Below are 230,686 nucleotides of genomic sequence, written 5' to 3' on the forward strand. Positions count from 1 at the left end.
ATGTGCTTCACAAACCTTATTCAACTCCTCAACGGTAACCTGCGAATACACGATATAGCCGTTGGGCAACGTGGTTACAATGGCTCCTTCGCGTAAAGTTCTGGTTTCGTCTCCCACCAATTTAGCGGTATCGATATATTCGGCCTCACCGATTCCGCGACATTCTTCACAAGCGCCTTTGGGATGATTGAACGAAAACAGGGACTTACTCATGCTTTCTGCCGCGGAATACCGGGCGAACAAAATCCGGAAGACGGGCGTCAACTCAGATAAGGTGCCAAACGTAGCGTTGATGGACTGAAAACGCCTGGATTGCTCTACCTTGATCACCGGCGGAAGCCCGGCTATATCATCTACCGAAGCTGTTGGTATCGAAGCTGCATTTTGTTGATTGTAAGCCGGCAAACTCTCTAAAAAATACCGGTAGCCTTCATTCCCGATCACGCCCATGGCCAGGGAAGATTTCCCCGAACCAGAAAGTCCGGTAACCACAATCAACTGGTTTTCAGGGATGGTTAAAGCTATATTTTTAAGATTGTTTTGGTAGGCGTTTTGAATGCGCATGTAGAACTTTCTTTTGCTATGGAAGTGGCAAAGGTACTAAGATTTTGAGAGCTGAAAAGGATATTACACTTTCAGTTCCGCTACCCCTGAATAGTATTCAAATGCTGAATAAAAACATAAAAAAACCTGACTCAAAGTTTAAAAAACCTTATCCTGCTTCTCTTTCTGTCCATGACGAACACAACTTTAAGCAAGCAATAACTTGCGTATTAAATTAGCAAGTGTTAACTTGCGCAATATATTCAATCACTTATGAGAAGAGATGTATACCAGGCCATAGCCGACCCTACCAGGAGGCAAATATTAATGTCACTTACCAAAGAAAGAAAAAAAGTAAACGCATTGGCATCGCAATTTAACATGACAAGGCAGGCCGTATCCCTGCACGTTAAATTTCTTCAGGAATGTGGGGTCATAAGCATTGAACAAGAAGGGCGGGAACGCTATTGCAACCTGGAAGCACAAAAACTTTTGGAAGTGGCCGACTGGCTTGAGCCATTCAAAGCACTATGGAATAACCGACTCGACAGGTTGGACAATCTCTTAAATGAACTGCAAGGAAAAACAAAAAGAAAATAAATGGAAGACATCAGTAAAAGAACCATGGAAATAACCCGAACATTCGGGGCTCCTGCCGAACTGGTCTGGAAAGTCCTGACAACTCCCGAATATATCAAAGACTGGTGGGGACCGGAGGGGTTTACCAATACCATTCGAAAAATGGAGGTAAAAGAAGGTGGCACCTGGGATTTTACCATGCATGGCCCGGACGGGACGGACTTTGTTAATTTTTATCACTACCTGGAAGTAAAACCCCCGGAAAAGATAGTCATGGAGCACAGGCAACATCCGAAGTTTATCATTATCGTACAGCTCTTTTCAGAGGGTGACCATACCAAAGTCGTTTGGCAAAATGTTTTTGATTCTGTTCCTACCAAAGAAGAAGCGATAAGGGCATTCAAAGCAGATGTCGGTCTTGTGCAAAACATGGAACGGCTTTCGCAACATTTAAAACAGCATCGGGTTTGAGGCCCGGAACTCAAGACGAGTTCTCCATACATGGATCAATCCAAATCATTCTGCAATAATTAAAATAGAACTGTATGAGAAAAATAATTTCATTTATGCACATATCGCTGGACGGTTTTGTAGCAGGACCGAACGGAGAAATGGACTGGATTAAAATTGACCAGGAACTTTTTGAATATGTAGGTCAGCGAATAAATAAAGGCAACACTGCCCTATACGGACGGGTAACATACCGGATGATGGAAAATTACTGGCCCGCCGCAGGGGCTAGTCCGACGGCAACCAAACACGACATTGAACATTCCAGGTGGTATAGTAAAGTTCACAAGGTTGTTCTATCAAAAACAATAGAAAATACGGGGTTGCCCCATACAACAATCATCTGCGACCACCTTCCGGACAAAATTAATGAAATAAAGCAACAGCCAGGTGAGGACATCCTGCTTTTTGGCAGCCCCACAGCGACACATTCACTTATTCAACAGGACTTAATTGACGGCTATTGGCTATTTGTTAACCCGATCATTCTCGGACAAGGTATTCCATTGTTTACGGGCATCAAAGACAAGGTAAAACTAAAACTATTGCCCACTACCCGACAATTTACGAACGGGGTAACCGAACTGAATTACACCGTGGACAGACCATAACTACAAACCGTTAACAATTTCGGCGGCCATGGGTTATGGCTATTGCTGGCGGTAGGGCTTCCCTCTTTTTACCGGTTTATCCGGTTTAAACCACCCGTTCTTTCAGGGCCTGTTAACATTACACACTCAAAGGTGCTTTCCGGTGATGTTAACAGGCCTAGTTAAATGATTGCCTGAATTCCAGTGGCGACAAGTTTGTTTTTGATTTGAATAATTTACTGAACGATTGCGGATGCTCAAACCCTAATTCATACGCAATTTCACTAACCGACAGGGTTGTTGCGGATAATTTCTCCTTGGCTTTTTCTATCAGCTTATAATGGATATGCTGCTGTGCATTTTGTCCGGTTAGTGAGCGCAATATGTCACTTAAATAGCCCGGGGACACATTGACCTGATCAGCCAGGTATTGAACAGAGGGTAAACCTTCATTTAATGATATGGAGTTATTGAAATAATCGTCTAAAAGCTCCTCTACCCTGAACAACAAATCTTTGTAAACTGCTTTGTGGGTGATGAACTGCCGGTTGTAAAATCGATTGCAATAGTTCAGCAATAACTCTATTTGGGAGATCACTACATCATGGCTAAAGTGGTCTATTCTACCCTTTAATTCGTCATCGATGATTTTGAAAACGGACATGACGGTTTCTTTCTCATGGGCCGAGAGGTATAACGCTTCATTTGCAGCGTATGAAAAAAAACCATACTGTTTGATTTTTTTGGCTAAGGGGTAGGTCAATAAAAAATCGGGGTGGATAAAAAAGGCATATCCGGATGCAGCACTTTTAGGACTTTCGAACACCTGATTGGGAGCTGTAAAGATCAAACCGCCTTCGCCAAAGTCATAGTAGTTTTGACCGTATTTTGCCTGACCACAAAGCGTTGTTTTGTAAACGATTTTATAAAAACCCAAAATAAAGAAATCAAATGATGCCTCCTTTGAAATGGTAACCTCCTCAATATTTACCAGACTTATCAGGGGGTGAGAGGGCCTGGGCAGCCCAAATGCCCGGTGAAAGTCCGATAACGAATCAAATTTCCTGAGTACGTTTTCTTCTCTTTTCATTTTTTCAGTAATTGAGCAACGACAACCGATAAGATACCAAATATCGGCTGTCGTTGAAATTTAAACAAGATACGCCCTTTTTCCCCGTTCGTTTATGTGATTAACCCTGGGCTGCATCAGATACTTCTTTCCAGGCTTCCCATGTTGCCAGCCTTTCTTTGTAGGCTTTACGGACGGAAGGCAGTGTTTGATTGCCCAGAAAGAGTCGCAGTGGTGGCCGTTCTGCATCTACCACTTTGAAAAGCGCCTGTGGCGTAGCCTTTGGATTTCCTTTTTCCAAATTTCGCAAACTTTCTACAAATTGCCCCTTAAAATCTGAGTAGATGTCAAGCCCGTTAGCCCTCTTTAAGGACCCAGGGCTGCCAAAATCGGTCGCATAGGCCCCCGGCTCTATGAGTGTTACCTTAATGTCAAAAGACTTAACTTCTGCGGCAAGGCTTTCGTGAATTGCTTCGAAAGCCCATTTTGTGGAGCAATAATATGCGATGACCGGCCTGGACTCGTGACCCAAACTGCTTGAGACACCCAATATATGACCACCGCCCTGTTTACGCAGTAGTGGTAGTGCAGCCTTAATGACCGAGAGTGTACCGAATAAATTGGTTTCGTAAAGAGCCCGAACATCATCCAGGCTTGCTTCTTCCACGGTTCCAACCAATGAATAACCTGCATTGTTAAGGATGACATCCAGTCTGCCGAAATGATCGTAGGCTTGCTCTACTACAGTCTTTACCCGGTCAGCGTCTGTTACATCAAGCTCGAGTGTGAGCACCTGGTCTCCATACTGATCTCGAAGGTCGGACAGGCTTTCCAGTTTACGGGCAGTGGCTACTACCTTATCCCCACGCTCAAGCGCGGCTTCAGTCCAAATACGCCCGAATCCACGGGAAGAACCCGTGATGAACCAGACTTTGTTTCCTTTTTGATTTTCCATGATCCTGACTTTTGTTTTACGTTACAAAATTCAATCATCCGGTTGGCCTCCTTGTAGCCTAATTGAGGAAAGGTGTAGCCAAAATGAGGGCGTTATGAAAAGAACGTGAGTTTTTTTAAGCAGGCGGTTCCTCTCCCAACCAAGCCCAGCCTTTCCGTAAAAAACAACAAAACAAAAATGCGAAAAATAATATCCCTTGCCATTGCAGTTTCTGCATTGGTAAACTGCAAAAACCCAAACAACAGAACCGGGACACCTTCTGAACCTGATATTCTAAACAACATTGAAGCCATAGGGAAACAGGAAGAATATTTGAAAACCGAACTGCAAATTATAACAGATTTAGAAGTTGGCATGGAAAAGGCCAAAACTGAAAATAAGCCTATCCTGTTATGTTTTACCGGCTATGCGGTTATCAACAGCAGGAAAATGGAATCGGAAGTCGTCATGAAAAACAAAACGGTTTTTGAAACGAAGAAAAACGACTATATCAATATATGGCTGTATGTGGATGACAAGGATACCGGCAAAAAATGGAAAGATTATCAAAAAGAGAACTTCGACTCCGGGGTACAGCCCTATTTTGTAATTCCGGATACAGGCGGACATACCATTTCTGAAGGATTGGGGTACCGGGAGGCGAAAGTAAACCCGGAACGGGAATTGTTTCGCAATAAATTATAGACTGTCCCTTTAATCCTTTACAAACGGATTAAAATATAATCGAAGCCCAAGGCCTATAGCCCTTGTTCCTTGTTGACGTTCATTGAGCCCTTTTACATCCAGAGATTTAAACATTTCCCGAATGTTCCATCCGCTGTACTGAATTATAAATGCCAAGGAGAGTTTTTCTGTTTCAAAAATATGGCCTTCAAAACCAATTCCTATCGTAAAATAAGATTGTGTTTGCTGGCTGTCATCCCGTTCAACAAGATCATAATAACCTCCTGTGCTGTCACGCTTATAATAACTGGCATAGGCATTGGTACCGGCCAAAGTATATTTTGGCAGTATCAGGAATCGAAAATCTTCATCACCAAAAAACAACTTGGGCGTTAAACTAAAACTCCAACCATGAAAACCTCCGGAGGTGTAACCGGATATAGTGGCCGGACCATCATAACCCGGTGGTAAGGCATTCTGGCCTGCCTCCTCATTTTTGCCCAGTGTCCCGGTATAATACCCAACCTCAAGTTCGGGAGCTATAAACTTAAAGGAAAACAACTCAGAACCGGCCATAAAACCTATATAACCTTCTTCCTTAAAAAGGATATTGCGGTTAAACCCCTCAAACCCGGCATAAAACCGGGGAGGGGTTAGTCTTTGACCAAGGATAATGGTTGTCCCTAACCAAAAGAATACCAAGGATAAGATCAACTTATATTTAATCTTCATAAGCTATATGCTAAAAAGTATATCCAATCCTTAAATGAAGGTCTGCGGCAACTTCCTTTTCATCAGACTCATATCCCAGTTTTTTGGTAAAATAATGACGGTAACCAATTCCAATACCTGCTTCATAGGTCCAATGATCTCCTATACTTCTCTTAATTCCCCACTTGGGGATAAAAGAAATATTTTCAAGAACTTCCACATGGTCAACATTGGAAATGGTAAACCAATCCGGCAAATAATTAATTTTTAAAGCAAGGAAATTGGCACTGTTGTTTGTAGTATTCCTGCCTTCAGAAAATCTCTTTTTAAAGTTGTAGTAATACCGTGGTTCCAAAGTTAACGTAGGGGCCAAAACAAAGCCCGTCTCCGTAAACGAACCTTCAAAGATACCTGCATCCAAACCTATTTCACTTCTCAAAACCAACTCGGAGGCCAGGCGTGATTCATTGTGAACCCAAATACCCAAAACCCCTGTTTGAACTCCGAAAACAGATTTTTCTACGCTGGTTTCCTGAGCATTACTGCATATAACACCTGAAAGCATGGCTAATACAAACAAAAAATTTCTCATATATATTCTTATTATAAAATACTATTTCAGTGCTACGATGGTTACTTGCCATATCCCATTTGCTTCCCTCTATATTTGTTACCATCTCTCCGGGCTACACCGTAAAAGTCAATATTTACATTTTTATACGATTTGGCACCAAAGACTTTGGAACTCCAGGAATCGGTATACTCTGCTTCACCATTGTCATTTACAATTACCTTGTCTTTCCATTTAAAAGTCAAGAGAAAATTCTGGTCAAAAGTGGTCCTTATTTTTCCCCCGCTACTTTGTTTCACTTTGTTGATGATCACAAACCTGGCCTCATTCTTAAAGGGATCTACTATAGTTGCTTTTATTGATACTTTTTCGTCCTGGAAAGCCTTTTCCAATCCGTTAATCTTACTCTTTAATTGATCCATAATCAAATCCCGGATAGCCTTGTTCAATTCCGATCCTTTAATACCTTCAAATTTTTTATCAAACAGGTACAGTTCCAGATTAAGCGGATAGTTATCTTCACTTCTGAATGGCCAGTTAGGCGTACTTACAGGATAATCCTGTACTGTAGTCCCATCTGTCTTATAGGTTACTCCTTTGTATTTGGCAATAATACCAAAATCTTTCGTAGGATCATCCATGGGAACATTAAACGAATATGTGTATTCTGCATAATTGACCCCCATTTCTGTATAGTCTACGGCATCTGATTTTTGCCAACCCAACCAGTATTTTTTCTGAAATTTGGTCATTACACCTATGGAAGAGTATAATCCTGCATAGTTCTGGTTCCAGAATTTTACTTTTACCCGACGTTTGCTATCAAAATAATCGTGGCAGGTTTCGGCATCCCCAAAAATGTTTTGCCAGACACTTTCGGACCTTATCGTACAATATCCAAGGTTTTGTTTTATTTGATACGGAAGTTTGGCCGGCACCGGATCGGGACTGGTAACGGGAGGATAATACCCGCCGCCACCTCCACCACAAGCAGCATAGAGGCTTATGTCCTCAGAGATCCGGGTGACCATTTCACGGGATTCTGTTGAGCTTTCCCCTTTCAGATAGGCATCACAAGGCAGCTCTTTGGCAACCATTTTGTTTTTTAATGCCTTTCCCCTTTTTTTCAAATAGTCATAAAGTTTTTGTTCATGCTCTATTTTACAAAAATAAGCTCCCTCTGTGGTGAAAACATATAATTCATCTCCAACATAAATCGCCCGATCTTCATTTAGCAAAGCTGCAAAAGCCGGATCGGCAATAAGTTCATCATCTTCATCCAATTCCTCAGGGACACTCAATTCATCATCCGTGTTTTTAGAGGAATACAGCTGACCCTTTTCATGCAGGCGTTCCTGCTTCCGCATCAAAAATTTGTTGTAGGCTTCTGTCTCCGTTTCTTTAAAAACCGGAGTTAACGGACGAAATCCCCGGGATTGCAATTTCCTTACCTGGGCATTAAAATCCATTTCGTCAGTACGATCTATAAAATTTTTAATGCCCTCTTTGCTTTCAAAGTGGAGCTTGTCATTTTCAATGGTAAATCCGAGATTTTCTTCCTGCTTTACAGCATTCATGTCTTCCGTTCTTAAATCCGGTTCCTCGGAACAAGAATTCAAAGACAAAATCCCGGTAAATATGAAAAGCATGTTCAGTTTCTGAAACCGGGTTAAATATAAAAAAAGTATTTTCTTCATCATATAAAATTTAATACAAAAAGTTAAGATTAGACAAGTAGAAATAGTAGTCCTTTTATTATTTTTTAATCATTTAGATTAAACCACTTTACTGTTTTTTGCTACAAACTCACATGCAAATCCAAAAACCGGAATTTTAAATACATGAGAATATCACAATAAGCCTTAAACCCGGATAATGTGTCAAGACTTCACATCTATTAGCGCTAATAATTTCGAAATCAAAAATGAGAGGATAAATTCAGGAACACAAATAGTGGTCGTCTATATTCCGGAATTGTGGATCAAATTCCGGAATTTATGGTCCCCTTTCGTTAAACTGCGGCAGACAGGGAAGAAAAATCCCTCGCAAAAAGTAGTAGGACAGTATTTCTTTTAAAATAAAATCTTAATTTAGCTCCCCCCCTCTCCATAAAATGCAGTATAGCCCTTTCTCTAATTTTTACAAGCATGACAAACCTAAAGGCCTTCCTTCTTTTAATTTGGTGTTTTAACCTTATCGCCTTTTATGGCCAGGAACCTATGAGAGAAGCGGATCCTGATCCCCTGTTTCAAAAAAGTTACGAAGAACTTGAAGATAGCTTTTACCAATATCGATATGATACGCTAAAGGCCAGGGTATATGCAAGTGTATATCTGGAAAAGGGAAAATTGGATAAGGACAAGACTAAACAGGCAAACGGATATGGCTTTATGTCTGCAATCTCAAAAACCGAGATTTCCGAAAAATATGCGGACAGCCTTATTGCCATTGCTACCACTCTTAACGATAATGAACACCTCATAAGAGGGCTCTTTTTAAAAGCGAGGACACTCCGGGATATGGGAAAACATAAAATGGCTCTCGACGAATTATTGAAAATAGACCAGTTGGCCATTGCCAATAATGACCTTCATCAGCAACTCAATGTAAAATATTCGATCGGTCTGATTAAAAATGATATTGGAGAATATGAAGAGGCCTTACAGGTTTTTAAAGAATATGTTTCCCATAACGAAGAATTGTACAAAAAAGATAAAAGCTATATTAAGAATTATACTATCGGTCTAATGGCACTCGGGGATGCCTATATTCGAAATAAGGAATACGATTCTGCTATGGCTATCAATAAAAAAGGAATGGCTTTGGCCCAAAAGGATAAAAAAGCTCTTAACCCCATCTACTTTACCCAATCCGGTGGTATCACTGCCTACTACCAGAAAAAACATCTTACTGCAAAAGACAGTATTCAAAGAGCCATAGATACTTTATTGAAAATAGGAGATATTAATAATGCCACAGTGGGATACCTCTATTTGGGAAAAATATTCCAGGACCAGAATAAAAAGGAAATTGCCGCCCGGTATTTTGCCAAAGTAGATTCTATGGTACAACATCATAACACTGTTTTCCCGGAAGTAAGGGAAGCCTACGAATTTATGATAGATTACTTTAAAAGGGAAGAAGATGCAAAAAGCCGGTTACAATATATCGAAGGGCTTTTACATCTGGACAGTGTTCTTATCAGTAATTCCCAATACCTGACCAAACATATTATACAAAAGTATGATACACCCCGACTACTTTTAGAAAAAGACGAGCTCATCTACACATTACAGGACAGACAACAAACGTCCAGGATCCGGACGCTTATTTTGTTAGGAGTTGTGCTTTTCAGCAGTGTTTTTGCCTTTAATTACTATAGGAAACAACAAATTTATAAGAAAAAATTTGAGAACCTTTTAAAGAAGAATTCTACCAAAAGAAAAACCGGATTCAGGAAAGTTAAGACACAAAACATCGAAGGCTTGAATATTTCGGAAACAGCGTTAAATAATATAACGGAAAAACTGAAGCAATTTGTAGCGAAAAAACGGTTTTTAAATAATGATGTATCCCTGACCAACTTGGCCAAAGCAATAGATACCAACCCAAAATATTTAACTACGGTTATAAAATTCTATGAGCAAAAAAACTTTACTTCTTATATAAACGATTTAAGAATTGATTATGCCATTGAAAGACTAAAATCTGACTTGTCTTTTCGAAAATATTCCATCCAGGCCATTGCCCGGGAAGTCGGGTTTAATAGTACACAATCGTTCTCCAAGTTATTTTATAAAAAAACCGGGATTCATCCCTCCTATTTTATCCAACACCTGGAAAAAAGAGAGGTAAGATCAAGTAAAAGTGTATAACCAAATGCTTTATATAAAAAAAACATGGTACAAATTCCGGAATTTTGGCCATCAATTCCAGAATTTACACCATCACTTTAACTGAATAAACCCCTTTTCAGGGACATATTAACTAAATTTATCCCGGAACTTAATTGAACTTATAACATATACATTTTATGAAAGCACGTAGAAAACAAATTCAACCTCAAAAGAAATTGTCCTTTATCAAAACCCGTATTGCTTCATTGTCCAATGCAGAGCAAATCAAGGGAGGTGATGAGCCGGACCAAAACACCAACCGCACCATGTTTCCGACAATTGGGAATTAATCGTATTTTTGAAGAACTTTGAATGCTGAACGGCCGGTTTGGATTTAACCAAACCGGCCTTGTTTAGAAAAATCATCTGAACTTTATATTAATACTTTATGACAAAGCCCCTTGCCGCCATTTTTAATACGATTTTGTTTTTTTGTTTTTTTGTTTCCTCTGCCCAGCAAAAAAAAGCAGCCTTGGCCCCTGTAAAACTGGTCATTGACACATATCACGGTTTGGATATAGAAGATCCATACAGATATATGGAAGACCTCAAGGATACCGTAGTTCTGAATTGGTTGAAACAACAAGGAGCTTATACGTCCTCAGAACTTGAAAAAATACCTGGAAAGGAAAGCCTTATAGCTTTGCAAGAGGAAGTGGACCATATGCTGGCCGCAAAGATTACACAGTTAAAAATCACAGGGAACAATAAGCATTTTTACCTCAAAAGAGAGACAGATGATAATGTGTCCCGATTATATTACAGGAAAGGTTTCAATAAAAAAGAAGTACTGCTTTTTGATCCCGCGGAATTTGACCCGGATTCCAAAATAGAATATATTATCAATTACATTCAACCGGACTGGGACGGGAATCAAATTGTCGTCAGTCTTTCCAAAAAAGGCGAGGAAATCTCTCAAATGGTTATCCTTGATGTATCTACAGGGGAAAGAAAGGATTTGATTATAGATCATTGCTGGCCTGCCGAATTAGGCGGAATTAGCTGGTTACCGGATAACTCGGGTTTTTTATATGTACATCTTCCCGTAATCGACCCTAAATCCAAGGATTTTCTCATCAATACAAAGTCGGTTTTATATAAAATAGGCGACGACCCCAAAAACCTGAACGTATTATTTTCTTCAAAATTTTCTCCTGATTTTCATGCTAAAGCTGAAGATTTCCCTATCGTTTATATCAGAAACCGAAATGATAAATACATGCTTGGCTGGTTTGGCGGGGCCTCTTCGTATAGTGATACATATTATGCTCCCATTCCTTCAGGTAAAAATTCGTTTCAACCACAATGGTCTTTATTATACCAGGCAGATCGGCAAATAAAACTCCCGGTGATAAAAGGGGACTCCCTCATCTATCGGACATCAAAGAACGCCCCAAACTTCAGGATTTGTAAAACAACTCTCCCCAATCCGGATTTTGATCATCCCCGGATTCTTGTCCCGGAAAAAAAAATGGAAGTGATCACCGATTTCGAAGTCACTTCAAAAGGGATTTTTTACAGTACAACAAAAAACGGTATCGAAGCCTCCCTCTATAAATATAATAAAGGGGAAAATATTCCGATTGATCTACCAGAAGCCTCGGGGAGTTTAACCATTACTTCCAAAGGGACCTCATATCCCGATTTATGGATAACCACAAAAGGATGGACAAGTAATGGAAACAGGTATAAATATGATATTTCTCAGAATATTTTCACTAAAGCTGATCTTGTAAAAGGAGTTTCACTCCCGGGATTGAAGAATCTTGTGGTTGAGGAGTTAATTGTTCAATCCCATGATGGAGAAGAAGTTCCACTATCATTAATCTACAGGAAAGGGATAAAGAAAGACGGAAATAACCGGGTATTGTATTTCGGGTATGGCTCTTATGGCTTTTCCATGAATCCCGCCATATATAACAATTTATACCCTTGGGTAGCCAGGGGTGGTATTTTTGCTGTTCCTCATGTACGTGGGGGAGGTGAAAAAGGAGAAACCTGGCATAAAGGCGGATTTAAAACCACTAAACCTAATTCATGGAAAGATCTTATCGCCTGCACGGAATATATGATTAAGGAAGGATATACTGCCAAGGAACGTTCAGTCATATGGAGCGGAAGTGCCGGAGGAATACTTGTAGGTAGAGCCATGACGGAACGTCCCGACTTGTTCGGGGCCGTGATCATCCAGGTAGGGTCTATGAATATGATTCGTTCGGAAACTCAACCTAATGGCCCGAACAATGTAAAAGAGTTTGGTACGGTGAAAGACCCCGAAGAATTTAAGGCCCTTCTGGAAATGGATTCATATCATCATATCAAAGACGGTGAGCACTATCCGGCAACTATCATCACTGCCGGAATGAATGACCCCAGGGTTGTAGCCTGGGATCCGGCAAAATTTGCAGCGCGTTTGCAGGCAGCTAATGCCTCTGGCAATCCTATTCTTTTCGATATTGATTTTGAGTCGGGACATGGAGTCGGAGATTCTAAAGCCAAACAGTTTGCAACGATAGCAGATTTAATTGCTTTTGCCCTATGGCAAACAGGACATAAAGATTATAAATACAAGGAAAATTAAGCCTTCTTTAATCCGTCAATATCGCAGGTGAATTAAGGGCCGGAAACCGCAACCGGCTTTAAATGTTTGCAGCGTATAATTAATTTAAACCCTGCTCCACAAAATGCACACTGAGGGTGCTGCGGTGTTTACAATATCTCACATACAAAATAAAGCGTATACTGAAAACCATGGAATAACCTTTAGACATGGTAACTACATCGTACCCCCGTCTTTTAATCACCGAACGGAGGAATTGTGTATATTTATGTGTTGAGCATTATTAAAAAACCGAATAACCCGAATGAAATTAAACATTTTTGGACTTGCAATAATACTTCTAACAATTTCTTGCAAAGCGGTAAAAACACCAGAAAGTGAAAATATTAGTCCGATATCGTCAAAAATAGATTCGATAGCCGAAGTTAATAACTTCAATGGGGTAATTCTGTTGGCAAAAGATTCCGTCATACACTATGAAAAAGCATTCGGATATTCTGACTTAGAAAATAAAATCAAACTAAATATTACTGACCAATTTTATATTGGTTCCATAAGCAAGCAAATTACAGCCGTATTGGTTCTCCGGGAATACGAAAATGGTACTCTTCATTTAACAGATAAACTAAACAAATACTTGCCTGAAATAAATCAACCGTGGGCAGATGAAATAACTATACACCATTTATTAACCCATACACATGGTATTGTTGACCTTAATAAGGCATTGGAATTTGAGCCCGGAACACAGTTTCAATACTCTCAAATAGGATTTGGATTGCTGGCTCAAATACTTGAAAAAATAAAAGAAAAATCATTTGAAGAAATAGCAACAGTATTTTTTAAAGCATACAACCTGATTAATACCTGTTATCCGGTCAAGAAAAATTATTCAAATTTGGTAAAAGGATATGAAGAAAACGAAACAGGAAAGTTGCTGATTGCCGAAGGTAATCCCGTAAAGTACATAGCGGCAGGAGGATTTATATCAAATGTGGAGGATTTACTGAAATGGAATAAACTGTTGCACTCAGGAAAATTGGTAAAAACAAGCACCTTAGATTTAATGAAGACACCATATGCAACGAGGATCCACCCGATATTTGATAAAATAGAATATGGCTATGGGTTACTCTTTAAAACCGGAGAACAAAGTGTTCAAATAGGAGCATTTGGCTATGTACCAGGTTTTCCTTCTGCCAATTATTTTTATCCTCAAACTGAAATTCATTTAATTATTCTGGAAAACACAGGAGTAAACCTGGATGATTTTAAAGTTACTTTTAAAACGCATACAGATTTAATGGATTTAGTAAAAAACGAACGGCCAGTCGAGTAAACGGCACCCCAAACTGGTCCTCGTTTGAGCCCTGCGGAAACGGGCGTCAGCAGAGGCACCATAAATACAGACACTGCAAAATTGAAACATTAATGATTAAAAAATTCCTTTCACTTATTTTCATTTTCGGACTGATTGGCTGTACTGATAAAATGGACTCCATTGATTATTTTGGTCAAACTCCCCCGGGGTCTGTTCCTGTTATTTTTGCTCCCGGCACAATATCAATAGAAGGCAGATTAGAACATGGATTATCTTTTTCGCTTGATGGAAAAGAATTAGCATTTGGAATCCTGAACAAGGATGACAATAGTGGAGAAATATACTATTCCAAAAAGGTCAATACGAATTGGACAAGACCGATAGTCTTTGAACCCTTAAAAAATAAATGTGTATATCTTCCATATTTTTCACCGAATGGAAAATCCTTATTATATGCTCAAAGTAAACCCGATACGGACAATGGGTATACTGATATTTGGATGGTTGAAAAGGTAAATGATGATTGGAATTCATCAAAAATAATACAGGCTCCATTAAGTTCAACAAGTAGGGAAGCTAACGCTTGTATGACCTATGATGGTACAATTTATTTTTCATCTAATAGAAATTGTGAGGGAAAAGAAAATTGCTACACTGCTGATTTATTTTATTCAAAACCAATGGATAACGAACAACAAAATATTGAAGTGATTTCGGAACTTAATTCATCGAATGATGAAGAAAGTGTGTTTATTTCCCCAAAGGAAGAATACATCATTTTTTGTAGATATACAGACAATGAAACCTGGATGGATTTATATATTAGTTATCGTGATATTAATAATAGGTGGGTTGAACCTCAACTAATAGATCCGGCAATAAATTCAAAAGATTGGGACAGAAGACCATTTGTAAGTATTGACAATAAATTTTTATTTTTTACGCGACTGCAAATCGGCGAAAAAGGATTAACCGAATCAGATATATATTGGGTTAATACTTCAAAACTGTTTAAACCATTTGTTTATAATTCACTTTCTGATATAACAGTTCAGGTCGGAGAGAAATTCGAAATATCCGTTCCAAAAGATTACTTTAAAGACATCGATGATACATCATTGACTTACAGCGTTAACCAAAATCAGTTTGACTGGCTTAATTTTAATAGTGACCAAATGAAATTATCCGGAATGCCATCTGTGGAAGGAGATTTTGAACTGACTTTTACAGCAATTGATAAATCTTCGAATAGGGCAGATGATAAGATTATAATAACAGTAAAAAAATAATTACGGCATCCCTGGTGCTCGTTTGAGTGCAACGGAAACGAGTGCCCCCTTTACAGCCCCATCATACATGCCGCTCTTATCAGCTATTTTTTAATTATGACAATACAACGAAACAAAGTAATAAACCTGGGTTTGTTTTTCCTTTTAATACTTGTTGGCGCTTGCAAACAAAAAAGAATAGAAAGCATTCCTGCTTTTACATGGAAAACCGAATCACCCGAAAAACTCGGCCTTGATAAAAACGTATTAAACAAATTCATAGCAGATATCAAAGACTCTACACTATATGGAGTAGATGCATTAGTAGTAGTTAAGAATGGAAAAATAGCGTTCGAGGAGTATTTTAACGGGTCTACGGCAGATAGCCTGCACGATGTTACTTCCGTTGGAAAAAGCATAACTTCCGCCCTGGTAGGGATAGCCATCGAAAAAAGGTATATAACAGGCAAAAACGAACCGGTTACGGGGTACTTTAAGGACTATAAGATTAAAGAGCAAAGCCCTGAAAAGGAAAAAATCCGGATCCGTCACTTACTGACCATGACGGCAGGATGGGCTTGCGATGACTGGGACGCAGGATCACCGGGAAATACCATGCATTTCCCGGATGTCCCCGACGATTTTGCTTTTACTTTAAACCTACCCATGATCAGGGCCAACGGGGAGGTTTTTTCATACTGTTCGGGCGGGGCTAATCTTTTAGGAGAAATTATCCGGAGACGATCCGGAGTGAGTTTAAAAGGTTTTGCAGATAAATACCTGTTTCACAACATAGGAATAATGAAAAATGAATGGTTTGTAGTCCCCAAACCGCCGCATTACGAATTTGCAGGAGGTGGAAATGTACTAAGACCGAGAGACCTGGCCCGGTTTGGCCTCCTGTATCTCAATAAAGGGGAGTGGCAGGGAAAACAAATCATCCCGAAAGACTGGATACGGGAAAGCACATCCAAACAAATAGAAACAAACGAGGACGGAGACTATGGCTATTTGTGGTGGATAAAGGACTATCGTTACAAAAACAAAACAGTTAAAGGTTTCGAGGCCTCCGGGAACGGGGGAAATAAAATTGTTGTGATCCCGGAACTCGATATAGTAATGATCCTCACAGGCAGCGCTTACGGAAGTGAATATGTTGAAGGCGAGCAGGCCCGGAAAATAATAGAAGATTACGTAATTGCTTCAATAAAATAAGCAAAGAGCGTTTGTCCCCCCTGACGTTTTTGTTGTTTATAGAAACACACCTGCTAAAAAGGAAAAAATAATGGCATTTGAATTAAAAAACACGGTCCCCTGGGGACGAAATTTAGAAGAATATAAAGAAATGTTTAACCTGACTGAATCGGACCTGAATGGTAGAATTATCAGTTTTGGAGATGGCCCCGCAAGTTTTAACACTGAAATGACCGAACAAAATAAAAGTGTTGTTTCGGTTGACCCTATTTATCGGTTTTCAGAAAAAGACCTAAAGCAAAGAATTGAGGAAACCAAAGACATAATTATTCAACAGACTAAGGAGAACCTTGATAATTTCGTATGGACGAAAATCAAAAACATCCGGGAACTGGAACAGATCCGTATTTCTGCCATGACCGGGTTCCTTCAGGATTTTGAGCATGGAAAGAGGTCGGGCAGGTATATAAGTCACGAATTGCCAGACAAAACAGGTTTTGAAGATCTGTCTTTTGATTTGGGTTTAAGCTCACATTTCCTGATCTTATATGCTCAACTCGGATTTGATTTTCATGTTTCTTCCATTACAGAGATGCTGAGAGTAGCGAAAGAAATCAGGATATTCCCGGTACTGGACCTCGATGCGAAAAAAACAGAACTGTTAGATAAACTGATTGCGTATTTTAAAAGGGATTATATGGTAAACATAGAAAGCGTTCCGTATGAATTTCAGAAGAACGGGAATGAAATGTTAACGATAAAAAGAAAATAGCAATACCGTTGCCCCACATCTCGCAAAAACCATCATATTACCATGGCCCTACTTATTGCCGGTTGTAAGAAAAAAAACAAACCGCCAAAAACAGGAAAATACGGCGGTAACTGCAGGCTTCCCTAAAAATATACTTTACCGTTGCCGCCCGTTATGAAAATGTAACATTCAAGAGTTTTATTCGTCCTTAAAGAAAGAAATATTAAAAAATTATGAATACAAAAATTAAATTTCTCTCTTTATTCATCCTTTCTATATTATATACAAGTTGTAAAGCACAACAAAAACAAGAGGTTAAAAACTTATACAAACATTACAAAACTATTGATTCGCTTATATCAAATTGCCACAATATTGGAGTTTTCAATGGCAATGCAATAGTTTCAGTAAAAGACACAACTGTTTATAACAAATCCTTCGGCTATACAGATGGTTCGGGTTCCGAAAAAATAGATGACTCTTCTATTTATAGCATTGGCTCAATTGCAAAAGAATTCAATGCGATTTCTATAATGATTTTAGCCGAAAAGCAGCTTCTTGACATTAACGATTCAATTTATAAATTTAATCTTGGATTACCTGAATGGTCTAAACAACTAAAAATTAAGCATCTTTTGTCCTACTCGTCAGGATTGCCCGGAATCGATTATGAAAATTCACATCATAACGAGAATGTTTATAATCGTTTAAAATCACTACAAAAACTAGACTTTGAGCCAGGAACGGGCTACAATTATAATAACAACAGTATTTTTTTACAGCGACTAATAATAGAAAAAGTTTCAGGTCAAAAATTTGAGGATTTCGTAACTGAAAATATTATAAAACCGTTAGAACTTAAAAGTGCTGTTTTTGACCCGGATCCAAGCAACAAACATCTGGTTAAGGCATTTAATAATGAAAACCAAAATGATAAATCAGAAAGAAGTCCAATTACCGGCTGGATATACATCTCAAATAACGATTTGCATAAATATTTGATTTCCCTGCATCGTGGTAAAATAATATCGAAAGAATCACTTTTTGTTCTTGCCCATACTAATTTTCAAGGGAAGCAATCCTCATTAGGTCGTTGTGAATTAAAGGACAATCAAGTTATAACACATTACCATCAAGGGTCATCATACAATTATGAGGCGTTGATATATTCTAATTCAACATTGGGGCTATCCATAACAATGACAACTAATAACAAAAACTTTAAACTCGGAGAAATTGCCGGTGCCATTGAAAATATTATACAGGACAAACCATTTGAAATGCCTAAGAAGTCCGTTTATTTAACGATACGAGAAAAATGTTATGACAACGTGGATGAAGGAATCCGCTATTATTACGAATTAAAAAATCAATTTCCGGACGACTATAATTTTTCAAACCCCTCTGAATTAGCCAGAGTTGGATATAAATTGATTGAAAAAAACCAGATTAAAGACGCTATTAAGATTTTTAAACTTCTGGCAAAAGAATTTCCCAAAGAACCCTATGCCTATGATAGTTTAGGCGAGGCATATTTTAGAGACAAACAATTCGATTTGGCATTATCCAATTATAAAAAGGCCATAGCGCTAGGCGGTACCAAAGGGAATGCGAAAAAAATGGTAGGTAAAATCGAAAAAGTAAAGAATAAATAATTGGCTATAACCTTGTATAAGTGTAATGCGGGCTGAACCACTAAAATTGAGCGTTTTTGCTTAAACCTGGCGCTCGTTTGAGTGCAACGGAAACGAGTGCTCCCTTTACAGCCCCCATCATACATGCCGCTCTTATCAGCTATTTTTTAATTTATGACAATCAACGAAACAAAGTAATAAAGCCTGCTCTGCGAAGTTTGCAGCTCAGCCGGGCACCACATCCCCACCCTGATAACCCTTCTCTTAATGGTTAGGGGGTAAAAGTGATGGTCACTTTTCGTCTTCCCCATTTACGGGCGGCTTTTACGTCCTGCCCCATATAGATGTCTATTTTTTTCTTCCAGCGTTTGTTCATCTTGTCTTTCACTACATAAACGCCGGCCAGGCCTTCAATTTTAACTTTTGTATTGTGGCCAAGGCCCATCTTTATCAAATCGTGCGAAACAGCAATCGATTTCATCCCCGGCTTTAGCTTATCTCCCCAGGCGGTTAAGGTAGGGTCTCCTCTTTTGGTCTGGCTGTTAACAGAATTATAGGCCATGGCCGTAACCTCCAGGGTAATGCTTTGTCGGGGAGCCTTGTTGTTCGTGAAACCGGAAAGGACAACCACGGTGACCAGGGCGGTCAGGGTCCATAAAAATTTTAAGCCGTTTTTATAAAGAGGTTTTATCGTTGTACGCATGTATTTTTAACGGCTTCCTGTTTCATTTATTTTCCTTTTCCGTTAAGAATTGGATAAAGGTTTTCCCGGTACTTTACTGCGCGGCCAACTTCAACATCACCATAAACCTTAAGAAATCACCTCCCCGAAGGCTACTAAAACTGAAGGCTTTTGGGCTATTGGTCATGCAACTCAAAGCTATTCCGTCTATTTTAGATTTCAATAATTATCGTTTTATTTTAATTTATATATTTGTAACATTAATTTTCTAAATGGAATTAAAATGAGACGAACAAAAATCATAGCTAAAACACTCTACATTATCAGCCTGGTGCTGGCCATAGGATATTCAATCACCACCTTGTATGCAGCATTCTGCATTGTAACCGGGATCCGGACAAGCATATTTGATAAAAATTTGTTGCATATTTTCTATCCGTTTACCACAAAGCCATTCCTTATAGCAGAAAACAATACGCTGTATATCATATTTTCGCTTCTGCTTCCCCTGGGGTTGTACAGCATTTTCTTCTGGATGTCATCAAACGTATTCCGGGTTTTCCTTAAACCCGTATTGTTTACGGCCCGAAATGTAGTTCACTTAAAGCGATTTTTTGGGTTTAACCTTGTAGCACCTGCTTTGGCAACCGTAATCGGCAGTTTCTTTGTTCCTATTGAAGATTTTATCCTTGCGTTAGTTGTGGTGCATTTCTTCCTCGGGATATTCATCTATTTCCTTGCGGCGATTTTCAATCAGGGTATTGGGTTACAAAACGAACAGGACTTATTTATCTAATTATGGCGATAGTAATCAATTTAGACGTGATATTGGCCAAGCGCAAAATGCAAAGCAAGGAATTGGCAGAAAAAATCGGGATTACCACGGTGAACCTTTCCATTTTAAAAACCGGAAAGGCAAAAGGCGTCCGCTTTGAAACACTCGAAGCCATCTGCAAGGTTTTGGAGTGCCAACCCGGCGATATTCTGGAATATAAAGAAGACGAAAAATGAACATATTAAGCATTTCCAACCTAATTAAAACCTACCCGAACGGTGTGAAAGCCATTCATAATATCTCATTGGAAATCGGGAATGGAATGTTTGGGCTGTTGGGTCCGAATGGTGCAGGAAAATCATCGTTGATGAAAACCATTGCCGGTCTGCAAAAAGCCGATGACGGCGAAATATTGTTTAACGGCGAAGATGTCCTGAAAAATCCCTTATCCATAAAAAGACACCTGGGGTTTCTTCCGCAGGATTTCGGGGTATATCCTAAAGTTTCAGCCCGCGATCTGCTCAACCACTTGGCGATCTTAAAAGGTATCACCAGCAAAAACGAAAGGAAAGTGCAAATCAACGAATTACTGAATAGGGTCAACCTATATAATCAACGAAACCGGGAAGTCCATACTTTTTCGGGTGGGATGAAACAACGTTTCGGCGTTGCCCAGGCACTTCTGGGTAATCCAAAGATCATTATCGTGGACGAACCTACCGCGGGGCTCGACCCCGAAGAACGAAACCGCCTGAACCTGTTGCTAAGTGAAATTAGCATAAACAGGATCGTTATTCTTTCCACCCATTTGGTAGAGGATGTAAAAAACCTTTGCGCTCAAATGGCGATCATCAAAAACGGAATGTTACTCTGCATGGGTGCACCTTCGGAATTAATGAGAGGTATTGAAAATAAAGTTTGGCAAAAGGCCGTAACCCAGGCCGAATTTAAGGAGTATAAAGCCGGAGATCATTTTATCAATTATGAGTTTAGGCAGGGAGAGATCCGGGTAAACATTTTTTCCGAACAACAACCGGAAGGTTTTACCCGGGCCCCTGCAACATTGGAACACATTTATTTTCATCAACTTAATACAAATCCGGCACAATGATCCCGATCTTGCTTTTCGACATCAGGTCTTTCGGAAAACCTGTCTGTTATATTGTGCTGTTGCTGTTGACGGGAGCCGGTATTTTTGCGGGTTACCAATTTAATCTTACCGTTGGGGAAGGTGTTTTCCTGAACAGCGCCTACACTGCGGGATTTATGTTGGGTTTTTTAAGCCTGTCTCTCGTTTTTATAGCCACTATTCTCGCCGGACAATTACTGTTCAGGGAGAGGGATGCCCGTTTTGACCTGATGATCTTTTCTTTGCCTGTCAAAGAGAACTCATTTATTTCAGGGAGGTTCCTGTCATTTTTCACATTAACCTTTCTGTGTTTTTTGTGCATGGTTATTGGTTTTGTCATCGGACAAAATTTACGGACCGGCGCCGGGATAAACCCCGATTTTTATTTTTCTTATTACCTCTATCCGCTTATCGTTCTGGGCGTTATTAATTGCCTGATTGTCTGCAGCATCTTGTTCTTTTTGGGCATATTTACCCGAAATAAAATGGCGGTGATCATCGGTGGATTATTGCTGTACGTTTTGTATATGGTAATGTTGATCTATTCCGGATCGCCTTTTATGGTGGGGGCTTTGCCCCAATCGAATGCTGCCCAAAAAATCTCGGCGCTGACGGACCCCTTTGGCCTGTCGGCCTATTTTTTCCAGGCCAGGGATTTCACGGTTGCAGAACGCAATAGCTCTTTAGTGCCGCTTTCAGGCGTATTTCTGGCTAACAGGTTAATAGTCCTGTTTTTTTCATTGTTATTCCTGGCTCTTTCGGTAAGATCTTTTTCATTCCGTTTGAGAAATAAACGGCCCGGAAAAGGCAAAAAAATCCGGGTTTCACCGTATACGGATTTTAATTCCCTGACTGCAAGCCCCATAACCGTTTGTCAAAACCATCGGAAAATCAATAGAATAAAAAGTATCCTTTCGTTTGTAAAAATGGATTTGGTTTATGCTTTTAAAAGCATTGTTTTTTATGCTATCTGCCTGCTTTTGCTGTTTTATGTGGGAATGGAAATCTATGCCGCCATTGACCAGGGCATCCGCTTTCCCCAACATTATGCAAGTTCAGGGCTAATGGCACAAACCATCAACAAGAATTTTTATCTGCCCGGCGTGTTTCTGTCGGTTTACCTTATTAACGAACTTTACTGGCGTAGCCGTACTTCAAATTTTTCGCCGGTAGAAAATGCAACTTACTTTTTCTTTGTAAAAACCGTATCGCATTGGTTGAGCATTTCTGCTCTCCTGCTTGTTTTTTCACTATTGCTGATTTTGGAAGGTCTTATATTTCAATGGATATTCAACTATCCCCGTCTTGACGGAATGGCTTATGGGGGTGTATTGGTTTTTAACACCTTGCCACTGATACTCTTGTCGGGATTCCTTGTTTTGTTGAACGCATTGTTAAAGAAAAAATATACGGCACTGGCGGTTTCGGTTGTTTTTGCTGCAATATTCGCCACTCCGCTTTCCAAAACATTTATTGAATTTTCACTGCTCCGGTTTTTGTCAGGTTACCATGGTGCGTATAGCGATTTTTTGGGGTACGGGATTTATATGGGCAGCTTTATTTATCGTCTTTTGTTTGGTTTGGGTATGCTGATAATTTTCTGGTTGGTTTTTGATTATCTGAAAAGAAAACAGTTCAATCTTGGCAAAATTATATTGGGTTTAATTACCCTGGCACTTGTTTTCATTAGTGGCAATAGCTTCCAAAAAGGCTATTTGGCGAAAGGCGAAAACATCCAATTCCTGAAATCCGCTACCTATGAAAAAAAATACCGAAAGTATCAAGACTTTCCGCAGCCAACGATTATAGCGGTTAAAACCCGAATAGACCTATACCCTTCTGAAAATGCTTACACCCTTCATGGAACCTATTCCTTAAAAAACCTGACCGGGCGACCGGTTGAAAATATCCTTTTCAACTTTGAGGAAGCCCTTCAACTTGAAAAGGCGGTTTTTACGTTCCGGAACAAACCGACCGAATTGAAAAAGAAGGTGGAAGTTTTGAAGCTCTCCACTCCATTGGCTCCCGGCGATGAGGCTGCTTTAGGTTTTTCGTTACGTTACCAATGGCATCCGGTAAATGGTCACAACCCGGCGAATGTCATTGTCGAAAACGGCTCTTTTATGCGCATAAGCCGCTATTATCCGGCAATTGGATATCAGGCAGGAAATGAAATTACGGACGATAAAAAAGACAAAAGGGCCGAATTCGGACTGGGCAAGGCAACCGGAATTAAAAAACTGGAAGCCCCGAAAACCAATCCCCGGGATTTTATCGATTTGGATATGACCATTTCCACAACATCCGGGCAAACTGCCATTGGGACCGGGGAATTGATCAGGCAATGGAAAAAAGGCGACCGGCATTATTTTCAGTACAGTGCTGAAAATATTCCGTTCCGGTTTGCGGTGTCTTCAGCGAACTATGCCGTTAAAAAAACTATCCATAAAGGCCATGAAGTCAATGTGTTTTACCTTCCTTCTCATTTTGAAAACGTGAACCGGTTGATTGAAAATGCCAAACAATCGCTGGATTACTGTATTGAAAATTTCGGGAGCTACCCCTTCAGGTCGGTATCGTTTGCAGAGGTTTCGTCCTTTACGGCCGGATTTAGTGCAACAGCTTATCCATCGGCAATTTTTATGACCGAAAATATGGCCTTTCACACCAATGTTGATGCCGACAAAGGACAAGACGTTATCAATGAACTGGCCGCGCACGAGCTTTCCCATTTTTGGTGGGGCAACAACCGGATTTCGCCCGACGACCGGGAAGGTGCTACCATGCTCACGGAAACACTGGCTATGTATACCGAGATGATGATATGCAAAGAAAAATATGGCGAAAAGGAAATGAATAAACGGCTGAGAATCCACGAACAGATTTACCGATCAGAAAAAGGATTTTATGAAGAGCAGCCACTCTTTAAAGTAACGCCTGAAAACACTCATATCTCCTATTCCAAAGGCGCTATTGTGATGGTAAAACTTTCCCGGGAAATAGGCGAACAACGATTGAACAAAATTCTCAAAACCTTTCTTGAGGAACATAAATACCCTCAAAGGGCAACTGCGCTGGACTTTCTAGAAGAACTAAAACAGGAATTAAGCACTGACGAATACCGAAGAATGGAAGGTTTGTTTACGCAATAATAGAATTTTAGCACCGATAATTTCATCCTGCAAGCACATTCAGCTTTTCCCGGCGTACAACTTACAGTACTTAAAAGCGGGCTAAAAATTAACGCATCACTGCTATTTTTGAATAAAGGCCCCTGAAAATCCCTGAAAACAACGACTTCTTTCTCCTACATGAAATTTATATTTGTAGATCGGGAATGGCTTATAAAAGCCTTGTCCATATCGGAAAAACATAAAGCCCCGGGCAAAAAACACTAATATTGAAGACGAACTTCAGACGTATATCATCCATATCCGCATTGCTGAAAACAGCAGGCCGGGCAGGCTTGTGGCAGATACTACCGGGGTTGTTGTTCGGATTAATTTCCTGCGATAGTATGCAAAACCGGCAGGGTTATGTGGTAGATGCCGCAACAGGGCAGCCCGTTCCCGGGGCGGAATACAGGCGGTATAATAAAAAAAGGGACCTGAAGGTTAATGCTGGGCCTTACGGGCTTATCCGCCCGCCGCAAACAGATAGCCTGGGATGGTTTCAATCCTTCCAGATCGTTAACGGTTTCCCTACCGGGCCACGTATGAAAGTGCGTATTGAAAAAAAAGGATACAAACCGGTAGATATAAAATGGAAACCGCGGATGGATCTCCGTGACACCCTGGAGATCCCCCTCGAAAAGATATCGTTAAAACGATAAACGGTATCCTGAAAAGGCCCGCTCAAAATATGGCGGCCCTGAGACCTGGTTTTTATTCAGGAACAAACGTAATCTTATGAAAAACCAAAACGCACTCAACCCCTATTTCTATACTGTTATAGTGGCTTCAGCACTAACCGTCATCCTTTTAACCTCTACTAATGCCGATCTGGATTGGAGCCTTGCCTGGATATTTTCCGGCTTCCTGCTTTATATCCCGTTACTCTTTATTAAGAACCGTATATTGAGAGGTATAGTCATAGCCGCAGAATATCTTTTTCTGTTATTCATTTTCTGGTTGTTTATGATGCTGGCCAGGTATGAACCGGGGGAAGAATTGGCTTCATTAGCACTATTTATCGCACATTCGCTTATACGGCTGTTTCTTTTTCTTAAAGTTGCGGGAAGCCGTTATGCCCTGTTTCTGGCCATAGTCTTTACCCTTTTGATCAGTATTCCGGTATACTGGTATGGAACTACGGATTATCTTAAATTAATGTGAGGATGGTGCTGTAAATAGTTACATACCTTTTTCCGGGGTATAAAATTTAAAAAGATGACACCGGAAAGCGCTAAGAAGATCATCAAAAAACAGCTTGTAAAAAACGGGGCTGAACATATATCAAATACTAGCGGTAGTCCTTTTTTAGCTGTTCCTGGTTGTAACGGCCGGACCGATAAGGTATCGCAATCGACCATCAAAGCTCCTGATGAGTGCGGCCTTATATTGGTCTTCCGTTTTTTCCAACTTTAACCAGTCGAAAGTCCGGGAGTTGAAATACAGGTCCGTTTTTACAAACCGGGCCAGCTTTCTGCCCAACTTCAAATGCAGCTCGAGCTTGTTTTCCTTAATAAAGTTCATTGTTGAATCGTATAGGTATCGTTCAAACGGAAAATACGTTCTTCCAGTTGTTGAAAATAACGTATCGCTTTGCGGTATTTTTCAGTTTCGGCAGGGGGAACCCGGTAAGGCTCGCTGTCGTAACCATTGGCACCCTGTGTGCAAAGTATGACCGCCGTAACGCCGTTCTCCAGGGTTTTCAGATCGTAATGGAAAAATTCAAAAGCCGTTTTTTCGTCATAGCCTTCATCTCCTTCAAAATGTATTTGCCTTAGGATACTGATCCGCGGACAACGCCCCCAGGAATTGTCGGCCTGGCGAAACTGCCAGTTAGCGTTACCGAACCAAAGCTGATCGGCATCTTCGTTATAATAATCACTGTACTTTTCCCTTACCAATGGCAACGCCAGTATATCCTCCGCTTTTTCCAAAGTAACGGTTTCCCGGAATTTCAGGCACCAGTATTCCATTTCACTCCATTCGTTGAGCAGGTCTTCCCACATCGGTTGGGTTAGTGATTTGAATTTTTGGTGTTCGGGCAGTTCCGGATTGTAATCATACCATTGGGGCTTCTGTCCTCTTATTATGGTGCGGCACTGTATCGTAATCTGCAAAGCGGGGGAATTCCCGGCAAATCTCCTCAAAAAGCCCGGTTTTTGCTCCTCGTACGCTATAACAAGGGCTTGGTCTCCTTTTTGAAAATACACCACTTCGCTTCCGGGCCTGTCTTTTGTGACCAGTACCCGTTTAAAGTTATGATTACGCCAGTACTCTACGACCTGGGTACGGTCTTCGGCATCGGAGGGGATATGATCCAGGAAGAGGGGCGACTTGCGAAGACGTTGCAGGTTTCGGTCATTGAACTCCGGGCTTTCAAAGACAAAGGGGATGTCTTTTCCCTCCTTGTTATATTCCCGGGGATTTTTGAGCAGTACCTGTTCTCCGGAGTCGAGCCTCTCCAATATTTCCGTAGGGTTCAGCCAATCCTTAAAGCTGTAGGGGTCATCCACGAGTTCTCCTTCGTCCAACAGGCAATTAGGTTCAAACAGGGCAACGAGCCGATCCCGGTCAAATTCATCTTCCCGATCGTCCCAGAGAAAATGTGTAACATTCACACGATCCCCCTCCTGAAACCGCCGATGATCAAAATCATAGTCCGTGCTTAAAAAAACGTTTATACCTATGGTTCCTTGTACCACAAGGCTGCCGTGGTTATAATCACCCCAATACAAGCCACTTACATTGAGATTTCCTGTTACGTAAATTTCCTGTCCGCCCACAACTATATTTTCGGCAGCCAGATCGCCCAGTACGATGAGGCCCGCAGCACCATCCGTTTCCCGGTTATGGATATTCCGGATTTGCAGATTGCCTTCCACCAGTACTAGTACAGGTACATCCTCATCTTCACGTTCAAAAAAATCGAGGTCCAGGGTTTCCAGTTCCCGGTTACCGACCAGGTGAGCCACCTTATCCTCATTAAATTCACCTGTTGCCTCGTTACATTGGGCAAACCAGCAATCGGCAGGCAGCAGATGCCTGATATCTTTTAGCTTTTTGATGGGAAGATCGGACATAGTTCTTTTAAAAGTTCTTCAAATATAAAAAACGAAGTTAAAGTTAATGAGGTGTGACACATTTTGTTTACCGTTTATTTCATTAAATTTGAAGGATGTTTATTTCACTCCTTTAAATTTTTTCCAACCTGCCCGTTCCAACCAGGTGGGTGGGCTAAAAAATAGTAAATGAACCACCTGTATAAATTAGCAAACCCCCTCTTTATCCTTTCCCTGGCGTTGTTGATCCTCAACGATTGGGTGCTGAAATCCACTCTTGGCAATGCCTTTACGGGAAAACTGTCGGACGTGGCCGGGCTGTTTGCATTTGCCTATTTTTTTAGCGCCTTACACTCAAAATATAAAACACCGATACATTGGATTACGGCCATATTGTTCATTGTCTGGAAAACGCCTATAGTAGAACCGCTGATCGGTTTCCTCAACGGTTCGGGCATCCCTGTATCCCGTACTGTGGATTACAGCGATTATTTTACCCTGCCCGCCATTGTCCTCTCCTGGTATGTGTTTTCGTCAGAAAAACAGTACCACCTCAAAAAATGGGCGGTAAACGGGCTTCTTGTCCTGGCGCCACTGGCATTTGTATCTACTTCCCGGGCCCCGGTGACCAAGCGTACTTATACAATGGACAAGACATATTATTTCAACTATTCACGAAACGAGTTAATTGCCCGGATCAACGAATTGCAGATAAAGGAAATGAACCGTATAAAACCTTTTTTTTCCATCGATTTTAACAGCGAGACCAATGTCTTCCACTCCCGTGGAAAGACGGACACCCTGGCCCTGTTGTTAGACCCTGGGACTACGGGCCCACAGGACACCATTCATTACAGGAGTGCCTTTGCCTATATCCAAATCAGCGGGGACGATGCCCAAAGTACCTTGACCCTGGTTAAAACTCATCTTTACGACCCCAAACCAAAAGGGTTCCGAAAAAAACAATTTATCTATACACCACCCCATAAAAAACATACCCCGGAAGAAACCCTTAAAATCTTTGAAAAACGGGTTGTCAAAAAACTGAAAAAGAAAAATAAGCGAAAGGATAAAGCTAAAAGGCAAATGGACGATATGACCCAAAATAGCCAGTTTCCCGATCTGAATGCCATAAAGCAAGTGCTTCTTCGGGCTTTACAGGCACGAGAAAATGAAGCAGACTATCGCCAGCTTGCTTCGGAATTAATTCCATCAAACATATTTACGGACAGCAGCGGAACGCCACACATCGGGGCCTGGCGGTTGCAACGGGAAAACGGTAACTTGAAATTGCAGTTGCAGATGGTTTCCGGCGAACACAGGATTATCTACACCGCTTACCCTGTACAACAAAAGAACGAATGGATCATAAAGGACATCCGTCGAAGAATAATTCACCGTAAACATTAAAACAGTAAAGGTAGACCGGGTGAATAAAACGTACAGGCAATATCCAGGGCTCCGATTGCTTCTCGGCCTTTTTTGAGTGTAATGCCTCCACCAATACGGATAAGCCTTCCACTGGTATTTTCAATGCTGTATATGGGGGGCCGGGCCCGGCAGTTTCCTCCGCTCTGCAAAGTATATGCTGAAGGCACTCCGAATGCCTCTGACTTCACAGCCGTTTACACGTCAATGAAAGTCCACTACATCTAGTTCCTTTGTGAGTGGCATTCAACTATTATGTTCCGGAGCATTAGCCTCATTTTTTGTAACTTTCAAATTTACCACAGGTCTTTAAACTATGAAACATTGGGGATACTCCGGAGAGGGGCTTGAGCATGCTTTATTGCATTGAAAAGTCTTTAAGGCTGTGAAATTCGAAATAAAGAACAGTGATGATGATAAAACAAATTTTCTACAGAATATTCCATATTGTGCTCTATACAATTCTGCTATATGGTTGTTCTTTTAACGAAAATACAATAGTTAGGAATTATAAAAACACTCATATTTCAAAAGATTCCGTTGATCATTATATAAAAGATAATATGAAAGAACTAAAGGTTCCCGGCTTATCTTTTTCTATAATTAATAACGGAGAAGTTGTCTATCACAACTCTTATGGTTATGCGAATTTAGAAAAGAAATTACCTGTAAATTCAGAAACTATATTTGAAGCGGCCTCATTATCAAAGTCGATATTTGCCTTTTTTGTGATGAAATACGTCGAAGAGGGTAAATTAGATTTAGATAAACCTTTGTATAAATATCTACCCTACTCCGATATTGCATACGATGAAAGATACAAAAAAATAACAGCCAGAATGGTTTTGAGTCATCGGTCAGGATTTCCTAACTGGAGAGAAAATGAAAAGGATAAAAAACTGAAAATAAAATTTGAACCCGGGACACGTTTTGAATATTCAGGAGAAGGTTATCAATATTTAGCTATGGTTTTAAAAAAAATTGAAGGAGGTGATTGGAAATTACTGGAAAAATCATTTCAAAATAAAGTTGCAAAACCTTTGGGAATGAATAGCACTGTGTTCATTCAAAATAAAACTACCAGAAAATTAAAAGCAGAACCTTACGATAAAGATGGCCATTGGATTGATTGGGAAAATAATTATTGGTACAAAAAAGATGATGGAATTTTTGTAGCCCCTTCCTCTTTACATACTAATTCACTTGATTTTTCTAAATGGATGATAGCAATTATGAAAAATGAACATCTTTCCGAAAGTAGTTATAAAGAATTATTAGGTTATGAATCTAAAGCCTTTACTTCAGATTCGGGGACAGCGTATTACTATACCTTAGGGTTTATGACTGGAGATAAAGAATTTAAGAACGTCTATTTTCATAGCGGCAGTAATGATGGTTTTACCTGCTGGTATGTATTTGATAAAGCAAACAAATGGGGATATGTTCTATTTACAAATTCTGAGAAAGGTGTAGAACTCGGAGAGAAAATGTTTGGTTATCTGGGGGGAATGACGGTGTGGAAATAATTACAAATCCATCCATAAATAAAAGATGCCCATGCCAGGCACACACACCGTATAAAAATAATTGCTCAATTTTGGTACATTTGATTTTCCTGTGGAAAATCTAAAACGTGGAAGAAATTAAATTTATAAAAGACTTTTATCGTCCCATTCAACCGACAGTAAAGGTTGGTGCTAAAGAAATTGTTTATCAGGAAACCCGTCCGGTTAAAGCCATTGAAAATTTCGTGTACTGTTTTTGGCAGTTAAAAACCACAAATGCCTTAAAAGAACCTTTTGTTTACAGGGTCGTTTCGGACGGTTGTATTGATATATTTTTTGACCATAACCAACCGACGGAAAACTTCGTGATGGGGTTTTTCAGGAAATATACCGAGTTTGCCATCGGCAATGAGTTTAATTATATGGGCATTCGCTTTCTGCCTTCTGCATTTCCACTTTTGTTTGGAATAAACGCCCAAAGCCTGAGTAATCAATCTCAAGAACTAAGGCAGGTGCTGCCCGATTTTTCACAATGGATTGAGGACAATATCAACTCAAAACTGTCTTTTGAAAAAATTGTAACCCTGCTAAACGGGAAGTTGAGTGTCCACATCCGAAACCAACATTTTAATTTGGATACTCGCTTTCTCAATGCTTTGCGCCTTATTTTTCGGTGTAAGGGATTTTTAGATACCGAAACTGATTTAGCGACAGGATTAAGCCCGAGACAACTACGCAGAATTTTTAATTATTATATTGGCACCACTCCTAAAGCATTTAGCAATGTTGTACGGTTTCAGCATATACTAAACGCAATGCCATCCAGGTTAAGCCTTAAGGAAGACAAATTATATTTTGACCTTGGCTTCTTCGACCAGGCCCATTTCATCAAAAACTTCAAAACATTTTATGGGGTAACTCCGTCCGAGGCATTACGGTAAACTTTGTCCGATTTTTACAATTCAGGCGGTTGTTCTCATCTTAAGTTTGTACAAACAATAAACTTATTGGCAATGAGAACATTATTCATCCCCGCATTTTTGCTAATTGCAACATTGGCAAGTGCACAAATACCCGACAAAATGAAACTAAACGCAGGAATCATCACCGAAAAACTGGAAGAGACCAAAGAATTTTACACCAATGTATTGGGCTTTGGCGTGTCCTTTGAAAATGAATTTTATCTTTTGATGCACACGCCTGATAAATCGGCGGAAATCAGTTTTCTTCAACCCAATCACCCCAGTCAAAAACCTATTTTTCAATCACCATTTAATGGCAAAGGGGTTTATCTTACCATAGAGGTGGAAAATGTGGACGAAGTGTATAGGCAAATTAAAAACAAAGAGATTGCAATAGCGATTGAGATACGCGACGAACCCTGGGGAGACAGGCATTTTGCCATTGTTGACCCCAACGGAATCGGAATAGACATTGTTACTTTCACGGACCCGGAAAAGTAATTTTTTGAAAAAACATCAAAAAAGGTTTGCCCCCTACCTTAGGGCATAACATGGCTTTGCAAAATGAACGGTAAAGAGTATCAGGCAAACTACAAAACTACAAGGTAAAACAACTGTCCGGACTTGCAGGCGTAACGGTGCACACGCTACGCCTGCACGACAAGATCGGGTTGCTGAAACCATCCGTCCGTACCGAGAAAAGGTACAGGTTGTATGGCAAGGAGGAATTACTCAGGCTGCAGCAATTTTTTTTACGGAGAATTTGATTTTCCGTCCAAGGGTGTTGTCAATATTTTGAATGGTCCTGATTTCGATCTGGCCCAAACACCTGAAGGTCAGAAGACAGCGATGAAAGCTCGGAAGAAACGTGTAACCGGGATGCTTACCACCATTGATAAAACGATTCTTAAATTAAAAGGTAAGATTAAAATGGCTCACGAAGAATTATACGCCGGTGTACCAAAAGATAAAGCCGTAGCATGGTAGAAAATTGCAAAGCTACAAGGCCTGTCAGTGCATATCCAATGGCGAATGGTAGTCCCAGATTTTTCACAGATATACAACCACAACTTACTTCTCTTTCTCAAACTGCTCCTTAAACTCCTCTTTTGGCATTACATATTTTAAATGGCAGTAAATGCTGTTCTCATATTGTATTTTTGTAATATCATAGTTTTCATAAACAGTTTCACCGTCCTCCCCAGTATGCCATAAACGTACCGGTTTTTCATCTCCTACTACCCTGAAAACGGGAACAGGGTTTTCTTTAGTGCCCATCTTGGAGTTATTCATATCATCTTTATTGACAGTAATAATAAAACCGTTTTTCTCTATATGATTATAGAAAGCAGAATAAAAGTTATCCCCGATATTTACCATTCGAAATTGAAAGTGCTTATCGTATTCATTTGAATAGAATGTTTTTGTTCTAATATGAATAATTCCGTCACCTTTGGATAAATACGCAGTATATCTTTCATATGCCGAAACAATTTCCTGATCAGGGCTTATATGTACTTTTAAATTTTCCATATTCCCTAAATAATCCTGAATATACTTTTCAGCATCATTGCCTTGAAAAAACACCTTATTCACTAAAAGCAATAAAAGCGGTAAGACGACAAGTCCCGCCAATATATACCCAACGGCATATGGTATACCTAAGTTCTTCATAGATCAGTAGCTATTATTCCAACATTATTATCTGAATCAGACCTATCAGCATTATCTCGAACATCCAGCGATTGTACATGCATTCTATCCTCATAACTATTAGAAAATTCATCGATCCCAAAATTAACCGCTCCAGCGGCTAGCCCCCATCCAAGCCCTTTTAACATGCTTTTCCAAGGGGTTTGAAAAGAACGTGAAGCAATGTCCTGAGCAAGTCTTGCATTGGCAGCGCCCGCTACATCTCCTGCAGCCTCTCTTGCTACGGCCTGCTGACCGTACTCTATCATTTCGCTCTGCACCGACCGGTTAATTTTTGTTACCTCATTAACATTTTCTACAAATCCTCCGGGCAAGCCTATAGTGGTATTTCTCGCTTCATTTTTTGCAGCATCACCAGCCCGGGTCAGAAAAGGATCTCTTTCCTGCTGCTGAGCCCGTTGTTCTTGTTCTTTACTTTCGGCATCGTTATATGAGTAAATGGCCAAAGGGGAAGATACGGCTAAAGCGGCCGGTGAAGCTGAAACAGCCCCTGTGATAAGCCCCATTACAAACTGGCTGCTCAAGTGAGCGGAAACTTCATTTTCATTATTGTTAATGATCTGCTCTGCCGCACTTTTAGCTATAACCGGATCGACAATCAGGCTCACCTTCCCTCCTTTGACGCAACTGATAAAAGAACGGTTTAACACAGCCTGTTCTCCGTCTATATTAACAGTTTCGTGAAGAAGTTGCCACTGCGATTCTAAGGTAGCATCACAATCGTGAGCCGCTTTGTACAATCCGGTAACCCCGGCCCCCAAACTCACCAGGGCGGTTCCTGCCGCTGCTACAATAAAAACAGCTGCAGCTCCACCAGTCAGGACGGTGGCCGCAACAGCGGCTACTACTAGGGCACCTATGGCAATCCCTGCACATAACGTTGATAACCCGCCCCAGAATTTTGAAGCATTCTTGCACTGGAACGAATCGCTGATCTTTTTGTCCAGTTTATTGAGAAGCGGGGCATTCTCACTCTTGTGTACCACATAAGAAGTCCTGTTAATACCAATTTTGTTCGGTCCTTTTTGCATCATGGTACATATCACCTCGGTCCCTTCCGGTATATAAGATTGTGCCATTATGTTTCTATTTTTCTCAGTTTGTAATCTATTAAAACCTGGACATTGTTCTTCACTTCCTCAATCATGGTTACATTGGATTCTTCAATCCAGTGGTCTTCTGTGTTTATCGTACTCGTTTCCCTGACGCTAAAGTTATACTCAGAAAATTTATACTTAACCATAGGCTTAAATTTCGTATCATATTGCTTTTCCAAAAAAGCAATATCCAATTTCGTTTTATCAAGAGTACTTACCTTTCTTACTTTTACTTCTTTAGGGCTTTCCGCCAAAATATCCTGACTAAAGTCCAGACCAACACCATAGCCATCAAACAACTGTGAGTGGTAAGTCCTGATATAATCTCCGAAATTTTCATTACCCACTAAATACTTATCAAAAAATAAATCAAAAAATAACTTGGTATTCAGGTCATTTTTGATATTTTCAGGAGTTGATATCTGCTCATTATTCATCTCCAGAAACTTTTCAAACTCTTTTTTTGAGTTCTCATTTCTCATAAAGGCAAAATCATTCTCAAACTCTTCTTTCTTCTTTTTCCATTTCTCTACGATCTCTGTATGATTGAGTATTTTATCCATTTTACCCGAGTCATCAACAGAAACCAGTATATCGGATTTAATTTTGTCTATTTCACAGACTAATTTTATGGCAAGTTCCAATTGCTGCTGGTATGCCTCAACAATATTATCAACCATCTCAACCTTGATCGTAAATTCGGCATTTTTTGGCGATTTATGAACCATAAATTCTCTTTTAGTATCTGCGTGGCTGTGTATAATACCATTTAATTTCATCACCACAGACTGTTCACACCTATACCTTGCCGTTTGGCCAGAATCCGATTTGCTCTTAGTTTGCTTATCCGCAACAGCTTTTTCCCGGGCCTCCTGTTCTTTTGTATAAAAACTGTAGTCCATTTTTTTTCCCATTGTCCAAATACTTCGTTTCCCTTTCCGGTATTAATTGATATCTACCTGGGAGCCCTTGATTTTTGCTATCCCGTTAAACACAGCCTGTGCACTGTCAGTCCCTTTTATGGTAGCCTGGCTTTTTCCGTCAACTAAAATATCGTCACTTGTTACTTTTATCTGGGTACCGGTAATTTCTATTTTGCTTTCGCCTATAATAAATGTTATTTTGGTATTGGCCTTAATTTCAACATTCCCGTCGCTGTCCATAGACATGCTACTATTGGCCGGACCTCCTTCTTCCCCTCCTACATTAATAAGCTGTTTTGCAGCAGTGGTGATGGTTGTAGTCCCTGCCCCGTCCATTTCCATACTGGCGCTTCCTTTGTCTGTTATGGTAGTACTTCCGGCCTTATCGTCAAACACCATCTTGTTTCCGCTCCGGCTCCGAATGGCCTTTAGGTTATTATCGGGGTCGTGATAGCCGCTTTTGGCCTGGTTGTGATGCACACTTCCGGTGACATAAGGCAGTTCGGCATTGCCGCTCTGGAAGTCCACCATGACATTTTCACCGATCTCGGGGATAAAGTGAAAGCCTTTGCCACTGCCCCCGTGAGGAGAAGCCAGTGGTATCCAGTCTGTGGTCTGCGCATTTTCTTTTTGCCAGGCCATCTGTACCTTTATCCTTCCCAGTCCCTTGGGGTCGTTATTTTCCTTAACCACCGCAGGCTGGCTTTCGCACCTGGGATATTCGCCGGGCCTTGAGAAAGGAGATACTTCCACAGCTACCGGAACAGCCCTGAAATTGTTGTTGTAGTCTCCCGTGTCCGTACAATAGTGAGTTGCGGAGATCACCTTAAATATACCTTGTGAGCTTCCGTCTTCATCCAGTATGCGTACAACCGCCCCGGGGCGTATGGCCGGGTTTTCGCTGCTGCCGTTAACAAAGATCATGTTGGCTACCTTCTTCTGGAAATTGAGCTGGGCAAAATTATCCATGTCCACCTTGCCCGACCCTTCATTGACCAGTTGATTGTGCTGCGCAATGGTTTCCTTGGAGAATACCCTTCCCGAAGATTTTACCAGCTCCGCAGCTATACCATTGACCCCGTTCTCGTATTCTTTGGTCATACTCTGGTGTGATTCGCCTTCGGAAAGGTCATTACTGTGATATTTAAAACGGGTGGGCTGCAGGCTCATCTCAAAATCGTAATGACTAAGATTATAGCCGTAGTGCAACATAATTTCCTCTCCTGTGTTTTCCTGGCCTATAATAAGTTCTGTACCGTTGTAATAAAACCACTCCCCCTGCCGGGAACACATCCGCTGTATAAAGTGGTAGTCGCTTTCGTTATACTGCACCACATAAGGATAAACCGGCAGCTTCAGGGGGTCTTTCTTTATCTTTAACAGTTGTTGATCATAAAGCCTGGTCGTATCATGAACAATATCGACAAGGTCTTTCTTCAGAAAAGAAGAAGACTCCGGCCCGTTGTCCATAAGTATGGTGGGGCTATAGGCTTTAAACTGAAGGCGTTTGCCACTGCTGTCGTTGATATTCTGGGCCTTGACACCGGTTATTATGCCTTTAAAATACCCGCTATGGGTAGAAAACATCCGGTCTATTCCCTGCATACTCACCAGGATGGTCTCTCCTATAAGCTGGTGATAATTTCCCTTGAGCCCGGGGTTTTGTAAGGAGATCTCATCTTCCCGGCATTCCAGGATCAGGAAATGGTGTTCATCGATGTCCTGGGACAGCGAAAGGTTTTTGAATGTGTTGATCTTTAAGGCTCCGATCTTTATGTTTAATTCCGTTTGCAGTGCCATAAGCTATACTTTTAATTGTCTTTTGCAATAAAGGCAGATGTATTTTTATCGTATTGCAGGGTTATAGTTTTCCCGGTGGGGGCATAAAACCCTGTTTCTTCGTTTTTCCCGTATTCCGGGTAGGAAATGGTCTGTGTTTCCGGGTCATATCCGGGTACGGAGCGGACCGCCCGGGGTTTTATAAATACCAGGGCGTCCTTTCCGGCAAAACATTCACGGCAGTCCTTTGCATTGCCGTCGTTGAATATGAGGTTCCGCAAGGTATAGAAATCCTCTCCCCCGCACCTGGTGCCATAGCCAAGCAGGAGAAAGTTATTGTCGGTGATCTCGGATATTCCCGTGTAAGAAAGGTCGGCCGTATGGTCGTTGCCGGGTATGGAAGCGAGTTCTCCTGTTTCCATCCGGCCGTTGTTATCGTACTGGTATATGGCATGATAGATATGGTAGCATCCGTCCGGATAAGGTTGCCATGAAAAAATACGGAGCTTTCCGTTTCGGGAAGCCGCGATCTTCACTTTTCCGGATAAGGCTTTAAAGGGATAGGCTTTTGAATTTTCTTTTTTTAATGTCTTCTTCAATTCGGCTTTAAACCGGGCAAGGACACTGTCGCGCACCCGGGCATCTTTATCACGGTTAGCCTGAAAATGATCGTACATGGCAGCCAGCTCCTTATCCCTTTCGGGCATGGTTTGCTGGGAAGCACAGCTGTGCGAAATATAAAAACTCAATATAACAAGCAGGGGCCTGATCGTTTTCATATGTTTATTTTTTTGAACGGGTGACCGATGACCGGCGACCGATGTGCATATCTGTCATCCGTCTTCTATCCCTTTTTATATGATTCAGTTATAAAACAGTCATTGTTTTGTATACCTGAAGGTTAATTTAACCACATTGGTTTCATATACTCTATTCTTATTGTTTTTCCAGGGCCGCAACCTGTTCTGATAAATATCGGGATGTAACTTTAAATGGCCAAAATAGTTACCTCTATATGTCGAAAGATTATTGTGGCCCTACCGGTTTTATTCCGAAAATATCTTTTTGGTTTTCATATAGCGCCATGTGGCCAGTCTTTCCAGGGCTTTATAACGGATACCATCAGGTCCGCCTATTCGGGCAACATTAGATGGAGGCGCCGAGGTATAGTCCATGTCTCCGTTGTTTTCCAGGTATTTTCTCCCGGTACCTTCGCCCTGAAAATAGACATAGGTCCAGAAAGCGCTCTGATCTTCGGTGGGGATACCGTATTTAAATTCCCTCTTGTGTTCCAGGAAACGGTCTCGTCGGTGCAACAGTATTGCCCCGAACCCGTACAGGGCATTTTTAAGGCCGTCAAATGTGGCGGAATTAACCACGGTTTCCCCTCCCCATTCGTTACGGACAATCTGTTTTGATGTGTATTCATCGCCCTCGTTGTAATCTTCGGGCAGGTACTTTTTTACCCTGGGGAAATCGGAACTAAAGTCGTCCACTCCCAGGCTTTGATAGCCATCGATAGAAACATCCGTTTTTAAAACGTCGTCTTTATAATTGGCTAGGATATCTGCATAAGTAACTCCCAATCCCTCTCCTATGGCTATGGTATAAAGATAGGAAGGGGCAAAATTGAGTTCTTTGGCTACATGCTCAACAGCGTCGACCAGGGGTTTTTCTCTAGGCTCATCGGCATAACCGGCCCATTCATACACCTTGTCCACGCCATATTTTTCACGTAAACCTGCTTTTATTTCCTCTTTTGTTTTCTTCCCCATATTCCTGTATGCTTATACAGCCCCGGCACCTACACCCGGCCATTTCTTGGCAAAAGGCGTATTGCCGATATTTATTTCTTTTGCCGATATAACGATCTCCGTTCTCATGGGCTCGTCTCCTATGGCCCTGAACCTTTCACGATAGCGAATACAATATCCTTTTTTAAAACCGATCGATTTCATCCGGCTCATACCGTCGCGCTTGTAAAAGGTGAGTTTTCCGTCCTTGACCTGGGTAGGACTTATTGCCCAGTCCGAAAAATGATCTCTCATATCGGTCTCCACAACCAATCGTATCTCCCCACCACGGGCGTTCGTAGCAGGTTTACCATTATGGTCTGTCCCCTTTTCCACCAATATATCGTACTCCAAAATATTGTACGACATATCGTCAATCTCAAATTTGGCTAAGAAACTCATTGCTTTAGTGTGTTTGCTTTATATTTTTTACGAAATTACATTATTCTTCGCATATTGCCCTTCCCTGAAAACCGGGGTTTTGTATATTTTTTCACTTCCCGGTGGTCTTTTTTAAGCCATTTATGATATTTCCGAAGATCTTTACGGGAAAAAACAGGCATCTGCCTGAGTTTCTCTCCATACCGGGAATGTACTTTTCCTTTCGTAAATAAAGCACGAAAAAAACATCTCCTCTCCGGGATACCAGGGTAAAATTCAGGGGGCTGATTTAGTCTTTTAAAGGGGGGATAGGGTAAATAAAGGGGAAGGTTTATACCATCCCCTTTTTTAGTAATATTTGATTTGATCGCTTATTACAATAAATTAAGGAATGGCATTATACCCATTCGTTGATATGTTCTCCGCTTCCGCTATTGATCACACGGCAGGAGATGGTGAAAGTCTCTGTTAAAGGGTTGTCTCCTCTGTGGTCGAAGTTCTCTTTGTACTTCACCAGGTATCCTTCCGTGAAGTTCACTTCGCGAAGTTTGGCATCGGTATCACGCTTAATGTAGGTGATGGTTCCGTTCTTACGTTCAAAATTGTTGGTCATCCACTCAAAGAAAAAAGAATCTCCGGTAGATTCTACGGTAAGGTAAATTCGTCCGCCACGGGTTACCGATGAAGGTCTTCCGGTGGCATCTACTTCCTGTGCCAGGTCGTAGTTGGCGTTGAGAATGTTTACTTTTTTTCCGCCAACAGATAATGTTGCTTTAAATGACATAATACTAAAAATTTAAAGATTAAGGTTAATAAATAAAAAATACCAAATCAAATATCGAGTTATAAAACAGCCTGCAAGATATTACATACGAACATATTACGCAAATAAAGACTGAAAAATCCCTTTTTTCAGGGAGGAGGGAAGACTGTTCTTTTGAGGGTTTTTAATTTGCGAGCTGCAGCTCCTTTTTTGCTTCTTTGCTACTGCCTGTCCCGGTTAAAAGCCGGAGAATAACGAATGATTTTCAGTGTTCCATATGGAATTCTTTATCCGAGATACCTTCGGTACCTGGTGGTTCTAATAACCAGGCAACCTAAGCCACATACAACACCTTATATATAGCTGAGGCAAAGACTTAAAAACACCACATCCCGATAAACAGGTATTTTTTAAAAAAACTTGTTTCATATTCTTTAAATTATTTCCGGATTTTTTACATTGCCTCCGGAAATTCATACCTGTGACCATGCAGAAATTCTTTTTTATCGCGATCTTTATTTTGGGTAGCCTTAGCTGTAATGGGCAATTTCGCTATTCCGGGCAAAGTGCTGTCAGTTTATACGGAGGTGGTGTTTCTAAAGGTTTTTTTGTCAATGCCAGTTATCAACGCTTCCTGAACGAGAAAGGCAGCATGATCCGTGGAGATATCGATTATACCTCCCGAAAACAGCATATCCCTGCTTTAGATACTCCGTTTGATACCGGTATCGTTTCTCTGGGGGCCGCTTATGGTTATTCTTTTAACGAGATTTTCGGAGAATTCACGTTTGTTCATCTCTGGGCAGGTGCTTTCGGGGCTAAGGAAACTTACGATTTTAATGAAGCCTATAAACATATGATCGTGGGAAATACCGATGATCCCGTTACCTATGGCCTGTATGGAGGGATCGAAGCCGAACTTCACCTCACCACCAATATATCCCTTATGGCCACATATCTCCGCTGGCAGAACTTTAAAAGTGATTTTGCAAAGCATATGAACAAATTCGGGGGAGGAGTGAAATTTTATTTTAAATAACACCCTTCTCCCGAATTGTCCCACATAAAGCCGACATGTTTAAAAGGAATAATGCATACCGAATATCTGATAATGATTTTAAGAATCCATACTATACAATACTTTGGAATTCTACGGCTCCATATTCGATATTCGGCATTTACAAATTACAAAACCATATGAAAAAGCTATCTTTTTTATTATGTTTCGGAATACTGCTCCTGTCGTCCTGTGATGATGATAACATTGAGGTGAATCCCGATTATCCGTTTGAGGTTTTCGAGGATCTCGCCATTACCAGCGGATTTCCGAAAGAGCATCTGGCCATAGAAGTGAGTATTACCAATACTTTTCCCTACCCGGCGCCGGAAGACCTGGCGTTTTCTGCCCGTTTTGACAGTAACAGGAAAGGGCATGTTGAAATAGGCGGAAAGACCTACCGGGCCGGGGAAGCCTTTCCCCTTTCTTCTTCTACGGTGCGTTATGCCTATGTTCCGGAGGAGCCCGGAAATCACAGTATCAGTATCGACTACACGAACAACAGAGGAGACAGCTTTTCCGGAACACACGACCTGACCATTTATAACCCCGCTTTGTCATATACAGGCCCCTCGGGTAAGGATAGCGGTCATTGCAATGACCCCGAAAACCCCTGTGCCACGATATCCTATACCATAGACCGGGCAAGCGCCGGGGATACCATTCATATAGCGGAAGGCGTTTATACGGAAAACATAGTCATTGAAAAATCGCTATCCCTGCACGGCTCCGGCCGGGAAACTACCGTGATCCAGGCCGCCGAAAAACCTAACCAGTACAATGCCGGGAGAGTTATTGTCATTGAAGGAGACATAACAGTGAGAATGACAGGGCTTACGGTTCGCAACGGTTTCTCCCCCGAAGAGGATCTGAACCGCAGGGGAGGCGGTATTTATGTGTTCGGGGCATCTTTACGTCTACATAAGGTAGCCCTCAATGCCAATAGGGCTTATTACGGTGCTGGACTATTTAACCATACTGGAACAGTTTCGTTAAGCCGCGTTTTCTTTGCCGGGAACTCAGCCGACAAAAACGGGGGCGGTATGCTCAACTTAGGCGGCTCGGCAACACTGAATCATGTGGCCTTTAACAACAATAAAGCAGGAACCAGGGGCGGCGGTATGCTCAACAATCACGGCCCTGCCATATTACGCAATGTCTCCTTTAATAATAACAAAGCTGCAACCGGCGGTGGCATACACATCAGGCAGAGTAATCCGGAACTGTATAACGTTATGTTCAAGGGCAACTCGGCCGACACGGGTGGTGGAATATTCAGTGTCGGGGGCGCTCCCATCCTGGCCAATATCCTTCTCAGCGGAAACTTTTCGACATTAAACGGGGGAGGCATGGCCAACCTCAATAATTCCTCTCCCGAGATCATCAACGCAACTTTCAGCGGAAATGCGGCTACACAACAGGGCGGTGCCATATACAACCTTGACAGCTCGCCCGTTCTTAAGCATGTGATCATCTGGAAAAACCGGGCCAACGGTACGGCATCTTCCTTCTCTTCATCAGTGTTTAACGGGGAAAATGCCACTCCTGCCATTTCCTACAGCCTCATTGCCAATTCCGGCGGTAGTACTAACTGGGAAAGTAGTATAGGCATAAATAGCGGCCATAACCTGGATGCGCCTCCCCTGTTTTCCAACCCCATTGACCCAAGCAGTGCCCCCTCCACTTCGGGAAATTTCCGCCTGAGGCCGAACTCGCCCGCAGTAAACGCAGGCGACCCTGATATCGACCTGTCCGGATTCCCCGGGGGACCGGAAAACCCGAAAGACCTGGACAACAACCCGAGGATCCGGAACCGGATAATTGACCTTGGGGCCTATGAACAACAGGATTAAAAGCCAGCCGTTCCGGCAAGGTCACATTCAGGAGTCCTGCACAACTTAACCGAACTGTTAAAAAGCATATTGAGGCACTTTCAGAAGTAAGTGACTTAACGCGTAGAGCAGTAAAGTTTAAACCATAACCTCGGACAGACAGGAATCACATACCTTCCTAATAACCGTATCGCAATCTCATAACATATAACTGTATTGCCCGGAAGGCCACTCTCCGGTCCATCGTCTATTTTATAGATCTCCATACCTAAATTTTAAGAATGTATTCTTCCTCTGTATGAATATGGTGATGTATATTTGACAAACATACAGCTTTGTCGGATCGTCTTACCCGGTCCTTCAAAAAAGGTATATTATAGAGAAGATCATAAAACATCCATTTAAAATTCACACACAACATGTTTCGAAAATCACTATTTACCGGGTTGCTATTGGTTTCTGCAATGGCATTACAGGCCCAGGAACTATACCATCCGCGCGATGTAAAAAAAGCCTATAAAAACCAGACCCGTAGCAAGGACGGGAACCCCGGGGCCCGCTATTGGCAGAACAAAGGGGTATATACCATAGACCTGACGGTAAGTCCGCCGGATCGGAAAGTCACCGGGAAAGAAACCATTGTGTATACCAACCAGAGTCCCGATACCTTAAAAACCCTGAACTTTAAACTCTTCCTTAACCAGCATAAACCCGGAGCGGCACGTTTGGGGCAGGCATCGGAAGACTACCTGACCTCCGGCATGCATATCGATGCCTATACCGAAAACGGCGTAACGCGGGAATGGACCGACAAAAACGACGGCACCAACAAAATGATAGAGCTGGCGACCCCGCTGGCCCCGAATGCCAGCATCACTTTGGGCATTGACTGGCATTTTGACGTATCTGTGCAAAGCGGGAGAGAAGGGGCCATTGACGAGACCACCTTCTTCCTTGCCTATTTCTTTCCGAGGGTAGCCGTGTATGACGATTACCGCGGATGGGATACTATGAACTTTAACGGGGCACAGGAGTTCTACAATGATTTTAACGATTATACTTTTTCGGTAACCGTTCCCGCCAATTATATTGTATGGGCCACGGGAGACCTGCAAAACCCGGATGAGGTATTGCAACCGCATTACGCCAAGCTCCTGGAGCAATCCATGACCTCGGACGAGGTGGTACATATTGCCACCAAAGAAGACCTGGAAGGCCATAAGGTAACCCGGCAAAACCCGGCCAATACCTGGAGGTGGAAGGCAGATAATATTACGGATATCGCCATTGCCATCAGTGACCATTACCTGTGGGATGCCGGTAGTGTGATAGTAGACAAGACCACGGGGCGCCGCGCCAGTGTACAGGCAGCCTACGACGAACCTTCGGAAGACTTTAAGGAGATGGTGAACTATGGTAAGCACGCGATGGACTGGTTTTCCAACAACTACCCCGGCGTGCCCTACCCCTACTCCAAATCGACCATTGTTCGCGGTTTTGCCGATATGGAATACCCGATGATGGTCAACGACAGTTCGTTCCCTGAAGCGGAATTTGCCCGTTTTGTGGTAGAGCATGAGATAGCACACACCTATTTCCCGTTCTACATGGGCATTAACGAAACCCGTTTCGGCTTTATGGACGAAGGCTGGGCCACCACCCTGGAGTACCTGATCGGTATCCATGACCTGGGTAAAGAAAAAGCCACGGAAAACTTTAAGAAGTTCCGGGTAAGCAAATGGGCTGGCAATGCCGATATGGAATATGACCTGCCCGTCATTACCCCCCTCAATGCGCTGAACGGCGTAGCCATAAGAGCCAATGCCTATGGAAAAGCGGCCATCGGGTACCTGGCGATGAAGGAATACCTGGGCGATGCCGGATTCAGCAAAGCCCTGAAAGGCTATATGGCCCGCTGGAACGGAAAACATCCTATGCCCTGGGATTTCTTCTACTCGTTCAACGATATTACGGGCAAGAACCTCAACTGGTTCTGGAACAGGTGGTATTTCAGCAATAATCATATAGACATTGCTGTAACCGACGCCTCTTATCAAAAAAATACCCTGACCATAACCCTCGAAAACGTGGGTGGTATGCCGGCTCCCGTAACCATTATACTGACGGATAAAAACGGAAAAACGCAGGAATTCCACCAGACCCCGGCCATCTGGGAATCCAACCCGGACAAAGCGGTGGTTAAGCTGAAAAATGTAAAGAACATTACCAATGTCAGCCTGGATGGGGGTATTTTTATGGATGCCGATACCTCCAACGATGCGTTCGTTATAAAATAACCTGCAAAGCATAGCGCAGAATATCCGGCCGTATAAACGAGGGTGTCTTCTGAAAGTAATATTTATGTCACTCTGAACTTGTTTCAGGGTCCCATAATGATTGTCCGATCATCGGGATGGGATTGTGTATATTTGAATGTTATATGACCAAAATCCGTAAAGGCAGGATATTGAAAAAAAGACGCTGGATATATGTAATTGCCGGGTTACTCATTCTGGGTTATACCGGGCTGCGGATTTTTAAGAAGATCAACTTTAATACCCGGTTTACGGTAGGCCAGAAAATTGATAGCCTGAACAATGTTTTTGTTTTCCACAATGGCGGCGTTGATCACGTGGCGGGACGGAATACAACAACAGATGGTTATAACCTCGGACTGAAATACCAATGCGTGGAGTTTGTAAAAAGGTATTATTACGAACATTTAGACCATAGAATGCCCGACAGCTATGGGCATGCAAAAGATTTTTTTGACAAGACATTAACGGACGGACAGAAAAATCAAAAACGGAATTTAACGCAATACACCAATCCAAGTAAAACCAGGCCCCGTGTTGACGACCTCCTGGTGTTTAGCGGAACCCTGTTTAACAGATACGGCCATGTAGCCATAGTAGCTGCGGTAACCGACAATGAAGTGGAAATTATTCAGCAGAACCCCGGCCCTTCCGGTACATCGAGAGCATCATTCCGCCTCGACCGCAAAGAAGGAAAATGGAAAATAGAGAATACACGGATTTTAGGATGGCTGAGAAAAGAATAAAAGACACTGCGCATAGGTATTTCGGTCAGATTCACGTTTTATTCATAAATTAACCCGTACAAAGCAAACTCCGGGCAACATATAATGCACAGCGAAACCGATAAAATAGAATTACAATATCTGAAACCGGAAGACTACCCGGAGATCAAAGAGGCTATGGTATCGGCCTACCATTCCATGCCAGACGATTACTGGGCCGAGGACCAGATAAAAACCCTGCTGAACAAATTCCCGGAAGGCCAGGTGGTCATTAAGGTCAATGCCCAGATCGCGGGCTGTGCATTGGCAATCATTGTAAATTACAATAATTTCGAGGGCAATCATACCTTTAATGAGATCACAGGAAACAACACTTTTGATACACATGCAGACGATGGCGATATGCTTTACGGCATCGATGTGTTTATTAAGCCGGAATTCCGGGGACTCCGCCTGGGCAGAAGGCTGTATGATTACCGCAAGGAACTCTGTGAAAAACTGAACCTTAAAGGCATTGCGTTTGGTGGAAGAATTCCGAATTACCACAAATATTCGGATACCCTGAGCCCCAAGGAGTATATTGAAAAAGTAAGGAAAAAGGAAATTCACGACCCGGTCCTGAATTTTCAGATATCCAACGATTTTCACCCCACCCGTATCCTTAAAGGCTACCTGGATGGCGATAAGGCTTCTGAAGAGTTTGCCGTTTTACTGGAATGGGACAATATTTATTATGAAAAACCGACCCGAAAGGCCGCCACCCAGAAAAGTGTGGTCCGCCTGGGCTTAGTGCAATGGCAGATGCGGCCTTATAAGAATGTGGCTTCTTTACTTCAACAGGCCGAATATTTTATAGATACCCTGTCGGGCTACCGGGCAGATTTTGCACTTTTCCCGGAGTTTTTCAATGCCCCTTTAATGGCCGAGTACAACCATCTTTCAGAGCCCGAAGCCATTCGCGAACTGGCCAGGCATACCGACAACATTGTCCAGGAATTCTCTAAACTGTCCATCTCGCACAATATCAACATCGTGGCCGGCAGCATGCCCGAGATCAGGGACGACAACCTGTATAACGTGGGCTATCTGTGTAAAAGGGACGGCACCATAGAACGCTACGAAAAAATACACGTTACTCCCGATGAAGCAAAAGTATGGGGCATGCAGGGCGGAAACCAGCTCCGGGTTTTCGATACCGACTGCGGAAAGATCAGCATTCTGATATGCTATGATGCCGAATTCCCGGAACTCAGCCGTTTGCTGGCCGATGAGGGTATGGATATCCTCTTTGTACCATTTCTGACCGACACCCAGAACGGTTATTCCAGGGTAAGGCTATGCGCACAGGCCAGGGCTATAGAAAACGAATGTTATGTGGCCATTGCCGGCAGCGTGGGCAACCTGCCCAATGTGCATAATATGGACATACAGTTTGCGCAATCCATGGTTTTTACACCCTGTGATTTTGCCTTTCCCACCAATGGTATAAAAGCCGAAGCCACCCCCAATACCGAAATGATATTGCTGGCCGATGTAGACCTGGGCCTGTTACGGGAACTGCACGAGTTCGGCAGTGTAAAAAACCTGAAAGACAGAAGAACGGATATTTTTGAATTGCGAAAGAAAATTTAAACCGGTTTATCCTTCAGGTCGTAACATTAATCCCCCGTTTGAGTACAGCAAAACCGGATACTTATTGTATCTAATATTTGTATCGTACATCGAAGTAATAACATATTCTTTTTTTCGTTTAGCAGGACATCTTTTTAGACTGCAACATATTGATAATCAGGAATAAAATAATCTTAACAAATAAAAGAAAATATCCGGTTAAAATATCCGAATAACATTTTGAATCGTCCCTGAACCGGCCTATCTTAGCCCTTCCATGGACACTATCACTTTTTATATATTGAGCATTTTCTTTATTGCCACCCTGGTGCGTTCCACCTTTGGTTTTGGCGAATCCCTGGTGGCTGTGCCCCTGCTTATCCTGCTTATTCCCCTGGACATTGCGGTACCGCTTTCGGTACTGATATCCATAACCATAGCTTTGGTTATCGTGGTGCAGGACAGGAAGCAGATACACCTTGACAGCGCCAAATGGCTTATCGTTTTTGCCTTTCTGGGAATCCCCATAGGCCTGCTTCTGCTTATTTACGGCAATGAGACCTTTATAAAATGTGGCCTGGGGCTCTTTCTTATTCTATATGCCATATATTCCATGGTTTCCACCCGGAAATTCCGCCTGGCATCCGACAATAAGGTATGGCTCTTTGTCTGCGGTTTTTTATCGGGAGTGTTTGGCGGTGCCTATGGCATTAACGGACCACCTCTCGTAGTCTATGGCAATATGCGCAACTGGACGGCCAAACATTTCAGGGCCACATTGCAGGCGTATTTTCTGCCGGCTGGTGCTATGGGCATGCTGGGTTATTGGTACAAAGGGCTCTGGAGCCCCACTGTAACCCATTACTTTTTTATAGTGCTGCCCGTTGTGATCCCCGCCATTTTTATAGGAAGGTCCCTGAACCGAAAATTGAGCCAAGATACTTTTTTAAACTATATCTATACCGGCCTCATAGCTATTGGCCTGTTATTGTTGTACCAGTCTTTGTAATAAGCAGGTGGAGATATGGGTTTTGCAGGCAGAAGCCAATATAGTACTGGAGAGTTATCAAAAAAATCTGTATTTTTAAAAACCGTATCCGATCCATTTCGGAAATCGTACAGCCTTGCTTCCGGGACACTCCTCCTACCCGCAGAATACAGGCTAAGACCGCTTTTACCCAAAATTTGAAGCAAACAGGAATGTGGTTCAGATCTTATCGGGCCAAAACAATGATACAATCAGTGTAAGCCGATTTTTAAAATTTACTCAACAGCATTATAAAACATGAACAATATCATAACATACCAGCGCAGATTAATTGGTGTAGAAAAAAAACTGGGCTTTTTATATGTGCCGGCAAAAGCAAGGGATTTGTTGCCTCATGAAAACAGTTCGATAAAAGTATGGTTCCCCGGAGACACCAAGCCCAAACACAAGAATTATAACACAGACCACAATCGTATTTTTGGAATGACACCATTCTATAAAAAACACCATCTGAATGCGGGTGATGTGGTATCTGTAGAGGTGTCTGATCAGGGTATTAAAGTAAATATACAAGACATTGAGGTCATCGAAGATACAGATGAAAACGGAAAGGAAGATTTTATAGACACATCCGGTTTATCCGCACAATCAAAAGGTAATATAGGGGAAGACCGTATTAAAGAAATTATCTTGTTATATAGCCAGGGCTTACTCAATGTATATAAACCGGTCATAGACGAGCGTGGCATTGACTTGATCGTATTAAAGGAAAAAATCTATAATCCTGTCTATTTACAGGTAAAGACCCGCTTTAACGTATATAAGCGTAACAGAATGATACTAAACATCAATGGTAATACTTTTAAAGAGCATCATTCCTATTATATAATAGGGTTATCATTCAATCCGACTAAGATGGAAATAGATGAGGATATCCTATTTTTACCTTCAAAAGATGTGCTTAAACTGGCAAGCCGTTTGGCAAATGGCGATTACCGCATCACCATATCAATGGCGAACGGAAAAACCACAGGTAAATACAAAAAGTATTTTGTAAATAAAGAAGAACTGGTGAACAAACTCATAGAAAGGATAGACATCGTAAATGAGATCGTAAATTAAACAGGTACAAAACATCGATGCTGCATTCGGCCACAGGTACAAAAAGAACCGAAAATTGCCCCTAATTTTATACCTGTGCTTACCAATTATACCGCTTAAAGACCTGTTTCCCTAAAAAAAATCAATTAAATAAATTGAAAACCAAATAATTAATATACCTTTGCACTCAATAATTTTTATTAAAATGAATAAAGGAACAGTAAAATTTTTCAATGACGCCAAAGGTTTTGGTTTCATTACACCCGAAGATGGTGGAGACGATGTATTTGTACATGCATCAGGATTAACCGAGAACATCCGTGAGAACGACGAAGTTTCTTACGAAGTAGAACAAGGTAAAAAAGGCCTTAACGCAGTAAATGTTACAGTGATATAAATATATCCTTATCATATTATTGTCAGACCGCTCCTTTTCAGAGCGGTTTTTTTATGCGCATTCCACAACCCTGACAGGATATCACAGGCAAACAACCTATCTCAATAGACGGCATTATCCCTGTAACAGGCAGCCTTCGGGAGTGTTCCCGGGAAAAAGGCAAATAAACCCACTAAAATCATTGATAACCAAATAATTAAACTACCTTTGACCTTATAATTTATTTTAAAATGGATAAAGGAACAGTAAAATTTTTCAATGACGCCAGGGGTTATGGCTTCATTACTCCCGATGATGGCGGAAAAGATGTATTTGTACATACATCAGGACTGAACAGCCACATCCGTGACAACGACAAAGTTACGTATAGTGTGGAACAAGGTCAGAAGGGCCTTACAGCTATAAATGTTACGGCTGTATAACATACTCTTGTCATAGTATTATCTGGCCGCTCTATCCGGGGCGGTCTTTTTTGTTACGATCATTGCACCCGGGTATCGGAACAGACTTTATGAAAAACCTCCTTCACTGCATATTCAACAAACCTTTAGAGACTGTCTAAATTTTGTTTTTGGAATATTTTATAGTATGTGTTTTTGTCAAACGAAGGTATTTTGAGGGACATCGCCTTAGCTACGTGCCGAAAAATAGCTGAAGTACGGTTGCTGAGCGAAGCCGAAGCATGGTGGAAAAAGACCCGTAAAAAACCGAAGGCGATGCCCTGAGCCCTTCGATAAACTCAGGAACCACTTGCCGAAGGGATAAAACTTAGACAGTCTCTTAATATAACATATTCTTAGGGCTTTAAATTAGGAATAGCAAAATATTTGACTTATCTTGTACTATGATAAAATATAGTTCAGCAGGTCTTCATTTTTAGTGTTTTTTTGTTCTTTTATTGAATTCTTTTCTGTATTTTACATGGCAATAGTGCACTAAACATTTACAAGCTGAATTTAAAGGATATGCAGAGGGCAGGTGAAGTTTTCTTAATGTGACATAAGAATTCAGAATAAAGCAAGTATTTCTTTCTCTATTTTTCCCAACTTTCCATCTTTCTTTACAACAAGGCCAGGATATTTTGGTCTTGTCTCCCGGTAAATAGCTAAAAAGACCGCAGCTTAAAAAGACCATATTATGAGTACCCTTAAATTTTCAGCAAACAAGCATTCCGACTTCTCCAAGACATTGAGAAGCAGGGTAAATGCTTATTTTAAGACCCACAACATCAGCAAACATGCCAATAAGAGCATGGTAAGCAAAACGGCTGTTATGCTTTTTGCTTTCTTTGCTCCCCTGATTCTTATAAATACCGGTATCATTCATCATACCCTCCTGCTCTTTGTCCTGTACACGGTCAGTGGACTGGGGATGGCGGGGATAGGAATGGGCGTTATGCACGATGCCATTCACGGCTCTTATTCGAAGCACCGAAAAGTAAACAAGTACCTGGGCTATACCATGAACCTCATAGGCGCCAATGCCACAGTATGGAAAATACAGCACAATGTCTTGCACCATACCTATACCAACATTCAGCATGCGGACGATGACATCAATGTTCCGTTCTTTCTGAGGTTTTCGCCACATGCCAGAAGATACTGGCTGCACAGGTTTCAGCATGTCTACGTATGGTTCTTTTACAGTATTTCCACCCTGATGTGGATCACTGCCAAAGACTTTGTAAGGCTTACCCGGTATAAGAAAATGGGGTTGCTGAACCGGGAACAGGAATACAAAAGAGAACTCTTTAAACTGATAGGGTGGAAATTGCTCTATTACTCCTATGCACTGATCCTGCCGCTTATCATGGTTCCTCTGTCGCCCTGGATCGTTATACTGGCCTTTTTATGTATGCATGTGGTCACCGGTCTGTGGATAAGCAGTATTTTCCAGGTGGCTCATGTTATGCCCAGCACCGAATATCCCCTGGCCGACAGGGACGGGGTCATAGAGAACGACTGGTTTCTCCATCAATTGGAGACTACCAGTAATTTTTCTCCCCGGAGCCGTTTCTTCTCATGGCTTATTGGAGGACTGAACTACCAGGTAGAGCATCATTTACTACCTCATATATGTCATATTCACTACCGGAAGATCTCTCATATCGTCATAGAGACTGCACATGAATACGGTCTTCCGTACCATATGAAAAAAACTTTTGTCTCTGCGATTGCAGATCATGTAAGAATGCTGCGACAATTGGGAAAAACAGAAATGGCAACGGTCTCTTCCTGACAGTTTTGCCTGCACCCGGGCGACGAACACGTAAACGAAGAGAACTTGGTTTTGATCACATTCGCTTAACAGGTATTTCTATGTGAAGAATCAGGAAAGTTAATTCCGGAAAGGGAAACAATAATTGACACCCAGCTTATTTGTTATTGCTCCCATATTTCCTCACGTACCACTCCACCGTCTTCCTGATACCGCTCTCAAAATTCTCTTTAGCCCTCCAGCCCAATCTGTTCTCGATCTTAGCGGCATCAATGGCGTAACGCCTGTCATGTCCTGCCCGATCTTCTACATAAGTAACCTGTTCTTTGTAGGAGCCGGAATGTCCGGGGCATACCTCATCCAGGATATCGCAAATAGTACGTGCTATATAATTATTGTCTCTTTCGTTCTTTCCGCCAATGTTATATACTTCTCCCGCCTGCCCTTTATGAAATGCCAGGTCTATACCGGTACAGTGGTCTTTTACGTAAAGCCAGTCGCGGATATTGCTGCCATCGCCATAGATGGGAATAGGTTCTCCTCCCAAGGCTTTCCGGATCACCGTAGGGATCAGTTTTTCATCGTGCTGTTTGGGGCCGTAGTTGTTGGAACAGTTGGTGATCACCGTGTTCATACCATAGGTGTGGTGATAGCTTCGTACCACCATATCGGAGGAGGCTTTACTTGCGGCGTAGGGAGAGTTAGGGGCGTATGGTGTTTCTTCGGTAAAGTATCCCGTTTCGCCCAGGGTGCCATAGACTTCATCAGTAGAAATATGGTGAAAGCGGCAATCCTTGTATTCAGGCTTATAGACAAAAGGTGTTTCCATCCAGTATTTAAAAGCCTCATCAATAAGCGTAAAAGTACCATTTACATTGGTTTCTATAAACACCCCCGGATTACTGATGGAATTATCTACATGCGATTCGGCCGCAAAATGGATCACTCCCCTGATGTCGAACCGGTTGAATATGGTCTCGACCAGGCATCTGTCCCGAATGTCGCCTTTTATAAAAGTATAGTGCTGGTTGCTGCCTAATTCCGACAGGTTTTCTTCTTCTCCGGCATAGGTGACCAGGTCCAGGTTTATCACATGGTAATCCGGATATTTTTCCAGGAAATAAGGAATAAAGTTGGAACCTATGAATCCCAGGCCTCCTGTGACCAATATGTTCTTTTTTCCGGGCATTTTTCTGTTTTTTTACAACTTACTATCTATTTCCCGTAAACACTTTTTTAAACTATCTCTCCAATGCGGAATAGTCATCTTAAAATCCTTTTTAAAGGTTTGTTTACTCAACACCGAGTACGATGGCCGTTGTGCCGGAGTGGGGTATTCTGACGACGGAACCGGGGTCACCTTACATGGCAGGCCTTCGTATTCCATGATGGCTTTTGCAAAATCGAACCAGGTGCACACGCCTTCGTTTGTATAGTGATAGGTCTTTACGTTTTTATGGTTAAGACCGGGCAATATGTCCAGCACAGCCGCCGCCAGATCACCGGCATATGTGGGAGTGCCTACCTGGTCGTCGATTACACGGACCTCTTCCTTTTCTGCTCCCAGGCGTAGCATGGTCTTTACAAAATTATTACCCTGAGACGAATAAAGCCAGGATGTACGGATAATTACACTATTTCCGGGGTTGATTGACCTTATCGCTTCTTCGCCTTCCCATTTTGTCTTTCCATATACATTTACCGGGGCTGCCGGATCGTTTTCTTTGTAGGGCCGGTGATTTTTGCCATCAAAAACATAATCAGTAGAAAGATGCACCAGTTTCAGGTTGTGGCTCACGCATACTCCGGCCAGCATTTCCACAGCTTTACAATTGACCTGTTTTGCCATTTCGGGCTCGGACTCTGCTTTGTCCACTGCAGTATAGGCCGCGCTATTGATCACCGCTTCCACGGGATGTCTTCCGAGAAACTGTTTTACCTTATCTCCATCAGTAATATCCAGGGCAGCCCGGTCTGCAAAGAGAAAATCGCCCTTATACGATACGGACAACTTCTTTATCTCTGTTCCTAACTGCCCTGAGACTCCTGTAACCAATATCTTACCCATACAAGTCGGTATTAAAATCAAAAAACGCTGCTTCTTCGAACAACGGCTGTTTAAGGTCTTTGGCAGACAACTTCAGCTCGTTTTCCGGCAATTGCCAGTCGATAGCCAGGCCGGGGTCGTTAAAGGCAATGCCCCGTTCACTTTCCGGGTTATAGTATTGATCTGTTTTATACGAAAACAACGCTGTTTCGCTCAACACCACAAAACCGTGTGCAAAGCCCCGGGGTATGAACAATAGTCTTTTATTCTCGCCGGAAAGCTCTACTGCGATATGTTTCCCAAAGGTAGGTGATCCTTGTCGGATATCTACCGACACATCCAGTACCCTGCCTTCGATAACCCGTACCAGTTTGGTTTGGGCAAAAGGCGGTAACTGGTAATGCAATCCGCGAAGCACTCCCCGGGACGACCGGGATTCGTTGTCCTGGCAAAAATCGACGGATCTTCCCATAAAGGTTTCGAGCCGGTCCCGGCGAAAACTTTCCATAAAATACCCCCGGCTGTCCCCGTGAACTTCGGGTTCACAAATAATCACATCCGGTATTTCGGTCCTGATAAAGTTCATAGGTATTGTGCTGATTTAAACTTTTTAAGGTTTGGTCATTGAGTTACTTAGGTGGTTTTTCGGTGCAGATCCCCAGTTTTAATTTTCGATCCTCCTACTGCTCCTTGTCACCTGTTCTCTCCGCCCCCTGTCTTCCGAAAGACGCTGCTTTACGGAGCAGATATTGACCATATTCACTTTTACTCAAGGGTTCGGCAAGGATTTGCAATTGCTCCCGGTCTATATAGCCCCGGTCAAAGGCTATTTCTTCCAGGCAAGCTATTTTTAATCCCTGTCGCTTTTCTATGGTCTCGATAAAATTAGACGCCTCCATCATGGATTCATGTGTCCCTGTATCGAGCCAGGCATATCCCCGTCCCATAAGCTCTACTTTCAGTTCCTTGCGGCGCAGGTATTCCTGGTTTACCGAAGTGATCTCCAGTTCGCCCCGGGCGCTGGGTTTGATCTGCCCGGCAATATCCACCACGGAATTGGGATAAAAATAAAGCCCGGTCACTGCATAACTGCTCCGCGGGTTCCGGGGTTTCTCTTCGATACTCAGGGCATTCCCCATAGCATCGAACTCGATAACCCCATAACGCTCCGGGTCCTGGACGGCATAGCCAAATACCGTGGCCCTGTTTTCCGTTTCGGCATGCCGTACCGATTTTTTCAAAAGGTCCGTCAAACCGTGACCATAAAATATATTATCGCCCAGAACGAGACAAACACTGTCATCTCCTATAAAATCCCGGCCAATGATAAAAGACTGGGCCAGACCGTCCGGACTGGGTTGTTCTGCATAGCTCAGGCTGATCCCGAGTTCACTTCCGTCACCGAGCAGCTTTCTGAAATTCCCCAGATCGTCCGGGGTAGAGATTAGCAATATTTCTTTTATCCCCGCCAACATGAGGACCGATAGCGGGTAATAAACCATCGGTTTGTCGTAAATGGCCAGTAACTGCTTGGAAACTCCCCTGGTCACGGGATACAGACGAGTACCGGAGCCTCCTGCGAGAACAATCCCCTTCATAGTATTTCTTTTTATGGACGTTGCCACGGTTATATTATATATACTATATATATTATATATTTTCTATGCTAATGTAGCACTTTTGGGATAATTGACCTATTCGGAAGAGGGGGTTTAAAACCGGGCATAAATAAAACTGCTTAAAAGTATGTTTATCTGTCGGGGAGACCTTTCGCTTACGCTCAAGGTGACAGGTTTGGATACTTTTAAGCAGTCTTTATCGAAAGATAAGTAAATATTGGATTCAGAGCGTGAATATCAATTCACCAAAAACCAATTGTTCAACAGGTTCTCCCTGTTGTATTTCATTTCTTCTTTAGTGGTATAATCGATGACCTTAAAACCGGCATGCTCACAAATGGCTTGCCCGGCAGCGGTATCCCATTCCATGGTGGGGGCAAAACGGGGGTAGCAATCGGCCACACCTTCTGCCACCATACAAAGTTTCAGAGAACTGCCTTTGGATATGGTTTCTACCTGACCGTGTTTTTCTGTCAACGCATCGATAAAATCCTTCGTTTCGGGTGACAGGTGGGACCTGCTGGCCACTACTGTATATACTTCTCCGTCCCTTTTAAGAGGGAGCCTGGCAGATGCAGATTTCCATTCTTCCAACGTATCGTAACCGGATATCCCGGTACACTTGTACGCCCCGATCTCCACAGTTGAAAAATAGAGTTCCTGCAAAGCCGGCACATAGATCACCCCAAGCACAGGCGACTGGTCTTTGACCAGGGCAATGTTTACCGTAAATTCCCCGTTCTTTTTAATGAACTCTTTAGTCCCGTCTATCGGGTCTACGATCCAGAGGGTATCCCATTTTTTTCGCTCTTCGTACGAGAGTTCTTTTCCTTCTTCAGACAATACGGGAATCTCTGTTTCTTTAAGGAAACGCATAATTTCATTATGTGAAGCGATATCTGCCTTGGTCAACGGGGAATCGTCGGACTTATAGTCCACTCCGAAATCCCCGGTTTCGTATATATGCATTATTTTTTCACCCGCACTAAGACTTGCCTTTATGGCGGTTTCCAGAAGTCTGTTCAAATCCATAATCAAATTTTTACACGATCATCCCGGCAGCTACGGTTTCATTAGTATCTTCATCAATAAGAATAAGGCTTCCGGTAGTGCGGTTCTCCCTGTAAGAGTCGAACAGTAGCGGTTTGGTCGTACGAAGTTTCACCTTACATATATCGTTCATTTCCAGACCTTCTCCATCAGGACTGCGATCGAGGGTATTAATATCTATTTTATACAGTATCTCCTTAATCATGGCCTTTTGCTCATTGGAGGTATGCTTTACGCTATATTTTGCCCGTGGCTTCGCCGGACTGTTGTTCAACCAGCAGAGCATCACCTCGATATCCTGTGAGGCTTCAGGCTTGTTATTGGAACGCACGATCATATCTCCCCGGCTGATGTCTATATCATCTTCCAACGTAACGGAAACGGACATCGGGGCATAGGCTTCTTCCAAAGCACCTTCGAAAGCGTCTATGGTCTTTATCCTGGAAGTAAATCCGGATGGCAATACGGTTACTTCATCTCCCGGACGAAGCACTCCGCTGGCCACTCTCCCTGCATAGCCTCTATAATCCCTGTGCTCTTCATTTTGAGGGCGCAATACCGTCTGCACGGGAAAACGGGCGTCTACCTTATTGATATCGCTACTGATATGCATGGTTTCCAGGGTATGCAGCAAAGTAGATCCTTCATACCAGGGCATGTTTTCCGAACGGTTTACCACATTGTCTCCCAGCAGGGCACTGATCGGGCGGAAACGAATATCTTTGACAAGTAGTTTTGAAGAAAACTCTTCAAATTGTTTTACGATATCGTTAAACACTTCCTCCGAAAAATCCACAAGATCCATCTTGTTTACACATACAATGATATGTGGTATCTGTAACAGAGAAGCTATAAAGGCATGTCTCCGGGTCTGTTCGATCACCCCGTGGCGGGCATCTACAAGGATAATGGCTGCATTAGCCGTGGATGCCCCGGTAACCATATTTCGCGTATACTGAATATGCCCGGGAGTATCGGCAATGATAAATTTTCGCTTGGGGGTTGTGAAATAGCGGTATGCCACATCAATGGTGATCCCTTGTTCTCTTTCGTCCTTCAGGCCATCGGTAAACAGGGCGAGGTCTACCCCTTCATGTCCTTTTTTCTTACTGGTGGTTTCTACGGCCTCCAGCTGGTCTTCGAAAATGGATTTGGAATCGTATAATAAACGTCCGATCAAGGTACTTTTTCCATCGTCTACACTACCTGCCGTAGTGAATCGCAATAATTGACTGTTATCGAGTTCCATTGTCTGCTTTTCTTTTTCTTTAATCATTCAGTTATTTAGAAATATCCCTGGCGTTTCCTGTCTTCCATCGAGGTTTCCGAACGTTTATCATCTGTACGGTTTCCGCGTTCGGTCTGCCGCATGGTCGATACCTCATCAGCGATCTTCTCTACCGTATCGGCATCGGATTCAATCCCCCCGGTGATCGTAATATCTCCGAGTGTCCGGAAGCGTATCTTTTTAACGACCACTTCCTCGTTATCCTCGAGTTTCAGGAATTCGGAATTAGGTATCCAGGAATTATTGCGCCACACTACTTCTCTTTCGTGAGCAAAGTAAAGTGAAGGAATCTGTATGTTTTCCCTGTTTATATAGTTCCATACGTCCATTTCTGTCCAGTTACTTATAGGGAAAGCCCTGAAGTGTTCTCCTTCGAAATGTTTACCGTTAAAGATATTCCACAGTTCCGGACGTTGGTTTTTGGGATCCCACTGGCCAAAATCATCTCTGTGCGAGAAGAAGCGTTCCTTAGCCCTGGCTTTCTCTTCGTCACGGCGCCCGCCACCTATGGCACAATCTATCTTGTTGCCCTCGATAGCATCCAGCAGCGTAGTTATCTGAAGGGCGTTACGGGTAGCATTCTTCCCTTTTTCCTCCGCTACACGTCCCTGATTAATGGATTCCTGTACCGAGCCTACAATAAGCCGGGCTCCCAGTTCATTTATCAGATCATCGCGAAACTGTATGGTTTCCGGAAAATTGTGCCCGGTATCCACATGCATCAATGCAAAAGGTATCTTTGCAGGATAAAAGGCTTTCCGGGCCAAATGGGTCACCACAATGGAATCCTTTCCCCCCGAGAAAAGAATGACGGGGTTCTGAAACTGTGCCCATACCTCCCGCAATACATATATAGCCTCCGACTCGAGCTCATCCAGGTAATTCAAATAATACTTACTCATGATCTTTACTTAGCTTTCTAATTTGGTTTTAATCGCATTCAATATTTTTTCCACCGATTCAGGAATCGATTCTTCCTCTGTCTTTACCTCTACATCGGGATTTTCCGGTGCTTCATAAGGAGCAGAAACTCCGGTCATATTGCCTATTTTCCCTTCCCTCGCCTTTTTGTATAATCCTTTTACATCCCTTCGTTCACACTCTTCCAGGCTGGTACTCACGTAAATCTCTACAAAATTACTGGGTTTTACGGTGTTTGCAATAAATTCTCTATCTTTTTTATAGGGTGATACGAAAGCAGCCAGTACCACAAGGCCGGCGTCCACCATTAAGTTGGCTATTTCGGCAATTCTCCTAATGTTTTCCGAACGGTCTTCCGGGCTAAAGGACAGGTCACTGTTGATCCCTCTCCTTATATTATCTCCATCGAGCACGTAGGTCTTTATTCCTTCGTCATGCAACCGTTGCTCTACGGCATTGGCTATTGTGGATTTTCCGGAACCGGACAAACCAGTAAACCAAATCAGAAAGGAATTGTGATTATTACTCAAGTTTCTCTCCCTTTTTGAAACTTTGTAGTGTTGTTTTACGACATTTTTTTCCATCGTTTTAACCGTCTCCTTTTAGTTAAACCATAATCAATTTTATACCAGGCGCGTTCGTGAAAGTAGTACAATACCATCTTGGTCACTACTTCTGCAAGACCGATCTGCATTCCCGTTGTTGGATTTCCCGTGATAATCCATGCCAACACCATGGTGTCTATGGACCCTACAACCCTCCAGCTCACCGTTTTTAGCAGGTGCCGTCTTCTGCTGTCGGGTATATCAACTTTAAACCAGATTCTTTCGTGAAAGTAATAAAGCACCATTTTGGTCACCACTTCGGTAAGTCCGATCTTAAGGCCCGACATTGGATTACCGGAAATAACCCAGGAAAGTAGCATGGTATCTATCGTGCCTATAATACGCCAGGTAATTGCCTTGGCTACATGCCTCCTTTGTGAATTTTTCTCCATATACGCTTTCCCGGTAATTTCTATTTTTTTCGTCTTGCCTTTTTTACGGGTAGTTACTGCACGGAACAAAATTCACTTTGTCCTTTAAATTCACAGAACTTTCCTTTTACAAACATGATTTTTCCCGTGTGTACTTTTATCCTTGTTATTGTGTTGATAATCATCGGTTCGCTTGACCGCTGCAAAAATAACACGCTGCAATTGCAAAAACAATTAAAAAAGCATTAGTTCCTACAACGGCGTTTGTCAGGATAAATTATATATTGTCACTTTTTTTTCATAAACCCCGCATTGTATACACATTATCCTCTCAAGCGATCTATTGAAATTCAATCTATGTCACCTAAGAAGATGCGATACTACTAAAAAAATACGTATTTACCTACATTTGAGACACGATTTAATAAAAGAATGATGTTTTATTAAAAAAACAATCATAAGTTTTACATGCTCTTTATTGCGATATGTATCCCTCCTATGAAAAAATCGAAAAAAAACTGCAAATGTACTTTCTTACTCCAGGTAATGCGTATAATTCTCAGCAGTAATGATATCTATGGGCAGCAGTTTGTTGTCTGGTATCTTTTTGTCGAAGGCAAAATATTCGGAAAGATAACTCACCCCCAGGTAGGCCTGTTGTCTGGGGTTTTGATGAATGAGGAAGTCGATATGGCCGGAATCCAGGCATTCCAGGTTTTTTTCTATAAGGTCATAGCCCACCAATCGTATCCTGGTGTCTGTTTCAGGAAGGGCTTCGGCCAGGAGATAGGCCTTGGAAGTGGTGACAAAAACCCCGGAAACTTCAGGGTATGTTTCGAGAAAACCGCGTACGGACTTCCGGATCTTCCTGATATCCTTTTCGGGGATCTTATGTGTTATTATCTGATGTTTCTGTTCCAACCCGTCAAAGTAATCCCGGAATCCTTTTTCCTTCTCCTGCATGTGTATGGCATTCTGGTAAATTTCATCCATATGCACCACCGCCAGGTGTTTTTTACCGGGAAGCAGCATATGCAGCAGCCCGCCGGCCACCCTTCCGCTCTTGTGCAGGTCCTGGCCTATAAAGCTCCTGGCATTGTTTGAATTAATGGAACTGTTGAATGTAGCCAGGGTAATACTGTTTTTTTTACAATACTCAGTAAAAGTAAGGGACTCTTTATAAAAGAGGGGTACGAACACTACACCATCGGGTTTATTCTTCAGCACTTCCTTGCTCCTGGCGTTGAAACTCCGGGTACTAGAAGGGTCAAAAAGGAATGTTTCTATCATAACCCCAAAAGCCTGAAACTCTTGCGAAGCTGTATTTATCCCTTCCAGACAGGGCGCCCAGTAAGGATCTTTTTCCGGGTCCGGAATAAGTACCAACAGCCTGTAGGTCTTGTTCTTTTTGAGGTTACGCGCCACCAGATTGGGCTGATAATCAATCTCTTTCAGTATCTTGGTGATCTTTTCATGGGCCTTTTTAGACACCTTGCCTCTTTTGTGGATAACCCTGTCCACAGTACCTTTAGAGACCCCTGCCATGGTGGCTATATCTGCGATGGTGTACTTTTTTTTCAGCATTGCTTTGTTTTAACATTCAAATATAAAAAAATAATTAATTCTTTTTTATATATTTGTGTTCGAGCACACTTTTTTTATACATTTGCGCTTCATAGAAATGGATTTTATATTTTAGCCATATCATTATCCTCCCGACCTGTACGAACGTGCAGTTTTTTTGTGTTAATGAGATAACGTTTTAATAGATGAATGACTTAACAAAAAAAGAAAACATATTTTCCGTTGCCCCGGGCAGGGTATGTCTTTTCGGAGATCACCAGGACTATCTGGAGCTTCCGGTCATCGCATGTGCCATCGACCGGTTCATCACCTTAAAGGCCATCCCGAACGACCAGAAAATATTTAACCTGTTTTTACCGGACCTCGATGACAAAAGAAATATTGCCCTGGATGTTTCCTCCCATGAGCTTACATACAGGGATTATCTCGTTTCTTCCCTCAAGGTGTTGCACCGCTACGGATGTAAACCGGACAGGGGGTACGATATAGAGATCAGGGGAGATGTTCCCATGAATGCCGGAATATCCAGTTCTACCGCAGTGGTAGTGGCATGGATAAATTTCCTGGCCACAGCTTTTGGTACGGACGAAGAAATGACGCCTTCCCTGCTGTCACAGATCGCTTATGAGGCTGAAGTCCTGGAGCACGGAGAACCCGGCGGTAAAATGGACCAGTACAGTATAGGCGTGGGAAATGTTGTATATATAGAGACTGGTGATGATTTTTCATGCAGTATCATCGGAGATTCTCTCGAAGGCCTTATTGTTGCCGAATCAGGGATTCCGAAAGAGACCATTGGCACCCTCAGCAGGTTAAAGAACAATGCCCTGGAGGCAGTGGCCCTCATCAAGGACAAACGGAATGATTTTGTACTGGAAGATACCATCCCGGAAGACATCCCTCAATACCTGGACATATTGCCGGATGCGCTACATCCTTTCTTTGAGGCAGCCGTAAAAAACCTCGCCTGCACCCGGCAGGCTCTGGAGCTGCTCAAGGAAAAAAAGCCTGATATGAAACGTCTGGGTGCATTTATGAACGAGCACCACAATATTCTGCGCGACCTGCTGCACATTACCGTACCCCGTATAGACGATATGGTGGAAGCGGCACTGCAAGCGGGAGCTTTCGGAGCCAAAATAGTAGGATCCGGCGGAGGAGGCAGCATCGTGGTCATTGCCCCGGGGAAGGAGAAAGAAGTTATCGACGCCCTTAAAAAAGCCGGCGCCAGGGATGCTTATAAAGTATCCGTAGACCAGGGGGCCCGGATAGTGAACAGCGTCCTGAAACCAAGTAGCAAACTATAACCGGGACAACAGAAAACAATGTCCCGGAAACAAACACAACCAGAGACATGCACGACAATCTGATCATTTTAGCCGGAGGAGCTTCCTCCAGAATGAAAAAACCGAGTTCCTCTACTGCACTGACAGAAGAGGAGATCAACCAGGCCAATGAGCGCAGCAAAGGGCTCATCGGGGTAGGTCCTGAGGGAAGGCCTCTGCTGGATTATGTTCTCTACAATGCCAAAGAGGCAGGATACAGGAACATATATATCGTTATCAGCGAAAAAGGAGGGCTCTTTAAGGAGTTTTACGGAAATACGCCCAAAGACAACAACTTTCACGGCCTCAACATTTCCTTTGCCATACAATATATACCGGAAGGCCGGGTAAAGCCTTTGGGAACGGCAGATGCCCTTTTCCAGGCGGTAGAGCAATACCCGGAACTCAACAAACAGGCCTATTCGGTCTGTAACAGCGATAATCTGTACTCGGCCAAAGCATTGCTCGCCCTGAGAAAGGCGGAAACCCCTAATGCATTTATCGCCTATGACCGCGATGCACTGGATTTCCCCCACGAAAGAGTTTCCCGTTTTGCCGTTGCACACACCAATGCTGAGAACCTGTTGCTCGGTATTGTTGAAAAACCAGCCGTAGAAGATATCCCGAAATACAAGGACGACAACGGAAAAATAAGGGTCAGCATGAACGCTTTTAAGTTTGATGGAAATACCTTCTATCCTTATCTGAAAGACTGCCCCATCCACCCGGAAAGGAATGAAAAGGAACTGCCCACTGCCCTGCTGAACATGATCAGGGATTTCCCGGCGTCTGCAACCGGTATTCCCTTTTCAGAACACGTCCCGGACCTTACGGCCAAAGACGATATTGTGGAAGTTAAAAAATACCTGGAAAAACACTTTCCCGACGAACTACGCTGGGAATAACAATACATATCCCTCTATCTAAAAAGAAGGCAGGACCATCCGGAAACGGGATCCTGCCTTTTTTCTTTTTCACACTTTCATAACATGAGTTTTTCGGTACAGGCCATATTCCATAAACATCGTTACCCTTCCGAAGGCCCCCGATATGTTATTCCTGTGCCGCAGCTACCCGACTTGAGATCGATAGCTCAATAATATCCTTGTCTCTGCATTAAGTAAAAAGACCACCCGAAACGTGCCGGGCAGCCTTTCTACCAAATCAAAATAAACAAAAACAAAGTGTGTAGTTTAGTATCTTCCTGTTTTTACCAGTCTTTTTCAAAAACGGACAGATCCACGGAGGGTGGTATACCAGATGCCTCCCGGATGTGATAACTGTCTACCTGGGTATTCTCACTGAAAAAGCCACAGTTTTTCATAAAAAAGGCTTTTCCGTCTGTTCCTCCTGCATAATCCATACGGGCTTCCTTTCTCGCGGTAGCATCTGCCGTGAATTTTGCCCTGGTCAACTCGTGCCATTTCCCGGAAGCGGTTCGCACCCATTGGTTGGCATACCGTCCTTTCCGGCTTTTATAGCCTGTTTCCGTCCGGAAATTCTCGAGGAAGGAGTGCAGCCTGGTCAGGTAAGTGCTTGTATGTGGCCTCCTGAAACTGGCGATCAACTGCCATTCTCCGGTCTCCGGGGCATAGAACCACGCCGTAAAATCGGTAGAATTGTTTTCGGAGGGCTCTCCCTTCAGTAAAAACCTGTAAGTCGTGCCGGCCTCCCACATAAACTTCTTATAGCTTTGTCCGCCGGAACCTTCATTGCCAAATTCCCCGGCATGGACCCCCTCGCCTTTGTCCAGCAGCACGATCTTGTAATCGTCGGGAATACTCGAAGGATCGTCCGTTTCATAGGGGCTCCACACGGAAAACAATATTCTTCTTTCGGTTTCTGAATTGACCTGGATACCAAAATATCCCTGTCCGAAACCGTTGGCCATAAAATAGGAACCAAGTACATCTTCCCCCTCGGGTATGGTGACCTCATTGTAAAACCAAAGAATGTCTTCCGAGGCGGGCAGCTCGTAATTGAGATGTATAGAAGGGCCTCTTCTGCCCCAGTAAAAATCGTCCTGTACGTAATAGACCTTTTCTGCTGTGGCCGCTCCTCCGATAAGTACTTCGTTGACATCGGCAATATAAGCCGACGACTTTTCCTTTCCCTGTAATTCCACATAGTAATACCCGGGGGTATCCACATTGAATGTTCCTACGGATATGTCTTTATAGTCCGTGTTTACTAGGGTGATTTCCCTGGTCATATCTCCCAGTGCCACCTTTATAACGGACTCCCCTGTCGGGGCCTTCGCATTCAATCCCACATAGATCTCTCCGGGAGTTGTGACTTTAAACCACGTTCGAATCACGTGATCCGTGTTGGTCCAGTTGTGAATGCCCGAATCGGAGATCACATCTTTGTTCGCTCCCTCATCGTTGATCACCCAACTGTTCCCCCCGGGAGGGATGCGGATGGAAAATTCCGGTTCTTTACCTTCTCCCGGTTCCGGATTGTCCGGTATTACACTCCCGTTTACGCAGGAAACGACAAATCCGGTTAAAAACAGCAGGCAAAGATATTTTACATTACAATTCATACTTCAGATCTTTTTCCATTATTCCGGATCAGTGAGAATAGTGTATTTTCCCGGTTATCCTTAGATTGTACTTCACAATACAGGCTTGTCACAGCCAGGCACAAACCCGGATCAACTCCTGCTTATGCCCGTGTTACCTATAATCCTTCTTTTAATCACATGTTCGAATTGTGCACGTGCACAATATAAAGCAAAAAAGAAAAGGGCTAAAGCAATTTATGCTTTCTTTACAAAATCGGAGTTTAATCCGTTCTTTTCAAAAACAACTTTTAAGCCGGATGTGCCCGGCTTAAAAGTTGTTGTAACACTAATATGTATCCTTTATCCAGTTATAGGGCTTGCGCTTTATCCACATTCCCCTGGTAAAGTCAGGGAAATCCTGAGGTTCCCCGTTGTTCTCGATAGATGCTTCGGAAAGCGGTGTCACGGCACTCCAGGCCGCGGCATCGTAGGCATCCAGAGGCGGTGCTATATTTTGTTTGGCGGACTCCACGAATGCGTTGAGCACAAAAAAGTCCATACCGCCATGCCCGGCCCCGGTGGCGTGCTCCCCGAATTTCTGCCACAGCGGGTGGTCGTATTTTTCAAGCCATTCCTTGTCAGAGTCCCAGCGGTGCGGCTCGGACTTGCCTTCTATATATATCCGGTCACCATCATTTTCCCAGAGCCCGTTGGCTCCCTGTACACGGAAACCGAGGGAATATGGCCTTGGCAGGTTACAGTCGTGAGTCACTATAATGGTTTCTCCGTGGGCAGTTTCTATGGTTGTTGTAATAACATCGCCCTGTTTAAATTTTACTTTTGCATTGGGATGGTTTTCTCCTCCGTGCTTTACGATATAATTGTGCAACCCTATGGCTTTGGAAGCATTAGAGGTCAGGGACACAAAACGGTTACCCCGGTTTATATTATCCATCACTGCTATGGGCCCCACACCATGTGTAGGGTATGTATCTCCATTTCTGTGAACAGAATGCCATGTTCTCCATTTGGCTTCGGAAATGGCTTTGTCGCCAAATTCAACACCGCCCCCATAGGGTTTTTTCCCGTCGTTGAACTTTACTTCGCGGAGGTCGTGCTGATAACCGCAGCGGAAGTGCACCAGTTCGCCGAATACATTCTGTTTTACCATATTCAGTACGGCCATTACATCGCGGCGGTAATTCACGTTTTCGAGTATCATCAGGTGAGAGCCTGTCTCTTCGTGTGTATTTACCAGGTCCCAGCATTCTTCCAGCGTATTGGCTGCCGAAACTTCCAGCCCGGTATACTTCCCTGCTTTCATGGCGTCTACGGCCATTCTTGTATGCCACAACCAGGGAGTTGCAATAACCACTGCATCTACTTCTTTTAATTCCAGTAGGTTACGGTAGTCATAATCAGAATCTCCGAATACTTTAGGCTTTTTAAATCCTGCATCCTCTATCTTTTTCAACGCGATCTTGATCCGTTCGGGATCAACATCACAAATAGCAGTTATTTCAAGATCTTTTCGCTGCAATGCATTGTTCAGATGATTGGTCCCCCTGAGTCCCACACCGATAAATGCAAGCCTCAGTTTGGTATCGCCTTTTCCGTAAATATTCCCGAAAGACATATTAGGCATTACGGAAATACCCGCCCCGGCTATGGCCGTTTTTCTGATAAAATCCCTTCTTGAGCTCATTTCTGTCAGTATTATTGTTTGTAATATGCGATTTATCTTAATTCCTCTACGAAGAAATAAATTTTTTGTCAGAAAACAAATGTGTTCGATAACAATTTTATATATCCTACAAAATTTTAACAGAAGGTAAGCCTTGAATGTTGCTTTTTCCTGATTGTTTGTAGTAAAATAACGCCTGTTTTGAGCTTACGCAAAATACACTCCCAAAACCAGGTACAGCAATGTAGTTAAAATTCCGCCGATCAGGGCATATGGCAATTGGGTATTGACATGATCTATATGATCGCTTGCCGAGGCCATGGACGATATGATGGAAGTATCTGAAATAGGCGAACAATGATCCCCGAAAACCCCTCCTCCGAGGGTTGCAGCGACTACCAGGGTCAATTCGGCCTGGTGGATCTCAGCCATCGGGATGGCAATGGCCATCATAATGGCAAAAGTACCCCATGAGGTCCCGGTAGAAAAGGCTATAAATGCGCTTATAACGAAAATAATGGCCGGTAAAAATTCCGGGGAGAGCCAATTTCTCGAAAGATCGGCTACAAACTTCCCCGTTCCCAAATGGTTACAGGCATCCCCGATAGCAAAGGCAAGTAGCATTAACAGTGCCAATGGCATAAGTTCGCTGATCCCTTTTAAAGTGATGTCGACCATCTCTTTTGTTTTCATGATACCCTGGGCCCTGTACAGGATCATCGCCACCAAAATGGCCGCTAAAACAGCATACAACACAGCAGAAGAGCCGGACCCCTGCCCGATAGACCGGAAAAGATGTTCTGAAAATGAGTTGGCATCTTCTACATTTGCCCAGCCGGTATATGCCAGGTTAACCGGCATCATTACGACCATGACCGCCAAGGGAACGATCATATTAAAAGCTCTGGCCCTGATCCCTTTTTTAGATTCAAACGAAGTTACGTTGTTCGAAAGCATGGGTTTGGCGTTCTTATTCATCAGCTCTCCCGTTTTCCGCGTCCTTTGCTCCGCTTTTGCCATTGGGCCTATATCTTTTTTGAAAATGATCACTATAAAGACGATCAGGATGGCGATCAGGGGATAAAAGTTATAGGCGATGGATGACATCATCAATGAAAAAGGGGCCTCGATACCCTGGGTGAGCAAAAGCCCCATGACAAATGCTCCCCATGCATTGAACGGAATAAGAATGGATGAAGGGGCTGAGGTAGAGTCTGCTATATAAGCCAATTTTTCCCTGGGGATCTTAAGTTCATCAAAGACAGGGCGGTACAGGGTCCCTACGGTCAGGGAACTGATATTGGTCTCTACAAAGAGCAGGATGCCTGTCAGCATAGCCAGCAATTGTACTATGACCCTGCTATAACCCTTCTGTTTTTTCTCAAAATAGGCAATGAGCTTATTGAGTTTATGAATAAACCCCTCAACCCCTCTCGAGTATTGAATAAACAACAACAATGCCCCCACCAGGGCACTGAACATAATGGTACGGGTATTACCGGGCGATTTAAAAACATCAACAAGCCCTTCTATGGTGGCCAGCGTTCCCGTAAAGACATTCCAGTCACTCATGATCACCCACGAAAACCAGATCCCGAAAAGCAGGGCCAGATAAACCTGCTTTGTTCTTAGTGCCAGAATAATTGCCAGTACCGGAGGTAAAACGGAGAGAAAGCCATAGTCGTCCATAGAGGTAAGTGAAATTATAAGCTCATTGATTAAATTGATCACACCAGATGACAGATGTAGATCCGACAAAAACGCTAGTGCACATAAGAGCAGTAGACCAGCACAAAATAGGTGATTTTTATTTAAAAAACCAATCTCACAGTTTTCCGGCAGGTATTTCCATTTAATTTTCGTCTCTCGGCTCCGTTAAAATCCTAACCCCCAACACTTCCGGGGGATTCAGGAAATTATATATTAAAATATCCTTACATTTGTTTGGCAGAAGATAAAAACCTCGTATATTTGCAACCGCAAACACCGCGGGATAGAGCAGTAGGTAGCTCGTCGGGCTCATAACCCGAAGGTCGCTGGTTCGAGTCCAGCTCCCGCTACTACGAAGAGCCTCAGGAATTCCTGGGGCTTTTTTGGGTCATTAACTCAGTTGGTTTAGAGTGTCACCTTGACAGGGTGGAAGTCACTGGTTCGAATCCAGTATGACCCACGTTTTTAGACAATTACAATGAGAGCATCGAGAAATTGGTGCTCTTTTTTTGTACTGCGAAAACTGCACAATTCCGTTTTCACCTATGCCATCAAATTTTTTAAAACACTATGGGCCCCAATCTAAAAAAAGCTCTGTTTTTATTCTGGCACAGGTTTTGATAAGCCAGTAAAAAACAAAATAATCATGAAAGTAGTATACAAGCAAACCGGTTTATTCTTTATTGCATTTTTATGCCTAAACACCATAGCTATGGCACAATCATCCATATCTAAAATTGACCTGTCTATTTATCCCAATCCTGAAAAAGGGTATAAACAAATGGTCATTGAGGTTCCGTATTCCGATAATGATGCAGCTAAGAAAATAGAGTTTACAGTTGGTAAATGGATGGAGGTTGATCCATGTAATAAGCACGGCCTTCAAGGCAGCCTGGAACAGAAAGACCTGGAAGGATGGGGATATTCTTATTATGTGTTCAAGTCCGATGGAAATGTTATGTCCACTCAAATGGCTTGCCCGGATAACAATAAAGTAAACCAGTTTATTACTTCCCAGCCGGAAATGGTAAGGTATAATGGTAAATTACCTGTTGTTATCTATGTTCCCGAAGGATATGATGTGCAATTTAAAATATACAAGGCAGAAGCGGATGTATACCAGGCCAGTGAGGTGAAACATAAGTAAATTAGCTTATAACCCGGAGACCATAGATTCAAACCAGGTATAACACGCGCCTATATTGTTAAAAAAGAGGCTGTCTTCCAAAAAGTAGATTACCCGTTACCCTGAACCCCGATGTATCGGGACAGGCTTTGTTTCAGAGTGATGGGTTACAGAACTTTTAGACAGCCTCTTTTTGGGTTTTTATTGAAATCGTGAGGTTCCCACAATTCCGGCAAAATGCGATTACAATGATTAAATAAATCAAAAACAATCATCCCGGGATCTGTTTTTAACATAAGATGCAATCTCTTTTTTCATTTAAACCATTATATTCGTATATCATCCATTCCTGATTTTATAACATAACAGTATGAAAATTAAAGAGAGAATTGGCTGGTTTGCCAGCAAAAAAACAGTACATTTTGTTTTATTGATTTTAACCCTGGCTTTTGTTTTATTCCGAATAGGGTTCGAGTACGGAAGAGTAATGGCAGGTGGGGCATAGCCTGCATAAGGACATGTTATAACTTATTATCATTTACTTCTATCCAGTACCCGTCGGGATCTTCGATGTATATCTGCTTAATGCCATCGGGCCGGGTATTGGTGGTATTGGCTTTTCCGGGCCAATTTTCAAAATGTACTTTTTTAGACCGCAGGAACTCCATAAAACCTTCCAGATCATCCGTATTTATAGCAAGGTGCACTCCTTTATGCGGCTTAAAATCCTCATTGCTTTTAATAAGGTGGATCTGCACCTTGTCGTTTAGCTGAAACCACCTGAAGTTTTCACCGAGACCGGCGTTATATATTTCCTCCAGTCCAAATATTTCAGCATAAAACCCGGCACTTTTATCCAGGTCCTTTACCAATATTGCATCATGGTCTTTTTTAAAATTAAAATCCTGGGATAAACTTTTCGTTATACTCATCAGAAGAACAGTTATTATTAATATTTGTTTCATAGTTACGGTGAAACGGCGTTGAATGTAGCATTTTTTTTCAATTCACAGTATAAACCACAACAGAATTCTCCTAATTTCCTTCCGGAACGGAACTAAGTTTTTTGTTATAACTCCACAATTCTGATGTTACTTTCTTTATCATCTCCCCGTATCCTTCCTCTTTGTCTGCCGGGGGATATCGTTCTAACAAGCCGTCGCAGGACTTCAGGTCTTCTATTTTATCCAGTGCTACAAATAACAGGTAAGTATCCGGACTTCCTCCCGAAATGGTTTTCATCCATACAAACGGCCTGCCCTGCAGTCTTTTTTCCAGTAATGGCTTTATCCCGGCTAAAAAACGGGTAAATGTACGTTCCCGGCCATGGCGTACCTGTACATAATATACCTGTAAATATCGGTTCCGGTACCAATTTTTCCCGAATGTACTGAACTCTTCCAGGATTTCCCTGTACGAGCCCGAAGGATTAACAACATAAGACTGCCAGTGTATCTTGTTATAACGGGCATTCTCAGCAGCATCGACTTTCCAGTGATCAAAATCCTTCCAGGCATGTGCAGGGGTGGCATCGATAAAACGCCCCCTTCTGTTACCATTCATCACAAACCACCCTATCCACGACCAGTCATCTCCCTGCAACTGGTGCCATTCCAGGTCTTTGGCATAGCCATTTATAAACGGATCTTCCATTCCACTCCTGATATCGTACTCGAAAAAGGCGAACACATTGTTTTGACTATAAGTCCGGACGTAGCATAAAAGGATCATTCCAATAAGGATCACTGACTTTTTCATATGTTTTGTAATTGCGGTAAACGAGAATCTCCTCTCCTTAATAACACGTATAAGCTCCATCTGTTTATACACCTGTTTTATTGTCTTACCCTTCTTTTTTATAGAATATTTTGCCGACAATTTTCCATTCTCCTTCTATTTTCAAAAGGTTTATATAGTCTATATACGTAAAATCCGTATATTCCGCTTCGAGCCGGGCATTTGCCGTATTCCCGGAAATACTTACAGACACGATCCTGGTTATCCTGTCTTGCGGTGGCCCCGGCTTGACCTTTTCCTTAAAAATCTCAAGAGCGTTCCCCTCCTTATACCCTTCTGCGTTTACGGATTTCATCGTTGCATTGGCATGAAATGCTTTTTGCAGAACCTCGAAATCATTATTCGTCCCCCCTTCCAGATAGTAATTCAGGGTTTTACATACTTCGGGATATTCTTCGCTTGTAGATTGTGCAAAGGTCATAGCAAACGACCCCATCACGAACACGAGAAACGTTATCCCGGATAAACAATTGACTTTCATTTTTTTTTGAATTTAAAAGGTTATTCTATGAAACTGTTTTAATGTCCAGATCTTATTTTTCCATGACGGTCTTCTTTCTCTTCAAAGAAAAAGAAAAACAGCTGCAAAAAAAGGGGGAAACTTCCGAAGTGTATTATAGGCTTCCGTATGGTATCGCAAATCGCATCAGTGCCGGGACAGGAGTTCCAGTATTTCCTTTTTCCTGTTCCTGCTCAACGGAATGGTTTCGCCGGAACTGAGAACAAGCTCAAAGCTGTTGGGTTTGATTTTCCGTACCGACCGCACCTCTGCCATGTTGGCCACATATGATTTATGTACCCTGAAAAATACTTCCGGTAATATCTTAATCAGTTGGTTCAGGGGTTTATCATAGAGTTTCTTTGTTCCGTCAAAGAGATGCAATTCGGCATAGATACCTGCGGCCTGTATAAACTTTATATTTTCTATGGCCACGAATCCAAGGCCTTTTTTACCTTTTAAGGCCAGGCGCTTTACATTTCTTTCCTGAGGGGGTATTCCTTCCACGTAGCGGTTCAGGGCTTTGGCTATCCGTTCTTTTTTAAAGGGTTTACCTACAAAGTCCATCACCCCGTGTTCAAAAGCCTCTATGGCGCGGTCGGTATAGGCCGAGACCACAATGGTATGGAAAGACCCGGCCACAAAGCTCCTGAGAAGTTCATATCCGTCCCTGCCATGCAGGTTCAGGTCCAGGAAAAGCAGATCGGTGTTCCGGTTTTCCAGATAGGTTTGAGCTTCGCGGAAAGTATATACACGGTCTATATGCACGGGGGCTGCAACAACTTCCTTTATAAACCGCATCAAACGGTTGGAAATGAGTTCTTCGTCTTCACAGATCAGAATGCGTATCATAAAAATATCTTTATCACGGACAACCATCCACCGGTACAGGGAGAAGAAGAGAAATCATACTTCCGGCCATAGGATTCCTCCAGCCGGGAAAGGACATATTGGTGCCCCATTCCTTGATCGGTGCCGGGCCGGGTATTTTCCCCATCATTGAACACTTCATACCGGCAGCAGGACTTGCTTTCCTTTTTGGTTATCCTGAAATTTCCAGCCTTTCCATTTTCATACCCATGCGTTATGCCATTCTCTACCAGGGTTAAAAAGACCCCGGGTGGAATCCGGTCGGCCTCGTTCAGGTTTGCGGTTTCCAGGTTGAACTTTATACTTTTCCGGACAGCCATAATATCCAGATAATGCCTTATAAGTTCCAGTTCGTCCTTTACCGGGATAAGTTTCTCATGGCTAATCTTTGAAAACAATTCAAATTCTTTGGACAGGTTGTCCACAAAATTTCCGGCCTTTTCCGGATCCGTATCGATGAGTTCCTGCAGTGAGGTCAGTGAATTGAACAAAAAATGGGGCTGTATGCTTTTTTTGAGCAACTGGTTTTCCAGCCAGGACGACCTTAGCAGTGCCTGTTGATACCCCCGGTTCTGCCTGGCGAGCTCCAGCCCTACGGACAGGAACATACAAAAGATAAAGAAAATGATCCCTACAAAATAGCCATAAGGCATATACCCAAAGACCCTGAGCAATACACATGCAGAAAAACCGATAACCCCCAGGAGTATGATCCCGACATCCTTTTTATTTTTCCATGCCCACAGGGTTTGTAAAAGTGCAATACCAAGCCCTATAAAAATATAAGTATACTCGTCCAGCAGGAAAAAGGAAAGGATGGAAATACCGATCAATGACGGGATGATGTATTTTTTAAATGGCAGGGCAAAATGGTATAACAGGAATATCTGCAATGAGCTCATTCCCAGCAGGACCGAAAGATAAATATAATCGTAAGTGGTAAGCGGAAGCAGGGGGATGATCCTTTCTTCTGCGGGAAGGCCTTTCAGATAGACCTTAAAAATATGAAAGAGGCAGTAAAGGGCAAAAAAGAGATAGGCTGCCCTCTTGTGATAGCCAAAATACAGGGCCAGGTTAAAACAGATCGTAGTACCAAGAATGGATACTATGATCAAAAAACTTTCGTAAGGATCAAGAAACATCATGGTTTTGCAATTATCCGGCTATTTTAGAGACCGCTGGTCTTTCAAAGATAAGTGAAATATCAACTTGCAGCACACAAGGGGGGGGCAAACGGAACCTGGTTTCCTACACAGGCATAAAAGACAAAAGCCCCCCGAAATTTCCGGAAGGCCCTATCTGATTATGAAAAATATTTATCACTACTACTCAACCAGGGTAGTCATGCGAGGGTAAATGTAATGATTTCTTTTTCATTTCGAAAATTTTTAACAAAACATATTTTTTTGTACAAAAAATGACACTTTTCGCTGCTTATTTTACTATGTTCTATTTCAATCTGAAAGTAATGGGAAGACTAAAAGGAACGCGAACGGCCCTGTTTCCCTGTTTTCCAGGAGTCATTTTGGGCAACTTGTCTATGATACGTGCGGCTTCTTTCTCAAGGCTCTTATCGGGGCCGCGCATATTCACCCCTGTAATGTTACCGTCTTTATCTATAATGAAGGTTACATAGACCTTACCCTCCACTCCTCTTTCTCTGGCCCATTCGGGATAACTGAAATTTTTTTGCACGTGGCGGATCATACTTTCCTGAAAACATTTCAGTTTGTCCTCGGCATCCTCGCATCCGGGGAATACCGGCACGCTTTCTACCAGATTAATGGAAACAGGTTCGTCAGAAACAGTTTCCGTTTCAGGTATATCGTCCACATCTATGGGCTCATCAAAGAGGTCTTCCGTAGGAAAGATCCGGGATTCCTCCTTTTCCGTGTCGTTATCTTCAGGTTCAAAATCCGGAGGGATCACATCAGGAGATGGTGGTGGCGGTGGCGGTGGAGTGTTCAGATCAATAACAGGGACATTTATTTCATCGGGAATATCATCTGCCTCAGATCCCTGGGCAATGAATGATGTTTTATCGTACTTCTTCCATTCCAGGCCTTTCCAGGAAAGGAATAATACCAGGGCCAGGCCAAGGGCAAAAAACAGCCCGCTGTTCCGGACCAGGTCGGCTTTTGGATTCTTTTTTGGTATCATATACTAAAGTTTAAGGTTAATTACTACACAGATGAAGTGCCATTCTTCGTAGTGTATAACTCACCTGTTCAACAACCATACCAGGCCCCTCTTGTCGAATACTTTAACATATGACCGCAGTCCGTATCTCTCTCCGGGCTTCCTATAAACCGATAGAGAAAAGGACATAAAAAAACCTGTCCGGAAAGATCCGGACAGGTTTTTATGTATTTTGAGATTATTTTATTGCAATTTGAAGGTAATCGGAATACTAAACGGAACCCTTACCGGCCTACCCCTCTGTTTTCCAGGGGTCATTTTCGGCAGTTTACTAATAATCCGCTGCGCTTCTTTCTCCAGGTTTTTATCCGGTCCACGCATTCTTACATTGGTAATACTTCCGTCTTTATCAATGGTAAACATTACGCTTACTCTTCCCTGTATCCCCATTTCCTGGGCAACTTCAGGATATCGGAAGTTTTTACGGATGTGCTTCAGCATCATTTCCTGGAAGCACGCTCTTTTATCCTTGGCATTTTCACAACCCGGGAATACCGGTACATCTTCAATCACGGCAAAAGGAACGTCCACATCTACCGGCTCTTCCACCTCGACTACATCTTCTACCTCGATCACCTCATCCTGGCTTGTTTCGGTAGACTCTATAACGGTTTCTTCAACTTCCTCTTCGTCTTCCACTACTTCGATGATTTCCGGAGCTGCGGGGGGCGGCGGAGGCGGCGGAGGTGTCTTCAGCATTTCGGTTATCGGAATTTCTTCCTCCAGTTCTTCATCTACATCCATTTTATAATTGAATGCCTCGTCCTTCTCATAATTTTTCCACTCCAGACCCTGCCAGGCAAGAAACATGACTAAAGCCAACCCTATCGCAAAATAGAGGCCACTATTCCTGGTGAGATCGGCTTTTGGATTCTTTTTAGGTTCCATTGATTCAAATTTTATCGTTTGGTTTACTTATACTTGTCCGTCACACTTTAACATCTTTATCCGGATGTTTTAACAGCTGTGTGGGTATTCCCGATTCTTTTACCGGTCGCTAATTTAATTATTTATTTGAATTGAAAGCAACTAATTTGCCCTTTTTGTCGTTTTATTTATGGCTTTTATTAGAATAACCGTAAAAATGCCACATATTACTCCTGTCGTGTTAGCCAATGCATCCTTAACATCTCCTGCACGGCCGTAAGCCATCTTATATTGTAATACCTCAACAATCATACCATAAACGATTGCAAAAGTAAGAGACAGGACCATTGCTCTGTTATCAAGTGAAGACAGGGGGGGAGTCTCTTTACTCAAAGCATAGTAACACAATATAAAGAAAACATAGTAAAATACAAAGTGGACGATCTTATCCAGATGCGGAAAGCCTATTCCGGGCAGCCCGGACGGAGGCATGAGGCTCAGGACCGTAATGGTGATAATCCAACCTACGGTCAATACCAGCAATATGATCTTTCTGTTATGCGCCAACCAGCTCCTTATATGCTTCACTGCTCAATAACTCCTCTACTTCAGAAGGATTGCTTATTTTTATTTTTATCATCCAGCCATCGTTATAGGGATCAGTGTTCACCTTTTCCGGCTCTTCTTCCAGGGCAGAGTTGAACTCAATGACCTCTCCGGAAAGGGGCAAAAACAGGTCAGACACTGTTTTTACGGCCTCTACCGTACCAAAAACCTCTTCCTTTTCCAGGGTTTCGTCCAAAGTCTCTACTTCTACATAAACGATATCTCCCAGTTCGCCTTGTGCGAAATCGGTGATCCCTACGGTAGCAATATCACCTTCAATCCTGATCCATTCGTGGTCTTTGGTGTACTTTAATTCAGATGGTATGTTCATTTGGTTACGTATTATATATTATTTTGCGACAAATGTAACTTTTAAAGTATTTTAATCCAAAACTTAAATGCGTTAAAAGTTCAATGTTGCAGGTCGCAGGTTGAAGGTCAGGATTTCTACCTTCAACCTCTAACCCTTTCTAATTTCCGAAATTATAACGCAGTGTTACGCCAGATCGTATGGTGGTCTGCGGATATGCGGTAGAAACTGCATATTCCGAAAACGTATGATCGTAGAAGAACAGTGCCGTAAAGTTTTTGGTCAGAGCATAATCGGCCGTAAACCTTATGCTCCAGATAGTCTGTCCGGATGTCACCTGGTTGTTGTCCAGGTCGAGGTTCCTTATGATGGTAATATTGTCGCGCAGGGAGAGATCGGCCTTCAGGTTGATATCTCCTTTCAGGGTTTGGCGGGTTCCGCTGATGCCGGTGGTAAAGGGCACTTCCTTAAACCGATACCCCAGGCCCAGGATGTATTCCTTCCCGGTGGTCTCGGTAAGCAAATTGTTGTCGAAGCTGAGCGACAGTGCCCGGTCTTTCTTGATCTCGGCCTGGACATTGATGGAGTTTTTCATTTCAAAATCCACACGGACCAGGGGATTGAATTGCTCCACAAGGGTAACATTGGTATAAAGCAATTCGTTCATAAAATTGCCCGATTGGTCCGCCTTGCCCGGATTTTGCTTACTGTATTCCAGGTTGGTCCGGAAAGAGTTCACACTATAACTGGCCCTGTACCCATGCCCCAGGGAAAAGCGCCGGAACCTGTTCTTGAACCAGTCGATCCGCATCAGCCCGGTATACTTGAGCGTCCAGTTGGGAATAGGGATATCGCGGAATACCCCGGTACTGATCTTGTCTACACTTTTACCGCTATATGCCGCGAGGAAAGCGGGCAGTAACACGGCCTGATTGTTCTTTCCGTAGCCTTTGGGATAACCTTCTTCGTCCAGGTTCTCCGGATCGGTGATATCGATTCCCCGATTCAGGGCAAGGCGGTTGGCTACTGTACGCCGGTTTTCCCGGAACTCTTCAAAAGTCTTGGAATTGACCTCATCACTTTTACTGAAGGCTGTTTTTATCAGTACGGTCGATATGGAAAAGTCCCCGTATTTGTTCCCGAGCAGACTGTTGTACTCCAGGTCCTTCGTCACTTCAAAATTTTCGGTATAACTGTCGGCATACTGACGGTTGGCCACCAGATCTATGGTAAGGTCCGGTGTTGGTTCCAGGTTAGCGGTAATGTTCAGCTGGTTGCTGTTTCGCTCCATATATTGCTGGTTGAGTTCCGGGAACTGTGTAAGCCATCCTTTTCGCGCTGCTTCGTAACGTACGTCGGCCTGACTTCCGAAGACAAAGCCCCATGAGGGCCGCAACGTACCTATAAAACCTACGGATTCGGTATATCCGGGCAATACTTTACCCCTGTTGTTCGTATAGTTCACATCGATACGCTTTATCATAGTAAGCAGGTCTATGCCTGCATCGGTCAGGCCGGAACCTTTTTGTTCCGGTTCTTCTTCTGTATTCTCCCCATCGGGGCGCAGCTTTACTTCCCGTCTTCTTACTGGGCCCTGCTTTTCTTTCGTGAGCCCCAGGTAATTGTAAAAACGATCCATTCCCATAGAAGCCTGGAGCACATGGGTAGAAGCATTTTGAACGGTGTTAACATTGCCCCCTGCAATTTCGTTTATAACATCGTTTCCACGCTGCCAGTCAAAATCGCCGGTGTAGGTGTAGTTGGCTTCTATAAAATTGAGGAAAGGTATCTTGCTGAACGGCAGTTCGTAATTGATCTGTAACTGCTGGGTATGCCTGTTGGGGTCCCCGGTATTCCAGAAACCGTCCCATATGTTAAGGTCATCACGAATGATGTTATTATTATCTTCGTCCTTATCGTAATAATTCCTGACGATGTTGTAATTGGAAGCGGTAAAATTCATCCGCAGCGACTTGGTGAGGTTATAGTTGACAGTGTATTGCCAGTCGAAAAGGAAATTCCGTTGTTGCAAAGTGGGCAGGCCGAGCTGATTGTCGGAGTCCACTCCTTGTACATCCACGGCCCGAAACTGCTGCTGGTTAAAGCTCCTGCTGATATTGGAATTTACCGAAATACTGGTAGGAAGCGGGTTAAAATTAAAATCCTTGAGCCATTGCCAATACCTGCTGCGGAGTATGGAATCTGATTTTTTGAGGGGTTCTACCTGTATGGGCTTAAAATTATAGTTGTAGGTAAAACCGGTACGGATACTCTGATCGCGCCGGTTTTCAACTTCAAAATCCCTGTGGTTCGTCTCGTTATAGGAATAATTAAAGGTAAAGTTTTCGATATCATACACCCGCTGTTTTTGTTCTTCGCTCCTGTTCTTTCGCACTCCTATGAGGTTAATACCCCTTCTTTTGGTGTAGTCTTCGGCCCGTGTTCTTATCGCATTCTTTTCTGCCCGGGTACCTGCAGCATCTATCCTGTCCTGCAATTTGAGGTCTTCGTAGACCGGATCGAACTCGGGGGTGATGAGCTCCTCTGAAATGGTATAATTGAACGGTATCTGTACGCCCCATTTCTTTGGCAGGAGCTGCCCAACATTTACATTGGTGTTTACGCCGTATTGTATAACATCTTCCCTGCTTCTTTCGTTTGGTCGTTGGTCTATGGCGCCAAAACCGGAGGTGCTCATACTTCCGGTAGCGGAAATATTGGCAAAATCGGCCACATTGGCATCGACCTGGGCTATGGCTGCCCATCCGCCCTTATTGTCCAGTTCGGCCAGGCGAAGCTCATTGAACCACACTTCACCGCATACCCTGTTTCCGGAAACATTTTTCACCCCTACCATGATCGCCCGTACGCTTCCCAGTGAGGGGTTTCCTTTAATCCCAAGCCTGAGCTCACCGGATTCCCTGGGAGCGAACTCTTCTACCTGGTTACCTTCCTCATCGTAGAACACGAGTTCCGAAAGCGTGGAATTGGCAATTCCGGCCGATTTTATTTTGGAAAACAGGCTGAGTGGTACATCCAGGTTGTTAATATCGGGCCACACTTCCTCAGAAGTCGATGCTCCGGGCCTGGTAACGTCCAGGGGAATTTCTACCTGGTAGTAATTTCCCGAAAAATCGGTCCCCAACCTCAGGAATGCCACAAGTTCACCATCTCTCAACGGGTTGTTCTTATAGGCCTCGGCATGAAGGAACATTTTTATGCGCTTGTATTGCCGCATATCCATTTCCACGTTTTTGTAAACGCCTCTCGAGTCTTCAGATTCCAATCCACATACGGCAAAAGACAGGGACTGTTCGTTTTCTCGCACCACCATATTGTTATTGGTAAGCTGCTCGCGCACAACTCCCGGAGGAAGCCTGTACGGAATGGGCGTACGCTGTTCGTTCTCCTCTATGTTCACAGTATTCACCACTACGGTAGTATTGTCGTCATCGGGATTATTGTCGATATCTTCCTGCAACGTCCTGGTATAAGCCCTCCAGTCGCCCCTTACAAGGTCCAGGGTCCCGAAACGGAGGACCACATCATCCCTGAAACCGGTAAGGTACATCCGCATAAAGCTCATAGACCGGAAATCGGTGATACCTCCAACGGCATTATCGAATTCCTTTACGGGGATCTTAAACTGTATCCACCTGGCTTTCACCGTCCTGTTATTCGGCACTTTGCGCTCTACTTCCTTGATATCGGAAACATATTTGTCGGACCGCTGGATATTGGGCTTTATGGGGATCCTGTATTCGAAATAGCTGTTTATGGTATTCATGGTACCATCGCCGTTGACGTCTTCCACATCGGGTTCCGTGGTGGAGCCGCGGTTATTGTTACCCACATTGACGGGTGAATTACCCTGTGGATTGTTGTAATTGAGGTAGCGGTCCAGAATACTACCACTGGCACTGATGTAATATTCGTAATTGTCGAGCGCCGGGTCTGGTCCGGAGTTATTGGTAAAGACGGCTGCCTCGGCCGCATCGTCCAGGCCGTCGAAACCTATATCCTGCAGTTCCCGGTTTTGTGTTTCCGCATCAAAGGCATAGACCAGCGATTGTGCAGAAGGCACTTTTCCCCAGGATGTCTCGGACACCAGGTCGGAGCTTCCCACGCCGGGGAGGCCGTTCTCGTATTGCTTTTTACCGTCTTTCAGTATATCTTCGGAAATATTCCCCAGGTTGAATACCAGTTCTCCTTCCCCGGTTCCTTCCACGCCTTCCACATAGGGGTCCATGACCCAGAACTGTATGTATTCTACATTGCCCTGCTCGAAGTTGGTACTGGAGATGGACCGCATGATACCACTCCAGCGTTCTTCCGGAGGCAGGTTCTCAAAATCGGCAGCGGGACTGTTGTTATACGGCCCTTTTCTCGTAGGATAATAGGCCAGATCGAGGGTAGATTGTACTGTGGTCTCCCCTTGTGACAGGTCTACCTCGGGAAATATTTCATCGATATAGATCCTCCGGGTCTGGTTGGTAGAAACATCGTCATTGCTTATACCGGAAGGTTTCTGGGAGGTGTAAAATATGGGATCTATGGTATACCAGGCCATTTTGGATCGCCCGTACCCGTTCTTCAGGTTTTCCGGATCGTCCGGAGAACTTCCGTACAACTGTTCTCCCGGCACAAACTCCAGGGGTGTACTGGCCAGGGACCAGGCCAGCGGGGCACGCATATCGATAAGGGTTTGTGCTCCTTCGAAATCATCTACATATACGGTGGCCTCCCCGTCAAAATTATCGTTTTTGGGAGAACCGGGGAGCAAATAGGCCACTTCTCCCCTTACGGACAGGCTGGACGGGGCATCGGTATCTATGTTTGGCAGTTTATTTACCCAGCGGGTGAGGAAAGGGAGCTCGGTGGAAAAGTTTCCGTTAACACCGAATATGGTGTTGTTTACGGGCTCCAGTCCATAACTGGCTTTTTGGGTAAGCGGTTTTTCGCTCATGTTGAGCAATGTAGCCCCGAGCATAAAGTTCTTGCTGAACTGATGTTCAATGTTCACCCCTGCAAACCTCCGGGTCTGCCTTCCGAATATGGCGTTGTTTTCCACGGAGACCTCGATGGGAACATTGGACGCCTTGAGGCTTTCGTCCAGTATCTGTACGGTACCGGTCTGATAATTGACCGTAAAATCGATACCTTCCTGTAATCTTCGCCCTCCCGCGGTGACCTTTACAGACCCCTGGGGCACGTTAAAGGCCCCGATGGGAATACCATCCCCACCCTCGGATTTATACCTTCCTTTTAACTGAAACTTGTTCTTATCGCTGTCTTCCAGTGCAGCCGCCTTGGTGAGGTTATACATGTTCCGGAACACGTATTTCTTCTGGTTGGGGTTATAGGAATCGGGCTGGTTGTAATTACCGCCCCCCAGCACATTGTGCAGGAATTCCCCGAAAGGCTCCACTTTGGTAAAGATAATACGCCCGGTCTGCGGTGCTATGGTCACCCCCGGAAGGTAATCGAAAAAACCGTCACCGCCGCTTTGCGGGTCGTTATATGCATTGAGCCGGTCGAAATTAAAAACATCGAGCAGTATTCTGTCCTGTAACCCGGAAGGCCATGACGATTCTTCTACCGGTTTTATGTAGTTTATGGGCGAAGGATCGGTATACAGTATATTGAGCTTAAAATCTTCCTGGCTGAGCTGGTAGGCTCCGGTGGCGTAGATATTTTTCATCATCAGGTCCCATATCGGGTCGGAAACATTGGTGATGTTACTCTTCAGCAGTTTCACTATAAGGCTCTGGTTGTTTACGGCAATAACCTGGCCGTTGGGCCCGGTTTCGTATTCGGTAGCATTGACCCCGTCATTGGCAAATTCCCCGACCTGGTAGGCCTGTCCGCGATAGGTATACTGGTAGGCTACGGCGAGAACCTCATCATTGCTGAGCCGCTGGTTAAGGGAAATATATCCCAGTTGGGCATTCAGGGTAAAATCGGTTCCCTGCACCAGTTTCTGGGCATTTTCGAGAATGGCATAGTCATAACCCTGGTTAACAATATTGCTTACGGACCCGAAACCGGATTTTACGGTAGCCACATCGCGTATCTGCGGGGTAAGCACGGCTGTGCCTCCTATTTCCCTAGGATCATAATCGTTGGCCCCGTTCCTGGGCAGCAGCCCTCCGGTACCGGCATTGAAAAATCCCGTCGGGGCATTGGTATTGATCCTGGTGTTTTGCGGGTCGACCTCCCCGAGATCCTGTATCCCCACAATATTCCTGATATTTTCTGTACGCTGGCCCCGGTTGGTTACCCAGACCTCTATCCTGGTGATCTGTACCTGGCTGTTGATGAAGGGGTAATTTTTAAGGGCATCATCATACTGGTCCCTGAAAAAATGCGAGAGGAAAAAGTGGCGGTCTTCATCATAATCGAGGGCAAAAAGTTCAAAATCCTCTACGGTCCCTCCTCCTTGTGCCACTACGGACCTGGTCTCTGAACGTTGTTCGGAAAACACCCCGGTGACCCTGGTCTTCCCAAACTGCAATTCGGTCTTGACCCCAAACAGGCTTTGAGCCCCGGTGATCAGCGAACTGTTGAGGGGCATGCTTACGTTACCCACTTCGATCTTGCGGATGATATCGTCTTCGGTAGGGGTGTATTCGAGTTTTATGAGATTCTGAAAATCATAGGTGGCCTGGGTATCGTAATTGGCCGTAACAGACAGTTTTTCGCCAACTTTACCCAAAAGGCTCATGCTTATCCTCTGGTCGAAATCAAAGGTAATGGTACTTCTGTTCCTCGGAGAGAAGGAAGGGTTGTCATTTCTATTATACAGTATACCGAGGTCCACGGCTACGGATCCCTGGGGAATAATATCGATATTGGAACCGCCGAAAATGGATTCGAAAAAGCCGGAATTGACATAGAAATCGGGCAAAAGGTCTTTCTGTGCTTCTTCACTGCCTTCTTTTTGCCCGGAAATGGCATCCATTTTTTGCTTGAAGTAGCGCTTCATGCTCTCTTTCCGTTCGAGTTCCCTGAATTCTTCCGGGGTAAGGATAATAGGATGGTCTATATCGAACCCGTCTATGGATTGTGAGTAGACATACATATCCATGACCGGGTCGTAGGTGTATTTGGAAGAAATACTTTCCGGGTCTTTCAACCTTATTTCTCCCGGGACACTCCCGGCCTGTACAGAGTCCTGTGATTGGGTTCCTGTTTCTTCCTGTGCAAAAGCAGCCGTCGCACAGAGTAAGAAAAGGGGCCATAAAAAAACTCTTAACGGTGTATATGTTTTTTGTAGGTTGGTAATTGTTTTCAAAATTTACTATAGCATTTTAAGCGCGTTTTTGATGATGTCTTCTACACTTAAATCTTGTGATCCCTTGACAATTTTATCAACAACTTTCTCGGATTGTTTCCGGGCAAAGCCCAGGACTTCCAATGCCGATAATGCCTCTTCCCTGCCTGTACCACCCTGGCCTACTGAGGTTTCTTCCATTCCGTATATTTTCAGCACCTTGTCTTTAAGGTCCAGTATAACACGCTGTGCGGTCTTGGCCCCTATACCTTTAACACTCTGTATAGCTGCAACATCGTTGGCTGCTATGGCATCCCTGACCTGAACGGGGGTCAGGGAAGAGAGCATGGTACGGGCCGTACTGGTGCCGATCCCGGACACCGAGATCAGAAGCCGGAAGACATCGCGCTCCGCCTTATCGGCAAAGCCAAACAAGGTATGCCCATCCTCCCTGATATGGAGATGGGTATAGAGCTTTAATTGTTCCGTATCGGGTATCCTGGAATAGGTGTGCAGGGAAATATTCAAATAATAGCCCACTCCATTACAATCTATGACTACATCGGTAGGGTTCTTCTCTACTAATCTGCCTTGAATGTGTGTAATCATGTAAATTAGGTTAGTAGATCAAATGTAATAAAATATTTCTCAAAAGAGGTATTAAATACAGGGTCTGGTATGAATATATTTACAAATCCGGAGACACAGCATCTTTAAGCCCGGAACGATTCCCGGTGATTTGCAGTCATTTGTAGTAATTTATAGTGATTTGCGATAACTGGTAATGATTTGAGATGTTATATTCTCCCCGTAATCCGCGTCAATCTTCTATCAACATCTGCAAACCCCGATCCATCCGGGGGCATTTTTCACCCGGTATCAAGCCTATTCCCCGATTTGGCGATAACTTTTAATTCCACTCATTTTTTCGTACCTTTAATAGGCCAACTATAAATCTTCGCAACCATGAAACGTATTTTGGTCCCCACCGATTTTTCCGACGAAGCGGAATTCGCACTGGATGCAGCAGCCCAATTTGCCAGGAAATTCGGTTCGGAGATATACCTTTTGCATATACTGGACCTCCCCATTCCTATGGCCACCAGCGAAACGGGAGAGCTTCCGGAAGCCATATTCTTCATGAAACTGGCCCACCAGAAATTCGAATTCTTTATTGACAAACCTTACCTCAAGGGAATTACAGTGCATGAAACCGTTGAATCTGACAGCATACCATATGGCATATCACAGGCTGTGGAGACCAATGCCATAGATATGATCGTCATGGGATCGGGCGGAGCATCGGGGCTTAAGGAAATGTTTGTCGGGTCTAATACGGAAAAGGTGGTACGCACCGCCGAAGTTCCGGTATTCACCGTAAAGTCGCGGACAGACCTTACGGATATCGAAAGCATGGTCTTCGCTTCGGATTTCTCTCCGGAAACTGCAGAACCCTACAAAAAAGCCATAAGTTTTGCCGAAAAGTTCGGAGCTACCTTGCATCTGCTTTTTGTAAATACTCCCAATAACTTTGTCACCACACGCGAAGCCGAAAACAGGATGAACCTGTTCATAAAGAACGGAACGCCTCAAAAATACACGCTAAACATCTATAATGATCAGACCATTGAACACGGCATCATCCATTTTGCCAGGGCTGCGGGAGCCCGTATCATCAGTCTCAGCACTCACGGGCGTAAAGGGCTTGCCCACTTTTTTAACGGCAGTATCAGCGAGGACCTGGTAAATCATGCCATGAGGCCTGTAATTACGTTTAAAATTCCGGAAGAACCCCAGGAATAAAGCGGAACAGGCTTCAGAGATTTTCAGAAAAACAACTGAAGTCATTAACCTTGCAGCCTTACCTCAAAACGACATCCTAAAAAATCCTCACATCTATTTTGGATACAAGGACACAACTACGGCCCGATTTTACTTTAAAAAGCCCGACATCCTTGTTTAAGCCCGGTCTTTTCCTTTTCTAAATATTAAGATGTTGATTTATCAATATTTTTCCCGCTTCATATCATCTTATTTCAACTAAAAACCCCTGGTTATCCGGTCATTTACCATTTTGCAGATCATGTATTGCCCAATATTCATAAGTCGCCTTTAGGCTTGCCTCCTGAATATTTGAATAAATCAAGGGACTGTCTAAGAAGTAAAAGGTTTTCTTTAACTAGTTTAAGTTTTTTCTGCTAAACGCAAAATACCTTTGTTATGTATTACAAACCCAAAGGATATCTGTTGAAGTATTCGGATATCTCAAATAAAATGTATAACACTTTAAAACAAAAACCATGAAAAACTTTTTTCACACTATTCCGTTCTTAGTATTTTGTATCATCAGCTGCACAACTGTTTCGGCACAGCAGGATCAAATGGATAAAAATATGCCGATCATTAAAGTGGTATCTGCCATCGATATTGCAGAAAAAGTCGACGGAAAACTGATGAGGAGCTCTACGCTCGATGTTACTTACGGCCCCGGAGGAGGAGCTGTTCCCCACCGGCATCCCGGGGCAGTATATGGCTATGTCCTGGAAGGGGCGCTCGAATTTAAGGTAGAAGGCAAACCATTGCAAACGCTCAGGGCAGGAGATGCGTTCTATGAGCCCACCATGATCCTGCACGAAATAGGACGCAATCTGAGCGATACATCAAAAGTTCGTTTTATTGCTGTCATCGTCCATCCCCGTGATGCCAAACAACTGGTTATTCCGGAAAACACAGACAAGACTGAAGACTAATGCATCCAAACTACTGATCCACAAGCTGGTTTTAAACACTCATTAAGATCGTTCATATTTTTCCCTGATGGGGTAAGATCATACGGCCATATCAAAAGACTAAAATTTTGATATGCCCTCTTTTGTACTGAAAAAGGGCCTGCAATTAAACACCTTATACCCTTTTTTGATGTTTTTGGCCCTGTTACTTATCAATATAAATAAATGTAAAAATTAAACATCCTCAGGTCTGTGCTGATCAGTGTTATATTAATGTCATTTGTATGGATCGGATGTCCTTCTCTAAAACTAAAGCTCCCATTGCCGGGGCCACCGGGATGCGCAATACACCATCTTCGCAAGTCATCCATCTCATTCCTGCTCATTTGGTTGTCTGCAAAACTACAATTAAACTGAGGCCCCTTGATGGCACACTGAATGGTCACGTCTCCATTATCGGCAGTTTCACGAACTATATTTCCCGGAGTATTTATGATATATTGGTGATACGCCGCCGTTATGCATTCTATGACTGATCGCAAAGTTAAATGCACCATGTCCTTATTCTTTTAATTTCCTTGTGTGGAGGATCGTTGTTGATTTTTCAGATGGCATCATGAGTTCACAATTTGATTTGAAGCTCCATCAAAATGAACCCGCACAAAGTAATAATATGAAAATCAAGGATTTTAGAGTAGAAATTACCAAATTGTATTTTCCGTATTTATACGGAACCGAAGTGTTGAGCAGGGATATAGATCTCGTTAGCTATGGCATAGACCACAAGCCCAACCGTGTTTTTAGCGCCGATCTTTTCCAATATCCTCTGCCTGTGGCTTTCCACAGTACGCTTACTGATAAAGAGTTTATCGGCAATTTCCTGGTTTGTAAATTCCGAACAAATGAGCTTTATAACCTCTATTTCCCTATCGGACAGGCTATCGACAGGGCCGAGGCCAGGTTTTTTAGATTTGTTCCTCACATAATCTACAAGCATCTGATGATCTTTTGGAGTGAAGAAAACACCTGTCTTATAAACGGAATCTATAACTCTAAAAAGCTCTTCCCTGCTAGAATGTTTTGGTATAAAAGCAGAAACCCCCATCTTTATCATATGCCCGAACATGGTATTCTTATAGTGCGAAGAAAGAATTATAATTTTCAGATCGGGATATTCTTCTTTTAATTTTTCTACCAGCTCAAACCCGTTTATGGGTTTCATCTGAATATCAACGAGTACCACTTCCGGAAAATTCTCAGCAGAAGTATTGGACAATTGCATCAGGAATTCACTGCCGTCCTCTGCAGTTAAGACAACAGATATTTCCTTCAGGTTGGATAATAGCGCTGTTAATCCCTCCAGGAATAAAGATTCGTCGTCTATTAAAGCAATTTTGATCGGTATACTCATGATGGTTTAGGTATTACAATTATTAGCCGGCACCCGTTGTTTTTTCTGCTTTTCCATTTGTATGAGGCGTTCAGGGCCTTTATCCGCAATGCTATATTTCTGAGTCCCATCCCCCTTTCTGAAGAATCGATCTTAAAACCAATTCCGTTATCGGAAAGGATCACGCATAGCAGATCTGCCGAATCCCTGAGATGGATAAGCATTTCCGTGGTTTTGGAATGTTTTATGACATTGCTGGTGAATTCCTGGATTATCCGGTAGAGCTGTAATTCAAACACAATATCTTTTTGGGTGTATTCGTGCCTGAGGATCAATCGCACAGATAAGGACAATTCTATATTGGCTATTAATTCTTCTATGGTGAGTATAAGCCCAAAGCGTTCCAGGTTTACCGGATATAAAGAATGAGAAATATTTCTTGTGGTGTCTATCAATTCAGGGATCTGGCTACTAATGATCTTTTTTGTCCGTTCACTATCCCACGTATCAGGGTTATTTAGCCATACGGACAATATATTCAGCCTGTTACCAACATCGTCGTGTAGCAGAACAGCAATGCGTTCTCTTTCACTTTCCTGAACCTCGACCTGTTGCTTTAAAATATCTTTTTGATGTTTGATCTCCTGTTGGTATTGCAAATTCCTCTCTTTCATTATTTTCTTGACAAAGGCCCTGTAAGCAAGTAATGAAAAGGTTATGATCATTGTCAATGCAACGATCATGAGGACTATATAGGTGGTATTTAAGGTTATTTCTTTAATCGTAGAAAAATATAACACGATACTCCATAGAGAACAGATGATAATATATTATTCATCCCCCACACCACAGATGCGCTTTGTGGGTTTAGGTCCGTCAGTTGATGCAATAATAAAAAAAGGAACAAAGAACTCAGGTAATACAGGAACAGGCACCCGTAAATGGTCAAAAACCGGTTTTCTTTTTCAAAATGCCTTAACCCTCTGATCAAAGTGTAACCGGCAAAACACGCTATGGATAAATGCGAAAATACTTTTCCGTAACCTGCCGTTACATTTTGGTTGTTAAACCATAACGTAGCCGCTTCCACAAAGATAAAAATAGTTATTAATCCGATGGGGATATACCATTTATAGCTAAGCCTTTGTGCCACCACAAACATACTTATCAGCAGAAAAAATTCGCCCCCTGCATAAAACGGATATATAAAACCGGTGTTTTGGACATAAGCCAAGATCAGTATTTCTGTCAGTAACTCTACACCAACAATAAAGCCTAAATAACAGATATACCATTTGCCTTCTTTATGTAGCGCGGATAGTTTTGCACCCCCAAGTAAAAACGCAATGATCAATAAGCTATTGGAGAGGATCAGGGTGCCGTAATAAAAATACATTTTAATATGTTGGGTTAGCTAAAAAGATCTTCGTCTGGTGGTTCCCTGCAAAATGGCGGGCAGGGCCGCGACCAATCGTACGTATTGCTAACCGTTTCGGCGCCCCGGGCATTAATTGTTGACCTCATCATCTGACCTTGCATAGTGGTACTATTAACGGCAACAAAAATCAGAACAGGTATCAGCCTGTTATAAATGTCTGAATTTTTCAATGCAAAAAGGCATATAACCCCATGATCCTCGATACCCTCAATTAAATCGGCAAACGGAACGGTGAATGTATTGAAAATTCTTTTTCCTTTATAATCCGTACATTCATGATAAAACCAGTCCAGACACTGGTCTTTCCATTGTTCAACTTCACTCAGGGAAATACTTTCGGTAATGGCAGGTTCGTTATATACAGGTAATTCCACCTCTTCGCATACAGATTTAATTTTAAGATGTTTAGACAGCGTAATCTTTTTAACCGATACGGTTTCCTCTTTTTCTAATAAGATCAGGTCTTTATCCAGGGGGGTCAAAGGAATTGCCAGATAAGAAGAAAGGTCTTCCTCTTTTCCCTTTTTATCCAATGGCACAACAATTAAAACAAGTTGCGCGTCATGTACTCCGATATAAGTGTAAAAACGCTTATTTTTATTGTGTTTATTTACCCAGTCACAAGATTTACGATCAAAATGAAATACGGAGGTCGGACTAATTAAATTTTTAATTTCAGAATAATCGGCTTTGCTGAGTTTCCAGGCCTCAATAGCCTGTTTACATTCGTTTTTTGTTAAATTTTGGTTCATGGTTATGGTTTGTTGGGTTTGGAGTATTGTAATTCACATCTAATATAAGTTTTTTTAACGTATTCTTTAATAATAGAAAAAAAATTAACTTTTAATGTGTTGGTTTATAGTATTTTGCACTGGAAAGAACAGGCCGTTACCCACCATCAGACAAACGTTTAAATCCCAGCTTAAAATTAAATAAAAGGACCGGGCAGGCTTCCCTCCTTGTTAAAGTCATTCCAATAAAAAAATCCCGCCTTTCGAAAGAAACGGGATTTTGTTTTTTTGCAGTTGGCCTACAGGGTCTGCAATCGAACAATCCATTCCACTTTTACTGTTCTTAAACGACTTGAAAAAGGAAGAATCTCTAAAGAAAAAACCTCCTAAAAGAAAAACTGAAAACAAGATATAGAGAATCCCTTTAATCAATGAACTCGTTTAAACTTTTTCCAATTGGCTGCAAACTGGACAAATTATACAACTTTGGACTTGTCCAGTCGGGTGGACCCAACGATACAAATCTCGAACCAGTTTTTAGAGGATTTGCAGCTCTTGGCTGATTTGACTACTTGATCGCTCCTGTTTTGAGACTTGGAAAGAGTCGGATGGCCTAAATAAACTACGTATTCATCAAGGTGGCGTGCTGTTTTTTACGTTTTCTTCCCTAACCATAATGTGAATTCGATTTAAACCTCCCTTGGTTCATAAAATTCATAACACCCCCCATTTAGAAACATAAGGACCCTGCCCATGCATTTTTTTATCAGAGATTTGAAGCCTGAATATTTTGTTGAATCCCTTTCCGATACCAGATGAAAAACCCAAAGAAACTATTGAATTTATTGGTACCGTTGATCTTTGCTGCATGTGCCGAATCTCCTTATCAAAAGACTGATGACGGTGTAATTATCAATGTAAAACAACAACAGGAAACCGGGACCCGAAAGGTTCGTTTGCAGGTGTTGGGGGAAGAACTGATCCATGTTTCCGCTACCCCCGAAAAGGAATTTCCCCGGGATTCCAGCCTGATCATTGTCCCGGGGCTCCGGACAGTTCCTTTCACCATAGACGATACCGGTGATTCCATCACCCTGAGCACGGCAAAACTGAAAGCAGCAGTATCCAAATCGGATGGCGGTACACGGTTCAAAGATAAAGCCGGCAAGGTAATACTGGCCGAAAAGCAAGGTGGGGGCAGGTCATTTACGCCCATTGAAGCAGGCAATACAAAAGGCTACTCGATAAGGCAGCTGTTCGAATCTCCTGACGACGAAGCCTTTTACGGCCTGGGGCAGCACCAGTCCGATGAGTTCAATTATAAGGGCAAGAGCGAAGAGCTGTTCCAGTACAACACCAAGGTATCCGTACCTTTTGTGATTTCCAACAAAAACTACGGCCTCCTGTGGGACAGCTATTCCTTAAGCCGTTTTGGTGACAGCCGGGAGTACAGGCAATTGAATGAAACATTTACATTATATGATAAAGAAGGGCAACAGGGCGGGTTAACAGGCACCTACGTATCCCCTGCCCCGGAAAGACCGAGACTGGAACGCAAAGAAGAGTCTCTTTACTTTGAGGACATAAAGGGCATAAGGAATTTACCTGAAAATTTCCCCTTAAAAGATGCCGATGTAACCTACGAAGGTGCCATAGAGGCACCGCATAACGGTACCTACCGGTTTATCCTGTATTATGCCGGGTATGTCAAGGTCTATATGAACGACGAATTGGTGGTGCCCGAACGCTGGCGGACCGCCTGGAACCCGAACAGCTATAAATTTACGTTCGACCTGGAAGCCGGTAAAAAGGTACCGTTGCGCATCGAGTGGAAACCCGACGGGGGAAAATCGTACCTGGGCCTAAGGGTGCAGCCGCCCCTGGAAGAAGAAGAACAGAACAGCCAGGTGTGGTGGAGCGAAATGAATAAGAAATTGGATTACTACTTTGTGTATGGCGAATCCATGGACGAGATCATCGAGGGTTACCGGACACTGACCGGAAAATCCCGGATCATGCCCAAATGGGCCATGGGCTTCTGGCAAAGCCGGGAACGATATAAAACCCAGGACGAAATACTGGGTACACTCCAAGAATTCCGGGACCGCAAAATTCCGATCGACAATATTGTCCTCGACTGGAACCACTGGCCCGAAGATGCCTGGGGAAGCCATGAATTTGATAAAAACCGTTTCCCGGACCCGAAAGCCATGGTAGATTCCATCCATGCCATGCACGGAAAAATGATGATCTCCGTATGGCCCAAGTTCTATACAACAACAGAACACTACAAGGAGTTTGACAATAAAGGTTGGATGTACCGGCAGGCCGTGAAAGACAGCATCCGGGACTGGGTAGGCCCCGGGTACGTAGGCTCATTCTACGATGCCTATGCTCCCGGTGCCCGGAAGCTGTTCTGGAACCAGATATATGAACATTACTACCCATTGGGCATAGATGCGTGGTGGATGGATGCCAGCGAACCGAATATACTCGACTGTACGGATATGGAATACCGCAAAGCCCTTTCCGGCCCTACGGCCCTGGGCTCTTCCACGGAATATTTTAACGCTTATGCACTGATGAATGCAGAAGCGATTTATGAAGGACAACGCGGTGTCGACCCCGATAAACGTGTTTTCCTGTTGACCCGTTCAGGTTTTGCCGGGTTACAAAGATATTCCACAGCTACGTGGAGTGGTGATATTGCCACCCGCTGGGAAGATATGAAAGCCCAGATCTCTGCCGGCCTCAATTTTGCCATGAGCGGCATCCCCTACTGGACCATGGATATCGGGGGCTTTTGCGTGGAAAGCCGCTATGTCGATGCACAACTCGAATACGACAGAAGCGGAAAGGAAAATGCCGACCTGAAGGAATGGCGCGAACTCAATGCCCGGTGGTATCAGTTTGGCGCTTTTGCCCCCCTGTACCGGGCACACGGGCAGTTCCCGTATCGCGAGCCCTGGCATATCGCCCCGAAGGGGCACCCGGCATACGATGCCATTTTGTACTATACCCGTTTGCGCTACCGGTTGATGCCTTATATCTATACCCTGGCCGGAATGACCTATTTTGAAGACTATACCATAATGCGCCCATTGGTCATGGATTTCGGGCAGGACAAAAAGGTAGAAAATATAAGTGACCAGTTTATGTTTGGCCCTTCATTTATGGTATGTCCCGTTTATAAATACCAGGCCCGGAGCCGGGAAGTTTATTTTCCGGAAGGAACAAACTGGTACGATCTCTACACAGGGCAATCCATAGAAGGAGGACAGCGGTTAAAGGTGGATGCACCCTATGACCGTATTCCGTTATACATCCGCGAAGGGGCTATCATCCCGGTCGGTCCTGATATACAGTACAGCGATGAGAAACCGGCAGAAACCATTGTGCTGTATGTCTACCGGGGGCAAAACGGCAATTTTACACTGTATGAAGACGAAGGGGTAAACTACAATTACGAAAAAGGAGATTATTCAACCATCTCTTTTAATTATAATGACGCAGAGGGAACCCTCACCATCGGAGAGCGAAAAGGAACATTTGACGGAATGCTCAGGGACCGGAAATTCATCATTGTTCCGGTGAGCAGGGAAGACCCCAGGCCATTTCAATACACCAATCAGGGAAAACAGGTAGATTATGACGGGAAACAGCAAACCATAAAATTGTAATTGTTACATTTTTTATATCTTAGGCGGCCCCTGTTTTTTCAATGAGGCGAGGTGATGAGAGCATTTGTTAAAATATTCGGCATACTTGTTCTGAGTCTGATGGTTACCATTCAGGCAACAGCACAATCTCCCTACATATTCCATCACTTGACCACCGGGGACGGACTTTCCAACAGCCATGTCAACGCTATTCTAAAAGACAGCTACGGGTTTTTATGGGTGGGAACGGCATCGGGATTAAACCGCTATGATGGCTACGGATTTAAGACCTACACCGCAAGGCCCGATGAGCCCGGCACAATGTCCGCAAATAACATCTGGGAATTGCAGGAAGACGGCCTGGGTAATATCTGGGTCAGGAGTTACACCTATATGGTGTATAACCGCGACAAGGACAATTTCATTACGGATGTCCCCGGCTTTTTGAAGGATCTGGGTATTACCGTAAACCGCAATTACAAAGTTTACGTAGACAGGAAAAAGGACCTGTGGATATTGAGCGGACAAAAAGCATACTTGTACGATACCCGTAAAAAGGCCCTGAAGACCTTCAACATCAAAGTGCGGGTGGATGAAGTGGTAACCGCCGGGTTAAGTGATAACGGGAACACTTTGTATGGCATGCTGAAACCGGGATTTTTGTGGCAGATGGATAAACACACCGGTAACCAGGCGGTATTTGAATTAAAACATATCACAAAACCGGAATGGTACAACAAAATATATGCCGATAGCCGCGGCGGGTTATGGCTGCTGTCCGGCAGAACCGACCTGATCTACTACCGGAAAAGCCCGGATTCGGATTGGAAGGAATTGCTGTTGAGTTCCGTTAGCGGGTCCCGCCGCAATAGAGTATTAAATATGCTGGACGATGAGAACGGCCGCATCTGGATAGGTACCGACCACGACGGGTTGTTTGTATATGACCGGGCTACCGGAGCGCTGACCAATCTGTCGGAAGACCCGGCCATAAATTCTTCGGTCGCATCCAATAATATCGCGTGCCTGTATAAAGATGACAACGGAATTATATGGACGGGCCATAACAAGAAAGGCATTTCTTATTATCACCATAGCTTTCGCAATATCTTGAATGAAGAAGACCCGGATTGCCGGAATGTCAGCGTCATATTGGAAGACCGACAAGGCAATATCTGGCTGGGCACAGACGGAAAAGGGTTGTTTCTGAAAGAGAAAACCAAAGAAGATAAGATCAGGAAACTACCGCTGCAAAGCGGTGTTATCGTTTCTTTACTGGAAGACCGTAAAGGACGGATATGGATCGGAACCTATATGGACGGCCTTTTTTGCTATGAGAACGGAAAATTCAGTCACTTCACCAAGGATAACAGCGGGCTGGCAGGCGACAATATCTGGAGTTTGGTGGAAGACCGGTATGGAAATTTATGGATAGGCTCCCTGGGCGGAGGGATACAATGCCTGCGCCATGAGGAAGGGAACATGAATGCCCTCGCCACGGTGTGCGAAGAGACGAAACACCCGATGGATATGTATTACGACAACGGGGACAAACTGTACATCGGTACGGTCTACGGGCTCTATGTCGTCGATATCACCACCGGAAGCCATGTTATCCATACGGGAAACCACGGGGGGACGCAGCATTTCAATAAAATGCTGATATCCAATGTGTATAAAGATTCGAAAGACAATATCTGGCTGGGGCACCCGGAAGGACTGACATTATGGGATCTGAAGAAAGATACGCTCTATTTCCTGGGTAAAGACACCGGCCTTACCGATAACCTCGTCCAGGGTATTATTGAAGATAATCACCGGAATATTTGGGTAACCACGAGTAATGGCCTGTCCGTTCTTTCCACCGAACGCGATAGCCGGGGTGTTACGAAAGTCAGTTACAGGAATTTCTCTTCCAAAGACGGGTTCAAGGACAACCATTTTAATAATAACGCCATTTATAAACTCCGCAACGGAGATATTCTTTTGGGCGGAGTTGAAGGACTGACCGTTGTGAACCCGAACAAAATGGCCGAAAAAAACCAGCCTCCGGCCCGGGTGATCTTTACGGGGCTGAGCGTCGGGAACAGCAGCGTTAAGGTAGATTCGCTCTATAAAGGAAATAAGCTGCTGAAACACCCTATGGAGCAAACCGACTCGTTGACCTTCCGGCACAACGATAAACAGATCTCCATACAGTTCACTACCGGTGACCTGCTCCATGCCGACAAGGTAAAATATGCCTACAAGCTGGAAGGATTTGACACACAATGGCTCTACACAAAAGACCATAAAATTGTGTTTTCCTCCCTGGCACCCGGCAGTTACAGGCTCTTCGTCAAAGCCAGTAACAGTGATGGCGTGTGGAATAACGAGGCCTCGGTACTGAATATCACGGTTATCCCGCCCTTTTACCTGTCGGGATGGGCAATTGCTTTATATGCCGTATTGGCAATCGGTTTTATCTCGTTTATTGTTTACCGGACCAGGAAACATCACCGCAACAAATTCGAACAGCAAAGGATACAATTGAGACGTAAGCAGGAAGCCAGTCTCAACGAAATGAAGCTCAGGTTCTTTACGAACATAAGCCACGATCTTCGCACCCCGCTTACCCTTATCACCACCCCGTTACAGGCCATATTAAACCAGGAATTGGAAATGGGGTTACGCAAAAAACTGACCACGGTAAACAAAAATGCAGAACAATTGCTGTCGCTGATCAATTCTTTGCTCGATTTCCGTAAGCTCGACACAGATGCCGAATCCTTGCACTTGCGCCAAGGTAATTTCGTGGCTTTTATGGAAGAAGTATGTGCCCCCTTCCATGTTTATGCCGTTGATCGTCATATCAATTTTTCCTTTTCCGGGGAGCTAAAAAAACTTTCCATGCAGTTCGATCCGGATAAAGTGCAGAAGATAATGCTGAACCTGCTTTCCAACGCCTTCAAATTCACACAGGAAGGAGGTGAGATCGATGTCCGTGTATACTGGGAAGAAGACCATGTATGCGTCGATGTTTCGGACTCCGGCCCGGGTATTGGGGATAGCCATAAAGAACACATCTTTGAACGGTTTTACCAGGGGCTGCAATTGCAGGAAAGGACAGGCAGTGGTATCGGCCTTCATATCGTAAGCGAATATATCCGTATGCACGGCGGCACCATTACCGTAAAAGACAACATCCCGCAGGGCAGTACGTTCACCTTTACGCTCCCGGTAACCGAAACCGGGGAGACGGAAGAACTGAGCCCCGAAGAAGTTTCTGCCGATGACATTGCAGAACAGGTAGACATGCAAGACCGGCCCGAATGCCCGGTACTGCTGTTCGTTGACGACAATAAGGATCTATGCGGGTTCATGGCCGACAGCCTGTCGGACGACTATACCGTACTGCTTGCCACTAACGGCAGAGAAGCAATGACACAGCTGGAAAAACACGACGTTAATGTAGTGGTAAGCGATGTGATGATGCCTGTTATGGACGGTATTGCGCTTTGCAACCGCATCAAGACGAACATACGATGGTCCCATATTCCCGTGATCCTGCTCACCGCCCGTACAGCCGAAGAATATGAAATAAAGGGACTGGAAACGGGTGCCGATGATTACCTGACCAAACCGTTCAATTTTAACCTGCTGAAACTGCGTATCCGCAAGTTCCTGGAGTGGACGGAAAAATGCCATCTTTCATTCAGTCAGAAGATCGATATCTCTCCCGGTGAAATTACCATCACCTCCCTGGATCAGCAACTAATCGAAAAAGCCATAAAAGCGGTAGAAGAACATATCGCCGACCCGGAATTTTCCGTAGAGGAACTGGGCAGCGAGATCGGGCTCAGCAGAAGCCATTTATATAAAAAGCTGATGAGCATCACCGGAAAAGGACCGGCTGAGTTTATCCGCACCATTCGCCTGAAACGGGGCAGGCAGCTTCTGGAAAAAAGCCAGATGCAAATTGCCGAAGTGGCTTATAGTGTAGGCTTTAATTCACCAAAAAGGTTTACCATTAATTTCAGGAACGAATTCGGCATCTCACCTTCGGAATACCTGCGCAGCATAAAATAGAACGATTTCTTAGAAACTCCCCTAATTTTTTAACAATACATCATAAAATTGGCCGGATTTTTATGGAAATGCGGCAGGATAACACATTACTCTCCCTTATTAAAAACATAGCGGACCCTGCCCCGGCAACAGAAATAATACTTTCACAACTTTGAACGACCACTAAAAAGGTCACTATTAAAAACCAAACCAAAACTATTTATTGTATGAAGACGTGTACGCGTATTAAATGGCCAGGTAAGAGGCTGAGGCACTCTCTTGTCCCGTTGCTGATGAATCTGTGGATAATGCCTGTTCTGGGACAGGCCATCCCGGTATCCGGAGTAGTAACCTCAGGTGAGGATAAGGAACTGCTGCCGGGGGTTAATGTCGTTGTTAAAGGAACCAACAAGGGAACTGTTACCGACTTTGACGGGAACTATTCCATAGAAGTTCCCTCTCCCGAAGCTGTCCTGGTATTCAGTTCCATAGGCTTTGTCTCAAAAGAAGTTGTCGTCGGGCAGAAATCGGTGATCAATGTTGCCCTGAATACCGACATGACCGCCCTGGATGAAGTGGTAGTCATCGGGTACGGAACCACAAAACGAAAGGACATTACAGGCTCTATTTCGTCGATAACCGGTGAGGACCTCCGGAAAACCAGTCCTGTTACTATGGACCAGGCTCTGCAAGGGAAAGTTCCCGGGCTTGTGATACAACAGGTTTCGGGGCAGCCGGGCGGAGCGGTATCTGTCCAGGTCAGGGGCTTATCTTCGTTCGGGTCATCCGATCCCCTGTACGTCATAGACGGTGTTATTATAAGCAACACGGCCACTCTCGGTTCCGGTACCAATCCCCTGGCCGGGATAAACCCGTCCGAGATCGAGTCCATCGATGTTTTAAAAGATGCATCCGCTACGGCTATTTATGGTTCGCAGGCCACTAACGGAGTTATCGTGATCACTACAAAAAGAGGAAAAGATGCCCCGCCCAGTATTAATTATGAATTTTATACGGGCTTTCAGCAACTGCCCAACAGGCTGCCCCTTATGAATTTGCAGGAATATGCCACTTTCATCAATGAACGAAATACGGGACTGGGCTGGGGCTTCGATGAAAGACCGGAGTTTGTCAATCCCGAATATCTGGGTAAGGGAACAGACTGGCAGGATGAACTGTTCAGAAACGCGCCTGTCAGCAATCACACCATTACGGTCAAAGGAGGCGATAAAAGAACGCAATACCTGCTTTCCGGTTCCTATTTCGAGCAGGAGGGCATTGCCCTGGGATCTGATTTCAAAAGGATCTCGGTACGGCTTAACCTGGACAACCAGACAACCGATTGGTTAAAAATAGGAACAAGCCTTCAATTGGCAAACATCAAGGAAAATGTCAACTCCACCAGTTCAAATGTGATTCAAACGGCACTCAGCCAAACACCCGATATTCCCGTGAGAAATGCTGACGGTAGCTGGGGCGGCGCTTATAACCCGAACGGCTGGGTGAACAATACGGTAAACCCGTATGCCATAGCCCTTATCAATAAAGATCGCGCAAGGCGGAAACAAATTTTCGGCAATGCTTACGCTGAGATCACATTTACAAAAGGCCTGGTACTGAGAAATGAGATAACAGGGAGCTTTTCCATGGCTACGCGGGACAGTTTTTTTCCAAGCTACGAAATGGGGCTTGTGGAAAGGATCATCAATGAAGGGGCCTACAATTTTGTACAAAGCTATAATTCAACGATACGAAATTATCTCACCTTTTCCCGCCTGTTCGTCGACAGGTACAATATGAACATCATGGCAGGGCACGAAGCACAGTTGAACAAATCCGAGAACCTGGCTGCGGGGCGTACCAACTTCCCTTCCAATAACGTACAGGTCATCAGCGGCGGCGACCCTAATACAGCTACCAATTCAGGGGGCAAGACCCACAGCGCACTGGAATCGTATTTCGGGCGGATAAATTTCGGAATGGACGACAAATATTTGTTGACTAGCAACGTCCGGGTAGACGGTTCTTCAAAGTTCGCTTCGGGAAACCGGTGGGTAACTACCTATTCGTGGGCCCTGGCCTGGAAAATGAATAACGAGGCCTTCCTGAAAAATGTGGAGAAGATCAATGAATTAAAACTACGGGCCGGTTACGGGCTTACCAACAATCAGAATATAAGGGACTATGCCTATACCTCTACACTGGCTACGGTAACCACAGGCCTTTCCGGAATATCCCAGATTACCAGCAATATGGCAAACCCCTATGTAGAATGGGAAAAGACAAAGTACACCAATATAGGCCTTGACGGAACATTCTTTAACTGGCGCCTTAACTTCTCGGTAGATTTTTACAACAGGGACACCGATGGCCTTTTGATGCAAATTCCGTTGCCAATGTACTCCGGGACAGCTACCAGCTATTCCCCCGGTTCCATAGCTTCCCCTTATATAAACGTAGGTCAGATTAATAACAAGGGGTTTGACTTCAGGATAAGTTCTAAAAATTTTACCGGGGAAGATTTTTCATGGACAACAGACCTCACCGTATCCCATAATATCAATAAGATCAAAAAACTCAATACCGAAGGGGCTTCATTAGACGGGGAGTATAGCAAAACCACCGTAGGAAGGTCCATAGGTGAATTTTATGGCTACCAGGTAGAAGGCGTCTTTGCAAAGGCAGAAGATTTCGAAACCCATGCCATTCCTGTAAGAAACGGGGAGAAGCTCAATATCGGCCCGGAAGGAGGAAGTATCTGGTATGGCGATCTGATATTTAAGGATTTTAACGAAGACGGGATCATTGACGAACGCGATCAGACCTACCTGGGTTCGCCGATCCCCAAATACCAGGTGGGGCTTAATAATACATTTTCTTATAAGAACTTCGACCTGAATATATTTTTCAATGCCAATTACGGAAACAAGGTATTTAACCGGTTGCGTATCAACGGAGAATATCCCGGTACCAGTTTCGGTTACCTCAAAGCATTAAACAACTATGCTAAACTTGCGCTGATAGATCCGGACGGATCCGACAGCGACGTTAACAATGTTTATGTGACCAATCCCGATACCAGGATCGTGGGTATCAGAAATGATAATACCAACGATAATAACAGGACTTCGGACAAATTTATCGAAGACGGATCTTTTATCCGGTGCAAAAATATTTCCCTGGGATATACCTTTCCGAAAGAACTCACGCAAAAAATACATATCAATTCCCTTCGGGTTTATGCGAATGTTACCAATGCGTTTATCATTACCAAATACAAAGGAATGGACCCTGAGATCGGGTCCTGGGACCCGCTTAACGCCGGTGTGGACAATGGTTTCTATCCCCAGTCGCGTGTATTTTCGGTTGGTGCAAGCATTACTCTTAACAAATAAAAAACAGAAAACCATGAAATTCAAATATATCATAGTGTATTCCCTCATCGCGGCTACAGGGCTTTTGGTGTCCTGTGGTGAGGATTTTCTTGAGCGTGCTCCTTTGTCGGAGACCAGTGCTGAAAACTTCTATCAGACCTCCGAAGACCTGAGGTTGGCAACGGCAGCTTTATACGGTGGGGGTCCCTGGGCCGACTGGAATTACAATTGTTATTTGCCTGTTGGCGATGTGCTTAGTGGTAATATGGCCGTAGGTTATTGGGGTGATGCGGTTCAGCTGAATACATTCTCCGTAACCGGGCTGAATGAGATCATGATAGCTAACTGGAAGTCCATGTACAAGGTTATTGCCCATTGCAATATCACCATTAATGCCATACAGGAAAAAGCGCCGCCTTCCATTCCTGAAGAGGACAGGAATGCCGCCATTGCCGAAGCGAGGTTTATACGCGGGTTTGCCTATTACAACCTGGCCCTGTTATGGGGAGATGTTCCCATTATAGAGGACAACATCGGCCTTATCGGAAATCCCCTGGTTTACAGAAATAAAGTTAACGATGTATACCGGTTTGCGGTGAATGACCTCACTTTTGCCGAGAACCACCTCCCAGATTCCGACACGAAAGGGAGGCTGACCACCTGGTCTGCCCAGGGGATGTTAGCTAAAGTCTATTTGACATGGGCAGGACTGAATTCTGAAGGCTCCGGCCAGCGCGACCAGGCATTACTGGACAAGGCCAGATCTTATGCCGGCAATGTCTGTAAAAACAGCGGGCTGATGCTGCTGGACGATTATGCAAACCTCTTCAAAACCGGGTACAATGACAACCAGGAATCATTATTTGCCTTGCAATGGGCGCCGGGCCTCGGCTGGCTGGAGGGCAATATGCTACAGGTATATTCTCCCGGAGGCACTGAAATATCGGCCAACGGACAGGCGGGCTGGTTTAATATTGAGCCTACTATTGACATGTATGCTTTGTACACCGAACAGGATTCCATAAGGCGCAAGGCCACTTTTATGCTGAGAGGCGATTATTACCCGGAGTTAAATGCTGCGGGAGGTGGTTTTACATTTGATAGCCATACCGGTTTAAAGAAACATATTATCGGTACCAATGTGGATAACAATGCACCGACCATGACCCTGACCTCTTCTACGGAGCACAATTCTCTATTGAGGCTTGCCGATGTTTATTTACTGTATGCCGAAGCTATCCTAGGCAATAACGCCGCCACATCAGATGGCGATGCACTGTTTTACTTCAACGAAGTACGCATAAGGGCCGGACTCGATCCCGTGGCCTCCATCGATGCGGACATATTGCTGAAAGAACGAAGGGTTGAGCTCGCCGCCGAAGGCCAGTTCTGGAACGACCTCGTAAGGCTTTCCTACTACGATCCCCAAAAGGCCATCGATATTCTCAATAACGAGCAACGTGTGCCTTTTGACTATGAAGACGGGACGGCAACCCCCCGGGACCCGTACGGGGAAATAACCCCGGCCACGGTGAATACATTTAGGTTCCCGCTGCCGTCATCCGAGATAACAGCCAATCCTAAACTGTTGGAACCACCGGTATCTTATTCATTCTAATCGTATAAAGAAAGTATATCATGGAAAAGACTAAATATATGAATCGATTGCTGCTGGCTTGTGCGGCAGTAATCATGACCCTGATGTTTGCCTGTGAGCAGGAAGATACCATGCCGGCACCGCTTATTACGAGTATTAGAAATTATGAAGCGGCTCCCAACGACACATTGATCACTGAAATGGTTGCCGAGCAGTGGGTGGTAATACATGGAAAAAACTTAAGCCAGGTTGGCCAAGTGACTTTTGGTGGCATCCGGGCAAGCATCAACCAAACCCTTTTGACTGATGAAAATATAGTGGTTCAGATACCTTCTGTTCCGTTCCAGTCGGTGCCCCTGGATGAACTGAATAAAGTAACCGTTGTAAGCGCGGGAGGATCTTATACGTATCCGATTGACTTTGCCATTGACCCACCCGTGATCACACGGGTATCATACGAACTCCCGGGTGAGGGAGACCCGGTGTTCATTTATGGAAGCAATTTCTTTTACGTTGAAGAGGTGACTTTTGCCGGTGCGACGATTTCGGAATACGAATTATCGGATGATGGTACATCAATTGGGTTTATGGCCCCGGCACTCGATCAAAGTGGGCCGGTAACGGTAAAAACAGGGACAGGAGCCTATACTACTTCTTTCAATGTCAATGATACCACAACAGGTATGCTTTGTAACTTCGATGATGTAAATACATTCGACTGGGGGGCGGGTATAAGCAATAACAGCACCACCTTTCCGGGCAACAGGGGCAACTATGCAATTTTAAGCAATGAGGGCCTGAGCGCGGATAATTCCAGTTGGTGGGAAGGAGGAAGGAGTATTAATACCAAAGGAGTCCAGTGGGTCCCGGAGGATAAGCTGGACGATCCTGTTGGCGATTATGCTTTTAAATTTGAGATCAATGTACCCGGACAATGGAACGGAACGTCTATATTCATTTTAAAAGATTTCAATTTTGACTACGTGGCGCGCTATGAACCCTGGAAACTCGGGGATGATCAGGCCGCTCCCTTCACCACAAACGGCAATTGGGTCACAGTAACTATCCCTTTTTCACAATTCCGTAATAAACCCGATGGAGGAAAAGATGGCACAGGCGAATCAGCAGAAAGTTTAAAAGCCTTGCTGGGAGACTCTGGTAACGGAGGTATCAATATCTTCACCATCAATGATTCCAGTGAACCCGCAGCCGCTATGAATTTTGCAATTGATAATATCAGAGTAGTGAGAAGGTAACAGGTAAAAGAAGTTGTCTGAAAAAGTCCGTCATGCTGAACTTGTTTCAGCATCCCATCCCGATTGTCCGATCATGCGTAATGGGCCCCTGAAATCGAAGATTCGACGAAGTCAAACAAGTTCAGGGTGACGTAAAGCTACTTTTCAGACAACTTCTTCCCAAAATGTTTTTTGCAACCAAAGCCACCAAAAATTTACACCATTTAATTACCCCCTTAAACTTAAATTATGAAAAAACCCCATCATGACTATGGAGAAAACAGTTTCTGGCATAAAATACCTGCCTTTCTCTGTTTATTTGTCGCAATTCTTATGTGCCAGGGCCATAAGGTGAAGGCCCAGGCCACAGCAGATTACAACTGGAAAAATGTGGCTATCGGCGGTGGCGGATTTGTATCTGCCATTATACCGAGTAAGACCCAGCAAAACCTGGTTTATGCGCGGACCGATGTAGGAGGCGCCTACAGATGGAATGCTTCGACGAACAGCTGGATACCTCTGACGGACTGGGTATCGGAAGACCAGGTAGGGTTTCTGGGCGTTGAATCTCTGGCCATCGATCCCCAATCGCCCAACAGGGTTTATATGCTGGCAGGGATTTCATATTTCAACGGCGGGAAAACAGCCATCCTTCGCTCCAATGATTATGGCAACACGTTTACCGTAACAGATGTCACTGATCAATTTAAGGCTCACGGTAACGGTATGGGGCGACAAACCGGCGAGAAACTTGTAGTTGACCCCAACAACAGCAATATTCTGTACTGCGGTACGCGATGGAACGGATTGTTCAGGAGTACGGATGCCGGTGCAACATGGAGCAGGCTCAACGCGCTCAACGTCACCACGACTCCCAATGAAAACGGGATAAGCTTTGTGATTCTGGATGGCAGTAGTGTTTCGGGGGGAGTTACGCAACGGATCATTGTCGGGGTTTCGCGCAGCGGCAGTACAAACCTGTACCGAAGCGATAATGGCGGCCAGTCCTTTTCGGCAGTTTCAGGGGCTACCACCACCTATATGCCCCATCGGGCGGCTTTGGCAGGTAACGGAGACCTGTATATAACCTATGGCAATGGAGCCGGGCCTCACGGGCACTCGGCAGTACCCGAACCCATGGATAACGGACAGGTCTGGAAATACAATATTCCTTCAGGTGCATGGACCAACATCACACCTTCGGGTTTCAACAGGGCATTCGGAGGAATAAGTGTTGATCCGAATAATCCCGGCAGGATTGTAGCATCTACCATCAACACCTATATGAACCAGAATGGCGCCTGGGGCGACCGGATATTCCTGAGCACCAACGGCGGATCGAGCTGGGTTGATGTGGTAGACCGGGGATTTAACATGGACCCTGACGGTGTAACCTGGATCAACGGCCATTCCATCCATTGGGCGGGTTCCATAGAATTCGACCCTTTTAATACGCAAAAAGTCTGGGTCACTTCGGGTAACGGTATTTTCGTGAATGACAACATCAATAGCAGCGGTACCTGGCGGTTTACTGTCCGGGGGCTTGAAGAAACCGTGCCACTCAGTTTGGAAAGTATCCCCAATGGCCCTGTGATCTCAGTTATTGGCGACTATGACGGGTTCAGGCACACAAACATTGATCAATACGCCCCCATTCATAATCCGCAAATGGGAACCACCACGGGATTGGCAGTAGCGGCTCAGAATACAAGCAAAATGGTTCGGGTGGGAAATTCCATGTATTATTCCACCGATATGGGATCGACCTGGACCCAAAGCAATATGAACGGGACGCAGGGACAGGTGGCTTTATCCGCCAATGGCAATATCGTTTTGCATTCCCCCAGGCAATCTTCTGTTACATACCGGTCCACTAATAACGGGGCTTCCTGGTCCACGGTAAGCGGCTTAAATTTTAATGAAGCGCGGCCGGTTGGCGACCCGGTCAATTCCGATAAATTTTATGCATACAACCCTGAAAACGGAGCGGTAATGGTGAGCACCAACGGCGGGGCTTCATTTTCCCAGTCTGCTTCAGTTGCGAGCTGGGGCACAAAAGTCATCCGGCTGGCGCCCGGAAGGGAAGGCCATATCTGGATAGCATTGAATAACGGCGGCCTGGCACGTTCAACCGATTCCGGGCAATCATTTTCAACCATAAGCGGCATCGGCAATTGCGGAGCCGTTGGTTTCGGTGTAGCTGCCCCCGGGGCAAATTATCCTGCCATTTACATCTGGGGTACCATCAGCAATGTAAAAGGTGTTTATCGCTCCACAGACCAGGGGGCATCCTGGACCAGGATCAATACGGACGCGCAACAATACGGAGGTCCGGGAAACGGGCAATTTGTGCAGGGAGATATGAATGTCTTCGGAAGAGTATATATGAGTACGGCCGGTCGTGGTATCGTATACGGAGACCCTGCTGCCGGATCATTTGCTTCCGATGTGTCTGAAAGACCGGATGAACATGAGATTACCGAAGATGAAGTTGTTATTTACCCGAATCCTGCCCGGGCAGGGAAATTTTCAATAGTATTACCCGCCCCTTTACAAACCGCAATCATCAGTATTTATGATAACCGGGGCAGATGGTTGTACCAGGAAGTTACAGAAGGGGATGAAATACTGGAATTCGATCAGTCTTTGAAAAGAGGGATTTACCTGGTGAATATACGTTCCGGTAAACATAACATAACGAAGAAGTTAATTGTTAATTAATAGGGAAGCGTGAATGGTGGTATGTTGTTTTTTGGCATACCACCGCTCACCATTATAAACAAGGCAGGATAAAACATAAAACCCCTTATCAGACACATAGCATCCCTTGTCCGGATAAGGTTATAAATACTTTAGCCAAACTGAATGACGGATTTAGAGCCACAATCAAAATAAATTAACCTGAAAACAATGTTGAATATGAAAACAAGAATAGCGGGAAGTTTTTTCATATTGTTCCTCTTTTGCCAGGGGCTATGTTACGCCCAAATCACCATACCCAAAGTATTCGGGGATGATATGGTTTTACAAAGGGGCATAAAAATTCCGGTTTGGGGAAATTCGGACCCTGGAGCACACATAATAGCAGAATTGGGAACCGTGCGTGCAACTGCAAAAGCCGATACCGAAGGCAAGTGGATGGTCCGGTTTTCGAAGTTCAAGGCAGGCGGTCCCTATACCCTTAAAATTTATGAAAAGGGAAAGCCAACCGAAGGTTTGGAACTAAACGGTATCCTCATCGGGGATGTATGGGTGGCTTCCGGGCAATCCAATATGGAATGGCAGGTGCAGCAGTCCGCAGATGCAGAAAATGAAATTGCAAATGCCGATTTTTCCAATATACGTTTCCTTCCGGTAGCACATAACAAGAAATTAATCCCGCAAACGGATATTTCTTCCGGAAAATGGCAGGTATGCGACAGCGCCAATGTAAAGGAGTTTTCGGCTGTTGCCTATTTTTTTGCGAGAAAGATACACCGGGACCATAATGTCCCCGTAGGCATTGTCCAGAGTACCTGGGGAGGGACGCCCGTAGAATCCTGGACAAGCCGGGAAATGCTGCTTTCTTCCCCGATATCCAGGCGAGCCGTGCTGGCCAACGATACGCTCAGGGACCCCTATGACTTTGTACAGGACAGCCTGAATGTCTTACGCTTTTGGGATATCGTATTGAATCCTCAGGATAAGGCAGACAAGATAGTACCTTTGACGGAATACGACGACTCCGGCTGGACCGAAACAGAAATGCCCCGGTTGATCAAAGATTTCGGGATCGGGCCCTACGAAGGGGTGATGTGGCTGCGCAAAAAGGTATTATTGCCGGAGCGTTTTGAGGGCAAAGACCTGGTAGTGAATGTGGGACATCCGGAGTTTAACTATTCTTTGTACTTCAACGGTGAGGAGATCTGTAAGGCGGTCTGGAACTCAAATCCAACCCATCAGTATACCATTCCGGCGCATCTCGTTAAAGAAGGGGAGAACGTAGTTTCCATCCGCCTGGCCATGATCTGGAACGGCGGAGGCATCTATCCCCCGGCCGACAGCCTCTATATCACGGACGGTTCTTCAAAAATATCTTTAGCCGGAAAGTGGCTGTACAAAAAGGATATTGAACCTCCCCTTCCCAGGATCATGGACTATCATTACAGGCCCGCGGTATTGTTCAACGCCATGATCAACCCGGTCATCCCTTACGGCATCAAAGGATTTATATGGTACCAGGGAGAAGCAAATGCCCCGGAAGCCTATCACTACAGAAAGCTTTTCCCCATGCTGATTACTGACTGGCGGGAACGCTGGGGCCAGGGCAACCTCCCCTTTTTGTATGTACAACTGGCAAATTTCAAAAAAAGAAAAGATACCCCTTCGGAAAGTGACTGGGCTGAGCTCAGGGAAGCCCAGACGCTGACGTTGTCACAACCGAATACGGGAATGGCCTGTATCATCGACATAGGCGAAGCGGATAATATCCACCCCCCAAACAAGCAGGAAGTAGGCCGGCGACTGGCTCTGATCGCCGATAAAATGGTATATGGACGGAACGACCGTATCGCATCCGGTCCCGTGTACAAAAGCGCTAAAACAGAAGGAAACCGGGTCCGCATCAGCTTTACCGGTACCGGTTCGGGATTATCCGCAAAAGACGGCAGGGAAGTAACAGGTTTTGCCATTGCGGGAAATGACCGGAAATTCCATTGGGCCAAAGCTCTGATCGAGGGAAATGAGGTGGTCGTTTATTCCGATAAGGTGGTCAGTCCGGAAGCGGTACGCTATGCCTGGGCCGACAACCCCGAATGCAACCTGGTAAATTCCGAAGGATTGCCAGCAGTCCCTTTCAGGACAGATGATTGGAAAGGGATCACTCAGAAATAGAACCTATACAAAACATAAAAACGAATACTAACGTCGATTTAGTACATGACAAAAAATGCATCAGCTTAACAAGAATAGGGCTTATGAGTGCTTCTTCATGATCAGCCTGGCTAAAAAAGTCCTCCCCCAGCCCCTCCCAAGGAGGGGAGCTTATAACTCCTTCCCTTTGGGGAGGTTGGGAGGGGACAAATCTCAAAAAAAACCATTCGATTGATTTTTAATTAATTATGTGGTTTTGTCATGTGCTAAAAACATCGATAACAAAAACAACCCGAAATGAAAAAAATAAACCTGGCCGGGATTCTGGCTATACTTTTTGGAATAATATCACTTGCCTCTTGCAGTAGTAAAGAAGGAGAAATAGACCCTGTACTTGACGTTTCCGTGAATAAGGACGATTTTGAAGCGGAAGGTGAAGAGGCCGAACAGGGTTCGATGATCTACCCTTCTTATAATATTTCTCCGCTGCCGCCCGATGCCACAGGGATGAGTAGCAATGCCGCGGAGCTGGCGGCCAAAATGAAACTGGGCTGGAATATCGGCAATACCCTGGAAGCCACGGGCGGTGAAAATGCCTGGGGTAACCCGAATATCACAAAAGAATATGTCGAGGCTGTTAAAAAACTGGGATTCAACGCTATTCGTCTTCCCTGTGCCTGGGATCAGTATTCAGACCAGGCGACGGCAAAAATAGGACAAGAGTGGATGAACAGGGTCAAAGAAGTGGTAGGATACTGTGTAGACAATGAGATGTATGTGCTGCTCAATATCCACTGGGATGGTGGCTGGCTGGAAAAAAACTGCACCCCCGAAAAGAAAGATTCGGTAAATGCCAAGCAAAAGGCCTACTGGGAACAGATCGCCACGACGATGAGGGATTTTGATGAGCACCTGATGTTCGCAAGCGCCAACGAGCCGGAAGTCCATGATGCCGAAGAGATGGCGGTACTTCACTCCTATCACCAAACTTTTATCAATACTGTTCGTGCCACAGGTGGTAAGAACAGTTATAGGGTACTTGTGGTCCAGGGGCCCGGTACGAATATCGAAAGGAGTGCTGAGCTCATGGATATGCCCACAGATGAGATAGAGGGACGTTTAATGGCCGAGGTGCATTACTACACCCCTTCCCAATTCTGCATTTTGTCTAAAGATGAGAGTTGGGGTAATATGGCTTATTATTGGGGGGAAGGTTATCATTCGGAAATAGAGCCCGAGCGTAATGCCACCTATGGGGAAGAAGATGAAGTAGATGCATCTATGGCTTTGGCAAAAACGAAATTCGTCGACAAAGGAATCCCGGTAATCCTCGGCGAATATGGTGCCTATCGACGTCACGAAAGTGAACATATCCCCCAGGACCTGGAGACACACCACAATGCGGTAGATCATTGGGTGGAGTATGTAACAAGGAAGGCCCTGGCGAATGGTTTGATCCCTTTTTGGTGGGATACGGGAGTTGCGGTGGATAGAAACAACGGTTCCGTAAAAGACCAACGTACCATCGATAAACTTTTTGAGGCAATAGAATAATAAAAACCTGCCCGTATTTCAATTAAAAATAACTCATGATAAGTAAAAAAATTACATGGCTTGCCTGTTTACTGTTTTTACAGGTAAGCCTGCTCATAGGTCAAACCACCTATAAAAATCCGGTAATCCCCGGATTTCATCCCGATCCGAGTATCTGTAAAGCCGGCGATAGTTTTTATCTGGTAACCAGTACTTTCGAGTATTTCCCGGGAGTCCCGGTTTTTCACAGCAAAGACCTTGTCAATTGGGAAAAAATAGGACACTGTTTAACCCGGCCTTCACAAGTGAATTTGGAGAAATGTGGCGCTTCGGGAGGTATTTTTGCGCCCACCATCCGTTATCATGACGGGGTTTTTTACATGGTCACTACAAATGTAACCGGCGGGGGTAATTTCATTGTGCACACAACAGATCCGGCCGGCGAATGGTCAGACCCTGTATGGTTGAAGCAGGGGGGGATCGATCCTTCGCTCTATTTCGAGGGTGATAAGTGTTACCTCACCACCAATCCGGATAACCGTATCTACTTGAGCGAAATTAACCCATTGACGGGTGAACAACTTTCAGAGAGCAAAGCGATTTGGAACGGGACAGGGGGGCGCTACCCGGAAGCCCCGCACATTTACAAAAAGGACGGGTGGTATTATCTGTTGATTTCGGAAGGAGGCACAGAGTATGGGCACAAAGTGACCATTGCACGCAGTAAACATATTGACGGACCCTATGATTCCAATCCTGCCAATCCCATTTTAACGCACATGAACGCGAATACCCAATCACATCCGGTCCAGGGCACAGGACATGCTGACCTGGTTCAGGCCAACGACGGTTCCTGGTGGATGGTGTTCCTCGCTTTTCGGCCACAGTCCGGGTTGCACCACATGCTGGGCAGGGAAACCTTCCTGGCTCCCGTGAGATGGGACAGGAATGCGTGGCCGGTTGTTAATGGCAATGGTACGGTCGATTTAAACATGGATGTTCCTACTTTACCGTTGCAGCCGTTTCCCCGGGTATCGTACAGCTCCGATTTCAACGAAGATGAACTGGGGCTTGAATGGAGTTACTTGAGAAACCCCAAAAGCGAAAATTATTCGTTAAGTGCGAGAAAAGGCCACCTACGTTTAAAGGCAACGCCAGTATCGCTCGACGATCTTGATTCGCCCACTTTTGTCGGACGCAGGCAGGAGCATATCAACTTTACTGCCACTGCTGCCATAGAACTTTTTGATGCCCGAAAAGGAGACGAATCAGGGATCACCGTGTTTATGAATAACACATCGCACTATGACCTGTTTGTAACTCAGGATGAGTCGGGGAAACGCGTTTTGAGCCTGCGTTACCGCCTGGGAGCATTGTCCCATACTGCTCGTGAGGTTTCAGTGCCTGAAGGAAATATCCACCTGCAGGTCCGCGGCGATAAAGATTATTATTCATTTGCCTATTCGACTAACGGCAAGGATTTCGAGACTTTGGATAAAGTGGATGTACGCTATATCAGTTCCGAAACGGCAGGTGGATTTACAGGAATATACCTTGGTCTGTTTGCAAGTTCGGGCGGAGGATCTTCCAAAGCCTATGCCGACTTTGACAAATTTGTCTATACGCCGGGAGTTGTTGACTGAAATTATCGTGTTACAGTTGTAGAGTTTTAGAGTTTTGGAGTTGAAGGTATTATTTTTTTGTTACAGGTTACATATTGCAGGTTATATGTTTGGGTAATAGCTTAACAAACCTGCAACCTGCAACATGTAACTTGAAATTTGCCCTGGTGTTACCCGCTCCAATCAGAATAGCGTCATTTTTTTGTCATGTATTAAAAATCAATATATCAAATGAATAGAATTTTCTTATATGTAGTCTCTATCGTGTTTTTATCAACCGGTATTGGTATGGCGCAGGTCATCCATGTAAAGTCGCCCGACGGGAAGATCAACATGGCTTTGGAAAGCGGAGATAAAATTTTGTGGTCTGTCAAACATGAAAATACGGAAGTTATAGCTCCTTCCACAATTTCATTGACACTTGGCAGCGGAGAGGTTTTAGGAAACAATGTAAAAGTTATCAGCGTTAAAAATTCAAAAGTCAGCAACACCTTTGCCACACCTGTTTATAAAAAGGCAACGGTAATTGACGAGTACAACCAGGCCGTAGTAAAGTTTAAAGGTGGTTTCGGTTTGATTTTAAGAGCCTATAATGACGGGGTAGCCTACCGCTTTTTTATTAGTAAGAAGGGACAGGTCATTATTGAATCTGAAGAAGCCAATTTTAACTTTAACAAGGATTATAAGGCCTTTGTTCCCTACGTACGCGATCTGAGGGAAAACGATATGTATACATCAGCTTTTGAATGCAACTATGCAGAGATTGCCCTTTCCGAATTTGTGAAAGATTCACTGGCTATTTCCCCGCTCCTTGTTGATCTGGAAAATGGGAAAAAGGCGGCTATCATAGAGGCTGACCTTGAGGATTATCCCGGTATGTTCTTAACACGCAATGATCAAACGCAGCAAGGCTTGAAGGGGGTGTTTGCCCATTATCCGAAGGAAGAACGCCTGGGAGGCTTTAACAATATGAACTACATGGTGGTGAAGCGGGAACCTTATATGGCCAAAACAAACGGTAACCGCAATTTCCCATGGAGAGCAATAATAATAAGTGAAAGCGATAAAGACCTGTTGAATAATGACATGGTCCAAAAACTTTCAGCACCTTCACAAATTGCTGATGTAAGCTGGATAAAACCGGGTAAAGTAGCATGGGATTGGTGGAATGACTGGAGTATATCGAAGGTTGACTTTAAGGCAGGAATCAATACGGAAACCTATAAGTATTATATTGATTTTGCCGCTGAAAACCATATCGAGTATGTGGTGCTGGACGAAGGCTGGAGTGAAGAAAACGATATGCTGGAAATTTCACCGGGTATGGACATCGAAGAAATCATCAGCTATGCAAATCAGAAAAATGTCGGGATTATCTTATGGGCCACCTGGTATGCCATAAATCGGGATTTGGATAATACCTTTTCTCACTATTCAAAATTGGGGGTTAAGGGCTTTAAGATCGATTTTTTAGATCGTGATGATCAGAAAATGGTAAAATCTGTTTATGACATTTCCAAAAAGGCGGCCTCTTATAAACTCCTGATCGATTTCCACGGCATTTATAAACCTACCGGTATTCAGCGAACCTACCCTAATGTTGTCAATTTTGAAGGGGTCAAAGGTCTGGAGAACGTGAAATGGACGCCGAATGATGATATGCCGTATTATGCGACCTGTATTCCCTTCATCAGAATGCTGGCGGGGCCTATGGATTATACACCGGGAGCAATGCGCAATGCGACAAGAGCAGATTTTCGTCCAAGCAATTCCATGCCGATGAGTCAGGGGACCAGGTGTCACCAATTAGGGATGTATATTATTTATGAAGCACCGTTGCAAATGATGGCAGATAGCCCTACGGCCTATATGAAAGAACAGGAAAGCACTACCTTTATTTCCAGGATCCCTACCACTTTTGACGAAACAGTTGCTCTCGATGGAAAAGTTGGCGAATATGTTGCTCTGGCCAGGCGAAAGGATGAAAGATGGTTTGTAGGCGGTTTAACCAATTGGTCGGCAAGAGAAATATCGGTAGACCTGTCTTTCCTGGGAGAGGGAACCTATTCGGCAGAGATTTTTAAAGACGGGGTTAACGCAGATAAAGATCCCACAGACTATAAACGCGAGATAATTAAAGTAGTAAGTACCGATAAACCGGTAATAAATATGGCTAATGGTGGTGGCTTTGCAATCATAATCAGACCGGAAAAGTAATATGTGTTTGCACAGCTAATCTACCTTGCCAATACTCAGTCCCCGGTATATTACGTGGTGGGAGAAGGAAGTGTAAAGTTTAAGAATTTCGATTATAAGCCATTAAAATAAATAAATGATGAGAAATATAATATCGTCTGTCTGCATGCTGTGCTGTTATTTACTGATAGCCCAGGAATCATCCGTTCGAAACGGCAAAGAGCCTGTTGCTGAAGGAAAATTCGAACCCACGTGGGAATCCTTGTCTGATATCGAGAGAGAACCCGAATGGTTCAAAGACGCCAAATTCGGGATCTATTTTCATTGGGGGGTTTACAGTGTACCGGCTTATAGTTCCGAATGGTATCCCCGGTGGATGTATGTTCCCGGCAGGGAAGACTGGGGAGGTGACATTTTTGAACATCACCGGAAAACATACGGCCCGCTATCCGAATTCAATTATCACGATTTTATACCTATGTTCACCGCAGAGCACTTCGATGCGAAGGAATGGGCCGCGCTGTTTAAAAAAACCGGGGCCAGGTTTGCAGGTCCTGTCGCACAGCACCATGACGGATTTGCCATGTGGGACAGCAAGGTAAACCCCTGGAATGCCAAAGACATGGGGCCGAAAAAGGATATCCTCGGGGAGTTGTTTGCAGAACTCAAAAAGAATGACATGAAAACGATCGCTACCTTTCATCATGCCAGGCTTCTCCAGAGATATGCAAAGGATACTTCCAACTGGGCGGGTAATAGGCCGGACCCCGGCTGGAACAGCCACTACCCTTACCATCCGGATTATGTCACCTCCACTATCGATCCGAAGCTCAGGATGCTGTACGGGAACATTCCGGCAGACGAATTCCACGAGTACTGGTTGAACCAGGTAAATGAAGTAGTCGATGTGTATGCTCCCGACATCATCTGGTTTGATTCCTGGCTGGATAAGATACCGGAAAACTATCGTCAGAAAATGGTCGCCCACCACTTTAACACAGCCGTTTCAAGGGGACAGGCTCCCATCGTGGCTTATAAACAGGAGGACCTGCCGGCCAATGTGGGAATACTGGATATCGAACAGGGTGGGAAAACCGAAATTTCCGACGATTACTGGCTCACGGATATTACCCTGAGTAACGACAGTTGGTCTTATATCCATGGACAAACCTACAAACCGGCAGCCCTGGTCATCAGGAATATGGTCGACGTCTGGAGTAAAAAAGGTATCGTGTTACTGAATATTTCTCCTAAGGCCAATGGAACTATACCCGCAGAACAAAGGAGCGTCCTGGCCGCTATCGGAAAATGGATCGATAAGCACAAAGAGGCTGTTTACGGGACCAGGGCACATTCCACCTATGGCTACGGGGATGCCGAATTCGAAAAGGGGCATTTCGGGGGGCAGTCCGCAACGATTGCCTACTCTGAAAAGGATATCCGGTTTACGGTGTCAAAAGACAAAAAGTACCTGTATGTATTTTCATTAGGGCTTCCGGCACCTGGTTCGGATCTTGTAATTCGTACTCCAATCGAATCCGGGATTAAAAAAGTATCCGTACTGGGAAGCGGAAAGGAGTTGAGGTGGACGGTGACGGATAATTTGTTAACGCTTACAACACCCGGTCCTTCCGACATGAACGAGTTGGCGACGGTATTTAAAGTGGAACTGGAATAATAAAAGAAGTATATGAACCGGAAAAGTGTCATTTTTCAGCGAATTAAACAAATTTAAACAAGCTCAATATAAAGTGAAAAGAATTCGATTAATTTCATCATTGTTCCTTCTATTCGTGGTGCTTGCATCATGCAACAAAGAACAGCCCGATGATAATACCAAGATCCCTTTCGATTTCGACTGGAAATTTGCCCTGGAAGATCACCAGGGCGCAGAACAACCCGGGTTCGACGATTCCGGCTGGCGTATACTGGATGTACCGCACGATTTCAGTATCGAACATCCTTTTGACTCGACCTACGCCACTGGCGCAGGTGGTGGCTATACGTACAGTGGTATCGGCTGGTACAGAAAAGCCTTCAGGACAGCGCCCGGGTTTTCAAATAAAAAGATCGGGATACTGTTCGATGGCGTGTATCGCAACAGCGAGGTCTGGATCAACGGGCAGTACCTGGGGATCAGGCCTTATGGTTATTCATCTTTTTATTACGATCTGACCCCTCACCTGAATCCGGAGGGTGAGGAGAATGTCATTGCCGTAAAAGTAAATACCAGCGAACAGCCCAATTCAAGATGGTACACCGGTTCGGGTATCTACCGGCATGTCTGGCTTCTTGCCAGAAACAGGCTGCATATCGATCAATGGGGCGTCTTTGCCCGCACGGTCGATGCCAGTGAAGATGAAGCAAGTATCGATATTTCCATAGAACTGCGCAATGAGAACGACACCGACCGGCCCTGCACGGTCATCACCAGGCTTATAGATATTGAAGGAAAAGAAGCCGGAAAGGCCGGGTCGGAAATCGAAGTCAAAGCCGGTCAGCCGCTGAAAATCGACCAGAACATCCGGATCGTTAAGCCTTCATTATGGTCTGTTGAACAACCTGATTTATATCGTTTAGAGGTGGAAGTCCGGTCGGATGGCACCTTAACGGATAGCTACACGACCTCCTTCGGGATCAGGACCTTCGATTTCGATCCGGACAAAGGCTTTTCCCTTAATGGAAAACACTTAAAACTAAAAGGGGTGAACAATCATCACGATGGCGGACCGTTGGGCGCGGCCGTACTGGACCATACCCATAAGCGGCAGTTGGAGATTTTGAAGGAAATGGGTTGCAATGCCCTTAGGATGAGCCATAACCCTCCCGCGCCCGAATTGCTTGCCTATGCCGACAGCTTGGGGTTTGTGGTGATCAATGAGATATTCGACGAATGGATGGACGGGAAAACGCCTGCGGGATATGCACCACATTTTGAGGAATGGCATGAGAGGGATATAGAAAACTGGATTAAGCGTGATCGTAATCATCCGTCTGTTATTGCCTGGAGCATAGGCAATGAGCTTAGGGAGCAGTATAACAAGGACAATGCGCTGAAAATTATACCCATGCTGCTCGATGCGGGGCGCATACACGACAACACTCGTCCCTTCACCCTGGCCTGTAACGAAATCGTAAACTTCAATGACTTTGGAGCCCTGGAATTGCTGGACATCGTAGGTTACAACTACCAGGAAGCTTTTTACAAGGAAGACCATGAAAAATACCCCGACCGGGTGATTTATGGCTCCGAAACGGTGATGTACCCTTACCACGACCACAAGGCATGGCAAATGCGATCGTACCAACAATGGCTCGACGGCCAGTTGGAGGATTATGTGGCGGGCGAATTCCTTTGGACTGGTTTCGACTATATAGGCGAGGCGGGTATTGGCCATGTCGGTACCGGGTTCGAATTCTGGAAAACCTGGCCCGAATGGCCCTGGAGGGGAGCGGATTGCGGTGTGATCGATATGTGCGGCTTCCCCAAACCCGGGTATTGGTTCAGAAAAGCATTATGGAATGACGAACCCATGGTGTATATTGCGGTACAAACCGATGAATCGGCAAGGAACAGAGAAGTTAGTTCGTTCTGGAACTGGCCCAAAGTGGAGGCCCACTGGAACCACGACAAAACGGGCGATACACTGGCTGTCCATGTATATACCAATGTGCCCGGTGTGGAACTGAAACTGAACGGAAAGTCTTTGGGAAGCCGGAAATGGGACCTTAAGAACGAAGCCTTCCTGTTCTGGGAAGTACCTTATGAACCCGGCAAGCTGGAAGCCATCGGAAAAACGGAAGAAGGGAAGACCGTTTCCTTTGCCGTTCAGACCGCGGGAGAACCGGCAAAAATCGTGTTATCACCAGACCGGAAAACCATAAAAGCCGACAAACAGGATTTAAGCTACGTGACCGTGCAGGTAGTGGACGCTAATGATGTGCCGGTGCCTTTTGCCGGCAACATGATCGAATTTGAAGTGGAAGGCGCGGGTAAACTCGCGGCAGTAGGCAACGGGGATCAGCAAAGCCATACCCCGTTAAAAGGAGACAAGATGGAAGCTTACCTGGGGAAATGCCTGGCCATCATACAGTCAACAGATCAAAAGGGCGAAATAATCATCACCGCAAGGAGCGGAACGCTGCCTGCGGCTACGGCTACCTTAAAGGCTGAATAGACCGGTATTATATAACCAATGGTGTTATAGATAAAAATTCACCTGAATAGTACAACTCAAGAACAAACCTAAAAAAGCAATATCATGAGAACACATTATTTCTTACTGATCGGTTTTATTTTCGTTACCACAATTTCTTTTGGACAGTCCGAAGACGAAGCAGAGATCAGGCGATTGGAAAAACACTGGACTGAACTGTTGGATCAGGGCGATACCGCTTCACTGTTACAAATATGGTCTGAAAACTATGTGGTAAACAACCCCAATGGAAAAATTGTGACCCCGAAAGATATTATCGCACTGATGAAGGGCGGGCATAAATTTCCCGCTGTTGAGCGGATCATTGAGAAAGTAACTTTCAATGAGAACATTGCCATAGTCATGGGCAAGGAGTTACAGCAGCCGGCCGGCATGGTCGCTGATCGGGATCAATGGATACCGAGAAGGTTCACCAATGTATGGATAAAGTCAGAAAACGGGTGGCAGCTGGCCGCACGGCAGTCCTCAAGGCAAATTGTGGAATAATTGTCAAAATTGAAATTAAGAAAATGAATACATACGAAAAGGCGGCTATGGGGAAATGGATGTTGATAGCTTTATTCACTATGGTTTCCGTCGAATTGGTAACTGCCCAGACCGCCATGATAAACATACAGTCCAGGGACCGGACAAGCCTCAACGGCGAATGGAAAGCCCTAGTCGATCCGGCCGGGCGCGGCGAATACCTCCGGGTATGGCTGGAGAAAAAACCGCAGAAAAAAACCGACTTTTTCGAATATTCGTTTGAAGGCGCCCCCGTATTGAAAGTGCCGGGCGACTTCAACTCCCAAATGCCTGAACTCACCTATTACGAAGGCACGGTCTGGTACAAAAAACAGTTTACCTCTTCCCTTCAGCCGGGGAAAAGGCTGTTTGTTTATTTCGGGGCGGTGAATTACCTGGCGGATGTGTACCTCAACGGGGAGAAAATAGGAAGCCACGAAGGTGGTTTTACCCCTTTCCAGTTTGAGATTACCGGCAAAGTCAGGAAAGGGGAAAATTCCCTGATCGTTAAAGCAGACAACCGGCGCCTGAAAAACGGTTTGCCCGGTACAGGCTACGACTGGTTCAATTACGGCGGCATCACCCGGGATGTCGACCTGGTGGAAACCAGCAACACCTATATCGAAGACTATTTCATTCAGTTAAAAAAAAGCAGCCTGGACACCGTTCGGGGATGGGTGCGGCTAAACGGGCCGGAAACAATACAAAAGATCAACATACGGATTCCCGAACTCAACCTCGCCCATAGTACAAAAACCGACGGTAAAGGCATCGCCCGTGTTGAATTTTCTTCGGATTTTGACCTGTGGTCGCCCGAAAACCCCAAACGTTACGAAGTGATCGTTGAAAGCGAAACGGATACGGTTACAGGCCAGATCGGGTTCAGGAGTATCGAAGTACGTGGGGACGAAATTCTGCTCAACGGGCAGCCTGTATTCCTGAAAGCAGTGAATATCCATGAAGAAAACCCGTACGAGGGGAAGCGGACCTATTCCAAAGAGGATGCCCGGCAGCTACTTACTCCTGCAAAAGAACTGGGTTGCAACCTTGTACGGCTGGTGCATTATCCACACAGTGAGCACATGGTGAAAGAAGCCGAAAAGATGGGCCTGATGGTGTGGAATGAACTCCCCATATACCAGCATATCCAATTTTCCGATAGTCTTATGCCACAAAAAATGGAGAACATGCTCCACGAAATGGTGCGCCGGGACCGGAACCGCTGCGGGGTGGTCATCTGGGCCCTGTCCAACGAAACCTACCCCGGCACCCCCGGCCGGAACAAAGCCCTGGCAGAGCTGACCCGGAAATGCAGAGCAGCCGATCCCACCCGGCCGGTTACCCATGTAACGAACACCCAGAACTACGAAAACAACACCTTTGGGGTAAAGGATTCGCTTTACCTGCATTCCGATATTGTTTCGATCAATGAATATATCGGCTGGTATATCCCCTGGCAAGGCAGGCCGCCGGACACCCGGTGGAACATTGCGTTTCCTGATAAGCCCGTGTTTATTTCGGAATTCGGAGGAGAAGCCTTATACGGAAACAATGACGGCCCGGCTGACGAAGCCGCTTACTGGACGGAGGGGTACCAGGAAAAAATTTATACCGACCAGGTAAAGATGTTCGGTACCATACCCAACCTGTCCGGGGTGTGCCCCTGGCTATTGTTTGATTACAGGTCGCTCGGGCGGATGCACCCTGTCTATCAACAAGGCTATAACAGGAAAGGGTTGTTGTCCGAGAACGGCGATAAAAAGAAGGCCTGGTATATCATGAAAAAATATTTCAAAAGTAAATAACATATACGCTTTTAGCATTCAAACCGAATGACGACTTTAAATAAAAAAACATGAAATCAGGAATACTTTATATTATGGTATTATGGGCTATGCCAGTCATTGCACAGCATAAAATACCTGTTTACCTCGATGTTACAAAACCCATAGAAGAACGTGTGGAAAGTGCACTTTCACTGATGACCACCGAAGAGAAGGTAGCCCTGTGCCATGCCCAGTCCAAATTCAGTTCAAAAGGAGTGGCCAGGCTCGGAATACCGGAGGTCTGGTCTACCGATGGCCCGCACGGCATACGGGAGGAGGTTTTGTGGGACGAATGGAGCGGCGCACAATGGACCAACGATTCCTGTACCGCATTCCCTGCACTTACCTGCCTTGCAGCTACATTTAACACAGACCTGTCCCGGTTATACGGGGTATCTATCGGGGAAGAAGCCCGGTACCGCAATAAGACCATACTGTTAGGCCCGGGGGTAAATATATACCGGACGCCACTGAACGGCAGAAATTTTGAATATATGGGAGAAGACCCTTACCTGGCCTCCCGTATGGTTGTACCGTACATCCAGGGAGTACAATCTGCGGGAGTGGCCGCCTGCGTAAAACATTTTGCCCTGAACAACCAGGAGGTATGGCGGGGGCATATCAATGTCCATGTAAGCGACCGGGCCCTTCACGAGATCTATTTACCTGCTTTTAAGGCTGCTGTTCAGGAAGGAAATGTCTGGTCTGTCATGGGAGCTTACAATCAGTTCAGGGGAGAACATTGCTGTCACAACGACTTGCTTTTGAACAAGATCCTTAAACAGGACTGGGGATTTGACGGGTTGGTGATCAGTGACTGGGGAGGAGTTCACAATACCGACCAGGCTGTCAATAACGGGCTTGATATTGAAATGGGGACTTACACCAATGGATTGACAACAAGCGGCCACTTCCCCTATTCGTCCTATTATCTTGCCAACCCTTTCCTGAAAGGAATTGAGGAAGGCAAATACGATACGGATGTACTGGATGATAAAGCACGCCGCATTCTGCGTGTGATTTTCAGGACTACTATGAGGGCAGATCGTCCGTTTGGAAAGTTTGTTTCACCGGAACACAGTAAGGCGGCAAGAAAAATTGCACAGGAAGGTATCGTTTTGCTAAAGAACAAAGGGCAATTTTTCCCCGTACCTGTAGATAAATACAAAAAAATAGCCGTGATCGGTGAAAATGCTTCCCGGAGCCTGGTCATAGGAGGCGGATCGTCTTCGTTAAAAGCCGCCTATGAAGTTTCCCCTTTACAGGGGCTTAAAGACAAATACGGGGAGGAGCGTATAGTCCACAGCCTCGGCTATGCCTCCGGCCCTTCGCTTTACGGGCGCGAAGAGCCGTCAGGTTTGGATACGGATTCGTTGAGAACGGCCGCAGTAGAGGTTGCCAAAAGCGCGGATATTGTGCTGTTTATCGGAGGCCTTAATAAAAATCACTATCAGGACTGTGAGGGAGGGGACAGAAGGTCTATGGACCTTCCGTTTGAACAGGACAAACTGATCCGGGATGTATTGAAAGTCAACAAAAATACAGCCGTGATATTGCTCAGCGGAAATGCGGTAAGCATGCCCTGGGCAAACAAGGTTCCCGCGATCATGCAGGGCTGGTACCTGGGTTCGGAAGCCGGAAATGCATTAACGGATATTGTTTCCGGCGATGTAAACCCTTCGGGAAAACTGCCTTTTTCTTTTCCTGAAAAACTGGAAGATAACGGGGCACATTTTTACGGGGAACTTTCATATCCCGGCGACAGTACCGATCAATTTTATAAGGAAGATATTCTTGTTGGTTATCGTTGGTTCGATACCAAAAAGATCAAACCGCTCTTTCCCTTCGGTTACGGATTGAGCTATACCTCCTTTGCCTATGATAACCTTGCTACAGATAAAACTCAATATAGTGATAAAGAAACCGTAAAAGTATCGTTTACCCTGACCAATTCGGGAAGATCAGACGGAGCGGAAGTACCACAATTGTATGCCGGCAAATCAAAGTCGGAGGTGCCACGGGCGGCAAAAGAACTGAAAGCATTTAAAAAGGTCTACCTCAAAGCCGGTGAAAGGAAAGAGGTGGAACTGGAAGTACCCATCGGCAGCCTGGCATACTATGATGGGAATAGAAGCAATTGGGTTGTAGAACCCGGTACTTATACGCTTATGCTGGGCAGCTCGTCCGGTGATATAAAAGCTGAGGTGAATTTAAAAATTGAGTGAGGCTTTCGCTATCACTGTTAGTTCCCGGAGTTGGTTGCATAATACGCTAAAAACAATAAAAACACACATGAAATATATAGTATGCAAAGAACCCTATAAACTGGAAATAAAAGAAAAAGACCCGCCTTTGGCCGGTGCTGATGAGGCATTGCTCAAAGTTCACAAGGTAGGTGTCTGCGGAACCGATCTGCACGCTTATGTGGGAAACCAGGCATTTTTTCGGTATCCCAGGATACTCGGGCATGAACTAGCCGCGGAGGTCATCCATATCGGGGACAACAATAAGGGCATAAAACCGGGAGACCGGGTTGTTGTAATGCCTTATGTAAGTTGCGGCCATTGTATCGCCTGCCGGAAAGGTAAGACCAATTGCTGCACCAATATCCGGGTGCTGGGAGTGCATACGGATGGGGGCATGCAACAGGAAATTGCAGTGCGTAACGATCTGCTTATCCCTGTGAACAGACTTTCCTATAAAGAAATGGCGATTGTAGAACCCCTTGCCATCGGGGCACATGCCCTGAGAAGGGCCTCCCCGGAACCCGGGGAAACCGTTGTTGTGGTGGGCTGTGGTCCTATTGGCCTGGGACTGATAAAACTGGCAAAGATTTCCGGTGCCAGGGTTATTGCTATCGATACGGTGGAATCGCGTTTGCAATTTACCAAAGAGGTCATAGGGGCGGATTTTGTACTACACGCATTTCGGGACCCGGAAAAAACCGTGTCCGAAATTACGAATGGGGATATGGCCACAGTGGTCTTCGATGCTACGGGTAATAAAAAGGCCCTTGAAACAGGAATAAACTATATGGCACATGGCGGAAAATATGTTCTTGTAGGACTGTCTAAAGGAGATCTGGTCTATAACCACCCGGAAATACATGCCAGAGAAACAACCCTGATGTGCAGCAGAAATGCTACATTAGAAGATTTTCAGTTCGTGATTGACCATATCCGCGAATTCCCAACGGATGCTTTTGTCACCCATGAGGTTCCTTACCTGGACATGCCTACGCATTTTGATCAATGGACAGATCCCCGCTCCGGGACCATAAAAGCGATGGTGAGCTTTGAATAAACGCAGAAATCCGGGATCGTAATGGAAATTCAGCATGAAACACTCACTATCGGTCCGATTTTCGGTATCTTTCCTTTAATACTAATATTAAAATTTGACCAATTGTAGTTTACCTCAAGATACATATTCATGTACAACTCAATATTATTAAGTCAGAATCAATTGAAACAGTATTAGTAATATAGTTCATATTATGAAGTATAAAATAAAAATTCTTATCTTGAAACAAGATTTCCAAAACAAACTCTTCGTAAAAAACCTTACAGGACTCGAACCGGGAAACAAACTATATATCAGTGGTTTACAATAATTCATGTTTTTATTAAGAAAAAACACTAAAATTATCGAACCAAACAAGTTAACGAATCTTCAAAATATATCACTGAAAAACAGACAGATAAGATAACAAAAAAAGGGACAAATCCATGTTTTTCAGATTTGTCCCCTAGAGGTTGGCCTACAAGGACTCGAACCTTGAACGACTGAACCAAAATCAGCTGTGTTACCAATTACACCATAGGCCAGTGCTTTATTGCGGATGCAAATTTATAACAAACTTTTGTTTGCACAAATATTTTTTCGGGTTTTTTATCCGCCCCTATATCCAGGGCCATAACAGGTATGCCCGAAGGCTTTAATCCCTGTTTAAGAAAATACAACTTTATTATTATTTTCACTCTCCAAATATCAGAATTTCATGATATCCAACATCCTTAACGGCTGGAATATCGTCCCGAAACAGGGAAGGAACACGACAAAGAAGTACTTTTTCATTTATTTCTTATCTTAAGGCCCTCTTTTTGTGCCCCAGTGGTCCCGCTTTATAAGCCCCCGACCTTAAATAGCTTTTAAAGGATTAATGATAAAAAACGATTAAAAAATAAACAGATGAAATCAAGAATTCATTCCGTTTTGATTTTGTTTCCGTTACTTTTTCTGCAATATGGCTATGGTAGCCACCCGGAAAATTTTACAGGTTACGGTGATGTGGAGTATCATATACATGACAGAAATGATCAAAACCATAATAAAGAGGTGTTACTCGATACGCTCAGGAAGATTGAAAAGAGCCTGGAGGAGAGGCCGGAAAACCCGGACGAGTCCGGATTTTCCGACCTGGACACGGAAGAATGGAAAAGATACAAGCTGTTTAACCGTAAAATAGTTTCCGGATCGAAAGCAGAATACCTGGAAAAATCAAAATCGTATATAAAAGATTCCACTCAGATCCTCATCATCAAGTTAAAAGCGCTGGAGACTTTGGACCACAGCGGATTGTTAGAACAGGATATCCGTAAAAACCGGGATTATTACCTGGATCTTATAGAAGAATTCAGGAATAGTGATCTGGACCCTAAATATTACCTGTATTTTGAAAACAAGATCAGGAAAATCAACAATAAGACCATTTCAGCAAGATATCATACCAGCCTTTTCTTTAATATTGTCGGTTTTCTGTCATTAGGCGTTTTCGGTTTTACCGCATACCGAAGACAAAGAAAAAAAACAGGCCGTAAAATAGATTTTTTAAGTGCTCAGGAAAGAAAAGTTGTCCATCTGATCCTCCTCGGCAAATCCAACAAGGAAATTGCTTCAGAGCTATTTATCAGCCTCAGTACCGTTAAGACACATATAACAAATTCATATGGTAAACTGGAGGTATCAAACCGGAAAGAACTGGTCCGGAAATACTGCAATAAACAGGGACTAGCACCTATTTCAACCCCGTAAACATAGGGTACTCATAAGGAATTTCATTATTTCGGGCCCAAAACGTAAATAATGAAAAGTGCCTTTTTATTGAAGACCAATTTCATCACGACAGACATATTCAAACGATGGGACTCCATACTGGGATGGACTGTATTTGCAATAGCTTTACTGACCTACGGATTAACAGCAGAACCCACCGTAAGTTTTTGGGATTGCGGCGAATATATTGCTTCGTCCTCACAGCTTGAAGTAGGCCACCCGCCCGGGGCTCCGCTGTTCCAGATGCTGGGTGCCGTATTTGCCATGTTTGCTACCGGGCCGGAAGGTATTGCCCTCACGGTAAATTACATTTCTGTCCTTTCCAGTGCTTTTACTGTGCTCTTTATGTTCTGGGTCATTACCCGTCTGGTACGAAAAACCACGTACAAGAACGGGGAAATGCCCACTCCCTCTGCCATTGCTGTCCTTGGAAGCGGTGCCGTCGGGGCGCTGGCCTTTACTTTTTCCGACAGTTTCTGGTTCAATGCCGTGGAAGCCGAAGTCTATGCCATAGCAGCCCTGTTAATGTCCCTGTTACTATGGATGGGGCTCAAATGGACCGACGAAATGCACACCCCACAGGGCAACCGCTGGCTCCTGCTCATTGCCCTGGTCACCGGTATGGCTTTCGGCCTTCATTTTATGGGGTTCCTCGCCATCCCATCCATAGTGCTCCTGTACTACTTTAAAAAATACCGGAACATCACCATAAAAAACTTTGTCATAGCACAGGGGGCCGCTATTCTTTTACTCATCCTGGTCTACCGTTATTCGCTTACCTACACCCTGAAATTTTTCGGGTGGAGTGAACTTTTCTTCGTGAATACCTTCGGATTGCCTTTTCATTCCGGCACTGTCATTGCCGGCTTCGCTTTTGTTATATTATTTTACCTGGCCCATCGTTATACCAGGCGGAAAAACCTGTACGGAGCCAACACCGCCGTCCTGTGCCTGCTTTTTATGTTTATCGGTTTTTCTTCCTGGTTCATGCTCCCTATACGGGCCAATGCCCACACCCCCATCAATGAAAACGACCCCTCAGATGCCCGGCTGTTGCTGGCTTACTACAACAGGGAACAATACGGGGACGCAGGCGCCCCGCTGTACGGGGCCATGTATTCCGACAGGTTCGCAGGACAGGACTCCGACAATCCCTACAAAGACGACAAACCCAAATACGAACAGGATGAGGAAACGGGGAAATATATTATTGTAAACCCTTACAAAAATGCCATTCACAACTCCAACAGCAAGCACGTAGGTATCCTGCCCAGAATGTGGAGCAGCGAACACGCTGCCAATTACATGAAACTCTCCCGCCCCCTCGATTTCAGCATCAAACCCGAATACGCATCCAGTAAAGAACTAAAAGACGGCATTAACCGTTTCAAGATAGATTATGCAGCCGGTAAGATCGATGAAAAAGGTTATGTGAATTTCCTAGAACAATTCAGTTCCTACATCGATGTGGAACCACCCGGGCTGCTCGATAATATCCGGTTTATGTTCCAATACCAGTTCGGCTATATGTACTGGCGGTATTTCATGTGGAATTTTGCAGGCCGCCAGGACGACATCCAGGGTAAAATGAACAATAACGGCAACTGGCTCAGCGGTATAAAAGCCATAGATGAACACCACCTGGGCCCGCAGGACAACTTACCTTCGGATGCCCTGAACAACAGGGCCAGGAACACCTATTTCTTCCTGCCTCTGATCCTGGGGCTTATAGGATTTATCTTCCACCTGCGAAAAGACCCGAAACGGTTCTGGACCCTCCTGGTCTTCTTCCTCTTTACCGGTATAGCCATACAGTTCTACACCAACGTACGCCCGTTCGAACCCCGGGAAAGGGACTATTCGCTCATAGGCTCCTTCTACATTTTTGCCATCTGGATAGGCATAGGAGCATTTGCCCTGTATAGCGGGCTGCAAAAGTTACTGAGCCCAAAAATACTTGCTCCTGCCGTAAAAACAGCCTGTTTGCTCGCTGTCCCGACAGTCATGGCCTATCAGAACTGGGACGATCACGACCGCTCCGAACGCTATATTGCCAGGGCCATGGCAAGAAATACACTCGACTCCATCCGGAAAAATACAGATGCCATTGTCTTCACCATGGGCGAAAACGATATTTTCGGTATGTGGTATGCCCAGGAAGTAGAAAAGCACCGTACCGATGTACGCGTCGTCTACCCCGGCTACCTTGCCACCGACTGGTATATCGACCAGATAAAGCGAAAGGCCCATCAGAGCAGCCCTGTTCCCTCGCAGCTCTCTCACATACAATACACTTACGGAATACGGGATGTCGTCTATCACCAGCCTTTAACCGATGAAAGGTGGGATATTAAACGGTTCATGGAATGGATCGCCAACGACCGCCATACTGTGGAAGACCTTATCCGCAAGCAGGGCGGTGACCCCGGTCAATACCCGGAAAGATACCGCAAGGCCATTTTTTATCCCACGAACAGGATCCGTATCCCTGTGAACCGGAAAAACGTACTCCGGAGCGGACTGGTCATGGAAAAGGACAAAGCGCTTATCCGGGACCATATCGACATCGACCTTCCGGAAGGCGGTATCACCAAAAGCCAGATGATGATGCTCGACATCCTGGCCAACAACAACTGGGAACGCCCGCTCTATTTTACCGGGGGAAGTTTCAACCCGGCCGACTATCTCTGGCTCAGGGAATACATGCAACTGGACGGACTCGTCTACAAACTGGTCCCCATCAGGACCCCCATAGACAAGGACAACCCTTACGAAATGGGAAGAATAGACCCTGAACTGATGTATGACATTGTTATGAAATGGGACTGGGGCCATTCGGGTTCAGATAAGATATACTGCGATTCCATCATAAGAAGAAGGGCAATCTCATACAGGATAAACATGGCACGCCTGACAGAAACCCTGCTTGAGGAAAATAAAAAGGAAAAGGCAAAAAATGTCATGGACCTGGCCATGGAAAAGATGCCCCTGGAACACTACGGGTATTATGCTTTCCTGGAACCCTTTATAGACGGGTATTACCAGGCAGGAGAGTTCCGTAAAGCGAGAGACCTGTTTACCAGGACAAGCCGTAAATACCAGGAAAAACTGGACTATTATCTCTCATCTGGAAAACATCCGCTGATCACCGGAGAAGACATCCTGTACGACCTGCAACGCTACCGGGCATTGGTAGATATCGTAGCCAGGAATGACAACGAGGAATTCGGAAGAAAAGAAACCGAAGAATTTAACCGTTACCTCGATCAAACGGAACAACGCTACTTCAGTTTATAGTCGGGCTTGTAAGAAACCAGCGTGCCGGTATTCGGATCTATGAGTGGCCAACCTCTTTCTATCCACATATTCCCGAACACCCGAATACCGGCACACCCGCCCGACCTCAACTTTCTACATACGATGTACTTGCCCTGTTTAAATAGCGAAAAACCCGGATTATATAGCGAATTATTATTAAATTCGCCTTTTCAGAGAAAACCAAGTTCATGACGACAGACATATTTAAACGATGGGATACCATACTGGGATGGGCCGTATTTGCAATAGCTTTACTGACCTATGGACTAACCGTTGAACCCACCGTAAGTTTCTGGGATTGCGGAGAATACATAGCCACTTCGGCCAGGCTCGAAGTCGGACACCCTCCGGGAGCACCGCTCTTTCAGATGCTCGGCTCCTTTTTTGCCATGTTTGCCCCGGGCACGGAATATGTCGCTTTGATGGTCAATACCATGTCTGTTCTTGCCAGTGCTTTTACCATTCTCTTTATGTTCTGGACCATCACCAACCTGGTAAAAAAAATGGTGATCGGGGAAAAAGAAATATCCAGGCCCTCTGCCATTGCCATTTTGGGCAGCGGTGCAGTAGGTGCACTGGCCTTTACATTTTCTGACAGTTTCTGGTTCAGTGCCGTAGAAGCTGAAGTCTATGCCATGGGAAGCCTGCTTATGGCCCTGTTGCTTTGGCTTGGAATAAAATGGGTTGACGAACTGGACTCTCCAAGAGGCAACCGCTGGCTTGTTCTTATTGCACTGATCATAGGTATGGCTCCGGGGCTTCACTTTATGGGCTTCCTCGCTATCCCGTCCATAGGACTATTATACTATTTTAAAAGATATAAGACTACCACTGTAAAAAACTTCCTGGTAGCCAATGCCATTGTAGTAGGAATACTACTGCTCACCTATAAATTCTCCCTGACCTTCGTACTGGAGCTCTTCGGGTGGAGTGAGATCTTTTTCGTCAATACCATAGGGCTTCCGTTCAATTCAGGGACCATTATTATGGGGCTCATATTTATCCTGATATTTTACTTTGCCCTTCGCTACACCAGGCAGAAACAGTTGTACAAGGCCAATATTATTGTCCTTTGTTTTGTCTTTATGTTTATCGGGTTCTCTTCCTGGCTCATGCTCCCCTTACGAGCTAATGCACACACCCCGATCAACGAAAACGACCCGGCAGACGCCCGTGCCCTGCTGGCCTACTACAACAGGGAACAATATCCCGGGGTGGACAGTCCCGTTTACGGAGCCATGTATTCCGATATGTTTGCCGGGCAGAACGCCGATCCCGAAAAAGCGTATAAGGACGACAAGCCCAAATATGAGCAGGATAAAAAAAGCGGAAAGTATGTTATTGTAAACCACTACAAAAGTGCCATCCCTAATTCCAACAGCAAACATGTAGGACTACTGCCACGGATGTGGAGTACCGACCACGCCTCCAATTACATGAGGTTTACCCGCCCGCTCGACTTCCGGATACGATCGGAATACCTGTCTAACAATGACCTGAAGAATGCTATTAAACAGTTCAGGACCGATTATGCCAACGGCAGGATAGACGAAGATGGCTATGTAAACTTCCTGCGGCAGTTCGGGCAGTATATCGAGGTACAACCGCCTTCGCTTTCAGACAATATAGGATTTATGATCCGGTACCAGTTTGGCTATATGTACTGGCGGTATTTTATGTGGAATTTTGTAGGCCGGCAGGACGATATTCAGGGTAAGATGGACGATCACGGCAATTGGCTCAGCGGTATTAAGTTTATCGATGAATGGCATTTGGGCTCTCAGGACAACCTGCCGTCGGACGTACTGAACAATAAGGCCAGGAACACCTATTTTTTCCTTCCTTTGATCCTTGGGATCATCGGACTTATATTCCAGATACGGAGAAACCCGAAGCAATTCTGGATGTTGTTTGTGTTCTTTATGTTCACCGGCCTCGCCATACAGTTCTACACCAATGTACGCCCGTTCGAACCCCGTGAGAGGGATTATTCCCTGGTGGGATCGTTCTATATTTTTGCGATCTGGATCGGTATAGGTGTTTTTGCCCTGTATGAAGAATTCAAAAAACGGATAGCTCCAAAGGTACTGGCCCCTGCCGTAACTGCCTTATGCTTCCTTGCCATTCCTGTTGTTATGGCCAGCCAGAACTGGGACGACCACGACCGTTCTAACCGCTATACGGCCGAGGCCATTGCACGGAACTACCTGAACTCTGTCCAGGAAGATGCAGGAGCCATAATATTTTCTATTGGGGACAACGATACTTTCGGCCTGTGGTACATCCAGGAGATCGAAGGGCACCGCACCGATGTGAGGGTCATAAATTCCAGCCTTTTCGCCACCGACTGGTATATCGACCAGATGAAGCGAAAAGCCTATGAAAGCGACCCCATCCCCTCGCAACTCACCCACTCGCAGTACGCCTATGGTGTAAGGGATGCCATATATTACCAGCAACTCACGGACGAACGCTGGGACATCAAACGTTTTATGGACTGGGTGGCCAATGACGACAACACCATTGGAAACCTCATCAAAAGACAGGGAGGAGATATCCGGCAATACCCGGAGAACGCCAGGAACACCATTTTCTATCCGACAAACAAAATAAGGATCCCTGTTAACAAAGAGAATGTACTGAAAAGCGGATTGGTCAAAGATAAAGACAGTGCGCTTATTGTAGATTACATAGACATTGACCTGCCAAAAAGCGCCATTGGCAAAAACAGGATGATGATGCTCGATATCCTCGCCAATAACGACTGGACACGGCCCATCTATTTTACGGGAGGAAGTTTTGCCTCCGAAGAATACATCTGGATGAAGGATTACCTGCAACTGGACGGCATGGTCTATAAGCTGGTCCCGATAAAGAGCCCCGTGTCACAGGGCAGCTATGAAATGGGAAGGATAGACAGTGAATTGATGTACGATATCGTAAAGAAATGGAACTGGGGCAATTCCAATTCTCCGAACATCTATCACGATCCGGAAACCCGGAAAAACAGCATTTCGTACCGCAGCAACATGGCAAGGCTCGTGGAAACCCTCCTTGAGGAAGGCCAGAAAGAAAAAGCCCGGGAAGTCGTGAACCTGGCCATGGATCAGTTGCCTTTTGAATATTACGGATATTACGTTTTCCTCGAACCTTATGTCGATGGTTATTACAAAACCGGGCAAACCGAAAAGGCCAGGAAACTCTTCCTTGAAATAGCTCAAAAGTATCAGGAAAACCTGTCGTACTACCTCTCTTCCGGAAAAGCCTTCACCGAGCAGGATAAAATGTTATACGACATACAGAGATACCGCAGTCTCGTGGATATTGTAGTGGAAAACGACGAAGAGGACTTCGGCAAAAAACAAACGGAGACCTTTAACCAATATCTCGATCAGTTGGAGAAATCTTACGGAGGAGAAAGTGATTCCCTCGAAATCGTGGAATGATATAACACAAAAAGATTCGGAGTATTAACATTTTTTGAAAGAACATAAATTTTTTTTGTATTTTAGTCCATGTTATCGATCTATTTAATTTTTTATATACATTTTTTCTTAAAAAGATATGGGTTTCTTTAAGGATTTTAAATCGTTCCTGCTAAAGGGCGATATCGTCAACCTGGCTACGGCCGTTATCGTGGCCGGTGCTTTTGGAAAAATCGTTTCCTCATTTACCAATGACATTTTAATGCCTCCCATAGGCCTGCTTCTGGGAGATGTGGATTTTTCCGAACTGAAGTATGTACTCAAGGATGCTGTTACCGATGCGTCAGGAGAAATTACCACGGCAGCGGTTTCGATCAATTACGGTAACTTTATACAGTTTATTATCGATTTTATTATCATCGGTTTCTGTATCTTTATGATACTGAAAGCCTATGAAAAAAGCAAGAAAAAGGAAGAACCCGCACCCGCAGCACCTGCCGGCCCAACCCAGGAGGAACTGCTTGCAGAGATCAGGGATTTACTGAAAAAATAGACCGCATCACTACATATTCTAACCAAACCCTCCCTGCGGAGGGTCTTTTTTTAACAGCCAGGATGCTTTCGTGCTCCTAAATCCAACATTGAAATAATTCCTCGATCATAAGTCCCGAAACTTCCGGTGTTTTGTTATCAATGTGGTAGCCGAGACGTTTGTTACAAATAAAACATTTTGTTTCAAAAATATAATTCTTTTCTTTTTGCACTTGTCCCTATGCTTTTTATACCTACTTTTGCTAACTCAAAGTTGTTTAACAATTATATAGCTAATACAGACAAATGAAAGTTGCAGTTGTAGGAGCCACCGGAATGGTTGGCGAAGTTATGTTGCAGGTGCTTGCGGAGCGCCGTTTTCCCGTAACAGAATTATTACCCGTTGCTTCGGAGAGGTCCGTAGGGAAAGAGGTAATTTTTCAAGGCAAGCCTCACAAGGTTATCGGCCTGGCCGATGCCGTAGCGGCAAAACCGGCGATTGCCCTGTTCTCTGCGGGAGGCGCCATTTCCCTGGAATGGGCACCCAAATTTGCAGCGGCGGGCACTACGGTTATCGACAATTCCTCGGCATGGCGTATGGACCCCGACAAAAAACTGGTAGTCCCTGAGATCAATGCCAGCCAGATCACCCGGGAAGACAAGATCATTGCCAATCCCAACTGCTCTACCATACAGATGGTGATGGCCCTAGCCCCGTTACATAAAAAATATACCATAAACAGGGTCGTGGTTTCCACATATCAGTCCATTACAGGCACCGGGGTCAAAGCCGTACGCCAATTGGAAAACGAATATGCAGGCCAACAGGGAGAAATGGCATATCCCTATCCTATACACAGAAATGCATTGCCACACTGCGATGTTTTCGAGGAGAACGGCTACACCAAGGAAGAAATGAAACTTGTGAGGGAAACCCAGAAAATACTGGACGATAATACTATTGCAGTAACCTCCACAGCCATTCGCATACCTGTTGTAGGCGGCCACAGCGAATCGGTGAACCTGCAGTTTGAAAATGATTTTGACGTAAACGATATCCGGAAACTCCTGAACGAAACCCCCGGGGTTACCGTTCAGGACAATACAGACACCAACACCTATCCTATGCCCATCTATGCCCAGGGCAAAGATGACGTTTTCGTAGGCCGGATACGCCGCGACCATTCCCAACCCAACAGCCTCAACCTCTGGATTGTCGCCGATAACCTGAGAAAAGGAGCGGCTACCAATACGGTACAAATAGCCGAATACCTTGCGGCCAATCAACTGGCAGGCTAACACGTCCCGGCTTGAAAACTGATGTTTTCCGGGACGGTCCCCCTCTGCCTTAGGGGGAGATGCCGAAGGCAGAGGGGGACTATTAACACCATCTTCCCAATAATTTGTTAAACATTCCGTTTATTGTATTTTGTTTTTTATACTTTTGCTCCGCATGAAGGCATTTAGGGTACATATTGGCTTTTCCCTTATTTTTGCAGTATTATTTTCCATACTGTTCCAGGCCTTTCACATTATAGATCACGCTACGGACAACATCCCGCTGCCATCGGAAAAGCAAAGTATGGTCACCACATCGGCCTCCAAATGTCCCGTATGTGATTTTAAATTCTCGGTATTCCACACTCCCGGGATCCTCCATTTCACCCCGGTGGAAACCATTGAACCCGTAGTATACATTAACTTCTATACTCCGGCCTCCACCACTTTTCGCGATAAGTCCCTGGCACTCAGGGCACCCCCGTATAACGCATAACAGCCTCCCAAACCGGATCATCGTATACACTGCGAACAAGCACCTGTTTTGCAGTGTTTCACGTATTTGATCCTTATAATTTATCCGGAATATTTTCCTGATCCGTTTGTTTATCGCACAACGCCCCTTTCCGTTCGAAAAGGCAAAAAGAGGCTATAAGACCATCCTGCAGGGAGTAATACTACACTCCCCTCCTAATCAAAATCGTTAGAACGCATGAAACCAGCATTCCCCCTATTCCTGTTCATCTCCCTTTTGGGAAGCATAACAACTGCCACATCACAAAACTGTACGGCGGTGTTCAAAGGAGAAGTCACCGACTTTCACGACGGCAAACCTCTTATGAATGCCCTGATACAGCTCATCGGAACCGATAAGGCAACCGCTTCCGATATCGATGGCAGTTTTGTTATAAACGGTATATGTCCCGGCCGTTATGAAGTGGAAATATCTCATGAATCCTGCAACACCCGTATCATGTCCGTCGAGATTTCGGGAACCACTACACAACCCATCACCCTGGAACACCACCTCGAAGAACTCAAGGAAGTCGTTGTGGAAGGCAGCAGGGACCATCCTGTTACCAATTCCGCAACAGAACAAATACTGCACACCGATGTCATTGAAAAGTTCAGCAGTGCTTCCCTGGGCGATGCCTTAAAGGAAATAAGCGGGGTCTCTTCCCTGAATACGGGAAGTGCCATCGTAAAACCCGTAATCCAGGGATTGCACAGCAGCCGGATCATTACCATGAACAACGGTGTAAGACTTCAGGACCAGGAGTGGGGCATAGAGCACGCCCCTAATCTCGACCTGAACGCCGCCGGGAGCCTCACCGTGGTAAAAGGCGCAGCAGCATTGCAATACGGTGGAGATGCCATAGGCGGGGTGATCATAGCCGATCCGGAAAAGATCCCCGTAAAAGACACTATCTACGGAAAAACCCTGCTCTCCGGGGCCACCAACGGCCGCGGAGGGGCTTTGGTGTCCTCACTTACCAAAAGTTATAAAAGCGGGTGGTACTGGTCCGCACAGGGTACACTAAAACGCTTTGGCGATGGTAAAGCCCCGGACTATTCCCTCACCAATACCGGGTATTCCCAACAGGCCTTCAGCGCCTCTTTCGGGCTGAACAAGTTTACATACGGTTTTGATGTGTATTACAGCTTTTACCGGAATGAGATCGGAATACTAAGAGCTTCTCATATAGGCAGTGTCGAAGATATGTTCCACGCCATCAACAGCAGGCAGCCTTCAGTCATAGAACCTTTTTCCTACGACATTAACGCCCCGAAACAGGACATTACCCACCATCTCGCTAAAGTGAGGTTCTTCAAGCGTTTTCAAAACCTGGGAAAACTGAGCCTGCAATACGATTTTCAACAAAACAACCGCCTGGAATACGATATCCGCAAGGGAGACCTCAAAGGAATTCCCGCCATGGATATGGAACTGACCACTCATACCCTGTCTTCCGATTTTCAGTTTGATTCCCGTTCCGATTACAAGATAAATACAGGGGCAACATTCCAGTACCAGACCAACTTTCCCGATCCCCGGACCAGGGTAAGAAGGCTGATCCCCGATTACGACCGTTATACTTTCGGGATATACGGGGCCGGTTCCTATCACCTCACGGACGCCCTGACCTTAGACGCCGGTGCCAGGTATGACTTTACCCGGATGGACGCTAAAAAATTCTACTTTAACACCCGTTGGGAGCAAAAGGGCTACGACCGGGATTTTCAGGATATTATTATCGGTGAAGAAGGCAATCAATTGCTGACCAATCCCGTTTTCGATTTCCACAACATCTCTGCTACTGCCGGGATCAAATACAATATGGACACCTATGGAGAAGTCCTGTTCAACTACGCCCTGGCCGGCAGGGCACCGAACCCCTCCGAATTGTTCAGTGACGGCCTGCACCATTCTGCCGCAGCCATAGAGCTGGGAGATTTGAGAATGGACCAGGAAACCTCACACAAGTTTTCGGCCTCTTATGCCAGGAACACAGGGGAATTTCAGTTTACCGTAGCTCCCTATGCCAATTTTGTCCACAATTTTATCCTGCTGGAGCCTACCGGGTCTGAACAGACCATACGGGGGGCATTCCCTGTATGGGAATACAAACAGGTAAATGCGAGATTGCTCGGCATAGACCTGGATGCCAGCTACCGGTTTCTGGATCACTGGACCTTTACACACAAATTTTCTTATGTATACGGCAAAGACATTACGCGCAACAGGCCTTTGATAGACATCCCCCCGGCCAACACCTCCAACCGGATCACCTTTTCCAAACCCGAATGGAAGAATTTAAGGCTAACTCTCCGGAGCGACTATTTCTTCCGGCAGAATGAATTTCCGAATAACAATTTCCCCGTCCGCCTGCCCGAAAACGGGGAATATGTAGACCGGGAACTCGATATAAGCACCCCGCCCTCTGCATATCACCTGCTGGGTTTTGATGCCTCGGCCGGTTTTCACTTTATAAAACATTCCGAGATCACCGTAGGGCTTACCGTAGACAATATTCTGAACACCAATTACAGGGATTACCTGAACAGGCTCCGGTTCTTTGCGGACGACCTGGGCAGAAACTTTAAGTTACAGATAAAAATAAATTATTAACTCTAAAACCATTTATACAATGAAAACCATCAAATTATTAGCGCTGTTTATCACAGGCTCCGTGTTGTTGGCCTCCTGCTCCAGTGACGATGACAATCCAGAGGTGATCAACGAGGAAGAACTGATCACTACGATGACGGTAACCCTGATTGCAGATAATGCAAATGATGTAGTACTGGAGATTTTCGATGAAGACGGGCAGGACGGCCCCGCCGAACCCAATGTTAAAGTTTCCGGCAGCCTTAAGGCCAATACCACTTATGCCGGCACCGTACAACTCGAAAATGAAACCGAAGACCCGGCCGAAGACATTACCGAAGAAGTTAAAGAGGAAGCTGATGAGCACCAGTTTTTCTTCGCCGTTACCGGAAACCTGAATACTCCCGAGTATGACGATACCGAAAACGACTACCTGGGTAACGGAAGCGACAACTACGTAGGGATCAAGTTTTTACTAACCACGACCGAGCCTGGAGAAGGGACTTTTAAGGTGACCCTGATCCACGAACCCAAAAAACCGAATAACGGTATAAGCGATGCAGGCGGAGAAACCGATGCAACAGCAACATTCCCTGTTAATGTCGAATAACCGGTAAGAGGACTAAAAGTAAAAAAGCTGCCTTTACGGCGGCTTTTTTTATGCCAGTAACAATGCCTCCGTTAAAATATATACGATGAATTCCGCTACTACAACCAAAAGCATTGTTCTTTGTTTTTAAGATGAATGTTCCGTGTATTCGAATAAGAAGTAGAAAAGATAATCCAAAAAGGGGGCGCCGACTTATAATTGCAAGCCGAAACGCCACTCCTTTAAGGCCCCCTAAAACCTAATAAATTTTTTTACAAAATCACTATTTCCCAAAAACGGCAGTCAGTATTTCCATACATATCTCTCAGTCAGTATCCGCTTCCGGGCCTCAGGTAAAGACACCTGTTTTTTTCAGATCGTGGTGTAAAAGTATAGCACCCTTAATACCTATACAACAAGTTGTACTCTACATTTATAAATCAAGGGTAGTAATTTCCATATTTTTACTACATCAAAAATTAAATAAAAAACTGTAAATCAACTAAATAAAAACGAACATTATGTTAAAACGGAAGGGTATAAAGCAAAGGGAGCAAAAACCGGAAAACATACATATTTTACAGATTAGAAATAAAAAATAAGGAGAAATCACTTATTTATACAGATGTATTTTCCCTTTCTTTTTTTAATGGCCTGATAAAACAGGGAGAATAAACACCGGTTTCTTCATAAAAGTACGGCAAACGGCAGCAGTATTACATTCAGACCGTCCGATCTTTCGCGAGCTTTTCTTCTTTAAGATTCTTTACAAAATAAGAAGGATAGATCCCGGTATGCCGGTAAAACGAACTGGCAAAAGATTGTGCGGTATTATAGCCGGCTTCTTCGGCAATACCGCTTATACTGTAAGAATACAGGCGTTCTTCATTTTTAAGGCGGTATATGATATGATCTACCCGAAGGCTTTGCAGGTATTTGCTGAAATTCATTTTCCTGGAGGTATTGATCACCCGGGACAGGTAGGTAGAATTGGTGTTGAGTTCCTTGGCCAGGCTATGCAGGGTGATCTCAGGGTTGGTAAATCGTTTGGTGTTTTCAAATTGTAGCAGTGCTTTTTCGATATCCCGGAATATTTCTTCGGGCACTCCGGAGTCTTTTATAACGGCTATACTGACACGCGAACTATCTCCTATTTCTGAATGATTTCCATACATCAGTTTCCTGTACCGCAATTTATATATACGCTGCTTCTGATAATAATACACCAGCAGCACCCCCATCAATACCGTGGCCACCAGAAGAACCAGTTTATAAGCCCTGTTTTTCCAGTCTTTTTGCTCCAGTGCACTGATCAATTTCTCCTTTTGACGCAACAGGTGTGGTGTGTCGTAATTTCGCGTGATCTCGCCATCCATAGCCCGGTTTTCCATGAGCTCTTTATCGAGTTTCAACAGTTTATCTACATAAAACAGTTGGTCTTCCTTTTCCTGCTTCCGGCTGTGATAATCTATCATATATTCATAAACCTGCCTCAGCTCTCTGAATTTGTAGTTTAATGCTTCGGCCGCCGTGTCAACCTCCAAAAATGTAGAGAGCGCTTTTTCTTTTTGCCCTGACTTTTCATACGACTTCCCCATATAATATTTGGCCAGGACCACATTGCGCTCTTTGGTAAGATGCGGTAGGGCTTTATGTATACTGTCCAGGGCGGCCTGGTAATTGCCATCGTAATATTCGGCCTTACCTCCAACAGACACTCCCCAGTAATACCTCATCGTATCATCGTGCTTCAGACTCTCATCTATGCCTTTACGGGCATAAATTTTGGCAGAGTCTATTTCCCCCACATCGATATAACTCAAAGACAAGTTAAACATCGCATTCAGGTGATGTGATATATACCGATCTTCGCGCATCGTATCATCACAATAAATCCTTTTGTATTCCCGATCGTTTTCCAGGGCCGTCAAATGCTCCTTATTGATCTTCAATGCTCCCTGATAATCCCCGGTTTTTCCTTTTAATGCACCAATTGCGGGACGTATGCCCATCAATTGTTTAATGTTATTCCGTTCCACGGCATATTCATATCCGGTCAGATAATGATTCGTGGCTTGTCTGTAATTGGCCAAATGAAAATACCAGTACCCTTTTAACAGGTATCCGACCGCAGGATGCGTTTTATCTTTAGAATTTTTGGTCAGTGCAATGATCGTATCTGCATATTGCAGTCCCATCTCCGGGCCAAATGCCGAAGCATAGTAATAATGCCCTTTGGCCATACGCACCGAATCCTTTTCCGCACGGCCTTTTTCTATATATATGTCCGCGATCTTCTTTGCCGTCAGTGTATCTTTGGGAAGCCATTCATAGAACAGGGTATTCAGCTCTTTATAGGTCTTGCCGGACAGGGTATCCTTTGTCCGCTCCTGTCCCATCATCGTATTTACGCTTAAAAACAGGATACAAAGCAGCAACATGTAAAAATATCTCATATTCAAGGGGTTGTTTGGTATTCATGTTCAGACCGTCTGTTCTCCGGCAAACTTCTCCTCTTTGAGTTTCTTCACAAAATAGGAGGGGTTGATACCGGTATGCCGGAAAAATGAACTGGCAAAGGACTGAGCCGTATTATAACCGGCTTCCTGCGCAATTCCGCGAATGCTGTAAGACCGCAATCGTTCTTCCTGCTTTAGTCGTTGTATGATATGGTTTATCCGGAGACCGTGCAGGTATTTGCTGAAATTCATTTCCCGGGTGGTGTTGATGACCTTCGAAAGGTAAGTGGAATTGGTCTGCAACTCCTTGGCCAGGCTATGCAAGGTAACATCCGGATTGGCAAACCGTTTTTCCTCTTCGAACCGCACCAGTCCTTCTTCAATGCTCCGGAACGTTTCTGCAGGAACCCCCGAATCTGACATCGCACCTTCACCTGTTCGCGAACGATCCGGCATTTTTGCAGGATTCTCCTTCAACAACTCCCGGTAACGTTTTTTATACATCCGCTGCCGTTGATAGTAATAAACCAGGAACAGGCCAAACAGGGCTGCCATAATCACCATAAGCAGTTTATATATCCGGTTTTTATTGTTCTTTTCTTCCAGATGGCTTATCAGTTTCTCCTTTTGGCTCAACAGATAAGGCCTGTCGTATTTCCGGGCGATCTCACCGTCAATGGATTTGTTTTTCAGGAGCTCTTCGTCCAGTTTCAACAATTTATTGATATAAATCAGCTGGCTGTCCCTTTTCTGGCCTGCTTCATAGTAGTTTATCATATATTCATAGGCCGGGCGCAATTCCGGAAACCGGTAGTCCAGTTTCTCTACCAGGGAATCTGCCTTTTTCAGTGCCGACAAGGCATTCCTGTCCTTCCCCAGAACCTCGTAAGACCTGCCCTTGTAGAACTGGGCCATGGTATAGGTATACTTATTTTCTAAATGCGGTATGGCCCTGGTAAAACTGTCTATGGCCGACCTGTAATTCCCGGCGTAATATTCGGCTACTCCTCCCGTAGATACAAACCTGTAATATTGAAGGGTATCTCCATGCTCCAGGCTTTCCCCGATACCCCTGCGAATATATATTTTAGAAGAATCCACCTCCCGGACCTGCAAGTAAGACTGGCACAGGTTATATATAGCTATTATATGATCTTCTGCATATCCATCTTCACGGTTGGGGATATTGCTGTATAGCTCTTTGTATTCCGGATCGTTCTCCAGGGCATACAGATGCGCTTTTTCAATGGCCAGTGCTTCCCTGTGCTTTCCCGCCACATGCTTCAAAGCTGCCATTATAGGCCGTATCAGGAGCTGCTGTGAAACATTGTTCCGAGCTACGGCATATTTATTGGCTATAAGGTAGTTTTCAGTAGCCTTTACATATTTATCGGAATAATAAGACCAGTATCCTTTTAATATATACCCACGTGCCGGGTATTCTTTATCATATATATTCTTTGTCAGGTCAATAACAGAATCTGAATACATCAGCCCCGTCCCCGGCCCGAATTCGGCCGCATAGTAACGAAAACCCTGTGCCATGCGTATCGTATCTTTTTCCGCACGTGCCTTGGTGAGGTAAGCATCGGCAATATTCCTCGCCGTTAGTGTATCTTCCGGAAGATAGGTATAGAAAAGTTCGTTCAGCTCATCGTAATTCTTGCCAAACAAAGTATCGCGCAGGCCTTCCTGTCCCATTGTCGTGTAAAAACTCAGCAACAGAAAAACAGTAAAAAGGGTTGGTTGGGGGCGGCTCACGTCTGGAAAAAATTTTATACAATAATACGCATTTTGAAAACTTCATCATAGGGTTTATCCCAAGAGCCTGTTTAAACTGATTTCAATTGGCTAAAAAAATGCCCTTTTAGCCCCATATTTGTTTTTTCCTCGCCCCATAGCTATACTTCGGCTTCGCTCAGCAACCGTGGTTATGCGGCTCAAAAAAGCCTTCATATGGAACTAAAATCATCATTTTTCGCTTCAATCAAACCAGTTTAAACAAGCTCTAACATATTAACAAAAGAAATGCCACTCCGGCGTTCATTTTATATTATTTTTGAAATTCGTAATTCATCCTAATCCGCAATCAAGATGAAAAAAATAACCATACTTACCATTGCAATGCCCCTAATATGGTGTTCTTGCGATAAAACAAACAAAAAAGATATGGCCATAACATATCCCGAGATCAAAAAGACCGATACTACGGACGTATATTTCAACACCGAGATCAAAGACCCTTACAGATGGCTGGAAGACGACCGGTCGGAAGAAACCACCCAATGGGTAAAGGCAGAAAATAAAGTGACTTTTGACTACCTGGAACAGATACCCTTCCGGCAACAGCTCAAGAAGCGCCTGGAAAACCTGTGGAATTACGAAAAACTGTCTTCCCCCTTTAAAGAAGGCGATTATACCTATTATTTTAAGAATGACGGACTGCAGGACCAATCTGTTTTATACCGGAAGAACGACGAAGGAGAGGAAGAGATCTTCCTGGACCCGAACACTTTTTCCGAAGACGGGACCATCTCTCTCGGCGGAGTGCATTTTACCAGGGACGGAAGCCTGGCCGCTTATTCCATATCTGAAGGCGGAAGCGACTGGCGAAAGGTCATTGTCATGGATGCGGCCTCCAAAGAGATCATAGAAGACACCCTCACAGACATTAAGTTTAGCGGGGTATCCTGGAAAGGCAGGGAAGGCTTCTACTATTCCAGCTATGACAAACCCGAAGGCAGTGAACTCTCGGCCAAAACAGACCAGCACAAATTGTATTACCACAAACTCGGAACTCCGCAAAACGAAGACCTCCTGATCTTTGGCGGAACCCCGGAACAAAAACACCGCTACGTAGGTGGGGGCGTTACGGAAGACGAACGCTACCTCGTGATCAGTGCTGCAAACTCCACTTCCGGAAGCAAACTCTTTATACAGGACCTGCAAGCCCCGGAATCTGGGCTAATCCCGGTCGTAAACCATGAAGACAGCGATTCCTATATCCTGGACAACAAAGGTTCTACGCTCTATATTGCTACCAATCTGGATGCGCCCAACCAGAAAGTGGTTACCACAGATGCTTCCGATCCTACTCCGGAGAACTGGAAAGACCTCATCCCGGAAACCGAAAATGTTCTCAGTATTTCCACAGGCGGAGGGTTCCTCTTTACCAAATATATGATCGATGCCGTCTCTAAGGTATATCAATACGATTATGAAGGTAATAAAATACGTGAAATAGAACTCCCCGGCATAGGCACAGCCTCCGGGTTCGGCGGTAAGGAAGAACAAAAAACACTGTATTACTCCTTTACCAATTACAACACCCCGGCTCATATATACTCCTATGATGTAGACAGCGGTGATTCTAAATTATACTGGAAACCCGACATCGATTTTAACCCGGACGACTATATATCCGAGCAAGTCTTTTACAATTCCAAGGACGGCACACGGGTTCCCATGATCATCACTTATAAAAAGGGAACGGAACTCAACGGAAAGAACCCTACCATCTTGTATGGCTATGGCGGGTTTAACATCAGTTTGCAGCCTTCTTTCAGCACCACCAATGCCATCTGGCTCGAACAGGGTGGCATCTACGCAGTTCCTAACCTGCGCGGTGGCGGGGAATACGGTAAAAAGTGGCATATCGCCGGCACCAAGCTGCAAAAACAAAATGTATTTGACGATTTTATCGCAGCCGCTGAATACCTGATCGACAATAAATATACTTCGTCCGAATACCTGGCCATAAGAGGAGGTTCCAACGGCGGGCTGCTCGTCGGGGCCACGATGACACAGCGTCCGGACCTTATGCAGGTAGCCCTTCCTGCCGTAGGGGTACTGGACATGCTACGCTATCATAAATTTACTGCCGGTGCGGGATGGGCCTACGATTACGGCACATCCGAAGACAGTGAAGGGATGTTTAAATACCTCCTGGGCTACTCTCCCCTGCACAATGTAAAGGAGAACACGGAATATCCCGCCACACTCATCTCTACCGCAGACCACGACGACCGGGTAGTGCCGGCGCACAGCTTTAAATTTGCAGCCACTTTACAGGAAAAACAAACAGGAAACAACCCGGTTCTTATACGAATAGAGACCGATGCCGGGCACGGAGCAGGGACTCCGATCAGCAAGACCATTGAACAAACTGCAGATATCTTCGGTTTTACGCTATACCAAATGGGATACAAAGAACTTCCGAATCCGGAAGTAGAGAAAGAAGAAGTTACTCCATAGCAAAAAAATTCCTGTTCGGTGTTTCGACGCCGGACAGGACCGTTTTTATACATATTCCTGCAACAGGCCGATAAGGGTATTGGCATCCAGTTCCCCGCTCTGGCGCCATACCATTTCCCCTCCTTTATAGATCATAAGGGTTGGCAGCCCTTTTACCCGCAGGGCATTGGCTAACTCCTGGTTTTTGTCCACATCTATCTTTATCACTTTGGCCTTATCGCCCATGGCAGCGGCCACATCCCTCAGTACGGGGTGCATGGCTGTCGACGCTTCATTCCAGTCTGTATAAAAGTCCAGGAGTACTGGAATACTGAGATCTATTAATTCACCGAATTTTGACATTTTAACAAGGAATTAGTATTACAAATGTAGTATTTTCTGCGAATTATGCCGTTTTTCCGCTCTTTTTTAGTTCTATCACGGTGATCTCCGGCCAGATACCTACTCTCCCGGGATAACCTATAAAACCGAGCCCCCGGTTTACATTGATATACTGGTCCTTTTCCCTGTAAATACCTGCCCAGTATTTATAGCGCCATTTTATAGGACTCCACTTCACTATTCCCGGAATCTCGACGCCAAACTGCATACCATGTGTATGCCCGCTCAATGTAAGGTGATAATGATACGGATGGTCTATCACCTCTTTTTCCCAATGAGAGGGATCGTGGCTCATCAGTATCTTAAAAGCATCTTTGTCTACATGCTCAATGGCTGCGTCCAGGTCTCCGGCCTTTTTAAATCCGCCTGCTCCCCAGTTCTCTACACCGACAAGGGCAATCTTATCCCTTCCTTTTTCGAGATGCCTGCTTTCGTTAAGCAACAGGTCAAAGCCCAGTTCGTGCTGTATCTCCTTCAGCCGTTCGAGATTAGCTGTCTTGTCTTCCTCGCTGTCCCAGTCAGCATAATCGCCATAATCGTGATTACCCAGCACGGAATACTTGCCATCCCTGGCTTCCAGGCGGGAAAAACTCTCTATCCAGGGAAGCAGTTCATCGGCCTTATTGTTGACAATATCCCCGGTAAAAAGGAGTACGTCGCCCTCCTGTTGATTTATCAGATCTATGGCATAATCTACCTTCTCCTTATTATCGAAACTACCACTGTGAATGTCAGATATTTGTGTGATCTTATACCCGTTGAAGGCCTCGGGGAGGTCGTCGAACTCCAGGGTATATTTCAATACCCTGAAATCGTACTTTCCTTTAAACATCCCATATAGCAGGCTCGTAAAGGGTATTGCAGCCACTCCCAGGGCAAGGATACTTAAAAATTTCCTCCGGGAAGGGATGCCCGACTTTGCAGCGGAGCCATTTATTTTATGAAATGCACCGATACCGAGGCGCACCACGTCTTCCCCAAACAGGAAAACAACCACGATAAGCTGAAAAAGAATAAGAATAAACAGGTATGCCAGGGCATAGCTGGCGGCACCGCTCACCCCTCTTTCCGCACGCATAATACCGAAATGATATATAAAATTGGCTACGATGGCCAGGGAAAAAAGCAGGTAGGCATACAGGACAACAGGGCTTTTGGTAAGGACCCTGACTGCCTGAAAAGCATAAAATCCCAAAAGGCTGTAGAGCACAACAAAGATGATCCAGTTCCACATGTTCAAATACAGTTATTTTAGAGAATATAAAAATAACGGATTAAAACAACACCGGTTGTTATGGTAATGTTAAAGAAAAAGCGGGAATGCAAGAAGCATCCCCGCTTTAACAAAAAACAAAAATGAGTGGACAACTTTTACTGTGTCTCTCAGGGCAGTCTAAAAATTCGGTCCGCCGGTATCCCACCAGAGCCTGGTACCCCCGGTGTCTGGTCCGGACAGGTAATTTATGGCTTTTTCAACATTGGCATTATTGGTATTCTTTTCACTGTCTACAAAATTTATACGGCGTATCTGTACCTCGGTATCGATAGTTCCTCCACTGTTATTTATTACTACCGGAAACACCCGTGGATATCCCGTACGCCTGAATTCGCTCCACGCTTCCTGCCCATCGGGGTACATGGCGATCCACTTTTGGGTAATGATCTGCTCCAGCTGTTCTTCTTTGGAGCCCCCGGAATTATAGGCGATGGTTACATCTCCCGGATATTCGTAATTATTTTCGGGATTAATGGCATCTACAAAATCGGCCGGCGTACTGGTTGCATCCGCCAAATATTCATCGACCCCGGCAACACCGTGCTGTGCGAAAGAAGCCCTTACCCCATTTTCATAATTTTCCTTTGCATCTCCGGCACCGTCCCAGCCCCGCAGGGCAGCTTCTGCCTTTAAAAAATATACTTCCGCAGATGTCATCCAGACTTTGAATGCCTGGTTCTTTAAATATTCTCCCAAACTGGAGTGTTCCAGGTACTGCGATTTTGCTTCGATATCCACGCCCATCCGGACACCTTTATACATCCCTTCAATGCCTCCTCCTATGGCGGGTTTAAAATATTTTTCCACACGCCCGTCGTTAAACCCTTTTAAAACAGACTCCATTTCTGCCGACATTCGGATATCTCCCCAATCATTACTTATGGTCCATAACGGATGTACAAACCCCTGCATATCGATAAGCATGTCTTCATTTTCGAGCAGGCCCGCATCACTGGAAAGGGATTTTTCGCCTTCCGTTTTTGCCAGAGCGGGATCAACTTTGGAAACCCTTATGGCAAGGCGTAACCTCAAAGTATTGGCAAAGGTCCTCCACTTGGCAACATCTCCCCTGAAGAAAGACTGGTCGAATGCTTCAAACTGAGGTTCTCCTTCAAATTCCTTTAAACTGTCTATGGCCTTTTCCAGATCGGCAAAAAAGGCTTTATATGCCACTTCCTGGGAATCGTATTCGCCCGTAGTCCCGTAATCGTCAAACTTCGTATACCGTATGGGGCCGAATACGTCAGAAATGCGGTGCATGGCCATGACCTTTATAATATCGGACAAATAAGTGTACATGATTATATTTTTTCCCTCCGACAGTTCCACCTGCTCATGGACCCCCCTGGCATATGGCATAACTCCGCCTCCGTCATCCACATCATAGGCATCGGACCAGATAAACTGGTTCCAGCCGCTCACCAGGCTATAGGTCTGGTTATTTATATTTCCGGCAAAAGGGGTCGGTGATGCCATGTATCCGGAAAAAACATCGGCATTCAGGTTATGTTGTAACTGGAAGTTCGGTGCAGGTTCCGCACGGATGACATTGGAAAACATGGGGGCAAATTTAGTCCCGATATTGTTGAATTTTTGTTTTAAACTTTCATCGGAAATCCCGTGAGGATCTGTATTCTTATCTTCAAAATCTCCGGTGCAATTGGTTAAACCGATCGCTAAGACGGAAACAAGTATATATGTTATTGTATTTTTCATCTTCTCAGAAATTTACGTTTAAGTTTAATCCTATACTTCTTGTAGAAGGCTGGTTATAAATATCCACGCCCTGTAATCCCAGGCCTGTACTTGCGGCCACGTTAGGATCGAAAGGCGCATCTTTGTAGATAAAGAAAAGATTATTGGCTATCAGGGAGAAGTTGATCTTTTGTATAAAACTATCCTTTAATGTAAGGCCATAGCCTATGGAAAGTTCGCGCAGGCTTATATTGGTGGCATCGTAAACATATTCTCCCAGCATACCGGCCCTTCCCCCTATTGCCGTATAATATTCCTGGGCGGTGATCTGGGAAGCCTCGCCGTTCTCATTCACCACATTTATCATTCCGCCATTGGTATTTCTGGCTTTGGCACTTGCCCGGGAAACCCCGTAAAAATCATTTATTGCTTCCGTAACACTCAATACATCCCCTCCGAACTTACCGTCTATTAAAAGATTTACTGTAAAATCACCGATCTCCAGAGAGTTATTCCATCCTAAAGTAAAATCGGGTTGTGCATGGGCTACGGTTTCAAAATCGGTAAACAGCAATGTACCTGAGGGGCTGATCACAGGCATACCATTTTCATCCCTGATCAGGGAACGGGCTTTTATACTACCGAAATCTTCTCCTTCGATCAGTGCGTATTCATAACCGTTTACACCGCGTTCAGTAATAATGGCCTCGCCGTTTTGCAGGGAAGGGTGTACCGAGATCACTTCATTATCGTTCCGTGCAAAGTTCAGGGCTGTATTCCAGGTCACTTTATCATTGGCAATGGGCTTACCATTCAACACAATCTCAAAACCTTTATTGGAGATCTCCCCGGCATTTACAATATTCTGAGAGTACCCGCTCGGGTTCGGTTCGGCCTGGATAAAGAATATCTGGTCTGTTGTTCGGGTATCGTAATACGTAAAGTCTAAACCTAAACGACCCTGGAAGAAACGCCACTCCGTACCCAGTTCGAAAGATTTCTGTCTTTCCGGTTTTAAGGTCTCTCCTTCGATCGGGGCAAATACCGGAGAACCGACATTAGGCCCGGTATCCGATATACTGTTCAGGGGGATCGTTGCATAAGGAGGAATATCCTTTCCCACTTCGGCATAGGAGGCCCTTACTTTAGCAAAAGTAATTGCTTCGGGCATGGTAAACATTTCAGACAAAACACCCGTTAAGCCCACCGATGGATAAAAGAAAGAATAGCTGTTTGTCATGGCCAGTGTGGACGACCAGTCTGTCCGGCCCGTCACATCCAGGTACAGCATCCGTTTGTAAGCGAGGTTTGCAGACCCGAATACCGATTGTACTTCCCTGTTCTCCACAGTTTGTTTCATATTATTGGTGGTGGCAATGTTAGCCAGGGTAAACACATTAGGAAAGTTCAAACCGATACCATCCCGGCCGGAATCTATAAAAATCCGGTCCCCGATTTTATACTTGGTTAAGCTCGTACCCAACAGGGCAGTTAAGGAAAAATCTTCAGAAACATCTTTGGAAAAACTGGCAATAAAGTCTACATATTGTTGTGTGTTTTCCGTTTTCTCGAAAATATATCTTCCGTTTTCTGCCGAAAGCGCCAGGTCCGATCCGGCATATATCCTCTTATCGAAAGTGAAAAAAGACTTGTCGAAACTTCCCCTGGACTTTATGGAGAAAGCATCAGTGACCTGATATTTAACTGATACGTTGGCAAGTACACGTTGTGCAATATCCTTGCTCGGATTGCGGTGGATCAGCCAATACGGGTTTTGTTGAATATTCTCATCAAAAGAAGACGCATACTGGTCCATCATATTGATCTCCGGATTGAAATACTCGAACTTATTCTTGTAAATATTCCGGTCTATTCCTACGGGGTGCAGGTATACACCTGTTAAAGGATTGGAATACAAGCCGTTTGTGGGACGGTTCCATATGCGTTGGTCCGACAGGTTAACACTTGCGGAAACGTCTATTTTGTCGTCCAGGAATTTTGCTGTTTCCCGTAAGGTTAAATTATTTCTCGTCAAACGGTTTTCCGGAATAACACCTCCTGCAACAGTGGTCGCATAAGAGAAATATGTTTGCGCTTTCTTATTGCCCGCAGTTAATGACAGGGAATTGATGGAAGTATACCCGGTCTTAAAAAAATCTTTGGGGTCGTTACTCAGGCCATCGGCTTTTGCCCCCCAGGATTTGGGATTTGAAACACGGCCGTTCTCTCCTATCGGTTGCCCGGCAGAAGGAGACTGGTATTCGGATTGCAGTTTGGGCAGGGACATAACATTATCTACGGTAAAGCTCGTATTGAAGTTCACGGCCAGGGCTCCTTCCTTTCCTTTTTTCGTAGTGATCAGAATAACCCCGTTCGCCCCCTGGCTACCATATAGGGCAGAGGCGGAGGCTCCCTTGAGTACGGTCATGCTTTCAATATCATCAGGGTTGATCATGGACATGGCGTCACCACCATCCCTGTTTCCCGTTTGACCGCCGTAAATATCGGTACCCGGTTCCTCTCCGTTAGAACCATTACCGCTATTGAGCATAGGGACACCGTCAATAACATATAAAGGATCGTTATTCGAAGTTGATGAGTTTCCCCTCAATACTACCTTGGCCGCACCACCTAAACCGGAAGAACTCCTCGTTATGGTAACCCCGGCAGATTTACCGGACAGGCTGTTGATAGGGTTGGTCTGTTTTACTTTGGTCAGCTCATCGCCCTTAACTTCCTGGGCGGCATAAGTCAATGCCTTTTTTTCCCGGGAAATACCCAGGGCGGTAACCACAACTTCATCGAGCCGGGACGTATCTTCTTCCAGTTCTATATTTATCACAGACTCTGTCCCCACGGTAACCGTTCGGGTAACAAAGCCTATATAAGAAAACTGCAATTGCTGTCCTTCGGAGACTTGTATGGAATAGTTTCCGTCAAAATCGGTGACTGCTCCCACAGATCCCCCAACGATCAGAATATTAACCCCCGGCAGTGGTGCTTTATCCATGTTGGATGTCACTGTCCCGGTAACCATTCTTTCCTGTCCGTATCCATAGGCCGATACGAACAGCAGGCACAGGCTCATTACTAAAAATCTCTTCATTTGTTTTGTTTTTTTGATTTGACAAAGAACATTCTATTGGAAAATCCCACGATTGCACTGCTTTTTTAACAATAATCCCGAAGATTACCAGAAAAAATTCGTGTACATTTCACAATGAAAAATGGACATTAGTTGGTGAACCGAAGCTATTATTATTAAATTTTCGTTAAAAATTATTTATATAAATAACATATATTAAACAACAAACAACATGTATTTGTAGACCAATGATATTTTCAGGAAAAATGACTTCTTTAACATTAACATTTTAACTTTTCTTTTTTACCTTGAACACAAAAATTCACGACAGTTACGGCGGAATAAGCACTGACTGTCCACCCCATTACACCGACCGGTCTTTAAAAACCGTTAAACATGAAGAACACTTCCGGCCCGATCACATACAACTACGCCATTCCTCTTAAATATCACCTGGTCTTCTGGGTCCTCTATTACATTTTCAACACGATCCGATGGGGCGGTTATTTTGACGATTACTTTTATTCCGCCAAATCCAACCTGGTGAGTTTCTTTGTGAGCATTCTCTTTTGTTACTGGCACATCTATGTCCTTATTCCGAAATATATCGTCCGCAAGAAAATCATCCCGTATATCATATGGATGATCGTTTCTTCTGTTTTCTTTTATTTCCTCAAAACAGGAATGATGTATGTATTCATCGATAAGACCATCTGGCCCGAAGCTCCCGAAGGCCAGACAGCTCCGAGCCTTAACCACTTTATCACGGTAGTACTCGGGGAACTTTATGTCATCGCTTTTGTCTCTGCCATAAAACTGACCATAGACTGGATCTCGGTGAAGAACCAGCGCGATGAACTCCAGAAACTACAATTACAGACCGAAATAAAATACCTCCGGGCACAGATGCAGCCGCACTTTTTTTTTAACACCCTGAACAGCCTGTATGCGCTGACCCTGAAAAAATCTGACAATGCCCCGAGGGTGGTCGTAAAACTCTCGGAGATCATGCAGTATGTCCTATATGAAGTACAGGAGCCCCGTATCCACCTTACCAGGGAAATACGGTATATTAACAGCTATGTCAACCTGGAAGAATTGCGGTGTGGAAATATCGATCTTACACTCAACATTATAGGCAATATCGAAGAAGTAAAGACCCCGCCATTGTTGTTTTTGCCTTTTATAGAAAATTGTTTTAAACACGGAGGGCATACAGAAGAAAGGATGCAAATAGACCTGACCTTTAAGTCCCTCCCCGGAGACCAGAGCCTTCATTTTCTGGTAAAAAATACCATAAACCCGGAAGATGGTTCTATAAAACCCAAAGGAGGAATCGGGATAAAAAACGTAAAACGCCGGTTGTTCCTGCTATACCAGAATAATTTTGTACTGCAAACAGGGATAAAGAAAAATCATTTTGTTGCATACCTCAAGATTCCTGTGAAGGACAATTAGGAAGAAAGTTTCAGGTTTTTGTCTGGTTGCGAATATTTTCGCCCTCCATCAAGGGCAATGTCATTTAGTTAAGGTTATGGATAATAAATGTATCACCCTTTCAGGGTTTTGAACCTCTTTAATGCCTTTGTTTCTATAAAAATGTCAGCCTTTCAGGCTTTTTCAATCCCGAAGGGGTGATAATTTGCTGAACTAAATGACATTCCCGTGGCGGAGGCTAGTACCGTTTACAGATTACCAAAACTAATCAGGCTTCCCTTCTTATCCGGGATATGATGGTTTCTATCTTCTCCCCGTCCGAAACCGTAACATTGGTCTCGTCCAGGAACCTGGGACTGTTCATGGATATTTCCGGGGTTTGGTCCAATACGCGCTGTAAGGTTGTTGCGGAAAAATGGATCTCGGTGAACCCATTCCGTACAAAATCCAGGACATTGTCTGCATTGATGCCTCCCCCGGGCATAATAACGGGCCGGCCCCCGCAGTGTTCCATTAACCGTACCAGGGTGTCCATGCCTAGGGCAGCAGTGGCTTTTTGTCCGGAGGTCAGGATACGGTTTACTCCTATTTCCTTTAGCTTATCCGCAATTTCCAGCGGATCGCTTACCCAGTCTATGGCCCGGTGAAACGTAAAAATAAGCGGGCCGGCAAGTTCTTTGAGTTCTTTGGTGCGTTCCACATCCAGCTCGTTATCGGCAGTGAGCACCCCCGATACAATGCCTGAACAGCCTGCTTCCCTGCAAAAAACGATGTCTCTTTTCATAATGTCGAACTCATCCCTGTCATAGCAAAAACTTCCGCTTCTCGGCCGGATAAGTACATGGACCGGGATATCCAGTTCTTCCGTTACTTTCCTGATAAGCCCGTAAGACGGCGTAATACCGCCTACGCCCAGTTCGGTGCAAAGTTCAATACGGTCTGCTCCGGCCTGTTGGGCATTCCGGGCAGATAAAAACGAACTGGCACAAATTTCTACGATCATTTTAATTGGGTTTGATATTGAAAAACGAGATCTCAAAAAGTCATATAAGCCAAACGTCATTCTGAACTTGTTTCAGAATCCCATCTTTCCGGATCGGGATGGGATTCTGAAACAAGTTCAGGTTGACGTAGATATCATTAACTTTTGAGACCTCGTCGTCTTTAATTCTTCAGTTTATCTATACAAGGATCATATATCCCTGCTGCTTACTCCTGATCCTCTGTTTTCTTTGCGTCTTTTTCCTTCTTTATCCCCTCTTCTTTCTTATCTCCGTAATTCACGTCCAGGGCGTCCAGGCGTTTCAGCACGGGTTCCAGTCGATACAGGAAGTCATCATAGTCCTTGTTCTCTTTGGCGCTCCAGGCTACTTCGGCCATGGCTATGGCCCGGGGGTATTCCATGTATTCCACTTTTTCGGGAGTTTCTATATACTCTGTCCACAGGTTGACCTGGCTTCCCAATACGTATTTTTCTTCTTCGGGGGTCAGTTCTTCGGGAACGGGCTCAAAGCTGTATACTTTTTGCAGGGGCAGGTACCCGCCAATGGCCAGGGGCTCTTTCTTTTCCTGGTCTTCTTTATACTGGTAGTAATCGAGATAACAATGAGAGGTTGGCGTCAGGATCACATCGTGATGCTGTTTGGCTGCTTCCACTGCACCTTCGGTACCTCTCCACGACATTACGGTGGCGTTCGGTGCCAGTCCGCCTTCGAGGATCTCGTCCCATCCTATGATCTGTTTTCCTTTGCTGTTCAGGTATTTTTCCATACGGTGTATAAAATAGCTCTGCAACTCGTGTTCGTCGGCAAGGCCTTCGCTTCTTATGAGGGCCTGGCATACCTCGCACTGCTCCCAGTTGTCTTTCGGGGCTTCGTCACCGCCGATATGGATGTACTTGCTCGGAAAGAGTTCGATCACCTCATCCAGCACGCCTTCGAGGAATTTAAATGTTTCTTCCCTGGTACAGTAGATATTTTTGTGTATTCCCCAGGTTCCCTGCACCTGATATGGCCCGCCACCGGTGCAACCAAGTTCCGGGTAGGCCGCCAGTACTGCTTCGGAGTGTCCGGGCATTTCTATCTCGGGGATCACGGTAACATAGCGTTCCTGTGCATATTTCACTACTTCCTTTATTTCTTCCTGCGTATAAAATCCGCCATAGCGGGTCCTGTCCCATTTCTGCGGCTTATCGTTATAGTGGCCTATTAAGGTACTGTCGCGATAAGCGGAAACTTCGGTAAGTTCAGGATATTTTTTGATCTCGATACGCCAGCCCTGGTCTTCGGTAAGGTGCCAGTGAAAGGTATTGAACTTGAACATGGCCATCAGATCGATATACTTTTTTATAAATTCCACCGGGAAGAAATGCCTCCCTACATCGAGCATTTGTCCGCGGTATACAAAACGGGGTTCGTCATAAACTTCTACTGTGGGGATAGCGATCTCTTTTTCGCCGTCTTCCGTGTAATTCCCTTTTTCCAAATCCACAGGCATAAGCTGCCTCAGGCTCTGTATGGCGTAAAACGCACCCTTGGGGGAAGCGGCAGAAACGGTTATATTTTTCGGAGTTACACTGAGTTTATAGGCTTCCGGATTGGAAATGCTGCTGTCTTCCTTAAAAATAACAGTATTGCCCGATTCTTTTTCGGCCTGTCCCATTGTAATGGCAGCACCATTATTGACGTAATCTGAAAAAAATGTCGCTACCGGAGCAAAAGATTCCGGATACAGAACTTTGGTATCTTCATCCAGCACAAAGACATCGTTCTGAAACTCTATCTTTGAAGGTTGCGGGACTATTCCTACTTTTTCAACGTTTTTCTTCTCCTGCTTACAAGCCGTATAGAGAAAGATCACTGCCGTTAGTATACAAAAACGGGTCGTTTGTCTAAAAATACGCATAAAGGTTGTAGTTTTTTAATTAAGATGCTTTAAATCAAATATATAAAAATCCGATCAAAAACGTCAAAAAATATTTTTCTGAGGGGTGTTATCGATACCATTTACTGGTTACAGGTTCAGATGGTGTATAACCTGAAACCTGTAACTTGTAACCTCTACCCCTCCATCTGCTGTTTTTCTCTCTTCTCTTTTTCCTGCTTCTCTTTTTCCTGTGCGTCCACCACAGCCACGGCTGCCATATTCACTATTTCTTCCACGCTTGCACCCAATTGCAGGATATGCACAGGCTTTTGCATCCCCAGCAAAATAGGACCGATAGAATCGGCCTTGTTGAGTTCCTTCATTAACTTATAGGTGATGTTGGCCGCATCTAGGTTGGGAAATATGAGGGTGTTTACTTTTTTGCCCGCCAGCTTGGAGAAGGGAAATTTGTCCTGGAGCATGTCCCGGTTCAGTGCAAAATCTGATTGGAGTTCCCCGTCCACAATGATCTCCGGGTGATATTTGTGCAGGTAGGTTACCGCATCCCTGACCTTGGAAGCCTCCGGAAAGGCAGATGAACCAAAGTTACCATAAGAAAGCATGGCGATCACGGGTTCAAAGCCGAACATTTTTACGGTATGAGCCGCCATTTGCACTATTTTGGCCAGGTCTCTCCCCGTTGGATTGATATTGATGGAGGTATCGGAAAGGAACATGGGGCCCCTTTCGGTGATCATCAGGTTCATGGCAGCTACCTTGGTTGTTCCTTTGGCTTTTCCTATAAGTTCGAGCATGGGTTTTACCACGGAAGGATAACTCCTCGAATATCCCGTGACCAGGGCATCCGCATCGCCTTCATTGACCATCATCGCGGCAAAAAAGTTGCGTTCTCTCATCTTCTTTTCCGCTTCGTACAGTGTAATTCCGCTTCGTTGCCTGCTTTCCCAATAGCGTTTTGCATATTGGTTCTTTTTGTCGTTATGCTCATCGGTCTTGGGGTCGATAATGGGGACATCGATGTCGAACTCGATCTCTTTTTTAAGTTCCCGGATCATATCTTCCCGGCCCAGGAGTATGGGATGTCCTATACCTTCTTCGTAAACGATCTGGGCCGCCTTTAAGACATCGAGCTGGTCGGCTTCGGCAAATACAATGCGCTTGGGGTCGGTCTTGGCCCTGTTGTGGAGCAAACGTACGATCTTGTTATCGTTGCCCAGCCTTTGCATAAGTTCTTCTTCATATCTTTCCCAGTCGTCGATGGGTTCGGTAGCCACACCACTTTCCATAGCGGCTTTTGCCACTGCGGGAGGGACTTTGGCAATAAGCCTCGGGTCGAACGGCTTGGGAATGATATAATCCCTGCCGAAGTTGAGCTTGGTCTCCCCGTAAGCGATATTCACCTGCTCCGGGACGGTTTCCTTGGCCAGTTCGGCCAGAGCCACCACAGCAGCCATTTTCATTTCCTCGTTGATCTTGGTGGCCCGCACATCCAATGCGCCACGGAAGATAAACGGAAACCCGAGCACATTGTTCACCTGGTTGGGGTGGTCGGAACGCCCTGTAGCCATGATGATGTCTTTTCGCGTGGCCACAGCCAGGTCATAGGCAATCTCCGGGTTGGGATTGGCCATGGCAAAAACGATCGGGTCTTCGGCCATCGACAACAACATTTCAGGGCTTACGATATCGGCAATAGACAGGCCGATGAACACATCGGCATCTTTCAGGGCCTCTTCGAGCGTATCTATCTTCCTGTCCGTAGCAAACTCCAGCTTTTCGCCAGAGAGGTTCTCACGGTCTTTCCGGATAACTCCCTTACTGTCCAGCATCACAATATTTTCCGCTTTCGCACCGAAAGCCTTGTACAACCGGGTACAGGAAACTGCTGCCGCACCCGCGCCGCTTACCACGATCTTTATATCTTCTATTTTTTTGTCCGAGATCTCCAGGGCATTCAGCAAGGCCGCGGCCGATATGATGGCCGTACCATGCTGGTCGTCGTGCATCACGGGGATATCCAGCTCTTCTTTAAGCCTCCGCTCTATTTCAAATGCTTCCGGGGCTTTGATGTCCTCCAGGTTAATCCCCCCGAAGGTCGGGGCTATGTTCTTTACGGTCTCGATGAATTTGTCCACATCCTTAGTGTCCACTTCTATATCAAACACATCGATATCGGCAAATATCTTGAACAGCAGTCCTTTTCCTTCCATCACCGGTTTTCCTGCTACCGGGCCTATATCTCCCAGCCCGAGCACCGCTGTTCCGTTAGATATCACAGCGACCAGGTTTCCCTTGGAAGTATATTTATAGGCATTGCGGGGATCTTTCTCTATTTCCAGGCAGGGTTCCGCCACCCCGGGAGAATAAGCCAGCGCCAGGTCTCTTTGCGTGGTATAGCGTTTTGTAGGAACCACCTTGATCTTGCCCGGCTGAGGTTTAGCATGATACACCAAAGCCTCTCTTCTCAGCTTGTTATTCTTTTTAGTCATGTCCGGTTTTTTTATAGGAAATACAAAGGTAAAAGGAATAATTAACTGGAGCTACAAGAAATTTTAAAATTCAAAAATGCGGGGGGCGGTGTTCAGTATTTGGTGATCGGTGGTCGGTAACTGGTGATCGGTGATCGGGGGCTTGTTGATGGAGATTTACAGGGTTATAAGGATACATTACAACAAATGATAAATACAGTAAGTCTCTATAAATCTCCATCAACACCTACAAATCTCAACCAATTACACCGCATCCCGAACCGTAAAAACATCAGTGTACGGCCACTTTGATCTCTTCTTCTTCAGTAATTACATTAGAAAGGTTTATGGCCGTCTCTATCAGCGCCAGGTGTGAGTAGGCCTGCGGGAAGTTCCCCAGCAACCGCTTGGTCTTAAAGTCGATATCTTCGCTGAACAGCCCCAGGTGATTGCTGTACGACAGCAGCTTTTTGAACATTTTAATGGCTTTTTTGTGTTCTCCTATCTTATACAGGCTGTTGATAAACCAGAAGGTACAAATGGTAAAGGAAGAGGAGGGCAACCCGAAATCGTCCTTGTTTTTATAACGATACAGCAAACCTTCATGGCAAAGCTCTTTTTCAATGGCCTTGACGGTCCTTACATACCTGGGGTCGCCGGCTTCGATAAAACCGTAGGGTTCCATCAACAGTACGGAGGCATCGAGGTCGTCGCTGCCATAGGCCTGGGTAAAGGCCTGTTCTTTTTCGCTCCATGCCTTTTTCAGGATGTCCTCCCTGATCTCGCGCTCCAGGTCCATCCACTTGGTCACGTGATTGGCTTTACCGAGAATATGGGCCACTTTAATGGCCCGGTCTATGGCTACCCAGCAAAGCACTTTGGAAAAGGTAAAATGCCGTTGTTCGGTACGGAATTCCCAGATGCCCTTATCGGGTTCCTCCCAGTGCTCGCGTACCACCCACACGATGCCCTTGGTAATGGTCCACAGCTCTTCACAGTTGTCCAGCGAGGTCTCGAACTTTACGATCTGTTGGTGGATCACATCCATCAAAATACCGTAAATATCGTTCTGCCGCTGCTCGTAAGCGGCATTTCCTATACGCACCGGCCTGGAACCTGCATAGCCTTTAAGGTGGTCCAGGGTTTCTTCCTTCAGCGTCTTTTCCTTATTGATCCCGTACATGATCTGGAGCTTCTCGTCCTTGTCCGGTATAATGTCAATAATAAATTGCAGGTATTTTTTAGCCACATCAACATGTCCCAGGGCCGACACCACTTTGATCACCATAGAAGCATCGCGTATCCAGCAAAAGCGGTAGTCCCAGTTGCGCACCTCCCCGATGGTCTCGGGCAGGGAGGTTGTAGCGGCCGCCAGTACGGCCCCCGTACGGTTATGGCTGAGCATCTTCAGGGTCAGCGCACTTCTGATGATCTCCTTGTTGTATTTTTTATAGGAAGGCGTCCGTTCCGACCAGTTCAGCCAGTAGACCTTGGTCCGCTCCAGGTCGAGATAGGCCTGCTGCGTGGTTTGGCGGAATATTTTTTCGTTGTAACTGAGCAGAAAGAACTCATTCCGTTCCAGCTGTATCTCCTCTCCGCCGAGGACTTTCTTCTTGTCCAGGCTACTGTACAGGTAGAGGGAATCGTATTTCCCTTCCTGGGTAACGCTCACAATATATTCCGGTTTGATCTTGGTGGAGGTATCGGCAATGGCATATTCGAGCCTGGGATCGTACTTCACCCGGAATACCGGCTGCCCGGACACGTGTTCCATATACCTTATAATATCGGGCGGGGCATAATGCCTGTTACCTTCGTTGAGCTTGTACCTGGGCATAAAATCATAGACCTCGAAGATGTTACTCCCTTCCGCAAACCGGGTCACCAGAATATTGGTATTGGGAATGTAACGCTGGCTTATCGTATAACTGTCCGACACCAGAAAACCGAAGCTCCCGCCGATCTCATCATCCAGCAGTCGGGCAAAGACCGAAGAGGAGTCGAATTCGGGCAGGCAACACCAGTCCAGAGATCCTGTTTTGGAGATCAATGCCGCACTCTTGCAATTTCCTATGATTCCGTAGTCGAGATTGTCCATCAATTTAAGTATAGTTTAAAAAATTGGTTTTTATGATCCTTGTCAGTTTCGGGTTTCCGGGTTGAGGTGTTTTTTTGGTTTTGCTTTCTGATTCGTGATCTCATTGACACAAATTTTACGACTTTTTTCTTTTTGCACACGATGCATTTATCCCTGAATAATGCCTTTTCGAGCATTAAAATTCGAATAAAATTCTTAAATTAACGAAAAAATCAGCGGTTAATTTAACTTTTACGGAATAAATAAAATAAAGGGGAGGCAACTTATGGAATGAAAAAAAATACGTACGCAGAATATGAAAAAGAAAACAGTATAAAAACCGACTAACTGATGAACAAAACCATTATTGTCTCCAACAGGCTTCCTTTACAAATAACCATTAACGATAACAACCTGGCCATTACTCCCAGTGTAGGCGGACTGGCCACAGGGATGAAATCCGTGCACGAAGGCGGGGAAAGTCTCTGGATAGGATGGTCCGGGCTTACAGAAGAAGATCTGGACAACGATCTCGTGGAAAAAGTGAATAACGCCATCGCCAGAGAGGACTGCGCAGCTGTTTCCCTTACTCAAAAAGACCTCGACAATTTTTATTACGGTTTCAGCAACAATACCCTATGGCCCATGTTTCACTACTTTATGGAGTATACTGCTTTTGAGGGAGAATATTGGGAGTCGTATAAAGAGGTAAACCGGAAATTTGCCGATACGGTACTGCAGCACACGGATGATGGCGATACCATATGGGTGCACGACTACCAGTTGCTGCTGTTGCCGGGGCTTATCAAGAAAGAGCGCCCCAATACTTCCATCGGTTTTTTTCTTCATATTCCCTTTCCCTCCTACGAAGTATTCCGCACGCTCCCCTGGCGGGAAGAATTGCTGAACGGTATGCTGGGCGCTGATCTTCTCGGTTTTCACACCTATGACTACGAAAGGCATTTTCTGAGTTCAGTACGAAGGATACTGCGGCTGGACACCCACTTCAACGAGATCTCTTACCAGGGCAGGACCCTGCGGGTAGATTCCTTCCCCATGGGCATTGACTACGACAAATTTCGCAATGCTGCCATAGCACACAACAAACAGACCCCCGAACAAAAATCCGATCTGCAAAAACGGCTCGATGCCCATTTACAATCTGCCCCCGATGCCAAGATGATACTTTCCATAGACCGGCTGGACTACACCAAGGGCATCCCCAACCGCCTGAGGGCTTTTGAATATTTTCTGGACAACTACCCGCAGTTCAAGGAAAAAGTGCGATTCATCCTGCTGGCTGTGCCATCCCGCTCCAATGTGCCGCAATACCAATTATTAAAAAAGGAAACGGACGAACTCGTAGGCCGTATCAACGGGAAATTCGCCACAGTAAACTGGACTCCCATCTGGTATTTTTACCGTTCCATGCCTTTTGAAAACCTGATCGACCTTTATACTTCCTGCGAAGTAGCACTGATCACCCCCGTAAGGGACGGAATGAACCTCGTAGCCAAGGAATATATAGCCACAAGAACAGACAAGGACGGCGTGCTGGTCCTCAGTGAAATGGCCGGGGCCGCCAAGGAAATGAACGAGGCCCTGCTTATCAATCCGAATAATTTTGAGCAGGTCGCAGGCACCCTGAAAAAAGCCCTAGAAATGCCGGAAGAAGAACAGAAGGAAAGAAACATCTTTTTACAGCAACGGCTGGAACGTTACAGCGTGGAGAAATGGGCCGGGGAATTCATGAAAGCCCTGAAGGCCACCAAAACACTGCACCATGTCATCGTCTCCAAAAAGATCACCCCCGAGATTGAAAAACAATTGTTCAACTCCTATCAAAAAGCAGGAAAAAGACTGATCTTCCTCGACTACGACGGCACCCTGGTCAATTTTACCAATAAGCCCAAAGATGCCAAGCCGGACAGTGAACTCTATACACTCCTGGACAACCTTAACAGGCAGGAAAACACAGAACTGGTGATCATAAGCGGCAGGGACAGGGAAACTTTTGACGAATGGTTTGGCGACCAGGGCTATACCCTGATCGTGGAACACGGTGTTTGGTTAAAAGTAGGGAACAGGGAATGGCAGGCCCTGGAAAAGCTGAAAAGGGACTGGATGATAAACCTGAGGCCCATTATCGAGACTTTTGTAGACCGCACGCCCGGAACATTCATAGAGGAAAAGAACTTTTCACTGGCCTGGCATTTCCGCAAGGCCGACCCCGAGCTGGCCCAGAATCGCGCCACAGAACTGAAAACGGTGCTCACCAGCCTCATATCCAACTACGAACTGAGCGTACTGGAGGGCAATAAGGTCATCGAGATCAAAAGCAGCAATGTGAACAAAGGCAGGGCAGCATCACGCGTACTCGCAGAAAAAGACTACGACTTTATTTTTGCCATTGGCGACGACTGGACCGACGAATACATGTTCAAGGAACTCCCGGAAGAGGCCTTTACCGTAAAAGTGGGGCTGAAAAAGACCAGTGCCAGGTATTATGTGGAAAACACGGAAAGTGTACGCGAATTACTGAAAGGGTTTCTAAACGGAGTCAGAGAATAAGTTCTTCACTCATTTGCATTCCTTTTCTGCGCGGAACAATTTGTGTTAAATTTTAATTATATTTGAAATATGGTCACAAGGAATGAAATATTAGCCAAACTTACTGAATTAAAACCCCTTCTTCATAAAGACTATGCTGTAAAAGAGATCGGGTTATTCGGATCTTTCTCCGATAACACACAAACAGAAGACAGCGATATTGACCTCCTTGTAGAGTTGGAAAAACCTATCGGGTGGAAATTTTTCACTCTTCAATTATTCCTGGAAAATATCTTTCGCAGAAAGATCGACCTTGTGACTAAAAAAGCGCTTAAAAACCAGATCAAAGAGAATATCCTTAAACAGGTCTATTATATTTAGTGAAAAGAAAAGATCGTACATACCATATGTATCTCGAGGATATGAACTTGGCCATGGAAAGGATTGCCGAATATACCCGTAACATGACTTATATGGATTTCGAACAGGATTATAAAACCATAGATGCTGTAATCAGAAATTTCGAAATTATAGGGGAAGCGGCCAAAAACATTCCCGGGGAGATCAAAGAAAAATATCCGGATATCCCATGGAGTGAAATGTATCTGCTTCGCAACAAAGTCTCTCATGAATATTTCGGAATAGACCCCGAAATTATCTGGGATGTGTTACATAACTATCTTCCGGAGAACAAGAAACAAATTGAAAAATTATTAAATACCAAACAATAGATCTCCGGTCCGGTCATTCCCTATATCTATCTGACAACGAACTCGCTCAGCACAAAAAATATAACATATTTGGAATAACAGAACACTTATTTTATTGAATATCCATTTTTTATATCTAAAAAAATGTATTTCTTTTGTATGATGGCTCCTTATGCATGCCGAAGAGTTTTTGTGTAGAAAGCCTCTCTGTACTAAAGAGATACCTATGAGTCAAGTTACCTTAAAAGATATTGCTTCCATACTTGGGGTGTCGGTCACCACAGTGTCCAAGGCCCTGAAAGACTACCCGGATATAAGTAGCGAAACCAAGCACGCCGTAAAACTACTGGCAGAAAAGCTGAATTACAAGCCGAACATACACGCTGTAACGCTTCGCAGCAATCAATCCAAAACCATAGGGGTTATCCTCCCGAAAATAGACCACCAGTTTTTTGCCGAGACCATTACGGGTATCATATCCGAAGCCAATGTTCACGGTTACCAGGTGATCGTATTGTTTTCTGGTGAGTCTATGGCTACGGAAGAAAAACAGGTGGACCTGCTCCTGGAAAAGCGGGTAGACGGTATCCTGATCTCCCTGGCCAACGAGACCAACCGTTACGACCACCTCCACAAAGTGGTAAAAAACCATGTGCCCCTGGTGTTGTTTGATAAGATCACCCGGCAGGTCAACTGCTCCAAGGTGATCATAGACGATGAAAAGGCGGCCTATAAGGCAGTGGAGCACCTTATCGGATCCGGATGCCGGAAGATCGCGCTGTTCGGTGGCCCGAAGTTTCCCAGCAATTACAATTCCCGCCTGAAAGGGTATCAAAAAGCCCTTAAAGACCACGACATTGCCCCGGACGAATCGCTGGTGTATATCTGCGAGGACCTGAGTATTGCCGAAGGTAGGGAAAATGCGGAAAAACTACTAAAGGCCCATCCCGATACCGACGGTATTTTTTGTATTACAGACCACATTGCCCTTGGAGCCATTTCGTATCTGAACGATGCCAATATCTCCATACCGGACGAGGTATCCATTATAGGTTTCAGCAACTGGATTGTCACTCCCTACATAAAACCGCATCTGTCCACGGTAGATCAGCCCAGTATTCAGATCGGCAAGGAATCTGCCGCACTGCTTATCGACGAGATCGACCGGAAAAACAAGAAAGAACCGGTGGAATTTTACGAGATCAAGTTGCAGACCCATCTTGTGCTTCGGGAAACTACCAGGTGACCGGTGCTTCGACTTTAGTTTATCCTGAGTTTAATCGAAGGGCTCAGCAACCGGGAGGGATATTTGAATGATCCGTTTACTTATCACGCCTCCCTATATGGATTTGAAAACGTTTTTTCAGGGACATTACAATTAAGATCACAAACTACGAATTACCTGACTTTTCTTTCAAAAACTCGATGTTTCGTTTTAGGCCCTTGAATTTGGTTCGTTTTACAGCCGATTTCCTGAAAATTTCCCGGAAAACATCTTCTGTGATCTCTTCCCAGTCCTTTTTGCTCATGTTCAACAGGTCGGGATGCGGATCAAAGAGTGGTTCGTTATGCGGTTTGGAAAAGCGGTTCCAGGGGCATACGTCCTGGCATATATCGCAGCCGAACATCCAGTCGTCGAACTTCCCTTCAAATTCAGTCGGAATATTGTCTTTCAGCTCTATGGTAAAATAAGAAATACACCTGCTCCCGTCCACGACCATGGGCTCTACGATAGCCTGCGTAGGACAGGTATCGATACAGGCGGTACAACTGCCGCAGTGGTTGGTAGTGATGGGATCGTCGTATTCGAGGTCCAGGTCTACAACAAGCTCGGCGATAAAAAAGAACGAGCCTACTTTTTTGGAAATGAGGTTGCTGTTCTTGCCTATCCACCCCAGCCCGCTACGGGTAGCCCAGGCACGGTCCAGTACAGGGGCGGAATCTACAAAAGCCCGGCCGCCAACCTCTCCTATTTCTTCATGGATAAAGTGCAGCAGTTGTTTCAGCTTATCTTTAATGACAAAGTGATAATCCCTGCCATAAGCATATTTGGAAATCTTAGGGCTTCCCGTGTCCTTTTGCTCTTCGGCAGGAAAATAATTCAGCGTGAGGGATATGACACTTTTAGCCCCGTCCACGAGTAACCGGGGATCCAAACGTTTGTCGAAATGGTTCTCCATATAGCCCATTTCTCCGTGCATATTCTCCCGGAGCCATCGTTCCAGGCGCGGGGCTTCTTCTTCGAGAAATTCCGCTCTGGAAACCCCACAGGACATAAACCCGAGGCGTCTGGCCTCGGCCTTGATAAGCTGGGTATATTTTGGTCTCGGGTCCGTCATACACGCCTGGTCAATCTCAATTCTACATCTACGGGCTTCAGGGTGATCAGCGGGTTGATCTCAACCTCGGCCTTATTGGTCTCGATATCAAAGGTATTAATAATAGTATTGACCGCCAACATCATTTCATACATGGCAAAGTTATTGCCTATACACAAGCGCGGCCCGGCACCAAAGGGCATGTAAGCCTCATTCCTTTTGTTACCGTTCTCCGAGAACCGCCCCGGATTGAAAGTTTCGGGATCTTCCCAGTATTCCGGGTTCCGGTGCATTTCGTAAACGGAAATACCGAAGAGCGTTCCCTTTTTTACGGCATATTTCTCCACGGTATCGTCCTCCAGTGAAATACGGTCCATGACCCAGACCGGTGGGTATAACCGCATGCTCTCTTCGATACAGCACGTTATATGCTCCATCTTACCAAGTGCCTCCAGGGCTTCTTCACTGTTTTTCAACCGGAGGCTCTCGGCCCGGGCCCTCTCCAGTTCCTCAGGATGATTGGCCAGGAGGAACAGGGTGAATGTCAATGCGCTTGCCGTGGTTTCGTGTCCCGCTACAAAAAGGATCAGAATCTCATCGATGAGCTGATCGTTGGTCATTTTCGTACCGTCGTCATATTCAGAATGGAGAAACATATCCAGCAGGTCTCCGTGTTCTTTCCCGGAAACTTTCCTCGCTTCGATAATGGTATTGATGATCTCCCGGCCTTCCTCAGCCAGTTTCAGGTGCTCTTTAACTTCTCCCCTGATGTTAAACCAGAGACGTTTTAAGGGCTGTCTCATTTCCTTTACGGTAAATTTCTGAAGGTCCTCGATGATCACCTGAAGGCGTTTTAATATTTCTGGACTTGCAGCGTAGTTGAACAGGGATTTGGAGACCACTTCAAACGCCAGCCTGTTCATTAAGGGGTACAACTCCACAAAAGTTCCTGTCCGAAACGACCGGACCTGTTCGTCAATAGTCCTGTTAATGGTATCTACCAGCTCCCGGATCCTGTCTTTATGGAAACCTGGCTGTATCAGTCGCCGTTGTCGCAACCAGTAATCCCCGGTTGATGTCAGCAGTCCATGGCCTATATATCTCGAAAGAAACTCGGTCTGGAGTTTTGACTTCTTGTATGACCTGTGATTTTTCTGAAGGACATGCCGAACAACTGCCGGATCTCTTGTGAGTATGACCGGAGGAGTGTAAAATCTTCTTAAGGATATCGTATCGCCGTATTCCCGGAATATCTTCGTATGAAACGGGATCGGGTTCCTGGCAATATCGGATGCGTGAACTAAAAATTTTAAAAAAGGGACCTTATCCGGGTATTTGTAGTTTGCCATTGTTGTTTGTAATAAGGTTTCAAAAATCAGTCCCGCCGCCTACATCGCCGTTCCCACAGAAACGCTACAAAGATACTCACTTCACTCCAATTACGAACAAGGACCCCGAAGGGCCCTGTTAAAATAATTATGTCTGTAAACCGTATACCCGGATCAGAACCCGTACCGGATTCCGAGTTGTACCTGGTAGGGATTCCCGGACGGAGCGACCACCCCGGTATTGGGGTTGACATTGTAATTGTACGTATTGGCATCCGTATCGAATCCGCCGATGGAATAAATATTCTGTTTGCCCAGGTTTTTCCTTGCCCCCCATTTTTTATTCAGCATATTGGCCAGGTTAAAAACATCCGCCGACAATTCTACATACTGCGATTTAAAGGTATTGAACCTTTTTCTCAAACTTACGTCCCAGGTACCGAAGAAATCATTGATCCCCCCGTTCCTCCTGGCTACTTTTCCATAACTGTCACGGATGTACTCCTTCAGGTGGTCACTGGCGTCGGGATTGTCCAGTATCTGCTGTATGCCATTCCTGTATGCTTCGGGTGTTGCGGCATCATCGGGATCAAAAATATAGGCCAGGTCGTTGGAACTGACAAAGTCGCCGTTTACGTTCCCGTTAACGGCAAGGGAATAGCGTGTCCCCCCAAACCCGGAATAACGGAAAGAGAGACTAAAACCGTGAAAAGTGGGAAGGGAACCGTAGAGTACCAGCTTATGGCGAAAATGGCTGTTGGCGTATTCCATAGAGCCCAAGTTGCGGGGATCGTCGGGTGTCATGGTCACCAGGGTCGCCGTATTGGCCACATCTCCGTTAAAACTGGTATTATCTTTAGTATCATTCCAGGTATAACTGAAAGACACTATACCATCTTCAAAATATTTGTATGTACCATCCACCACAATAGCATAATTATTGACCTTACCTTCACTGTTCAGTTTCAGCACACGGCCTACCCTGTCCGTTTTCCGCCCTTCTGCCCAGTTGGCCGCGCCATTATCGGGATCGATGGTATTGGCGGGCACATACACCCCCCGGTTCCCTTCGTCTGCCAGCCTGAAATAGGGATCATCCACCATATTGGCATCTGTATACATATAATTGTTCCGGGCAAAGGAAGCGTAAAAACTCACGCCCATTTTAAAACGATCGGTGAAAAACCGGTTGTAAGACAGGTTGGCTTTGTAAAGCGTGGGGATCTTCACATCATCACCGTTCATGTTTATGGTATTTATCGGGGTAATACCGAGTTCTTCCAGCACCTCCGCTCCCGGGGCGGTAGAAGGATCGGCCCGGTACCCGGGAAAATCGGGTGTGGGGATGGTTACATCGTTGCGGTTAATGTCCACCGATGCTACCCGGGTACCGTCGAACACCATATTGTTGATCATTATATAATTGTTGATATCCGATCCGAATATCCCTCCTCCGAAACGCAGAATATCCTTCCCTCTTTCCCCGATATCCCATGTAGCCTGTATCCTGGGCTGGAGCTGGAATGTGGAAAGGCTGTTGTCCGTTCGAAGACCGAGGTCTTCATAAACGATCTCATTGAAATTGGGTTTATCCAGATAATTGGTATAATCTGCACGGATACCGGCCATCAGCTCAAATCCCGGGAACAGTGAGGCCTGCATCTGGGCATATGCCCCGAAGGCCATGATGTTCTGTGTTACCGCAGGGTCTTCCATTAAATTCACCTCCCTGACATACCGATACGGCTGCAGATTCTCAAAATCGTCCAGTCCGGTAAAATAAAACCTCCCGTTCATTTCACTTCCGTATACCGATTCCATATGCGTGTACATCAGGTCCGCGCCAAAGGTATAATCTATCTTGTCCGTACTGTAATACAGGTTATCTACCAGCTGAAATACGTTATTGTAAAAGGATTCGGGAATGTAACGCTGCCCGCCGAGCTGGATGGTGGTATAAACATCTTTGCCGTTCACCTCGGAATGTACACGTTCCACTATGGCCCGCGGGATATTTTGAGAGGGGATCTGCTCTCCCGGGAAAGCACTTTCCGATGTCCGCAGGTACTGGAATTTCAGTTCGTTGGTCATTTTGGGGTTCAGTTCGGAACGGAGCGAGGCCAGGAAGCTGTTGTCTGTAGTGCGGACATCGCTGTATACCTCGTACAGCTCAATACTGCTGTTATCTGAGATCGCCCGTCGGTGAAGGTCAAACACATAGTTATTCCTTAAGGTCAAAAGGTTTTTATCGTTCAATTGCCAGTCAATACGGGCAAATATGGCATCCGTGCCCCGCTTTCTGTTAAACGAGCCAAACTGGGGAGAATCGGCTACGCCGTATTTGTTCCGGGCAATATCCAGGTACCTGTCTAATGATTCCCGGGACACATTATATCTTCTTTCGTCTTCGGCCGTTTGCAGATCGGCTATCTGTAAGGGATTGGTATCTTCCTGGTGGTCCCAGGCCACAAAAAAATGCACTTTGTCCTTAACGATCGGGCCTCCCAGTGAAAAGCCGTATTGATATGAAGAGAAATCCTCATCCCGCCTGTTCCCGCGAATATCATACGGACTGGACAACCAGTCGGTACGGCCGAAAGTGAATATACTTCCCGAAAGGGTATTGGTCCCGGATTTGGTCACCGTATTTATAGATCCACCACCACTTCGTCCGTAAGTGACATCGTACTGGTTGGTAGACACCTTGAATTCCCGGATGGCTTCCATGGAAATGGCATACGAACCACCACGGCGGTTGGCAGTCCCTCCCGAGGTAGGGTTCCTGGCCGTCATTCCGTCTACAGTAAAATTGGTAGAAGACGGCAACTGGCCTGAAAGACTGTTTCCCGTGCTCAGCGGTGAAAGATCGATCAGGGAGGTGTAGTTCCGCCCGTTCACCGGAAGTTTCTCAAGATCCTGTGAAGTCACGGAGGTAGCAGCCCCGAAATTCTTCACCGCGCTTTTGAGCCCGGAAGCCGTGACCACGACCTCATCGAGGGCTTCGGCAGATTCCTCCATTTTAAAATCTATCCGGAGTTCGTCTCCCTGGTTGAGCTCATATCCCTTCCTGGTCTGGGTACCGTATCCCATATAGGAGACGGTTATGGTATAAGGTTTTCCCAGAGGAAGTTGTTTCAGTATATATTTACCGCTGATATCGGACACTGTTGCCGTTGAAAATCCGGTGGATTCGTTCTTTACCACAACAGATACTCCCATAAGGGGTTCTGATGTTTCATCAACGACCATCCCTTCGATCGAAGCATGTGTGTTTTGTGCTGTTATCGTAAACACGGAGCATACAAGCCACAATAGCAACAGCCAAGCATTAGTAAGTTTCATGGTATTAAGATTCAGGTTACGGGGAGCAAAAATAGAACCGGGGCTTTATGCGATTGTATTATTGCTATTAAATAAATGTAAATTCTGTATAAAAGGTAAGAAAAACTTATATGCGGGTCAAATAATTCAGAACAATCCGCCCTGTATACCTCCCCTGGCCTTTCCGAGATGTTTGTATGCAAGTTCGGTCACCTCCCTTCCACGGGGGGTCCTTACGATAAACCCCTGTTGTATCAGAAAAGGCTCATACACTTCTTCTATGGTTTCCGCACTTTCGGAAACGGCAGTGGCCAGCGTGGTGATCCCCACAGGGCCTCCCTTAAATTTATCGATAATGGTAGCGAGGATCTTGTTGTCCATCTCATCCAGGCCGTGGGCATCGACATGGAGTGCTTCCAGTCCGAAGCGGGCTATTTTTATATCGATCCTGCCATCGCCTTTTATCTGGGCAAAATCCCTTACCCTTCGCAGCAGGGCATTGGCTATCCGTGGTGTGCCCCGGCTTCTTCCTGCGATCTCTATGGCAGCTTCCATCGTAATGGGGACCTTGAGTATCTGGGCACTCCGTTCTACTATGGTAGACAACAATTCGGTGGTGTAGTACTGCAACCTGCTGGAAATGCCGAAACGGGCACGCATGGGCGATGTAAGCAGTCCGGAACGGGTGGTGGCCCCGATCAATGTAAACGGGTTCAGGGTGATCTGTACGGTCCTGGCATTAGGCCCGCTTTCTATCATAATATCGATCTTGTAATCTTCCATAGCGGAGTAGAGGTATTCTTCTACCACCGGGCTAAGGCGATGTATCTCATCGATAAAAAGCACGTCTCTTTCTTCCAGGTTGGTGAGCAGCCCCGCCAGGTCGCCGGGCTTGTCCAGCACCGGTCCGGAAGTGACCTTGATCCCTACACTGAGCTCATTGGCCAGTATGTGTGCCAGAGTGGTCTTGCCCAGGCCGGGAGGGCCGTGAAACAGCGTATGGTCCAGGGCCTCCTCGCGAAGGTTAGCCGCCTTTACAAAAACCTTGAGATTTTCCAATACCTGCTCCTGCCCCGTGAAATCATCAAAGGAAAGCGGCCGGAGCGTTTTTTCGATGTCGATCTCTTCCGGGGAGAATTGTTCGCCTGTAGGGTCCAGATATTCGTTCATATTTGGCAAAGATATGCAATCAAACTCTATCTACCGGATTACGACTCGTATGAAATACTCTAAAAATGACTACTTCATTGCCGTAAATCTTGTACAATATTACAAAAGGAAAGATTTTAACCGGTACCTGATAAAAACCTTTTTCCACCCTCCTGAATATCCGGGGATCAGAGATCAGGTAATTGTAAACATCTTCCAGGCAATCTAAAAATCTATTTGTCAGACCCTTGCTCTCTACCACATAATAATCATAAGACTCGGAAATGTCCAATAATGCTTCATGCTTAAAAACAATATGGTAACCTTTAATCATCCTCCCGGTCAGTGTCTGTCACATAATTTTTAACTTCATCCCAGGTATATGATCTGGAAATACCGGAAAGATGTCTTTTTTCCGCCTTTTCCAGCAATTTCATATGAGCAGGGGAAAGAGAAAAATCATTTCCCTCCTCTGACGAAACACGCTTACGGTATTTTAACAGGCTTTTGAATGCCTTTATTAACTCCACATCGGTTACGTTATTCAGTTCTTCCTGAATCCATCTTATTTCTGCCTGTAGGTCCATAGGAATTTACCTTTAAACAAATTTACTAAAAAACAATACAATAGGTAACAAGGATAGAATATTAAGAACACACATATCTGTAATAAAAATCGTAACTTCCCGGTAAATTACAAGATCACCTGTAACTTTATGGACACTAAAAAATATGCTCCGGGGATTGTGAAATACATTCCCTTTCTTTACGTAGTCTGGGCCGACAACCTGCTGTCCGCTTCGGAAATATCGGTTTTTAAAAAAGCCGTTGAAAACGACACATTGACCCAGGCGGAAAAAGACCGGGTAAACTCGTGGCTCCGACCGGGAAATCCTCCGGAAGATGAGGTCATCACTTCCTGGAAGCAACTTATAGATGCATCGGGCGTAAAGCTCCTGGAAAGCGACAATTACCCCCTGACCGCTTTCAGTCAAAGATTATTTTCAAACGAGAATGATGGAAGCGGACCGGACGAAAATCTGAAGTTCATAGAGATCAACCTGGGGATACAGCCCAATCACTATCGTCATTTATTCGATGTAAGGACTGACAAGGTCCCGACCACCGATTTTTATGATCCACTGCAGATAGACCTGGTCCTCAAAGGAGCGCACGCCCCTCATATAGACAAATTCCGGAAACTGCTCTCCGATCCTTTATTTCAATGGAACATACAACGGGACAAGGACGCTTTTCGCATCAGGACCCTGGAACAGGTGAAACTGCTCGCTTCGCACGGCTACGGGGCCATGGCCTATGACAAAGCCTACGGGGGTATCGGAAACATGCCGGCCTATGCGGGTATTTTTGAGAACCTGATGTATGTGGACGGTAGTCTTACTATTAAATTCGGAGTGCAGTTCGGCCTTTTCGGCGGAAGCATCCAGAACCTGGGCACCAAAAAACATCACGATCAATGGCTCAAAGCCACAGGAGAGGCCAAAATCCTTGGCTGTTTCGCTATGACCGAAACCGGGCACGGCTCTAATGTAAGAGGGATCAAAACGACAGCTACTTATGTCAGGGAAACCGGTACCATTGTTATTGACACCCCCGGAAAAAACGATAACAAGGAATATATAGGCAATGCCCTGCACGCACGTATGGCCACGGTATTTGCCCAACTCATCGTCAACGGTACCAATGAGGGTGTACACGCCATTCTCGTACCGGTCAGGGACGAAAACGGTGATCTTATGCCCGGGGTCCGGATAGAGGACAATGGGTACAAGCTGGGACTGAACGGCGTGGACAATGGTAAAATATGGTTCAGTAATGTAAGTGTACCCCGTGAAAACCTGCTGGACCGGTTTGGCCGTATAGACGGCAACGGCAACTATCAATCGGACATCAGCAATCCCAACAAACGGTTCTTTACGATGCTGGGCACTTTGGTAGGCGGCCGGATATGTGTGGCCAAAGGAGCCCTGAGCGGGGCTAAGATGGCCCTTGCCATTGCGGTAAAATATGCCTTGTACCGGAGACAGTTCAACAGCGGGGAAAAGGTACAGGAAGACCTGATCATGGATTATCCGTCGCATCAGCTACGGCTTATCGCTCCCATAGCGCTTACCTATGTGTACCACATTACCCTGGACCACATGATTCGTTCTTACGCTTCTTCTACCGAAGAGACAAGAAGGCAAACCGAAACCCAGGCAGCGGCTCTGAAAGCCCTCATTACCGATTTTTCCAATACAACAATCCAGGAATGTCGCGAGGCCTGCGGTGGAAAAGGCTACCTGCTGGAAAACAGGATCGGTGATCTCAAAAACGACGTGGATATCTTCACCACTTTTGAAGGAGACAATACCGTACTGCTGCAACTCGCCGCCAAAGGGGTGCTGACAGACTTCAAATCGGAATTTAACAGTGATCATTTCGGGGATATCCTGAAATTGCTCGGTACACAACTGAGCGACCGGTTAACCACATTCAATCCCCTGTTCACCAACAATACGGACAAGGACCACCTTTTCGACCCCGGATTTCACCTCGAGGCTTTACAATACCGTACACGCCGGCTTACTTTTACAGCGGCTTCCAGGATACGCAGCTACCTTAAAAAAGGCGTTCCTTCGCAACAGGTATCCCTGAACATACAAACCCACCTGATCACTCTGGGGAAAACCTATGGCGCTATGCTTTCTTATGAGATATTTTCCGGATTTGTGGAAAACATGGCAGACAAAAGGCTGCAATTCCTGTTCCGTAAACTCGGGGCATTATACGCCTTGATGTATATACGGGATAACGCTGCCTGGTATCTGGAGCACGGCTATATCAGCAGTAATAAATCCAAGGCTATCCGGCAAAGGGTGGAAAGGCTTTGCACGGAACTAAGACCGCATGTAGCATCGCTGGTTGACGGGTATGGTATTCCGGAGCATTGTCTGACGGCGCCTATTGGTAAAAAATAAAAAAGAGCCCGTTTAACGGGCCCTTTTTATGATTATAGAATATTTTTTTCTTTCTAATGGTTCAGTTCTTCCTCTCCTTCCTGTAAAGGTACGGTCTGGGGTGCATAGTCCTGTCCGGGGATCACATACTCTCCATCTTCGTTGGTCTTACTGTAATCGTAAGCCCATCGGTGTACTTCCGGAATTTCTCCGGGCCAGTTGCCGTGAATGTGTTCTACGGGCGTGGTCCACTCCAGTGTATTGGATTTCCACGGGTTTTGCTTCGCCTTTTCTCCGAAGAAGATGCTGTAGAAGAAGTTATACAGGAATACCACCTGGGCTGCACCGGCGATCAGGGCAAACACGGTCATCACCACATTGATGTCCATCAGGTCATCGAATATGGGGAAGTTGGTATTGGTATAGTAACGTCTCGGGAGACCGGCCAGTCCGACAAAGTGCATCGGGAAGAAAACACCGTAGGCACTCACCGCTGTTAACCAGAAGTGTACATATCCCAGGTTCTTGTTCATCATTCTTCCGAACATCTTGGGGAACCAGTGGTAAACCCCTGCGAGAAATCCATAGACTGCAGTAACCCCCATAACAAGGTGGAAGTGCGCCACTACGAAATAGGTATCGTGAACGTTAATATCCAGGGTACTGTCTCCGAGGATGATCCCGGTAAGACCTCCGGTGATAAAGGTAGACACCAGTCCTATGGAAAACAACATGGCCGGGTTCATCTGCAGATTCCCTTTCCATATTGTAGTTATATAGTTAAATGCTTTTACGGCCGAAGGTATGGCAATAAGCAGTGTTGTAAAGGTAAATACCGAACCGAGGAACGGATTCATTCCGGAAACGAACATATGGTGACCCCATACGATCGTGGAAAGGAACGCAATAGCCAGTATGGATGCAACCATAGCCCGGTACCCGAATATGGGTTTACGCGAGTTCGTGGCAATGATCTCCGAGGTGATCCCCAGTGCGGGTAATAATACGATATATACTTCGGGGTGCCCGAGGAACCAGAACAGGTGCTCGAACAATACCGGAGAACCTCCCTGGTGATGTAATACTTCGCCTTGTATGAATATGTCGGACAGGAAGAAGGATGTACCGAAACTCCTGTCGAAAATGAGTAACAGTGCGGCAGAAAGCAGTACGGGGAAGGAAACTACCCCGATAATAGCAGTAACAAACAGGGCCCATATGGTAAGCGGGAGCCTGGTCATGGACATTCCCCTGGTCCGCAGGTTCAATACGGTAACGATATAGTTCAGTGAGCCCAGCAAAGACGAGGCGATGAATATAGCCAGAGATACCAGCCACATCGTCATCCCTAATCCTGATCCTCCCTGTGCCTGAGGCAATGCGCTCAATGGCGGATAAATGGTCCATCCGGCAGCGGCGGGACCTGCTTCAACAAAAATAGAAGCTACCATGATCACGGAAGACAGGAAGAACAACCAGTACGACAGCATGTTCAAAAAGCCGGAGGCCATATCTCTTGCTCCGATCTGTAATGGAATGAGAAGGTTACTGAACGTACCACTCAATCCTGCGGTCAGCACGAAAAATACCATGATGGTACCGTGGATCGTTACCAATGCCAGGTAAATATTCGGGTCCATCACTCCATCGGGAGCCCATTTTCCGAGCAATACCTCAAATATGGAGAAGGACTCCTCGGGCCATGCCAGTTGCATACGGAACAATAAAGACATCACAATACCAATGATACCCATGAATATCCCCGTAATGAGATATTGCTTGGAGATCATCTTGTGATCAAAGCTGAAAATATACTTGGAAATAAATGTCTGTTTATGATGATGTCCGTGATCCTGCGCGTGATCGTCTGCGTGTGCTGCTGTTGCTGTTGCTGACATAATCTATATACTAATCGTTATCGTTACTGTTACTTTATATCTCATTATCCGGAAGAACACTTAGTTCTCGTTCCCGGCTACCATCTGTCCAAAAGTCTGTTGCTCTTTGATCCAGGTGTTAAATTCTTCTTCGCTCTCCACAATGATCTTCATCTGCATATTGAAATGCGAAGTTCCGCAAATTTTGTTACATAATAAAAGGTAATCGAACTCCCAGTTTTCCAGGTCCTCGCCTTTTTTCCTTCTCTCGGCCCTCAGTTCATTGATGTGTTTTACCTTTTCCTGTATTTCCGGTTTTTGCCGCATTTCTTCCGTAGTCACCGTAGGTGTAAAGGAAAATTGTGTGATCATTCCCGGAACACAGTTCATCTGCGCCCTGAAGTGCGGCATATAAGCCGAGTGCAGTACATCCTGCGAACGCATTTTAAATACAACTTTCCTGTTTACGGGAAGGTGTAGCTCGGTTGTTGATATAATATCGTCCATACCATTCGGATCGGAAGAATCAATACCCAATACGTTCTGCCCGTCAAAATCGCTCAGGAAACGGACATTGGCATCTCCGAGAACATTGTCATCACCTGCATATCTCGCTTTCCAGTTGAACTGTTGTGCGTATAATTCAATGACTATAGGATCGTCCTCCTCGTTAATATCCATGATGGTAGTCCAGGTATAAAGACCGTACAGGATAAGTCCCGCAAGGGTGATTACAGGAATGATCGTCCAGATAAATTCCAGTTTATCGTTATCGGCATAGAACAGTGCTTTCTTTCCTTTTTCTCCTTTGTATTTAAAAGCAAAATAGTGAAGTAAGGTCTGGGTAATGGCCTGTACAATAAAGATCAACACCATAGAAACCATCATCAGGGTATCATAGTCTTTCCCGTGGGCGGAAGACGCCTCCGGCAACAGCACTCTACCCCATTTTGCCAGACAATAGATAGTTAACAGATAGAGGAAGCCCAAAAAGGCAAACATCAAATATCCGTTCAGCTTGTTATCCTTGTCATTGGCTACCTGGGCATTTTCAACTCCTATCTGGGAAAACTCGAATATCTTCGTCATCTGCCATACGGCAATGGCAACGAGTATAAGTACAATTATAGTTAATAAAGCAGTCATGTTACTATTTCCTGTTTACTTTAGTTTCTATTGTTTTTAGTTTCTGGTTCTGGTTTCAATTGTTTCCAGTTTATTGCTACAAACCTGAAGCTTGAAACTTCAAAACCTGAAACCTTCATTTAATAATGAAAGTGTCTACTCTCTTCAATGTACGGGTTTCGTTTCGGTACGAGCGGAGCCTTGGTCAGAGCAGTGAACACTACATAGATAAACAGCCCCATAAAGAACAGCACACCTCCTATTTCGGCAATACCAATAAACCATTGATCTCCTACGGTTGCGGGCATGATCATATTATAAATATCTATATAGTGCCCTATTAATATGACAATACCGGTCATCACAACAAACCAGTTCAGACGCTTGTAATCACTGTTCATCAATACCAGTACCGGGAATACGAAATTCAGGACCACCATTCCGAAGAACGGCAACTTGTAGTCTTCAATCCTCGAAACAAAATAAGTCACCTCTTCCGGGATATTGGAATACCAGATAAGCATAAACTGGGAGAACCAAAGGTAAGTCCAGAAAATACTAATACCGAACATGAACTTGGCCAGGTCGTGAATATGGCTGTTGTTCACTTCTTCCAGATATCCGCGGGATTTCAGGTAGATGGTGATCAAAGCGATCACTGTAATACCAGACACAAACATGCTGGCAAACACATACCATCCAAACAGGGTACTGTACCAGTGCGGGTCTACACTCATAATCCAGTCCCAGGACATCATGGACTCGGATACCAGGAAGAAGACGAGGAATCCTGCAGATATTTTAAAGTTCTTTTTGAAATTGTTATTGTCACCGGCCGTATCCTGTGCCACAGAGAATTTCCTGGAGAAATGGCGGTATGCCGCCCATCCTCCGATATAGATAACGGCCCTGATCAGGAAAAACGGTACATTGAGATAGCCCGATTTTCCCTGTATAAGTTCGTCGTGAGCTACGGTTTCAGGATCCATCCAAACAAACAGGTGGTTCATATGAACACCAGACAATACCAGTATTACAAACACCAATACCGCACCGGGCAGCAAATAGGCAGTAATGCCTTCCATAACCCGGAACAGGAGCGGTGACCAGCCTGCCTGCGATACTCTTTGTATAGCGTAAAACGCCAGGGTTCCGAGGGCGATCATCATAAAGAAAAACGCGGCTACATAGAGCGCTGCCCAGGGCTTGTTCTGCAATTGGTGTAATAGGTGTTCATCGTGAGACGCATCATGAGTTGCGTGCTCCCCGTCGTGTGTTCCCTGTGCATCATGTGTAGCAGCCGCATCTTCATGGCCCCCGCCGTGATGTGCATCTGCTACCATGGCCTTTGCTTCTTCCACAGTGCCCGGGGCAGCCAGAAAACCATAACCCAGACCGAGGACACCGACGATCATTAGAACGAATGCAGACAGTCTTAACTTGTTTGAAAACGTGTACATATCCTGAAAAATTCTCTTTGTTGTATATTGTGTTTTATATATCGCGCAGATGCTCCCTATATCGCAATCTCTCCCATTTTCCGTACTGCACTATATACCTGCTACTCTTCTGTTTTTTCTTCTGAATTATTAGCGCCTACCCCCAGATCCTTTTTGAGCTGCTCTACATACATCACTACCTGCCAGCGCTCCTTTTCATCGAGCTGCACAGCATAGGACCCCATGGAATTAAGCCCGTAGTATATAACGTGGTAGATACTGCCTTCCGTGGTTTCCCTGTCGGCATAGCTGGGAATCCCCAGGAATTTTTCGCGCTGTGCAAGGATACCTTGTCCGTCTCCTTTATCTCCGTGGCAGACCGCACAATAGATACCATACAATTCTTTGCCCTTAGCCAGATTGTCTTCCACTGCAAGGCTATCGGCAGTCAGAGGGTTTTTCAGCTCCACAGTGGCCAGTGCTTTCCCTTCCTGGGTGTCTTCATAGTCATATGGCATCCAACCGCGGTTTATGGTATTTTCGGCAGGTAGCTGAGCCTCAACGCCATTTTTAAAGGCATCGGACTCCTGATAGGTCTTATACCCTACCTCTTCATACATATTAGGCATAAACTGGTAGTTTGGCTTCGACTTGTTAAAACACGAAGTCATTACGGCAGCCGTACCAAGTACCATTCCTATTTTTATAAAGCTCCTCATTTAAACAGTTATTTACGTTGTTAGGTTATGAAGTTGTGTTGTTATCCGGCAATGGGTTTATATCCTTAATAACCCAATGACCTGCCAACTCTATAACTCATCCCCTCTAATGCTTTTCCGATATTTTAACTTCTACCGCACCTGTTTCCTGCAAAAAGGAAGTCAGTTCCTCTTCGTTACCACTCAGGGACACCTCCATCAGGAAGTGGTCGTCTGTTGTTCTTACGTCCGGGTTCTCGGCTTTTTTAAAGGGCCACAATTTACTTCTCAGGTAAAAAGTGATCACCATTAAGTGGGCCGCAAAGAACACTGTAAGCTCAAACATGATCGGTACAAAAGCCGGCATATTGCTCAGGAAGCTAAAGCTGGGCTTTCCGCCAATATCCTGCGGCCAGTCTTCTATCATAATAAAATTCATCATCAGGATGGCTACCGTAAGCCCTACACATCCGTAAAGAAAGGATGCGATGGCAATCCTGGTGGGGGCCAGCCCCATGGCCTTATCGAGACCGTGAACCGGAAAAGGCGTGTATATTTCTTCTATATGATGGTGGGCAGCCTTCACTTTCTTTACAGCAGCCAGCAACACATCATCATCGGCATAAATAGCTTGTATTACTTTATTACTCATGATCGCCGTCTCTTAATTTTTTATAGTTTTCACCAGATGATTTCATAATCGTCTTCACTTCAGCCTGTGCTATTACCGGGAAAGTCCTCGCATATAACAAAAACAGCACAAAGAAGAATCCTATGGTTCCCACGAAGATCCCTATATCTATAAAAGTAGGGGAAAACATGGTCCATGAAGACGGGAGATAATCCCTGTGCAGTGAAGTAACAATGATCACAAAACGCTCGAACCACATTCCTATGTTCACCACGATTGAGATGATGAAGGAGAACATGATACTCGTTCTCAGTTTCTTAAACCACATGAACTGAGGAGAGAATACATTACATGTCATCATACACCAGTATGCCCAGGCGTAAGGCCCCGTAGCCCTGTTGAGGAAGGCATATTGCTCGTATTCCACTCCGGAATACCAGGCGATGAACAACTCGGTAATATAAGCACAACCCACGATAGACCCCGTGATCATGATCACGATGTTCATCAGCTCTATGTGCTGTACGGTAATATAGTTTTCGAGATTAACCACTTTCCGCATGATGATAAGCAAGGTGTTTACCATTGCAAATCCGGAGAACACGGCCCCTGCAACGAAGTAGGGCGGGAAGATAGTGGTGTGCCATCCGGGGATCACCGAAGTGGCGAAGTCAAAAGATACGATGGTGTGTACCGACAGTACCAGCGGTGTTGCCAGACCGGCGAGTACCAGCGACACTTCTTCAAAACGCTGCCAGTCCTTGGCCCTTCCGCTCCAGCCGAAACTGAGCAGGCTGTATATTTTTTTCTGGAAAGGCTTTACGGCCCTGTCCCTGATCATGGCAAAATCGGGAAGCAGACCTGTCCACCAGAAGACCAGCGATACGGACAGATAAGTAGATATCGCGAATACGTCCCACAACAGTGGCGAGTTGAAGTTTACCCACAGCGAACCGAACTGGTTGGGGATCGGCACTACCCAATATCCCAGCCAGGGGCGCCCCATGTGGATCAACGGGAACAATCCGGCCTGTACTACCGAAAATATGGTCATGGCTTCTGCCGACCGGTTGATCGCCATTCTCCACTTTTGACGAAACAGTAACAGTACGGCAGAGATCAGTGTTCCTGCGTGACCGATACCTACCCACCAAACGAAGTTGGTGATATCCCAGGCCCAGCCAACGGTTTTGTTAAGTCCCCAGGCCCCTATTCCTGTTGAAATGGTATAAATTATACACCCTATCCCCCAGAGAAATGCCACCAACGATATGGAAAATACAATCCACCATTGCTTATTCGCCTTGCCTTCTACCGGCCTGGCTATATCTACCGAAACATCGTGATAGCTCTTATCTCCGACTACCAGGGGTTTACGTATAGGTGCTTCGTAATGCGACGCCATTTTATAACTTTAATATTTATTATTCCTTTATTTATTCGTTTCCCTGCCCCGGGTTTTCTTCCGGGGTCCCGGGCTCGCCCGGCAGGAAATTCTTCGCTATACTTTCTCTGTGTTTCTCACTTTAACGTGATAGAATACATTGGGCTTTGTGCCTATGTGTTCCAACAGGTGATACATCCTGTCACTCTTTTTCAAAGCAAACACTTCATCTTCTTCGTTGTTCACATCCCCGAACACCATGGCTCCGCTGGAGCAGGCTGCAGAACAAGCGGTCTGGAATTCGTCCTTACGCACTTTCCTTCCGTCTCTCTTGGCATCCAGAATGGTTTTCTGGGTCATTTGTATACATAAAGAACATTTTTCCATCACCCCTCTGGAACGAACCACAACATCCGGGTTCAGCACCATTTTACCAAGGTCATCGTTCATGTGATAGTCAAACTCATCGTTATTGTTATAGAGGAACCAGTTAAAGCGACGTACTTTATAAGGACAGTTATTGGCACAGTAACGCGTTCCCACACATCGGTTATAAGCCATATGGTTTTGTCCCTGACGGCCGTGTGAAGTAGCCGCAACCGGACATACAGTCTCACAGGGAGCGTGGTTACAGTGCTGGCACATTACCGGCTGGAAGGCCACCTGAGGGTTTTCAGAAGCTCTTTCCATCTCCCCGAAAGTGGTCAGGGAATCGCCAAGTCCGGAAATGGCCTCTACCACTTCATTATCTCCCTCGAAGCTCTCTTCGGAAGAGTAATACCGGTCTATACGAAGCCAGTGCATATCCCTGGAACGCCTTACCTCGGATTTCCCTACCACCGGAACATTGTTTTCCGCATGACAGGCGATCACACAGGCACCACATCCGGTACAAGCGTTAAGATCGATAGAAAGGTTAAAGTGATGACCGATAGAATTATCGAACTCATCCCACAGGTCAACACCAGTGGCTTCCACTTCGTTGTGGTTCAGGGATACCTTCGGAGTTACATTCCACTCCTTCGCGTCCTTGGTATTGAATATTTCTAATGTAGTTTCTTTCAGAATATCGCCGCGCCCCATCAGGGTGTTGTGCAACTGCACGCAGGCAAATTCATGCTCTCCGGCTACTTTTTCGATGGTCACCGGCTGTGTAGCCTTAAACCCTTCGTAAAGTTTATAAGCATTTACCCCGGTCTGCATTTCGGGTTTCATCGCAGCTTTTTTACCGTAGCCGAATGAAAGCCCTATGGAGCCTTTGGCCTGTCCGGGCTGGATGATTACCGGCACCCTGTCCAGGCTTACCCCGTTAACGGTCACCTTTACATAGCTTCCGTTAAGGCCGCCGTTGGCCACATGCCTGTTGTTCAGGCCGAGTGCTTCGGCATCTGCCCTGGAAATGGTAACATAGTTATCCCAGGAAGCACGCGTTATTGGGTCCGGGAACTCCTGCAACCAAGGATTGTTGGCCTGCTGCCCGTCTCCCATTCCGGTCTTTGCATACAGGGTAAGCTCCAAACCGCTTGAAGAAGCTGAAGCCAGTTTTCTGGCCATTCCGGCAGCATCCCCCGCAGGAGCTGCTCCTTCTGTCCCTTCTTCATCAGCCCCTTCCGCTTCGGCACCTTCAGCAGCCTTTGCGCCTTCCCCTTCAGAAGACATAGCAGCTACCGATGGCGATGCTGTAAACACCCCGTCGTGCAGTGCCTTGTTCCAGGAGCTTCCGTTCAGCACAGATGCATCCCAGTTCTCCCGGATATATTCGTAATATGTTTTGTCATCGCCTATCCACTTCAGCAGGGCATCCTGGAACTGCCGCGTATCGAATAAGGGGCGGATGGCAGGCTGCATAAGGCTGAAATAGCCTTTTTTCATCTCCACATCTCCCCAGGATTCCAGGTAATGCGGTGCAGCAGCTATAAATTGTGAAGCCGTGGCTGTTTCATCCTCTTTCATAGAGAATGCCACAGACAGGCCTATACTTTTCAATCCTTCGAGAAATCCTTCGGAATCGGGCAGTGTGTACGCCGGGTTGACGCCACTCATGATAAGCGCTCCGACCTTTCCGGATTTCATATCCGCAATAAGTTTGTTCACCTTCCTTACATCTCCCTGGCGCAACAACCTTGGCGCTTTGGGATCGAAGGCGGCACTTTGCAGCATTTCGTTAATGGAAAGCACAAGTCCCTGGGCATTTTCATCATCTATCCCGGTAACCACAACGGCATTTTTCCCTGCTTTTCGAAGCTGGCCTGCCGCATTTTTAACAGCAGCATCCACATGCTCCGGAAGGTCGCCGGAAACAGAAGAACCACTCAGGTATGCATACAACTTGGCAAGCGCAACTTTTTGCTGCGAAGGCGTTACCGCCACCCTCTTGTCGGCATTAGCCCCGGTGAGGGACATGTTTGCCTCGAACTGTACATGGCGGGACATCTTTCCGTTTGAAGGAACGCGTTTTTTAGCATAGCCACTATCAAATCCGCCTCCGTGCCAGTCACCGAGAAAATCGGCTGCAAAGGAAACGACGACATCCGCTTTCGAAAAGTCGTAATCAGCAAGTGCCCTTTTGCCGTATTTTTTCTGGAAAGCATTCAATGCCGCATCCTCGGATATGGCATCATACTGTATATGTTCAACATTACCGAATTTCCCGGAAAACTCTGCAACCAGCTTCGCCGTTGACGGGCTGGCAAATGTCTGCGTAAGCAGCACTATGGATTTTCCGCTGGCTTTTGCAGCGTTCAGCTTAGCCATCACCTCGGTATCGAGCTCTTCCCAGGTCGCATATTTTCCGCTGGACTTTGGCCCCTGCACCCTCATACTGTCATACATAGACAGTACGGAAGCATTGACCCTGGCATTGGCTGAACCGTTTATTTTGGCATCGGCATTGTTTTCAATCTTTATAGGACGCCCCTCCCTGGTCTTTACCAGAACACTGGCAAAATCATATCCGTCTGCAATGGTAGAAGCGTAGTAATTGGCTACCCCTGGACGGATCTGTTCAGGCTGTACCACGTATGGAATGGCTTTCTTAACAGGCCCTTCACAAGCAGCCATGGTTGCAGCGGCCGTACTGAAGCCCACGTATTTGAGAAAGTCCCTCCGCGAAGTTGAAGAGGCCTCCAGATTTTCCTTATCCCCTAAAAATTCATCTACCGGAATTTCCTCAACAAACTCATTCTGTTTAAGTGTCTCCACAATGGAATTACTCGGATCCAACTCCTCGACACTTTTCCAGTATTTTTTGTTTGACGCCATGTTTTATATAAAATTAGCTCTTTTGACAATGGTCGGCGCACATTCCCACAAAAACCGGGACAAGCTGTACACCTTATACTTTACTATTAATAGTGGCACTTACCACACTCCAACGCTCCCATCTGTGCGGCAGTAAGTTTTTCCACTCCGTATTTTTTAGATAACTCTTCGTGTATTTTCTCGTAGTATTCGTTACCCTCCATTTTCACTTCGGTGGTCCTGTGACAGTTTACACACCAACCCATGGTAAGCGGAGAGAACTGTTCTACAATTTCCATTTCCTCGATCGGTCCGTGACATTTCTGACATTCCAGACCAGCAACGCTAACGTGCTGAGAGTGGTTGAAGTAAACAAAATCGGGCAGATTGTGGATCTTCACCCATTTTACCGGCTTGGTCTCTCCGGTGTAACGCTGGTTTTCCACATCCCAGCCCACTGCCTCATACAACTTCTGGATCTCTCCATCATAGAATTCCTTGGAATGCTCGGCTGTTCCGGTTTCGGGAGCCACTTCCATGATATTCTTATGACAGTTCATACACACATTGAGTGACGGAATACCGGAAGTCCTGGACACTCTTGCAGAAGAGTGACAGTACTTACAGTCTATTTCGTTATCCCCGGCGTGTATACGGTGAGAGAAATGTATGGGCTGTACCGGCGCATACCCCTGATCTACACCCACCTGCATCAGATATCCGTAAACAAAATAGGCAGACACCAGAAGCAGGAAGACCACAGATACCAGCACCAGAAATTGATTTTTCACAAAAGCCTTCCAGAGCGGAAGCCTCTTTTTCTGTTCTTCCGGAAGCTCAATACCTTTTGCCTCAGCAATTCGCATCAGCGTTTTGTTCACTAACACCAGCATAATAACCAGCATAGCAAACACCAACACCAAAGCCCCGAGGACCACTTCGTTGGAAATACCGGAAGACGTGTCCTGCGCCACAACCTGTCCGTCCGCTCCACCACCGGCAACCGGCGATGGCGGCGGCGCCGCAGTATACGCAAGAATATCGTCTATGTCCTGTTCAGACAGTTGCGGAAAAACATTCATCGCAGCTCCACCATACTCTTCATAAATAGCTATCGCATCCGGATCTCCCGATTTCCTGAGAGCTACATTATTCTTTATCCATTTGTGCAACCACTCCCTGCTCTGCTTTTCTGTAACACCAGCCAGGGGAGGCCCGGTCATCTTCTGGTTCAACTTATGACAGGCAGCACAATTTGCATTAAACAACTGTTTCCCTTTACCAGGGTCACCTTCTTGTCCAAAAAGAGTTGTGGAAAATGCTAGCAAAATTGCCAGACTAATACTTAGAATTCCTGAAATAGAATTACGGTGTATCACCTCTTTCATATTGATATTATCTGTTATCTCTCCTTAATTTGGCATGATTTTTTCGTCGGATAACAACAAAAAAAACACAGGTCCTTAAAATCCGTGCACAAAAATACGATATAGACTTCATTTGGGAAATGTTGGCTCAGTGTTAATAACCAATTTATAACAATTCTAAATAAAATTTAACGTTATGATTTCAAGCTAATAATTTACTTTTGCACAAAACAGTATTCATTATGAGATTTTTAGGCACACAAAGCGGTTTGGCCCTTTTATTTTTCATGTTTTTTGCCTTGAAAGGCACCTATGCGCAAGACGGGAGAATTAACATTCAGCAAGACTCAAAAGTAGAAAAACTGGTAGCTGCCAGGACCGAACTCAACAAAGACGACAGCACTTCCGAAAGATACCAGATACAGATATACAACGGCTCACTGGAAGGCGCCACCAAAGAGCAAGCCACTTTTAAGAATGACTTCGGATGGCATTGCGACATCGCTTTTAAAACCCCAACATACCGGGTATATGTAGGCAAGTTCAGAACCAGGCTCGAAGCAGACAAACGGTTGATAGAGGTCAAAAAGAAATACCCCAGTGCCTTTATCATAACACCCTAAGACTCCTCCCTCCCCTGTCAGGTATCTGCCCCACCTGACGACTAATTGGATTAGTATATAAAAAACTTTAACTTACAACCTTAAAGTTTTTTCTTATGCCTATGCTATTTTCCTCTGTTCAATCCAATCTCGATGATCTGACGGACCTGGCAGAACAACTCTCATCAGAAGAGTACAACGCCCCCTGCCCCGAGCTTGGCGGTGCTACCATAGGTCAGCACTTCCGGCATATTATAGAGATATTCCTATGCCTGATCAACAATTACGAGACCGGAAGCATCAACTACGACAAAAGAGAACGCAACCGGAAGATCGAAACCGATATCACCACTGCGGTCGAACACATAGATCATATAAAGGAAAACCTGGAAAAAGAAAACAAACCTTTATTCCTGGAGCAAACCCTCAATTGCACTAAACTCCGCATACAAAGCAGCTATTTTCGCGAAGTGCTCTACAACCTGGAGCACACCATCCACCACCAGGCCCTGATGAGGGTAGGCATCCGGAAATTTGACAGGCTCATCCTAAGTGAAAGTTTCGGCGTGGCTCCTTCAACGATCGAATACAGGAAAAAATGTGCACAGTAAGTTTTATAAAGACCGAAGACCGGGTGATCATTACCTCCAACCGGGACGAAAAAACAACGAGGCCCGTAGCATTGCCTCCAAAAATATACACCACAGACAACAAAAGAATTGTTTTCCCCAAGGATCCTTTATCGGGCGGAAGCTGGTTTACGGTGGATGAAAGCGGTAATACTGCCGTATTGCTCAACGGAGCCAGGCAAAAACACACTCCTCAAGGCCCGTACCGCAAAAGCAGGGGGCTCATCCTCCTGGAGATCATGGCGGCCCGCTCTGCACCAGAATACTGGAATGACATGAACCTTGACAACATAGAACCCTTCACCGTTCTGCTCTACCGGGAAGACCGGCTTTACCTCCTGCGCTGGGACGGGCTATACAAAGAGACGGCCTCACTGAAAACAAAAGACCCATACATCCTGTCTTCCTCCACCCTGTATACCGAAACCTTGCAAAAACAGCGGGAACAGTGGTTTTTTGATTTTATGGACCGGAACGAGGCGGTTTCGCCCGAAGCCCTGTTGTCCTTTCACCGTTATACCGAAGAAGAGGGCGGGGAAAACGGGCTGATCATCAACCGGAACAACCTGCTAAAAACCCTGAGCATCACCCAATGTGTTATACAAAAAGGGAAAACAGATATCCACTACCTGCAACTCTTCCCCAACGAGAAATTCTTTACCCTGCAATTATGAGCCTCCGATCGTTAAAATTATTTATTCATAAACTCACGCACTGGGAATACTGGCCCTACCAGGTCGTATATGCCCCCATAAGCCTGCTCTGGATCTATTATGCTATCCGGGCCAGGTCGCTCTTCTTTTTTAATGCTGCCAACCCTTCCATCCGGAACGGCGGCTTTGTCATGGAATCCAAACGGAACATATACAATCTTATTCCGCAACAATTTTACGCCCAAACAACCTATATTCTCCAAAATACTTCGTTTGCAGACCTCAAAGGCATCTTAAAGGATTCAGGGCTGCAATACCCGGTCATTGCAAAACCGGATATCGGGCTCCGCGGAAATGCCGTCAAAAAGATACACTCCGAAAGCGAATTGCACGAATACAATAAGCGTGCAGGTTTTGATTACCTTATCCAGGAATTTATAGATCTTCCAAAAGAGATCGGGGTTTTCTACGTAAGATATCCGGGAGAAGACAGGGGGAAAATAACCGGTATCGTATACAAGGAGTTCCTCACCGTTACCGGCAACGGGATCTCCAGCACGAGGGAACTGCTCAACCAAACACCCAGATTCCAGTTTCAACTCAAAGCCCTACAGCGGGAATATGGCGATCAACTGGACCGCGTGCTGGAAAAGGGAAAAAGACTTACCCTGGTCCCCTACGGCAGTCATGCCAGGGGAGCCAGGTTTACGGACTGTAGCCATATGGCCAACGATGCACTTACCGAAGTGATCAACAATATATGCACTCAGGTAAAAGGGTTTTATTACGGCAGACTGGACCTTATGTACAACACCGCAGAAGAACTGGAAAACGGAGAAAATTTCATGGTCGTGGAGATCAACGGTGCCATGAGCGAGCCCACACACATCTACGATCCCGGCCATTCGCTTTGGTTTGCCTGGAAAGAAGTGGCCCGGCACATCACTTATATGTACGAGATAAGCAGGGTAAACCATCACAATAAAGGCATTCCCTATCTGAATCATAAAAGCGGCTTTCGCGAACTGTATGCACATCACGTGCAAAACCGGAAAATTGCCGGGTTTTAAGCCCAAAAAAAAACACCCTGCTCTCTTTCGGGAACAGGGTGCTTTATTTAATTGATTGACGTGTAAATGCCCTCGCGCCAGCTGGCTCGGAAGTTTATCCTGAGCCAGTCGAAGGGCTAAAATAACCCACCGGGTTATTTTTAAACGCTCCGTCCTATTTCAATTTCTTTTTTACTTCGACTTCCTGGAAGGCTTCGACTATATCTCCTTCCCTGATGTCGTTGTAATTCTTGATCTGCATACCACAGTCATAACCTTTGGCCACTTCCTTCACATCGTCCTTGAATCGCTTCAGGGAGGTCAGTTCGCCGGTGAAGATCACCACACCGTCACGAATAAGGCGTATACCGGCGTTTCTGAATATCTTACCGTCTGTGACCATACATCCGGCGATGGTTCCCACTTTGGAGATCTTAAAGGTCTCCCTGATCTCGGCAGTACCTGTGATCTCTTCCTTCATTTCCGGAGAGAGCATGCCTTCCATCGCATCCTTGAGGTCGTTGATGGCATCGTAGATGATGGAGTAGGTACGGATATCGATCTCTTCCTTATCTGCAATCGTACGAGCATTCCCCATAGGCCTTACGTTAAACCCTATGATGATCGCATCGGACGCAGAGGCCAGCAGCACATCAGATTCCGTGATCGGGCCCACGGCCTTGTGGATAATATTAATTTGTATCTCATCCGTAGAGAGTTTCTGGAAGGAGTCGGTCAATGCTTCTACCGAACCGTCCACATCTCCTTTAAGGATGATATTGAGTTCCTTGAAGTCTCCCAGCGCTATACGACGGCCAATTTCATCGAGGGTAATGTGCCTTTGCGTACGCACGGATTGTTCCCGTTGTAACTGGGTACGTTTTGTAGCGATCTGCTTGGCTTCTTTTTCGTCTTCAAATACATAAAACTTGTCCCCTGCCTGCGGTGCACCGTCCAATCCGAGGATGGATATCGGTGTAGAAGGCCCTGCTTCTTTAATAGGGTTACCCCTTTCATCGTGCATGGCTTTCACTTTTCCGCTGTGTCTTCCCGCGAGCACATAATCTCCTACTCTCAGCGTACCTCCCTGTACAAGGATCGTAGCGATATAACCACGTCCTTTATCCAGGAATGCCTCTACAACGGTTCCGTTGGCAGGTTTGTCCGGATTGGCTTTCAGTTCCAGGATCTCGGCTTCGAGCAATACTTTTTCAAGCAGTTCATTGACACCAAGCCCTGTTTTGGCAGAAATATCCTGAGACTGTATCTTTCCTCCCCAATCTTCTACCAACAGGTTCATATTGGCCAGGCTTTCTTTTATCTTATCGGGATTCGCCGTAGGCTTATCCACCTTGTTGATCGCAAAGACAATGGGAACACCGGCAGCCTGAGCGTGACTGATAGCCTCCTTTGTCTGCGGCATCACATCATCATCTGCCGCAATAACAATAATCGCGAGGTCAGTGACCTGGGCTCCCCTGGCACGCATGGCAGTAAATGCTTCGTGACCCGGAGTATCCAGGAAGGCGATCTTTTGCCCGTCCGGGAGTGTTACTCCATAGGCCCCGATGTGCTGGGTGATCCCTCCGCTTTCTCCTGCAATAACATTTTCCTGGCGAATGTGGTCGAGTAATGAGGTTTTACCGTGATCCACGTGCCCCATAACCGTAACGATGGGCGCCCGGGGCTGGAGGTCTTCGGGTTTGTCCTCTTCCTCTACAATGGCTTCTTCTATGTCTGCGGTTACGAACTCCACTTCATACCCGAATTCCTCGGCTACGATAGAGAGGGTTTCCGCATCCAGCCGCTGGTTCATGGTTACCATGATACCGAGAGACATACAGGCCGAAATGATACGGGTCGTAGGAACGCTCATCATGGTTGCCACTTCTGCTACGGTAACAAATTCCGTAACTTTCAGCACCTTGCTGTCCAGCTCCTGCTGTGCCATGTCCTCCTCGGATTTCTGACGGTGGACATCCCGTTTTTCTCTTCGGTACTTGGCTCCTTTGGATTTGCTGGATTTTCCCTGCAATTTTTCCAGGGTCTCCCTGACCTGTTTTTGAACTTCTTCTTCGGTAGGCTCGACCTTGTTGACCACTGGCCTGGACTTTCCTCCTTTTTTCCTGAAATTACCACCGCCCTGTTTTCCCTGGCTGTAGTTACCGTTACTCTGACCTTCCTTGCTTATGCGCTTACGCTTGCGTTTGCGGTCTTTATTCCCCTGTTTATCGTCTCCCGACTGTGCTGCGGGTTTCTTCTTCTTGGGTTTTTCGAATTTGGAAAGGTCTATTTTTTCTCCGGTCATCTTGGGCCCGGATAGTTTCTGGTATTGTGTTTTCAGCTTTTCGCTCTCCACCTCTTCGTCCTGGACAATGACTTTTTCTGTCTCTTTCTTTTCTTCCGCCTTCGGTTTTTCCTTTTGAGCGTTTTCTACGGGTTTTGCTTCTTCTTTGACTTTGACTGGTTTTTCTTCAGGTGGAGCCTGTTCTTTTTTCGTTTCCCCGGCCTCCGGTGTTTCTTTTTTCTTCAGCTCTTCGGTCTTCTCTTTAGCTTCTGCTTCCTCTGCGGATGCTTTGGGCTTTTCTTCTGTTCCTTTATCTACGGCACTCTCGGCAGAAGGTGTCGCTGCTTTTGCTGGTGTTTGCTCTTCTTCGACAGGTTTTTCTTCTTCGGCCTTTCCGGGGTCCAGATCTATCTTACCTACGGTTTTTGGCCCGGACAGATTGGCTTTTGCCTTGATGATCTCCTGTCTTTCCTGGGCTTTACGTTTCAGTTCCTGTTCCCTTTCCAACTCCTGGCGAATAGCTTCCTTTTCTTTCCGTTTTTCCTCTCCTACCTCCTTGGATGCTACTTTTTTACTTTTATCTGTCTGAAACTCCTCCAAAAGAACCTGATACACCTCATTGGATATCTTGGTTGTAGGCCTGGCCTCCACTTCATATCCTTTTGAAGACAGGTGCTCCACAGCCCTGTCCAGTGAAATGTTCAGTTCCCTTAGCACTTTATTAAGCCTCAATGTTGCTTTTTCAGCCATAAATATTTTTTTAATCCTCTAAAATTTTATTCTGCCCCTTCGGCTTTAGTTTATCCTGAACCTGTCTGCACTAAGCACTTCGGTAACTTGCCGAAGTATCGAAAGACTCAGGAAATGGAAATTATCAGCTATACATATGCATTCGTCCAGCAACAGGTTTTCCGGCCTGTTAATCCTCGAACTCCTCTTTCAGGATCCGCTTGACCTCCAAAACGGTCTCTTCTTCGAGATCGGTCCTTTTTACAAGGTCTTCCACATCTTGGTCCAACACGCTTCTCGCCGTGTCCAATCCTATCTTTTTAAACTCTTCTATGATCCATCCTTCTATTTCGTCGGAGAATTCGGTGAGCTCTACATCTTCTTCCACACCTTCACGGAACACATCGATCTCGTACCCGGTAAGGAATCCGGCGAGCCTTATATTATATCCGCCTTTTCCTATCGCCTTGGAAACTTCTTCCGGTTTCAGGATTACCTCGGCGCGTTTGGCTTCTTCATCGATGACGATGGAAGTTACCCTGGCCGGGCTCAGCGCCCTGCCGATAAACAACTGCGGATTACTGGTGAAATTGATCACATCTATATTTTCATTTCCAAGTTCACGCACTATGCCGTGTATCCTGGAGCCTTTCATCCCCACACAAGCCCCCACAGGGTCGATCCTGTCATCATAGGAATCTACGGCCACTTTGGCCTTTTCTCCCGGGATCCTCACTACTTTCTTTATAGTGATCAGCCCGTCAAATACTTCGGGGATCTCCTGTTCAAACAGTTTTTCCAGGAAATCCGGTGATGTCCTGGACATAACGATAGTGGGTTTACTACCTTTGAGTTCCACACTTTCTATGATCCCTCTTACATTCTCTCCTTTACGGAAAAAGTCGGAAGGAATTTGTTTATCCTTGGGCAGAACAATCTCATTTCCCTCATCGTCCAGCAAAATAACAGCTTTATGTCGAATATGATGCACTTCTGCCGTATAAATTTCACCGATAAGGTCTTTAAATTGTTTATAAATGGTCGTATTGTCGTGTTCGTGTATCTTAGAAATAAGGTTTTGACGCAGCGCTAAAATAGCTCTTCTTCCCAAATCTACCAACTTTACTTCCTCAGAAACATCTTCTCCCACTTCAAAATCGGGTTCTATTTTCTGGGCATCAGACAGTGAAATTTCCTGGTTGGGATCTTCCACTTCGTCATCGGCCACCACTATTCTGTTCCTCCATATCTCCAGGTCGCCCTTGTCCGGGTTGATGATGATATCGAAATTGTCATCCGAACCGAACTTTTTCTTCAGTGCATTCCTGAAAACTTCCTCCAAAATCGCCATCAGCGTTACACGATCTATGAGTTTATCATCCTTAAACTCCGAAAACGACTCGATCAATGCAAGATTTTCCATGTCAAAAACTTATAATTTAGAATATTATCATCACTTTGGCCTCCGCGATATCCGTAAAGGGGATTTCTTTTTCCCTGGTCACTGTTACTTTTCCCTTGCCTACAGGTTTGGGTTCGCGTTGCTTCCACTGCAACTTTATACCTTCTTCTGTGACTTCGGTCAGTTTTCCTTCCACGGTTTCCCCGGAGGTGGTCTTAACTTTTAGCTTCCTGCCTGTATTCTTCCGGTATTGTCTCCGGTGTACGACAGGTTCGGTGGCTCCCGGAGAGGTCACCTCCAGGGAAAAGTCTGTCTCATCCCTGTCTAGCTGGTGCTCTACATGCCTGCTTACCAATATACAATCATCGAGTGAAACTCCTGCGTCACCATCTATGATCACTTTTATTTTGTTGTCGGGTGAAACAGAAAGATCAATCAGGAAAAGGGATTTATGTTCGGCAAACACCCCGGTAAGAAGCTCCTCAACTCTTTCCTTTAACATCAGTAATTTTTATAAAAAGAGGGGACTCAAGTCCCCTCCGAAATAATTTTTCTTCTTTCTTCGCCGCAAATATACGACTTTTGCAATACAAATAACAATTGAAAGCCAATAAATTACCATATTTCAAAAACGCAGGCAGCAATGAAGTTGTGCAATGCCACCCACAAAGCACTGTTGAGGCTCGCCATTTTTCTTTGCAAGCCGGTTTTCCCTACCTCAGCCCATAAGGGAATTGTAGTAAAAAACAGTCACAAAGACACGGAAGCACAAAGAAAAAAATATCCTGTCTTATTCTATTTTTTCCACTTCTTTTTCCCGGTCCTTTTGCAGATCGGCCCGGCGAAAACTTCTGTTATCGGGAAACTGCACGACAAAGCCCGAGGCCCTGTCAATTTCTACATACAGGCTATCGGCCACAAAATCCAGCACATGCCCGCCGGACCGGTTTTCTTCGGAAAGATAGTGAAAGTGAAAACCGGGGATATTCACCTTCCCCATATATTCCGGAAGGTAAAAGCCCACACCTGTTCCCCGGGTATGCTTTAGCCCGAATCCGTGCTGGTGCTCTTTCAGGTGTTCTGCCAGTGGCGGGTAAGGTTTCTCTGCCGGGGCGGGGGCCCTGGCCAGGACCTTCGGAAAGCTCCCGGAAATACGGATAGCGTAGAGCTCGTTTTGATCCAGGAATGATTGCAGCCGGGCCCTGAACCCTTCATAGTCCATCCCCTTTTGCACCAGGGTAAGGGTGGTATCGGGCTGAAAGTGCTTTACAAAGGCTATGGGTATCCTGTCCGCATCAGGTACTTTGTGCACACTTCCGTCATAACGTATTTTATAGACCTCCCCTTCGTTCATGTACAGCTCCCCGTCCAGGTGGTTAAACCCACCTACGCCCAGGCTCCCCTTCGTCCGGAGTTGCCCGACAGACAGGTCCCCGTCATACACCCCGGCCAGCAGGGCGTCGATAATGGAATACTGATACAGGTAATCCATATGCTTCAGATCATTATCCTTAGTGGTTATACTTTCGGATCCCGTCTTTTTCTCAGGCGTGGTGGTGCAGCATATACATCCCAGGCCTGCGAGGAGCAAAAGATATACTGTCCTGAAATACGGTTTGTTCACGATCTTGTTCTGAATTGTTGCCATGGGCGATCAAATGACCCATGTGATATAATTAAGACATTCCTCCACGGGTTGCTCCAACACTTCTTCAAACAGCGTAAAAAGTGCTTCGGTATAAGGCTGTTCGAAATGAGCGTCCAGGGCTTCGCGGCTTTCCCAGCGCTCGTAAAGCACAAAGGTATTGGAAGCATCTTTGACGGCATGCACATGAAAAGCGACACAACCGGGTTCGGAACGACTGTATTGTGCCGAGTCCTGAAATTGCCGTACAAACCTCTCCTGCTCTCCTTCCTTTACACTAAACACCACCACAAGATCCGTGGCTTTCCCTGCGTCTTTGGGTAATCGTTGATAATGCACCGGGGATATGGGGGTCAGATCGTTTAAGAACATTATGGCCATGGGAGCAGTCAATGCTTTGTTACACAGTTCCAGGACTGCTTTGGTATAAGGTTTTTCGAAATGAGCATCCAGGGCTCCCTGGTCTTTCCATCGTTCAAAAAGGAAACAGGTATAGGGGTTATCTTTTGCACGATACAACTGCATGTACAGGTTGCCTTCTTCTTTCCTCGCTTCCAGGACATCTTCCCGGAGCAGTTTTTCCAGCTCTTCCCGATATTCGGGTTTGGAATGAAACGTAACGAGCATGGCAAATTCCGTTCGCGAACCTGTGCTTCCGGGAATGCCCTGTATGGTTGTTGTGGATGATCTTATGTAAGTCATGGATTTTGTTTTTTGGGATTTTGTTATTCATACACCCGGATGATCTCTCCGGTGTTGTCCTTTTCTATGGTCTCTACATAGGCGTCGACGATCCTGCCCATGCCTACGGGTTTTAAATCCGGAAAAAAACGGCTAAAGTCCGCGGCAGAATCCTCTGCCATTCCTGGGCTCACCACATTTACCCGGAGGCCTCTCTCCAGCTCTACGGCTGCAGAAAGCACAAAACTGTGCAGGGCTCCGCTTATCATTCCTCCTCCGGTTACTCCTTTGGATGGTCTGTCGGCAAAAATTCCGGAGGTCAGAGTAAAACAGCCGTTATCATTAAGATAATGCTGCCCAATAAGCACAGTGTTTACCTGCCCGAGCAGTTTGCCTTTCATGTTGATAAGAAGGTCCAGTTCGGTCAGGCTCCGGAAATTGTCCATAGCACCGGATGCTGCAGTACACAAACACGCATCCAGCCCTTTTACCTGCTCAAACAGATCCTGAATGGATTTTTTGGAGGTAAGGTCTACACGCAGGTCTCCACTGTTTCTTCCTGCCGTGATGACCTCGTGTTTTCCGGAAAGTCTTTCGGTAATTCTTTTTCCTATAGTGCCGTGGGCTCCTATAATCAGTATTTTCATTAAAGCGCTTTGGTTTTTAAATAGTTATCGACTTGCAAGTCATTTCAGTTCGCTTGTCCCGTTTGTTGTCATGGGAAAATCTGTAAAATTTAATACAAAGGAAAAAATTGATCCTGTTCCGGATCAGAGTCCTGCCATCATTCCGCCGTCTACAAGCAGGGAAGTGCCAGTGATATAGGAGCAGTCGTCCGAAGCGAGGAACAGGGCTGCTTCTGCCATTTCCTCTGCTGTAGCTATGCGTTTCAGTCCGTCTACCAATACCCGGGCCTGTTCCACCTTTTCCTGTGAAGCCCCGGTAGACCTCCGGAACATGGGGGTATCGGTGATGCCGGGAGAAAGTACATTGACCCGGATACCTTCCTGCCCGTAATCCATCGCAGCAGTCTGCGCCAACCCCATCAGGCCTCGCTTACTGGAAGCATAGGCCGCACCCCCTGGACGGGAGGAAACGGTATGCATGGAAGCCGTGAGCACGATGTTCCCTTTTCCGTTTTTCAGCATATGGGGGATCTGGTATTTCATCGCCAGGAAAACACCCCGTATATTGGTCTGGTGTATCCATTCCCATTCTTCGAGAGTGATCTCGTGCAATTTGCCAAAGGTCACTTCGCCGGCATTGTTGAACGCTACATCCAGGCCGCCGTACTTTTCTGCAATGTCATTTACAAAAGATTCCACCTCTTCCGGTTTGGTCACATCCGCCCTGACATAGGTAGCTTCACCACCCTGTTCCCGGATGGTCGCTTCCACTTCTGCTCCCAGTTTTTCCCTTCTTCCGCAAAAACCTACCCGGGCGCCTTCTCGGGCAAAGGCCAGGGCTGCAGCTTTCCCTATTCCTGAAGTTGCCCCAGTGATGATGACCACCTTATCCCTAAAGCGCTCCCTCCGGGAGGCGTCATGGCCTGTCCCTTTATTTTTCTTTCCGGGGATTGCCGCTGCCATCCCGGCCGGAAAACCGGCCGCGACGGTTGCAGACAGGCTTTTTCCTATAAAACTCCTCCTGTCCATGCTATGTTGTTTATCGATTATTAATTATTGACCAGTTTCATGGCTCCTTCGGTATAGCGGCTGCCAAATACCTTTATGGTGTCTGAGAGTTGGGTCACTGCTTTCAGTTCTTCTTCTGAAAACACAACCTCTGTTGCGGCGGCATTTTCTTCCAGGTATTTCACCTTTTTGGTGCCGGGGATAGGGATGATGTCCTCCCCCCTGTGAAGCAACCATGCTATGGCCAGTTGTGCAGGGGTACACCCTTTTTGTTTTGCGATCTCTTCGAGTTTATCCACGAGTTTTTTATTGTGTGCAAAACTCTCTTCCTGGAAACGGGGCAGGTTTTTCCGGTAGTCGTCTTCTCCTTTGGGCGCTTCCTTCACCGCCCCGGTAAGCATCCCTCTTCCCAGCGGGCTGTAAGGGACCAGGCTAATGCCCAGTTCCCGGCATACAGAGAGGATGTCTTTTTCCAGGTCGCGGGTAAAAAGCGAGTATTCGCTTTGCAGGGTGGCTATGGGATGTTCGGCAGCGGCTTTTTTCAGCGAAGCCGCAGAAGCCTCAGACAGGCCCAGGTAACGCACCTTCCCCTCCCTGACCAGCTCCCCCATAGCACCGACGGTTTCTTCAACAGGTACATCGGGGTCTATACGGTGGCTGTAATAAAGGTCGATAGTATCTATCCCCAGGCGTTTTAAACTGGCTTCACAGGCCTGTTTTACATATTCCGGGCGCCCGTCGAAATAGGTTCCCGGTGTTCCGCTGAATCCCGCACTGTTCTCCTTCTGCCTGAAACCGAACTTTGTGGCTATAAAAACCTTGTCCCTGTTCGGCACAAGCACTTTGGAGATCAGCGATTCGTTATGACCGAAACCATACATGTCTGCCGTGTCCCAGAAATTTATCCCCAGGTCCAGGGCACGCTCCAGGGTAGTAACAGAGTGTTCATCATTCCTCGGGCCATAGGCAAAGCTCATCCCCATGCACCCCAATCCGATAGCAGAAAGTCTTTCTCCTGTTTTTCCAAGTGTTCTGTACTTCATGTTTTGTCCGTTTAGATTTGTGATATCAAAGATATTCCGGGAAAGCACAGAGGAGGTAGAGATATTCAAACCAAAAACTATAAAATTCAAACCATTCCCGAGGGAATGGTATTCGGTGGTCGGTGTTTCAGTTAATTACTGATTACCGATTACTGATCACCGAATACCGGGCACTTCCATCTTTGCATTTTAATATTTATCTTAGCGCAAACACTAACATCTTATGGAAAAAAAACGTTGTGGCTGGTGCGTAGGCGATCCGCTTTACGAAAAATATCACGATGAGGAATGGGGGCTCCCTGTTTATGATGACGACAGGCTGTTTGAGTTCCTGATCCTGGAAACCTTCCAGGCCGGGCTCAGCTGGATCACCATATTGCGAAAGCGGGAGAACTTCAGGAAAGCCTTCGACCATTTCGACTACCGGAAGATCGCAAACTACGGGGAGGATAAAATTGAGGTGCTGCTTCAGGACAAAGGGATCATCCGGAACAAATTAAAGGTCCGGGCCACAGTGGGCAATGCCCAGGCCTTCCTGAAGGTGCAGGAAGAATTCGGAAGTTTCAGTCAATATATCTGGGGGTTTGTAGACGGAAAACCCGTTCAAAACCACCTGTCGGATTACCGAAAGACACCCGCCAATACCCCGCTCTCGGACAAGATCAGCAAGGACATGAAAAAAAGAGGATTCAAATTTGTAGGCACCACGGTGATCTATGCCCATATGCAAGCTACCGGGATGGTGAATGACCACGAGGTGAATTGTTTCCGGTATGCAGAAGTACGAGGTTAGAAGTATGAAGTGTAACGGTAGGTTTAATAAAAAACTTCTAACTTCGTACTTCTAACCTCTAACTTTCTTTAAGTATCTTTATAAAGTCTTCCCGGGGAATTTCCCGGGCTCCGAGGCTGTCGAGGTGAGAAGTATATACCTGGCAATCCACGAGTTTGTATTTTTCCCTTTTCAGCTTTTCCACCAGGGTGATGAAACCTACCTTGGAAGCATTGCTCACCCGGGTAAACATACTTTCCCCGCAGAAAACGTGACCGAGGTCTATGCCATACACCCCTCCTGCAAGCGTATCGCCCTGCCAGACTTCTACGGAAATAGCGTGACCGAGTTCGTGCAATTTGCAATAGGACGCAATCATATCGTCTGTGATCCATGTTCCTTTCTGGCCTTTCCTCCCGGTTTCGGCACAGGCCTGTATCACAGCCCGGAAATTCCGGTTAAGGGTAACGGTGAACACTTCCTTGTTCATGATTTTTCGCATGCTCCTGGAAATTTTAAGCTCTTCGGGAAAAAGAACCATTCTCGGATCGGGGCTCCACCAGAGGATTGGGCTTCCTTTTTCAAACCACGGAAAAATACCACTTTTGTAAGCCAGCAGCAATCGCTCTACCGAAAGATCTCCGCCAACCGCAATAATTCCCACATCAGATGTTTTAGAAACAGGTGGAAAAACTATATTTTTATCAAGGATAAACATGGAAAAACGGGCCTAAAACAGATTTATTCGTTAAAAAAATAAATTCCCTTTTGATTTTACAAATTTTTTATTCATATTTGTCATGTCTTTGTGAGCATTTATTTTTCATCATTGCTTTTTGAGTTTGTCACAAAGGCAAAACCTAAAACCACAACATTAAGTCCCGGTTCAACCTGCCGGGGCTTTTTTATTTTTATCACCGGGCCGGTTTCGGGCCAACGGGTTGCAGGTTAGCAGGTCACCCGGGCTCAATCACTACAACTGTAAACATCGCATCCCCATCCTCTGTCATCCTTCCTCCGTCCTTACACATTTCGCGGAAACACTTCAACGACCTTATTTATAAAAACAATAGCCCGGCAACCAGTATCAGGGTCCCTGCCACCATAAGCAACAAGGTATACGGAAGGATATCCTTTGCCCGCAAACGGGTGATCCCGAGGAGCGGCAACGCCCAGAAAGGTTGTAGCATATTGGTAATCTGATCGCCATAGGCCAGTGACATCACAGCCTTCGGGAGGGGCACCCCGAGTTTCAGGGCAGCATCCAATACTACCGGGCCCTGTACAGCCCACTGCCCGCCGCCACTCGGCACAAAAATATTGACCAGCCCGCCGCTGAAAAAGATAAAAACGGGCAGGGTCTTAGCATTGGCTACGGATGCAAAGAAACCGGAAATATCTTCTACCATACCACTGTGGCTCATAATTCCCATAATACCGAAATACAACGGAAACTGAATGAGTATGCCGGACACCCCTTTTATCGCTTCTTCCAGAGCATTCAGAAAATTGCGAAAATTTCCGTGCAGCAAAACGGCAAGGCCCAGCATAAAGAGGTTGAGCATATTCGGGGTGATATTAAAGGCAGCCAGTTCAGATCCGTAGCGGATAAAAAAGGCGGCCAGTATCATCGCGGCAAAACCGAACGCGAGGATCCGGGAATGGTCCAGGCCTTCAGCTCCCGATATCTTGCTCCTCCCTGGGCTTTCAGGATTATACACCTTTAAATTGATCTCTGTGGGCTTTACCTTTTTGCCCAGCGCATACAACACCACGGGAATGATAACCAGCAACAGGCCAAAAAGCAGCAGGTTCCACCAACTAAAAATGGTGTGCTGCGTGGAGATAAATTCCGGGAAGGAAAAAGCGCTGGCTTCTGCCTTCGGCACATGCTGCATCAAATCGGCAATATGTCCCTTTTCTGCAGCTTTCAGGGGAGCGGAACCGCTCATTCCCCCATGCCAGACCATGAGCCCTGTATATCCTGCCGCCCCGATCAGCGGATAATTTAAAGGAAACCCTTCTTCCTGGGCCTTCTCCCCAACTTTCCTGGCCAGCACAGCACCGAAAATAAGGGCCAGCCCCCAGTTAAAAAAGGCGGCCAGCATCGTGGCAACACTCACCAGAACTGCGGCATTGGCCGTATTTGTGGCATGTCTTGTAAGCATGGCAATAAGCCTGTTCACCAACGGGCTCAGCACCAGTACGTGCCCCAGTACCAGTATAAGCATCATCTGGTAAGCAAAAACGAGCAGGCCGCTGTCCCAGACCCCTTTTTCCCAGTACAACAGTATGGTGCGCAGACGGCCTTCTTGCTCCATTCCGGAGAAAAAATAGGCCAATGCTACGGTAAACAGCGTGAGCAACACGGCAATGGTAAATTGCGAAGGAAGAAATTTTTTAAAGATACGCTCTACGAGGCGGGCAGGGTTCATGGATATTTTTTTCCTGAAATTAAGCAGATGAGGGCAAAAAACAAAACGAGGGTGTCTTTTGAAAGCAGGACTTCAGAAGACACCCTCTTATACTACTGTACCGGAACCGATCAGAAGGGCAGATCGTCATGTTCCTCTTCATTAAAATCATTGGCAGGCTCAAAAGCGTCCGTGGGTGGTACGGGAGGCATACCTTGCGAAGGTTGTTCGGCCTGCAGGTTTTCTATACGCCATCCCTGTATGGAATTGAAATACCTGGTCTCTCCCTGGGGGTTTACCCATTCTCTGCCGCGAAGGTTGATCCCTATTTTCACCGGTTGTCCTACCTGAAAATTATTGAGTAAATCGCATTTATCCTGTACAAACTCCACCAGGATGTGCTGGGGGTATTGCTCTTCCGTTGTCACGACGACCTCCCGCTTCCTGAACCCGTTGTTACCGTAGGTCTTGGTCTCATCGATCATCTTGATTTTTCCTTGAACTTCCATAATTAACTCTCTTTTATCGTTGTTTATCTGTGTTTACTATATAAATTTTGCTCTTCGGTTTTCTATGCGTCTTTTTCCATTATACCCGATCGGCAAAGATTAAAAGATTGATGGGAGATTGACCCGGCTACGCCGGAGGATTGAAAGAGATTGAAACACTTAAAATCAATCTACTTCAATCTTTTTCAATTTCAATCTTTTTTCAATCAACCGACTGGCCGGGAATTTCGAATTTTTCGGCAAGCAGTATTTTCCAGGCCGTATACACCTCGTCCTTTCTCAGGTAATCCTGTGCTTTTCTGTGTATCCTGTCATTATCGTCCGAACTCAGTATCCCCCTGATCTCCACGGAATCCTGGACAAAGGCTTCTATTTCTTCCTCAGAGGGCAGTTTTTCCACATTGCCCAGCATTCCCAGGTCGTTCCCGGTAAGCACCTTGCTCCGGCGGATATGTTCCGGGATCTGGTCTACACCTATTCCCAAAGTGGTCGTTGGTTTCGGTATCTCAAAAAAACCGTCCCTGGCCCGGGAATAGAAATTTCCGCCTGCTCTTGCCACGAGGTCTATCTTGTAGTGATCGATACGCCCTTCATCGTCCAGGACATCCTCATTGATGTGCATCTTCAACACTTCGCATATGATAAGGTTCCCGGAGCCTCCTTCGGTCCCCAGCTCTATGATCTCTTTTATTTTGCATTCAAACTGTACGGGCGACTCGGCCACCCGGAATGGTTTTACGATATCGGAAGGCAGCATGGTGAGCCCGGCCTTTATAAATTCGTTGACCCCTTCGGGATACTCCGTACTGGATAACGAAGCCTGTTGTACAATATCGTAATTCACCACATTGATCACCACCTCTTTTGTAATTCTGGCATTTTCCAGGGTATGCTTGCTCGTGTTGTCTCTTACCCTCCTGTTTGGCGAAAAGATCATCACCGGCGGGTTAGAACTGAACGTATTAAAAAAGCTGAAGGGCGATAAGTTGGGTTTCCCCTCTGCATCTACGGTACTGGCAAAAGCAATAGGCCTCGGAGCCACTGCTCCCAGTAACAGTCCATGAAATTTTGCCGTGGGAATATCTTTGGGCTCTATGGAATACATAACATGTTTTATAGAAACAAAAGTAAATAAACCGGAAGAGATATAAAATCTTTGAACGCTATAAACAATAATTTTGCAGGTTTTACTTTATATTTATGACTTATCCGGATAACCCATGACACCTGTTAAACAAAAAAGCATAGCCAAATGGATCCTAATAGGCATGTCCGTATTGGTCGTTTCCCTTATTTTGTGGAACACTTATGCTTTTTTTCAGCGTTTTAAGGAAGAAGAACGTATAAAAATGAAGATATGGGCCGCTGCACAGGCCGAGATCTTACAAACCTCCGACCTGGAAAGGGACCTGGGTGCCCTGCCATTGGAGGTGCTTACCAACAACACCAGCACTCCCATGATACTGGTCAATGTAAACGGTATCAGCACCCCCAGCAATATGAGCGAAAAAATCGTTAAGGACCCGGAAAAGATACAGCAGAAGATCAAGGAATTTGCCCGGGAAAACGAACCTATTGAGATCAACTTTAAGAACGAAAAGCTGGCCACGTTATACTACGGCAATTCTGAGGTACTTACCAAGCTGAAGTACTATCCCATAGCCCTGATCCTCATTATCCTGCTTTTTATCGCTGTAATATTATTGTTCTACAGGACTTCCAAAATTTCGGACCAGAACAAACTGTGGGCCGGTATGGCCAAGGAAACAGCACACCAGATCGGCACTCCCCTGTCTTCACTGGTAGGATGGGCAGAGATCCTGAAATCGCAAAACACCGATCCGGCCATTATTACGGAAATCGAAAAGGACATTTTCAGGTTGCAGACCATTACGGACCGTTTTTCCAAAATAGGTTCGGTACCGGTGCTCACAACACTCAACATCATCGGGGAAACCAAAAATGCCTATGACTACCTGAAAGAACGCAGTTCCAAACTCATTACTTTTGATTTTATTGCACCAGACTACCCGATCATGGCCAAAATAAACCCGCAACTCTTTAGCTGGACCATAGAAAACCTCGTTAAGAATGCCATCGATGCCATGAAAGGGAAAGGAGACTTACGGATCGAGATCAGGGATGGCGGCAGGCACGTCAACCTGCTGGTCACAGATACGGGCAAGGGGATCCCGAAAAATCACTACAAGACCATCTTCAACCCCGGGTTCACCACCAAAAGACGAGGCTGGGGGCTGGGATTATCACTGGTGCAGCGTATCATAGAGGATTATCACGAAGGAAAAGTAAAGGTACTGCATTCGGATATCGGGAAAGGAACGACCATGCAGATCACGCTAAAAGTTACATCTTAACGTTTAAATAAGGGTAAACTCTGTTAAAAAAACACCGAAAAACCATGGCTTTAAACGAAAAACTTGTCGCCATCAAGGAAGCATCACTGACAAACAACTGCCCGGAATGTTATGCCGACACGGGCCTTATCCTAACTTTTTATCAAAAACACATCAAAAGCCGGTGGTATAAAAAAGTTACCGGAGAGGTTTCCAATATCCTTCGTTGTAATAAATGCGATACCACGATCTATCCGGTCAAATGGACAGACGACATAGAGCGGGTACTGGACTATTATTCCAAAACCGTCACTCCAGGGAAAACCTCATTTCGGCTTACCAGGCTGTCCTATATCCTCATTCTGCTTCTCATCGCTATCATAGCCGGTGGAATAGTTGCATATCGCTACCTGGAGAAACCGATACTATAATTGTTCCCGGATCTTTCGGGCCACAGTTTCAAACTCTTCCTCTGCCATCGATATTTTGTGCTGAAAGGTCATATCTTTCATCACATTCAGCGGAATAAGATGAACGTGTACATGGGGCACTTCCAGTCCTACCACTGCAACCCCGACACGATTACACGGAACGGCCTTTTCAATTGCCAGGGCTACTTTCCTGGAAAATGCCATAAGGCCGTTGTAGGTTTCCTCGTCCAGATCGAATAGTTTGTCTACCTCCTTCTTGGGAACGCAAAGGGTATGCCCTTTTGCATTGGGATTGATATCCAGAAAAGCAAAATAGTTATCGTCTTCGGCCACCTTGTAGCAGGGGATCTCCCCTTTGATGATCTTTGTAAAGATACTTGCCATATTAAACGGGTTTGTGGTTTCAAGTTTCAAGTTGCAGGTTACAGGTTTTGGTTCCTGAGTCCTTCGGTTAAACTCAGGATAAACTAAAGCCGAAGGGCTGGTTGCAACACGTTATATATAAAAATAAAAAATCCTTTTCTGAATGCATTCAAAAAAGGACTTGTTTTTTCTACGGGAAAAAGTTATTCCCTGGTGATCTCCAGCACCTCGAACTTCAGCACGCCGTTAGGCACCTGGATTTCGGCCACATCACCTACTTCTTTACCCAGCAGGCCTTTCCCGATGGGGGAGCTCACGGATATTTTTCCCGTCTTGAGGTCTGCTTCGCTCTCGGCCACCAGAGTGTACTTCATTTCCATGCCGTTATTCTGGTTTTTGATCTTTACGGTGGACAATACCAACACCTTCGAGGTATCGAGCTGAGATTCATCTATAAGCCTGGCATTGGCCACGAGTTCTTCCATTTTTGAGATTTTCATTTCCAGCAATCCCTGGGCCTCTTTTGCAGCATCGTATTCTGCATTCTCAGACAGGTCGCCTTTGTCTCTCGCTTCTGCTATGGCCTGTGATGCCCGGGGCCGTTCCACGCTTTTGAGGTGGTCCAGCTCTTCTCGCAGCTTTTTCAATCCTTCCGCTGTGTAATAAGATACGTTACTCATAACTTCATCATTTAAATACAAAAAATCCCCTTCGGGAGAGGATTCAAGCAAATATACAAAATTTTGGACAATTTTGTCGCAAGAGAACATAATACTATGATGGCAGGAATGTTTTATTGTTATAAACTTCTTACCTTTACGTTTTGTATAGCACAAAAATACAAACAACTATTTACCAGCATATTACAATACAAACATTGGCCCTTTAAAATCTGTTCCGCGTGAAAAAAACAATATACACTGCTATTGCGATCACGGTATTCTTCCTCTCTTCATGTAGTGATGACAAAGGAGAACGAAACCCCTATCTGCTGGAAGCCCAGTTCAGTTTTGACATTAATCTCAACCTGCCTAAATACAATGGCCTCACGATCCCGGGAAATGCTGTTTATATCGATGATCCTACTGTTGGTATACGGGGGATCTTAGTCATCAATGCAGGCGGAAGTTTCTACGCATGGGAAGCCAGTTGCCCCAATCACGCCCCTAACGATTGTTCTACCATGGAGATCGAAGGAGGTACTAACTGTAGATGTAACTGTGAGGACTACGAATACAGTCTCTTCAACGGGCAGATGCTGAACAGGCCGGACACCGAGGAAAGGACGTACGACCTGCTGTTTTATCAAACCCAGAAAAGTGGGAGCACCTTAAGGGTGTATAACAATTGAGAAAAACATAGCAATACCCCTGCTAAAACCTCAGTGTAGCGCCTACAAGAAAATTGATCCCGGCCTGCGGATAGTAGCCGGCATTTTCTACCGTAGTTATGCTCCCGGGATTGATCTTGTCATTGTCTTCGGTGTAAAAAAAGCCGTTGGACTCGTATTTTACATCAAAAATATTGTTCACCAGACCGTTCAGCACAATAGACTTAAAGATGGTGTTGGTCTTTATCTCATATTGCACGTTAAAGTCATTTATAAAATAGTCGTCCAGTCTGGAGCTTTTTGCATCAATATTACCCATATACTGCTCCCCGACGTATTTAGACAGTACTGAAAGTTGCAGGTTGTGTACCGGTGCGAAAGACAACATGTTCCCTGCTATTATTTTAGGAGAAAAAGCAATATTGGTATTTCCCAGGTCCTGTAATTCCCCATCACGGCGGAAAACGAAGTCTACGTTCCTGTTATCGCTCAGTGCTATATTGGGCCTCAGGACCCACTGGTCTGACAAAAAGATCGCGGCATCGGCTTCCAGCCCCAGGCGATAGCTGTCCCCACTGTTTTCCCGTATCGGTGCCCCTACATCATTGAGTTCTCCTGTGAGTACCAACTGGTCTTTATAACGCATGTAATAAGCATTGACATTGAGCCTCACCTTGCCAGACAGGTACCGCCAGCCAAGCTCAATATCATTGAGGTATTCAGGCCTGGGGTTGCCCTCTTCGTAGTCATTCCTGTTGGGCTCCCGGCCGGCCCGGGCATACGACAGGTAAAAGCTGTGATCCGGATTCAGTTTGTATGTTACCCCTACCTTGGGATTAAAGAAATTAAAGGTGTCGTTGACAAAATCTGCCTGTACCCCGGTGGCCTTGTAACGGATGGCCCTGTATTGCACATCGCCGAAAAGGCTCCAGTGGCCGTCGAGCTGGTAGTTTAGTTTGGCAAAAACATTAAAATCCGTCTTTACGGAAAAATCGTCGTAGTACCTGTCGCGTATCTTGCTTTGGGAAGCATAACGCGCCCAGATGATCTCCCCGAAATGATCGCCCTCATACTTGTTCCAGGCCCCGCCGACTATAAGGTCGGTCCCGTCCTTTTTGTAATGTGTGGAAAAGGTGGTTCCGTAAAAATCATTATCCAGCCACTTTCTGCGAATAAGATCTGTACTGGCTATGGTATCGTTACCTGCATGGATAGGCTTCAGACCATATTCCGAAAAGGGGGCGTCCTCGCGGTATTGTTCGAAATATCCCCTTCCGTAAGTGTAATGAAATGCCAGATTGGTGCTCCAGTTCTCCGAGATCTTCTGGTTCCAGTGCAGTTGGGCATGGTCTTGCTTATAATCGTCTATTTCATTGTCGTAAAACCTGGTGTTCCCCTGCTCGTCCTTATACATCCCGGCCGAGTTGAACGTCCTGTTGTTTTTGAGCGTTTCTGCATCCACGCCGTTCCAGGCCTGGTAGGTTGTTTCGTGCCCGCCAAAGACCAGGGCCTTGATCAGGGTGTTCTCGCCTACATAAGCCCCTTGCAGGAAGTAGGATTTAAGGTCGGAAGAAGCCCTGTCGATATAACCGTCCGACCGGACCACAGACAAACGCCCGGCCATTTCAAAATGGTCATTGAGTTTCCCTGTACTGAATTTCACCGTGTGTTTCCTCGTATTAAAACTCCCGTAAGAATTGGATATCTCCCCGCTGGCCTCCTCGGAAACTGCATCGGTGAGCAGGTTGAGGCTGGCCCCGAAAGCCCCGGCACCATTGGTAGATGTCCCCACGCCGCGCTGTAACTGTAAATTCTCAACAGACGACACAAAATCGGGCATGTTTACCCAGAATGTCCCATGCGATTCAGAGTCGTTATAAGGAATACCGTTGATGGTAACGTTTACTCTCGTAGCGTCACTTCCCCTCACGCGTATTCCTGTATACCCCACACCTGCACCTGCATCGCTGGTGGTCACTACCGAAGGGAGGTAATTCATAAGTACGGGGATATCCTGCCCCAGGTTTCTCGAGGCCATGTCTTTTTTATCCAGGTTACTAAAGGTCACCGGGCTTTGTGCCGTAACCCTTACGGCAGATACCAGCACTTCGTCCAGCGACACCAGTTCAGACACTACAGTATCCTTTTCCTGTTCTTCCTGGGCCATGGCATAGCTGCATATCCACACCAGGGTCATTGCGGTTAAAAAACTTCTTTTGCAGAATAGCTTACCGTTGTTAAACGATCTGTACAACAAATTCATCCGTAACAATTTTGTACGAATAAAAGGGGTTATTATTCCTTGATTTAAAATGGGTTATTCCGGGCCTTCAGAATCCAGGCTTTTCCGAGCGGTTATTATCCCGCGCGCCGCCTGGTTTCTTCACTACAAATGTCCCCCGGACATTTTCTTAACGCTCGGCCCTCCCTAAACAGCATTACCTGTTCCAGGTTCCATGGGTATGATCTCAGCTTGCTTTCGACAGCTCTTTTGCTCTGCCTAAGTTTAAGCACCCCTTATGAGATGTTTTTGAACACTGCAAAATTAAGGAGTAAAAATGCAATTTCCGCATTGTTTTGAAATTATTTGCTTGCGGATCGGATTTTTAGTTCTGGAGTTGATGAGTTGTTAGTTGGTGAGTTTCGGGAATTTGTTGTACCTTATAATTCTTTTAAAAAACTCCAAAACTCCAAAACTCCAAAACTCCAAAACTCCAAAACTCCAAAACTCCAAAACTCCAAAACTCCAAAACTCCAAAACTCCAAAACTCCAAAACTCCAAAACTCCAAAACTCCAAAACTCCATAAATAATACACATGCCGTATCCCGTTTGGCAGGAACTTTGTATTTTGGTAATGAAATTCACACCAGTATGTATACTTTTGCCCTATGAGCACAAAAAAAAGCACGATCACTTATAAGGTTCTTCTGAGCTATATAGCACTGGCACTCCTTATGATAGCCGTGGGGTGGTTTGTATATGCTGAATTTCAGATATTTACAAAAAACCAGAACACTAATACCGCCGAAAGCCAAAAACTGCTTATCACCAGTTCCCTTATTGCCCATTTATATGAAACAGAAAGCCTGGCCAGGATCACACTGCAATCTTCTTCCACAAAGGATTTTAACACCTTTATGGACGAAACTGCCCAGCTGTATACCGAAATAGACGAGCTGAAACCCCTGATAGACCGGGAGGACCAGGTGGGTCTGCTGCATTTGCTGGACAGCGTTAAGCTATTGCTGGACAAAAAGGTAAACAACATCAAGGAGCTTCGTACCCTGAAGAGAAGGGACGAAACGGATGTTTCTCTGGAAAAGGCCATTGAAGAAATAACCCAGATAGAATCTTCTGTGGGAGAATTGACCCTGGAACAGAGTTTTACCAACCCGGAACAGTTCGGGGAGGAAGAAAGGGAAAAAGCTCAGGAATGGGTTAATTTCATAAATAAAACCATAAAAGACAATACCTCACCGGCCGACAGAGAAAAAATGGCAGACTCTGTACTCACGGCCTCTAAAGAACTTCTAAAAGACCTGAAACTAAAATCCCTGAAGATAAAACGGTCCCTGACCGCTAAAGAAGACGAACTGTTGCGAAACGACATCATCATTTCCCAGCAGCTCCGGGAGATCCTGTCTTCTTTTGAAAGTGAGATCATCAATACCACCAATATACTGAACAGGCAAAGGGATGTTGCCCTGAAAAACACCGTCCGGGTTATAACCATTGCAGCCGTTATAGGGCTTTTGCTCGCCATTTTCTTTTCTTACCTGATCCTGAACGATTTCTGGAAAAGCCAGTCGTACCGGAAACAGCTGGAAAAAGCCAAGAATACTACCGAACAACTCTTAAAGACCCGCGAACAGCTTATCTACACGGTAGGGCACGACCTCAGGACCCCGCTGAGCACCATCATCGGGTATACCGACCTTTTGCACAACACCGAAATAAACCCCAAACAGGGACAGTATGTAACACGGGTAAAAAATGCTTCGGAATACGTCAGTAACCTGGTGGACGACCTGTTGGACTACAACAAGCTGGAGGCCGGAAAGATCAAGATAGAGCACACCCTGTTCTCCCTGGAAAACATCATCACGGATACGGCAGAAAGCACCAGGGAGCTGTATCATGCCAAACCTGTTGAACTGATCATAGACATCGACGAGCGATTAAAACAGCACCTCACCGGCGATCCTTTCCGCATTAAACAGATACTCACCAACCTTATTGGCAACGCCTACAAGTTTACGGAAAAAGGGCATATAAAAATAAAGGCCGGGGTCCTGGAAAAATACGGGACTACCTACCGGGTGCGGATCGATGTGGAAGACACGGGCATCGGGATACAAAAAGACAAACAGGAGATCATTTTTAACGAATTTACCCAGGCAGAAAGCGCCATTGAGAAAAAATATGGCGGAACAGGGCTCGGGCTTACCATATCCAAAAAACTGGCTTCGCTCCTCAACGGCACCCTTGAGTTAAAGAGCAGGGAAGGCAAAGGCAGTACTTTTACCCTGAAGATCCCTTTACAGATACCGGCAGAAGACACCAAAAAAGAAATAGCGCCGCAGGTCGAAACTGTGCTGCAAAAACCTCGGAAGATCGTGAACGCAGTGCTTATAGATGATGATGAATCAGTGCTCAGCCTCACTTCTGAAGTTTTAAGGCAGCAATCTTTTCGGGTAAACGCTTTTGCCAGGGCATCAGAAGCCCTGGAGCACATCCGGAACAACGATTTCGACATTATTCTCACAGACATCCAGATGCCGGAAATGGACGGCTTCCGGCTCCTCGAAGCCATTGCCGACCGGAATGAAAAACCCGTGATCGCCATTACGGGGAGAGCAGATTTGAATACCGAAGAATACATCAGGGCAGGATTTGCTGCCGTTATACAAAAACCCTTTGCACCGGGAGCCCTGGTGGAATTGATCGTACAAGTACTGTCCAGCGATACTTCCCCGAATGCAGAGAATCTGAAAAACACAATGACTATGCCTTCTGAAAACTCCACCAATGACAGCCTTTACAACCTGGACACCCTGAAAGAACTGTTACAGAACGATGAGGATGCCCTAAAAGAGATCCTTCAGACTTTCGTTGAAAGTACCGGAAAGAATATGGAAGACCTTAACCTGCAATTTGAGAACAGGGATATAGAGGGCGTAAAACATACGGCGCACAAAATGCTCTCCATGTTCAAGCAGATCAAGGCCTGGAATATCGTGGAATTACTGGAATGGCTGGAACATTATGAACCGGACACCTCCGAAACCCCGGAAGCTCATGCAGAAAAACTCCGGAAAAGAGTACCTTTGGTGCTAAAAGCCCTGGAAGAGGAAATGGGCGTATCCTAAACTCCTTGCACATCACACTGTCAGTTAACAAGCATTATTTCTGTACGATCAATCTTTTGTTCGAAAGGTCAATAGTGATTTTCTTTCCAATCCAATTTATCCCCATAATTCCCTCATAGATCAAACCGTCGATAAATGTAGCGCCGAAATCTTTTATGGCTACATTTTTATTAACATCGGTCATTTTAGATAATTCCGTATAGTAATACCTGTTGCCCTCTTCCGGCTTAAAGTAACTTGGTTTAAATTCGTTTCTCACTTTGTCAGGGTCGACGTTCAGTTTTTTCATATATACCGAACTGAACCGGTAAACCCCGAATCCCGCACCACTGTCCAGCCTTACATTTAAAGTCAATTTATCATCAAGTTGAACTTTTGTTGCTATCTCTATTGCGATTTCCCTGTCGTTGGAAACCTGTACAGGCATTTCAAAATCTTTCCGGCGGATAAGTTCCTTTAAAGATTTGCCGGATTCTATGCTCAATACTTTATGTTCAAAATCAATCGTGACCGGATAATCTTTGAAGGGTGTCAATGAAATAAGCCCATCAAGAGGGAGATCAATGTCATAAACAGAAAATATCTCGTTTTTTACCGTGAAGCTCCCAACGTCAAGCGCCCTGGAATTCCATAGATCTATGTGTAACTCTTCTCCGGTCGCCCGATGCCCTGTGTAGAAATGGTGGGTTTTTTCGAGGTTTTTGACCTTATCTGCAAATTTCTTCGTAAGGAGGTTCAATCCTGCACCTGTGTCGAAAATAAATTTTCCCTCAACTCCATTGACCTTCGCTGCTATGATGATGTGTCCGTCAGAAGTTTGTGTAAACGGGACCTTTACCGGTTCAGTTATTTTTCCCTGCGCATAAGTTAATGTCGCCAACAGGATCATTAGAGGTGTAATAACTTTCTTCATCATTAGTCTTTTGAATTTTGGCATCATAATCAAGACGAATTACTTTCAGTTTAGTTACATCTCCGGGAGAATTATAAAATCAACCTCTACTTTTTACCAAAGATTAAACCCACTTATCCTGTATCTTTTAATCTGTTAACTATTTATCTGCGTCAAACAAAAGATCACAGGTCTATTTTATAAAGTTTCAGTTTATTATACAGGGTTTTACGGTTCATTTTCAGGAGTTCGGCAGCCTTGCTCTTATTGTTATTCGTTTCCCGGAGGGCATTGAGTATCAATTCTTTTTCATTTTCAGTCTTGAAGAAACTGTAATCCATCCTCTGGTTTTCGGCTTTGAATATCTCCTGGGGGAGTGCATCTTTCTGAATGTGTTCTGAGGTAGTGAGCAGGGTGGCCCGTTTGATCACATTTTGCAGTTCCCGGATATTTCCGGGCCAGCTATAATTCTCAAAGGCTTCTGAAACTTCGGAAGAAAAGCCCAGAACGTGCTTGCCCAGCTGGCTATTGGCCAGGTCGAGGAAGTGGTCGGCAAAAAGCATCAGGTCGTCCTTCCTTTCGGAAAGGCTGGGTACATTGATGGAAAATTCATTGAGCCTGTGGTACAGGTCTTCCCGGAAATCCCCCTTTCGCACAGCTGCCTGAAGGTCTTCATTCGTGGCTGTAATAAGCCTGATGTCTACCTTTATTTCCTTGCTGCTGCCTATGCGTTTTATCTTTCTTTCCTGCAAGGCTCTCAGGAGCTGGATCTGGTTTTCGTAAGACAGGTTCCCCACTTCATCCAGGAAGATGGTTCCGCCGTTAGCCGCTTCGAAATGCCCCATCTTGTCGTTTACGGCTCCTGTAAACGACCCCTTGACATGCCCGAAAAACTCACTGGCCGCTATTTCCCGGGGAATGGCACCGCAATCGACAGCGATAAAATTCTGATCCTTTCTCGTGCTTTTATTATGAATGGCCTTGGCCACTACCTCTTTTCCGGTCCCACTGTCCCCGATGATCAGCACCGACATATCCGTAGGCCCTACCAGGTCTATGTACTGGTTCAGTTTCCGGGAAGCAACGCTGGCTCCCGCAACAAATCTCTCTCCGGTATCTGATATTTGTTGCCGGGCCGCAGCAGGGACAGCTTCCTTCTTCGAGGGCTTCTCCCTGGCTTCCTTGAGAGCCTTATTGATGATCAGCAATACCTCATCGGGATTAAAAGGCTTGGAAATATAGTCAAAGGCACCTTTCTTCATGGCCTTTACAGCCGTATTTATTTCGGCATAGCCCGTCATCAGCACAACCGGGATTGCGGGAAAATCCTGTTTTATTTCACTCAACAGATCCAGCCCGTCATAATTGGGCAGGCGAAGGTCTGTAATGATCAGGTCAAAAGTATTTTCTGCTATTTTAGTTTTGGCCTCTGTGGCGGAGAAACTGGTAGAAACCTCGTGTCCGTTCTTCATCAAAAACTTTTCCAGCACCTTGCAAAAGGCCACATCATCTTCTATGATAAGGATATTGGGCATTCAATGATTTGTGTTAAATGATCTATATATAAAGATACCGGCTTAAAATACATTTTATATACGCACAGATGAAGCCGGCGGATGTTCAGGCAGCGTTAATATCGGTTATTTCCCGCTATTTTACAAATGTAAATACTTAATACTATTTCCAACGTTAAAAAAACAAAAAAAAGAGACCGCCTGAGCGGTCTCTCTTACTAACCAACCTAATCTTGGACACAAAATTACTTCTGTATCCACTCACCGTTATCTTAAATACATCGTACCCGTTGTTTTTTCAGGTAGCGATATACCGTTTATCTTTTGTTCTCTTTTTATATAGAAATTATAGTGCCATTTTATCTCCTTTCCGGAGAATAATCACAAAATACTATACAACAACACCTTAACATTATAAGCACCAACAGCGGCTACCGTATAGTGTGTAAATTTTCTGTATAAAGGGAAGGGCGTTGTGTAAAATTTATACATTAACGGTACTTCCCCATACTTGCAGCAGCTGTCTTCCGGTTTTAATTTATGCCGATCCCGGTCCCCTGGACCAGGATGTCTTTGCCCCGGAAGCCAGGGCATTCCCGCAACAAAAAAGGCCACCCGGAGGCAGCCTTTTTTACGCTAAATCAAATATATTGAATTTGAGAAGGGGATTTCCTTACTTTTGAATCCACTCACCATCTTCACTGGCATACAACACAGAAGCAGTTCCGTCTATGGTCACTTCCAGTTTGTATTCTTTATTCTCGTTTACAGACACTTTATCCAAAGTGGCATTCGGAAAATCTGCAGCCAATGCGTCTTTTACGGCCTGGGGCAGTTCGTCAGCGGAAATTTCAGTAAATTCCTCCTGAAGCACTACATCCATGATACCGTCATGAACCACGGGAGTAGTAGCTGAAATTGCGGTAAGACTTCCCAAGGCTAATACTGATGCAAAAACTATCTTTTTCATAATGCTGTGTTTTAAGATTAAACTCATTTTCAAAATCCTGTTTAGTATTATGAAATTATAATGCCTTTTGTCATGCGTTTCCAGAATATTTTTCAACTATATAACTATCAGTAGTTTACAATCGCCTCTAAAAACCCGAAAACCTATCGTGCATGTGGATTTGTGAAAAATGCCACACAAAAGTGTGTAACGTTTATACAGAAATTATCACGGGCTCCACTGAAAACAAATTTCTTATAAACAGAAAAAGGCCATTAAGGCCTAAAATAACGCTTCTTGTCCCCAAGGCTGTTTCCGGCCCGGGCACCCTGTTAAAAAGAAGATCTGTTACCCCATTTTTTTCACCTGGTGTGCAGGCTTCAACAGATCGTTCACTGTTTTCACGGGATTAAAGGTTGCGAGGGGCACTTCCACGAAGATGGTATTCCAAAAGGCCATTCCCCCGTTCCACAAACCGGGACGTTCCAATGCTTTCAGCTCTTTTCCTTCTCTGGTCTTCTCTGTAATAAAGGCCTGTTTCGGATCTACGAAATCGAGGAGGTTATATTTTTCGCCTTTGTAATTTTTAACACCGCATACAATATCTACCGGATTAAAATGTGTAGCTCCTTTTAAAATTTTCACCTGCTTTTTGTTGTTATGGTCCACCTGTGCCGCTTCAATGACCTGGAGCGAAATATTACCGTCTTCATCTTTCACCCAGAAAGGCCCTCCGCCGGGATCTCCCTCATTTTTTACCATACCGCATACCCGTATGGGCCTGTTCAGTTTTTCTTTCAGGTGTTCTATCTGGTATTTCCGGGTATACTTGTAAAAATCAGGAGCAGTGAGGGTATTGAGTTCATCGTGCAGGAATGTTTTTATCTCCGCGATCTGTTCTTCTGTTATTTCTTCTTCATCCAGCATTTTTGCATAGGCAAATATCTTATCCCTGTATTCCATCAGTATCCCGCCCAGCATTTTCTTATAGCCGGCCATTTCGTGCTTGTAGCGATAGACCACCACATTATCTATGTTCTTTACAAAAATAATATCCGCATCCTGGTCATTGAGGTTTTCTATCAGTGCACCGTGTCCGGCCGGCCGGAACAACAGGGAGCCGTCGTTGGTTCGAAAGGGCTTGTCTTCGGGGGTAACAGCGATGGTATCCGTGGATTTTTTCTGATAAGAAAAAGAAATTGTAAAGGAAGTACTGGTCTTTTCTCCTACATAATTCTCTATTTTGTTGAACTCGGCATCGAATTTATGGGAATGCTTTTCCGAAATGGTAAAGTGCAATTGTGCCACTCCATTAGAAACATCATAGAGGGCAGCCTCATACAAATGTTCTTCAAAAGCCGTGGCACTATGCGTCTTATATTTATGGAACGGAAGCAGCCCTTTGGGGAAAGCCCCGTAATTGAGCCCGTCTTCCGCCAGCATTTCCCGGACAAAAAGATATTTCTGCCGATCGTCGGGAAAGCTGTCAAAACCAGGCTCTTTATGTTTGAGGCTCTGAATTACTTCGTCATAAAAAGGCAGTTTTTCAACACCCACGAAAAATATCTGCATATCATGCGCCTTTTCCCTGTTTACATAGGTATTGAATGTTTCCCTTTCGGGATTAAATTTATCGAGGAATTTAAACAGTGACCGGAACATCCGTGTTGCTGCCCCGGAAGCCGGAATAAATTTCATCACTTCCACACCATCTTTTTCACTGTCATACAATGATATATAACGTTGCTTTACTTCTTCGGAAACAGAAACAATACCATTTTTTACGGTAGCGGATCTTAACAGGTTGACAAAGGGGACTCCTTCTTTGAAAATATCGATCTGTTCCAATACCTGCGCTACGGTTATTCCTTTTTCGCGGAGCTGCTGATGGTCTTTCTCTGTAAACATGGTTGTTTTTTGTTATTTAACGAGGTTATTTTTTCTGAATAAGGTGTTCTATATATTTTATGGCTTGCTGTAAACGTTCTTCCTCATTTCCTTTCAGGACTACATAAGGGCGACGGTATTTTTCCAGGGTGTTTTTAAAATACCCGAACATTTCTTTTCGTTCTCCCGGTTTGTCCCTGAGGTCGTCCTTTTCCCAGGGAACATCAATATACGTTAAAAAATACAGATCATATTTGTTCTGCAAAGCAAACTTTTCTATCTCAGGATCGCACTGCCCGTAGTATACTTCAGAATATACTTTTAGTTCCAGCAGGTCCGTATCGCAAAACAACAACTTTTTTGCTACGGCCGCTTTTTCATTTTCCACCTGCATTTGTCCTTCGGCTATGGGCAACATATCTTCCGGCTCGCAGATCTTATGCTCCCTGTTCCACTTTTGCTGCAGATATTCCCGCATATACTCCGGGACCCAGGTGGTACCGTAATGCGCTGCCAGCTGCCGGGAAAGCGTGGTCTTCCCGGTAGATTCCGGGCCGAACAATACTATTTTAACAAGACTTCCGGGCTTTTGTTCAAGTTTTTTTTCCATGCTAAATATCCGAATATGGCAATTACGGTAAAGGCGGCATACTGGAGAGAGGTAAAGACAAGCCCCTTATACATATATAAAGGTACGGAAATCAGGTCTCCGATGATCCAGTAGGTCCAGTTTTCCAGTTTTTTCCGGGCCATAAGCCACATCCCCACAAAGAACACGGCTGTGGTCAGGGTATCCACATAGGCTGTCCAGCTGTTCCATTTATCAAAGAATTTATAAACTCCGAAGACAAATCCTATCGTTAGCACAAACAGTACAACAGACCACCATTTTTCTCTTTGAGTTGTCCGGGTGATGGGAATAAAATGCGTAGCATCTACTTTCCGTGTCCAGAAATACCACCCGTAAATACTCATGGAAAAATAATAGGCATTGATAAGCATATCGCCCAAAAGGCCATAAACCAACAGGATATATACAAATATCGCTGTACTGATGATCCCAGTGGGATATACCAGTATATTTTCTCTTTTGGAATAAAGTACGCTCAGGAACCCAAAGAAAACAGCGATCATTTCCAGCACCACCAGGTGCACCGGGACATCGTCGTACTGGGCAAAGACCCAATCAAAAATGTGGTTCATAATCGCTGCGATCCGATTTTACGATCTTCATGTACAACAGTCCCCTTTCTACCAGCTCAAAGGCTTCTTTAATTTCAGAGGTCAGCAGAGACATCACCTTGTCATAATCACCATAGACCTGGGTGCTCAAAGGGTTTTCCAATACCGTAAGCCCCGATGCCCTCAGTTTTTTAATAAAGTGTATAATGGCTTCTTCAAATTCATCCTGCAGGGGTGTTAACGTAAGTTCTACTGATATTTTCATTGGAATATATTTCAATTGTTTCGATTATTCGATTTTTTATAGACTGTCTAAATTACTTTTGCCAGGAGCCCCCCTCTATGTCTCCCACTTCGGCTTCGCTCAGTGCACCGCCTCAAGGGGGAGAAGTTTTCTTTTTAACTTTAGACTAGCTTTTACTTCGTACTCCTCACTTCATACTTCACATTTTTGAATGGCATAGGCACAACTAAACCCTTCGAACTCCAGGAAAGGGATGCGGTATTTCCGGACTTCTCCTTTAAAGTGTATCCAGGCGGTGGTCTCATTTTCGCCAAGGTCGAAAGGAATGACCCTGGTATGTTCCTTAAAGCTCATTCCGGGAGCGGCAAACACCTTGTACATACTTTCCTTGGCACACCATATGACCGTAAGTTTCCGCACCAGTTCGCTTTCATTCAGGTAGCTGAACTCGTAGTCTACAAACTTATCGGCAATGATCGTGATCTTTTCGCGTTGTTTTTCAACATCAATACCTACGGGAAAATCGCTGACAATAATGGCCGAAAACTGGAAGGAGTGGGAAATGGAAATGTGTTTTCCATCCCTGAGGTGCGGTTTTCCGTTCGCATCATAAAAAAGGGCTTCGGCTTCGTAACCGGCGATCTTCAGTAATTGACGTACACTGAGAAACCCCCTGCGGTGAATATCGGATTTCATGGAACCCACCCGTTGAAGGCACTTTTCCGTGGGGATTATACCCCGGAGGAGTTCTTCATAGCTTTCTTCTATTTTCCATATCCATATGGTGGTATTTGCGTTTACCGCTATCGTTTTGTACAGAGGCATACAGGTTCCCGTTCTCAAAGCCCGTGCGGGCATTCAACAATAAAAAGGCATAAGCCGGATGGTATTGGTTTAAGTTCCAGGACACCCCACCAATATCCAGTCTCTTACGGCTTTACATTTTATTTAGATAAAGTTATTCCGTAACTTTGTCCTCCCTTTCTGTTTTTACGGGAAAGGGGACTAAATCACTCAAAAAACAAATATACGATTATGAATACAAAAACGGCTCCCTACACAGCATATAAAGTGAAAGATATTTCACTGGCAGAATGGGGAAGAAAGGAAATAGAACTGGCCGAGGCCGAGATGCCGGGCCTGATGTCTCTCCGCGAAGAATACGGTGAGGAACAGCCGCTCAAGGGTGCACGTATTGCCGGTTGTCTGCACATGACGGTGCAAACCGCCGTGCTCATAGAAACACTGGTGGCCCTGGGTGCTGAAGTTACCTGGAGCTCCTGTAATATCTTTTCCACACAAGACCACGCTGCTGCTGCCATTGCTGCAGCCGGCATCCCTGTATATGCGTGGAAAGGAATGACCGAAGAAGAGTTTGACTGGTGTATAGAACAAACCCTGTTCTTCGGGGAAGACCGCAAACCGCTGAACCTGATACTGGACGACGGGGGCGACCTCACCAATATGGTACTGGACCGTTACCCGAATCTGGTTTCCGGAGTAAAAGGCCTATCGGAAGAAACCACCACCGGAGTGCACCGCCTGTACGACAGGATGAAAAACGGAACCCTGCCCATCCCTGCCATTAATGTGAACGACTCGGTAACCAAGTCTAAATTCGACAACAAATACGGCTGCCGGGAAAGTGCAGTAGATGCCATACGAAGGGCTACCGACCTTATGCTTGCAGGGAAACGCGTAGTGGTCTGCGGCTATGGTGATGTAGGGAAAGGTACCTCCGCTTCATTCCGTGGTGCGGGTGCCATCGTAACGGTAACTGAAATAGACCCCATTTGTGCCCTTCAGGCAGCGATGGATGGCTATGAAGTGAAAAGGCTGGATACCGTGATAGGCAAAGCCGATATCGTGATCACCACTACCGGAAATAAAGACATCGTAACCGGTCGTCATTTCGAAAAGATGAAAGACAAGACCATCGTCTGTAATATCGGCCATTTTGACAATGAGATCGACGTAGCCTGGCTTAACGATAACCACGGGGGGTCTAAAGTGAACATCAAGCCGCAAGTGGACAAGTATACCATAAACGGCAACGACATTATCCTGCTGGCAGAAGGCCGCCTGGTCAACCTCGGATGTGCCACCGGACACCCCAGCTTTGTGATGAGCAACTCTTTTACCAACCAGACCCTGGCACAAATAGAGCTGTGGAACCATCGCGATAAATACGAAAACAAGGTATATATGCTGCCCAAGCACCTCGATGAAAAAGTGGCCCGGCTGCACCTTCAGAAAATAGGTGTGGAACTGGAAACGCTGAACGAAGAGCAGGCCAAATATATCGGTGTTGAAGTAGAAGGACCGTTTAAGCCGGATTATTATAGGTATTAGAAGGTTATAGGTTGCAAGTTACAAGTTGAAGAGACCTGTAACCTGCAACTTTCGAACTTTGAACTTTCAAATTACAAGGCTGTTTCAAAACCATTTGAAGCAGCCTTAAAATTTTAGAACCATTTTAACGGAGAAAACGCTTGTATTCTTTAATTTAGCACAAAACAATTCCATGAAGGTCCATAATGGACCTTTAACAATAAAGGCACTGCCAACCGAAATATAAAAGGCATTGCCAATGGCTTTTGAAATTTTAAACAGATGAAGATCATATCCTATAATGTAAACGGCATACGCGCAGCGATCAACAAAGGCCTTCTGGACTGGCTGCAAAGTGCCGGTCCTGATGTATTTTGCATACAGGAGACCAAGGCCCAGAAAGAACAACTCGACCTTTCCCTCTTTGAAAAGGCCGGGTATCCTTATCATTACTGGTTCAGTGCAGAGAAAAAAGGTTACAGCGGTGTAGCCATCCTGTCCAGGATAAAGCCGGACCATGTGGAATACGGAACGGGCATAGATTATATGGATACCGAAGGGCGAAACCTCCGTGCCGATTTTAACGGGGTTTCCGTTATGAGCCTTTACCTCCCCTCCGGGACCAACATTGCCCGGCTGGAACACAAACTGCAATATATGGCCGATTTCCAGGGCTATGTAGACCAACTGAAACAGGAAAAACCCAATCTGGTGATCTGTGGCGATTATAACATCTGTCACCGGGCCATAGACATTCACGACCCGGTGAGAAATGCCAAGGTATCCGGCTTTCTCCCGGTAGAAAGGGAATGGATAGACAATTTTATAAACCGCGGTTTTATTGATAGCTTCCGCTATTTTAACCAGGAACCACACCAGTATTCGTGGTGGAGTTACCGCGCTAATGCCCGTAATAACAACAAGGGGTGGCGTATCGATTATAACATGGTGAGCGAACCCCTGCAAGAAAAGCTGAAAAGGGCCGTTATATTACCGGAGGCAAAACACAGCGATCATTGCCCCATTATGGTAGAACTGGATGTATAAAAAACCTTGTATCATGTTTAAAAAAGTCATTCTCGGTATAAGTTGTATGGCCCTTGTATCTTCCTGTGTTTCCTCAAAGGTGTACAAAGACCTGGAGGAACGATATGCTGCCCTGAAACAGGAAAGGAGCGAGCTGGCCCATAAGAACCAGGAACTGGAAACGGCGAACAATGGTCTCGAAAATGACCTCAATGCCCTGCAAAAGGCTCATGACGAAGCCGTTGCCGAAAGGGACAGACTGCAACAGGAATACACTGCGGCCAAAAACAACCTGGCCAATCTGCAGGAATCATACGATGCCCTGGAAAAGAACAGCAGTGTAGCCATAGCCGAAAACTCTAAGAAAAACCGCGAACTCCTGGCCGAACTCGAAGCCAAGGAAAATACCCTGGCACAGGAAAGCGCCCGGCTCGAAGAGCTGAAAAAACAACTGGAGGCCAGGTCCAGAAGAGTGGATGAACTGGAAGGCCTTATTGCCTCCAAAGATACCGCCATGAGAAGCCTCAAGGATGCCATCTCCAAAGCCCTGCTCGATTTTGAAGGCAACGGGCTTACCGTAGAGCACCGGAACGGAAAGGTCTATGTCTCCATGGAAAACAAACTGTTGTTCCAGAGCGGAAGCTGGGCCGTTGGCGCCGAAGGAAGAAGGGCTGTGGTTGAACTGGGTAAGGTCCTCGCACAAAATCCCGATATTTCCGTTCTTATCGAAGGCCATACGGACAATGTTCCCTACCGGGGCAACGGGCAGATCAAAGACAACTGGGACCTCTCTACCAAAAGAGCAACGGCCATCGTACATATACTCCGGGAAAACCCGAACATCTCTCCCCAAAACCTGACTGCTGCAGGAAGGAGTGAGTACGCCCCGGTAGCCACCAACACCTCAACCGACGGCAAAGCCAAAAACAGGAGAATAGAGGTTATCCTCACCCCCAAACTGGACGAGGTCACCAAATTATTAAACGAAATATAATTTTTAACTGAAATACCATAACGCCCGGAAAGTTACCAAACCTTTCCGGGTTTATTTTTAATACTACAAGATTGCTATGAAGTACACTACTTTACCCGGCACCGACCTTAAAGTAAGTAAAATATGCCTCGGCACCATGACCTGGGGCGAACAGAATACCGAAGCAGAAGGTCATGAACAAATGGACTATGCCCTGGAACAGGGGGTCAACTTCTTTGACACCGCTGAACTTTACTCGGTCCCCGCCCGGAAAGAAACCTACGGGTCCACGGAAAAGATCATCGGTAGCTGGTTTAAAAAAACCGGGAACAGGGACAAAATAATCCTGGCTTCGAAAATAGCCGGCCCCGGCTACTCCAACAAACATATCCGGCAGACAGGTTTCAGTAAAGATGCCATACACGAAGCTGTGGACGGGAGCCTGGAACGCCTGCAAACCGATTATATAGATCTCTACCAGCTCCACTGGCCGGAAAGGAATGCCAATTTCTTTGGGCAAAAAGGTTATGAACACGATGAGAACGAACAATGGCAAGACAATTTTGCTGAAATCCTGGAAACCCTGAACGATCTGATAAGACAGGGAAAGATACGCCATATAGGAGTCTCCAATGAAACGCCATACGGAGTAATGCGCTTCCTGGAAGAGAGTAGGAAAAACAGCCTGCCGAAAATGGTCACCGTGCAAAACCCGTATTCCCTGCTAAACCGCCTTTATGAAACAGGCCTGGCAGAGATCTCCATGCGGGAGAATGTAGGCCTGCTTCCTTACTCCCCCCTGGCCTTCGGTGTATTGAGCGGAAAGTACCTCTCCGGCAAACCGGAAAATGCCAGGATAACACTTTTTCCGAACTTTTCGAGATACAGCGGCAAACAGGCCTCCGAAGCTACCCGAAAATACTATGACCTGGCCGGGAAAAACGGTCTGTCCCTCGCACAAATGGCCCTTGCTTTTGTAAATCAACAACCTTTTGTAACGAGCAATATCATAGGAGCCACTACGATGGAACAATTAAAGGAAAACATAGACAGTATTGACGTAGAGCTCAGCGGCGAGGTGCTTAAGGAAATAAACAACATTCACAAGCAAATCCCCAACCCGGCGCCTTAGCTCAATGTGTCAATGAGATAAGGTGTTAATTTGATAGTGGGGTGGCCCCCCTCTGCCTTCGGTATCTCCTCTTAAAAGGAGAGCGTTTTGATCTTTTCCGATCTACAAATGAAACTGGTAACCGGAAACGGACAACCCGTAACCGGAATTTAACTCCCGGTTTCCCGACCGGCAAATCCTTTTTTAGTATTTTTGGACCGGGATACGGCTTCGGGCGCATTCCCAACTTCAAATTTGAACCTATGAGTGAAATAAGACACAACTGGACCAAAGAAGAAATACTGGAAATATACAACAAGCCCCTGATGGAGCTGCTATATGAAGCTGCGACGGTACATCGTAAATATCACGATCCGAATACCGTCCAGGTCTCCACCCTGCTCTCCATAAAAACGGGAGGGTGCCCGGAAGACTGCGGCTATTGTCCGCAGGCTGCACGCTATCACACCGATATTGAAGGCAACGACCTGATGAGTGTTCAACAGGTAAAAGCACAGGCACTCCGGGCCAAAGCGGCAGGAAGTTCCAGGGTTTGCATGGGGGCAGCCTGGAGAAATGTAAAGGACGGGGCGGAATTTGACGAAGTGCTGGAAATGGTCCGTACCATTAACAAGCTGGATATGGAGGTATGCTGCACCCTCGGCATGATTACGGAAAACCAGGCTAAGCGACTGGCTGAAGCCGGACTGTATGCCTATAACCACAATCTCGATACTTCCGAAGAATATTATAAAGAGGTCATCTCTACCAGAGGTTACGAAGACCGTCTGCAAACCATAGACAACGTACGTAAAACCAATGTTACCGTATGCAGTGGGGGCATTATAGGTATGGGTGAAAAAGCAGAAGACAGAGCCGGCATGCTGGTGGCATTGTCCACCCTGGATCCACAACCGGAATCCGTACCTATAAACGCTCTTGTAGCCGTTGAAGGAACCCCAATGGAAGACGAGAAGCCTGTTGAGATATGGGAAATGGTCCGTATGGTAGCTACCAGCCGGATCGTAATGCCCGAAACCCAGGTACGCCTCTCTGCCGGAAGGACCGGCATGAGCCGGGAAGGACAGGCCATGTGTTTCTTCGCCGGGGCCAACTCCATTTTTGCGGGAGACAAGCTGCTGACCACCCCCAACCCGGATGTCAATGAAGATATGGAAATGTTCAGGACATTGGGACTCAATCCGCAAAAACCCTTTGTCAAAAAAGAGCAACCCAAAACCGTTGAAGCCGAAGAATCCCAATTTTCTCCCCTGGGAGAAAAACCCAAGTGGAGCAGGCCGGGGCACACTATTCCGCGCAATGAGCTGGCCAAACAAAAAAGCGAATAATTATAAGAAACTAAATAAAAAATTATTAGATTTGCACCCCAATTAATGCCTCGGTGGCGGAATTGGTAGACGCGCTGGATTCAAAATCCAGTTCTTTCGGGAGTGTGGGTTCGATTCCCACCCGAGGTACGGAAAAACCCTGTGAAACAGATGTTTCACAGGGTTTTTTATTTTTTGGGTGGCAAAATAGGTGGCAAATAAAATAAACACACTATCATACCTGCTTGCTGCATAGCCTAATATATTTCATCAAATTTGAAGCGTGATTAACGAAAAATTATCTTTTGCCTCATTCATTAAACGTTTTTCGATTCGGTTAAACGCCTCTTCATAGGAATCAGAAGTGTTCAGTATTTGCTGCAAGTGAATGCCATTATATAAATCGTGTACACCATCAGAACAGATTAGGAATAAATCTGAATCATCAATCTTCTCTTGGGTAAACACATCGATTTGAGACAGATAAACATCTCCCTGAACTGACCGTGTTACAACGTGTTTATACTTATTTATTTGCTTTAGATCCTTGATTGTACCATTGCTAATAACTTCATCAATAAGCGTATGAGAGGTTGATTCTCGCACAAGTTTATTGTTTTTGTAATAAAAGATTTTCACATCCCCAACCCAAAAACAAGTAGCTTGATTTGATTGTAAAATCACTCCGCCAACTGTTGCTCCAACTTTTGTATTGTTCTTTTTCCTTAGTTGTCTTATTGAAAGATTTGCTTTATTTATTGCCTTTTGTATTTGTGCTTCATCAATAATTTCAACTGTCGATAAGTATGTCAAGATACTCTCAGCAACTATTTTAGCAGCTATTTCTCCATGCTCATAGCCTCCCATACCATCAACAATAAGATGAAGATAGGTTTCAGGATTTATGTTCCGAACCAAAACAAAATCCTGATTGACCTCTCTTTTTCCTCTATGTGAAAAAACTATTGATTTCATTTACCTCCATTAGCTTGAATTGTTCCACCACCATGCTTAGTTACTCTTGGTCTCGTAAATACTTTCACGGGCTTTGTTGTTATACTCTTTTCAGTAGCCTTAGTAGCCCATAAAAACCCTTCCCCAGGAACCAATGCACCCATATCTACTGCTCCTAGCATTGATAATTGGGTGATGGATTTTTGAATATGCTTTAACCATTGAGGGCTATTAAACTTATGCAGTAATACCACTGAGCTCAATTCTATTATCTCGTTTGGCAAACTCGGAGGATCTTGACTGGCAATCATTATACTTACTCCCTTATGTCTCATTTCACGAATGGCAGTTACAATATTCCCAGTTAGGTCTTTATTGTCCATATATTTATGTGCTTCATCAAATACAATAAACTTATTGAAGTGTGCTCCGTTCACATTTTTGACGGCTGAGAATATATTAAGCATTATTACAAATAATCCTAAAGCTTCATCTTTGACAATAAACTCATCTCTTAAATCCACGATAATTAATCTTCCTGGCTTAAGGGCATCTCTCAACATGAAGTTGTCATCTATATATTCTCTTGCGAAGCTTAATTTTTGTCGTGCGAGTGCTTTTTGTGAATTTGATAAGAGTTCAGAAGTTTCAACACTTTGGGTAACCCCATCAATAGTTATATTTCTTCTGTGCTCTTTCATTATGGCTTTTAATTGTTTAATGTATGCTGAATCATTTCCTATTGCACCAAGTATGAATAGCCAATCCTGAACATTAAGTTCTTTTGAATTGAATGCAATCGGTAAAACTTCAATTGATGGATATTCAACCTGTCTTTCTTCAATTTTGTCCTTTGGCGTAAGGATAATTACATCCTCAATATTATCAGGGTTAGCACCGTATCTTTCTTTCAGTTTATTGAGTTCAGCTTCCTTGTCATTTGGGTAAATCATAGAAGTGAATTCAGGCTCATAATCCATGCTTTCGCTATAATGGAATATTACACCTGCAAGTGGAGCTGGTAGCTCATTTACCTTGCTAAATTGCTTTAATACCATTTCAGAAATAGTCCCGATAGTATAACTTTTACCACCACCTTGAACACCAAACAAACTAATTGTATTTGTTTCACTCAAATCAATAGCAATCTTTTTTCCATGGAGACTTTCTCCTAAAATTCCGAACTGACTACTTGGTGAGCTCCTACCTATAAGAATATCATATTCAGGAGTTATATGTTCTACATCAGTTGATATATCAGTAGAAATAGGTGTATCTATATGGTCAACCATTTCAGGCTCTTCAAACTCCTCCTCAGCCTTTAATTCTGTTTCCTTTATTTTTACTAATTCCTCACCAACTTCTTTCACCTCTTCAATTGGTTGTTCAGGATCTTTCGATTTGAATTTCTGAATGAATGGTTTCAATGTCGTATTCGTTCTTATAACCGAACTTAACTCAGCATCTAACTCATTATCTTCAAGTTTTCTTGTGTTAAGGTCTGAATCCGGATCAAGTATTTCTTCAATTAATCTTCCTCCAAATGTGAAGAAAGCTAAATCGTGATCTAGAATTTCTTTATGATGCTTTCTTTGAGCTGTGAAGTTAAATATTAAACCCAGTTGATTGAATTTAAGTTTAAATCCTGCATCTAGGTATTGTAAAAACGCTAAATAGCTTTCGTATGCGTTTTCATTCAAATATTCGTAACGATACGCCCTTTCGATATAAAAGCTTAGTAAAGACTTTAATTCCTTATTCTTAATCTCTCTATCAAGCCTGTCCATAGACAAGTGATATTCCGGATCAAAATGCATCCTTAACGCCTCAATAGTATTCTCAATCTGCTCTCTCATTTTAACTTTCAACTCATTGCTTTCAGTTTCTCCAAGAGATTTTCTGCATTTTATTTCGATAACGGAAATGGATATTTCTCTTTTATCCGGGTTGATTGACACCAATAAATTATCTGCTCTACTTTTGCTTTCAGAAGGATCGAAAAGGTTTTGATGCAAGTCAATTGGAATCAAAAAGGCTTCCTCCAATAATCCTTTCTTTTCTAAAACTCTTTTGGTAAATGCAGAACCAATGACCTCAAAAGCTTTATTTTTTGATGAGTTTAGCTGTAGTACCAAAGAACTACTTACTGCTCTGAGGTCTTCAAGAAGTATTTTTATTTTCTTCTCGTCTTCTGCATTATAAATATCTAGGTTGAACTCTTCAAAATGTGGTCCAAGCAATCCTAATACTTCTGAAGTTGGTCTGGTAGTCAAATAAGATGAAATTCCGAACAATTCCTCTCCAGGGACGTAATCAAGTAGGAATGGAATTTTACCGTCTTTTGATGGTTGATCAAATATTTGTGGCCCAAGGTTTTTATCAAACGTAATTACCCAATCGGAATAATCATGTAAATGAGTTAACAGAACTTTATCCCTATCATTAAGCCTTAACTGGGTAGAAGGAATGGATTCTGTGTGTTTTGATGCCAATGCGCCTGCAACGAATGACTGAATGTTGTCAAATAAATCTATACCTAATTTTCCACTGCCTTGATAACCAATGGAAAGTCTATTCCCTCGAATGAACCTATTCCACTTTATTTGGTTGCCATTCTCATCAACGGTTACAGTTGATTCAGTTAATAATCCGTTCAGATAGAAATTTCTATCATTTTTATATGGTTTGATGAGTTCGACTGTAATGGGAAATGGGTCTACCAAGAAACTTAAATGTGCGGTAAACTTTGAAGGTACTTTTAAGTAATCAGAAGTGCTATTGATAGAGAAACGCAGCTTAGGGAACAACCTGTTTTTTGAAGGCTGCGAAAACACTTCCGCCTCTTCTGATACATTGAACTCCGGATTGATTAAATTTCTTAAAGCTTCACCATGCTCAATTATCCTATCGTCACCTTTAAATATTCTGACTTCGTATTTAATAGCTTTAAACGCTTTATCTTTTTCTAGTTCTACAAATGCATCTGCAAATACGGAAGCATCTCCTGAATTGATTAGATTGATAATTAGTTTGTCGGTATAAGGGTGTTGAGCCAGGTAGTTTTTTATGTGCCTAATCACTAGCTTTTGACTAATGTCTGTTTCTACATAATTATCCTTAGTTACATTGAATAATTGACGGAAATAGTGTTTCATTTGTCTTGAAACCGAAGTCATTCCGTTTTTTGATTCGTCTGCCAAAACATTCAGGTACAATCCCCATCCATAGGCAAGCTCGCCTGAATAATGATAATTTTTAAACGAAGTTGGTTCAACTAAAACAAGAGGGTTGTTTTCAGGAGATAATTGGCCTTCAAAGAAGAATTCTAAATTCTTGGCCCAAGATTCTTTATGCCCAGGATAATCTTTGGTCTTTTGCTCCCAATTGTTAAACAACTCCATTAATTCAATGATCCATGCTAGTCTCAAAGGATGTAATGGAGAAAGCAATAAAGCTTCTGTGTGTTGGCCATCAGGTAGCTTAGTTCTAATTCTTGCAACATCAAGTATTTGAAGTTCAGTTAGAAAATATTGAATCTTACTTTTTTCCTCCTC

The 230,686-nt window shown here is 44.9% G+C and carries 179 protein-coding genes and 4 tRNA genes (2 of these 183 only partly in view); 88 read left to right on the forward strand and 95 right to left on the reverse strand.

Annotated features, from left to right (window positions below):
* A protein-coding gene (locus tag KN811_RS10150; protein ID WP_187964258.1) for an excinuclease ABC subunit UvrA crosses the window boundary here: on the reverse strand, window positions 1-564 show its beginning. 3,927 nt of this gene lie to the left of the window's left edge; 564 of the gene's 4,491 nt are visible here — the first part of the coding sequence; it begins with the start codon at window positions 562-564; the stop codon falls past the left edge of the window.
* A 252-nt stretch (window positions 565-816) separates the two neighbouring features.
* Between KN811_RS10150 and KN811_RS10155 the strand changes: the two genes are divergently transcribed.
* From KN811_RS10155 to KN811_RS10165, 3 genes are all read left to right on the forward strand, one after another.
* Entirely contained in the window at window positions 817-1,143 is a 327-nt protein-coding gene (locus tag KN811_RS10155) for an ArsR/SmtB family transcription factor (RefSeq protein WP_187964257.1), read from the forward strand.
* Entirely contained in the window at window positions 1,144-1,593 is a 450-nt protein-coding gene (locus tag KN811_RS10160) for an SRPBCC domain-containing protein (protein WP_187964256.1), read from the forward strand.
* A 74-nt stretch (window positions 1,594-1,667) separates the two neighbouring features.
* The gene (locus KN811_RS10165; protein ID WP_187964255.1) at window positions 1,668-2,243 is read left to right on the forward strand and encodes a dihydrofolate reductase family protein; all 576 of its coding nucleotides are present in this window, start codon (window positions 1,668-1,670) and stop codon (window positions 2,241-2,243) included.
* Between the two features lie 157 nt (window positions 2,244-2,400).
* Here the strand turns inward: KN811_RS10165 and KN811_RS10170 are convergent, their stop codons facing one another.
* Entirely contained in the window at window positions 2,401-3,312 is a 912-nt protein-coding gene (locus KN811_RS10170; RefSeq protein WP_187964254.1) for a helix-turn-helix domain-containing protein, read from the reverse strand.
* 100 nt (window positions 3,313-3,412) lie between these two features.
* Window positions 3,413-4,246, reverse strand: coding sequence for an SDR family NAD(P)-dependent oxidoreductase (locus tag KN811_RS10175; RefSeq protein ID WP_187964253.1), 834 nt, complete (start codon window positions 4,244-4,246; stop codon window positions 3,413-3,415).
* Between the two features lie 177 nt (window positions 4,247-4,423).
* Between KN811_RS10175 and KN811_RS10180 the strand changes: the two genes are divergently transcribed.
* On the forward strand, window positions 4,424-4,930 hold the full coding sequence (locus KN811_RS10180) for a hypothetical protein (protein WP_187964252.1): 507 nt from the start codon (window positions 4,424-4,426) through the stop codon (window positions 4,928-4,930).
* 9 nt (window positions 4,931-4,939) lie between these two features.
* Here the strand turns inward: KN811_RS10180 and KN811_RS10185 are convergent, their stop codons facing one another.
* Genes KN811_RS10185 through KN811_RS10195 form a run of 3 tightly spaced genes read right to left on the reverse strand, consistent with a single transcriptional unit; the run spans window position 4,940 to window position 7,768 of the window.
* Complete coding sequence (locus KN811_RS10185) at window positions 4,940-5,641, reverse strand: hypothetical protein (RefSeq protein ID WP_187964251.1); 702 nt, start codon at window positions 5,639-5,641, stop codon at window positions 4,940-4,942.
* A 10-nt stretch (window positions 5,642-5,651) separates the two neighbouring features.
* Window positions 5,652-6,212, reverse strand: a complete 561-nt coding sequence (locus KN811_RS10190; protein ID WP_187964250.1) for a hypothetical protein — start codon at window positions 6,210-6,212, stop codon at window positions 5,652-5,654.
* A 41-nt stretch (window positions 6,213-6,253) separates the two neighbouring features.
* Window positions 6,254-7,768, reverse strand: coding sequence for a hypothetical protein (locus KN811_RS10195; RefSeq protein WP_187964249.1), 1,515 nt, complete (start codon window positions 7,766-7,768; stop codon window positions 6,254-6,256).
* A gap of 570 nt (window positions 7,769-8,338) precedes the next feature.
* Here KN811_RS10195 and KN811_RS10200 point away from each other — a divergent pair.
* From KN811_RS10200 to KN811_RS10235, 8 genes are all read left to right on the forward strand, one after another.
* Window positions 8,339-10,066 (forward strand): helix-turn-helix transcriptional regulator, encoded by a 1,728-nt coding sequence (locus KN811_RS10200; protein WP_187964248.1) that lies wholly within the window; start codon window positions 8,339-8,341, stop codon window positions 10,064-10,066.
* A gap of 158 nt (window positions 10,067-10,224) precedes the next feature.
* On the forward strand, window positions 10,225-10,377 hold the full coding sequence (locus tag KN811_RS10205) for a hypothetical protein (protein WP_187964247.1): 153 nt from the start codon (window positions 10,225-10,227) through the stop codon (window positions 10,375-10,377).
* A 182-nt stretch (window positions 10,378-10,559) separates the two neighbouring features.
* The gene (locus tag KN811_RS10210) at window positions 10,560-12,668 is read left to right on the forward strand and encodes a prolyl oligopeptidase family serine peptidase (protein ID WP_187964246.1); all 2,109 of its coding nucleotides are present in this window, start codon (window positions 10,560-10,562) and stop codon (window positions 12,666-12,668) included.
* Between the two features lie 283 nt (window positions 12,669-12,951).
* On the forward strand, window positions 12,952-13,986 hold the full coding sequence (locus KN811_RS10215) for a serine hydrolase domain-containing protein (protein ID WP_187964245.1): 1,035 nt from the start codon (window positions 12,952-12,954) through the stop codon (window positions 13,984-13,986).
* Between the two features lie 92 nt (window positions 13,987-14,078).
* Entirely contained in the window at window positions 14,079-15,257 is a 1,179-nt protein-coding gene (locus KN811_RS10220; RefSeq protein ID WP_187964244.1) for a putative Ig domain-containing protein, read from the forward strand.
* 96 nt (window positions 15,258-15,353) lie between these two features.
* Window positions 15,354-16,451, forward strand: a complete 1,098-nt coding sequence (locus tag KN811_RS10225; RefSeq protein ID WP_187964243.1) for a serine hydrolase domain-containing protein — start codon at window positions 15,354-15,356, stop codon at window positions 16,449-16,451.
* Window positions 16,452-16,521: 70 nt separating this feature from the next.
* Complete coding sequence (locus tag KN811_RS10230) at window positions 16,522-17,202, forward strand: SAM-dependent methyltransferase (RefSeq protein WP_187964242.1); 681 nt, start codon at window positions 16,522-16,524, stop codon at window positions 17,200-17,202.
* Window positions 17,203-17,414: 212 nt separating this feature from the next.
* On the forward strand, window positions 17,415-18,836 hold the full coding sequence (locus KN811_RS10235; RefSeq protein WP_187964241.1) for a serine hydrolase domain-containing protein: 1,422 nt from the start codon (window positions 17,415-17,417) through the stop codon (window positions 18,834-18,836).
* 250 nt (window positions 18,837-19,086) lie between these two features.
* Here KN811_RS10235 and KN811_RS10240 read toward each other — a convergent pair whose 3' ends face one another.
* Window positions 19,087-19,377, reverse strand: coding sequence for a 3D domain-containing protein (locus tag KN811_RS10240; RefSeq protein WP_216334832.1), 291 nt, complete (start codon window positions 19,375-19,377; stop codon window positions 19,087-19,089).
* A 403-nt stretch (window positions 19,378-19,780) separates the two neighbouring features.
* On the opposite strand from KN811_RS10240, the gene KN811_RS10245 reads away from it, so the two are divergent.
* From KN811_RS10245 to KN811_RS10270, 6 genes are all read left to right on the forward strand, one after another.
* A complete protein-coding gene (locus tag KN811_RS10245; protein ID WP_187964240.1) occupies window positions 19,781-20,293 on the forward strand; it encodes a DUF2975 domain-containing protein in 513 nt (170 codons plus the stop codon).
* Between the two features lie 2 nt (window positions 20,294-20,295).
* Entirely contained in the window at window positions 20,296-20,508 is a 213-nt protein-coding gene (locus KN811_RS10250) for a helix-turn-helix domain-containing protein (RefSeq protein ID WP_187964239.1), read from the forward strand.
* Window positions 20,505-21,383, forward strand: a complete 879-nt coding sequence (locus KN811_RS10255) for an ABC transporter ATP-binding protein (protein ID WP_187964238.1) — start codon at window positions 20,505-20,507, stop codon at window positions 21,381-21,383. The genes KN811_RS10250 and KN811_RS10255 overlap by 4 nt, the downstream gene beginning before the upstream one ends.
* Complete coding sequence (locus KN811_RS10260; RefSeq protein WP_187964237.1) at window positions 21,380-24,553, forward strand: M1 family aminopeptidase; 3,174 nt, start codon at window positions 21,380-21,382, stop codon at window positions 24,551-24,553. The genes KN811_RS10255 and KN811_RS10260 overlap by 4 nt, the downstream gene beginning before the upstream one ends.
* Before the next feature lie 248 nt (window positions 24,554-24,801).
* Window positions 24,802-25,233, forward strand: a complete 432-nt coding sequence (locus tag KN811_RS10265) for a carboxypeptidase-like regulatory domain-containing protein (protein ID WP_187964236.1) — start codon at window positions 24,802-24,804, stop codon at window positions 25,231-25,233.
* Between the two features lie 76 nt (window positions 25,234-25,309).
* Window positions 25,310-25,735, forward strand: a complete 426-nt coding sequence (locus tag KN811_RS10270; RefSeq protein WP_187964235.1) for a hypothetical protein — start codon at window positions 25,310-25,312, stop codon at window positions 25,733-25,735.
* 144 nt (window positions 25,736-25,879) lie between these two features.
* Here the strand turns inward: KN811_RS10270 and KN811_RS10275 are convergent, their stop codons facing one another.
* Together KN811_RS10275 and KN811_RS10280 are read right to left on the reverse strand one after the other, a co-directional pair.
* Window positions 25,880-26,095: a hypothetical protein gene (locus KN811_RS10275; protein ID WP_187964234.1), complete on the reverse strand. Its 216-nt coding sequence runs from the start codon at window positions 26,093-26,095 to the stop codon at window positions 25,880-25,882.
* A complete protein-coding gene (locus KN811_RS10280) occupies window positions 26,092-27,651 on the reverse strand; it encodes a hypothetical protein (protein WP_187964233.1) in 1,560 nt (519 codons plus the stop codon). Before KN811_RS10280 ends, KN811_RS10275 begins: the two co-directional genes overlap by 4 nt.
* 168 nt (window positions 27,652-27,819) lie before the next feature.
* Here KN811_RS10280 and KN811_RS10285 point away from each other — a divergent pair, with 168 nt between their 5' ends.
* The 6 genes from KN811_RS10285 to KN811_RS10310 all read left to right on the forward strand — a co-directional run bounded on the left by KN811_RS10285 (window position 27,820) and on the right by KN811_RS10310 (window position 32,512).
* The gene (locus tag KN811_RS10285) at window positions 27,820-29,040 is read left to right on the forward strand and encodes a hypothetical protein (protein WP_187964232.1); all 1,221 of its coding nucleotides are present in this window, start codon (window positions 27,820-27,822) and stop codon (window positions 29,038-29,040) included.
* Between the two features lie 431 nt (window positions 29,041-29,471).
* Window positions 29,472-30,584 (forward strand): serine hydrolase domain-containing protein, encoded by a 1,113-nt coding sequence (locus KN811_RS10290; RefSeq protein ID WP_216334834.1) that lies wholly within the window; start codon window positions 29,472-29,474, stop codon window positions 30,582-30,584.
* 107 nt (window positions 30,585-30,691) lie between these two features.
* Window positions 30,692-31,504, forward strand: coding sequence for an AraC family transcriptional regulator (locus KN811_RS22005; protein WP_216334808.1), 813 nt, complete (start codon window positions 30,692-30,694; stop codon window positions 31,502-31,504).
* A 141-nt stretch (window positions 31,505-31,645) separates the two neighbouring features.
* The gene (locus KN811_RS10300; RefSeq protein ID WP_187964230.1) at window positions 31,646-32,026 is read left to right on the forward strand and encodes a VOC family protein; all 381 of its coding nucleotides are present in this window, start codon (window positions 31,646-31,648) and stop codon (window positions 32,024-32,026) included.
* Between the two features lie 137 nt (window positions 32,027-32,163).
* Complete coding sequence (locus tag KN811_RS22115; protein WP_216334811.1) at window positions 32,164-32,292, forward strand: MerR family DNA-binding transcriptional regulator; 129 nt, start codon at window positions 32,164-32,166, stop codon at window positions 32,290-32,292.
* The gene (locus KN811_RS10310; RefSeq protein ID WP_216334813.1) at window positions 32,240-32,512 is read left to right on the forward strand and encodes a hypothetical protein; all 273 of its coding nucleotides are present in this window, start codon (window positions 32,240-32,242) and stop codon (window positions 32,510-32,512) included. Before KN811_RS22115 ends, KN811_RS10310 begins: the two co-directional genes overlap by 53 nt.
* Window positions 32,513-32,596: 84 nt before the next feature.
* On the opposite strand, the gene KN811_RS10315 is transcribed toward KN811_RS10310, so the two are convergent.
* From KN811_RS10315 to tssD (KN811_RS10350), 8 genes are all read right to left on the reverse strand, one after another.
* Window positions 32,597-33,199, reverse strand: coding sequence for a DUF8188 family protein (locus KN811_RS10315; RefSeq protein ID WP_187964229.1), 603 nt, complete (start codon window positions 33,197-33,199; stop codon window positions 32,597-32,599).
* Complete coding sequence (locus tag KN811_RS10320) at window positions 33,196-34,317, reverse strand: PAAR-like protein (RefSeq protein WP_187964228.1); 1,122 nt, start codon at window positions 34,315-34,317, stop codon at window positions 33,196-33,198. The genes KN811_RS10315 and KN811_RS10320 overlap by 4 nt, the downstream gene beginning before the upstream one ends.
* Entirely contained in the window at window positions 34,317-35,249 is a 933-nt protein-coding gene (locus KN811_RS10325) for a hypothetical protein (protein ID WP_187964227.1), read from the reverse strand. The genes KN811_RS10320 and KN811_RS10325 overlap by 1 nt, the downstream gene beginning before the upstream one ends.
* Before the next feature lie 30 nt (window positions 35,250-35,279).
* Entirely contained in the window at window positions 35,280-37,058 is a 1,779-nt protein-coding gene (locus tag KN811_RS10330) for a type VI secretion system Vgr family protein (protein WP_187964226.1), read from the reverse strand.
* 11 nt (window positions 37,059-37,069) lie between these two features.
* Complete coding sequence (locus KN811_RS10335) at window positions 37,070-37,816, reverse strand: hypothetical protein (protein WP_187964225.1); 747 nt, start codon at window positions 37,814-37,816, stop codon at window positions 37,070-37,072.
* A 267-nt stretch (window positions 37,817-38,083) separates the two neighbouring features.
* The gene (locus KN811_RS10340) at window positions 38,084-38,812 is read right to left on the reverse strand and encodes a hypothetical protein (protein WP_187964224.1); all 729 of its coding nucleotides are present in this window, start codon (window positions 38,810-38,812) and stop codon (window positions 38,084-38,086) included.
* Window positions 38,813-38,824: 12 nt separating this feature from the next.
* The gene (gene tssD, locus KN811_RS10345) at window positions 38,825-39,232 is read right to left on the reverse strand and encodes a type VI secretion system tube protein TssD (protein WP_187964223.1); all 408 of its coding nucleotides are present in this window, start codon (window positions 39,230-39,232) and stop codon (window positions 38,825-38,827) included.
* A gap of 376 nt (window positions 39,233-39,608) precedes the next feature.
* Window positions 39,609-39,995 (reverse strand): type VI secretion system tube protein TssD, encoded by a 387-nt coding sequence (gene tssD, locus KN811_RS10350; RefSeq protein WP_187964222.1) that lies wholly within the window; start codon window positions 39,993-39,995, stop codon window positions 39,609-39,611.
* Between the two features lie 466 nt (window positions 39,996-40,461).
* Between tssD (KN811_RS10350) and KN811_RS10355 the strand changes: the two genes are divergently transcribed.
* From KN811_RS10355 to KN811_RS10400, 10 genes are all read left to right on the forward strand, one after another.
* The gene (locus KN811_RS10355; RefSeq protein ID WP_187964221.1) at window positions 40,462-41,013 is read left to right on the forward strand and encodes a hypothetical protein; all 552 of its coding nucleotides are present in this window, start codon (window positions 40,462-40,464) and stop codon (window positions 41,011-41,013) included.
* Between the two features lie 158 nt (window positions 41,014-41,171).
* Complete coding sequence (locus KN811_RS10360) at window positions 41,172-42,884, forward strand: right-handed parallel beta-helix repeat-containing protein (RefSeq protein WP_187964220.1); 1,713 nt, start codon at window positions 41,172-41,174, stop codon at window positions 42,882-42,884.
* A 398-nt stretch (window positions 42,885-43,282) separates the two neighbouring features.
* Window positions 43,283-45,160: a M1 family metallopeptidase gene (locus KN811_RS10365; protein WP_187964219.1), complete on the forward strand. Its 1,878-nt coding sequence runs from the start codon at window positions 43,283-43,285 to the stop codon at window positions 45,158-45,160.
* 143 nt (window positions 45,161-45,303) lie between these two features.
* Window positions 45,304-45,924 (forward strand): CHAP domain-containing protein, encoded by a 621-nt coding sequence (locus KN811_RS10370; protein ID WP_187964218.1) that lies wholly within the window; start codon window positions 45,304-45,306, stop codon window positions 45,922-45,924.
* A gap of 84 nt (window positions 45,925-46,008) precedes the next feature.
* Window positions 46,009-47,535 (forward strand): carbon-nitrogen hydrolase family protein, encoded by a 1,527-nt coding sequence (locus KN811_RS10375; RefSeq protein WP_187964217.1) that lies wholly within the window; start codon window positions 46,009-46,011, stop codon window positions 47,533-47,535.
* A 256-nt stretch (window positions 47,536-47,791) separates the two neighbouring features.
* Window positions 47,792-48,523 carry a sulfite exporter TauE/SafE family protein gene (locus KN811_RS10380; protein WP_187964216.1) on the forward strand — a complete coding sequence of 244 codons (732 nt, stop codon included), beginning with the start codon at window positions 47,792-47,794 and terminating at the stop codon, window positions 48,521-48,523.
* Between the two features lie 276 nt (window positions 48,524-48,799).
* Complete coding sequence (locus KN811_RS10385; protein WP_187964215.1) at window positions 48,800-49,624, forward strand: hypothetical protein; 825 nt, start codon at window positions 48,800-48,802, stop codon at window positions 49,622-49,624.
* Window positions 49,625-49,808: 184 nt separating this feature from the next.
* Window positions 49,809-50,000, forward strand: a complete 192-nt coding sequence (locus KN811_RS10390) for a cold-shock protein (protein WP_187964214.1) — start codon at window positions 49,809-49,811, stop codon at window positions 49,998-50,000.
* A gap of 230 nt (window positions 50,001-50,230) precedes the next feature.
* Window positions 50,231-50,422, forward strand: coding sequence for a cold-shock protein (locus tag KN811_RS10395; protein ID WP_216334815.1), 192 nt, complete (start codon window positions 50,231-50,233; stop codon window positions 50,420-50,422).
* Between the two features lie 715 nt (window positions 50,423-51,137).
* Window positions 51,138-52,238 (forward strand): fatty acid desaturase family protein, encoded by a 1,101-nt coding sequence (locus KN811_RS10400; protein ID WP_187964213.1) that lies wholly within the window; start codon window positions 51,138-51,140, stop codon window positions 52,236-52,238.
* Window positions 52,239-52,374: 136 nt separating this feature from the next.
* Here the strand turns inward: KN811_RS10400 and rfbB are convergent, their stop codons facing one another.
* The 10 genes from rfbB to KN811_RS10450 form a co-directional block, all read right to left on the reverse strand.
* Window positions 52,375-53,406, reverse strand: a complete 1,032-nt coding sequence (gene rfbB / locus KN811_RS10405) for a dTDP-glucose 4,6-dehydratase (RefSeq protein ID WP_187964212.1) — start codon at window positions 53,404-53,406, stop codon at window positions 52,375-52,377.
* Between the two features lie 12 nt (window positions 53,407-53,418).
* Entirely contained in the window at window positions 53,419-54,285 is an 867-nt protein-coding gene (gene rfbD / locus KN811_RS10410) for a dTDP-4-dehydrorhamnose reductase (protein ID WP_187964211.1), read from the reverse strand.
* A complete protein-coding gene (gene rfbC / locus KN811_RS10415; RefSeq protein ID WP_187964210.1) occupies window positions 54,278-54,850 on the reverse strand; it encodes a dTDP-4-dehydrorhamnose 3,5-epimerase in 573 nt (190 codons plus the stop codon). The genes rfbD and rfbC overlap by 8 nt, the downstream gene beginning before the upstream one ends.
* Before the next feature lie 94 nt (window positions 54,851-54,944).
* A complete protein-coding gene (gene rfbA / locus KN811_RS10420) occupies window positions 54,945-55,862 on the reverse strand; it encodes a glucose-1-phosphate thymidylyltransferase RfbA (protein ID WP_187964209.1) in 918 nt (305 codons plus the stop codon).
* 258 nt (window positions 55,863-56,120) lie between these two features.
* Window positions 56,121-56,915 (reverse strand): 3'(2'),5'-bisphosphate nucleotidase CysQ, encoded by a 795-nt coding sequence (gene cysQ, locus KN811_RS10425; RefSeq protein ID WP_187964208.1) that lies wholly within the window; start codon window positions 56,913-56,915, stop codon window positions 56,121-56,123.
* Between the two features lie 10 nt (window positions 56,916-56,925).
* The gene (gene cysN, locus KN811_RS10430; RefSeq protein ID WP_187964299.1) at window positions 56,926-58,182 is read right to left on the reverse strand and encodes a sulfate adenylyltransferase subunit CysN; all 1,257 of its coding nucleotides are present in this window, start codon (window positions 58,180-58,182) and stop codon (window positions 56,926-56,928) included.
* 35 nt (window positions 58,183-58,217) lie between these two features.
* Window positions 58,218-59,123, reverse strand: coding sequence for a sulfate adenylyltransferase subunit CysD (gene cysD / locus KN811_RS10435; protein ID WP_187964207.1), 906 nt, complete (start codon window positions 59,121-59,123; stop codon window positions 58,218-58,220).
* Between the two features lie 9 nt (window positions 59,124-59,132).
* Window positions 59,133-59,726 carry an adenylyl-sulfate kinase gene (gene cysC, locus KN811_RS10440; protein ID WP_187964206.1) on the reverse strand — a complete coding sequence of 198 codons (594 nt, stop codon included), beginning with the start codon at window positions 59,724-59,726 and terminating at the stop codon, window positions 59,133-59,135.
* Window positions 59,708-60,208: a DUF2061 domain-containing protein gene (locus tag KN811_RS10445; RefSeq protein ID WP_425596667.1), complete on the reverse strand. Its 501-nt coding sequence runs from the start codon at window positions 60,206-60,208 to the stop codon at window positions 59,708-59,710. Before KN811_RS10445 ends, cysC begins: the two co-directional genes overlap by 19 nt.
* 444 nt (window positions 60,209-60,652) lie before the next feature.
* Window positions 60,653-61,702 carry a LacI family DNA-binding transcriptional regulator gene (locus KN811_RS10450; protein ID WP_247716463.1) on the reverse strand — a complete coding sequence of 350 codons (1,050 nt, stop codon included), beginning with the start codon at window positions 61,700-61,702 and terminating at the stop codon, window positions 60,653-60,655.
* A gap of 185 nt (window positions 61,703-61,887) precedes the next feature.
* On the opposite strand from KN811_RS10450, the gene KN811_RS10455 reads away from it, so the two are divergent.
* The gene (locus tag KN811_RS10455; RefSeq protein ID WP_187964205.1) at window positions 61,888-63,009 is read left to right on the forward strand and encodes a mevalonate kinase family protein; all 1,122 of its coding nucleotides are present in this window, start codon (window positions 61,888-61,890) and stop codon (window positions 63,007-63,009) included.
* A gap of 47 nt (window positions 63,010-63,056) precedes the next feature.
* Window positions 63,057-63,932 (forward strand): sugar phosphate nucleotidyltransferase, encoded by an 876-nt coding sequence (locus KN811_RS10460; protein ID WP_187964204.1) that lies wholly within the window; start codon window positions 63,057-63,059, stop codon window positions 63,930-63,932.
* A gap of 305 nt (window positions 63,933-64,237) precedes the next feature.
* On the opposite strand, the gene KN811_RS10465 is transcribed toward KN811_RS10460, so the two are convergent.
* The 3 genes from KN811_RS10465 to KN811_RS10475 form a co-directional block, all read right to left on the reverse strand.
* Window positions 64,238-65,572, reverse strand: coding sequence for a DUF3472 domain-containing protein (locus KN811_RS10465; protein ID WP_187964203.1), 1,335 nt, complete (start codon window positions 65,570-65,572; stop codon window positions 64,238-64,240).
* Between the two features lie 307 nt (window positions 65,573-65,879).
* Window positions 65,880-67,238 (reverse strand): Gfo/Idh/MocA family protein, encoded by a 1,359-nt coding sequence (locus KN811_RS10470; RefSeq protein WP_187964202.1) that lies wholly within the window; start codon window positions 67,236-67,238, stop codon window positions 65,880-65,882.
* A 186-nt stretch (window positions 67,239-67,424) separates the two neighbouring features.
* On the reverse strand, window positions 67,425-68,948 hold the full coding sequence (locus KN811_RS10475; protein WP_345725266.1) for a Na+/H+ antiporter NhaC family protein: 1,524 nt from the start codon (window positions 68,946-68,948) through the stop codon (window positions 67,425-67,427).
* A gap of 256 nt (window positions 68,949-69,204) precedes the next feature.
* Between KN811_RS10475 and KN811_RS10480 the strand changes: the two genes are divergently transcribed.
* The 4 genes from KN811_RS10480 (at window position 69,205) to KN811_RS21940 (ending at window position 70,558) form a co-directional block, all read left to right on the forward strand.
* A tRNA-Met gene (locus tag KN811_RS10480) sits at window positions 69,205-69,277 on the forward strand.
* A gap of 35 nt (window positions 69,278-69,312) precedes the next feature.
* Window positions 69,313-69,387 (forward strand) — tRNA-Val (locus KN811_RS10485).
* Between the two features lie 186 nt (window positions 69,388-69,573).
* Window positions 69,574-70,074, forward strand: coding sequence for an ecotin (locus KN811_RS10490; RefSeq protein ID WP_187964201.1), 501 nt, complete (start codon window positions 69,574-69,576; stop codon window positions 70,072-70,074).
* Window positions 70,075-70,423: 349 nt separating this feature from the next.
* Entirely contained in the window at window positions 70,424-70,558 is a 135-nt protein-coding gene (locus KN811_RS21940; protein WP_282097918.1) for a hypothetical protein, read from the forward strand.
* 16 nt (window positions 70,559-70,574) lie between these two features.
* Here KN811_RS21940 and KN811_RS10495 read toward each other — a convergent pair whose 3' ends face one another.
* The 11 genes from KN811_RS10495 to ruvA all read right to left on the reverse strand — a co-directional run bounded on the left by KN811_RS10495 (window position 70,575) and on the right by ruvA (window position 85,083).
* The gene (locus KN811_RS10495; RefSeq protein WP_247716464.1) at window positions 70,575-70,985 is read right to left on the reverse strand and encodes a VOC family protein; all 411 of its coding nucleotides are present in this window, start codon (window positions 70,983-70,985) and stop codon (window positions 70,575-70,577) included.
* A 103-nt stretch (window positions 70,986-71,088) separates the two neighbouring features.
* Window positions 71,089-71,811 (reverse strand): hypothetical protein, encoded by a 723-nt coding sequence (locus KN811_RS10500; protein WP_187964199.1) that lies wholly within the window; start codon window positions 71,809-71,811, stop codon window positions 71,089-71,091.
* Window positions 71,812-71,896: 85 nt separating this feature from the next.
* Window positions 71,897-72,331, reverse strand: coding sequence for a nuclear transport factor 2 family protein (locus tag KN811_RS10505; RefSeq protein ID WP_187964198.1), 435 nt, complete (start codon window positions 72,329-72,331; stop codon window positions 71,897-71,899).
* A gap of 165 nt (window positions 72,332-72,496) precedes the next feature.
* Entirely contained in the window at window positions 72,497-73,201 is a 705-nt protein-coding gene (locus KN811_RS10510) for a LytR/AlgR family response regulator transcription factor (protein WP_187964197.1), read from the reverse strand.
* A complete protein-coding gene (locus KN811_RS10515; protein WP_187964196.1) occupies window positions 73,198-74,364 on the reverse strand; it encodes a sensor histidine kinase in 1,167 nt (388 codons plus the stop codon). Before KN811_RS10515 ends, KN811_RS10510 begins: the two co-directional genes overlap by 4 nt.
* Window positions 74,365-74,668: 304 nt before the next feature.
* Entirely contained in the window at window positions 74,669-75,379 is a 711-nt protein-coding gene (locus KN811_RS10520; RefSeq protein WP_187964195.1) for an energy transducer TonB, read from the reverse strand.
* 222 nt (window positions 75,380-75,601) lie between these two features.
* Window positions 75,602-76,306: an energy transducer TonB gene (locus KN811_RS10525; protein ID WP_187964194.1), complete on the reverse strand. Its 705-nt coding sequence runs from the start codon at window positions 76,304-76,306 to the stop codon at window positions 75,602-75,604.
* A 141-nt stretch (window positions 76,307-76,447) separates the two neighbouring features.
* Window positions 76,448-76,852 carry a VanZ family protein gene (locus KN811_RS10530; protein WP_187964193.1) on the reverse strand — a complete coding sequence of 135 codons (405 nt, stop codon included), beginning with the start codon at window positions 76,850-76,852 and terminating at the stop codon, window positions 76,448-76,450.
* Window positions 76,842-77,222 (reverse strand): glycine cleavage system protein GcvH, encoded by a 381-nt coding sequence (gcvH, locus tag KN811_RS10535; protein ID WP_187964192.1) that lies wholly within the window; start codon window positions 77,220-77,222, stop codon window positions 76,842-76,844. Before gcvH ends, KN811_RS10530 begins: the two co-directional genes overlap by 11 nt.
* A 139-nt stretch (window positions 77,223-77,361) precedes the next feature.
* A complete protein-coding gene (gene sov, locus KN811_RS10540) occupies window positions 77,362-84,495 on the reverse strand; it encodes a T9SS outer membrane translocon Sov/SprA (RefSeq protein ID WP_247716465.1) in 7,134 nt (2,377 codons plus the stop codon).
* Window positions 84,496-84,501: 6 nt separating this feature from the next.
* Entirely contained in the window at window positions 84,502-85,083 is a 582-nt protein-coding gene (gene ruvA, locus KN811_RS10545; RefSeq protein ID WP_187965781.1) for a Holliday junction branch migration protein RuvA, read from the reverse strand.
* 357 nt (window positions 85,084-85,440) lie between these two features.
* Here ruvA and KN811_RS10550 point away from each other — a divergent pair, with 357 nt between their 5' ends.
* Complete coding sequence (locus KN811_RS10550; RefSeq protein WP_187965780.1) at window positions 85,441-86,277, forward strand: universal stress protein; 837 nt, start codon at window positions 85,441-85,443, stop codon at window positions 86,275-86,277.
* 497 nt (window positions 86,278-86,774) lie between these two features.
* Window positions 86,775-87,224: a cupin domain-containing protein gene (locus KN811_RS10555; protein WP_187965779.1), complete on the forward strand. Its 450-nt coding sequence runs from the start codon at window positions 86,775-86,777 to the stop codon at window positions 87,222-87,224.
* Window positions 87,225-87,927: 703 nt separating this feature from the next.
* Here KN811_RS10555 and KN811_RS10560 read toward each other — a convergent pair.
* The 4 genes from KN811_RS10560 to KN811_RS10575 all read right to left on the reverse strand — a co-directional run bounded on the left by KN811_RS10560 (window position 87,928) and on the right by KN811_RS10575 (window position 90,783).
* The gene (locus KN811_RS10560) at window positions 87,928-88,614 is read right to left on the reverse strand and encodes a response regulator transcription factor (RefSeq protein ID WP_187965778.1); all 687 of its coding nucleotides are present in this window, start codon (window positions 88,612-88,614) and stop codon (window positions 87,928-87,930) included.
* Window positions 88,611-89,267 (reverse strand): sensor histidine kinase, encoded by a 657-nt coding sequence (locus tag KN811_RS10565; protein ID WP_187965777.1) that lies wholly within the window; start codon window positions 89,265-89,267, stop codon window positions 88,611-88,613. Before KN811_RS10565 ends, KN811_RS10560 begins: the two co-directional genes overlap by 4 nt.
* A gap of 95 nt (window positions 89,268-89,362) precedes the next feature.
* On the reverse strand, window positions 89,363-89,989 hold the full coding sequence (locus KN811_RS10570) for a hypothetical protein (RefSeq protein ID WP_187965776.1): 627 nt from the start codon (window positions 89,987-89,989) through the stop codon (window positions 89,363-89,365).
* Between the two features lie 14 nt (window positions 89,990-90,003).
* Window positions 90,004-90,783 carry a hypothetical protein gene (locus KN811_RS10575; protein WP_187965775.1) on the reverse strand — a complete coding sequence of 260 codons (780 nt, stop codon included), beginning with the start codon at window positions 90,781-90,783 and terminating at the stop codon, window positions 90,004-90,006.
* Window positions 90,784-91,577: 794 nt separating this feature from the next.
* Here KN811_RS10575 and KN811_RS10580 point away from each other — a divergent pair.
* From KN811_RS10580 to KN811_RS10655, 16 genes are all read left to right on the forward strand, one after another.
* On the forward strand, window positions 91,578-94,442 hold the full coding sequence (locus tag KN811_RS10580; protein ID WP_187965774.1) for a TIM-barrel domain-containing protein: 2,865 nt from the start codon (window positions 91,578-91,580) through the stop codon (window positions 94,440-94,442).
* Between the two features lie 54 nt (window positions 94,443-94,496).
* Window positions 94,497-98,489, forward strand: coding sequence for a hybrid sensor histidine kinase/response regulator transcription factor (locus KN811_RS10585; protein WP_187965773.1), 3,993 nt, complete (start codon window positions 94,497-94,499; stop codon window positions 98,487-98,489).
* 206 nt (window positions 98,490-98,695) lie between these two features.
* Window positions 98,696-101,863, forward strand: a complete 3,168-nt coding sequence (locus KN811_RS10590; protein WP_216334817.1) for a SusC/RagA family TonB-linked outer membrane protein — start codon at window positions 98,696-98,698, stop codon at window positions 101,861-101,863.
* A 13-nt stretch (window positions 101,864-101,876) separates the two neighbouring features.
* Window positions 101,877-103,460 carry a RagB/SusD family nutrient uptake outer membrane protein gene (locus KN811_RS10595; RefSeq protein WP_187965772.1) on the forward strand — a complete coding sequence of 528 codons (1,584 nt, stop codon included), beginning with the start codon at window positions 101,877-101,879 and terminating at the stop codon, window positions 103,458-103,460.
* Window positions 103,461-103,480: 20 nt separating this feature from the next.
* Window positions 103,481-104,695 carry a glycan-binding surface protein gene (locus tag KN811_RS10600; RefSeq protein WP_187965771.1) on the forward strand — a complete coding sequence of 405 codons (1,215 nt, stop codon included), beginning with the start codon at window positions 103,481-103,483 and terminating at the stop codon, window positions 104,693-104,695.
* 228 nt (window positions 104,696-104,923) lie between these two features.
* Window positions 104,924-107,395: a T9SS type A sorting domain-containing protein gene (locus tag KN811_RS10605; protein ID WP_187965770.1), complete on the forward strand. Its 2,472-nt coding sequence runs from the start codon at window positions 104,924-104,926 to the stop codon at window positions 107,393-107,395.
* A gap of 198 nt (window positions 107,396-107,593) precedes the next feature.
* Window positions 107,594-109,546, forward strand: a complete 1,953-nt coding sequence (locus KN811_RS10610; protein ID WP_187965769.1) for a sialate O-acetylesterase — start codon at window positions 107,594-107,596, stop codon at window positions 109,544-109,546.
* 276 nt (window positions 109,547-109,822) lie between these two features.
* Window positions 109,823-111,079, forward strand: coding sequence for a glycoside hydrolase family 5 protein (locus KN811_RS10615; protein WP_187965768.1), 1,257 nt, complete (start codon window positions 109,823-109,825; stop codon window positions 111,077-111,079).
* Between the two features lie 35 nt (window positions 111,080-111,114).
* A complete protein-coding gene (locus KN811_RS10620) occupies window positions 111,115-112,701 on the forward strand; it encodes a glycoside hydrolase family 43 protein (RefSeq protein ID WP_187965767.1) in 1,587 nt (528 codons plus the stop codon).
* Window positions 112,702-112,911: 210 nt separating this feature from the next.
* The gene (locus KN811_RS10625; RefSeq protein WP_187965766.1) at window positions 112,912-114,897 is read left to right on the forward strand and encodes a retaining alpha-galactosidase; all 1,986 of its coding nucleotides are present in this window, start codon (window positions 112,912-112,914) and stop codon (window positions 114,895-114,897) included.
* Between the two features lie 115 nt (window positions 114,898-115,012).
* Window positions 115,013-116,554, forward strand: a complete 1,542-nt coding sequence (locus KN811_RS10630; protein ID WP_187965765.1) for an alpha-L-fucosidase — start codon at window positions 115,013-115,015, stop codon at window positions 116,552-116,554.
* A 73-nt stretch (window positions 116,555-116,627) separates the two neighbouring features.
* Entirely contained in the window at window positions 116,628-119,054 is a 2,427-nt protein-coding gene (locus tag KN811_RS10635; RefSeq protein ID WP_187965764.1) for a glycoside hydrolase family 2 TIM barrel-domain containing protein, read from the forward strand.
* Window positions 119,055-119,138: 84 nt separating this feature from the next.
* A complete protein-coding gene (locus tag KN811_RS10640) occupies window positions 119,139-119,579 on the forward strand; it encodes a nuclear transport factor 2 family protein (protein WP_187965763.1) in 441 nt (146 codons plus the stop codon).
* Between the two features lie 23 nt (window positions 119,580-119,602).
* The gene (locus tag KN811_RS10645) at window positions 119,603-121,402 is read left to right on the forward strand and encodes a glycoside hydrolase family 2 protein (protein ID WP_247716466.1); all 1,800 of its coding nucleotides are present in this window, start codon (window positions 119,603-119,605) and stop codon (window positions 121,400-121,402) included.
* Between the two features lie 50 nt (window positions 121,403-121,452).
* Entirely contained in the window at window positions 121,453-123,648 is a 2,196-nt protein-coding gene (locus KN811_RS10650) for a glycoside hydrolase family 3 C-terminal domain-containing protein (protein WP_187965762.1), read from the forward strand.
* Window positions 123,649-123,715: 67 nt separating this feature from the next.
* Window positions 123,716-124,726, forward strand: a complete 1,011-nt coding sequence (locus KN811_RS10655; protein WP_187965761.1) for a zinc-binding alcohol dehydrogenase family protein — start codon at window positions 123,716-123,718, stop codon at window positions 124,724-124,726.
* Window positions 124,727-125,178: 452 nt separating this feature from the next.
* Here the strand turns inward: KN811_RS10655 and KN811_RS10660 are convergent.
* Window positions 125,179-125,250 (reverse strand) — tRNA-Gln (locus tag KN811_RS10660).
* Window positions 125,251-125,614: 364 nt separating this feature from the next.
* Between KN811_RS10660 and KN811_RS21945 the strand changes: the two genes are divergently transcribed.
* From KN811_RS21945 to KN811_RS10700, 8 genes are all read left to right on the forward strand, one after another.
* Window positions 125,615-126,457: a response regulator transcription factor gene (locus KN811_RS21945; RefSeq protein WP_187965760.1), complete on the forward strand. Its 843-nt coding sequence runs from the start codon at window positions 125,615-125,617 to the stop codon at window positions 126,455-126,457.
* Window positions 126,458-126,508: 51 nt separating this feature from the next.
* On the forward strand, window positions 126,509-129,775 hold the full coding sequence (locus KN811_RS10670; RefSeq protein ID WP_247716467.1) for a glycosyltransferase family 117 protein: 3,267 nt from the start codon (window positions 126,509-126,511) through the stop codon (window positions 129,773-129,775).
* A gap of 209 nt (window positions 129,776-129,984) precedes the next feature.
* Entirely contained in the window at window positions 129,985-133,242 is a 3,258-nt protein-coding gene (locus KN811_RS10675) for a protein O-mannosyl-transferase family (protein ID WP_187966027.1), read from the forward strand.
* A gap of 118 nt (window positions 133,243-133,360) precedes the next feature.
* A complete protein-coding gene (gene mscL, locus KN811_RS10680) occupies window positions 133,361-133,774 on the forward strand; it encodes a large-conductance mechanosensitive channel protein MscL (RefSeq protein ID WP_187966026.1) in 414 nt (137 codons plus the stop codon).
* Window positions 133,775-134,058: 284 nt separating this feature from the next.
* Complete coding sequence (locus KN811_RS10685) at window positions 134,059-135,051, forward strand: aspartate-semialdehyde dehydrogenase (RefSeq protein ID WP_187966025.1); 993 nt, start codon at window positions 134,059-134,061, stop codon at window positions 135,049-135,051.
* Between the two features lie 154 nt (window positions 135,052-135,205).
* Window positions 135,206-135,526 carry a hypothetical protein gene (locus tag KN811_RS10690; RefSeq protein WP_187966024.1) on the forward strand — a complete coding sequence of 107 codons (321 nt, stop codon included), beginning with the start codon at window positions 135,206-135,208 and terminating at the stop codon, window positions 135,524-135,526.
* Window positions 135,527-135,742: 216 nt separating this feature from the next.
* Window positions 135,743-138,160, forward strand: a complete 2,418-nt coding sequence (locus tag KN811_RS10695) for a TonB-dependent receptor (protein ID WP_187966023.1) — start codon at window positions 135,743-135,745, stop codon at window positions 138,158-138,160.
* 19 nt (window positions 138,161-138,179) lie between these two features.
* Entirely contained in the window at window positions 138,180-138,749 is a 570-nt protein-coding gene (locus KN811_RS10700) for a type 1 periplasmic binding fold superfamily protein (RefSeq protein ID WP_187966022.1), read from the forward strand.
* Window positions 138,750-139,450: 701 nt separating this feature from the next.
* On the opposite strand, the gene KN811_RS10705 is transcribed toward KN811_RS10700, so the two are convergent.
* Both KN811_RS10705 and KN811_RS22010 read right to left on the reverse strand, forming a co-directional pair.
* A complete protein-coding gene (locus tag KN811_RS10705; RefSeq protein WP_187966021.1) occupies window positions 139,451-141,184 on the reverse strand; it encodes a helix-turn-helix domain-containing protein in 1,734 nt (577 codons plus the stop codon).
* Window positions 141,185-141,211: 27 nt separating this feature from the next.
* Entirely contained in the window at window positions 141,212-142,948 is a 1,737-nt protein-coding gene (locus tag KN811_RS22010; protein ID WP_187966020.1) for a helix-turn-helix domain-containing protein, read from the reverse strand.
* 333 nt (window positions 142,949-143,281) lie between these two features.
* On the opposite strand from KN811_RS22010, the gene KN811_RS10715 reads away from it, so the two are divergent.
* The gene (locus KN811_RS10715; protein ID WP_187966019.1) at window positions 143,282-145,441 is read left to right on the forward strand and encodes a prolyl oligopeptidase family serine peptidase; all 2,160 of its coding nucleotides are present in this window, start codon (window positions 143,282-143,284) and stop codon (window positions 145,439-145,441) included.
* Between the two features lie 45 nt (window positions 145,442-145,486).
* On the opposite strand, the gene KN811_RS10720 is transcribed toward KN811_RS10715, so the two are convergent.
* The 4 genes from KN811_RS10720 to KN811_RS10735 all read right to left on the reverse strand — a co-directional run bounded on the left by KN811_RS10720 (window position 145,487) and on the right by KN811_RS10735 (window position 151,899).
* Complete coding sequence (locus tag KN811_RS10720) at window positions 145,487-145,783, reverse strand: thioredoxin family protein (protein ID WP_187966018.1); 297 nt, start codon at window positions 145,781-145,783, stop codon at window positions 145,487-145,489.
* A gap of 43 nt (window positions 145,784-145,826) precedes the next feature.
* Window positions 145,827-147,056, reverse strand: coding sequence for a metallophosphoesterase (locus tag KN811_RS10725; protein WP_187966017.1), 1,230 nt, complete (start codon window positions 147,054-147,056; stop codon window positions 145,827-145,829).
* Between the two features lie 159 nt (window positions 147,057-147,215).
* Window positions 147,216-148,814: a RagB/SusD family nutrient uptake outer membrane protein gene (locus KN811_RS10730; RefSeq protein WP_187966016.1), complete on the reverse strand. Its 1,599-nt coding sequence runs from the start codon at window positions 148,812-148,814 to the stop codon at window positions 147,216-147,218.
* Window positions 148,815-148,818: 4 nt separating this feature from the next.
* Window positions 148,819-151,899 (reverse strand): SusC/RagA family TonB-linked outer membrane protein, encoded by a 3,081-nt coding sequence (locus KN811_RS10735; protein WP_187966015.1) that lies wholly within the window; start codon window positions 151,897-151,899, stop codon window positions 148,819-148,821.
* Between the two features lie 375 nt (window positions 151,900-152,274).
* Here KN811_RS10735 and KN811_RS10740 point away from each other — a divergent pair, with 375 nt between their 5' ends.
* On the forward strand, window positions 152,275-153,336 hold the full coding sequence (locus KN811_RS10740; RefSeq protein WP_187966014.1) for a sensor histidine kinase: 1,062 nt from the start codon (window positions 152,275-152,277) through the stop codon (window positions 153,334-153,336).
* A gap of 247 nt (window positions 153,337-153,583) precedes the next feature.
* Here KN811_RS10740 and KN811_RS10745 read toward each other — a convergent pair whose 3' ends face one another.
* From KN811_RS10745 to KN811_RS10760, 4 genes are all read right to left on the reverse strand, one after another.
* Window positions 153,584-154,318, reverse strand: a complete 735-nt coding sequence (locus tag KN811_RS10745) for a copper homeostasis protein CutC (protein ID WP_187966013.1) — start codon at window positions 154,316-154,318, stop codon at window positions 153,584-153,586.
* A 206-nt stretch (window positions 154,319-154,524) separates the two neighbouring features.
* The gene (locus tag KN811_RS10750) at window positions 154,525-156,219 is read right to left on the reverse strand and encodes a beta-N-acetylhexosaminidase (protein WP_187966012.1); all 1,695 of its coding nucleotides are present in this window, start codon (window positions 156,217-156,219) and stop codon (window positions 154,525-154,527) included.
* A 155-nt stretch (window positions 156,220-156,374) separates the two neighbouring features.
* Window positions 156,375-158,690 (reverse strand): NADP-dependent malic enzyme, encoded by a 2,316-nt coding sequence (locus tag KN811_RS10755; protein WP_187966011.1) that lies wholly within the window; start codon window positions 158,688-158,690, stop codon window positions 156,375-156,377.
* Between the two features lie 271 nt (window positions 158,691-158,961).
* Window positions 158,962-160,767, reverse strand: a complete 1,806-nt coding sequence (locus KN811_RS10760; RefSeq protein ID WP_187966010.1) for a glycoside hydrolase family 15 protein — start codon at window positions 160,765-160,767, stop codon at window positions 158,962-158,964.
* A 330-nt stretch (window positions 160,768-161,097) separates the two neighbouring features.
* On the opposite strand from KN811_RS10760, the gene KN811_RS10765 reads away from it, so the two are divergent.
* The 4 genes from KN811_RS10765 to KN811_RS10780 all read left to right on the forward strand — a co-directional run bounded on the left by KN811_RS10765 (window position 161,098) and on the right by KN811_RS10780 (window position 165,252).
* Window positions 161,098-163,317, forward strand: coding sequence for a bifunctional alpha,alpha-trehalose-phosphate synthase (UDP-forming)/trehalose-phosphatase (locus KN811_RS10765; protein WP_187966009.1), 2,220 nt, complete (start codon window positions 161,098-161,100; stop codon window positions 163,315-163,317).
* 69 nt (window positions 163,318-163,386) lie between these two features.
* Window positions 163,387-163,677, forward strand: a complete 291-nt coding sequence (locus KN811_RS10770) for a nucleotidyltransferase family protein (RefSeq protein WP_187966008.1) — start codon at window positions 163,387-163,389, stop codon at window positions 163,675-163,677.
* Complete coding sequence (locus KN811_RS10775) at window positions 163,677-164,027, forward strand: HepT-like ribonuclease domain-containing protein (protein ID WP_345725287.1); 351 nt, start codon at window positions 163,677-163,679, stop codon at window positions 164,025-164,027. Before KN811_RS10770 ends, KN811_RS10775 begins: the two co-directional genes overlap by 1 nt.
* A gap of 205 nt (window positions 164,028-164,232) precedes the next feature.
* A complete protein-coding gene (locus KN811_RS10780; protein WP_187966007.1) occupies window positions 164,233-165,252 on the forward strand; it encodes a LacI family DNA-binding transcriptional regulator in 1,020 nt (339 codons plus the stop codon).
* A 145-nt stretch (window positions 165,253-165,397) separates the two neighbouring features.
* Here the strand turns inward: KN811_RS10780 and queG are convergent, their stop codons facing one another.
* The 6 genes from queG to KN811_RS10810 form a co-directional block, all read right to left on the reverse strand.
* Window positions 165,398-166,345, reverse strand: coding sequence for a tRNA epoxyqueuosine(34) reductase QueG (queG, locus tag KN811_RS10785; protein ID WP_187966006.1), 948 nt, complete (start codon window positions 166,343-166,345; stop codon window positions 165,398-165,400).
* Complete coding sequence (locus KN811_RS10790; protein ID WP_187966005.1) at window positions 166,342-167,673, reverse strand: cytochrome P450; 1,332 nt, start codon at window positions 167,671-167,673, stop codon at window positions 166,342-166,344. The genes queG and KN811_RS10790 overlap by 4 nt, the downstream gene beginning before the upstream one ends.
* A gap of 153 nt (window positions 167,674-167,826) precedes the next feature.
* The gene (locus KN811_RS10795; protein WP_216334819.1) at window positions 167,827-170,994 is read right to left on the reverse strand and encodes a TonB-dependent receptor plug domain-containing protein; all 3,168 of its coding nucleotides are present in this window, start codon (window positions 170,992-170,994) and stop codon (window positions 167,827-167,829) included.
* A gap of 126 nt (window positions 170,995-171,120) precedes the next feature.
* Complete coding sequence (gene ruvB, locus KN811_RS10800) at window positions 171,121-172,143, reverse strand: Holliday junction branch migration DNA helicase RuvB (protein ID WP_187967592.1); 1,023 nt, start codon at window positions 172,141-172,143, stop codon at window positions 171,121-171,123.
* Between the two features lie 19 nt (window positions 172,144-172,162).
* Window positions 172,163-172,456 (reverse strand): type II toxin-antitoxin system RelE/ParE family toxin, encoded by a 294-nt coding sequence (locus KN811_RS22120; protein WP_187967591.1) that lies wholly within the window; start codon window positions 172,454-172,456, stop codon window positions 172,163-172,165.
* The gene (locus KN811_RS10810) at window positions 172,449-172,709 is read right to left on the reverse strand and encodes a hypothetical protein (protein WP_187967590.1); all 261 of its coding nucleotides are present in this window, start codon (window positions 172,707-172,709) and stop codon (window positions 172,449-172,451) included. Before KN811_RS10810 ends, KN811_RS22120 begins: the two co-directional genes overlap by 8 nt.
* A gap of 129 nt (window positions 172,710-172,838) precedes the next feature.
* Here KN811_RS10810 and KN811_RS10815 point away from each other — a divergent pair, with 129 nt between their 5' ends.
* On the forward strand, window positions 172,839-175,103 hold the full coding sequence (locus KN811_RS10815; protein WP_187967589.1) for an acyl-CoA dehydrogenase family protein: 2,265 nt from the start codon (window positions 172,839-172,841) through the stop codon (window positions 175,101-175,103).
* A gap of 53 nt (window positions 175,104-175,156) precedes the next feature.
* On the opposite strand, the gene KN811_RS10820 is transcribed toward KN811_RS10815, so the two are convergent.
* The 8 genes from KN811_RS10820 to KN811_RS10855 all read right to left on the reverse strand — a co-directional run bounded on the left by KN811_RS10820 (window position 175,157) and on the right by KN811_RS10855 (window position 186,864).
* A complete protein-coding gene (locus tag KN811_RS10820) occupies window positions 175,157-176,980 on the reverse strand; it encodes a cytochrome c oxidase subunit I (RefSeq protein WP_187967588.1) in 1,824 nt (607 codons plus the stop codon).
* A 60-nt stretch (window positions 176,981-177,040) separates the two neighbouring features.
* Window positions 177,041-178,105 (reverse strand): cytochrome c oxidase subunit II, encoded by a 1,065-nt coding sequence (locus tag KN811_RS10825; protein ID WP_187967587.1) that lies wholly within the window; start codon window positions 178,103-178,105, stop codon window positions 177,041-177,043.
* A gap of 119 nt (window positions 178,106-178,224) precedes the next feature.
* A complete protein-coding gene (locus KN811_RS10830) occupies window positions 178,225-179,544 on the reverse strand; it encodes a quinol:cytochrome C oxidoreductase (RefSeq protein WP_187967586.1) in 1,320 nt (439 codons plus the stop codon).
* Between the two features lie 101 nt (window positions 179,545-179,645).
* Window positions 179,646-180,242, reverse strand: coding sequence for a c-type cytochrome (locus KN811_RS10835; protein WP_187966674.1), 597 nt, complete (start codon window positions 180,240-180,242; stop codon window positions 179,646-179,648).
* A gap of 106 nt (window positions 180,243-180,348) precedes the next feature.
* Window positions 180,349-180,873: a DUF3341 domain-containing protein gene (locus KN811_RS10840; RefSeq protein ID WP_187966675.1), complete on the reverse strand. Its 525-nt coding sequence runs from the start codon at window positions 180,871-180,873 to the stop codon at window positions 180,349-180,351.
* On the reverse strand, window positions 180,866-182,257 hold the full coding sequence (gene nrfD / locus KN811_RS10845) for an NrfD/PsrC family molybdoenzyme membrane anchor subunit (RefSeq protein ID WP_187966676.1): 1,392 nt from the start codon (window positions 182,255-182,257) through the stop codon (window positions 180,866-180,868). The genes KN811_RS10840 and nrfD overlap by 8 nt, the downstream gene beginning before the upstream one ends.
* Before the next feature lie 96 nt (window positions 182,258-182,353).
* Complete coding sequence (locus KN811_RS10850; protein WP_187966677.1) at window positions 182,354-185,497, reverse strand: TAT-variant-translocated molybdopterin oxidoreductase; 3,144 nt, start codon at window positions 185,495-185,497, stop codon at window positions 182,354-182,356.
* Window positions 185,498-185,583: 86 nt separating this feature from the next.
* On the reverse strand, window positions 185,584-186,864 hold the full coding sequence (locus KN811_RS10855; protein WP_187966678.1) for a c-type cytochrome: 1,281 nt from the start codon (window positions 186,862-186,864) through the stop codon (window positions 185,584-185,586).
* 221 nt (window positions 186,865-187,085) lie between these two features.
* On the opposite strand from KN811_RS10855, the gene KN811_RS10860 reads away from it, so the two are divergent.
* The 4 genes from KN811_RS10860 (at window position 187,086) to KN811_RS10875 (ending at window position 189,797) form a co-directional block, all read left to right on the forward strand.
* Window positions 187,086-187,466 carry an SPOR domain-containing protein gene (locus tag KN811_RS10860; protein ID WP_187966679.1) on the forward strand — a complete coding sequence of 127 codons (381 nt, stop codon included), beginning with the start codon at window positions 187,086-187,088 and terminating at the stop codon, window positions 187,464-187,466.
* Between the two features lie 95 nt (window positions 187,467-187,561).
* On the forward strand, window positions 187,562-188,056 hold the full coding sequence (locus KN811_RS10865; protein ID WP_247716468.1) for a DinB family protein: 495 nt from the start codon (window positions 187,562-187,564) through the stop codon (window positions 188,054-188,056).
* Window positions 188,044-188,748, forward strand: coding sequence for an NRDE family protein (locus tag KN811_RS10870; protein WP_187966680.1), 705 nt, complete (start codon window positions 188,044-188,046; stop codon window positions 188,746-188,748). The genes KN811_RS10865 and KN811_RS10870 overlap by 13 nt, the downstream gene beginning before the upstream one ends.
* Window positions 188,745-189,797 carry an ATP-grasp domain-containing protein gene (locus KN811_RS10875; protein ID WP_187966681.1) on the forward strand — a complete coding sequence of 351 codons (1,053 nt, stop codon included), beginning with the start codon at window positions 188,745-188,747 and terminating at the stop codon, window positions 189,795-189,797. The genes KN811_RS10870 and KN811_RS10875 overlap by 4 nt, the downstream gene beginning before the upstream one ends.
* Before the next feature lie 154 nt (window positions 189,798-189,951).
* Here the strand turns inward: KN811_RS10875 and infB are convergent, their stop codons facing one another.
* The 8 genes from infB to KN811_RS10915 form a co-directional block, all read right to left on the reverse strand.
* Window positions 189,952-192,813 carry a translation initiation factor IF-2 gene (gene infB / locus KN811_RS10880; RefSeq protein ID WP_187966682.1) on the reverse strand — a complete coding sequence of 954 codons (2,862 nt, stop codon included), beginning with the start codon at window positions 192,811-192,813 and terminating at the stop codon, window positions 189,952-189,954.
* Between the two features lie 169 nt (window positions 192,814-192,982).
* Window positions 192,983-194,215 carry a transcription termination factor NusA gene (gene nusA, locus KN811_RS10885; protein ID WP_187966683.1) on the reverse strand — a complete coding sequence of 411 codons (1,233 nt, stop codon included), beginning with the start codon at window positions 194,213-194,215 and terminating at the stop codon, window positions 192,983-192,985.
* Between the two features lie 16 nt (window positions 194,216-194,231).
* On the reverse strand, window positions 194,232-194,696 hold the full coding sequence (gene rimP, locus KN811_RS10890) for a ribosome assembly cofactor RimP (RefSeq protein WP_187966684.1): 465 nt from the start codon (window positions 194,694-194,696) through the stop codon (window positions 194,232-194,234).
* A gap of 288 nt (window positions 194,697-194,984) precedes the next feature.
* Window positions 194,985-195,842, reverse strand: coding sequence for an acetolactate decarboxylase (gene budA / locus KN811_RS10895; RefSeq protein ID WP_187966685.1), 858 nt, complete (start codon window positions 195,840-195,842; stop codon window positions 194,985-194,987).
* Between the two features lie 6 nt (window positions 195,843-195,848).
* Window positions 195,849-196,541 (reverse strand): putative quinol monooxygenase, encoded by a 693-nt coding sequence (locus KN811_RS10900; RefSeq protein WP_187966686.1) that lies wholly within the window; start codon window positions 196,539-196,541, stop codon window positions 195,849-195,851.
* Between the two features lie 23 nt (window positions 196,542-196,564).
* Window positions 196,565-197,167 (reverse strand): short chain dehydrogenase, encoded by a 603-nt coding sequence (locus tag KN811_RS10905; RefSeq protein WP_187966687.1) that lies wholly within the window; start codon window positions 197,165-197,167, stop codon window positions 196,565-196,567.
* 123 nt (window positions 197,168-197,290) lie between these two features.
* Entirely contained in the window at window positions 197,291-198,175 is an 885-nt protein-coding gene (locus KN811_RS10910) for an SDR family NAD(P)-dependent oxidoreductase (RefSeq protein ID WP_187966688.1), read from the reverse strand.
* A gap of 20 nt (window positions 198,176-198,195) precedes the next feature.
* On the reverse strand, window positions 198,196-199,197 hold the full coding sequence (locus tag KN811_RS10915; protein ID WP_187966689.1) for an aldo/keto reductase: 1,002 nt from the start codon (window positions 199,195-199,197) through the stop codon (window positions 198,196-198,198).
* 223 nt (window positions 199,198-199,420) lie between these two features.
* Between KN811_RS10915 and KN811_RS10920 the strand changes: the two genes are divergently transcribed.
* A complete protein-coding gene (locus KN811_RS10920) occupies window positions 199,421-199,990 on the forward strand; it encodes a DNA-3-methyladenine glycosylase I (protein WP_187966690.1) in 570 nt (189 codons plus the stop codon).
* A gap of 58 nt (window positions 199,991-200,048) precedes the next feature.
* Here KN811_RS10920 and aat read toward each other — a convergent pair whose 3' ends face one another.
* The 4 genes from aat to KN811_RS10940 form a co-directional block, all read right to left on the reverse strand.
* Window positions 200,049-200,687 (reverse strand): leucyl/phenylalanyl-tRNA--protein transferase, encoded by a 639-nt coding sequence (gene aat, locus KN811_RS10925; protein ID WP_187966691.1) that lies wholly within the window; start codon window positions 200,685-200,687, stop codon window positions 200,049-200,051.
* A gap of 340 nt (window positions 200,688-201,027) precedes the next feature.
* Window positions 201,028-202,404, reverse strand: coding sequence for a short-chain fatty acid transporter (locus tag KN811_RS10930; protein ID WP_187966692.1), 1,377 nt, complete (start codon window positions 202,402-202,404; stop codon window positions 201,028-201,030).
* Window positions 202,405-202,514: 110 nt separating this feature from the next.
* Window positions 202,515-202,892 (reverse strand): DUF3127 domain-containing protein, encoded by a 378-nt coding sequence (locus KN811_RS10935; protein ID WP_187966693.1) that lies wholly within the window; start codon window positions 202,890-202,892, stop codon window positions 202,515-202,517.
* Window positions 202,893-203,094: 202 nt separating this feature from the next.
* Window positions 203,095-203,997: a flavin reductase family protein gene (locus KN811_RS10940; protein WP_187966694.1), complete on the reverse strand. Its 903-nt coding sequence runs from the start codon at window positions 203,995-203,997 to the stop codon at window positions 203,095-203,097.
* Window positions 203,998-204,112: 115 nt separating this feature from the next.
* Here KN811_RS10940 and KN811_RS10945 point away from each other — a divergent pair, with 115 nt between their 5' ends.
* Both KN811_RS10945 and KN811_RS10950 read left to right on the forward strand, forming a co-directional pair.
* Entirely contained in the window at window positions 204,113-205,267 is a 1,155-nt protein-coding gene (locus KN811_RS10945) for a sensor histidine kinase (protein WP_187966695.1), read from the forward strand.
* A 44-nt stretch (window positions 205,268-205,311) separates the two neighbouring features.
* Entirely contained in the window at window positions 205,312-205,677 is a 366-nt protein-coding gene (locus tag KN811_RS10950) for a hypothetical protein (RefSeq protein ID WP_187966696.1), read from the forward strand.
* Here the strand turns inward: KN811_RS10950 and KN811_RS10955 are convergent.
* Together KN811_RS10955 and greA are read right to left on the reverse strand one after the other, a co-directional pair.
* Window positions 205,672-206,061, reverse strand: a complete 390-nt coding sequence (locus KN811_RS10955) for an HIT family protein (protein WP_187966697.1) — start codon at window positions 206,059-206,061, stop codon at window positions 205,672-205,674. The two genes, KN811_RS10950 and KN811_RS10955, sit on opposite strands and share 6 nt — an antisense overlap.
* Before the next feature lie 182 nt (window positions 206,062-206,243).
* On the reverse strand, window positions 206,244-206,720 hold the full coding sequence (gene greA, locus KN811_RS10960) for a transcription elongation factor GreA (protein ID WP_187966698.1): 477 nt from the start codon (window positions 206,718-206,720) through the stop codon (window positions 206,244-206,246).
* Window positions 206,721-206,941: 221 nt separating this feature from the next.
* On the opposite strand from greA, the gene KN811_RS10965 reads away from it, so the two are divergent.
* Window positions 206,942-207,391, forward strand: a complete 450-nt coding sequence (locus KN811_RS10965; RefSeq protein ID WP_187966699.1) for a Rieske (2Fe-2S) protein — start codon at window positions 206,942-206,944, stop codon at window positions 207,389-207,391.
* A gap of 22 nt (window positions 207,392-207,413) precedes the next feature.
* Here KN811_RS10965 and KN811_RS10970 read toward each other — a convergent pair whose 3' ends face one another.
* Window positions 207,414-209,633, reverse strand: coding sequence for a TonB-dependent receptor (locus tag KN811_RS10970; protein WP_187966700.1), 2,220 nt, complete (start codon window positions 209,631-209,633; stop codon window positions 207,414-207,416).
* A 627-nt stretch (window positions 209,634-210,260) separates the two neighbouring features.
* Between KN811_RS10970 and KN811_RS10975 the strand changes: the two genes are divergently transcribed.
* Window positions 210,261-212,741: a hybrid sensor histidine kinase/response regulator gene (locus KN811_RS10975; RefSeq protein ID WP_187964555.1), complete on the forward strand. Its 2,481-nt coding sequence runs from the start codon at window positions 210,261-210,263 to the stop codon at window positions 212,739-212,741.
* Between the two features lie 34 nt (window positions 212,742-212,775).
* Here KN811_RS10975 and KN811_RS10980 read toward each other — a convergent pair whose 3' ends face one another.
* The 8 genes from KN811_RS10980 to KN811_RS11015 all read right to left on the reverse strand — a co-directional run bounded on the left by KN811_RS10980 (window position 212,776) and on the right by KN811_RS11015 (window position 220,234).
* Window positions 212,776-213,681: a retropepsin-like aspartic protease gene (locus KN811_RS10980; RefSeq protein ID WP_187964556.1), complete on the reverse strand. Its 906-nt coding sequence runs from the start codon at window positions 213,679-213,681 to the stop codon at window positions 212,776-212,778.
* Between the two features lie 137 nt (window positions 213,682-213,818).
* Window positions 213,819-215,168 carry a sigma-54-dependent transcriptional regulator gene (locus KN811_RS10985; protein WP_187964557.1) on the reverse strand — a complete coding sequence of 450 codons (1,350 nt, stop codon included), beginning with the start codon at window positions 215,166-215,168 and terminating at the stop codon, window positions 213,819-213,821.
* A 652-nt stretch (window positions 215,169-215,820) separates the two neighbouring features.
* Window positions 215,821-216,117, reverse strand: coding sequence for a hypothetical protein (locus KN811_RS10990; RefSeq protein WP_187964558.1), 297 nt, complete (start codon window positions 216,115-216,117; stop codon window positions 215,821-215,823).
* A gap of 327 nt (window positions 216,118-216,444) precedes the next feature.
* Window positions 216,445-218,004, reverse strand: a complete 1,560-nt coding sequence (locus KN811_RS10995) for a DUF4301 family protein (protein WP_187964559.1) — start codon at window positions 218,002-218,004, stop codon at window positions 216,445-216,447.
* Between the two features lie 25 nt (window positions 218,005-218,029).
* A complete protein-coding gene (locus KN811_RS11000; RefSeq protein WP_187964560.1) occupies window positions 218,030-218,593 on the reverse strand; it encodes an AAA family ATPase in 564 nt (187 codons plus the stop codon).
* Window positions 218,548-219,186: a nicotinamide riboside transporter PnuC gene (pnuC, locus tag KN811_RS11005; RefSeq protein WP_187964561.1), complete on the reverse strand. Its 639-nt coding sequence runs from the start codon at window positions 219,184-219,186 to the stop codon at window positions 218,548-218,550. Before pnuC ends, KN811_RS11000 begins: the two co-directional genes overlap by 46 nt.
* Window positions 219,170-219,430: a thiamine-binding protein gene (locus KN811_RS11010; RefSeq protein ID WP_187964562.1), complete on the reverse strand. Its 261-nt coding sequence runs from the start codon at window positions 219,428-219,430 to the stop codon at window positions 219,170-219,172. The genes pnuC and KN811_RS11010 overlap by 17 nt, the downstream gene beginning before the upstream one ends.
* Window positions 219,431-219,601: 171 nt before the next feature.
* Window positions 219,602-220,234 (reverse strand): 4'-phosphopantetheinyl transferase family protein, encoded by a 633-nt coding sequence (locus tag KN811_RS11015; protein ID WP_187964563.1) that lies wholly within the window; start codon window positions 220,232-220,234, stop codon window positions 219,602-219,604.
* Window positions 220,235-220,444: 210 nt separating this feature from the next.
* Here KN811_RS11015 and ahcY point away from each other — a divergent pair, with 210 nt between their 5' ends.
* From ahcY to KN811_RS11045, 6 genes are all read left to right on the forward strand, one after another.
* Window positions 220,445-221,761, forward strand: a complete 1,317-nt coding sequence (gene ahcY, locus KN811_RS11020) for an adenosylhomocysteinase (RefSeq protein ID WP_187964564.1) — start codon at window positions 220,445-220,447, stop codon at window positions 221,759-221,761.
* A 261-nt stretch (window positions 221,762-222,022) separates the two neighbouring features.
* Window positions 222,023-222,787: an exodeoxyribonuclease III gene (locus KN811_RS11025; RefSeq protein WP_187964565.1), complete on the forward strand. Its 765-nt coding sequence runs from the start codon at window positions 222,023-222,025 to the stop codon at window positions 222,785-222,787.
* A gap of 13 nt (window positions 222,788-222,800) precedes the next feature.
* Window positions 222,801-223,760, forward strand: a complete 960-nt coding sequence (locus KN811_RS11030) for an OmpA family protein (RefSeq protein WP_187964566.1) — start codon at window positions 222,801-222,803, stop codon at window positions 223,758-223,760.
* 76 nt (window positions 223,761-223,836) lie between these two features.
* The gene (locus tag KN811_RS11035; protein ID WP_187964567.1) at window positions 223,837-224,871 is read left to right on the forward strand and encodes an NADP(H)-dependent aldo-keto reductase; all 1,035 of its coding nucleotides are present in this window, start codon (window positions 223,837-223,839) and stop codon (window positions 224,869-224,871) included.
* A 242-nt stretch (window positions 224,872-225,113) separates the two neighbouring features.
* Window positions 225,114-226,199: a biotin synthase BioB gene (gene bioB / locus KN811_RS11040; protein ID WP_187964568.1), complete on the forward strand. Its 1,086-nt coding sequence runs from the start codon at window positions 225,114-225,116 to the stop codon at window positions 226,197-226,199.
* A 47-nt stretch (window positions 226,200-226,246) separates the two neighbouring features.
* A tRNA-Leu gene (locus KN811_RS11045) sits at window positions 226,247-226,328 on the forward strand.
* Between the two features lie 120 nt (window positions 226,329-226,448).
* Here KN811_RS11045 and KN811_RS11050 read toward each other — a convergent pair.
* Together KN811_RS11050 and mads8 are read right to left on the reverse strand one after the other, a co-directional pair.
* On the reverse strand, window positions 226,449-227,153 hold the full coding sequence (locus KN811_RS11050) for a PP2C family protein-serine/threonine phosphatase (RefSeq protein WP_187964569.1): 705 nt from the start codon (window positions 227,151-227,153) through the stop codon (window positions 226,449-226,451).
* Window positions 227,150-230,686: the 3' portion of a methylation-associated defense system ATP-binding protein MAD8 gene (mads8, locus tag KN811_RS11055; RefSeq protein ID WP_247716469.1), read on the reverse strand. The gene runs 1,749 nt beyond the window's last position; only the last 3,537 of its 5,286 coding nucleotides appear in the window; its start codon lies off the right edge, out of view; the stop codon is at window positions 227,150-227,152. Before mads8 ends, KN811_RS11050 begins: the two co-directional genes overlap by 4 nt.

Origin of the sequence: Sinomicrobium weinanense (assembly GCF_018863395.1) — a bacterium.
GTDB classification, from domain to species: domain Bacteria; phylum Bacteroidota; class Bacteroidia; order Flavobacteriales; family Flavobacteriaceae; genus Sinomicrobium; species Sinomicrobium weinanense.

Excerpts from the sequence above, each read along its gene's own strand:
- KN811_RS10155 (WP_187964257.1), top strand. The coding sequence starts at position 817 with ATGAGAAGAGATGTATACCAGGCCATAGCCGACCCTACCAGGAGGCAA.
- KN811_RS10160 (WP_187964256.1), top strand. The coding sequence starts at position 1,144 with ATGGAAGACATCAGTAAAAGAACCATGGAAATAACCCGAACATTCGGG.
- KN811_RS10165 (WP_187964255.1), top strand. The coding sequence starts at position 1,668 with ATGAGAAAAATAATTTCATTTATGCACATATCGCTGGACGGTTTTGTA.
- KN811_RS10170 (WP_187964254.1), bottom strand. The coding sequence starts at position 3,312 with ATGAAAAGAGAAGAAAACGTACTCAGGAAATTTGATTCGTTATCGGAC.
- KN811_RS10175 (WP_187964253.1), bottom strand. The coding sequence starts at position 4,246 with ATGGAAAATCAAAAAGGAAACAAAGTCTGGTTCATCACGGGTTCTTCC.
- KN811_RS10180 (WP_187964252.1), top strand. The coding sequence starts at position 4,424 with ATGCGAAAAATAATATCCCTTGCCATTGCAGTTTCTGCATTGGTAAAC.
- KN811_RS10185 (WP_187964251.1), bottom strand. The coding sequence starts at position 5,641 with ATGAAGATTAAATATAAGTTGATCTTATCCTTGGTATTCTTTTGGTTA.
- KN811_RS10190 (WP_187964250.1), bottom strand. The coding sequence starts at position 6,212 with ATGAGAAATTTTTTGTTTGTATTAGCCATGCTTTCAGGTGTTATATGC.
- KN811_RS10195 (WP_187964249.1), bottom strand. The coding sequence starts at position 7,768 with ATGAATGCTGTAAAGCAGGAAGAAAATCTCGGATTTACCATTGAAAAT.
- KN811_RS10200 (WP_187964248.1), top strand. The coding sequence starts at position 8,339 with ATGACAAACCTAAAGGCCTTCCTTCTTTTAATTTGGTGTTTTAACCTT.
- KN811_RS10205 (WP_187964247.1), top strand. The coding sequence starts at position 10,225 with ATGAAAGCACGTAGAAAACAAATTCAACCTCAAAAGAAATTGTCCTTT.
- KN811_RS10215 (WP_187964245.1), top strand. The coding sequence starts at position 12,952 with ATGAAATTAAACATTTTTGGACTTGCAATAATACTTCTAACAATTTCT.
- KN811_RS10220 (WP_187964244.1), top strand. The coding sequence starts at position 14,079 with ATGATTAAAAAATTCCTTTCACTTATTTTCATTTTCGGACTGATTGGC.
- KN811_RS10225 (WP_187964243.1), top strand. The coding sequence starts at position 15,354 with ATGACAATACAACGAAACAAAGTAATAAACCTGGGTTTGTTTTTCCTT.
- KN811_RS10230 (WP_187964242.1), top strand. The coding sequence starts at position 16,522 with ATGGCATTTGAATTAAAAAACACGGTCCCCTGGGGACGAAATTTAGAA.
- KN811_RS10235 (WP_187964241.1), top strand. The coding sequence starts at position 17,415 with ATGAATACAAAAATTAAATTTCTCTCTTTATTCATCCTTTCTATATTA.
- KN811_RS10240 (WP_216334832.1), bottom strand. The coding sequence starts at position 19,377 with ATGGCCTATAATTCTGTTAACAGCCAGACCAAAAGAGGAGACCCTACC.
- KN811_RS10245 (WP_187964240.1), top strand. The coding sequence starts at position 19,781 with ATGAGACGAACAAAAATCATAGCTAAAACACTCTACATTATCAGCCTG.
- KN811_RS10250 (WP_187964239.1), top strand. The coding sequence starts at position 20,296 with ATGGCGATAGTAATCAATTTAGACGTGATATTGGCCAAGCGCAAAATG.
- KN811_RS10255 (WP_187964238.1), top strand. The coding sequence starts at position 20,505 with ATGAACATATTAAGCATTTCCAACCTAATTAAAACCTACCCGAACGGT.
- KN811_RS10260 (WP_187964237.1), top strand. The coding sequence starts at position 21,380 with ATGATCCCGATCTTGCTTTTCGACATCAGGTCTTTCGGAAAACCTGTC.
- KN811_RS10270 (WP_187964235.1), top strand. The coding sequence starts at position 25,310 with ATGAAAAACCAAAACGCACTCAACCCCTATTTCTATACTGTTATAGTG.
- KN811_RS10275 (WP_187964234.1), bottom strand. The coding sequence starts at position 26,095 with ATGAACTTTATTAAGGAAAACAAGCTCGAGCTGCATTTGAAGTTGGGC.
- KN811_RS10280 (WP_187964233.1), bottom strand. The coding sequence starts at position 27,651 with ATGTCCGATCTTCCCATCAAAAAGCTAAAAGATATCAGGCATCTGCTG.
- KN811_RS10285 (WP_187964232.1), top strand. The coding sequence starts at position 27,820 with ATGAACCACCTGTATAAATTAGCAAACCCCCTCTTTATCCTTTCCCTG.
- KN811_RS10290 (WP_216334834.1), top strand. The coding sequence starts at position 29,472 with ATGATAAAACAAATTTTCTACAGAATATTCCATATTGTGCTCTATACA.
- KN811_RS10300 (WP_187964230.1), top strand. The coding sequence starts at position 31,646 with ATGAAACTAAACGCAGGAATCATCACCGAAAAACTGGAAGAGACCAAA.
- KN811_RS10310 (WP_216334813.1), top strand. The coding sequence starts at position 32,240 with ATGGCAAGGAGGAATTACTCAGGCTGCAGCAATTTTTTTTACGGAGAA.
- KN811_RS10315 (WP_187964229.1), bottom strand. The coding sequence starts at position 33,199 with ATGAAGAACTTAGGTATACCATATGCCGTTGGGTATATATTGGCGGGA.
- KN811_RS10320 (WP_187964228.1), bottom strand. The coding sequence starts at position 34,317 with ATGGCACAATCTTATATACCGGAAGGGACCGAGGTGATATGTACCATG.
- KN811_RS10325 (WP_187964227.1), bottom strand. The coding sequence starts at position 35,249 with ATGGGAAAAAAAATGGACTACAGTTTTTATACAAAAGAACAGGAGGCC.
- KN811_RS10330 (WP_187964226.1), bottom strand. The coding sequence starts at position 37,058 with ATGGCACTGCAAACGGAATTAAACATAAAGATCGGAGCCTTAAAGATC.
- KN811_RS10335 (WP_187964225.1), bottom strand. The coding sequence starts at position 37,816 with ATGAAAACGATCAGGCCCCTGCTTGTTATATTGAGTTTTTATATTTCG.
- KN811_RS10340 (WP_187964224.1), bottom strand. The coding sequence starts at position 38,812 with ATGGGGAAGAAAACAAAAGAGGAAATAAAAGCAGGTTTACGTGAAAAA.
- tssD (WP_187964223.1), bottom strand. The coding sequence starts at position 39,232 with ATGAGTTTCTTAGCCAAATTTGAGATTGACGATATGTCGTACAATATT.
- tssD (WP_187964222.1), bottom strand. The coding sequence starts at position 39,995 with ATGTCATTTAAAGCAACATTATCTGTTGGCGGAAAAAAAGTAAACATT.
- KN811_RS10355 (WP_187964221.1), top strand. The coding sequence starts at position 40,462 with ATGCAGAAATTCTTTTTTATCGCGATCTTTATTTTGGGTAGCCTTAGC.
- KN811_RS10360 (WP_187964220.1), top strand. The coding sequence starts at position 41,172 with ATGAAAAAGCTATCTTTTTTATTATGTTTCGGAATACTGCTCCTGTCG.
- KN811_RS10365 (WP_187964219.1), top strand. The coding sequence starts at position 43,283 with ATGTTTCGAAAATCACTATTTACCGGGTTGCTATTGGTTTCTGCAATG.
- KN811_RS10370 (WP_187964218.1), top strand. The coding sequence starts at position 45,304 with ATGACCAAAATCCGTAAAGGCAGGATATTGAAAAAAAGACGCTGGATA.
- KN811_RS10375 (WP_187964217.1), top strand. The coding sequence starts at position 46,009 with ATGCACAGCGAAACCGATAAAATAGAATTACAATATCTGAAACCGGAA.
- KN811_RS10380 (WP_187964216.1), top strand. The coding sequence starts at position 47,792 with ATGGACACTATCACTTTTTATATATTGAGCATTTTCTTTATTGCCACC.
- KN811_RS10385 (WP_187964215.1), top strand. The coding sequence starts at position 48,800 with ATGAACAATATCATAACATACCAGCGCAGATTAATTGGTGTAGAAAAA.
- KN811_RS10390 (WP_187964214.1), top strand. The coding sequence starts at position 49,809 with ATGAATAAAGGAACAGTAAAATTTTTCAATGACGCCAAAGGTTTTGGT.
- KN811_RS10395 (WP_216334815.1), top strand. The coding sequence starts at position 50,231 with ATGGATAAAGGAACAGTAAAATTTTTCAATGACGCCAGGGGTTATGGC.
- KN811_RS10400 (WP_187964213.1), top strand. The coding sequence starts at position 51,138 with ATGAGTACCCTTAAATTTTCAGCAAACAAGCATTCCGACTTCTCCAAG.
- rfbB (WP_187964212.1), bottom strand. The coding sequence starts at position 53,406 with ATGCCCGGAAAAAAGAACATATTGGTCACAGGAGGCCTGGGATTCATA.
- rfbD (WP_187964211.1), bottom strand. The coding sequence starts at position 54,285 with ATGGGTAAGATATTGGTTACAGGAGTCTCAGGGCAGTTAGGAACAGAG.
- rfbC (WP_187964210.1), bottom strand. The coding sequence starts at position 54,850 with ATGAACTTTATCAGGACCGAAATACCGGATGTGATTATTTGTGAACCC.
- rfbA (WP_187964209.1), bottom strand. The coding sequence starts at position 55,862 with ATGAAGGGGATTGTTCTCGCAGGAGGCTCCGGTACTCGTCTGTATCCC.
- cysQ (WP_187964208.1), bottom strand. The coding sequence starts at position 56,915 with ATGGATTTGAACAGACTTCTGGAAACCGCCATAAAGGCAAGTCTTAGT.
- cysN (WP_187964299.1), bottom strand. The coding sequence starts at position 58,182 with ATGGAACTCGATAACAGTCAATTATTGCGATTCACTACGGCAGGTAGT.
- cysD (WP_187964207.1), bottom strand. The coding sequence starts at position 59,123 with ATGAGTAAGTATTATTTGAATTACCTGGATGAGCTCGAGTCGGAGGCT.
- cysC (WP_187964206.1), bottom strand. The coding sequence starts at position 59,726 with ATGGAAAAAAATGTCGTAAAACAACACTACAAAGTTTCAAAAAGGGAG.
- KN811_RS10450 (WP_247716463.1), bottom strand. The coding sequence starts at position 61,702 with ATGCTGAAAAAAAAGTACACCATCGCAGATATAGCCACCATGGCAGGG.
- KN811_RS10455 (WP_187964205.1), top strand. The coding sequence starts at position 61,888 with ATGAATGACTTAACAAAAAAAGAAAACATATTTTCCGTTGCCCCGGGC.
- KN811_RS10460 (WP_187964204.1), top strand. The coding sequence starts at position 63,057 with ATGCACGACAATCTGATCATTTTAGCCGGAGGAGCTTCCTCCAGAATG.
- KN811_RS10465 (WP_187964203.1), bottom strand. The coding sequence starts at position 65,572 with ATGAATTGTAATGTAAAATATCTTTGCCTGCTGTTTTTAACCGGATTT.
- KN811_RS10470 (WP_187964202.1), bottom strand. The coding sequence starts at position 67,238 with ATGAGCTCAAGAAGGGATTTTATCAGAAAAACGGCCATAGCCGGGGCG.
- KN811_RS10490 (WP_187964201.1), top strand. The coding sequence starts at position 69,574 with ATGAAAGTAGTATACAAGCAAACCGGTTTATTCTTTATTGCATTTTTA.
- KN811_RS21940 (WP_282097918.1), top strand. The coding sequence starts at position 70,424 with ATGAAAATTAAAGAGAGAATTGGCTGGTTTGCCAGCAAAAAAACAGTA.
- KN811_RS10495 (WP_247716464.1), bottom strand. The coding sequence starts at position 70,985 with ATGAGTATAACGAAAAGTTTATCCCAGGATTTTAATTTTAAAAAAGAC.
- KN811_RS10500 (WP_187964199.1), bottom strand. The coding sequence starts at position 71,811 with ATGAAAAAGTCAGTGATCCTTATTGGAATGATCCTTTTATGCTACGTC.
- KN811_RS10505 (WP_187964198.1), bottom strand. The coding sequence starts at position 72,331 with ATGAAAGTCAATTGTTTATCCGGGATAACGTTTCTCGTGTTCGTGATG.
- KN811_RS10510 (WP_187964197.1), bottom strand. The coding sequence starts at position 73,201 with ATGATACGCATTCTGATCTGTGAAGACGAAGAACTCATTTCCAACCGT.
- KN811_RS10515 (WP_187964196.1), bottom strand. The coding sequence starts at position 74,364 with ATGATGTTTCTTGATCCTTACGAAAGTTTTTTGATCATAGTATCCATT.
- KN811_RS10520 (WP_187964195.1), bottom strand. The coding sequence starts at position 75,379 with ATGATACCAAAAAAGAATCCAAAAGCCGACCTGGTCCGGAACAGCGGG.
- KN811_RS10525 (WP_187964194.1), bottom strand. The coding sequence starts at position 76,306 with ATGGAACCTAAAAAGAATCCAAAAGCCGATCTCACCAGGAATAGTGGC.
- gcvH (WP_187964192.1), bottom strand. The coding sequence starts at position 77,222 with ATGAACATACCATCTGAATTAAAGTACACCAAAGACCACGAATGGATC.
- ruvA (WP_187965781.1), bottom strand. The coding sequence starts at position 85,083 with ATGATTACACACATTCAAGGCAGATTAGTAGAGAAGAACCCTACCGAT.
- KN811_RS10550 (WP_187965780.1), top strand. The coding sequence starts at position 85,441 with ATGAAACGTATTTTGGTCCCCACCGATTTTTCCGACGAAGCGGAATTC.
- KN811_RS10555 (WP_187965779.1), top strand. The coding sequence starts at position 86,775 with ATGAAAAACTTTTTTCACACTATTCCGTTCTTAGTATTTTGTATCATC.
- KN811_RS10560 (WP_187965778.1), bottom strand. The coding sequence starts at position 88,614 with ATGAGTATACCGATCAAAATTGCTTTAATAGACGACGAATCTTTATTC.
- KN811_RS10565 (WP_187965777.1), bottom strand. The coding sequence starts at position 89,267 with ATGAAAGAGAGGAATTTGCAATACCAACAGGAGATCAAACATCAAAAA.
- KN811_RS10570 (WP_187965776.1), bottom strand. The coding sequence starts at position 89,989 with ATGTATTTTTATTACGGCACCCTGATCCTCTCCAATAGCTTATTGATC.
- KN811_RS10575 (WP_187965775.1), bottom strand. The coding sequence starts at position 90,783 with ATGAACCAAAATTTAACAAAAAACGAATGTAAACAGGCTATTGAGGCC.
- KN811_RS10580 (WP_187965774.1), top strand. The coding sequence starts at position 91,578 with ATGAAAAACCCAAAGAAACTATTGAATTTATTGGTACCGTTGATCTTT.
- KN811_RS10585 (WP_187965773.1), top strand. The coding sequence starts at position 94,497 with ATGAGAGCATTTGTTAAAATATTCGGCATACTTGTTCTGAGTCTGATG.
- KN811_RS10590 (WP_216334817.1), top strand. The coding sequence starts at position 98,696 with ATGAAGACGTGTACGCGTATTAAATGGCCAGGTAAGAGGCTGAGGCAC.
- KN811_RS10595 (WP_187965772.1), top strand. The coding sequence starts at position 101,877 with ATGAAATTCAAATATATCATAGTGTATTCCCTCATCGCGGCTACAGGG.
- KN811_RS10600 (WP_187965771.1), top strand. The coding sequence starts at position 103,481 with ATGGAAAAGACTAAATATATGAATCGATTGCTGCTGGCTTGTGCGGCA.
- KN811_RS10605 (WP_187965770.1), top strand. The coding sequence starts at position 104,924 with ATGAAAAAACCCCATCATGACTATGGAGAAAACAGTTTCTGGCATAAA.
- KN811_RS10610 (WP_187965769.1), top strand. The coding sequence starts at position 107,594 with ATGAAAACAAGAATAGCGGGAAGTTTTTTCATATTGTTCCTCTTTTGC.
- KN811_RS10615 (WP_187965768.1), top strand. The coding sequence starts at position 109,823 with ATGAAAAAAATAAACCTGGCCGGGATTCTGGCTATACTTTTTGGAATA.
- KN811_RS10620 (WP_187965767.1), top strand. The coding sequence starts at position 111,115 with ATGATAAGTAAAAAAATTACATGGCTTGCCTGTTTACTGTTTTTACAG.
- KN811_RS10625 (WP_187965766.1), top strand. The coding sequence starts at position 112,912 with ATGAATAGAATTTTCTTATATGTAGTCTCTATCGTGTTTTTATCAACC.
- KN811_RS10630 (WP_187965765.1), top strand. The coding sequence starts at position 115,013 with ATGATGAGAAATATAATATCGTCTGTCTGCATGCTGTGCTGTTATTTA.
- KN811_RS10640 (WP_187965763.1), top strand. The coding sequence starts at position 119,139 with ATGAGAACACATTATTTCTTACTGATCGGTTTTATTTTCGTTACCACA.
- KN811_RS10645 (WP_247716466.1), top strand. The coding sequence starts at position 119,603 with ATGAATACATACGAAAAGGCGGCTATGGGGAAATGGATGTTGATAGCT.
- KN811_RS10650 (WP_187965762.1), top strand. The coding sequence starts at position 121,453 with ATGAAATCAGGAATACTTTATATTATGGTATTATGGGCTATGCCAGTC.
- KN811_RS10655 (WP_187965761.1), top strand. The coding sequence starts at position 123,716 with ATGAAATATATAGTATGCAAAGAACCCTATAAACTGGAAATAAAAGAA.
- KN811_RS21945 (WP_187965760.1), top strand. The coding sequence starts at position 125,615 with ATGAAATCAAGAATTCATTCCGTTTTGATTTTGTTTCCGTTACTTTTT.
- KN811_RS10670 (WP_247716467.1), top strand. The coding sequence starts at position 126,509 with ATGAAAAGTGCCTTTTTATTGAAGACCAATTTCATCACGACAGACATA.
- KN811_RS10675 (WP_187966027.1), top strand. The coding sequence starts at position 129,985 with ATGACGACAGACATATTTAAACGATGGGATACCATACTGGGATGGGCC.
- mscL (WP_187966026.1), top strand. The coding sequence starts at position 133,361 with ATGGGTTTCTTTAAGGATTTTAAATCGTTCCTGCTAAAGGGCGATATC.
- KN811_RS10685 (WP_187966025.1), top strand. The coding sequence starts at position 134,059 with ATGAAAGTTGCAGTTGTAGGAGCCACCGGAATGGTTGGCGAAGTTATG.
- KN811_RS10690 (WP_187966024.1), top strand. The coding sequence starts at position 135,206 with ATGAAGGCATTTAGGGTACATATTGGCTTTTCCCTTATTTTTGCAGTA.
- KN811_RS10695 (WP_187966023.1), top strand. The coding sequence starts at position 135,743 with ATGAAACCAGCATTCCCCCTATTCCTGTTCATCTCCCTTTTGGGAAGC.
- KN811_RS10700 (WP_187966022.1), top strand. The coding sequence starts at position 138,180 with ATGAAAACCATCAAATTATTAGCGCTGTTTATCACAGGCTCCGTGTTG.
- KN811_RS10705 (WP_187966021.1), bottom strand. The coding sequence starts at position 141,184 with ATGAGATATTTTTACATGTTGCTGCTTTGTATCCTGTTTTTAAGCGTA.
- KN811_RS10715 (WP_187966019.1), top strand. The coding sequence starts at position 143,282 with ATGAAAAAAATAACCATACTTACCATTGCAATGCCCCTAATATGGTGT.
- KN811_RS10720 (WP_187966018.1), bottom strand. The coding sequence starts at position 145,783 with ATGTCAAAATTCGGTGAATTAATAGATCTCAGTATTCCAGTACTCCTG.
- KN811_RS10725 (WP_187966017.1), bottom strand. The coding sequence starts at position 147,056 with ATGTGGAACTGGATCATCTTTGTTGTGCTCTACAGCCTTTTGGGATTT.
- KN811_RS10730 (WP_187966016.1), bottom strand. The coding sequence starts at position 148,814 with ATGAAAAATACAATAACATATATACTTGTTTCCGTCTTAGCGATCGGT.
- KN811_RS10735 (WP_187966015.1), bottom strand. The coding sequence starts at position 151,899 with ATGAAGAGATTTTTAGTAATGAGCCTGTGCCTGCTGTTCGTATCGGCC.
- KN811_RS10740 (WP_187966014.1), top strand. The coding sequence starts at position 152,275 with ATGAAGAACACTTCCGGCCCGATCACATACAACTACGCCATTCCTCTT.
- KN811_RS10745 (WP_187966013.1), bottom strand. The coding sequence starts at position 154,318 with ATGATCGTAGAAATTTGTGCCAGTTCGTTTTTATCTGCCCGGAATGCC.
- KN811_RS10750 (WP_187966012.1), bottom strand. The coding sequence starts at position 156,219 with ATGCGTATTTTTAGACAAACGACCCGTTTTTGTATACTAACGGCAGTG.
- KN811_RS10755 (WP_187966011.1), bottom strand. The coding sequence starts at position 158,690 with ATGACTAAAAAGAATAACAAGCTGAGAAGAGAGGCTTTGGTGTATCAT.
- KN811_RS10760 (WP_187966010.1), bottom strand. The coding sequence starts at position 160,767 with ATGGACAATCTCGACTACGGAATCATAGGAAATTGCAAGAGTGCGGCA.
- KN811_RS10765 (WP_187966009.1), top strand. The coding sequence starts at position 161,098 with ATGAACAAAACCATTATTGTCTCCAACAGGCTTCCTTTACAAATAACC.
- KN811_RS10770 (WP_187966008.1), top strand. The coding sequence starts at position 163,387 with ATGGTCACAAGGAATGAAATATTAGCCAAACTTACTGAATTAAAACCC.
- KN811_RS10780 (WP_187966007.1), top strand. The coding sequence starts at position 164,233 with ATGAGTCAAGTTACCTTAAAAGATATTGCTTCCATACTTGGGGTGTCG.
- queG (WP_187966006.1), bottom strand. The coding sequence starts at position 166,345 with ATGACGGACCCGAGACCAAAATATACCCAGCTTATCAAGGCCGAGGCC.
- KN811_RS10790 (WP_187966005.1), bottom strand. The coding sequence starts at position 167,673 with ATGGCAAACTACAAATACCCGGATAAGGTCCCTTTTTTAAAATTTTTA.
- KN811_RS10795 (WP_216334819.1), bottom strand. The coding sequence starts at position 170,994 with ATGAAACTTACTAATGCTTGGCTGTTGCTATTGTGGCTTGTATGCTCC.
- ruvB (WP_187967592.1), bottom strand. The coding sequence starts at position 172,143 with ATGAACGAATATCTGGACCCTACAGGCGAACAATTCTCCCCGGAAGAG.
- KN811_RS22120 (WP_187967591.1), bottom strand. The coding sequence starts at position 172,456 with ATGATTAAAGGTTACCATATTGTTTTTAAGCATGAAGCATTATTGGAC.
- KN811_RS10810 (WP_187967590.1), bottom strand. The coding sequence starts at position 172,709 with ATGGACCTACAGGCAGAAATAAGATGGATTCAGGAAGAACTGAATAAC.
- KN811_RS10815 (WP_187967589.1), top strand. The coding sequence starts at position 172,839 with ATGGACACTAAAAAATATGCTCCGGGGATTGTGAAATACATTCCCTTT.
- KN811_RS10820 (WP_187967588.1), bottom strand. The coding sequence starts at position 176,980 with ATGTCAGCAACAGCAACAGCAGCACACGCAGACGATCACGCGCAGGAT.
- KN811_RS10825 (WP_187967587.1), bottom strand. The coding sequence starts at position 178,105 with ATGACTGCTTTATTAACTATAATTGTACTTATACTCGTTGCCATTGCC.
- KN811_RS10830 (WP_187967586.1), bottom strand. The coding sequence starts at position 179,544 with ATGTACACGTTTTCAAACAAGTTAAGACTGTCTGCATTCGTTCTAATG.
- KN811_RS10835 (WP_187966674.1), bottom strand. The coding sequence starts at position 180,242 with ATGAGGAGCTTTATAAAAATAGGAATGGTACTTGGTACGGCTGCCGTA.
- KN811_RS10840 (WP_187966675.1), bottom strand. The coding sequence starts at position 180,873 with ATGAGTAATAAAGTAATACAAGCTATTTATGCCGATGATGATGTGTTG.
- nrfD (WP_187966676.1), bottom strand. The coding sequence starts at position 182,257 with ATGGCGTCGCATTACGAAGCACCTATACGTAAACCCCTGGTAGTCGGA.
- KN811_RS10850 (WP_187966677.1), bottom strand. The coding sequence starts at position 185,497 with ATGGCGTCAAACAAAAAATACTGGAAAAGTGTCGAGGAGTTGGATCCG.
- KN811_RS10855 (WP_187966678.1), bottom strand. The coding sequence starts at position 186,864 with ATGAAAGAGGTGATACACCGTAATTCTATTTCAGGAATTCTAAGTATT.
- KN811_RS10860 (WP_187966679.1), top strand. The coding sequence starts at position 187,086 with ATGAGATTTTTAGGCACACAAAGCGGTTTGGCCCTTTTATTTTTCATG.
- KN811_RS10865 (WP_247716468.1), top strand. The coding sequence starts at position 187,562 with ATGCCTATGCTATTTTCCTCTGTTCAATCCAATCTCGATGATCTGACG.
- KN811_RS10870 (WP_187966680.1), top strand. The coding sequence starts at position 188,044 with ATGTGCACAGTAAGTTTTATAAAGACCGAAGACCGGGTGATCATTACC.
- KN811_RS10875 (WP_187966681.1), top strand. The coding sequence starts at position 188,745 with ATGAGCCTCCGATCGTTAAAATTATTTATTCATAAACTCACGCACTGG.
- infB (WP_187966682.1), bottom strand. The coding sequence starts at position 192,813 with ATGGCTGAAAAAGCAACATTGAGGCTTAATAAAGTGCTAAGGGAACTG.
- nusA (WP_187966683.1), bottom strand. The coding sequence starts at position 194,215 with ATGGAAAATCTTGCATTGATCGAGTCGTTTTCGGAGTTTAAGGATGAT.
- rimP (WP_187966684.1), bottom strand. The coding sequence starts at position 194,696 with ATGTTAAAGGAAAGAGTTGAGGAGCTTCTTACCGGGGTGTTTGCCGAA.
- budA (WP_187966685.1), bottom strand. The coding sequence starts at position 195,842 with ATGGCAACAATTCAGAACAAGATCGTGAACAAACCGTATTTCAGGACA.
- KN811_RS10900 (WP_187966686.1), bottom strand. The coding sequence starts at position 196,541 with ATGACTTACATAAGATCATCCACAACAACCATACAGGGCATTCCCGGA.
- KN811_RS10905 (WP_187966687.1), bottom strand. The coding sequence starts at position 197,167 with ATGAAAATACTGATTATAGGAGCCCACGGCACTATAGGAAAAAGAATT.
- KN811_RS10910 (WP_187966688.1), bottom strand. The coding sequence starts at position 198,175 with ATGGACAGGAGGAGTTTTATAGGAAAAAGCCTGTCTGCAACCGTCGCG.
- KN811_RS10915 (WP_187966689.1), bottom strand. The coding sequence starts at position 199,197 with ATGAAGTACAGAACACTTGGAAAAACAGGAGAAAGACTTTCTGCTATC.
- KN811_RS10920 (WP_187966690.1), top strand. The coding sequence starts at position 199,421 with ATGGAAAAAAAACGTTGTGGCTGGTGCGTAGGCGATCCGCTTTACGAA.
- aat (WP_187966691.1), bottom strand. The coding sequence starts at position 200,687 with ATGTTTATCCTTGATAAAAATATAGTTTTTCCACCTGTTTCTAAAACA.
- KN811_RS10930 (WP_187966692.1), bottom strand. The coding sequence starts at position 202,404 with ATGAACCCTGCCCGCCTCGTAGAGCGTATCTTTAAAAAATTTCTTCCT.
- KN811_RS10935 (WP_187966693.1), bottom strand. The coding sequence starts at position 202,892 with ATGGAAGTTCAAGGAAAAATCAAGATGATCGATGAGACCAAGACCTAC.
- KN811_RS10940 (WP_187966694.1), bottom strand. The coding sequence starts at position 203,997 with ATGTATTCCATAGAGCCCAAAGATATTCCCACGGCAAAATTTCATGGA.
- KN811_RS10945 (WP_187966695.1), top strand. The coding sequence starts at position 204,113 with ATGACACCTGTTAAACAAAAAAGCATAGCCAAATGGATCCTAATAGGC.
- KN811_RS10950 (WP_187966696.1), top strand. The coding sequence starts at position 205,312 with ATGGCTTTAAACGAAAAACTTGTCGCCATCAAGGAAGCATCACTGACA.
- KN811_RS10955 (WP_187966697.1), bottom strand. The coding sequence starts at position 206,061 with ATGGCAAGTATCTTTACAAAGATCATCAAAGGGGAGATCCCCTGCTAC.
- greA (WP_187966698.1), bottom strand. The coding sequence starts at position 206,720 with ATGAGTAACGTATCTTATTACACAGCGGAAGGATTGAAAAAGCTGCGA.
- KN811_RS10970 (WP_187966700.1), bottom strand. The coding sequence starts at position 209,633 with ATGAATTTGTTGTACAGATCGTTTAACAACGGTAAGCTATTCTGCAAA.
- KN811_RS10975 (WP_187964555.1), top strand. The coding sequence starts at position 210,261 with ATGAGCACAAAAAAAAGCACGATCACTTATAAGGTTCTTCTGAGCTAT.
- KN811_RS10980 (WP_187964556.1), bottom strand. The coding sequence starts at position 213,681 with ATGATGCCAAAATTCAAAAGACTAATGATGAAGAAAGTTATTACACCT.
- KN811_RS10985 (WP_187964557.1), bottom strand. The coding sequence starts at position 215,168 with ATGCCCAATATCCTTATCATAGAAGATGATGTGGCCTTTTGCAAGGTG.
- KN811_RS10990 (WP_187964558.1), bottom strand. The coding sequence starts at position 216,117 with ATGAAAAAGATAGTTTTTGCATCAGTATTAGCCTTGGGAAGTCTTACC.
- KN811_RS10995 (WP_187964559.1), bottom strand. The coding sequence starts at position 218,004 with ATGTTTACAGAGAAAGACCATCAGCAGCTCCGCGAAAAAGGAATAACC.
- KN811_RS11000 (WP_187964560.1), bottom strand. The coding sequence starts at position 218,593 with ATGGAAAAAAAACTTGAACAAAAGCCCGGAAGTCTTGTTAAAATAGTA.
- pnuC (WP_187964561.1), bottom strand. The coding sequence starts at position 219,186 with ATGAACCACATTTTTGATTGGGTCTTTGCCCAGTACGACGATGTCCCG.
- KN811_RS11010 (WP_187964562.1), bottom strand. The coding sequence starts at position 219,430 with ATGAAAATATCAGTAGAACTTACGTTAACACCCCTGCAGGATGAATTT.
- KN811_RS11015 (WP_187964563.1), bottom strand. The coding sequence starts at position 220,234 with ATGCCTCTGTACAAAACGATAGCGGTAAACGCAAATACCACCATATGG.
- ahcY (WP_187964564.1), top strand. The coding sequence starts at position 220,445 with ATGAATACAAAAACGGCTCCCTACACAGCATATAAAGTGAAAGATATT.
- KN811_RS11025 (WP_187964565.1), top strand. The coding sequence starts at position 222,023 with ATGAAGATCATATCCTATAATGTAAACGGCATACGCGCAGCGATCAAC.
- KN811_RS11030 (WP_187964566.1), top strand. The coding sequence starts at position 222,801 with ATGTTTAAAAAAGTCATTCTCGGTATAAGTTGTATGGCCCTTGTATCT.
- KN811_RS11035 (WP_187964567.1), top strand. The coding sequence starts at position 223,837 with ATGAAGTACACTACTTTACCCGGCACCGACCTTAAAGTAAGTAAAATA.
- bioB (WP_187964568.1), top strand. The coding sequence starts at position 225,114 with ATGAGTGAAATAAGACACAACTGGACCAAAGAAGAAATACTGGAAATA.
- KN811_RS11050 (WP_187964569.1), bottom strand. The coding sequence starts at position 227,153 with ATGAAATCAATAGTTTTTTCACATAGAGGAAAAAGAGAGGTCAATCAG.